190 protein-coding genes, 1 tRNA gene and 5 pseudogenes are annotated in these 199544 nt (G+C 75.2%); 110 read left to right on the top strand and 86 right to left on the bottom strand.

The window, feature by feature from the left end; translation table 11 throughout:
• Positions 1-244 precede the first annotated feature (244 nt).
• The 3 genes from HLV61_RS19175 to HLV61_RS19165 all read left to right on the top strand — a co-directional run bounded on the left by HLV61_RS19175 (position 245) and on the right by HLV61_RS19165 (position 4002).
• A complete protein-coding gene (locus tag HLV61_RS19175; RefSeq protein WP_369258278.1) occupies positions 245-2494 on the top strand; it encodes an MMPL family transporter in 2250 nt (749 codons plus the stop codon).
• 54 nt (positions 2495-2548) lie between these two features.
• Positions 2549-3094 (top strand): DUF1990 family protein, encoded by a 546-nt coding sequence (locus HLV61_RS19170; protein WP_369258276.1) that lies wholly within the window; start codon positions 2549-2551, stop codon positions 3092-3094.
• Positions 3095-3474: 380 nt separating this feature from the next.
• Positions 3475-4002, top strand: a complete 528-nt coding sequence (locus HLV61_RS19165) for a hypothetical protein (protein WP_369258274.1) — start codon at positions 3475-3477, stop codon at positions 4000-4002.
• A 43-nt stretch (positions 4003-4045) separates the two neighbouring features.
• Here the strand turns inward: HLV61_RS19165 and HLV61_RS19160 are convergent.
• The 4 genes and pseudogenes from HLV61_RS19160 to HLV61_RS19145 all read right to left on the bottom strand — a co-directional run.
• Positions 4046-4783 (bottom strand): annotated as a pseudogene (locus HLV61_RS19160) (SAM-dependent methyltransferase); the annotation flags it as partial.
• Positions 4773-5900 carry an ABC1 kinase family protein gene (locus HLV61_RS19155; protein ID WP_369258282.1) on the bottom strand — a complete coding sequence of 376 codons (1128 nt, stop codon included), beginning with the start codon at positions 5898-5900 and terminating at the stop codon, positions 4773-4775. The gene HLV61_RS19155 and the pseudogene HLV61_RS19160, both read right to left, overlap by 11 nt.
• A gap of 270 nt (positions 5901-6170) precedes the next feature.
• Positions 6171-9350 carry an AAA family ATPase gene (locus HLV61_RS19150; RefSeq protein WP_369258272.1) on the bottom strand — a complete coding sequence of 1060 codons (3180 nt, stop codon included), beginning with the start codon at positions 9348-9350 and terminating at the stop codon, positions 6171-6173.
• Between the two features lie 93 nt (positions 9351-9443).
• Positions 9444-9806, bottom strand: a complete 363-nt coding sequence (locus HLV61_RS19145) for an iron chaperone (RefSeq protein ID WP_369258270.1) — start codon at positions 9804-9806, stop codon at positions 9444-9446.
• 22 nt (positions 9807-9828) lie between these two features.
• Here HLV61_RS19145 and HLV61_RS19140 point away from each other — a divergent pair, with 22 nt between their 5' ends.
• The 4 genes and pseudogenes from HLV61_RS19140 to HLV61_RS19125 form a co-directional block, all read left to right on the top strand.
• Positions 9829-11067: a serine hydrolase domain-containing protein gene (locus HLV61_RS19140; RefSeq protein WP_369258268.1), complete on the top strand. Its 1239-nt coding sequence runs from the start codon at positions 9829-9831 to the stop codon at positions 11065-11067.
• A gap of 95 nt (positions 11068-11162) precedes the next feature.
• A complete protein-coding gene (locus HLV61_RS19135) occupies positions 11163-14270 on the top strand; it encodes an ATP-binding protein (RefSeq protein ID WP_369258266.1) in 3108 nt (1035 codons plus the stop codon).
• Between the two features lie 121 nt (positions 14271-14391).
• Positions 14392-14793, top strand: a pseudogene (locus HLV61_RS19130) (DUF4394 domain-containing protein); the annotation flags it as partial.
• A 124-nt stretch (positions 14794-14917) separates the two neighbouring features.
• Positions 14918-15004 (top strand): annotated as a pseudogene (locus HLV61_RS19125) (hypothetical protein); the annotation flags it as partial.
• Positions 15005-15097: 93 nt separating this feature from the next.
• Here the strand turns inward: HLV61_RS19125 and HLV61_RS19120 are convergent.
• Together HLV61_RS19120 and HLV61_RS19115 are read right to left on the bottom strand one after the other, a co-directional pair.
• Positions 15098-15331, bottom strand: a pseudogene (locus tag HLV61_RS19120) (ATP-binding cassette domain-containing protein); the annotation flags it as partial.
• Positions 15332-15413: 82 nt separating this feature from the next.
• Positions 15414-16340, bottom strand: a complete 927-nt coding sequence (locus HLV61_RS19115; protein WP_369258264.1) for a formate/nitrite transporter family protein — start codon at positions 16338-16340, stop codon at positions 15414-15416.
• A 96-nt stretch (positions 16341-16436) separates the two neighbouring features.
• On the opposite strand from HLV61_RS19115, the gene HLV61_RS19110 reads away from it, so the two are divergent.
• Complete coding sequence (locus HLV61_RS19110; protein ID WP_369258262.1) at positions 16437-17138, top strand: monooxygenase; 702 nt, start codon at positions 16437-16439, stop codon at positions 17136-17138.
• 1 nt (position 17139) lies between these two features.
• On the opposite strand, the gene HLV61_RS19105 is transcribed toward HLV61_RS19110, so the two are convergent.
• Positions 17140-17670 carry a GNAT family N-acetyltransferase gene (locus HLV61_RS19105; protein ID WP_369258260.1) on the bottom strand — a complete coding sequence of 177 codons (531 nt, stop codon included), beginning with the start codon at positions 17668-17670 and terminating at the stop codon, positions 17140-17142.
• A 135-nt stretch (positions 17671-17805) separates the two neighbouring features.
• Here HLV61_RS19105 and HLV61_RS19100 point away from each other — a divergent pair, with 135 nt between their 5' ends.
• Entirely contained in the window at positions 17806-17958 is a 153-nt protein-coding gene (locus HLV61_RS19100) for a hypothetical protein (protein ID WP_369258258.1), read from the top strand.
• A gap of 5 nt (positions 17959-17963) precedes the next feature.
• On the opposite strand, the gene HLV61_RS19095 is transcribed toward HLV61_RS19100, so the two are convergent.
• Positions 17964-18713, bottom strand: a complete 750-nt coding sequence (locus HLV61_RS19095) for an FAD-binding oxidoreductase (protein WP_369258256.1) — start codon at positions 18711-18713, stop codon at positions 17964-17966.
• A complete protein-coding gene (locus HLV61_RS19090) occupies positions 18706-19317 on the bottom strand; it encodes a sulfite oxidase-like oxidoreductase (protein ID WP_369258254.1) in 612 nt (203 codons plus the stop codon). The genes HLV61_RS19095 and HLV61_RS19090 overlap by 8 nt, the downstream gene beginning before the upstream one ends.
• A 150-nt stretch (positions 19318-19467) precedes the next feature.
• Between HLV61_RS19090 and HLV61_RS19085 the strand changes: the two genes are divergently transcribed.
• The 5 genes from HLV61_RS19085 to HLV61_RS19065 all read left to right on the top strand — a co-directional run bounded on the left by HLV61_RS19085 (position 19468) and on the right by HLV61_RS19065 (position 24124).
• Entirely contained in the window at positions 19468-20172 is a 705-nt protein-coding gene (locus tag HLV61_RS19085) for a succinate dehydrogenase cytochrome b subunit (protein ID WP_369258252.1), read from the top strand.
• Positions 20173-20183: 11 nt separating this feature from the next.
• Positions 20184-22130 (top strand): fumarate reductase/succinate dehydrogenase flavoprotein subunit, encoded by a 1947-nt coding sequence (locus tag HLV61_RS19080; RefSeq protein ID WP_369258250.1) that lies wholly within the window; start codon positions 20184-20186, stop codon positions 22128-22130.
• Positions 22131-22904: a succinate dehydrogenase/fumarate reductase iron-sulfur subunit gene (locus tag HLV61_RS19075; RefSeq protein ID WP_369258249.1), complete on the top strand. Its 774-nt coding sequence runs from the start codon at positions 22131-22133 to the stop codon at positions 22902-22904.
• A gap of 184 nt (positions 22905-23088) precedes the next feature.
• A complete protein-coding gene (locus tag HLV61_RS19070) occupies positions 23089-23595 on the top strand; it encodes a winged helix-turn-helix transcriptional regulator (protein WP_369258247.1) in 507 nt (168 codons plus the stop codon).
• Entirely contained in the window at positions 23585-24124 is a 540-nt protein-coding gene (locus tag HLV61_RS19065) for a PaaI family thioesterase (RefSeq protein ID WP_369258245.1), read from the top strand. Before HLV61_RS19070 ends, HLV61_RS19065 begins: the two co-directional genes overlap by 11 nt.
• Before the next feature lie 38 nt (positions 24125-24162).
• On the opposite strand, the gene HLV61_RS19060 is transcribed toward HLV61_RS19065, so the two are convergent.
• Genes HLV61_RS19060 through HLV61_RS19050 form a run of 3 tightly spaced genes read right to left on the bottom strand, consistent with a single transcriptional unit; the run spans position 24163 to position 25902 of the window.
• Positions 24163-24492 carry a DUF6204 family protein gene (locus HLV61_RS19060; RefSeq protein WP_369258243.1) on the bottom strand — a complete coding sequence of 110 codons (330 nt, stop codon included), beginning with the start codon at positions 24490-24492 and terminating at the stop codon, positions 24163-24165.
• Positions 24493-24526: 34 nt separating this feature from the next.
• Positions 24527-25294: a glycoside hydrolase family 16 protein gene (locus HLV61_RS19055; protein WP_369258241.1), complete on the bottom strand. Its 768-nt coding sequence runs from the start codon at positions 25292-25294 to the stop codon at positions 24527-24529.
• Complete coding sequence (locus HLV61_RS19050) at positions 25291-25902, bottom strand: hypothetical protein (RefSeq protein WP_369258280.1); 612 nt, start codon at positions 25900-25902, stop codon at positions 25291-25293. The genes HLV61_RS19055 and HLV61_RS19050 overlap by 4 nt, the downstream gene beginning before the upstream one ends.
• A 210-nt stretch (positions 25903-26112) precedes the next feature.
• On the opposite strand from HLV61_RS19050, the gene HLV61_RS19045 reads away from it, so the two are divergent.
• From HLV61_RS19045 to HLV61_RS19005, 9 genes are all read left to right on the top strand, one after another.
• Positions 26113-27303, top strand: coding sequence for an inositol-3-phosphate synthase (locus HLV61_RS19045; RefSeq protein WP_369258239.1), 1191 nt, complete (start codon positions 26113-26115; stop codon positions 27301-27303).
• Positions 27300-28220, top strand: a complete 921-nt coding sequence (locus HLV61_RS19040; protein WP_369258237.1) for a hypothetical protein — start codon at positions 27300-27302, stop codon at positions 28218-28220. The genes HLV61_RS19045 and HLV61_RS19040 overlap by 4 nt, the downstream gene beginning before the upstream one ends.
• On the top strand, positions 28217-29242 hold the full coding sequence (locus HLV61_RS19035) for a class I SAM-dependent methyltransferase (protein WP_369258235.1): 1026 nt from the start codon (positions 28217-28219) through the stop codon (positions 29240-29242). Before HLV61_RS19040 ends, HLV61_RS19035 begins: the two co-directional genes overlap by 4 nt.
• A 94-nt stretch (positions 29243-29336) precedes the next feature.
• The gene (locus HLV61_RS19030; protein WP_369258233.1) at positions 29337-30335 is read left to right on the top strand and encodes a Gfo/Idh/MocA family protein; all 999 of its coding nucleotides are present in this window, start codon (positions 29337-29339) and stop codon (positions 30333-30335) included.
• Positions 30332-31291, top strand: coding sequence for an MBL fold metallo-hydrolase (locus HLV61_RS19025; protein ID WP_369258231.1), 960 nt, complete (start codon positions 30332-30334; stop codon positions 31289-31291). The genes HLV61_RS19030 and HLV61_RS19025 overlap by 4 nt, the downstream gene beginning before the upstream one ends.
• Positions 31288-32763, top strand: coding sequence for a YcaO-like family protein (locus HLV61_RS19020; protein WP_369258229.1), 1476 nt, complete (start codon positions 31288-31290; stop codon positions 32761-32763). Before HLV61_RS19025 ends, HLV61_RS19020 begins: the two co-directional genes overlap by 4 nt.
• The gene (locus tag HLV61_RS19015; RefSeq protein ID WP_369258227.1) at positions 32760-33596 is read left to right on the top strand and encodes a sugar phosphate isomerase/epimerase family protein; all 837 of its coding nucleotides are present in this window, start codon (positions 32760-32762) and stop codon (positions 33594-33596) included. The genes HLV61_RS19020 and HLV61_RS19015 overlap by 4 nt, the downstream gene beginning before the upstream one ends.
• Positions 33593-34801 carry a glycosyltransferase family 4 protein gene (locus HLV61_RS19010; RefSeq protein ID WP_369258225.1) on the top strand — a complete coding sequence of 403 codons (1209 nt, stop codon included), beginning with the start codon at positions 33593-33595 and terminating at the stop codon, positions 34799-34801. The genes HLV61_RS19015 and HLV61_RS19010 overlap by 4 nt, the downstream gene beginning before the upstream one ends.
• A 10-nt stretch (positions 34802-34811) precedes the next feature.
• Positions 34812-35534, top strand: a complete 723-nt coding sequence (locus HLV61_RS19005) for a PIG-L deacetylase family protein (protein WP_369258223.1) — start codon at positions 34812-34814, stop codon at positions 35532-35534.
• Positions 35535-35643: 109 nt separating this feature from the next.
• Here HLV61_RS19005 and galE read toward each other — a convergent pair whose 3' ends face one another.
• Complete coding sequence (gene galE, locus HLV61_RS19000; protein ID WP_369258221.1) at positions 35644-36612, bottom strand: UDP-glucose 4-epimerase GalE; 969 nt, start codon at positions 36610-36612, stop codon at positions 35644-35646.
• 36 nt (positions 36613-36648) lie between these two features.
• Positions 36649-36927: a DUF1905 domain-containing protein gene (locus HLV61_RS18995; RefSeq protein WP_369258219.1), complete on the bottom strand. Its 279-nt coding sequence runs from the start codon at positions 36925-36927 to the stop codon at positions 36649-36651.
• Positions 36928-36990: 63 nt separating this feature from the next.
• On the opposite strand from HLV61_RS18995, the gene HLV61_RS18990 reads away from it, so the two are divergent.
• Together HLV61_RS18990 and HLV61_RS18985 are read left to right on the top strand one after the other, a co-directional pair.
• Complete coding sequence (locus HLV61_RS18990) at positions 36991-37239, top strand: glutaredoxin family protein (RefSeq protein ID WP_369258217.1); 249 nt, start codon at positions 36991-36993, stop codon at positions 37237-37239.
• A gap of 66 nt (positions 37240-37305) precedes the next feature.
• Complete coding sequence (locus HLV61_RS18985; protein WP_369258215.1) at positions 37306-38142, top strand: VOC family protein; 837 nt, start codon at positions 37306-37308, stop codon at positions 38140-38142.
• On the opposite strand, the gene HLV61_RS18980 is transcribed toward HLV61_RS18985, so the two are convergent.
• Positions 38117-38788, bottom strand: coding sequence for a maleylpyruvate isomerase family mycothiol-dependent enzyme (locus tag HLV61_RS18980; RefSeq protein ID WP_369258213.1), 672 nt, complete (start codon positions 38786-38788; stop codon positions 38117-38119). The two genes, HLV61_RS18985 and HLV61_RS18980, sit on opposite strands and share 26 nt — an antisense overlap.
• Before the next feature lie 446 nt (positions 38789-39234).
• On the opposite strand from HLV61_RS18980, the gene HLV61_RS18975 reads away from it, so the two are divergent.
• The 11 genes from HLV61_RS18975 (at position 39235) to HLV61_RS18925 (ending at position 48624) form a co-directional block, all read left to right on the top strand.
• A complete protein-coding gene (locus HLV61_RS18975; RefSeq protein ID WP_369258211.1) occupies positions 39235-39396 on the top strand; it encodes a hypothetical protein in 162 nt (53 codons plus the stop codon).
• 38 nt (positions 39397-39434) lie between these two features.
• Complete coding sequence (locus tag HLV61_RS18970; RefSeq protein ID WP_369258209.1) at positions 39435-40250, top strand: SDR family oxidoreductase; 816 nt, start codon at positions 39435-39437, stop codon at positions 40248-40250.
• Complete coding sequence (gene nhaA, locus HLV61_RS18965) at positions 40247-42211, top strand: Na+/H+ antiporter NhaA (RefSeq protein WP_369258207.1); 1965 nt, start codon at positions 40247-40249, stop codon at positions 42209-42211. Before HLV61_RS18970 ends, nhaA begins: the two co-directional genes overlap by 4 nt.
• Positions 42208-42849, top strand: a complete 642-nt coding sequence (locus HLV61_RS18960) for an SDR family NAD(P)-dependent oxidoreductase (protein WP_369258205.1) — start codon at positions 42208-42210, stop codon at positions 42847-42849. The genes nhaA and HLV61_RS18960 overlap by 4 nt, the downstream gene beginning before the upstream one ends.
• A 113-nt stretch (positions 42850-42962) precedes the next feature.
• Entirely contained in the window at positions 42963-43361 is a 399-nt protein-coding gene (locus HLV61_RS18955; protein WP_369258203.1) for a DUF1761 domain-containing protein, read from the top strand.
• 168 nt (positions 43362-43529) lie between these two features.
• A complete protein-coding gene (locus HLV61_RS18950) occupies positions 43530-44909 on the top strand; it encodes a PRC-barrel domain-containing protein (protein ID WP_369258201.1) in 1380 nt (459 codons plus the stop codon).
• Between the two features lie 133 nt (positions 44910-45042).
• Positions 45043-46038: a dihydroxyacetone kinase subunit DhaK gene (dhaK, locus tag HLV61_RS18945; RefSeq protein ID WP_369258199.1), complete on the top strand. Its 996-nt coding sequence runs from the start codon at positions 45043-45045 to the stop codon at positions 46036-46038.
• Positions 46035-46673, top strand: a complete 639-nt coding sequence (gene dhaL / locus HLV61_RS18940; protein WP_369258197.1) for a dihydroxyacetone kinase subunit DhaL — start codon at positions 46035-46037, stop codon at positions 46671-46673. Before dhaK ends, dhaL begins: the two co-directional genes overlap by 4 nt.
• The gene (gene dhaM / locus HLV61_RS18935) at positions 46670-47080 is read left to right on the top strand and encodes a dihydroxyacetone kinase phosphoryl donor subunit DhaM (RefSeq protein ID WP_369258195.1); all 411 of its coding nucleotides are present in this window, start codon (positions 46670-46672) and stop codon (positions 47078-47080) included. The genes dhaL and dhaM overlap by 4 nt, the downstream gene beginning before the upstream one ends.
• Before the next feature lie 73 nt (positions 47081-47153).
• Positions 47154-47486: a hypothetical protein gene (locus HLV61_RS18930; RefSeq protein WP_369258193.1), complete on the top strand. Its 333-nt coding sequence runs from the start codon at positions 47154-47156 to the stop codon at positions 47484-47486.
• Between the two features lie 31 nt (positions 47487-47517).
• Positions 47518-48624: a winged helix DNA-binding domain-containing protein gene (locus tag HLV61_RS18925; RefSeq protein ID WP_369258192.1), complete on the top strand. Its 1107-nt coding sequence runs from the start codon at positions 47518-47520 to the stop codon at positions 48622-48624.
• A gap of 9 nt (positions 48625-48633) precedes the next feature.
• Here the strand turns inward: HLV61_RS18925 and HLV61_RS18920 are convergent, their stop codons facing one another.
• From HLV61_RS18920 to HLV61_RS18900, 5 genes are all read right to left on the bottom strand, one after another.
• Positions 48634-49500, bottom strand: coding sequence for an SRPBCC family protein (locus HLV61_RS18920; RefSeq protein WP_369258190.1), 867 nt, complete (start codon positions 49498-49500; stop codon positions 48634-48636).
• A 70-nt stretch (positions 49501-49570) separates the two neighbouring features.
• On the bottom strand, positions 49571-50674 hold the full coding sequence (locus HLV61_RS18915) for a fatty acid desaturase family protein (RefSeq protein ID WP_369258188.1): 1104 nt from the start codon (positions 50672-50674) through the stop codon (positions 49571-49573).
• Between the two features lie 105 nt (positions 50675-50779).
• Positions 50780-51121 (bottom strand): STAS domain-containing protein, encoded by a 342-nt coding sequence (locus HLV61_RS18910; RefSeq protein ID WP_369258186.1) that lies wholly within the window; start codon positions 51119-51121, stop codon positions 50780-50782.
• Between the two features lie 188 nt (positions 51122-51309).
• Positions 51310-52023 carry a GAF and ANTAR domain-containing protein gene (locus tag HLV61_RS18905; protein ID WP_369258184.1) on the bottom strand — a complete coding sequence of 238 codons (714 nt, stop codon included), beginning with the start codon at positions 52021-52023 and terminating at the stop codon, positions 51310-51312.
• Positions 52020-52784 carry a GAF and ANTAR domain-containing protein gene (locus HLV61_RS18900; RefSeq protein ID WP_369258182.1) on the bottom strand — a complete coding sequence of 255 codons (765 nt, stop codon included), beginning with the start codon at positions 52782-52784 and terminating at the stop codon, positions 52020-52022. Before HLV61_RS18900 ends, HLV61_RS18905 begins: the two co-directional genes overlap by 4 nt.
• Before the next feature lie 394 nt (positions 52785-53178).
• On the opposite strand from HLV61_RS18900, the gene HLV61_RS18895 reads away from it, so the two are divergent.
• Positions 53179-53625 (top strand): YdeI/OmpD-associated family protein, encoded by a 447-nt coding sequence (locus HLV61_RS18895; RefSeq protein WP_369258180.1) that lies wholly within the window; start codon positions 53179-53181, stop codon positions 53623-53625.
• A 39-nt stretch (positions 53626-53664) separates the two neighbouring features.
• On the opposite strand, the gene HLV61_RS18890 is transcribed toward HLV61_RS18895, so the two are convergent.
• Positions 53665-54501, bottom strand: coding sequence for a class I SAM-dependent methyltransferase (locus HLV61_RS18890; protein ID WP_369258178.1), 837 nt, complete (start codon positions 54499-54501; stop codon positions 53665-53667).
• A 94-nt stretch (positions 54502-54595) separates the two neighbouring features.
• Positions 54596-57448 (bottom strand): BTAD domain-containing putative transcriptional regulator, encoded by a 2853-nt coding sequence (locus tag HLV61_RS18885; protein ID WP_369258176.1) that lies wholly within the window; start codon positions 57446-57448, stop codon positions 54596-54598.
• 227 nt (positions 57449-57675) lie between these two features.
• Here HLV61_RS18885 and HLV61_RS18880 point away from each other — a divergent pair, with 227 nt between their 5' ends.
• From HLV61_RS18880 to HLV61_RS18870, 3 genes are all read left to right on the top strand, one after another.
• Entirely contained in the window at positions 57676-58182 is a 507-nt protein-coding gene (locus tag HLV61_RS18880; RefSeq protein ID WP_369258174.1) for a hypothetical protein, read from the top strand.
• A gap of 117 nt (positions 58183-58299) precedes the next feature.
• Positions 58300-58893 (top strand): carboxymuconolactone decarboxylase family protein, encoded by a 594-nt coding sequence (locus HLV61_RS18875; RefSeq protein ID WP_369258172.1) that lies wholly within the window; start codon positions 58300-58302, stop codon positions 58891-58893.
• Positions 58890-59759 carry an RNA polymerase sigma-70 factor gene (locus tag HLV61_RS18870; RefSeq protein ID WP_369258170.1) on the top strand — a complete coding sequence of 290 codons (870 nt, stop codon included), beginning with the start codon at positions 58890-58892 and terminating at the stop codon, positions 59757-59759. Before HLV61_RS18875 ends, HLV61_RS18870 begins: the two co-directional genes overlap by 4 nt.
• Positions 59760-59777: 18 nt before the next feature.
• Here the strand turns inward: HLV61_RS18870 and HLV61_RS18865 are convergent, their stop codons facing one another.
• Positions 59778-60350, bottom strand: a complete 573-nt coding sequence (locus tag HLV61_RS18865) for a TetR family transcriptional regulator (RefSeq protein WP_369258168.1) — start codon at positions 60348-60350, stop codon at positions 59778-59780.
• A 45-nt stretch (positions 60351-60395) separates the two neighbouring features.
• Between HLV61_RS18865 and HLV61_RS18860 the strand changes: the two genes are divergently transcribed.
• The gene (locus tag HLV61_RS18860) at positions 60396-61361 is read left to right on the top strand and encodes an SDR family NAD(P)-dependent oxidoreductase (RefSeq protein ID WP_369258166.1); all 966 of its coding nucleotides are present in this window, start codon (positions 60396-60398) and stop codon (positions 61359-61361) included.
• A 152-nt stretch (positions 61362-61513) separates the two neighbouring features.
• Positions 61514-62965: an NAD-dependent succinate-semialdehyde dehydrogenase gene (locus HLV61_RS18855; RefSeq protein ID WP_369258164.1), complete on the top strand. Its 1452-nt coding sequence runs from the start codon at positions 61514-61516 to the stop codon at positions 62963-62965.
• A 344-nt stretch (positions 62966-63309) separates the two neighbouring features.
• Here HLV61_RS18855 and HLV61_RS18850 read toward each other — a convergent pair whose 3' ends face one another.
• A complete protein-coding gene (locus HLV61_RS18850; protein WP_369258162.1) occupies positions 63310-64152 on the bottom strand; it encodes an MBL fold metallo-hydrolase in 843 nt (280 codons plus the stop codon).
• Positions 64153-64335: 183 nt separating this feature from the next.
• On the opposite strand from HLV61_RS18850, the gene HLV61_RS18845 reads away from it, so the two are divergent.
• Positions 64336-64941: a DUF1684 domain-containing protein gene (locus HLV61_RS18845; protein ID WP_369258160.1), complete on the top strand. Its 606-nt coding sequence runs from the start codon at positions 64336-64338 to the stop codon at positions 64939-64941.
• 247 nt (positions 64942-65188) lie between these two features.
• Here HLV61_RS18845 and HLV61_RS18840 read toward each other — a convergent pair whose 3' ends face one another.
• The 3 genes from HLV61_RS18840 to HLV61_RS18830 form a co-directional block, all read right to left on the bottom strand.
• Complete coding sequence (locus HLV61_RS18840; RefSeq protein ID WP_369258158.1) at positions 65189-65410, bottom strand: hypothetical protein; 222 nt, start codon at positions 65408-65410, stop codon at positions 65189-65191.
• Positions 65411-66004: 594 nt separating this feature from the next.
• The gene (locus tag HLV61_RS18835) at positions 66005-66679 is read right to left on the bottom strand and encodes a response regulator (RefSeq protein WP_369258156.1); all 675 of its coding nucleotides are present in this window, start codon (positions 66677-66679) and stop codon (positions 66005-66007) included.
• Positions 66676-67857, bottom strand: a complete 1182-nt coding sequence (locus HLV61_RS18830) for a sensor histidine kinase (RefSeq protein WP_369258154.1) — start codon at positions 67855-67857, stop codon at positions 66676-66678. Before HLV61_RS18830 ends, HLV61_RS18835 begins: the two co-directional genes overlap by 4 nt.
• A 130-nt stretch (positions 67858-67987) precedes the next feature.
• Between HLV61_RS18830 and HLV61_RS18825 the strand changes: the two genes are divergently transcribed.
• From HLV61_RS18825 to HLV61_RS18815, 3 genes are all read left to right on the top strand, one after another.
• Positions 67988-68884, top strand: a complete 897-nt coding sequence (locus HLV61_RS18825) for an ABC transporter ATP-binding protein (protein WP_369258152.1) — start codon at positions 67988-67990, stop codon at positions 68882-68884.
• The gene (locus HLV61_RS18820) at positions 68881-69657 is read left to right on the top strand and encodes a hypothetical protein (protein ID WP_369258150.1); all 777 of its coding nucleotides are present in this window, start codon (positions 68881-68883) and stop codon (positions 69655-69657) included. Before HLV61_RS18825 ends, HLV61_RS18820 begins: the two co-directional genes overlap by 4 nt.
• Before the next feature lie 223 nt (positions 69658-69880).
• Positions 69881-70432, top strand: a complete 552-nt coding sequence (locus tag HLV61_RS18815; RefSeq protein WP_369258148.1) for a hypothetical protein — start codon at positions 69881-69883, stop codon at positions 70430-70432.
• 810 nt (positions 70433-71242) lie between these two features.
• On the opposite strand, the gene HLV61_RS18810 is transcribed toward HLV61_RS18815, so the two are convergent.
• A complete protein-coding gene (locus HLV61_RS18810) occupies positions 71243-71455 on the bottom strand; it encodes a hypothetical protein (protein WP_369258147.1) in 213 nt (70 codons plus the stop codon).
• Positions 71456-71885: 430 nt separating this feature from the next.
• Between HLV61_RS18810 and HLV61_RS18805 the strand changes: the two genes are divergently transcribed.
• Positions 71886-72986: a tyrosine-type recombinase/integrase gene (locus HLV61_RS18805; protein ID WP_369258145.1), complete on the top strand. Its 1101-nt coding sequence runs from the start codon at positions 71886-71888 to the stop codon at positions 72984-72986.
• A gap of 19 nt (positions 72987-73005) precedes the next feature.
• Here the strand turns inward: HLV61_RS18805 and ychF are convergent, their stop codons facing one another.
• Positions 73006-74079, bottom strand: coding sequence for a redox-regulated ATPase YchF (gene ychF / locus HLV61_RS18800; RefSeq protein ID WP_369258144.1), 1074 nt, complete (start codon positions 74077-74079; stop codon positions 73006-73008).
• Positions 74080-74191: 112 nt separating this feature from the next.
• Here ychF and HLV61_RS18795 point away from each other — a divergent pair, with 112 nt between their 5' ends.
• A complete protein-coding gene (locus HLV61_RS18795) occupies positions 74192-75721 on the top strand; it encodes a flavin-containing monooxygenase (RefSeq protein WP_369258142.1) in 1530 nt (509 codons plus the stop codon).
• A 50-nt stretch (positions 75722-75771) separates the two neighbouring features.
• Entirely contained in the window at positions 75772-76806 is a 1035-nt protein-coding gene (locus tag HLV61_RS18790) for an alpha/beta fold hydrolase (protein WP_369258140.1), read from the top strand.
• Between the two features lies 1 nt (position 76807).
• On the opposite strand, the gene HLV61_RS18785 is transcribed toward HLV61_RS18790, so the two are convergent.
• The gene (locus HLV61_RS18785) at positions 76808-78193 is read right to left on the bottom strand and encodes a TonB-dependent receptor (protein WP_369258138.1); all 1386 of its coding nucleotides are present in this window, start codon (positions 78191-78193) and stop codon (positions 76808-76810) included.
• Positions 78194-78281: 88 nt separating this feature from the next.
• Complete coding sequence (locus HLV61_RS18780) at positions 78282-79472, bottom strand: MFS transporter (protein WP_369258136.1); 1191 nt, start codon at positions 79470-79472, stop codon at positions 78282-78284.
• A 58-nt stretch (positions 79473-79530) separates the two neighbouring features.
• On the opposite strand from HLV61_RS18780, the gene HLV61_RS18775 reads away from it, so the two are divergent.
• The gene (locus HLV61_RS18775; protein WP_369258134.1) at positions 79531-80484 is read left to right on the top strand and encodes an ArsR/SmtB family transcription factor; all 954 of its coding nucleotides are present in this window, start codon (positions 79531-79533) and stop codon (positions 80482-80484) included.
• 67 nt (positions 80485-80551) lie between these two features.
• Here HLV61_RS18775 and HLV61_RS18770 read toward each other — a convergent pair whose 3' ends face one another.
• The 7 genes from HLV61_RS18770 to HLV61_RS18740 all read right to left on the bottom strand — a co-directional run bounded on the left by HLV61_RS18770 (position 80552) and on the right by HLV61_RS18740 (position 86449).
• A complete protein-coding gene (locus tag HLV61_RS18770) occupies positions 80552-81187 on the bottom strand; it encodes a response regulator (RefSeq protein ID WP_369258132.1) in 636 nt (211 codons plus the stop codon).
• Positions 81184-82419: a sensor histidine kinase gene (locus HLV61_RS18765; RefSeq protein WP_369258131.1), complete on the bottom strand. Its 1236-nt coding sequence runs from the start codon at positions 82417-82419 to the stop codon at positions 81184-81186. Before HLV61_RS18765 ends, HLV61_RS18770 begins: the two co-directional genes overlap by 4 nt.
• A complete protein-coding gene (locus HLV61_RS18760; RefSeq protein WP_369258129.1) occupies positions 82416-83255 on the bottom strand; it encodes an ABC transporter permease in 840 nt (279 codons plus the stop codon). The genes HLV61_RS18765 and HLV61_RS18760 overlap by 4 nt, the downstream gene beginning before the upstream one ends.
• Positions 83252-84148 carry an ABC transporter ATP-binding protein gene (locus tag HLV61_RS18755; RefSeq protein ID WP_369258127.1) on the bottom strand — a complete coding sequence of 299 codons (897 nt, stop codon included), beginning with the start codon at positions 84146-84148 and terminating at the stop codon, positions 83252-83254. The genes HLV61_RS18760 and HLV61_RS18755 overlap by 4 nt, the downstream gene beginning before the upstream one ends.
• An 82-nt stretch (positions 84149-84230) precedes the next feature.
• Positions 84231-84833 (bottom strand): hypothetical protein, encoded by a 603-nt coding sequence (locus HLV61_RS18750; protein WP_369258125.1) that lies wholly within the window; start codon positions 84831-84833, stop codon positions 84231-84233.
• A 38-nt stretch (positions 84834-84871) separates the two neighbouring features.
• Entirely contained in the window at positions 84872-85117 is a 246-nt protein-coding gene (locus HLV61_RS18745) for a hypothetical protein (protein WP_369258123.1), read from the bottom strand.
• Between the two features lie 9 nt (positions 85118-85126).
• A complete protein-coding gene (locus HLV61_RS18740) occupies positions 85127-86449 on the bottom strand; it encodes a S8 family serine peptidase (protein WP_369258121.1) in 1323 nt (440 codons plus the stop codon).
• A 186-nt stretch (positions 86450-86635) separates the two neighbouring features.
• Here HLV61_RS18740 and HLV61_RS18735 point away from each other — a divergent pair, with 186 nt between their 5' ends.
• From HLV61_RS18735 to HLV61_RS18720, 4 genes are all read left to right on the top strand, one after another.
• The gene (locus HLV61_RS18735) at positions 86636-88120 is read left to right on the top strand and encodes an AlkA N-terminal domain-containing protein (protein ID WP_369258119.1); all 1485 of its coding nucleotides are present in this window, start codon (positions 86636-86638) and stop codon (positions 88118-88120) included.
• A complete protein-coding gene (locus tag HLV61_RS18730) occupies positions 88117-88653 on the top strand; it encodes a methylated-DNA--[protein]-cysteine S-methyltransferase (RefSeq protein WP_369258117.1) in 537 nt (178 codons plus the stop codon). Before HLV61_RS18735 ends, HLV61_RS18730 begins: the two co-directional genes overlap by 4 nt.
• Before the next feature lie 96 nt (positions 88654-88749).
• Positions 88750-89847 (top strand): DNA recombination protein RmuC, encoded by a 1098-nt coding sequence (locus tag HLV61_RS18725; RefSeq protein WP_369258115.1) that lies wholly within the window; start codon positions 88750-88752, stop codon positions 89845-89847.
• 321 nt (positions 89848-90168) lie between these two features.
• A complete protein-coding gene (locus HLV61_RS18720; RefSeq protein WP_369258113.1) occupies positions 90169-90795 on the top strand; it encodes a DUF6542 domain-containing protein in 627 nt (208 codons plus the stop codon).
• A 63-nt stretch (positions 90796-90858) separates the two neighbouring features.
• On the opposite strand, the gene HLV61_RS18715 is transcribed toward HLV61_RS18720, so the two are convergent.
• Positions 90859-91815 (bottom strand): 4-hydroxy-3-methylbut-2-enyl diphosphate reductase, encoded by a 957-nt coding sequence (locus tag HLV61_RS18715; RefSeq protein WP_369258111.1) that lies wholly within the window; start codon positions 91813-91815, stop codon positions 90859-90861.
• A gap of 143 nt (positions 91816-91958) precedes the next feature.
• Between HLV61_RS18715 and HLV61_RS18710 the strand changes: the two genes are divergently transcribed.
• The 3 genes from HLV61_RS18710 to HLV61_RS18700 all read left to right on the top strand — a co-directional run bounded on the left by HLV61_RS18710 (position 91959) and on the right by HLV61_RS18700 (position 94944).
• Positions 91959-93431: a hypothetical protein gene (locus HLV61_RS18710; protein WP_369258109.1), complete on the top strand. Its 1473-nt coding sequence runs from the start codon at positions 91959-91961 to the stop codon at positions 93429-93431.
• 80 nt (positions 93432-93511) lie between these two features.
• The gene (gene xseA, locus HLV61_RS18705; protein WP_369258107.1) at positions 93512-94732 is read left to right on the top strand and encodes an exodeoxyribonuclease VII large subunit; all 1221 of its coding nucleotides are present in this window, start codon (positions 93512-93514) and stop codon (positions 94730-94732) included.
• Positions 94729-94944, top strand: coding sequence for an exodeoxyribonuclease VII small subunit (locus tag HLV61_RS18700; protein ID WP_369258105.1), 216 nt, complete (start codon positions 94729-94731; stop codon positions 94942-94944). The genes xseA and HLV61_RS18700 overlap by 4 nt, the downstream gene beginning before the upstream one ends.
• 19 nt (positions 94945-94963) lie before the next feature.
• Here HLV61_RS18700 and HLV61_RS18695 read toward each other — a convergent pair whose 3' ends face one another.
• Positions 94964-95581, bottom strand: coding sequence for a DUF4245 domain-containing protein (locus HLV61_RS18695; RefSeq protein ID WP_369258103.1), 618 nt, complete (start codon positions 95579-95581; stop codon positions 94964-94966).
• 128 nt (positions 95582-95709) lie between these two features.
• On the opposite strand from HLV61_RS18695, the gene glpX reads away from it, so the two are divergent.
• On the top strand, positions 95710-96774 hold the full coding sequence (glpX, locus tag HLV61_RS18690; RefSeq protein WP_369258101.1) for a class II fructose-bisphosphatase: 1065 nt from the start codon (positions 95710-95712) through the stop codon (positions 96772-96774).
• Between the two features lie 103 nt (positions 96775-96877).
• On the opposite strand, the gene HLV61_RS18685 is transcribed toward glpX, so the two are convergent.
• On the bottom strand, positions 96878-98017 hold the full coding sequence (locus HLV61_RS18685; protein ID WP_369258099.1) for a hypothetical protein: 1140 nt from the start codon (positions 98015-98017) through the stop codon (positions 96878-96880).
• Between the two features lie 416 nt (positions 98018-98433).
• Here HLV61_RS18685 and HLV61_RS18680 point away from each other — a divergent pair, with 416 nt between their 5' ends.
• From HLV61_RS18680 to HLV61_RS18665, 4 genes are all read left to right on the top strand, one after another.
• Positions 98434-99828, top strand: a complete 1395-nt coding sequence (locus HLV61_RS18680) for a class II fumarate hydratase (RefSeq protein WP_369258097.1) — start codon at positions 98434-98436, stop codon at positions 99826-99828.
• A 91-nt stretch (positions 99829-99919) separates the two neighbouring features.
• The gene (locus tag HLV61_RS18675; RefSeq protein WP_369258095.1) at positions 99920-101221 is read left to right on the top strand and encodes a citrate synthase; all 1302 of its coding nucleotides are present in this window, start codon (positions 99920-99922) and stop codon (positions 101219-101221) included.
• Between the two features lie 11 nt (positions 101222-101232).
• Entirely contained in the window at positions 101233-101430 is a 198-nt protein-coding gene (locus HLV61_RS18670; protein ID WP_369258093.1) for a hypothetical protein, read from the top strand.
• Positions 101431-101599: 169 nt separating this feature from the next.
• The gene (locus tag HLV61_RS18665; protein WP_369258091.1) at positions 101600-103483 is read left to right on the top strand and encodes an NlpC/P60 family protein; all 1884 of its coding nucleotides are present in this window, start codon (positions 101600-101602) and stop codon (positions 103481-103483) included.
• 63 nt (positions 103484-103546) lie between these two features.
• On the opposite strand, the gene HLV61_RS18660 is transcribed toward HLV61_RS18665, so the two are convergent.
• The 9 genes from HLV61_RS18660 to HLV61_RS18620 form a co-directional block, all read right to left on the bottom strand.
• Positions 103547-104296: a hypothetical protein gene (locus HLV61_RS18660; protein ID WP_369258089.1), complete on the bottom strand. Its 750-nt coding sequence runs from the start codon at positions 104294-104296 to the stop codon at positions 103547-103549.
• Positions 104296-104640, bottom strand: a complete 345-nt coding sequence (locus HLV61_RS18655; RefSeq protein WP_369258087.1) for a hypothetical protein — start codon at positions 104638-104640, stop codon at positions 104296-104298. Before HLV61_RS18655 ends, HLV61_RS18660 begins: the two co-directional genes overlap by 1 nt.
• 154 nt (positions 104641-104794) lie before the next feature.
• Positions 104795-105892 carry a flagellar biosynthesis protein FliA gene (locus HLV61_RS18650; RefSeq protein ID WP_369258086.1) on the bottom strand — a complete coding sequence of 366 codons (1098 nt, stop codon included), beginning with the start codon at positions 105890-105892 and terminating at the stop codon, positions 104795-104797.
• Positions 105893-105933: 41 nt separating this feature from the next.
• Complete coding sequence (locus HLV61_RS18645) at positions 105934-106344, bottom strand: hypothetical protein (RefSeq protein ID WP_369258084.1); 411 nt, start codon at positions 106342-106344, stop codon at positions 105934-105936.
• Between the two features lie 194 nt (positions 106345-106538).
• Complete coding sequence (gene csrA / locus HLV61_RS23220; RefSeq protein ID WP_440285064.1) at positions 106539-106898, bottom strand: carbon storage regulator CsrA; 360 nt, start codon at positions 106896-106898, stop codon at positions 106539-106541.
• A gap of 84 nt (positions 106899-106982) precedes the next feature.
• Positions 106983-107387 carry a flagellar assembly protein FliW gene (gene fliW, locus HLV61_RS18635; protein WP_369258082.1) on the bottom strand — a complete coding sequence of 135 codons (405 nt, stop codon included), beginning with the start codon at positions 107385-107387 and terminating at the stop codon, positions 106983-106985.
• Entirely contained in the window at positions 107384-108280 is an 897-nt protein-coding gene (gene flgL / locus HLV61_RS18630; protein ID WP_369258080.1) for a flagellar hook-associated protein FlgL, read from the bottom strand. The genes fliW and flgL overlap by 4 nt, the downstream gene beginning before the upstream one ends.
• Before the next feature lie 5 nt (positions 108281-108285).
• On the bottom strand, positions 108286-109704 hold the full coding sequence (flgK, locus tag HLV61_RS18625) for a flagellar hook-associated protein FlgK (RefSeq protein WP_369258078.1): 1419 nt from the start codon (positions 109702-109704) through the stop codon (positions 108286-108288).
• Positions 109701-110195 (bottom strand): flagellar protein FlgN, encoded by a 495-nt coding sequence (locus HLV61_RS18620; protein WP_369258076.1) that lies wholly within the window; start codon positions 110193-110195, stop codon positions 109701-109703. Before HLV61_RS18620 ends, flgK begins: the two co-directional genes overlap by 4 nt.
• A 148-nt stretch (positions 110196-110343) precedes the next feature.
• Between HLV61_RS18620 and HLV61_RS18615 the strand changes: the two genes are divergently transcribed.
• Complete coding sequence (locus HLV61_RS18615) at positions 110344-111381, top strand: sigma-70 family RNA polymerase sigma factor (protein ID WP_369258074.1); 1038 nt, start codon at positions 110344-110346, stop codon at positions 111379-111381.
• A gap of 143 nt (positions 111382-111524) precedes the next feature.
• Here the strand turns inward: HLV61_RS18615 and HLV61_RS18610 are convergent, their stop codons facing one another.
• Both HLV61_RS18610 and HLV61_RS18605 read right to left on the bottom strand, forming a co-directional pair.
• A complete protein-coding gene (locus HLV61_RS18610; protein ID WP_369258072.1) occupies positions 111525-112310 on the bottom strand; it encodes a class I SAM-dependent methyltransferase in 786 nt (261 codons plus the stop codon).
• 77 nt (positions 112311-112387) lie between these two features.
• Positions 112388-113464, bottom strand: coding sequence for a glycosyltransferase family protein (locus tag HLV61_RS18605; protein WP_369258071.1), 1077 nt, complete (start codon positions 113462-113464; stop codon positions 112388-112390).
• A gap of 364 nt (positions 113465-113828) precedes the next feature.
• Here HLV61_RS18605 and HLV61_RS18600 point away from each other — a divergent pair, with 364 nt between their 5' ends.
• The 31 genes from HLV61_RS18600 (at position 113829) to HLV61_RS18450 (ending at position 141793) form a co-directional block, all read left to right on the top strand.
• On the top strand, positions 113829-114647 hold the full coding sequence (locus HLV61_RS18600) for a flagellin N-terminal helical domain-containing protein (RefSeq protein ID WP_142457611.1): 819 nt from the start codon (positions 113829-113831) through the stop codon (positions 114645-114647).
• Positions 114648-114781: 134 nt separating this feature from the next.
• Positions 114782-116107, top strand: a complete 1326-nt coding sequence (gene fliD / locus HLV61_RS18595; protein WP_369258069.1) for a flagellar filament capping protein FliD — start codon at positions 114782-114784, stop codon at positions 116105-116107.
• Between the two features lie 37 nt (positions 116108-116144).
• Positions 116145-116543 carry a flagellar export chaperone FliS gene (gene fliS, locus HLV61_RS18590; RefSeq protein ID WP_369258067.1) on the top strand — a complete coding sequence of 133 codons (399 nt, stop codon included), beginning with the start codon at positions 116145-116147 and terminating at the stop codon, positions 116541-116543.
• Positions 116540-116884 (top strand): hypothetical protein, encoded by a 345-nt coding sequence (locus HLV61_RS18585; RefSeq protein WP_369258065.1) that lies wholly within the window; start codon positions 116540-116542, stop codon positions 116882-116884. The genes fliS and HLV61_RS18585 overlap by 4 nt, the downstream gene beginning before the upstream one ends.
• Positions 116885-117251: 367 nt before the next feature.
• Entirely contained in the window at positions 117252-117602 is a 351-nt protein-coding gene (gene flgB / locus HLV61_RS18580; RefSeq protein ID WP_369258063.1) for a flagellar basal body rod protein FlgB, read from the top strand.
• Position 117603: 1 nt separating this feature from the next.
• Complete coding sequence (locus HLV61_RS18575; protein WP_369258061.1) at positions 117604-118002, top strand: flagellar basal body rod protein FlgC; 399 nt, start codon at positions 117604-117606, stop codon at positions 118000-118002.
• A gap of 2 nt (positions 118003-118004) precedes the next feature.
• A complete protein-coding gene (gene fliE, locus HLV61_RS18570) occupies positions 118005-118334 on the top strand; it encodes a flagellar hook-basal body complex protein FliE (RefSeq protein WP_369258059.1) in 330 nt (109 codons plus the stop codon).
• A complete protein-coding gene (gene fliF, locus HLV61_RS18565; RefSeq protein ID WP_369258057.1) occupies positions 118334-119929 on the top strand; it encodes a flagellar basal-body MS-ring/collar protein FliF in 1596 nt (531 codons plus the stop codon). The genes fliE and fliF overlap by 1 nt, the downstream gene beginning before the upstream one ends.
• A gap of 11 nt (positions 119930-119940) precedes the next feature.
• Positions 119941-121005, top strand: a complete 1065-nt coding sequence (gene fliG, locus HLV61_RS18560; RefSeq protein WP_369258055.1) for a flagellar motor switch protein FliG — start codon at positions 119941-119943, stop codon at positions 121003-121005.
• Positions 120989-121828, top strand: coding sequence for a FliH/SctL family protein (locus HLV61_RS18555; protein ID WP_369258054.1), 840 nt, complete (start codon positions 120989-120991; stop codon positions 121826-121828). The genes fliG and HLV61_RS18555 overlap by 17 nt, the downstream gene beginning before the upstream one ends.
• Positions 121828-123135 carry a FliI/YscN family ATPase gene (locus HLV61_RS18550; RefSeq protein WP_369258052.1) on the top strand — a complete coding sequence of 436 codons (1308 nt, stop codon included), beginning with the start codon at positions 121828-121830 and terminating at the stop codon, positions 123133-123135. Before HLV61_RS18555 ends, HLV61_RS18550 begins: the two co-directional genes overlap by 1 nt.
• Before the next feature lies 1 nt (position 123136).
• A complete protein-coding gene (locus HLV61_RS18545) occupies positions 123137-123601 on the top strand; it encodes a flagellar export protein FliJ (protein ID WP_369258050.1) in 465 nt (154 codons plus the stop codon).
• A complete protein-coding gene (locus tag HLV61_RS18540) occupies positions 123589-124554 on the top strand; it encodes an NlpC/P60 family protein (protein ID WP_369258048.1) in 966 nt (321 codons plus the stop codon). The genes HLV61_RS18545 and HLV61_RS18540 overlap by 13 nt, the downstream gene beginning before the upstream one ends.
• Positions 124551-125894, top strand: a complete 1344-nt coding sequence (locus tag HLV61_RS18535) for a flagellar hook-length control protein FliK (protein ID WP_369258046.1) — start codon at positions 124551-124553, stop codon at positions 125892-125894. Before HLV61_RS18540 ends, HLV61_RS18535 begins: the two co-directional genes overlap by 4 nt.
• A gap of 12 nt (positions 125895-125906) precedes the next feature.
• Positions 125907-126326, top strand: a complete 420-nt coding sequence (locus HLV61_RS18530) for a flagellar hook assembly protein FlgD (RefSeq protein WP_369258044.1) — start codon at positions 125907-125909, stop codon at positions 126324-126326.
• A gap of 35 nt (positions 126327-126361) precedes the next feature.
• Positions 126362-127558: a flagellar hook protein FlgE gene (locus HLV61_RS18525; protein WP_369258042.1), complete on the top strand. Its 1197-nt coding sequence runs from the start codon at positions 126362-126364 to the stop codon at positions 127556-127558.
• A 266-nt stretch (positions 127559-127824) separates the two neighbouring features.
• A complete protein-coding gene (locus HLV61_RS18520; RefSeq protein WP_369258040.1) occupies positions 127825-128124 on the top strand; it encodes a flagellar FlbD family protein in 300 nt (99 codons plus the stop codon).
• Positions 128125-128127: 3 nt separating this feature from the next.
• A complete protein-coding gene (locus tag HLV61_RS18515; protein ID WP_369258038.1) occupies positions 128128-128898 on the top strand; it encodes a motility protein A in 771 nt (256 codons plus the stop codon).
• The gene (locus tag HLV61_RS18510; RefSeq protein WP_369258036.1) at positions 128895-129857 is read left to right on the top strand and encodes a flagellar motor protein MotB; all 963 of its coding nucleotides are present in this window, start codon (positions 128895-128897) and stop codon (positions 129855-129857) included. The genes HLV61_RS18515 and HLV61_RS18510 overlap by 4 nt, the downstream gene beginning before the upstream one ends.
• Positions 129854-130330 (top strand): flagellar basal body-associated FliL family protein, encoded by a 477-nt coding sequence (locus HLV61_RS18505; RefSeq protein WP_369258034.1) that lies wholly within the window; start codon positions 129854-129856, stop codon positions 130328-130330. Before HLV61_RS18510 ends, HLV61_RS18505 begins: the two co-directional genes overlap by 4 nt.
• Before the next feature lie 175 nt (positions 130331-130505).
• Positions 130506-131474, top strand: a complete 969-nt coding sequence (locus HLV61_RS18500; protein ID WP_369258032.1) for a flagellar motor switch protein FliM — start codon at positions 130506-130508, stop codon at positions 131472-131474.
• Entirely contained in the window at positions 131471-132220 is a 750-nt protein-coding gene (fliN, locus tag HLV61_RS18495; protein WP_369258030.1) for a flagellar motor switch protein FliN, read from the top strand. The genes HLV61_RS18500 and fliN overlap by 4 nt, the downstream gene beginning before the upstream one ends.
• Before the next feature lie 5 nt (positions 132221-132225).
• Positions 132226-132639, top strand: a complete 414-nt coding sequence (locus HLV61_RS18490; protein WP_369258028.1) for a FliO/MopB family protein — start codon at positions 132226-132228, stop codon at positions 132637-132639.
• On the top strand, positions 132639-133457 hold the full coding sequence (gene fliP / locus HLV61_RS18485) for a flagellar type III secretion system pore protein FliP (protein WP_369258026.1): 819 nt from the start codon (positions 132639-132641) through the stop codon (positions 133455-133457). The genes HLV61_RS18490 and fliP overlap by 1 nt, the downstream gene beginning before the upstream one ends.
• The gene (gene fliQ / locus HLV61_RS18480; RefSeq protein ID WP_369258024.1) at positions 133454-133729 is read left to right on the top strand and encodes a flagellar biosynthesis protein FliQ; all 276 of its coding nucleotides are present in this window, start codon (positions 133454-133456) and stop codon (positions 133727-133729) included. Before fliP ends, fliQ begins: the two co-directional genes overlap by 4 nt.
• A 5-nt stretch (positions 133730-133734) precedes the next feature.
• Entirely contained in the window at positions 133735-134499 is a 765-nt protein-coding gene (gene fliR / locus HLV61_RS18475) for a flagellar biosynthetic protein FliR (RefSeq protein ID WP_369258022.1), read from the top strand.
• A 6-nt stretch (positions 134500-134505) separates the two neighbouring features.
• Positions 134506-135654, top strand: a complete 1149-nt coding sequence (locus tag HLV61_RS18470) for an EscU/YscU/HrcU family type III secretion system export apparatus switch protein (RefSeq protein WP_369258021.1) — start codon at positions 134506-134508, stop codon at positions 135652-135654.
• Positions 135655-135813: 159 nt separating this feature from the next.
• A complete protein-coding gene (flhA, locus tag HLV61_RS18465; protein WP_369258019.1) occupies positions 135814-137847 on the top strand; it encodes a flagellar biosynthesis protein FlhA in 2034 nt (677 codons plus the stop codon).
• On the top strand, positions 137828-140488 hold the full coding sequence (locus tag HLV61_RS18460) for a hypothetical protein (protein ID WP_369258017.1): 2661 nt from the start codon (positions 137828-137830) through the stop codon (positions 140486-140488). The genes flhA and HLV61_RS18460 overlap by 20 nt, the downstream gene beginning before the upstream one ends.
• Entirely contained in the window at positions 140485-140730 is a 246-nt protein-coding gene (locus HLV61_RS18455; protein ID WP_369258016.1) for a hypothetical protein, read from the top strand. The genes HLV61_RS18460 and HLV61_RS18455 overlap by 4 nt, the downstream gene beginning before the upstream one ends.
• 145 nt (positions 140731-140875) lie before the next feature.
• Complete coding sequence (locus HLV61_RS18450; RefSeq protein ID WP_369258014.1) at positions 140876-141793, top strand: type IV toxin-antitoxin system AbiEi family antitoxin domain-containing protein; 918 nt, start codon at positions 140876-140878, stop codon at positions 141791-141793.
• 97 nt (positions 141794-141890) lie between these two features.
• On the opposite strand, the gene HLV61_RS18445 is transcribed toward HLV61_RS18450, so the two are convergent.
• The 4 genes from HLV61_RS18445 to HLV61_RS18430 form a co-directional block, all read right to left on the bottom strand.
• Positions 141891-143186: a PhoH family protein gene (locus HLV61_RS18445; protein WP_369258012.1), complete on the bottom strand. Its 1296-nt coding sequence runs from the start codon at positions 143184-143186 to the stop codon at positions 141891-141893.
• A 235-nt stretch (positions 143187-143421) separates the two neighbouring features.
• Complete coding sequence (locus tag HLV61_RS18440) at positions 143422-143751, bottom strand: hypothetical protein (RefSeq protein WP_369258010.1); 330 nt, start codon at positions 143749-143751, stop codon at positions 143422-143424.
• A 3-nt stretch (positions 143752-143754) separates the two neighbouring features.
• A complete protein-coding gene (locus HLV61_RS18435) occupies positions 143755-144972 on the bottom strand; it encodes a DUF885 domain-containing protein (RefSeq protein ID WP_369258008.1) in 1218 nt (405 codons plus the stop codon).
• A gap of 13 nt (positions 144973-144985) precedes the next feature.
• Positions 144986-145765, bottom strand: a complete 780-nt coding sequence (locus HLV61_RS18430; RefSeq protein ID WP_369258007.1) for an isoprenyl transferase — start codon at positions 145763-145765, stop codon at positions 144986-144988.
• Positions 145766-145901: 136 nt separating this feature from the next.
• On the opposite strand from HLV61_RS18430, the gene trhA reads away from it, so the two are divergent.
• A complete protein-coding gene (gene trhA / locus HLV61_RS18425; RefSeq protein ID WP_369258005.1) occupies positions 145902-146714 on the top strand; it encodes a PAQR family membrane homeostasis protein TrhA in 813 nt (270 codons plus the stop codon).
• Between the two features lie 33 nt (positions 146715-146747).
• Here the strand turns inward: trhA and HLV61_RS18420 are convergent, their stop codons facing one another.
• The 3 genes from HLV61_RS18420 to HLV61_RS18410 are packed head-to-tail and all read right to left on the bottom strand — an operon-like array spanning position 146748 to position 149259.
• The gene (locus HLV61_RS18420) at positions 146748-147998 is read right to left on the bottom strand and encodes a geranylgeranyl reductase family protein (RefSeq protein ID WP_369258003.1); all 1251 of its coding nucleotides are present in this window, start codon (positions 147996-147998) and stop codon (positions 146748-146750) included.
• 31 nt (positions 147999-148029) lie between these two features.
• On the bottom strand, positions 148030-148686 hold the full coding sequence (locus HLV61_RS18415) for a maleylpyruvate isomerase N-terminal domain-containing protein (protein WP_369258001.1): 657 nt from the start codon (positions 148684-148686) through the stop codon (positions 148030-148032).
• Between the two features lie 12 nt (positions 148687-148698).
• A complete protein-coding gene (locus HLV61_RS18410; RefSeq protein WP_369257999.1) occupies positions 148699-149259 on the bottom strand; it encodes a hypothetical protein in 561 nt (186 codons plus the stop codon).
• 336 nt (positions 149260-149595) lie between these two features.
• Here HLV61_RS18410 and HLV61_RS18405 point away from each other — a divergent pair, with 336 nt between their 5' ends.
• Complete coding sequence (locus HLV61_RS18405) at positions 149596-150147, top strand: AMIN-like domain-containing (lipo)protein (protein WP_369257997.1); 552 nt, start codon at positions 149596-149598, stop codon at positions 150145-150147.
• 521 nt (positions 150148-150668) lie between these two features.
• Here the strand turns inward: HLV61_RS18405 and HLV61_RS18400 are convergent.
• Positions 150669-151028 (bottom strand): hypothetical protein, encoded by a 360-nt coding sequence (locus HLV61_RS18400; protein ID WP_369257996.1) that lies wholly within the window; start codon positions 151026-151028, stop codon positions 150669-150671.
• A complete protein-coding gene (gene mca, locus HLV61_RS18395) occupies positions 151025-151912 on the bottom strand; it encodes a mycothiol conjugate amidase Mca (protein WP_369257994.1) in 888 nt (295 codons plus the stop codon). Before mca ends, HLV61_RS18400 begins: the two co-directional genes overlap by 4 nt.
• 217 nt (positions 151913-152129) lie before the next feature.
• Between mca and greA the strand changes: the two genes are divergently transcribed.
• Entirely contained in the window at positions 152130-152630 is a 501-nt protein-coding gene (gene greA / locus HLV61_RS18390; RefSeq protein WP_369257992.1) for a transcription elongation factor GreA, read from the top strand.
• 14 nt (positions 152631-152644) lie between these two features.
• Positions 152645-152971, top strand: coding sequence for an RNHCP domain-containing protein (locus tag HLV61_RS18385; protein ID WP_369257990.1), 327 nt, complete (start codon positions 152645-152647; stop codon positions 152969-152971).
• A gap of 80 nt (positions 152972-153051) precedes the next feature.
• Here the strand turns inward: HLV61_RS18385 and HLV61_RS18380 are convergent, their stop codons facing one another.
• The 4 genes from HLV61_RS18380 to ilvA all read right to left on the bottom strand — a co-directional run bounded on the left by HLV61_RS18380 (position 153052) and on the right by ilvA (position 158360).
• Positions 153052-155124 carry a M3 family metallopeptidase gene (locus HLV61_RS18380; protein WP_369257989.1) on the bottom strand — a complete coding sequence of 691 codons (2073 nt, stop codon included), beginning with the start codon at positions 155122-155124 and terminating at the stop codon, positions 153052-153054.
• Between the two features lie 94 nt (positions 155125-155218).
• The gene (locus tag HLV61_RS18375; RefSeq protein ID WP_369257987.1) at positions 155219-156022 is read right to left on the bottom strand and encodes an ABC transporter permease; all 804 of its coding nucleotides are present in this window, start codon (positions 156020-156022) and stop codon (positions 155219-155221) included.
• A complete protein-coding gene (locus tag HLV61_RS18370; protein ID WP_369257985.1) occupies positions 156019-157032 on the bottom strand; it encodes an ATP-binding cassette domain-containing protein in 1014 nt (337 codons plus the stop codon). Before HLV61_RS18370 ends, HLV61_RS18375 begins: the two co-directional genes overlap by 4 nt.
• A gap of 113 nt (positions 157033-157145) precedes the next feature.
• Positions 157146-158360, bottom strand: coding sequence for a threonine ammonia-lyase (gene ilvA / locus HLV61_RS18365; protein ID WP_369257984.1), 1215 nt, complete (start codon positions 158358-158360; stop codon positions 157146-157148).
• A gap of 67 nt (positions 158361-158427) precedes the next feature.
• Between ilvA and HLV61_RS18360 the strand changes: the two genes are divergently transcribed.
• Genes HLV61_RS18360 through HLV61_RS18345 form a run of 4 tightly spaced genes read left to right on the top strand, consistent with a single transcriptional unit; the run spans position 158428 to position 163182 of the window.
• Positions 158428-159891, top strand: a complete 1464-nt coding sequence (locus tag HLV61_RS18360) for a sigma 54-interacting transcriptional regulator (RefSeq protein ID WP_369257982.1) — start codon at positions 158428-158430, stop codon at positions 159889-159891.
• On the top strand, positions 159888-161876 hold the full coding sequence (locus HLV61_RS18355; RefSeq protein ID WP_369257980.1) for a VWA domain-containing protein: 1989 nt from the start codon (positions 159888-159890) through the stop codon (positions 161874-161876). The genes HLV61_RS18360 and HLV61_RS18355 overlap by 4 nt, the downstream gene beginning before the upstream one ends.
• Complete coding sequence (locus HLV61_RS18350) at positions 161873-162337, top strand: GNAT family N-acetyltransferase (protein ID WP_369257978.1); 465 nt, start codon at positions 161873-161875, stop codon at positions 162335-162337. Before HLV61_RS18355 ends, HLV61_RS18350 begins: the two co-directional genes overlap by 4 nt.
• Positions 162338-162366: 29 nt before the next feature.
• Positions 162367-163182 carry an alpha/beta fold hydrolase gene (locus HLV61_RS18345; protein WP_369257976.1) on the top strand — a complete coding sequence of 272 codons (816 nt, stop codon included), beginning with the start codon at positions 162367-162369 and terminating at the stop codon, positions 163180-163182.
• Here the strand turns inward: HLV61_RS18345 and HLV61_RS18340 are convergent.
• A complete protein-coding gene (locus HLV61_RS18340; RefSeq protein ID WP_369257974.1) occupies positions 163148-164512 on the bottom strand; it encodes a DUF2252 domain-containing protein in 1365 nt (454 codons plus the stop codon). The two genes, HLV61_RS18345 and HLV61_RS18340, sit on opposite strands and share 35 nt — an antisense overlap.
• A gap of 67 nt (positions 164513-164579) precedes the next feature.
• Here HLV61_RS18340 and HLV61_RS18335 point away from each other — a divergent pair, with 67 nt between their 5' ends.
• The gene (locus HLV61_RS18335) at positions 164580-165602 is read left to right on the top strand and encodes an SGNH/GDSL hydrolase family protein (RefSeq protein ID WP_369257972.1); all 1023 of its coding nucleotides are present in this window, start codon (positions 164580-164582) and stop codon (positions 165600-165602) included.
• A 130-nt stretch (positions 165603-165732) separates the two neighbouring features.
• A complete protein-coding gene (locus HLV61_RS18330) occupies positions 165733-166953 on the top strand; it encodes an acetyl-CoA C-acetyltransferase (RefSeq protein WP_369257971.1) in 1221 nt (406 codons plus the stop codon).
• Between the two features lie 89 nt (positions 166954-167042).
• Here HLV61_RS18330 and HLV61_RS18325 read toward each other — a convergent pair whose 3' ends face one another.
• From HLV61_RS18325 to HLV61_RS18305, 5 genes are all read right to left on the bottom strand, one after another.
• Positions 167043-167987: a Bax inhibitor-1/YccA family protein gene (locus HLV61_RS18325; protein ID WP_369257969.1), complete on the bottom strand. Its 945-nt coding sequence runs from the start codon at positions 167985-167987 to the stop codon at positions 167043-167045.
• 183 nt (positions 167988-168170) lie between these two features.
• Positions 168171-169826, bottom strand: coding sequence for a M28 family peptidase (locus HLV61_RS18320; protein ID WP_369257967.1), 1656 nt, complete (start codon positions 169824-169826; stop codon positions 168171-168173).
• A 188-nt stretch (positions 169827-170014) separates the two neighbouring features.
• Positions 170015-170088 (bottom strand) — tRNA-Leu (locus HLV61_RS18315).
• Positions 170089-170135: 47 nt separating this feature from the next.
• Entirely contained in the window at positions 170136-171518 is a 1383-nt protein-coding gene (locus HLV61_RS18310; RefSeq protein WP_369257965.1) for an NAD(P)/FAD-dependent oxidoreductase, read from the bottom strand.
• A 40-nt stretch (positions 171519-171558) separates the two neighbouring features.
• A complete protein-coding gene (locus tag HLV61_RS18305) occupies positions 171559-172323 on the bottom strand; it encodes a uracil-DNA glycosylase (RefSeq protein WP_369257963.1) in 765 nt (254 codons plus the stop codon).
• 64 nt (positions 172324-172387) lie between these two features.
• Here HLV61_RS18305 and HLV61_RS18300 point away from each other — a divergent pair, with 64 nt between their 5' ends.
• Positions 172388-172681 (top strand): DUF4235 domain-containing protein, encoded by a 294-nt coding sequence (locus HLV61_RS18300; RefSeq protein ID WP_369257961.1) that lies wholly within the window; start codon positions 172388-172390, stop codon positions 172679-172681.
• 3 nt (positions 172682-172684) lie between these two features.
• On the opposite strand, the gene HLV61_RS18295 is transcribed toward HLV61_RS18300, so the two are convergent.
• The 6 genes from HLV61_RS18295 to HLV61_RS18270 all read right to left on the bottom strand — a co-directional run bounded on the left by HLV61_RS18295 (position 172685) and on the right by HLV61_RS18270 (position 178524).
• The gene (locus HLV61_RS18295; protein ID WP_369257960.1) at positions 172685-173635 is read right to left on the bottom strand and encodes a Ppx/GppA phosphatase family protein; all 951 of its coding nucleotides are present in this window, start codon (positions 173633-173635) and stop codon (positions 172685-172687) included.
• Positions 173632-174153: a DUF501 domain-containing protein gene (locus HLV61_RS18290; RefSeq protein WP_369257958.1), complete on the bottom strand. Its 522-nt coding sequence runs from the start codon at positions 174151-174153 to the stop codon at positions 173632-173634. The genes HLV61_RS18295 and HLV61_RS18290 overlap by 4 nt, the downstream gene beginning before the upstream one ends.
• Positions 174150-174695 (bottom strand): FtsB family cell division protein, encoded by a 546-nt coding sequence (locus HLV61_RS18285; protein WP_369257956.1) that lies wholly within the window; start codon positions 174693-174695, stop codon positions 174150-174152. The genes HLV61_RS18290 and HLV61_RS18285 overlap by 4 nt, the downstream gene beginning before the upstream one ends.
• A 4-nt stretch (positions 174696-174699) precedes the next feature.
• Positions 174700-175980, bottom strand: a complete 1281-nt coding sequence (gene eno / locus HLV61_RS18280; protein ID WP_369257954.1) for a phosphopyruvate hydratase — start codon at positions 175978-175980, stop codon at positions 174700-174702.
• A 633-nt stretch (positions 175981-176613) separates the two neighbouring features.
• Positions 176614-177528, bottom strand: a complete 915-nt coding sequence (locus tag HLV61_RS18275; protein WP_369257952.1) for a MazG family protein — start codon at positions 177526-177528, stop codon at positions 176614-176616.
• A gap of 6 nt (positions 177529-177534) precedes the next feature.
• On the bottom strand, positions 177535-178524 hold the full coding sequence (locus tag HLV61_RS18270; RefSeq protein WP_369257950.1) for a SurA N-terminal domain-containing protein: 990 nt from the start codon (positions 178522-178524) through the stop codon (positions 177535-177537).
• Positions 178525-178685: 161 nt separating this feature from the next.
• Between HLV61_RS18270 and HLV61_RS18265 the strand changes: the two genes are divergently transcribed.
• Positions 178686-179306: a 4'-phosphopantetheinyl transferase family protein gene (locus HLV61_RS18265; protein WP_369257948.1), complete on the top strand. Its 621-nt coding sequence runs from the start codon at positions 178686-178688 to the stop codon at positions 179304-179306.
• A complete protein-coding gene (locus HLV61_RS18260; RefSeq protein ID WP_369257946.1) occupies positions 179303-182221 on the top strand; it encodes an acetoacetate--CoA ligase in 2919 nt (972 codons plus the stop codon). Before HLV61_RS18265 ends, HLV61_RS18260 begins: the two co-directional genes overlap by 4 nt.
• A 15-nt stretch (positions 182222-182236) precedes the next feature.
• Here the strand turns inward: HLV61_RS18260 and mfd are convergent, their stop codons facing one another.
• The 5 genes from mfd to HLV61_RS18235 all read right to left on the bottom strand — a co-directional run bounded on the left by mfd (position 182237) and on the right by HLV61_RS18235 (position 189390).
• Positions 182237-185782 carry a transcription-repair coupling factor gene (gene mfd / locus HLV61_RS18255; RefSeq protein WP_369257944.1) on the bottom strand — a complete coding sequence of 1182 codons (3546 nt, stop codon included), beginning with the start codon at positions 185780-185782 and terminating at the stop codon, positions 182237-182239.
• Between the two features lie 70 nt (positions 185783-185852).
• Positions 185853-186680: a hypothetical protein gene (locus HLV61_RS18250; RefSeq protein ID WP_369257942.1), complete on the bottom strand. Its 828-nt coding sequence runs from the start codon at positions 186678-186680 to the stop codon at positions 185853-185855.
• 81 nt (positions 186681-186761) lie between these two features.
• Positions 186762-187235, bottom strand: coding sequence for an adenylyltransferase/cytidyltransferase family protein (locus tag HLV61_RS18245; protein ID WP_369257940.1), 474 nt, complete (start codon positions 187233-187235; stop codon positions 186762-186764).
• 110 nt (positions 187236-187345) lie between these two features.
• Positions 187346-187951 (bottom strand): arsenate reductase/protein-tyrosine-phosphatase family protein, encoded by a 606-nt coding sequence (locus HLV61_RS18240; protein ID WP_369257938.1) that lies wholly within the window; start codon positions 187949-187951, stop codon positions 187346-187348.
• Positions 187948-189390, bottom strand: a complete 1443-nt coding sequence (locus tag HLV61_RS18235) for a polysaccharide biosynthesis tyrosine autokinase (RefSeq protein ID WP_369257936.1) — start codon at positions 189388-189390, stop codon at positions 187948-187950. The genes HLV61_RS18240 and HLV61_RS18235 overlap by 4 nt, the downstream gene beginning before the upstream one ends.
• A 249-nt stretch (positions 189391-189639) precedes the next feature.
• On the opposite strand from HLV61_RS18235, the gene HLV61_RS18230 reads away from it, so the two are divergent.
• From HLV61_RS18230 to HLV61_RS18220, 3 genes are all read left to right on the top strand, one after another.
• Positions 189640-191994: a hypothetical protein gene (locus tag HLV61_RS18230; protein WP_369257934.1), complete on the top strand. Its 2355-nt coding sequence runs from the start codon at positions 189640-189642 to the stop codon at positions 191992-191994.
• 95 nt (positions 191995-192089) lie between these two features.
• Positions 192090-193067 carry a glycosyltransferase family 2 protein gene (locus tag HLV61_RS18225; protein WP_369257932.1) on the top strand — a complete coding sequence of 326 codons (978 nt, stop codon included), beginning with the start codon at positions 192090-192092 and terminating at the stop codon, positions 193065-193067.
• Positions 193051-194565, top strand: a complete 1515-nt coding sequence (locus tag HLV61_RS18220) for a lipopolysaccharide biosynthesis protein (protein ID WP_369257930.1) — start codon at positions 193051-193053, stop codon at positions 194563-194565. The genes HLV61_RS18225 and HLV61_RS18220 overlap by 17 nt, the downstream gene beginning before the upstream one ends.
• A gap of 76 nt (positions 194566-194641) precedes the next feature.
• Here HLV61_RS18220 and HLV61_RS18215 read toward each other — a convergent pair whose 3' ends face one another.
• The 4 genes and pseudogenes from HLV61_RS18215 to HLV61_RS18200 form a co-directional block, all read right to left on the bottom strand.
• Positions 194642-195385 carry a polysaccharide deacetylase family protein gene (locus HLV61_RS18215; protein ID WP_369257928.1) on the bottom strand — a complete coding sequence of 248 codons (744 nt, stop codon included), beginning with the start codon at positions 195383-195385 and terminating at the stop codon, positions 194642-194644.
• Complete coding sequence (locus HLV61_RS18210) at positions 195382-196407, bottom strand: glycosyltransferase family 2 protein (protein ID WP_369257926.1); 1026 nt, start codon at positions 196405-196407, stop codon at positions 195382-195384. The genes HLV61_RS18215 and HLV61_RS18210 overlap by 4 nt, the downstream gene beginning before the upstream one ends.
• The gene (locus HLV61_RS18205; RefSeq protein WP_369257924.1) at positions 196404-198545 is read right to left on the bottom strand and encodes a glycosyltransferase; all 2142 of its coding nucleotides are present in this window, start codon (positions 198543-198545) and stop codon (positions 196404-196406) included. The genes HLV61_RS18210 and HLV61_RS18205 overlap by 4 nt, the downstream gene beginning before the upstream one ends.
• A 263-nt stretch (positions 198546-198808) precedes the next feature.
• Positions 198809-199544: pseudogene (locus tag HLV61_RS18200) on the bottom strand (PKD domain-containing protein); the annotation flags it as partial.

Here is a 199544-nt window from a genome sequence, read left to right as displayed (position 1 = left end):
CGCGACGAGACCGACGACACCGAAGGCCACGCGTACGAGTCCGGCCGCGACACCCTCGCGGTCGGCGGTCTCCGCCCAACCCGCCCCGAGGCCGACGACGAGGACGACGTCGCCGGTCACCTGAGCGGCGCCCTCGGCTCCAAGAAGCGCACCGACGACGCCTGACCCGGCATCTGGCGGGCGGTGGGGCAACGGGACCCACCGCCCGTCACCCACGACGTCGACCAGCAGGGCAGGAGGAACCGTGTTCGAGGCACTGGGTCGCACCGTGTACCGACGGCGCCGCTGGGTCCTGGCGCTCTCGCTGGTGTTCGTCGCCCTCGCCGGCGTCTGGGGCACCGGCGTCTTCGGCCAGATGACCGGTGGCGGCTTCTTCGACCCCGACAGCGAGAGCGCGCGGGCCGGTGAGCTGGCCGAGCGCGAGCTGGGCCGCAGCGCGGCCGACGTCGTCGTCCTGTACTCGAGCGAGTCCACGACGGTCGACGACCCGGCCTACGCCGAGGCGGTCACCTCCACCCTCGACGCCCTGCCCGAGGACGACGTGCTGCGCACGGTGTCCTTCTTCGACACGGGCGCGGCCTTCCTGGTGAGCGAGGACCGGCGCAGCACGCACGCCGTCCTCAGCCTGCGCGGCGACGAGGACGAGCGCGAGGACGTCCTCGACGCCATCGAGGGCGACCTGGCCGCCCCGGGACTGACCACCCGACTCGGCGGTGAGGTGACCCTCAACCGGGACATGAACGTGCTGGTGAGCGAGGACATCGCCACGGCGGAGACCATCTCGCTCCCGATCCTGGCGGTCCTGCTCGTCGTCATCTTCGGCGGCCTGGCCGCGGCCGCGCTGCCCCTGGCGATCGGGGTGACCGCGATCCTCGCCTCGTTCGCCGCCCTGCGTGCGTTCGGGCTGGTCACCGACGTGTCGATCTTCGCGGTCAACGTGGTCACCGTGCTGGGTCTCGGACTGGCCATCGACTACGGGTTGTTCGTGGTGAGCCGGTTCCGCGAGGAGGTCCGCCGGCAGGCCACCATGGAGGACGCGCTCGCCCGGACCATGGCGACCGCCGGCCGCACGGTCGCCGTCTCCGGCATCACCGTGGCGGTCTCGCTCGCCGGTCTGCTGATCTTCCCGCAGGTGTTCCTGCGCTCGATGGGCTTCGGCGGGATGAGCGCCGTGTTCATCGCGATGCTGGCCGCGTTGACCCTGCTGCCGGCGCTGCTGGCCGTGCTCGGGCCCCGCGTCGACGCACTGTCGGTGCGCTGCCTCGTGCCCCGGCGGCGGCGCCCGGCGCACGCGGACGTCGAACGCAACGGGGCCTGGTACCGCATCGCGCACAGCGTCATGCGCCGTCCGGTCCTGTACACGCTGGTCGTCGGGGCGCTGCTCGTCGCGCTGGCCCTGCCGTTCACGCGGGCGGAGTTCGGCGGCATCGACGTGCGTGCCATGCCGGAGGGCGCGGAGAGCCGGGTGGTCGCCGAGACGATCGAGCAGGACTTCCCGCCGAGCCCGTCCGGCCCGGTCGAGGCGGTCCTGACCCTCCCCGGCGCTGCCGGTACACCGGAGGGCAGCGCGGTTCTGCAGTCCTACGTCGCCGCCGTCGAGGCCGTTCCCCGGGTGGAGAGCGCCACGGTCGCCGAGAGCGCCGGGAGCACGGCGCGGGTGGTGATCGCCGCTGACGTGAACGCGATGGGCAGCGAGGGCCGGGACCTGGTGGCCGCGGTCCGGGAGGTGCCCGCGCCGGACGGCGCCGAGGTCCTCGTCGGCGGCACCGCCGCCGTGTACGCCGACCTGCTCGACAGCCTCGGCTCGCTGCTCCCGTGGATGGCCCTGCTGGTGGCGGTGACGTCGTTCGTCCTGCTGTTCACGGCCTTCGGCTCCGTCGTGCTGCCGGTCAAGGCCGTGCTGATGAACGTCCTGTCGCTGGGCGCCTCCTTCGGCGCGCTGGTGTGGATCTTCCAGGACGGGAACCTCTCCGGGCTCCTGGGCTTCACCCCGACCGGGTTCGTCGAGGCCACCTCGCCGATCCTGGTGCTGGCCATCGTCTTCGGGCTGTCGATGGACTACGAGGTCTTCCTCATGTCCCGGATCCGGGAGCAGTACGACCTGACCGGCGACAACACCGCCGCGGTGGCCACCGGGCTACAGCGCACCGGCGGGATCATCACCAGCGCGGCGCTGCTGCTCGTCGTGGTGATCGGCGCCTTCTCCCTCTCCGGCGTCGTCCTGATCAAGATGATCGGGGTGGCGATGCTCATCGCCATCGTGGTCGACGCGACGGTCGTGCGGGCCCTCCTGGTGCCGGCCACCATGCGGCTCCTCGGCCGGGCGAACTGGTGGGCACCGGAGCCGCTGCGCCGGTTCTACACCCGCTACGGCGTCCGCGAATCCGACGGCGACCCGACGCCGGCGGGAGCGTGGGAGCGGCCGGTGCGGATCGAGGCAGAGGAGAGGTCGGAGGAACGGGCCGAAGACAGCCCGGCCGCGGTCCGGAGCTGACCCCCGCGACCGCACGTGGCGGCATCCCGCGGGCCTCCGCGCAGACTCGTGGCCATGGGTCTCCTGCGTGCCGTCTCCCCCGTCGACCTGCGCGACGCGCCGCTCACCTACGCCGAGGTCGGCGCCACCGGGTCCGCGGAGCTGCCGGCCGGTTACCTGCCGGGCGAGTGGACCGAGGTCGTCGGCACCGGCCGGGAGACGTTCGAGCGGGTGGCCGCCGCGATCTTCGAGTGGACGCCGCAGCGCAGCGTGGGCCTTCGGGTCCGGGCCACGGGGACGCCGGCTGAGGTCGGCACGGTCGTCGTGCTCACGGCGGGCCTGCCCCGGCTGGGCTACGACATCCCGTGCCGGGTCGTCTGGGCCTCGACCACCGGCGACGAGCGCGGCTACGCCTACGGCACCCTGCCCGGGCACCCGGAGAGCGGCGAGGAACGATTCACCGTGCGGCTCGCCGACAGCGGCGACGTCGTCGTGACCATCCGGGTGTTCTCCCGGCTGGCCACGCCCGCTGCCCGGGTGGTGCCGCCGGTGAGCCGGTTCGTGCAGGGACTGGCGACCCGCCGCTACCTCTCGTCGCTGAAGCGAGCGGCCCGAGGCTAGATGCCACGGCCCCGGCGAGGCCGGACTCCACCCGGTCGCAGGCAGAGCCGCCCCGTCGAGCGGCGCGTCATCGCGGGCTGCTGGCCACCACCCGCGGGCCACTGGTCCCCGACGCGAACCGCGCCTCGACTCCTTGCGCAGCCATCGGGCCTCCTGCAGTGTCCGGGACCCGCCGGAGCCGGCGGCCGGCAGGAGACGTCTCGCTCGGCGCCGGAGGCCGGCCCGGCCAACCGGCATCACGGTCCTGGGTCGGCGTCCCGGCACAGGCGGCGTGACCGTGTCGCACAGCCGACACCGCGCCCGTCGGGTGCCGGACAGCCCCCGGCGCCGAGCCGCCGGACAGTGAGCGCACCGAGGAGATCCCACCCGAGGAGGACCCGATGGAACCGCAGCAGCCCGTCACCCACCGCACGGACCCCGACGACGTCGAAGGTCACGGCCGCAAGCTCTACCGGGCCGACTCTGAACGCGACGAGACCCACGACGTCGAAGGCCACGGAGCGAAGCGCCCCACAGACGTGGAGCACGAGGTGTCCGACGACGTCGAAGGCCACGCCAGCAGAGTCAGGTTCGCCGACGTCGAACGCGACGAGACCGACGACGTCGAAGGCCACGGACGGCGGTTCTACCGAGCCGACGCTGAACGCGACGAGACCGACGACACCGAGGGCCACGCCAGCAAGTTCCGTTTCGCCCACGCCGAACGCGACGAGACCGACGACACCGAAGGCCACAAGTGGCGGATGGGTGCCGACGCCGAACGCGACGAGACCGGCGACGTCGAGGGCCACGGCGTGATCGGCGGTCTACGGCCGACGCACCCCAAGGCCGCGGACGAGGAAGACGACGTCGCCGGGCACCTCAGCGGCGCGCTCGGTTCCAAGAAGAAGACCGAGGACGCCGGCTGAGTCTTCCGAGGTGAGGGGCGACGGGGGACTCCCCCGCCGCCCCTCACCCCGTCCGCGCCGGCCCTGGCGCGTCCCGCGCCCGCAGCAGCAGCCGGTACAGCGAGAGCTGCCCCGACTCCGCCATGCCGATCAGGGTGTCGAGCTGTCGGCGGACCAGCACGATCGCCTCGTCGCGGACGACCTCCCGCAGCGCCGGGAGCTGTCGGTTGACGTTGTCCCGCCAGAACCGGTAGGTCGGCAGCAGGTCCGACGAGTGGTCGTGCACCTGCTCGACGGAGAACCATCGGTCGGAGCAGCGCACCATCTGCGGCAACGTGCTGAACCCGATCCACGGCAGCAGGTCGGTGAGCCGCTCGAACTCGTCGAGATGCGCCGGATCGTGCAGCAGCGCCTCCGGGACGCTCAACGTCTGCACGAACAACCCACCCCCCGGACGCAGGTGCCGGTGCGCCCACCCGAAGAAGCGGTCCAGCCGCAGGTCGAGCAGCCCCACCCGGCTCTCGTGCAGCGTGCCGAGGTGCACGTCCATCTCCACGGCCGCGATCGCGTCGAACGGCCGGCCGCCGAGGCTGCGGTCGGCGTCCTCCCAGCTGCTCAGCAGGACGTCCAGCCCTCGCGAGGTGCAGGCCTCGTGCTCCGCCCTGCTCACGGTGATGCCGAGCGCTTCCGCTCCCCGTTGGCCGGCTGCTGCCAGCAACTGACCACGCCCGCACCCCACGTCGAGGAATCGGCTGCCCGGCCCGACGTCGAGCGCGTCGAGCACGAGTCGGTCACGGGCGGTCCAGGCCTGCCGCGGGTCGGCCGCCCCGTCGAACCGGCCCGTGGAGTAGGTGGCGAACCCCTGGAAGACGAGGGCGTCGGCCTCCGGGGGGGATGCCCACGTACTCGGCCTGCTCGACCCGCTTGCGGCGGGCGTTCTCCAGGACGTCGAAGTCCGGGTCCAGTGAGTACTCGTAACCCTCGACGGTCGCCAGCGTCAGGAACAGCCGGCTGTAACGGTGCCGGAGCTGGAGCCCGTGTCGGCCGAGCACCTGCAGGAGGTCCATGAACGTCCGGGAGAAGGCCGGCCGGCCACCCGCCTCGGTCCAGTCGGCGCGCACGACGGCGCTGACGTCCTCGTAGGCGCCGGCCGGGATCGGCGCGCCGTCGACGGCACCGGCCACGATCGTCAGGTGGCGGAGCACGTATGCCGCGGCGAACTCGTCGAAGCCGTCGAGGACGGCGGAGTAGAAGGCCAGGAGGTGCTGCCGCTCCTCCTTGGACAGTTGGTGCACCAGGCCGAGGTCGACCAGGACGATGCGGCCTTCGGGGGTCCAGAAGAAGTTCCCCGGGTGGAGGTCGGCGTGGCACAGGCCGGAGAGGAACACCATCCGGTCGACCAGGTCGTCGATCCGCTTGGCCATGGTCGCGGGGTGGAGGGCGACGCGGGCGACGTCGTACGGGTCGACCTCCTCGACCAGTTCGGTGACCAGGACCTCGCGCGTGGTCAGTTCGCTGTACACCCTCGGGATGCGCACCGTGTCGTCGCCGCCGAACTCGCGGGCGAACCGACGGTAGTTGCGGGCCTCGTGGGTCAGGTCCGTCTGCGACAGCAGGAGTCCGCGCAGTTCACTCACCAGGCCACGGAGGTTCAGGACGCGCGCACGGCGGCTCATCCGCTCCGCCGCGGCGGCGAGGGCCGAGAGCAGCGCGAAGTCCGCACACAGGTCCTCTGTCACTCCTGTCCGCAGCACCTTCACCGCGACGGGCTCCCCACCGGGCAGTCGGGCCCGGTGCACCTGTGCGACGGTCCCCGCCGCGATGGGTTCCTCGGACACCTCGTGGAGGACGGCATCGACTCCGCCGGGGAAGGCCCGGTCGAGCACCTCCCGGACCGCCCCGGGCGGCTCCGGAGGCATCCGGTCCCGCAGCACCGCCAGGGCCGCCAGCCACGGGGGCGGCACAGCGTCCCCGCGGGTGCTGATCACCTGGCCGACCTTCGCCCACGCCGGCCCCAGGGCGACGAGCGCGTCCACGGATCGCGCCGGCAACTGCTCCCTGTCCCGGAGCGCCGTCCCGGCCAGCCGAGGGAGGCGTGCCGCCAGGCGCAGGGGTGGCCGCAGAGCGCGTCCTGCAGCCCGTCCTCGGGACCTCCACGTGGCAGGCGACGGCAGGTGGCCAGGCATGGGTCAGAACGCCGCGACCTGGTCGTCGGCCAGTTCGTCGACGAGCGCCCGGACGTATCCGATGGCGGCGGCGTTGCCCTTCCGGTCGTACAGGTCGACGGCCGCTCGGGCGGCGACCATCGCGGCGTCGATCTGCCTGTCCTCCCGGAGCAGCAGCGCCAACTCGTACTGGGCGTCGCCTTGGAAGCCGATGAGGTCCGTCCCAGCCAGCTGCGCGGCCGCCTCCTCCGCCAGCCGCACCGCCTCGGCCGGTCGTCCGGTACCCGCGAGGACCCGGGCCCGCACCACGCGCCACTGGAACTGGGCGATGACGTCCACCGGGTCCGCCGTCCGCTCGCTGACCTCGGCGAAACGCCCCGCCTCGTGGTGCAGGCCCTGCAGGCTGAGCGCGTGGGCCAGGCACGCCGCGCTGGAGGAGAGGTAGGACCGCTCCCCCATGGCCGCGAGCAGCTCGTAGCCCCCTCGCGCCAGGGACTCGGCAGCCAAGGGGTCCCCGGCGACGAGTTCCCGCAGGGCGAACTCCACCGTGGCCTGGGCGGCCGCCAGCCGCAGCCCGAGGTCCTCGAAGACGGCGAGACTCTCAGCCGCCAGTGCACGGGACCGGTCGAAGTCCCCGCGCAGGGCGTGCAGACCCGACAGCGTCCGGAGCAGGGAGGCGCGCGTGCTCCGGTCGTCACCCGCCTCGGCGAGCAGAGCGGTGCACCGGTCGACACCCACGTCGGTCGGCGTCGGCCCGATGAGCGTGTAGAACGCGAGTTGGCTCAGCGCGTGGCTGACCTGCCGCCTGTCACCGCTGCGCTGCGACAGTGCGAGCGCGCGACTCGTGTGCCCCTCGGCGGCAACGACGTGTCCCTGCAGCCAGTTCAGCTGGGCGAGCAGGGCCAGTCCGCGGACGAGGACGGCGGAGTCGCCGGCCGCCTCCAGCCCGGGCAGCACCGCCTCCACCTCTGCCGCCAGCCCGCCGAATCCGGCCTGCTCGGTCAGCATGCGCAACTCCAGGCGCGCGAGCGTCACGGTCGGCCCACCGGCCCCGACGCCGTCGAGCACCTCCCGCGCCTCGTGCAGGCGCCCGGCGTGCACCAGCACCTCGGCCAGATCGGCGGCGAGTGGAGCACGGTCCGGCTCCGGGGCGACCCGCAGGGCTCGCTGCAGCAGCCCCAGCGCCGCGGGCACGTCCGACAGGCCGAACGCCCGGCGCCCCGCGGCAGCCAGGTGTGCGGCCGCCCGCCGCGCCAGGGTGACGGACTGCTCGCCGCCCACCCCGAGCTCCGCCCGTTGACGGTGGGCCTGCTCGAGGTGGTGGCCGAGGATCTCCTCGAACGGCGCGACCTTGCCGGCGGCCGCCTCCTCCAGCCAGTTGGCGAGCCGCTCGTGCAGCTCGGCCCGCTCGCGGCGGGGCATCGCGTCGTAGGCGGCATCCCGGATGAGCAGGTGCCGGAAGCGGAAGGCGTCGTCGCCGAGGAAGCCGGAACGGTCGGGCCGGATGAGCTCCTTGCGGACCAGCGCCATCAGGCTCGGAGCGACGTCCGGCCGCAGCTCCGAGGGCGACAGCTCCGACACCGCCGTCCGGTAGAAGGTCTTGCCGACGACGCTGGCCCGCTCGATCACCGAGCGCTCCTGTTCCGCCAGACGGTCCAGCCGGGCGGCGAGCAGCGCGGAGATGGTCGGCGGGATGGGGGTGGCGGCCAGGTCCGCCGTCGTGGTCCAGCGGTCACCGTCACGGACGAGGACGCCGTCGTCGACGAGCATCGCCACGAGCTCCTCGACGAAGAGCGGGTTGCCCTCGGCGGCGGCGGCGATCCGCGCACGCACCACGTCGCCGTCAGCGACCCGGCCGAGCAGGTTGCCGACCATCGTGGCCGACTCGACCGCGCTCAACGGCTCGAGCAGGATCGACGTCGCGTTCATCTTGCCCCCCGCCCATCCAGGCCGGACGTCGAGGAGTTCGGGGCGGGCCAGGCACAGCAGGAGGATCGGCGCTTCGCGGCTCCAGTCGGCGACGTGCTCCGCCAGGTCGAGCAGTGTCGGCTCGGCCCAGTGCAGGTCGTCGATCACGACGACCAGGGGCCGGCGGCGGGCCAGGACCTCGAGCAGCCGGCGCACCGCCCAGGGCACCTCGTCCGCTCGACTGGCCACCTCGGCGGTCCCGGCGAGGGCGGCCACCCGCTGCGCCACCAGCTCGGCGTGCTCCTCCCCGCGCAGCAGCTCGACCAGCCGCGTCCGCAACTGCTCCGGGGATTCCGCGTCGCCCGCTCCGACGGCCTCCCGCACGATCTCGACGATCGGCCAGAACGTGATGCCCTCGCCGTAGTCCAGGCAGCGGCCACGCACGACGGTCGCCTCGGCTCGGACGTCGGACAGGAAGTCGTGCACCAGCCGTGACTTCCCCACCCCCGCAGGCCCGAGCACCGTGAAGAGGTGACAGCCGTCCTCGGCGACCGAGCGCTCGAAGGCCTGGTCGAGCAGTCGCCGCTCCCGGACCCGGCCGACCATCGGGGTGTCCACCCGCCTCGCCCGACCCATCACGAGCGGGGTGACCGATGCCAGACGATAGGCGTCGATCGGGTCGTCCTTGCCCTTGACGGTCAGGCCGCCGACGCGCTCGGCGACCACGGCGTCCCGGACGAGGTTCCACGTGACCGAACCGATGAGGATCTCCCCCGGCCCGGCCACCTGCTCCAGCCGTGCGGCGACGTTGACGGCGTCACCGGTGACGAGCGTCTGCCCGCGCGCCGGGTCGCCGGCGATCACGTTCCCGGTGTTCACGCCCATGCGCAGCGCGAGCTCGACCCCCCACTCCGCCCGCAGGTCCGCGTTCAGCCTCTCCAGGGCCTCACGCATCTCCGTGGCGGCCCGCACCGCTCGCAGGGCGTCGTCCTCGTGCAGCGTGGGGACGCCGAAGACCCCCATCACCGCGTCGCCGATGAACTTCTCGACCGTGCCGCCGTGCCGCTGCAGCGCCGCTCGCGCCACCTCGAAGTACCGGCTCATCACCTGCCGGAGCGACTCGGGGTCCAGCCGGGCGCCCAGCCGGGTCGAGTCGACGACGTCGCAGAAGAGCACCGTGACGGTCTTGCGGATCTCGCGCTGGGGAGCGGCCGGCTCGGCCACCGGTGTCCCGCACACACCGCAGAAGCGAAAGCGTGGCGGGACGTCCTCGCCGCACTCCCCGCAGGTCGGCATGGGTGCACCATAGGGCCACACCAGTGACGCAGAGCACACTCCATCCCGCCGGGGACCTGCCTACACCGGCCCCGGGCGGTCGGACGGAGCGGCTCAGCCCTGGCGGCGGGCGGCCACCGCGGCGGCGATCCGCTCCACCAGGTCGACGGGCACCGGCCGCCGGTAGACGAGGTGCACGGCGTCCTTCCCCGACCGCAGCGGCGCCACCTCGGCCTCCAGGTCCCCCTCTCCTGGGCCGTCGAACACCGGCACCGGGTACAGCGCCGCGTGCTTCTTCCACGCGGCGAAGTGCAGGCCATAGCGGGAGCCGAGCATGGCGGCGGGCATGCCGTAGCGGACGGTCTCGGTGGCGCCGGGCATGCCGCGCAGCACCGCCGCACGCACCTGCTCCAGCGCCTCCCGCGCTTCCTCGGGCAGCGCGGCCAGGTACTCCTCGACGGTGCCTGGGGCGCTCATGGCGGGGATGGTGCCGCACCCGATGAGTTCCCGTCCCGTCCCCGGTCGACAGGAGATGGGACTGGCGCAGGACCTCGAGCGGGTGGTGGGCGCGGCGGTGGCCGCGGACGCGGTGCCGGGCGCGGCCTGGGTCGTGGTCCGCGGCGGCGAGGTCGCGCGCGGCGCGGCCGGCACCCACACCCCCGGCGGGGACGACCCGGTCACCCCCGACACGGTCTTCCGCATCGCGTCGACGACCAAGCCGGTGGTAGCAGCCGCCGCGCTCACCCTCGTCGACGACGGCACGCTGGGCCTCGACGACCCCGTGGACCCGCACCTGCCCGAGCTGGCCGGCCGCGTGGTGCTGGCCGACCCCGCCGACGCGGCCGCCGGCGCCGTCCCGGCGCGGCGGCCGATCAGCGTGCGCGACGTCCTCACGTTCCGGCTCGGCCTGGGGATCGACTTCACCGCGCCGTGGCCGACCCCCACGGTCGCCGCGCTGGGCGAGGCCGGGCTGCCGGCCGGCCCGCCGCGGCCGCAGGCGGCTCCCCCGCCCGACGAGTGGCTGCGCCGGCTGGCCGCGGTCCCGCTGGCGTACCAGCCCGGCGAGCGCTGGCTCTACCACACCGGCGCGAGCGTGCTGGGCGTCCTCGTCGCCCGGGCCGCCGGCCGGCCGCTGTCCGAGGTGGTCGCCGAGCGGGTGCTCGCGCCGCTGGGGATGACCGGCACCGGCTTCGGCGTCCCCGACACCGCGCGCGACCGGCTCGGCCCGCACTGGACACCGCCGGACGACACCGACTCGCGGCAGGTGTACGACCCCGCCGACGGCCAGTGGGCACGCCCGCCGGCATTCCCCGACGGCGGCGACGGGCTGGTGTCCACCGTCGACGACCTCGCCACCTTCGCCCGGACGCTGCTGGCCCGTGGCGGACCGATCCTCCGCGAGGACACGGTGCACGCGATGCTCACCGAGCAGGCCGGCCCGGTCGACGACGAGGGTGGCGGTTGGGGACTGGGTATCGGCGTCCGGCGGGCCGACGAGCCCGGCGGCCGGCACGCCGGCTCCTTCGGCTGGGACGGCGGGCTGGGCAGCTCCTGGTGGACCGATCCGGTCACGGGCACGACGGCGGTGCTGTTGACCAACCAGATGTGGTCGTCGCCCGCTCCCCCGGCCGTGTTCGACGACGTCCGCGCGCTCGCCTTCGGTCCGCGGTGGACGTCGGCTCCGCCAGGACGCGACGGCGTGTCCAGGCGCGGGCCCGGACCTACGCTGCCACCGTGATCGCCTGCGCGGCCTGCGGAGAGGCGAACCCGGAGCGGGCTCGCTTCTGTCTCGGCTGCGGGACGGCGCTGGCACCAGGCCAGGCGGTACGGGAGGTGCGGAAGACCGTCACGGTCGTGTTCTGCGACCTGGTCGGGTCCACGGAGCTCGGGGAGCGGCTCGACCCGGAAGCGCTGCGCGGGGTGCTCGACCGTTACTTCGACGCCATCCGCTCGGAGGTGTCCCGCCACGGCGGCATCGTGGAGAAGTTCATCGGCGACGCGGTCATGGCCGTCTTCGGCATCCCGGTCCTGCACGAGGACGACGCGTTGCGGGCCGTGCGCGCTGCTGCGGCCATCCCCCTGGCGGTGCGACGGATCGACCCCGAGCTGCGGCGGCGCTGGGACGTCGAGCTCCACGTCCGGATCGGGGTCAGCACCGGCGAGGTCGTGGCCGCGCCCGCCGCCGGCGAGGGCGGACAGCGGCTCGCGACCGGAGACGCGGTCAATCTCGCTGCGCGCCTGCAGGCCCTGGCGGGCACGGACGAGGTCGTCCTGGCCGATGCCACGGAGCGGCTGGTCCGGGCTGCCGTGCGGATACGGGAGCTGGGCGCCGTGGCGGTGAAGGGCAAGGCTGAACCGGTCCGGGCGTGGCGGCTGGCGGGACTCCGCCCGGAGGCCCCCTCCTCCGATCTGGTCACCGCCTCCCCACTGCAGGGCCGCCGAGAGGAGCTCGACACCGTCGACAGCACCTGGGCGGACGTGCTCACGGCAGCGCGCCCTCGCCGCCTCCTCGTCCTCGGGCCCGCAGGCGTCGGCAAGTCCCGGCTGCTGCGGGAGTTCTTGGCCCGCAGCGGAGGAGGCGCCACGGTGCTGCGGGGCCGGTGCCTGTCCTACGGGGAAGGCATCACCTTCTGGCCGCTCCGGGAGATGCTGGCCGCGGCGGCGCGATGGGGGCAGGACGACACGGCCGAGCAAGCACTGTCCAAGCTCGCCGACCTGATGCCGGGACGACCGGACGCCGAGTCCGTCGCCGAGCGCATCGGGCAGCTGCTCGGTCTCGTCGAGTCGACGGCCGGCCTCCCCGAGTCCTTCTGGGCGGTCGCCCAGCTGCTCGGCGAGACGGCGCGATGGACGCCGGTCATCCTCGTCGTCGACGACCTGCACTGGGCCGAGCGCCCGCTGCTGGACCTCCTCGACCACCTGGCGGGTGCCGTGGCCGGACCGGTGCTCCTCCTGGGCGGGGCCCGACCGGAGGTGGACGACGCCCATCCCGACTGGGCCGGGCCGGCCTGGGCGAGGCTCTCGTTGGACCCGCTGGCTGCCGGCGACGCCGCCGGTCTGGTCGACCAGCTGCTCTCCCCCGGAACGCCCCCGACCGCGGTGCGGGAGCACGTCCTGGCCGTCGCCGAGGGCAACCCGCTCTTCGTCGAGCAGCTGGTCGGCATGCTGCAGGAGTCGGGGACCCTGCGCCGGGAGGACGGGGCCTGGGTCCTCGGCCGTGAGCTGGTCCCGGGAGAGCTGCCCGGCACCATCTCCAGCCTGCTCGCCGCCCGGCTCGACCGCCTGCCCCCCGCCGCGAGACGGGAGATCGAGGCCGGCGCCGTCGTCGGCCGGGTCTTCTGGCGCGCAGCGGTCGCCGAACTGGCCCGGGACGCCGTCGGACCCGAGGCCGGACGCCACCTGGTCGACCTGGTGCGACGGCAGCTGATCCTCCCGGAGCCCTCGGGCTCCATCGGGGACGAAGCCTACAAGTTCCACCACGTGCTCGTCCGGGACGCCGCGTACGCCGCCATGTCCAAGACCGACCGCGCCACGGCGCACCGGCGGTTCGCCGACTGGCTGGAGACGGTCGCCGGTGAGCGCGTCGCCGAGTACGACGAGATCCTGGGCTACCACCGCGAACAGGCCGTGCGCCTCCAGGAAGAGGTCGGCCTTCTCGACGACACCGACGGGGACCTGGCCCTCCGTGCCGGCCGGCACCTGGCGGCCGCGGGCTGGCGCGCCCAGGCGCGGGGCGACGTCAGCACGACCGTCAACCTCCTCTCCCGCGCCGAGCGCCTTCTGGTCGAGGACCCGCCGCGGCGTGCCCACGCGCTGCTGGAGCTGGGCCGGGCGCTGCAGTACGCCGGCGACCTCGGCCCCGCGAGGGACCGGATCCTCGCGGCCATGGACGAGGCCGTGGCGGTCGGCGACCGGCGGGGCGTCGTCCGGGCGCGGGTCCTGCTCGAGGAGAACGCCTCGTTCCTCGACCCCGCCTGGCAGATCAGCCGGGCGCAGCAGGTCCTGCAGGAGGCCGTCTCGGCGCTGACCGAGCTCGAGGACGACGTCGGCCTCGCCGAGACGTGGTTCCTGATCGGGAGGGAATCCTTCGACACGGGGCACGCCGCCGACGCCGAGGGAGCACTGGCGCGGGCGCGGTTCCACGGACGCCGTTCCGAGCGCCCGGAGACGGCCTCGCAGCCGACGAGCTGGCTGCTCATCGCGCTCCTGATCGGACCCACCCCGGTGGACGTCGTCGCCGCCCGGCTGGAGGCCATCGCCGAGGAGACGGGCGGGGACCTGGTGGTCAAGGCCGAGCTCCTGTCCATGTCCGGGCTGCTGGCGGCGATGAGACGGCAGTTCCACCGCGCCTGGACGCTGCTCAAGGACGGCGATCGGCTCTTCACGGACCTGGGGATGGTCACCGCCGTGGCAGCCGGCGGAGCGCAGGTGGCGTTCGAGATCGCCCGGCGACAGGGTGACATCGCCGCAGCGGAGCCCGCGCTGGTGGCCGGTGACCGGTTGCTGGACCGGATCGGTGACCACCGCATCCGGTCGACCCTGCTGGCGATGCTCGGCCACGTGCACGGGGCACGGGGCCGGTGGGACGAGGCCAGGCGGTGCGCCGAGCAGGCACGGGACACCACCCAGCCGAACGACCTGTTCTCCGAGGTCCTCTGGCGCACCGCGCTCGGCCGGGCCCGGGCCGCGGAGGGGAACCTGGAGGCGGCCGACGCCCTCGTCGTCGAGGCCGTGACCTTGGCCGAGGCCAGTGACTGGCTCTGCCTGCACGGGGACGCGCTCCTCGACCTCGCCGAGGTCCGGTGGGCCGCAGGTCGGCTCGACGTGGCCGCCACGGCCGCGCGTACGGCCCTCGGCCTGTACACGCGCAAGGGCGACCTGGCTCTCGGCGACCGCGCACGGACGCTGCTCAGGGCACTTCACGCTGAGCGGTCCGACTGACCGGGCCGTCACGGTCGCTCGGACTCGGCAGTGTCCGGCTCCGGCAGCTGGACGGAACCGTCCGCTGCGAGGGTGAACACGCTCGCCAGCGCCCGTAGACACCGGTGCGGGCACCTCAGCGGTGAGGCGCCGCCGTCCTCGGGAGAACGACCATGCGCGAGGGACTCACCACCGCCCCGACCCTGTCCGTCGCCGCGGCCATCGGCGTCGCCGTGGCGCCGTCGACCGCCGCGGCCGACAACGGCCACTCGTCGGACCGGCTCCAGGCGATCGGCCTGGCCGGGACTGCACTCTGGTCGGCTTCGACACCGGACGCGCCTGCCACGGACGCTCGCTCGGTGACGTGCGCGGCCTCGCCGCGGCCGACCAGGAACTCGTCGGCATCGACCACCGCGCCGTGGACGGCAAGCTCTACGGCGTCGGGCGCAGAGGCGGCGTCTACACGATCGACACCCGCTCGCTGCAGGCGGCGAAGGCCGTCCAGCTGACCATCGCTCTGCAGGGCCAGTTCTCCGGCGTCGACGTCAACCCGGCCGCCGACGCCCTGCGGATCGTCAGCGACACCGGCCAGGACCTGCGTCGGCCGTTCGCCGACGCCGGGGGCCACCGTCGCCGACACCCCGCTGAACCCGGCGCCGGGCACCGGCGTGACCGGCGCCGCCTACACCAACAACGACCGCGACGCCGCCACCGCGACCACGCTGTTCGACCTCGCGACGGCGGTCGACCACGTCGTCGACCCGGGACGCGGGCAGCCGGTTGCTCTGCGCCAGCGCGGTGAGGTGGGCGTGCGCGGTGCGCCCGGGATGGCGCGTCCGCGGGTCGACCAGGGCACCGACCCGCCGCATCGGGACGTCGAGGTCGCGGTACGGGACCCCGAGCACCGTCGCCGTCCCGGAGGTGGGCCGGGTCAGCCCCAGCACGCAGCGCATGGTCGTCGTCCTGCCCGAGCCGTTGGGGCCGAGGAAGCCGGTCACCCGGCCCGGGTGCACGGTGAAGGTGACGTCGTCGACGGCGACCCGGGTCCGGTAGTGCTTGGTCAGCCCGTCGACCTCGATCACGCCGACAGTGTCCCGACCGGGGCGCCGGTCGCCCCGGAGGCTCGGCGGATCGGTCGTCGCCGGCGGGCCCCGGGCCGGGGACTCAGATCCCCGGCTCGCTCGTCGGCCGGTCGCTGCGTCCGGCGGGGTCCTGCCGCCGGTCGTCGCCCACCGGCACCCCGACCGCGGGCCTCTCCCGCTCACGCTCGACGGTGTGTGGCGACTGCACGAGCCGCAGCACGGTGACGAGCAGGACCCCGCCGACGATGTTCCCGGCCGCCGCCAGCGCCGCGGTCTGCCCCCACTCCAGGTAGCCGAACGGCGCGGCGCCGGTGTGCAGCGCGGCGAACATCAGCAGCGAGTTGACGACGGCGTGGTTGAGCTGGGCGCCGGCGAGGAGGAACCCCCCGGTGACCGCGGGGACCAGGCGGATGCCCACCGAGTCGGTGGTGTGCTGCATCCAGGTCATCAGGGTGATGACGGCTCCACCCAGGACCGCCAGCGTGAACGCCTTCACACCCAGTCCGAGCTGCACGTAGTGGTGTCCGGCCTTGATGGCCGTCTCGGCGAACTGGGGGTACCCCGTCATGATCAGGTAGGTGAACAGCCAGCCGCCGACCAGGTTGGCGACCAGCGTGCCCACCCACAGCCGGACGAGCATCCGGAAGCGTGCCTGACGGGCGATGACCGTGGTGACGGGGACGAGGAAGTCCTCGGTGAACAGCTCGCTGCGCGCCAGGGTCAGGGCGATGAAGCCGATGCTGAAGGCCAGGCCGGCCAGGACGACGCTCTGCGTCTCGTGCTCGACGAACAGCAGGGCGAGGACACCGGTGCCGACGTCGATGCCCCCGAGCACCCCCGTGGCGAGCAGCGGCCACGTCTTCCGCGAGATGCGACGCCGTCCCTCGTCGATCGCCCGGGTCAGCGTCTCCTCGACGGGCTTCTCGGCGACCTCCGGGTCCTTCGCCGGGTCCGATCCCACCCCCGGGCGGCTCCAGTCGTCGCCCTCGCCGTCCTCTCCCCGTGGCATGCGCGCCGCTTACCCCCACCCCCGCGCGTCAACCGAACGGCGGGCGCACCGACTTGCGGCGACGCAGCCGCCCGGGAGGACGTGGAGGATGGGCCGGTGACTGCTCAACCGCCGGTGACCCTGCACCTGTGGAGGGTCCCCGGCCGCGCCGTCCCGCGGGCGGCGCTGCGGATGGCCACCCTGCGTCCTGCGCTCGGCCGGCTGCCCGGGCTGCGCTTCGCCAAGCTGCTGGGCACCGGCGACGGGCGGACCTTCACCGTCCGCGACGCCGACCCCCGCCGCTGGGGCCTGCTGGCCGTCTGGGACGACGACGCCGCCGCCGACGCGCTCGACGACTCCCCCGTCGCCGCGAGCTGGCGGGCGATCGCCGACGAGGAGTGGTCGGCCCGGCTGCGCCCGCTCGCGGCCCGCGGCCTGTGGTCGGGGCGCGAGCCCTTCGGCCGGCCGCGGCCGCAGCGCTGGGACGGGCCGGTGGCCGCGGTGACGCGGGCGCGGCTGGTGCTGCGGCGGGCGGCCCGGTTCTGGTCGGCGGTGCCGCCGGTCTCGGCCGACCTGCACCGGGCACCGGGACTGCGGATGGCGGTCGGCATCGGCGAGGCGCCGCTGGGCCTGCAGGGCACCTTCAGCGTCTGGGACTCCGCGGCGTCGCTCAACGCCTTCGCCTACGACCGGGCGCCGCACGCCGCCGTCGTCACGCGGACCGCCCAGGAGGGCTGGTACGCCGAGGAGCTGTTCGCCCGCCTCGCGGTGCTCTCCACCCGCGGCACGGTCGACGGCACCGACCCCGCCGCCGGCTGACTCACAGCCGCACGAAGAGGTGGACCTCCTCGCGGTCGTCGCCGGGGGCCACCCGGATGGCACCGGGCATCCGGCCGAACTCGCGGTAGCCCAGCCCCGCGTAGAACCCCTCGAGGCCGTAGCCGCCGCGCACCGTGAGGTGCAGCATCTCCAGCCCCAGGCCCCGCGCGGCCTCGTGCACCCCGGTCATCAGCGCCCGGCCCAGGCCCCGGCCCTGCTGCGCCGGGTGGACCTGCACGCGCAGCACGGTGGCCCAGTGCCGGCGCAGCGGGCTCACGGACAGGGACAGCACCGCCCAGCCGGCGAGCTCGCCGTCGGCCCGCAGCACCACCACCCGCTCGCGCCCCTGCGCGACCCGGGTCAGCAGGGCGTCGAGCGCGGGCACGACGTCGTCCTCGGTCACCGGCGGCACGAAGCCGACGGCGCCGCCGGCGTTGCTGACGTCGGTCCAGCAGGCCAGCAGCGCCGCGCGCAGCTCCGGGCCGACGTCCTCGACGGCGGTCACCTCGGTCGACGGCGGGGCGGGGTGCATGCCCTCGATCATCGTCGGCGACGCCGGTGCCCTCCCGGGCGGGCTGCCCGGGCAGCCGGCATCGGCCGCGGCTGCGCGACGGCGGACCCGCTCCGCCCCTCGACCCAGGCCCCGCTCCGGGCCAGGCTCGGAGCCGTGAGCGACGCACCCGGTCCCGTCCCGACCCCCCGCCCGGTGGACGACCAGCTGCGCGTCCCCTTCTGGATCGTCCTCGCCGGGGTGGGCGCGGGCGCGTTCTGTGCCCTCGCCGGCGTGGCCCTGGGCTCCTGGCTGCGCTCCCGCCGCTGAACCGCTCAGCCGGAGGTGCCGCTGGGGCCGAAGCGCTCGACCCGGATGTCCGGCGCGGGCACTCCCAGGCCGACCAGCAGCTGGCTGGCCGCCTCGGCGAACGACGTCGACCCGCAGACGAACGCGGTCTGACCGGGCTCCCACAGCGGGACCAGGTCCGCGGCGGTCAGCCGGCCCGGCGGGCGGATCCCCGAGCGCTCGCGCGTGGTGACGACCAGCGCGCCGGCCTCGCGCAGCTCGTCGGCGAAGGGCAGCTCGGCCGCCGTCCGGGTGGAGACGGCGACCCGCAGCAGGTCCTCGCGGCCCAGCTCGCGCGCCGTGCGCAGCATCGACACGAACGGCACGACGCCGGTACCGCCGCCCACCAGCAGCGCGGGCTCCTCGCCCTCCCAGACGAACCAGCCGCCGATCGGCCCGCGCACCTCGAGGCTGTCCCCGGGCTCGACGACGTCGGCCAGGTAGCCCGACACCTCGCCGTCGTCGAGCCGCTCGACCAGCAGCTCGACGAGCGGGTCGCCCGGGGAGGAGGCCAGCGAGTAGGACCGCTGGGCCCGGTAGCCGTCCTCGGCGGTGAGCCGGACGACGTAGTGCTGCCCGGCCAGGTGCCCGACCCGGTCGGGCACCTCCAGCCGCAGCCGGACCGTGCGCGCGGTGGGGCGGTCGACCTCGCGGACGGTGGCCGTGCGCCAGCCCCCGGCGGGTGCCCGCCGCCGGCGGGGGCCCATGCCGGCCCGCGCGCCGCCCGGCTCAGTCACCCTGGTAGCGCTGCTCGCGCCAGGGGTCGCCCCGGTCGTGGTAGCCGTTCTGCTCCCAGAACCCCTGCTGGTCGCGCTGCAGGAGGGTCAGCCGGGTGACCCACTTGGCGCTCTTCCAGAAGTAGAGGTGCGGCACGAGCAGCCGCACCGGGCCGCCGTGCTCGACCGGCAGCGGTTCGCCGTCGAACTCCCAGACGATCCACGCCTTCCCGCCCGTGACGTCCTCGAGCGGCAGGTTGGTGGTGTAGCCGGTCTTGGACGTCGCCATGACGAAGTGCGCGTCCGCCGTCGGCCGGGCGGCCTCGAGCAGGGTGTCCACGCTGACGCCGGCGAAGTGGGTGTCGAACTTCGACCACGTCGTCACGCAGTGGATGTCGCCGCGGTAGTCCGAGGCCGGCAGCCGGTGGACGTCGTCCCAGGTCCAGCTGGTCGGGTTCTCGACGCGGCCGTCGACGCTGATGCTCCAGGTCTCCGGCGCGATCCGCGGCGTGGGCTCGGCGGTCAGCACCGGCCAGTCGCGCCCGACGTCGTACTGACCGGGTGGGAGCCGGGGGTCGCGCTCGCGCCTGCTGCGGCCGAGGAAGCCCCGGGTCGGTCCTGCCACGTGTCCTCCTCGAGAAGGGGTGTGTCGGCAGACTCCCATGCCGCCGGCGACCACCAACGTCCTGACCTGCGCTGAGGGTTCCCTTACATGAGGTGAGTCACTGCGTGTTCACATGGCCGACACGGGGTTATGGAGCCTAACTTTGGTGGCGTGGTGACGGTGACGAACTCGGGCCAGCGCAGGACCCCGAAGGTCGCGAAGACCAGCTCGGTCGCGAAGAAGGCCGTGATGGCGGTCAGCGGGATCATCCTGGTCCTGTACCTGGTCGCGCACATGGTCGGGAACCTGAAGCTCTTCGCCGGCGCGGAGACGTTCAACGGCTACTCCGAGTGGATCCGCCGGATCGGCGAGCCCGCCGTCCCGGGCCAGACGGTGCTGTGGATCATCCGCGTCGTCCTGCTGGTGGCCGTGGTGGCGCACGCCTGGGCCGCGGTGTCGCTGTGGCGGCAGGCCAAGCGGGCCCGCCCCACCCAGTACGTGGCCCGCAAGGCGGTGGCCCAGAGCTACGCCTCGCGCACCATGCGCTGGGGCGGCGTCATCCTCGCGCTGTTCATCGTCTACCACATCCTCGACCTCACCCTCGGTGTGGCGAACCCCGAGGGGCCGGGCGGGACCCCCTACGACCGGGCCATCGCCGGCTTCTCCAACCCGATCGTCACGGCCGTCTACGTGGTCGCCCTGCTGGCCCTCGGGTTCCACCTGCGGCACGGCATCTGGAGCGCGACCCAGACCCTGGGGCAGAGCAACCGGACCCGTGAGCGCACGGTCAACGCCTTCGCCACGGTGTTCGCCGTGGTGCTCACGGCGGGCTTCCTGATCCCGCCGCTGAGCGTCCTCGTCGGCATCATCGAGTAGGAGCACTCGCCATGGCTCTCGAACTGTTCACCGTCGGCGAGCCCATCGCCGACACCAAGGCCCCGACCGACGTCCCGATCGGCGAGCGCTGGAGCGAGCGCCGCTTCCGGGCCAAGCTGGTCAACCCCGCCAACCGCCGCAAGCTGACGGTCATCGTGGTCGGCACCGGCCTGGCCGGCGGCGCGGCCGCCGCCACGCTGGGCGAGGCCGGCTACAAGGTCAAGTCGTTCTGGTACCAGGACAGCCCGCGCCGGGCGCACAGCGTCGCCGCGCAGGGTGGCATCAACGCCGCCAAGAACTACCGCAACGACGGCGACTCGGTGCACCGGCTGTTCTACGACACGGTCAAGGGCGGCGACTTCCGCGCCCGCGAGAGCAACGTGCACCGGCTGGCCGAGGTCAGCGCCGCGATCATCGACCAGTGCGTCGCCCAGGGCGTGCCCTTCGCCCGCGAGTACGGCGGCCTGCTCGACAACCGCTCCTTCGGTGGCACGCAGGTGTCGCGGACGTTCTACGCCCGCGGCCAGACGGGCCAGCAGTTGCTCTACGGCGCCTACCAGGCCCTCGAGCGGCAGATGTCGGTCGGCAGCGTCGAGCAGTACGCGCGCACCGAGATGCTCGACCTGATCGTCGTCGACGGGAAGGCCCGCGGGATCGTCGCGCGGAACCTGATCACCGGTGAGATCAGCACGCACTTCGCCGACGCGGTCGTGCTCGCCACCGGCGGCTACAGCAACGTCTTCTACCTGTCCACGAACGCCAAGGGCTCCAACGCCACGGCGATCTGGCGGGCGCACAAGCGGGGCGCGCTGTTCGCCAACCCCTGCTACACGCAGATCCACCCGACCTGCATCCCGGTGCACGGCGAGTACCAGTCGAAGCTCACGCTGATGAGCGAGTCGCTGCGCAACGACGGCCGGGTGTGGGTGCCCAAGGAGCGCGGCGACACCCGCGACCCCCGGCAGATCCCCGAGGCCGAGCGCGACTACTACCTCGAGCGGATCTACCCCTCGTTCGGCAACCTGGTCCCCCGCGACATCGCCTCGCGGCAGGCCAAGAACGTCTGCGACGAGGGCCGCGGCGTGGGCCCCAACGGCCTGGGCGTGTACCTGGACTTCGCCGAGGCCATCGAGCGGCTGGGCCGGCCGGCCATCGAGGCCAAGTACGGCAACCTCTTCGACATGTACGCCCAGATCACGGGTGAGGACCCCTACGAGGTCCCCATGCGGATCTACCCGGCGGTCCACTACACGATGGGCGGGCTGTGGGTCGACTACGACCTGCAGTCGACCATCCCCGGCCTGTTCGTGGTCGGGGAGGCCAACTTCTCCGACCACGGCGCCAACCGGCTCGGTGCCAGCGCCCTCATGCAGGGCCTGGCCGACGGCTACTTCGTCCTGCCGAACACCATCAACGACTACCTGGCCTCCGGTCCGTTCGACAAGGTCGACGACAGCAACCCGGCCGCGATCGAGGCGCTCGAGGGCGTCCGCGCACAGACCGAGCGGCTGCTGTCGATCAACGGCAACCGGACCACCGCGTCGTTCCACCGCGAGCTCGGACGGCTGATGTTCGACCTCTGCGGCATGGAGCGCTCGGAGGAGAGCCTGCGCAAGGCGCTCGACCGGATCCCCGAGATCCGGCAGGAGTTCTGGACCAACGTGCGGGTCCCCGGCGAGGCCGGGCGGTTCAACCAGAGCCTGGAGCACGCCGGCCGGGTCGCCGACTTCATCGAGCTCGCCGAGCTCATGTGCGTCGACGCCCTGCACCGCAACGAGAGCTGCGGTGGGCACTTCCGGGCGGAGAGCCAGACCCCCGACGGGGAGGCCCTGCGCGACGACGAGAACTACGCCTACGTCGCCGCGTGGGAGTGGACGCCCGAGGGCGCCCCGCCCGTCCTGCACAAGGAAGACCTCGAGTTCGAGTACGTCCACCTCGCACAGCGGAGCTACAAGTAGATGAACCTCAAGCTGCGTGTCTGGCGTCAGCGGAGCGCGGCAGAGAAGGGGCAGATGGTGACCTACGAGGTCGCCGACGTCTCCCCGGACATGTCGTTCCTCGAGATGCTCGACGTGCTCAACGAACAACTCATCCTCAACGGCGAGGACCCGGTCTCCTTCGACCACGACTGCCGTGAGGGCATCTGCGGGTCGTGCGGCGTGATGATCAACGGGCGCGCGCACGGCAACGGGCTCTTCGACGGCCACCCGCAGACGGCGACCTGCCAGCTGCACATGCGGTCGTTCAAGGACGGCGACACGATCGACGTCGAGCCGTGGCGGGCGACGGCGTTCCCCCTGATCAAGGACCTCGCCGTCGACCGGTCGGCCCTCGACCGGATCATCCAGTCGGGCGGCTACATCAGCGCCCCGACCGGGACCGCCCCCGAGGCGCACTCGATCCTGGTGGCCAAGAAGGACTCCGACGCCGCGTTCGACGCCGCCACCTGCATCGGCTGCGGCGCCTGCGTGGCGGCCTGCCCGAACGCGTCGTCGATGCTGTTCACGTCCTCGAAGGTCGTGCACCTGGGCCTCATGCCGCAGGGCCAGCCCGAGCGCGACGACCGCGTGATCAACATGATCCACCAGCAGGACCTCGAGGGCTTCGGCGGCTGCACCAACATCGGTGAGTGCTCCGTCAGCTGCCCGAAGGGCATCTCCATGGAGAACATCTCGCGGCTCAACCACGACCTCCTCGGCGCACTGCGCGCCGGTGCGCGGCCGAAGAGCTAGCACCCGCGCCGCCGACGGGCGGGGACCTCTGCGGAGGTCCCCGCCCGTCGTCGTCCCGGGAGGAGGCATAGGAAGCTCTCCGCACGTATTGGCGGCCAGGACGTGGGGAGAGCTTCCTGTGCCGCGTCGGTCGAGGCGCCCGGACGCGGTGGCGCGGTGTCGGTTCGACGTGCAAACTGACCGCGTGACCGCTCGTTACGACCTCGCCGGCCTGCCCGGCCGCCCGTGCACCATCGCCGCCGCCCTGGAACTGGTGGGCGAGCGCTGGTCGCTGCTGGTGGTGCGGGAGGTCTCGCTGGGCAACCACCGCTTCAGCGACATCGCCCGCGGCACCGGGGCGCCCCGCGACCGGCTGACCGCGCGGCTCAACGCGCTGGTCGCCGCCGGGGTGCTGGAGCGCCGGCAGTACAGCGACTCCCCGCCCCGCTCGGGTTACCACCTCACCCCGTCGGGCCGGGACCTGCTGCCGGTGCTGCAGGCGCTGCTGCAGTGGGGTGACCGCTGGGCCGCCGAGGAACCGCCGGTACGGCTCACGCACGCGCCGGAGGGCTCCGAGGAGCACACCGTCGACGCCGAGTGGGTGTGCCGGACCTGCGGCGCGCCGGTCAACTCCTCGCGGGTCGAGCGGGTGCTGACCCCCGTCGGCCGGGCGCTGTCCGGGCTGCCCGCGGAGGAGCGGCATGAGCACTGAGGCCGACCCCGCGACCGACGCCCCGGACGCCTGGGGGGAGCCGCGCTCGCGCACCGTCACCTGGTACGACCCGATGGTCACCGCGGCCGGTGGCCAGGTGCGGTCGGGGCTGGAGACGCTGGAGGCCATCCGCGACGGCGTGCTGCCGCCGGCCCCGATCGCGGCGCTGGTGCAGATGGACGTCGTCGCCGTGGAGGTGGGCCGGGTCGAGTTCGGGTGCACCGTCGACGAGTCGGTCTACAACCCGATCGGCGTCGTGCACGGCGGGCTGGTGTGCACGCTGCTCGACACCGTCGCGGGCTGCGCGGTGCACTCGACGCTGCCGCAGGGGGTCGGCTACACCTCGATCGAGCTCAAGGTGGCCTACCTGCGGGCGGTCACCCGGGACAGCGGGCGGCTGACCGCCGTGGGCACGGTGGTCAAGCCCGGCCGACGGGTGGCCTTCGCCGAGGGGCAGGTGCTCGACGCGGCCGGCCGGGTCGTGGCGACGGCGTCGAGCTCGCTGCTGGTGTTCCCGCTGCCGTCCTGAGCCCGACTCGCCCGACGGGGCGAGGTGCGCACTCGCTGCTAGCGGCGGCGGACCACGACGTCGTCGGTGCAGGTCGCCGTCGAGCGCAGCCGGCGGAAGCCGACGCCGGCGTCCTCGAGCCACTGCAGCGCCGACAGCTCCCCGGCGGTGCACGCCTCGGCCTCCTCGCCGGGCCCGGCGTCGACGCGCACCACGACGCGGTGGCTGAACGCCGTCAGCGTGGAGTCGTAGGTGGTGCTGCCCTCCTCGGTGAACGCGGAGGCGAACAGGTCGTGCTCGGCGGCGTGGGCGCGCAGCCAGGCGCGCCGGTCGTCGTCGAGACCGTCGAGGACGCCGCGCACGACGACGCGGTAGGTGCGGCTGGACACGGCGGGCGAGGTTAGCCGCGGCCGGCCGCCGCGGTCACCCGGATTCCCCACGGAACCGGTCGACGACGAGCTCCGGGACGACGTAGGGCTCCCCCGGCACCGCCTTCTCCGGGAAGTCGAAGACGGCGACCATCGACTGCATCGGGTAGTCGGGCGTGAGCGCCACCTCGCGCACCACCGCGCCGTCCACGGAGAACGCGGCGCCGTCGGGCCGCCAGTCGACGGCGTAGGTGTGCCAGTCGGCGACGTCGATCCCGGGGCACGGCGCGGCGAAGTCGTCGACCAGCCGCGGGTCGCGGAAGGGGTGCACCCCCATGCCCACGGCGGCCCCCTCGACCGGGTCGACGGCGTCGCCGAACACCTCCATGACGCACAGCTCGCCGCAGCGCTCCGGGGAGTCCTCGAACCCGACCAGCCACCAGGCGACCATCGACCGCGGCGTCACGGTCGCGCGGGCGCGCATCTCCAGCCGCCCGTAGCGCGGCGTCCAGCCCCGGTGCGCGGGCTGCTCCTCGCGGACGACGGCGCCGGGGCGCACCGGCTGCTGGCCGACCGTGCTGCCGACCGGCCCGGAGAAGACGCCGGACTGGATGCCGGAGACCCGCAGCGGCGGGTGGTCGTCGGGGCACCACAGCGGCGTCTCGTCGGGCAGGTACAGCCGCAGGCAGGAGTCACGGACCTCGTAGCGGGCCGCCGTCGCCGCGCGGGAGCTCCACTGCGGCAGGTAGTGCGGGACCCAGACCCCGCGGTCGAGGTCGGCGCCCGCGAAGTCGTCCGCGAAGTCGTCGGGGGACCCGGTCACCGCGACTGGAGGGCGTCGAGCGCGACGGCCATCGACGCGGCGACGCGGAAGTCCAGCCGGGCATCGGGGACGGAGACGTCGTAGCGGTCGCGGACCGACTTGCGCCGCTCGACGACGAGCACCGGCCGTCCCGTCGCGGTGTCGGTGAAGTCGAAGTGGAAGACGAACGGCACCCACACGTCGCCGAGCCACGGGATGAACTGCCAGATCCGGCGCAGCACGGCGATGACCGGGCGGCGCTCGCGGCCCACCGCGGTCAGCCCCGGCACCGACAGGTCCCAGGTGGAGCGCAGGAGGCTCGCGCCGAAGCGCTTGCCGAACGAGCCGAGGACCCGGCCCTGCTCGTCGTACACGTCGTGCTCGGCGTGCACGTCGAGCCGCTGGCGGGCGCGGAAGGAGAACACCGGCCGGGTGCGGTCCTCGTCGGCGGTGAAGACCACCTCCTCCTTGAGCTTCAAGCGCTTCTGCTGGGCCATCGCCAGCAGCTCCCCCGGGCTCCCGTCGGGCGCCACCGCGCGCACCTCGTAGCGGTTGACCATCACGGTGATCCGCTGGTGGACGGTGAAGCGCGGCACGACCATCGCGGCCGGCTGGTCGGCGTACGGCATGGTCACGGCAGCACCTCCGGATCGGGTCGGGCCTCCATCCTGGCCGTCCCGTCCAGAGACGCGCGGTGCGCGACCGGGTTGGTTCTCAGAGTCTTGGTCTCACCCAGCGGGTGCACAACCGCTGTGTCAGGCTCGATCGCGGTGGGGAGCAAGCCCCCCAGGTTCGCGGAGGTCGTTGTGGTGCAGGAGTCCCGTCGCGTCGGTGTCGCTGTGGTCGGACTCGGGGGTGCGGTCGCGACGACCGCGGTCGCGGGCCTGGAGCTCGTCCGGATCGGAGCGGCCGGCACCGACGGCCTGCCGCTCGCCGGTCTGCAGGTGGCCGGCGGCCCGGCCGAGGAGACGACGGGCCTGGTCGGCTACGACTCCCTCGTCGTCCGCGGCTGGGACCTCGACGGCTCCGACCTGCGCAAGGCCGCCGAGCAGCACGCCGTCCTCGACTCCCGCCAGCTCGAGCAGGCCGGCCCGGCGCTCTCGGCGCTGACCCCCTGGCCGGCGGCCGGCGACGCCGACTTCTGCCGCAACGTCACCGGCGGCAACGTGGTGCTCGCCGAGACCCGCCGCGCGCAGGTCGACGCCGTCCGCGCCGACCTGCGGCGCTTCCGCGAGGAGGAGTCCCTCGACGGCCTGGTGCTGGTGAACCTCGCCTCCACCGAGCGCTGGCCCGACCCGGCGGCGCCGGCCCTGCAGACGATCGAGGCCTTCGAGGCGGCCCTCGACGCCGACGACCGGGCGATCACGCCGGCGATGGTCTACGCCTACGCGGCGATCGCCGAGGGCGTCGGCTACGTCAACTTCACGCCGTCGCTGGCCGCCGACGTACCGGCGCTGGTGGCATTCGCCGAGCGGCGCGGCGTCCCGGTCGCCGGCAAGGACGGCAAGACCGGCCAGACGATGATGAAGACCGTGCTGGCGCCGGCGTTCCGGGCCCGCGCGCTCACCGTCGAGGGCTGGTACTCCACCAACATCCTGGGCAACCGCGACGGCCTGGCCCTCGACGACCCCGACTCGCTCAACAGCAAGCTGCAGACCAAGGGCAGCGTCCTCGACTCGATCCTCGGCTACCCGGTCGAGGACCACGTCGTCCGGATCGACTACTACCGCCCGCGCGGTGACCAGAAGGAGGCCTGGGACGCCATCGACCTGGTCGGCTTCCTCGGCCAGCGCATGCAGATCAAGGTCGACTTCCAGTGCCGCGACTCGATCCTCGCCGCACCGCTCGCCGTCGAGCTGGCCCGCCTCACCGACCTCGCTCAGCAGCGCGGCGAGGGCGGCGTCCAGCGCCAGCTGGGCTGGTTCTTCAAGGCGCCGATGACCGCTGACGGCAGCGTCCCCGAGCACGCGTTCCACCAGCAGGAGACGACGCTGCTCGACTGGCTGGCCGCCGGCGCCACCTCGCGGTGACCGGGTTCGCCCCCTCCCCCGTCGGGACGCTGCACCCCTTCGCCCAGCTGCGCCCGCTGCTCGCCGAGATCGGCGACGCCAAGCGGGTCCGCGTGGCCGGCGGGCCGAGGTCCCTGGCCGAGCAGGCCTTCGCCCGCACCTGGGCGCGGCTGGTCGCCGGTGAGGACGTCGCCGACGTGGCGTACTCCGAGACGGCCGCCGCGGTGGCCCGCGCGCGACTGGCCGGGATCGACGCCGGCGTGCTCACCACGGCCGGGCTCTCCGACGGCGAGTCGCTCGACGTGCTGCGCCGCGGCTTCGACGAGGTGGCCGGCCCGCTCGAGGCGGGGCTGCGCGAGCGGCTGCGCGCGGCACTGGGCCCGCTGCCCTCCCCCGCCGCCGCGCCGGCCCTGGCCGGGACGCTCAACGCCCAGCCACGCGCCGGTGCGACCGCGCCGGGCAAGCCCCGGATCGTCGTCGAGCCGCCGGAGAGCCACGGCGACCACTGCCTCACCGTCGCCGTCTACGGCGTGCTGGTGGCGCCGGTGGTCGGTGCCGACCCGGTGGCGCCGTTCCTCCTCGGTGTGGCCCACCACCTGCACAACGTCGTCCTGCCCGACGCCGGGTTCGCCGGTGAGGTGCTCCTCGGCGACGCCCTGGAGCGGGTGACGGCCACGCTGGAGGAGCGCGAGCTCGCCGCGCTGCCGGGCCCGCTGGCCGCCCGGGTGCGGGAGGTGCTGGCGCTGCGGCCGGGTGCCGACGTCCCCGAGGCGCGCGCGTTCCACGCTGCCGACGTCCTCGACCGCGTGCTGCAGGTGCACCACCACGCGCGGGCCGCGGCGTTCACCTCGGCGCAGGCGCTCGACGACCTCGACCTCGTGCACGCCGGGCCGGTCCAGGCCTACCACCTGGACGTCCTGGCGGCGGCCGGGCTGTGACCGGCGTCCTCCTCGACGCACCCGTCGTCGACGGGATCCCGTTCGCGCGGGCCGGCCGCGAGGACCTGCGGGCCGAGGTGGCCGGGCTGCTCGCCGCCGGCGAGACCGACCGCGCGCGCGTGCTGCTGCTGGCCGACGCCGACGACTGGTGGACCGAGCCGCCGCCCCCACCCGAGCAGCTGGCCCGCGTGCCGGCCGCGCGCACGCTGCGCGAGGCGATGGGCCTGCTCGGCATGGGCCGCGTGGCCGACTACTTCGCGCACCGCTGGTCGGACCCCACGCACCTGGCCGGCCTGGCGCTGCTCCAGCGGCACTGGCCGGGGAGCCGTCCGGTCGTCGACGTCGCCTGCGGGACCGGCGCGCACCTGCGCGAGCTGTCCCGGCGGGGCGTGCGCGACCTGCTCGGCGTCGACGTCGTGTGGGCCAAGCTGTGGCTGGCCCGGCGGTTCGTCTGCCCGGAGGCGCGCTACGTGTGCGCCGACCTCACCGCGGCCCCGCACCTCGCCGTCCGCCGGCCGGCCTACGTCATGTGCCACGACGCCTTCTACTTCCTGCGCGACAAGCCGGCCGCCGCCGCGGCGATGCGCGCGCTGGCCGGCGACGGTGGGACCGTCGTCGTCGGGCACGCGCACGTGGCCGACCCGCACGGCGAGCCGCTGACGCCGGAGGGCTACGCCGGGGTGCTCGGCACCGGCCTGCTCTACGACGACGCGGAGCTGACCCGCTCGCTGCTCGAGGGCCGCCCGCCGCGGCCGGCCGCCCCCGCCGACCTGCACGGCAGCGAGGCGATCGCCCTGGTGGCCGGCGACCCGCTCGCGCCCGCCCCGGTCGACCTCGGCGAGCCGCTGCCGCCGCTGACCCCCAACCCGCTCTACCGCGACGGCGTGCTGACCTGGCCGAGTGGGCGCTACGCCGCCGAGTACGGCCCCCGCTCGTCCCACCTGCCGGAGCGCTGGCCCGACCCGCTGCCCGCCGACGCCGCGCGCCGCCGGCTGCTCGTCGACCTCCCGGAGGAGTGGTGAACACGCCGGCCTCCCGTCGAGATCACGTGATCTCGCACCTCCCGGCACCTTCCAGCGTGCGAGATCACGTGATCTCGCCACAGGAGGGGACACGGTGAGCGGGACCGGCACGGTCGGCTGGGGCATCGCCGGGTGCGGCTGGGTGGCCCGCGACCACGCGCTGCCCGCGCTGCTCGCCGTCGACGGCGCCCGGGTGGTGGCGCTGCACGACCTGGACCCGGCGGCGCTGGAGCGCATGCCGGTCGAGGGTGCCGCCCGCACGACGGACCTGGCGCAGTTCCTCAGCACGCCCGGCCTGGACGCGGTCTACGTGGCGGTCCCCAACGCCGGGCACCGGCAGCTGGTCGAGGCGGCCGCCGCCGCGGGCAGGGCGGTGCTGTGCGAGAAGCCGCTGGCTGCCGACGCCGGCGACGCGCAGGCACTCGTCGACGCGTGCGAGCGGGCCGGGGTGCTGCTCGGCACCGCCTACGACCAGCGCTGGCACCCCGCCCACGTGCGGCTGCGCGACCTGGTGCCCGAGCTGGGCACGGTCACCGCCGTCCGCATCGTCTACTGCTGCTGGCTGCCCGGGGACTGGACGCCCGACGGCCGCCCGCACGACAACTGGCGGGTCGACCCCGCCCGCGCCGGCGGCGGCGCCGCCATCGACCTCGCCCCGCACGGCCTGGACCTCGCCGGCACGCTGCTCGGCGAGGACGTCACCTCGCTGTCGGCGCTGCTGCAGACCCGGGTGCACGACTACGGCGTCGACGACGGCGCGCTGCTCACCGGCAGCACCGACGGCGGGGTGCTGGTCAGCCTGCACGTCGCCTTCAACACCCCCGACGCGCTGCCCCGGCGCCGGCTCGAGGTGGTCGGCACCCGCGGCATGGCGGTGGCCGTCGACACGATGGGCCAGACGGCGGGAGGCTCGCTGACGCTGTACCGCCCCGACCCGGTGGACGTGCCGTTCGCCGACACCCCGCCGTTCGAGGCGCAGTTCGCCGCCTTCACCGACGCGGTCGCCGGCCGCACGCGGTGGCCGTACGACGCCGCCCGCGACCTCGACCTGCACCGCCTGCTCCTCACCGCTCTCTCCGGAGGAACCTCGTGACCCCGCCCGACGTCCCCTCGGCCATCGACCGCAGCACCGACCCGGCCGCCGACCCCGGCGCCCGGCACGGCACCAGCCAGGTCGACACCAACCCCTACCGCGGCCTGCTGCCCGACCTGCCCGCCTACGCCTGCACCAACTGCGGGCACTGGCAGCGCTGGCCGGCGCCCGGGCCGCAGGTCTGCCCGGTCTGCGCCGACGTCCGCAACGCGCTGCCCGAGCACGGCTTCGAGTTCGTCACCGACAAGCAGGCCGACGAGCTGGTCACCGGCTTCTGGCGGCCGGCCGCGGTCGACGGCGTCACCGAGTTCGGCACCGAGCCGCGCTTCGGCCTCGACAGCCGCGGCTGGGTGATCGAGAGCGACATCGGCCTGGTCGGCTTCGAGTGCGCGCCCTGGTACACCGCCGACATGCTCGCCGAGCTGCACCGGATGGCCGCCGAGAAGGGCGGTTTCCCCGTGCTGGCCTCCAGCCACGTGCACGGCTACGGCGCGCTGTGGCAGCTGCAGCAGGAGCTCGAGCCGCGGGTCGTCTGCGTCAACGTGCACGACCTGGTCTGGACCAAGGCCTTCCGCGTCACCTGGCCGGCCGACGACGTCCTGGAGCTCGCCCCCGGCCTGACGCTGCACCGCACCGGCGGGCACTTCGCCGGGCACTCGGTGCTGCACGACTCCCGCCGCGGGATCCTCTTCTGCGGCGACTCGCTCAAGGTCGACCTCTCCGGCGACGGCGAGCCGGTGGCGCTGAGCGCGCACAAGGCGTTCCACGCCCAGATCCCGCTGTCGCACGGCGAGCTGCGCGAGATGCTCGCCGTCGTCGCGGAGCTGGACTTCGGCACGGTCGCGACGCCGTTCGAGATGGTCCCCGGCGTCACCACCGACCACGTCGTCCACCTGGTGCAGCGGCTGCTGTCCGGGCCACCGGACGCCGCTCCCGTCGCGCTGGCCGACCTGTGACCGCCGTCGGGACGACGCCGTCGCAGCGGTACCGCGACTCGTTCCCCGTCCCGGTCGAGGACTTCGCCATCGAGGGCATCGACGTCCTCGAGGTGCCGCTGCACTCGGCCGTCCTGCCGCCCTCGGAGCTGCACCCGGGCGGCAGCGGGCTCGGTTACGGCGCCACCCGCGAGGAGGCCCGCACCGGCGCGATGGGCGAGATGGCCGAGATGGCGCTGTCGCTGCGGGCGCACACCGGCGTCGAGCGGGAGCGGGGGGCGTTCGCCGAGATGACCCGCCGGCACGGCCGCGACCGGGTCGCCGACCCCCGCGAGCTGTGCCTGGAGGCCGGCAGCCCGTACGACGACGACCGCCCGCTGCAGTGGCTGCCGATGACCCGGCTGCGCGACGGCGAGCGGGTTCTGGTGCCCGCCGAGCTGGTCGCGAGCGCGCCGGGCGACCTGCCCGGCGACCCCCCGCCCGGCGGGTGGCTCACCACGGTCGTCACCAACGGCCAGGGCGCGGCCTTCGACGCGGACCGCGCGGTCACCCACGCGCTGCTGGAGGTGCTGCAGCGCGACGGCAACGCGACGGCGTTCCGGGCGATGGACCGCGGCGTCGTCGTCGACCTCGCCGGGCTCACCGACCCCGACGCGCTCGCGCTGCTCGACCGCCTCGACGGCGCCGGCATCGACGTCGTGGTCAAGCTCGCGACCACCGACTTCGGCGTCGTCGACGTCTACGCCGTCGGGTGCTCGCGGGACGGCTCGGAGCCGGTGCCGGTGATGGCCACGGCGTGCGGCGAGGCGGCGCACCCCGACCGGGACACCGCCGTCCGCAAGGCGCTGCACGAGTTCGCCTCGGCCCGCGCGCGGAAGGCGTTCATGCACGGGCCCTTCGACGTCGTCCTGCCGGCGACCCCGCCGGGGTACCTGGAGCACTGGCGCGGCGGGCACCCGCCGGAGCGGCTGGTGGAGGAGGACCGCGCGCTGCAGGCGATGCTCGAGTGGACGCGGATGGGCACCGCCGCGCTGGTCGACCTGCTGCAGGACACCGTGCTGTCCCGCCGGTCCACCGTGGCGCTGGCCGACCTGCCCACCTGGCGCGGGGACGACCTGCACGCGCACGTCACCGGGGCGGTGCAGGCCGCCGGGCACGACGTGCTGGTGGAGCTGCAGCCCTCCGTCGGCGACGCGGTCGCGGCCAAGGTGCTGGTGACCGGGCTCGAGGTGGAGACGATGAGCTACGGCCGGATCGGCGAGCGCGGCGTGCGCCGGCTGATCGAGCGCTCCGACGACGCCCACCCTCCCCTGGCGGCCGTCGGCGCCGACCCCGGCGGGTGGGCGCGGGTGCACCTGACGCCCGGGGCCGAGGAGCGCCTGGGCGGGCCGGCGTGGTTCGACCGCGCCGGGGCCGAGCGGCGGGTGGGTGCGCTCTACGCGCTGTACCGGGAGCCGGGCCGGCACGTGGTCGCGGAGGTCCTCGGACAGTGAGCCTCCGGTACGCCTACAACACCAACGGGCTGACCTCGCACCGGCTGTCGGACGCGCTGACCTTCCTCGCCGACTGCGGCTACGCCGGGGTGGCGCTCACCCTCGACGTCGTCCACCTGGACCCGTTCGCCCCGGACGCTCATCGGCAGGCCGAGGCGGTGCGGCGGCGGTGCGACGAGCTGGGGCTGGACGTGGTGGTGGAGACCGGCGCGCGCTTCCTGCTCGACCCGCGGGCCAAGCACGAGCCGACGTTCGTCACCGCGTCGGCCGAGGGGCGGGCGCGGCGGCTGGCGTACCTGCGGCTGGCCTGCGACCTCGCGGAGGTCCTGGGCGCGGAGGCGGTCAGCTTCTGGGCCGGCGTGCCGAAGCCGGGCGTGGACCGCGACGCCGCCTGGGGCTGGTTCGCCGACGGCGTGCGCGCACTGGTCGACAGCCACGGCGGCCGCTCCTACGCCCTCGCCGTCGAGCCGGAGCCCGGGATGCTGGTCGAGGACTGCGACGACTGGGCGCGGCTGGCCGGGCAGGCGCCGGGGATCACGCTGGCGCTCGACACCGGGCACTGCGTCGTCGCCGGGGCGTACGCGCCGGAGGAGGCGGTGGCCCGCTTCGCGGGGCACCTGGGCACGGTCGCCGTCGAGGGGATGCGCCGCGGGGTGCACGACCACCTGCCGCTCGACGAGGGTGACGTCGACCTGCCCGCGGTGCTGCGGGCGCTGCGGGATGCCTCCTTCGACCGGCTGGTGACGCTGGAGCTCTCCCGCGACGGGCACCGCGCGCACGAGATGGTGCCCCGCTCGATCGAGACGCTCCGGAAGGCCGAGGCGGCGGCGTGAGGATCTGCTTCGTCAGCCGGCGCTACTGGCCGGCGGTGAGCGGGATGAGCGTCTACGCGGAGAACCTGCTGCGCGAACTGGTCGCGCTGGGGCACGAGGTGGTGCTGGTCAGCCAGTACCGCGACGACGAGGCCGGCACCCGCGTCTACGGCGGCGGCCCGCCCCCGGCCGACCGCGTGCCCGCCGGCGTGCAGGTGCACGCGCTGCCCAGCCGCGGGGAGACCGTCGCCCCCGCAGACTGGGAGGGCGACATCGGCGAGATCGTGCGCACGGTGCTGGACCTGCACGCCCAGCGCCCCTTCGACGTGCTGCACGCGCAGTACGGCTACCCACCGGGGCTGGCGGTGCTGGCCGCCTCGCGGGAGACCGGGGTGCCGGCGGTGGTGAGCATCCAGGGCGGCGACGGGCACTGGGTGGGCACCTGCTGCACCACCCACGCGCACGCGATGGGGACCGTCGTCGACGCCTCGTCCGCGGTGCTGATCGGCAGCGCCAGCTTCCGCGACGAGGTGGTGGGCAACCTCGGCTCGGACCCCGCGCGGTTCACGATCGTCCCGGGCGCCACCGACACCCGACGGTTCACGCCCGCCGAGCGGCCGCTGGGCTCGCTGCAGGACCCGCCGGTGCTGCTGTTCCACGGCCGCGTCGACCGCCGCAAGGGCGTGCTCGACCTGCTGGAGGCGCTGCCCGACGACGTGCGACTGGTGGTCTCGGGCATCGGCCCCGACCTCGACGAGGCCCGCGCGCGGGCCGACGCGCGGACGACGTTCCTCGGCTACGTCCCGCCCGACGAGGCGCCGGCGGTCTACCGCTCGGCCGACGTCTTCGTCAGCCCGACCTACAGCGAGGGGTTCAGCAACACACTGCTCGAGGCGATGGCCAGCGGGCTGCCCACGGTGAGCACCGACAGCGTCGGCGTCGTCGACTGCCTGCGCGACGGCGAGAACGGCCTGCTGCACACCCCGGGCGACCTCGCCGGCCTGCGGGCGGCACTGGACCGGCTGCTCTCCGACGCCGCCCTGCGCGCCCGGCTGGCGACGGCGGCGCTGGAGGAGGTGCGCCGGCTGTACTCGTGGCCGGTGCTGGCCCGCTCGATCGACGACGTCTACCGCTCGGTGGCCGGGACGACGCCGTCCGCCGGCTGGACCATGCCGCCGGAGGTCGACCTCGCCTGCCGGTTCCGCTCCGCCGCGCACCTGCTGTGAGGGTCGTGCGGTGAGGGTCGTGGCGGTCAGCCCGCACCTCGACGACGCCGCGTTCTCCGTGGGCGGCACGCTGGCCGCGCTCGCCGGCGCCGGGCACGAGGTCACCGTGGTCACCTGCTTCACCGCGAGCGTGCCCGACCCCGCGGGCTTCGCGCTCGCCTGCCAGCTCGACAAGGGCCTGCCGGCCGACGTCGACTACATGGCCCTGCGCCGCGCCGAGGACGCCGCGGCGATGGCCGTGCTCGGCACCGGGTCGCTGTACCTGGACCTGCCCGAGGCGCCGCATCGCGGGTACACCGGCGCGCCGGACCTCTTCGCCGGGGTGCACGAGGGCGACGACACGTGGCGCTCGGTGGGCGCCGCCCTCGCCGACGTCCCGGGCGACCTCTGGCTGGCGCCCCAGGCACTGGGCGGGCACGTCGACCACCTGCAGGTCCTGCGCGCGGTGGCCGCGCTCGGCCGGCCGGTGCTGTGGTGGCGCGACTCGCCGTACGTGCTCCGCGAGCCGGACGCCGCGCCGGGCCCGGACCTGCCCGGCGGGCTGACGCCGCTCGAGCTGCCGCAGGACCTCCCCCGGCGGGCCGACGCCTGCGCCTGCTACGCCACCCAGCTCGGCTTCCAGTTCGGCGGGCCGGAGCAGATGCGCGCGGCGCTGGCCGGCCTGCCCGAGGTGCTGCTGGCCGACACCCGGGCGCACGAGCTGGCCGCCGCGGTGGTGTCCCCGGCTCGCTAGTGCTCTGCCCACCACTGTGGGCAGAGCACGAGCGAGCGCAGGACCACCTCCCGGCTCCCGCCTTCGAGCTCTGCCCACGATCGGGGGCAGAGCTCGAAGGCGGGAGAGGTCAGAGCGGCTGCAGGGCCCGCCAGGCGGTCCAGGCGCTGGCGATCATCTCCCGCAGGTCGCGGGTGGCGCGGAAGCCGAGGTCCCGGGCGATCCGGTCGACGGCGGCGACCACGCGCGCCGGGTCCCCCGGGCGGCGGCCGGCCACCTCCGGCGTCGTGTCCGCGCCGGTGACCCCGGCGACGACCCGCAGCACCTCCCGCACGCTGCTGCCCTCGCCGCGGCCGACGTTGTACGTGCCCCCGGGGCGGCCGGCGGTCAGCGCGCGGACGGCGGCGACGTGGGCGTCGGCGACGTCGGAGACGTGCACGAAGTCGCGCACCGGGCTGCCGTCGGCGGTGGGGTGGTCGTCGCCGAACAGCACCGGCGGCCGTCCGGCGTCGAGGGCCTCGAACACCAGCGGCACGAGGTTGGCCGCACCGCGGTCGCCGAGCTCGGGCGCCGCGGCACCGGCCACGTTGAAGTAGCGCAGGCTGGTGGCGGCCAGGCCCCAGGCGGCGCAGTCGCGCAGCAGGTCCTCGCCGGCGGCCTTGGTCCGGCCGTAGGGCGACAGCGGGACGCGGGGCGTGTCCTCGTCCACCCGGTCGACGTCGGGCATGCCGTACACCGAGGCGCTCGAGGAGAACACGAACCGGGTGACGCCCTTGGCGCGGCAGCCCTCGAGCAGCGCGACCAGGCCCTCGACGTTCTCGGCCCAGTAGAGCAGCGGGTCGGCCACCGACTCGGCCACCTGCTTCTTCGCCGCCAGGTGCACGACGCCGGTGACGCCGTTCTCCCGCAGCACCCGCCGGACCATGCCGCGGTCGCGCACGGAGCCGACCTCCACCGGCACCTGCGGCAGACCGGCGAGCCGGCCGGCGTCGCCGGTGGACAGGTCGTCGAGGACGACGACGTCCTCCCCCGCCGCCACCATCGCGTGGACGACGTGCGCCCCGACGTACCCGGCGCCCCCGGTGACCAGCCAGCTCACCCGCCCAGCCTGCCGTGTCCGCCGCCGGGCCGCGCGTCAGGACAGGCGCTGACGGAGGTGGACGGCGACCTCCTGCCCGGCCCGGTCCTTGCCGATGGCCGAGCAGACGGCCTTCCGCAGCGGGAGCCAGTGCGGCCCCTCCCCCGACGGCATGCAGGTGGCGGCGAAGTCGTGGCCGTCGACGGTGCCGGTGACCTTCACGGCGCGGCGGGTGCCGAACAGCTCCGCCGAGCCGGGCACGGTCACGTAGGTGGCGAAGGCGCCGTCCTTCTCGATGGGTGCGGTGAACGAGGCGTCGATCTCCTGAGGGGTCACGGGGGGCAGACTGGGCGCACCCGCAGGACTCATCGGGCCGATGCCGCGAGATCGGAGCCGTCCATGACCGACCAGGCCCTCGTCGTCTACGTGAAGCCCGGCTGTCCCTTCGCCGCGAAGCTCCGCACGAAGCTGACGCTCGCCCGTGTCCCCCACCGGGCGGTGCGCTTCGCCGACGACCCCGAGGGCGCCGCCGCGGTCCGGGCGCACCACCCGCAGGGCTTCGAGGTCTCCCCCACCGTCGTCGTGGATGGGCGGTACCTGACCAACCCGAGCCTGCGCGAGGTCCGCGAGGCGATGGCCGCCCGCTGACGCCGGGAACCGTCCCCGGGCGGCCCTACGCTGCCGGCCACCTGGACCCCGGTGGGAGGAGCGGTCGTGATCCGGACGTACCCGCACGGCGTGACCTGCTGGATCGACACCGAGCAGCCCGACCCGGACGCCGCGGCGGCCTTCTACGCCGGCCTGTTCGGCTGGACCTTCACCGACGCCGTGCCGCCCGGCGTCCCGGGCTCGTACCTGGTCGCCACGCTCGACGGGCAGGACGTCGCCGCGGTCGGCCCGGGCGGGGACACCGGAGCCGGCACGGCGGTCTGGAACACCTACGTCGCCGTCGACGACGCCGACGCGACCGCCGCGCGGGTGCCGGGGCTCGGCGGCACGGTGACCTCGGACCCCGAGGACGCCGGCCCCGGCGGCCGGACGGCGGCGTGCACCGATCCGCAGGGTGCGCCGTTCCGGCTCTGGCAGGCCCGCCGCCGTCCCGGCGCGCAGCTCACCAACGTGCCCGGCGCCTGGAACTTCTCCGACCTGCACACCCCCGACCGGGCGGGCGCGATGGCCTTCTACGGCCCGCTGTTCGGCTGGCGCGACGCCGACATGGCCCAGGACGCCGGCGTGATGATCCAGGTGCCCGGCTACGGCGACCACCTGGCGGCCACCGTCGACCCCGGCATCCACGAGCGGCAGGCCTTCGCGCCGCCCGGGTTCGCCGACGTCATCGGCGGCCTGCTGGTCACCGCCGACGAGCCGGCGCACTGGCACGTCACCGTCACCGTCGCCGACCGGGACGGGGCCGCCGCCACCGCCGAGCGGCTCGGCGCCACCGTCCTGCGGTCGGCGGAGGACACCTGGACCCGGAACGCCCTGCTGCGCGACCCGCAGGGCGCGGAGTTCACCGTCAGCCAGTTCACCCCGCCCGACGTGGGTGGGTGAGCGGTCTGTCCGGCGAGCCGGCGGCCAGCCGGTCGGCCGCGGCGCCGTGCAGCCGCCCCGCGGGCTGGGGACGCCCGCAGACGGCGAGCAGCAGGTCCTGCGCGCGGCCCTCGACCACCTCGCCCTCGCCGTGGGACCAGTCGGCGTCGGTGGCCCGCAGCCGCACGCCGGTCAGGTCGACCCCGAAGAACCGGAGCTGCTTCGGCCGCAGTCCGGACAGGACCAGGGCGCACCGTTCCGGCGAGGCGTGCCGGTCGTCGACGCCGAGGGCGGCCGACACGTCGAGGCCGTGGATGACGTCGTGCGACAGCGCCCCGAGCGGGCCGCCGCCGGGCGGGGACCACTCGAAGTCCACGTTGTCCCGCAGCGACGCCAGCAGCTCGTCCGTGGACAGCTCGGCGGCGTCGCGGCGGGCGGCCCGGTCGGCGAAGCGGTCGAAGCTGCCCCGCGCCCGCAGCATCCCGCGCAGCACCCGCCCGGTCGGCCAGCGGAAGGGCATCGTGGTGTGGGCGAGCACCTCCTTCGCCCGCCAGCCCGAGCACAGGCTCGGCGCGTTCCACTGCTCGGCGGTCAGCGACCCGAACAGCGCCAGGTGCTCGCGGCGCTCCGCCGCCGTCGCCGCGCGGATCTCCTCGTCGGTCGTCACGCCGTCCCCTTCGTCCGTCGTCCCGTCGCACGGCAGACGGCGCCGGTGTCCCGGACTCATCGGTGCGGCGCCGGTGCTGCTCGCCGGGCCGTGGCGACGGCGCGAGGCGGTGCGCCGGGTCGCCGTCGCGCGGGGGACGCCCGCGCGCCACGCTGGCTCGGCCCCCTGGTCGGCGAGGTGCTGCTGACCTACCGCGAGGCCCCGGCCGACCGGCCGCGCGAGCTCGCCGCGTTCCTCCCGACCACGGCGGGCTGGGAGCGCGGCCAGGCCGCCGGCGTCCCGCCGCGGGTGGTCCGCCGGGTCCCGGTGCCCACCCGTGCACCGCGCCGAGACCCGCAGCGCGGGTACCGGCCGGCGGCAGCAGGTGCTCGGCGCCGTCGTCGACGTGCGGCCGACCCTGCCCCGCCCGGAGCGGGACACGCTGCGCCCTCCTGCACGACTGCGCGGTGCACGGCTGGCCCTCCCGGGTGCGCGACCGCGACCCCGCGACGTTCCGCGAGCACGTCCTCGGCCGGGTGGCCTGGGCCGGGTCGGTCGACCCGGTGCCCGGTGCCCGGCTGCTCGACCTCGCCGGGCGCATCGACTGGGACGCACCCGGGACGGCATGATCACGGGCGTCCCCCTGCTGACCTCCGAGAGGGGAACCGTGTCCCTCCCTCCCTCCCGGCCGTCCCGGAACCCGCTCGACGGCAGGGTCGCCGTCGTCACCGGCGCGAGCAGCGGCATCGGCGCCGCGACGGCGCGGGCGCTGGTGGCCGCCGGCTGCCGTGTCGCGCTGCTGGGCCGCCGCGGCGACCGCCTGCAGGCCGTCGCCGACGGCACCGCCGACCCCGGGCGCACGCTCGTCGTCGCCGCTGACGTCTCCGACGGGCTCGACCTCGCCGACGCCCTCGACGCGCTGCACGACCGGTTCGGCCCCGCCGACCTCGTGGTGGCCGGCGCCGGCGTCCTCACCGGCGCGCCGTTCGAGGACGGCGTGCCCGCGGAGTGGATCGAGATGATCGACGTCAACCTCGGCGGCATCCTGCGCACCGCGCAGACCTTCGCCCGCGACCTGCTGGCCACCGCCGAGACCGGGCGCGCCGCCGACCTGTTCCTCATCGGCGCGCTGGCCGGGCAGGTGCGCTTCCCCGGCTACGCCGTCTACTCGGCGGTGGAGGCGGCCGTCGCCCAGCTGGCCCGGGCGCTGCGCGCCGAGTACGGCCGGCGCGGCGTGCGGGTGCACGTCGTCGCGCCCGGCCTCACCGACACCGACCTCGGCTCGGAGATCAGCCACGACGGCACCGCCCGCGGCTGGGCCGAGCACCGCGACGCCGTCGTCCCGATGGACCCCGACGACGTCGCGCGGACGGTGCTGTTCGGTGCCGGCCTGCCGCCGGGGGTCAACCTCGCCGAGCTGCTCGTGCTGCCGACCCGCCAGGACCCCTACCTGCCCACGCGGCGCGGGACGGGGGTCCGGTGAGGGGCACCCCGCGCGCCGAGGAGGCGCGCCCCTCGGTGCTGGGCCGTCTGATCCGGCTGGCCGACTCCGACGCCGCCGCGGCCGGCGTGCTGCTGGCCGCCACGCTGGTCGCGCTGGTGTGGGCCAACGTGCCCGGCTCGACGTACGAGGCGACCTGGCACACGCCCCTCGCCGTCCGGCTGGGCGACGCCGCGCTCGAGATGGACCTGCGGCACTGGGTGAACGACGCGCTGATGGCGGTGTTCTTCTGCCTCATCAGCCTGGAGGTCAAGCGCGACCTGGTGCTCGGCGAGTTCCGCGACACCCGGCGCATCCGCATCCCGGTCGTGGCCGCGCTGGCCGGGCTGGCCGTGCCCGCGCTGGTGTTCCTCGCGGTGACCGGGATCAGCGACCAGCCCGGCGAGGCACGGGCGGCGTGGGGCGTGGTGATCTCCACCGACACCGCGTTCGTGCTCGGCCTGCTGGCGGTGGTGGGCCGGGCGGTGCCGGTGAACCTGCGCGCGTTCGTGCTGGCGCTGTCGGTGGTCGACGACGTCGGCGCGCTGGCCGTCATCGCCGTCGCCTACACCGACGAGCTCACGCTGCTGCCGCTGGCGGTCGCCGTCGTCGGGCTGCTCGCCGTCCTCGCGCTGCGCCGGATGCGGGTCTGGCGTGGCTGGGCCTACCTGCTGCTCGCGGTGCCCGTCTGGCTGGGCGTGCTGGCCTCCGGTGTGCACCCGACGGTGGCCGGCGTCGCCATCGGCCTGCTGCTGCCGGTGTACCCGCCCAGCGCCGACGAGGTGGACGCCGCCGAGGCCGCGGCGCGGGCGTACGGGCGCACGCCGACGTCGAGCGGGGCGCACCGGGCGGTGCTGAGCCTGACCCGGTCGGTGTCGGTGAACGAGCGCGGTCAGCGGCTGTTCCGGCCGTGGGTCAACCTGGCCGTCGTCCCGGTGTTCGCGCTGGCCAACGCCGGCGTCGTGCTCAGCGGGGAGACGCTGGCCGCGGCGGCGACGTCCGGGCTGACCTGGGCGATCGTGGCGGGGCTCGTCGCCGGCAAGGTCGTCGGCGTGACCACCGCGTCGCTGGCCGCCGTCCGGCTCGGCGTCGGCCGGCTGCCCTCGGGGCTGTTCCCGCGGCACGTGCTCGCCGCCGGGGTGCTCAGCGGGATCGGGTTCACGATCTCCCTGTTCATCATCGACCTGGCGCTCGAGGACCCCGTCCTGGCGGCCGAGGCGCGCATCGGCGTGCTCGCCGCCTCGGTGATCGCGGCGCTGCTGGCGCTGGCCGCGGTCGCCGTCGTCCGCGCCGTCGACCGCTCGCGGCTGCCCGGCCGGCAGCGGCTCTCCCGGCCGGTGCGCGCCGACCGGGACCACGTGCGCGGCCGGGTCGGCGCGCCGATGGAGCTGGTCGTGCACGCCTCGTTCGTGTTCACCAACGCCGGGCGCACCGCCGAGGTGGTCGACGAGCTGCGGCAGGTCCTGGGCGAGGACCTGGTCTTCGTCTACCGCCACCTGCTCACCGACGACCCGATGTCGGCGCGCGCCGCCGAGGCGGCCGAGGCGGCGGACACGCAGGCGCGGTTCTGGCCGATGCACGACGCGCTGGCCGCCCGCGCCGGCCGGCTCGACGACCGGGCGATCCGGCGCTGCGCCGTCGACGCCGGGCTCAACCTCGCCCGGGTCGACGACGCGCTGGCCTCCGGCGCGCACGCCGCGCGGGTCCGGGAGGACGACGACGACGCCCGCGCGATGGCCCTGGACGAGCCGCCCCGCTTCTTCGTGAACGGTCAGCTCTACGACGGCCCGCTCGACGTGGGCGCGATGCGCACGGCGCTGGAGCAGACGGCCGGACGGTCCCGGAGCAGGCCCCCGGCCGCCGCGGTCCCGGCCGACGCACCGGTCGACGCACCGGCCGAGGACGCGCTGCCGGTGCGGACACCGGCCACCCGCGAGCCGTTCGACGCGGAGCCGGTGGCGTGACCGGGCCGGACGGGACGAGGCCGGTCACGGGGCGGCGGGCCGTGGTGATCGGGCTGCCGCTGCTCGCCGACGCGGTGGTGGCCGAGCTGACCGCGGCCGGTGCGCTGGTCGAACAGGTCGGCTCGGCACGGGAGCTGGTCGGCGCCGCCGACGGCGTCCGCGCGCGGCTGGGCACCGTCGACCTGGTCGTGGCCGTGCTCGGCGGCGTCGGCGGCGGTCCGTTCGGGCTGTCGCCGGCAGAGCGGTGGGCGGAGATCATCGAGCAGGGCGCCGGGGACGCCGTGCTGGCCGCGCGGGCGTTCCTCGACGACCTGCTGACCGCGGCGGCCAACGACTCCGCGGCCGACCTCGTGCTGGTCGGATCGGCGGCGGCCTCGGAGCTGGTGCCGGCGTTCGCGGTGCACGCCGCCACGGCCGCCGGAGCCGCCCAGCTCGCCCGCACGCTGCGGCTGGAGCTGGGCGGCACGCTGGTACGGGTGCGGCACGTCGCCGTCGGCTGGGTCTCCCCGCGGGCCGCGGCCGACAGCGGGGACGCGCTGACCCCGGAGGACGTCGCGCGGACGGTGCTGTTCACCCTGACGCTGCCGCCCACCACGAACGTCGCCGAGGTCTCGCTGCTGACCACCCGGACCGGCTGAGCGGCAGCCCCCGCGATGAGTTCCGCCGTCGCCCCGGGTCTCCCCCTCGACGGTGACCGGAGGAGGCAGACGTGGCCGAGCGTCCCAGGAGGGCCCCGCGACGGGGAGGCGTCGTGAGCGCCGTGTCCCCGCCACGGGTGGCGGCCGCGGCCGGCGCGGCGTTCGCGGCGAGTTCGGCCTGGTACGCGGCCTTCGGGAGCCGGCTGGCGCGTCTCGACGACGCCTACGCCGGACCGTCCCCGTCGCCCACCGTGGTCGTCCCGGTGGAACTGCTGCGCAGCGGCGTGGTCGCCACCGCGGTGTCCGTCCTCGCCGACCGCCTCCCGGCCCGTGGCCCGCGCGAGGCGCTGGCGCTCGGTGCCGGGCTCTGGGCCGCCTTCCCGGCCGTGCTCCTGACCGGGTCCGTGGTTCACGAGAAGGTCCCCTGGCAGCAGGCGGCGATCCACGCGGGCGACTGGTTGGGGAAGCTGCTGCTGGTGAGCGCCGTCGTCACGGGGCGCCGCACGGCCTGAGCGGGTGCGCCGGCGCCGGGTCCCGGCAGCTCGGACGCGGCGCCGGCGCACACGCTCGTCCTCGACCTGCACACTTCCTCGGGTTCGCTGCCAACGCCCTGGGTAGGGCGCGGGGACGGCAGCGGCCGGGCCGACCGGGTCCGGCCCCGGAGGTGTGGGGAGACGACCATGGCACTGCCCGATCGGGACTCGGTACGGGACTGGGTGGGCAAGACGGTGGTCGACCGGCACGGTGCGGAGATCGGCACGATCACGCACCTGCTCGCGGACGAGGACACCGGCGCACCGGAGTGGCTCTACGCCGACATGGCGGGCACGTCCGTCGTGGTCCCGCTGTTCGACGCGACCGAGGCCGGCGACCAGGTGCAGGTGGTCGTCGACCGCGGCCTGGTCGACGGTGCGCCGCGCTACGGCGAGAGCCGCGAGCTGACCACCGACCAGGAGGCAGCGCTCTACCGGCACTACGGCATCGCGACCTCCACCGAGGACTCCGACAGCCTGCTGCCGGCGCCCGACGCCGAGGTGCCGGCGACGACGGCCGCGGCCACGACCGCGGCGTCCGAGGGGGTGTCCGCGCCCCCGCCGGTCAGCACGCCCGCGCCGGTGACCGAGGAGGTCGAGGAGCTCCCGCCCCCGCCGCCGGTGGCACAGCCCGGTGACCGCGACTTCGGCCGCGCCGAGGGGACCGGCGGCGGACGGCCGACCGCGGGGATCGCCGGCGCGGTCGCCGCGGTGCTGGCACTGGGCGGTGTGGTGTTCTCCGTGCTGCGCCGCCGGCAGCAGCAGCCGACGGTGCGGGTGTCCCGGGGGGCACGCCGGACGGGACGCAAGGCCGCGAAGATCAGCCGCAGGACGCGACGGGCGGGACGCAGCCAGGCCGTGAAGGCGTCCCGGGTCGCGCGCCTCACCGGCCGCCGGGCCGCGCGGCGGGCGCAGGCCGCCCCGGCGACCGGGCGCGCGCGGGTGGAGCACCTGGTGGCCGCGGCCGCCCCGGCGGTGGCCAACGTCGCCCAGTCGGTGCGCGAGGCGGCCCTCACCAGCGCGTCCGCGGCGGGGCCGACGGTGGCGAAGACCGCGCAGTCGGTGCGCCAGGCGGCACTCAGCGGCGCATCCGTGGCGGGCCCGGCCGTGGCCGACGTCGCCCAGCGGCTCGGCGAGGCCACCCGCTCGGGCGCGTCCGCGGCCGGGCCGCTGCTGGCGACCACCGGGCACGCGCTGCAGACCGGCGCGAACGCCGGCGCCGACCTCACCCGGCAGGTCGTGGAGGTCGGCAGCGAGCTGGCCGCCGCCGCGCTGTCCCGGGTGGCCGAGGCCGGTTCCGAGCTCGGCTCGACCGGCCTGCGCGCGGCGATGAAGGTCGGCGGCGCGATCGAGTCGGTGCCCGAGGAGGTCGCCGAGGCCGGCCACCGGATCAGGAAGACCGGCAAGCGGGCCGCCCGGCTCACCTCGCTGGGCCTCGGCGCCGGCGCGGGCTACGTCGTCGGTGCCCGCTACGGCGACTACGCGCAGATCCAGCAGGCCGCCGCGCGCCTCACCGGCCGGGGCTGACAGCGCCGCCCGCTCCCGGTGCGGCTCCGACCGCACCGGGAGCGGGGGGCCGTCCGCACTCGTTGTGCTGCCGATCACACAGCCCCTAGCCTCCGGGACGGTCCCGCTCGTCCCCCGAGGTCAGGTGCACACGATGAAGAAGCTCATCAACGACCCCGCCGACGTCGTCTCCGACGCGCTGCGCGGGATGGCCCTGGCGCACCCGGAGCTCCGGGTCGACCAGGAGAACCGGGTGGTGTTCCGCGCCGACGCGCCGGTCCGCGGCAAGGTCGGCATCGTCTCCGGCGGCGGCTCGGGGCACGAGCCCATGCACGGCGGCTTCGTCGGCCGCGGCATGCTCGACGCCGCCTGCGCCGGCGAGGTGTTCACCTCCCCCGTCCCCGACCAGATGCAGGCGGCGACCGCGGGCGTCGACGGGGGCGCCGGCGTCCTGCACATCGTGAAGAACTACACCGGCGACGTCATGAACTTCGAGATGGCCGCCGAGCTGGTCGCCGCCGAGAGCGGCACCGAGGTGGCCACCGTGGTCGTCGACGACGACGTCGCGGTCACCGACAGCCTCTACACCGCCGGCCGCCGGGGCGTGGGCACCACCGTCCTGCTGGAGAAGATCGTCGGCGCGGCCGCCGAGGAGGGCCGCCCGCTCGCCGAGGTCGCCGACCTGGCCAAGCGGGTCGACGACGCCGGCCGCAGCATGGGCATGGCGCTGACCTCGTGCACGGTGCCCGCCGCCGGGACACCGACCTTCGAGCTCGCCGACGACGAGATGGAGATCGGCATCGGCATCCACGGCGAGCCGGGCCGCCGGCGGGTGAAGCTGGCCCCGGCCCGCGAGGTGGCCGAGATGCTGCTCGAGCCGATCCTCTCCGACCGCACCTTCACCGACGGCGTCATCTGCTTCGTCAACGGCATGGGCGGCACCCCGCTGCTCGAGCTCTACGTCGTCCACGCCGAGGTGGCCGCGATCCTGGAGCGGTCGGGCATCAGGATCGCCCGGTCCCTGGTCGGGCCGTACATGACCAGTCTGGAGATGGCCGGCTGCTCGGTCACGCTCCTGCAGGCCGACGACGAGCTGCTGCGGCTGTGGGACGCGCCCGTCGTCACCCCGGGCCTGCGGTGGGGCGCGTGAGCGTGGCGGTCGGCGTGGACGACCTGACCGCGTGGCTGCGCCGGTTCGCCGAGGTGGTGCACGAGCGCCGCGACGAGCTGACCGCGCTCGACGCCGCCATCGGCGACGCCGACCACGGCTCGAACGTGGACCGCGGGATGGCCGCCGTCGTCGCCGTGCTGGACGACGCCCCGCCCGCCGATGCCGCGGGGCTGCTGAAGAAGACCGGCGCCACCCTGGTGAGCAAGGTGGGCGGCGCGAGCGGCCCGCTCTACGGCACCCTCTTCCTCCGGATGGCCGGTGCGGCGGGGAACGGCGACCTGGACGACGCCGCGGTGGCGCGGGCGCTGCGGGCGGGACTCGACGGTGTGGTCGCGCGCGGCAAGGCCGAGCCCGGCGACAAGACGATGGTCGACGCGCTCGGCCCGGCGTGCGACGCGCTCGACGCCGCCGTGGAGGCCGGCGACTCCCTGGCCGACGCACTCGACGCGGCGGCCGCGGCGGCGGCGGAGGGCCGCGACGCGACCGTGCCGCTGGTCGCCCGCAAGGGCCGGGCCAGCTACCTCGGCGAGCGCAGCGCGGGGCACATGGACCCGGGGGCGACGTCGGTGACGATGCTGGTCGAGGCGGCCGCCGCCACCCTGGGGCGGTCGTGACCGTCGGCATCGTCGTCGTCTCGCACAGCCGCGCGCTGGCCGACGCCGCAGTGGAGCTGGCCCGGCAGATGCTGCCCGGCCGGGAGCTGGCGGTCGCCGTCGCCGCGGGCACCGAGGACGGCGGGCTGGGTACCGACGCCGCCGCGGTGGCCGACGCCGTCGGGGAGGCCGATTCCGGCGAGGGTGTGGTCGTGCTCATGGACCTCGGCAGCGCGGTGCTGTCGGCCGAGACGGCCCTGGAGTTCCTCGACGACGACGTCCGGTCGCGGGTGACGCTGTCGGCGGCGCCGCTGGTGGAGGGGCTGGTCGGCGCGGTCGTGGTGGCCGCGTCGGGGGCGTCGCGGCAGTCGGTGGCTGCCGAGGCCGAGCGCGGGCTGGCGCCCAAGCAGGCGCACCTGTCGTCCTGAGCCGCGCGTGGCGGGTGTGACCGGAGGGACGTGGGTGCCGCTCCCGGGGGCCGGGTCCGCCGATGAGGAGGACATGCGCGCCAGCCACGTCGCCACTGCCACCGCCATCGCCGTCGCCGCCTTCACCGCCGGCCTGACCGCCGCGTCGGCGCTGCACCGCCGCGCCGGCCGGTCCGTCCCCACGGCCGCCGTCGGGACCGCTCCCGAGCAGGTCCCGACGGTCGTCGAGCAGGACGCCGTCGTCCTCGCCTTCCCCCGCCCGGTCCCGGCTCCCGAGCCGGCCGAGCGGCCCGCCGCCACGCCCACCCGTTGCGGCGACAGCGGTGGCGTGACGAAGGCCGGGGCGCCGTGCGGCGCCCGCGCCACCAGCGGCGGCCGCTGCCACCACCACCCGCTGGCCGCCTGAGACCGTCGTCCCCCCGCGGTAGACAGCGGGGGTGGGCGCGCGCCGGGGAGTCGAGGTGCTCGACCGGCGCGCGCTCAACCGCGCCACCCTCGCCCGGCAGCTGCTGCTGCGGCGCGACCCGCGCGACGCCCTCGCCGCGGTCGGGCACCTGGCCGGACTGCAGGCGCAGGAGCCGCAGGAGCCGCACGTCGGGCTGTGGTCGCGGCTGGCCTCCTTCCGTCCCGGCGAGCTCGACGGCCTGCTGGAGTCGCGCGGCGTCGTCCGCACCCAGCTCATGCGCCGGACGATGCACCTGGTCACCGCCGGGGACTGCCTGCGGCTGCGGCCGGTGCACCAGGCGATGCTGGTCGCCCGCGCCACCGGCACGCTCGGGCGGCGGCTGCCCGGGGTGGACCTCGCCGAGCTCGCCGCCGCGGCCGAGCCGCTGTTCGCCGCGGAACCGCGGACGCTGCCCGACGTCGGCCGCGCGCTGGCCGGCCGCTGGCCCGGGGTCGCCCCCCGCGACCTCGGCGACGTCCTGTCCAGCCTCGTGCCGCTGGTGCAGACGCCGCCGCGCGGGCTGTGGCGGCAGCAGGCACCGGCACGCCTCACCACGGTGCGCGCCTGGCTGGGCCGCGACGTCGCCGACGCACCGCACGACGACGTCCTCGACGACCTGGTGCTGCGCTACCTGCGCGCCCACGGGCCCGCCGCGAGCGCCGACCTGCGTGCCTGGTGCGGTCTCAGCGGCCTGCCCGCGGTGGTCGCCCGGCTCCGGCCGCGGCTGCGGACCTTCCGCGACGAGCGCGGCCGCGAACTGCTCGACGTCCCCGACGCCGGGCTCCCCGACCGTGACGAGCCCGCGCCGGTGCGCTTCCTGCCCGCCTTCGACAACGCCGTCCTCGGCTACGAGGACCGGACGCGGATCGTGGCCGACGAGCACCGGGGACTCAGCGTCACCGGCGCCCGGCTGGTGCTGGTCGACGGCTCCGTGGCCGCCACCTGGACCGGCCGCGACCTCCCCGACGGCGGGGTCGCGGTGACCGTGCAGCCCCTGAGGCCGCTCACCCCGGCCGAGCGCGGCGAGGTCGGGGCCGAGGCCGCCGACCTCGCCGCGTTCCTCGGGGACGGCGTCCCCGGGACGGTCGAGGGGGTCTGACCGGGCGGGTCAGCGCCGGCTGCCGCCGCCGATCATCGGGTCGTCGCCGTCCCCGCGGGTGCCGTCCTCGACGCCCTCGGTCGAGGAGTCCGCGGTGTAGCCCTCGGGGTCGGAGGCCTCGACCAGCACGTCGTCGCGCACGATCGCGTCCGGCGGGGGCTGCTCGACGACGGCGACCTCGGGCGACTGGACGACGCCCTCCGCGGTCTCGGTGCCGGGCCGCAGGCCGGTCGGCGTCTCCGTCTCCGTCTCCTGCCGCGTGCCGCCCGAGGAGCCCGACGTCGCTGCCGCGACACCGGCGACGGCCGCACCGGCCACCGCGGCGACCCCGGCCGCGACGGCCTTGCCGGACAGCCCGGCCTTGCCGCTGTCCCCCTGGGACCGGTAGGCGGTGTCCGCCGTCGGCGTCCCGACGTCGAGACCCTCGTTGATCGAGCCGCGCCAGGCCCCGGTGGCGTAGCCCTGGCTCTCGACCAGCGCCTTGAACCGCTCGAGGTCGGCCCGGACCTGCCGGTCGACGATCCCGAGCTTGTCGCCGACCTGCTCCACGACGCCCTCGGGCTCGTACTCCAGCTCGAGGTACACGATCGTCGAGTCGGCTCCGGCGGGCTCGAAGCGGACCGCGCCGGCGTTCGTCGCCCCGCTCGTCGCGGCCCAGGCGACCTTCCGGTCGGGCTCCTGCTCGAGGACGGCGGCCTCCCACTCCCGCCGGACGCCCGCGATCTCGGCGACCCAGTGCAGGCGCCGGTCGTCGAGCTGCCGGACCTCCTTCACGCCGCCCATGAAGTGCGGGAAGTCCTCGAACTGGGTCCACTGGTCGTAGGCCGTGCGGACCGGTACGTCGACCTGGATCGACTTCTCGACCTTGGTGGTCATCCATCCTCCTCCGTCGCAGGACACTGTCCGGGAGGATGTGACCGGCGCCACTGCGCGGCAAACGCGGAGGTCAGTTGCGCGCGTTCTGCACCAGCGGGCAGCTGAAGGGGTCCCGCTCCCCCAGCCCGACGCGGTTGAGGTACCGGACGACGATGCGGTAGGAGCCGACCAGGCTGGTCTGGGTGTAGCCCACGCCGACCTCCCGGCAGAACGCCCGCACCATCGGCTGCGCGCGCCGCAGGTTCGGCCGCGGCATGCTCGGGAACAGGTGGTGCTCGATCTGGTAGTTGAGCCCGCCCATCGCCAGGTCGGTCAGCCGGCCGCCGTCGATGTTGCGCGACACGAGCACCTGCCGGCGCAGGAAGTCCACGCGGGCGCCCTCCGGCACGATCGGCATCCCCTTGTGGTTGGGCGCGAACGAGCCACCGAGCAGGAGGCCGAAGACGCCCAGCTGGACGGCGAGGAACGCCGCCGCCTTGCCGGGCGGGAGGACCAGCAGCACGACGGCGACGTAGCCGGCGAGCCGGCCGACGACCAGCGCGAGCTCGACCCGCCGGAACTTGAGGTCCCGCCGCGAGACCAGCACCTGGAGGCTGGCGACGTGCAGGTTCAGGCCCTCCAGCAGGAGCAGGGGGAAGAACGCCCAGCCCTGCCGGGCGGCGAACCAGGCACCGAAGCCGGTCCGCGCCTGCGCGACGGCCGGGGTGAAGGCGACGACGCCGGCCCCGATGTCGGGGTCGCGGCCCTCCTGGTTCGGGGCGTTGTGGTGCTTGTTGTGCTTGTGCCCCCACCAGCCGGCGCTCAGCCCGGCGAAGGCCCCGGCCATCACCCGCGCCGCCCAGTCGTTCCACTGCGCGCCGGCGAAGACCTGGCGGTGGGCCGCGTCGTGGGCGAGGAACCCGAACTGCGTCATGACGACGGCGAGGGCGACGGCGACCAGCAGCTGCAGCCAGGAGTCGCCGAGCAGGCCGAAGGCGACCCACACGCCGGCGAAGGCGGCGGTCATGAGCAGCATCTGCGTCCAGTACCAGGCGTACCGGCGCCGGAGCAGGCCGGCGTCCTGCACCCGGCGGGACAGCTCGGAGTAGGTGCTCGTCTGGCGCGCCGTGCGGGGACGGCGGACCGCTCCGGTGCCGGTGGCACGGAGCGACGGGTCGATCGAGGTGGAGGTCACGCGGCGCCTTCGTCGGACGGGACGGGATACACCGCCGGGTCCGGGGCAGTGACACAACGGTAACCCCGCGGCGCTCCCCGCGCCCGGCAGTGACCGGTCGCTCCGTCAGCCGTGACCGAGCTCGTCCACCAGGTGCAGGATGCGCCGGATGGTCCCCTCGCGGGTGAGGAGGCGGACCTCCACCCCCTGGGCAGCCGCTGCCGAGCGCGCGGTGATCAGCACACCGGCCCCCGCGACGCAGCAGAAGGTCACCCGGGTCAGATCCACCACGACGACGGCCGGCCCCGGGCGCCAGGCCCCCGAGACGGCCGCTTCGAGGGCGTCGACGGTCGAGAGGTCGACTTCTCCGCGGACGACCAGCCGGACGACGCCGTCGTCGGCCCGGAAGCGCTGGGTGTCGAGGAGCGTCGGAGCATCGACGCCTTGCTGCTTGACCGGTGCGCTCATCACGGGTGTCCCGTCCGCTGCAGAGGGCCGGGTCCGGGGCAGTCCCGCAGATCGACTGCTGCGGGCTCTCGCTCTGGGCACCAGGATACGGAGATCGTGGGTCGCAGCGGAGCGCTCCGGCACGGCGTCCACTGGCCGCCACCGTGACGGCACGCATCGTCACCGAGGGGACGGTTCCTCGACCCGGATCACCTCTCCAGGCGCAGCCGTCCGTGCACGACGGCGGAGGCGACCTCGGCCAGGGGGGTGCCGCTGCGTCGGGCGTGGTCGCGCAGGGCCCGGAAGGCCTGCCCGACCTCCAGCCCGCCGCGCTCGGCGAGGACGCCCTTGGCCTGCTCGATGAGCACCCGGCTGTTGAGTGCCCCCTGGAGCTGCTCGGCGAGCCGGTCGCGGGCGCGCACGCTGCGCTCCTGCAGCAGGCTGATGGTGCCGATGTCGGCGAGCGCCCGCGCGAGTTTCATGTCCGGGTCGCCGAGCGCGCCCGGCGCCACGCGGAAGACGTTGAGCGCGCCGATGACCTCGTCCCGCAGCCGCATGGGCACCGCCTGCGCGGAGGCGAAGCCGGCCTCCTCCAGCCGCGTGGTGAACGCCGGCCACGAGGCCCGCATCGCCGCCGGGTCGGGCCGGGTCACCGCCTGCCCCGTGCGGAAGGCCTCGAGGCAGGGGCCCTCCTCGTTCTGCAGCTCGAACAGCTCCACGAGGTGGGCCTCGTGGCTGGAGGCGGCCATGACCTCCAGCCCACCGCGCTGGTCGGCCAGCATGATCCCGCCGGCGTCGGCGTCCAGGAGCTCGACGGCACGGTCGACGAGGACGTGCAGGAAGTCCAGGACGTCGAACTCCGCGACGAGCGTGTCGGCCAGCTGCACGAACGCGTCGGCGATGAGTTCCTCTCGGGTGATCACGCGGGCTCCCCTCCAGGTCCGGGACCCGGGTCACGGACCTCCGTATCCCCGGCCGTGCCGCTACCACTGTCGTGGAAGCGCAGTCGTCGTGCCACCACGTCACCGGCCACGTCGCCGATGCTCCGGTCGTGCGCCCAGGCGTGGGCCCGCAGCGCACGCAGTGCGTCGGTGACCTCGACGCCGAGCTGCACGGAGACCATCCCGGCCGCCTGGTGCACCACCGCGCGCCGGTCGGCGAGGTCGGCCAGCCCCGTGCCGCCCGTCTCGTCGTCGCGGCCCTGCAGGTGCAGCAGCACCGCGACCGCCGCGTCGGCGTGGGCCACCGCCTCGCTCAGGTGCGTCCCGTGCAGCGGCCCCGTCTCGGACCGGTACAGGTCGAGGACGCCGAGCGCGACGGCACCCACCTGCAGCGGGAAGGTGAACGCGGCGGACACACCGGCCCGCTCCGCCTCCCGGGCGAACGCCGGCCAGCGGGCTCCGCCGTCGTCGGCGAGGTCGGAGCACAGCACCGGGCGGCCGGACAGGGACGCCTCCGTGCACGGGCCCTCGCCGAGGGAGAACTGCAGGTCCTCGAGCTCCCGGCCGACGCCGGGCGTCGCCGCGACGATGCCGCTGACCCCGGTGCGGTCCACCAGGGCCAGGCCCACGCCGGTCACCCCGGTCGAGCGCCGGCAGGTCTCCACCAGGTGGTCCGGCCAGGACGCGGACGGGCCGGCGGCCGCGAGCGCGGCGAGGATGTCGGCCACCCGCGCTCCGGCCACGTCGCACGTCCGTCCACTCGGTGCCACGGCGAGCCGGCCCGCCGGCGGACCGCCGGGCACCGCTGCTCGTGTCCGGGTCGGGCTCCGCGCCGGCCCCTGGTGCGCACCACTCTCCCAGGCCCGGCAACGGCCGGGCCGATCGGCGTCCGCCTGGCCCGCTCCTCGCCGGGATGGTAGGCATCCCTCGTCGCCCCGGACCCGGTGACGCTCCTCGTCCGCGCCTGCGCGCGGTGGGGTCCCCGGGGTCCGGTCGGGCGCCGCATCCCCGGGACGAGCAGCCGGAACGCCGTCCCTGCCCCCGGCGGCGTCCCGGTGTCCCCCGGGGCCGCTGCCCTGAGCCGGCACGCCCGTCCGGGGACTTCCGCCGTCGTACCCGGGACGCCATCGTGTGCGCGTGACGACGGGACTGCAGCTGACGACGATCCTCGAGCCGCGCGGGCCCGCCGCGGCGATCGTGCTCACCGACGAGCAGGTGGCCGAGCTCGGCGGCGGGGCGAAGGCGTTCCCGGTGCGGGTCACCATCGGGCCGGTGACCGTCGAGGGGCGGCTGGCCCGGATGGGTGGCGAGAACCTGGTCGGGCTGAGCAGGGAGCGCCGGACCGCCCTCGGCGTCGAGACCGGCGACACCGTGGAGGTGCTCGTCGCCTTCGACGGCGGCGAGCGCACCGTGGAGGTGCCGCCGGACCTGGCCGAGGCGCTGGCCGCGGCCGGCCTGCGCGACGCCTTCGACCGCCTCCCGCCCGGTCGCCGCAAGGAGCACGCGCGGTCGGTGACCGACGCGAAGAAGGCGGACACCCGCGCCCGCCGGGTGTCCGCCGTCGTCACTGCGCTGTCGGGCTGAGCCCGACCCCGCCGGCCGGGCCGGCGGGGTCGGGAACGCTCACGCGCGGCGCGCGGTGAGCAGCAGGTACTCCCAGTCGAGGACCGTCGTCCCGGTGCCGCGGTCGTAGCGCGCGGCCAGCGCGGCCAGGTCGCGGTCCAGCGCCGCCACCCGCTCCGGGTCGTCGCCGACGTTGCGGTAGGTGGCGATCGTCGGCCCGTAGACGGTCTTCCAGTGGTCGCGCCAGGCCTCGGGCGACGCCCAGCCGCCGGTGGTCACGACCTGCCGGCGCGCGACGACGTCGGTGACGCGGTCGCCGAACAGCTCGCGCACGTGCTGCTCGTCGCCCCACAGCGGCGGGGGCTGCGCGCCGGGCGGCGGCGGGGGCGCGTAGGGCTTCATCGTCCGGAACATCTCGCCGACGAAGCCCTCCGGCGTCCAGCTGATCAGCCCGATCCGCCCGCCGGGACGGCACACCCGCGCCAGCTCGTCGGCCGCCTGCTGGTGGTGCGGCGCGAACATCACGCCGACGCAGGACAGCACGACGTCGAAGGTCGCGTCCGGGTACGGCAGCGCCTCGGCGTCGCCCTCCTCCCACGTGAGCTGCACGCCCTGGGCGGCGGCGGACTCGCGGCCGGCCGGGAACAGTTCCGGGGTGAGGTCGGAGGCCACCACCTCCGCGCCGGTCAGCGCGGCGGGCACGGCGGCGTTGCCGGTCCCGGCCGCGACGTCGAGCACCCGCTCGCCGCGGCGCACCCCGGTGGCGGCGACCAGGACCCGGCCGAGCTCCGGGATGAGGTCGCGGGCCACGGACGGGTAGTCGCCCAGCCCCCACATCGCCCGGTGCTTGGCCTTGAGGGCGCGGTCGGCGGCGATCGCGTCCATGGTGTCCGTCATCTGTCTGCTCCTGTCCGTCGTGCGGGGTCCTCCCCGCGATGCGACGACGGTGGCCCGGCCGCGTTGCAGACCGGCTGCACCGCGGCTGCACCCGTCATGCACGCACGGGCGACGACGCGACCCGGCCCAGCGCGGCGCGGGCGTGCGCGACCGCGCCGGCCTCGGCCGCCCGGGGGTCGCCGCGGGGCGCGTCGCGGTCGGGCGGGCCGAGCGGTGAGGGCTTGCCCGCCGCCACCAGGCACGCGTGCAGGGCCTCCGCGTCCCCGGGGACCCCCACCCGCTGCAGCAGCCGGACGACGTAGCGCAGGTTGAGCCACTGCTGCGTGGAGTCGCCCACCCGCTCCCAGTGGTCGAGGACGGTGACCAGCGCGCGGGCCGCCTCCGCCGGGTCGCCGTGCACGGCGCGCGTCGCGGCCGCCTCCATCAGCGCGATCCCGTACCACCAGAAGTTGCGCACGGACGCGGCCAGCTCGCCGGCCTCGTCGAACAGCGCCAGCGCCCGTGCGGGGTCGGACTTCTTGAGCACCAGCCCGAGCGCGTAGCGGGCCATCGACCGCGCCGTCGGGTTGGCCGTCACCTCGGCCACCTCGAGGCTCTCCCGCGCGGCGGCCAGCCCGAGCTCCGGCCGGCGGCGCACCGCCTGGCAGACCGCGACGTAGTACAGCGTCCAGACCAGCCGGATCCGGTCGCCGTCGGCCCGGGCGCGCTCCGCCTCGGCCGTGTAGTGCCGCAGCGCGGCGTGCACGTCGCCCTCGTAGAGCGCCACGTCGGCGAGGACGTCGCCGGGGTGGGCGATGCGGGCGGTGCCGGGCGGCGGCGGGCGGTCGGGGGCGAGGAGCGCGGTCGCCCGCGCGAGCGCGAAGTCGCCCCGGTTCCAGGCCCCGCGGGCAGCGGCGCCCACGGCGGCCGGGTACCGCGGGTGGCCGGGGTCCACCACGCCCAGCAGCGACTCGGCCCAGGCGTAGGCCTCGTAGCCGACCCGCAGGTGCACCAGCTCGGGCACGGCCGCGACCAGCCGCACGGTCAGGTCCCGTTCGCCGTCGGCGGCCGCGCGGGTGAACGCCGCCCGCAGGTCGTCGTAGACGCCGAGGGCCTCCTCCGCCCACGCCCGCTCGTCGGGTCCCTGCAGTCCGGCACCGGCCCGCTCGGCGTAGTCGACGTGGTAGCCGACGTGCCGCCGGGCCAGCGCGGCGGTCTCCCCCGCGTCCCCGGCCTGCGCCCGGCCGTAGGCGCGCAGCGTCTCCAGCAGCCCGTAGCGGCTGTGCACGCCGCTGCGCACCACCACCATCGACCGGTCGACCAGCCGGGTCAGCCGGTCGAGGACGTCGTCCTCGCTCGCCTCCGGGTCGGCGACCCGGTGCACGGCGCGCAGGTCCGCGCCGCCGGCGAACACCGACATGCCGCGGAAGAGCCGCTGCTCGGCCTCGGGCAGCAGCCGGTAGGACCACTCGATCGCCGCCACGAGGCTCTGGTGCCGGGCGACCGGGCCGCGCCCGCCGCCGAGCAGCGGGGTGTCCTCGAGCCGGGCGGCGACCTCGACCGGGCTCATGACGCGCATCCGGGCCGCGGCCAGCTCGATGCCCAGCGGCAGGCCGTCGAGGCGGCTGCAGATGGTGGCGACGGCGTCGGCGGCCGCCGGGTCGAGGCGGAAGTCCGGCGTCGCTGCGCGGGCCCGCTGGACGAACAGCGCGGTGGCGTCCTCGAGCGGCAGCGGCGGCACCGGCCACACCTGCTCGCCCTCGACGGCGAGCGGCTCGCGGCTGGTCGCGAGCACCACCACCCGCGGGCACCGGCGCACGATCTCGGCGACCAGGCCGGCCGCGTGCGGCAGCACGTGCTCGCAGTTGTCCACGACCAGCAGCAGCGCCCGCCCGCGCAGGTAGTCGAGCACGCTGTCCTCGACCGACAGCCCCGAGCGCTGCCGGATGCCCAGCGCCGCGGAGACCGCGTCGCCGACCGGGCTGCCGTCGGGGAGGGCGGCGAGCTCGCACAGCCACACGCCGTCGGCGAAGCGGTCCCGGTCCCGGGCCGCCACCTCGACCGCGAGCCGGGACTTCCCCGCACCGCCGACGCCGGTCAGCGTGACCAGCGGGCCGGCGCGCAGGGCGGCGAGGACCCGCTCGACCTCCCGGTCCCGGCCCACGAAGCCGCTGGCCCGCCGCGGGAGGTTGCCCGGTGGCGGCGCCGCGGCCAGCGCGGGGTCGTGGACGAGGATCCGCCGGTACAGCTCCCGCGCCGGGGCCGCCGGCTCGACGCCCAGTTCGTCGTCGAGGCGGGTCCGGAGGTCGTGGAAGGCGGCGAGCGCGTCGGCCTGGTGCCCGGTCGCGTACCGCGCGCGCATGAGCGCCACCGCCGGCCGCTCCCACGTGGGGCTGCGGCGCACCAGCGCCTCGAGCTCGGGCACCGCCTCGGCCGCCCGGCCCAGCTCCACCAGCGCCTCGGCGCGGTCGGCGGCGGCGCCCGCGCGCAGCTCGGTCAGGCGGGCGGCCTCGGCGACGGCGAACTCCTCGTCGGCGAACTCGGCGAGCGCGTCGCCGCGCCACAGCCCGAGCGCGGCCTCGAGGTCGTCCAGCGCCCGCGCGTGGTCCCCCGCGGCCGCGGCGGCGCGGGCGGTGCGGACCCGCTGCTCGAACCCGTCGGCGTCCAGCGTCGCGGCGGCCAACGACAGGCAGTAGCCGGGCGGGCGATGGCGCAGCGGTGCGGCGTCGCCGAGGACGCCGCGCAGCCGGGAGACGTAGGCCCGCAGCGCGGTCGCCGCGCCGTCGGGCGGGCTGTCCCCCCACACCGCGGCCAGCAGCCGGTCGGCGGGGACGACCTCGCCGCGCGCGACCAGCAGCGCGGCGAGCAGGGTGCGTGGCTTGTGCCCGCCGACGGCGACAGGGCCCGACCCGTCCTCGACCTGCAGCGGTCCCAGGACCCGGAAGTGCACCTGCCTCGTGCCGGTCATCGCCGCCTCGCCTGCGAGGGGACTGCAACGGGTGCGGCCGACCCTAGCGGCGCCCCCGGGCGGTGGACAGGCTCCGCCAGCCACTGGTCTCCCCCTCGGTCCTCGGCCGGACCTCAGCCGCGAGGAGCGGGTTGGCGCACCACCCGGCGGGTAGCTGCGGATCACGGAGGGCCCCGGTCCGGCGCTCGTCGGGACCGGTGGATCGGTACGACAGACGGAGGAGAGCCATGGGCAAGGTGACGTTGGGACTCGGCTTCGGCGTCGGGTACGTCCTCGGCGCGCGCGCCGGCAAGGACCGCTACCAGCAGATCGTGCAGGCCGCGCAGGGCTTCCTGGGCCGGCCGGAGGTCCGGCAGACCATCGAGAAGGCCCGGGACGCCGCCCCGGCTCCCCTGCAGGGCAGCATCGACAAGCTGACCGAGGCCGCGTCCGGCGGCCAGGGCGGCAGCTCGGGGACGTCCAGCGCGGGGACCTCCAGCGCCGGGACCTCCAGCGCCGGGACGTCCAGCGCCGGGACGTCCAGCGCGGGGACCGCCGGCGCCGCTCTGTCCACCCCCGGGATCGCCAGCGGCGGCATCCCCGACACCGAGGCGCTCGCCGCCGAGGCGGCCGTCATCGAGGAGCTCGACGTCGTCGTGACCCCGCCGACGCCGGTGTCGGGTACCGGCGGCACCACCGGCGCGAACGGTGCGCTGCCCGACCCGCTGATCCCGCCCGCCAAGTCGGGCGAGTAGCCCCACCGGCACGTGACCGCCCGGCACGCCGGGCGGTCACGTGCCACCTCGGGTCTGTCACGTCCGGGTCGTGGCCGGTGTCTCCATGTCGGACACACCGCACACCCTGGAGGAGACATGACCAGCAGGACCCGGGTCCCCGCGACCGAGCTCACCGGCGTCTACGGGACCCTCGTCACGACGATCAGCCGCAGGATCTTCGGCCGGGTGCCGGAGGGTGCGGGCGTCATGTGGCAGTACCCCGCGGTGATGAAGGCCTCGATGGGCTTCGGCCGCAAGGTCGACTCGTGGAACCGGCTCGACCCCGCCCTCGCGACGTTCGCGGCCATGGCCTCGGCCGCCACGATCGGGTGCGGCTTCTGCCTGGACCTGCACCACTTCATGACGCGGAACCGCGGTCTCGACGAGACCAAGGTGCGCGAGGTCCCGCGGTGGCGGGAGTCCACGGTGTTCACCCCGCTGGAGCGGCGGGTGATGGAGTACGCCGAGGCGATGAGCCAGACCCCGCCGGCGGTGACCGACGAGATGTCGGCCGCGCTGCTCGAGGAGCTGGGGGCTCCCGCGCTGGTGGAGCTGACCGCCAGGATCGGGACGATGAACATGACCGCGCGCGGCAACGTCGCGCTCGGCATCCGGTCCGAGGAGTTCGCCGCGTCCTGCGGCCTGGCGCCGCTGGCGGCCCCGTCGCCGGCCGGTGTCGCCTCCGCGTGACCGACGACCCGTTCGTCGCCCACCGCGGCCTGCTGTTCACCGTCGCCTACGAGATGCTCGGCTCGGCCGCCGACGCCGACGACGTGGTGCAGGAGGCGTGGCTGCGGTGGGCCGACGCGGACCGGGCGGCGGTGCGCGACCCCCGGGCCTACCTGGTGCGGATCGTCACCCGTCAGGCGCTCAACCGGCTGCGCACCGTGGCCCGCCGCCGCGAGGACTACGTCGGGGAGTGGCTGCCCGAGCCGCTGCTGACCAGCCCCGACGTGGCCGACGACGTCGAACTGGCGGAGAGCGTCTCGATCGCGATGCTCACGGTGCTCGAGACGCTGGGGCCGACCGAGCGCGCGGTCCTCGTGCTGCACGAGGTGTTCGCCGTGCCCTACGACGAGATCGCCGAGGCGGTCGGCAAGTCCGGTGCCGCGGTGCGGCAGATCGCGCACCGGGCGCGGGAGCACGTGGCCGCGCGGCGGCCGCGGATGGAGGTGAGCCGCGCCGAGCAGCAGCGCGTCGTCGACCGGTTCCTCGCCGCGGTGACCGCCGGCGACGTGCAGGGCCTGATGGACGTGCTCGCGCCCGACGTGGTCGTGGTCGCGGACAGCGGCGGCCTGGCGCCGGCCGCGCTCCGTCCGGTGACCGGTCAGCTGCGGGTGGCCCGGGCGCTGGCGCGCTTCGCCGACCTCGCGCCGGGCGTGCGGATCACCACGCCGCTGGTCAACGGCACGGTCGCCGCGCACGTCGACGCCGGCGGCGAGTTCGACACGGTGATCACCTTCGTCGTCGAGGACGGCCGGATCACCCGCATGTACGCGATGCGCAACCCGCACAAGCTCCGCCGCCTCGACGAGGTCGCCGACCTTCGCCGGTGAGCCGGTCCCCGCGCCGGGTCACGGCACCAGGGCCCGCCCGACGACCAGTCGCAGGGCGGCCCGCCGCCGCTCGTGCTCGCCGGGGTCCTCCCCGGCCGAGGCGGTGTAGGTGCTGCTGACCGGCGACCACGTCCCGGCGAGGGCGATGACGAGGGAGTAGACCTCGTCCGGCCGGATGCCGTCGACGATGCGCCCCTCTCGCTGCGCCTCGGCTATCGCGTCGTACTTGGGCTGCGCCAGCGTCTCGTATCCGGCCAGGATGTCGCCTGCCGGGACGCGCTCCAGCCGGTTCCAGCTCGTCAGGCGGACCAGTTCGGGGGCGGCGAGGTAGGAGTCGTAGAGGGCGACGGCATGGCCGGGCAGGTCGTGCGCGTCGAAGGGCACCGAGTCGACGATGCGGTGCAGCTGGTCGTCGAAGACGGCGTCGAACAGGCCGTCCTTCGAGCCGAACCAGGCGTACATCTGCGCCTTGTTCACGCCGGAGGACGCCGCGATGCGGTCGACCCGGGCACCGGCGATCCCGTACGCGGCGAACTCGGCCGACGCCGCGTCGAGTACGCGACGACGACTCCGCTCCCCGTCCCTCCGCACGGGACCAGGCTAGCAAGTAACCAAACAGTTGGTTACCTTCGAGGTGTGACACGGATCCGGAGCCGCTTCACCAGCAGGAGCACCGCGCTCGAGGTCGTGGAGGGCACCGACCTGACCGGCCGTCGGGCAGTGGTGACGGGCGCCTCCTCGGGCATCGGCGTCGAGACCGCGCGGGCCCTGGCCCATGCCGGGGCGCGGGTGACCCTGGCCGTCCGCGACCCGCGCGCCGGGCAGCGTGTCGCCGCGGACATCGCCGGCACGAGCGGCGGACCGGAGCCCGACGTCGCCCGCCTCGACCTCGCCGACCTGGCGAGCGTGGACGCCTTCGTCGGCGCCTGGGAGGACCCCCTGCACGTCCTGGTCGCCAACGCCGGCGTCATGGACACCCCATTCGGCCGGACGGCGCAGGGGTGGGAGACGCAATTCGGCACCAACCACCTGGGTCACTTCGCCCTGACGACGGGTCTCTCCGGGTCCCTGGCGCAGGCCGGCGACGCACGCGTCGTCGTCGTGTCCTCCAGCGGCCACGCCGCCTCACCGGTCGTCTTCGACGACCTGTTCTTCGAGCGTCGCCCCTACCAGCCGGGCCTGGCGTACGGGCAGTCCAAGACGGCGAACGTGCTGTTCGCGGTCGAGGCGTCGCGGCGCTGGGCCGGCGAGGGCATCACCGCCAACGCCCTCATGCCCGGCGGCATCTGGACGCCGCTGCAGCGTCACTGGCCCGCGGAGATGCGCGCGGCGGCGGAGGAGCAGGCCCGCCGGGCGGAGAGCGCGGGCCTGTTCCACATGAAGACCCCCGCGCAGGGCGCTGCCACGTCGGTGTTCCTGGCCGCCTCTCCCCTGGTGGCGGGCGTCGGCGGGAGGTACTTCGAGGACTGCCAGGAGGCCGAGGTCGTCGAGCGGCTGGACGGGATCCACGGCGTCGTGCCCCACGCGCTGGACCCCGACGCCGCCCGGCGCCTCTGGGACGTCAGCGAGCGACTCGTGGCTTCCGCACGGGCGGCCGCCTGAGCGGAGGCCACCGGGCCGATCCGTCCGATGGACGTCGAGCCGCGTACACGCCGTCGTCCGCCGCAGGCGGATGACACCATCGCCGCGCGGTCCCGACCGCACCGCGGACCCGACCCCGATCCGCGGGATCGCCCACCCAGTGAGGCAGCGCCATGACGCAGGAGCCAGGACGCACGATCCACGTCGACGGGGAGTGGCGCGCGGCCGCCGGGGGGGCGACGTTCCCCGTCGTCGACCCGGCCACGGGCGAGGTCATCGGGCAGGCCTCCGACGGCGACCGGACCGACACCGCGGCCGCGATCGCCGCCGCGGAGCGCGCACTCCCGGCCTGGTCGACCGCGACGGCCTACCAGCGTGCGGCGGTCCTCGCGAGGGCCGACACGCTGATGCGGGAGCGGCGCAGGGAGCTGGCCGCGCTGATGACCCGCGAGCAGGGCAAGCCGCTCAAGGCGTCGATGAACGAGGTGGCGTACGCGGCGGACTTCCTGGCGTGGTTCGCCGAGGAGGCCAAGCGCGTCGGGGGCGTCACGATCCCCTCGGCGCGGGCCGACCAGCGGTTCGTGACGATGCGCCAGCCGGTCGGCGTGGTCGCGGCCATCACGCCGTGGAACTACCCGATCTCCATGCTGACCCGCAAGCTGGCACCGGCCATCGCGGCCGGGTGCACGTCGGTGCTCAAGCCCGCCGACCAGACCCCGCTGTGCGCGGCCGCGACGGTGCAGGTGCTGGTCGACGCCGGCCTGCCCGCCGGGGTGGTCAACATGGTCACCACCACGCGTCCGGCGGAGGTCGGCGACACGCTGCTGGACTCCGCGGTGGTCCGGAAGCTGACCTTCACCGGCTCCACCGCGGTCGGGAAGGTGCTCGTGGCCAGGGCCGCCGCCACGCTCAAGCGGGTGTCGGTGGAGCTCGGTGGGCACGCGCCGTTCATCGTCTTCCCCGACGCCGACCCGGTGCGTGCCGCCAAGGGAGCCGCGCTGGTGAAGTTCCTCAACACCGGACAGGCGTGCATCAGCCCCAACCGCATCTACGTCCACCGCTCCCTCTACGACACCTTCGTCGCCACCCTCGAGCAGCGGATGTCGGCACTGCGCGTCGGCAGGGGTGACCACGAGGGGATCTCCATCGGCCCGCTGATCGACGAGCGCGCCGTGGTCAAGATGGAGGCCCAGGTCGAGGACGCCCGGACCCGAGGGGCCCGGGTCGTGGCCGGCGGCGAGCGCGTGCAGGTGGAGGGACTCGGCGGCACGACGTTCTTCTCGCCCACGCTGCTGGCCGACGTGACGCCGGACATGCTCGTCTCCCGCGAGGAGACCTTCGGCCCCATCGCCGCGGTCACCCCGTTCGACGACGAGGACGAGGTCGTCGCACGGGCCAACGACACCGAGTACGGCCTGGCCGCGTACGTCTACACCAACGACCTGTCCACGGCGATCCGGGTCACCGAGAAGCTGCGCTTCGGGATGGTGGGCGTCAACGACATCAACCCGACGTCCGCCGCGGCCCCGTTCGGTGGGGTCAAGGCCAGCGGCCTGGGACGCGAGGGCGGCTACGAGGGCATCGACGAGTACCTCGACACCAAGCTCGTCGGCATCTCGATCTGACCCACGCGGTGGACCTGTCGGCCAGGCCTTCGTCCCGGGCCGCCGCGCACCTGCGGGACCGGTGTCCAGCGGCCAGGGGCCGCTCCGCCCGCCCCGTCGCTCACAGGCGCTCCCGCCGCAGGGAGGCCGGCGCGGGTCGGGATGACGGCCGGTGTGCGCCGTCGACGGACGTGATCCCGTCTCGTCGACCCCTGGTCGTCACGTGCCCCGCACCGCCGTCGTCCCCGTGCACGGATGACGACGCGGTGACGCCGGTCGCAGGACGCGGAGCAGGTGGAGAGCCGGGACCTCGGCAGCCCGGCCTGGCCGTCCACCAGCGGCGACGTGCGGCCCCGAGCTGGTCGCTATCCGGGGGGCCCGTCGCGCTCGCTCCCGCGGGCGAGGCTCCGGGCCTGCCCGTCGTGCACGTCGCTCACCCACTCCCAGCCGGGCCTGGCCGACGGGCCGATGCGCGGGTCGTCGGGTGTGCGGCCGTCGCGCAGGGCCTCCACGTAGGCGCGGTCCAGCGTGATCCGTACCCGCACCTCACCGGTTCCGCCGACGGACCCGTGGCCAGGGACGACGACGTCGACGTCGTCCGCCAGGCCCTCGAGCACGTCCAGTCCGACGAGGTAGCCCTCGATCGGGTCGGCGGTGCCGTCCGCGTCCGGATCGTCGAGCATCGGGATCAGGACGTCGGAGAGCATGTCGCCGGCGACGAGGACCCTGCGTTCCGCGACCACCAGCGCCGCATGGCCCGGGGAGTGCGCCGGGTGCTCGACGATCCGGACCCGAGGGCCGTCCCACGGGATCTCCGCGGTCCCGGCGGGCAGACCGGTGATGAGGCCGAACAGGTCCAGCGGCACCTCCTCGGCGATCTCCGGCGGCAACCCCTCGGCGGCGCGGGCCTGCCAGTCCGGCTGCGACCGCAGGTCTCGCATGGCCTCGGCGCAGCGGGCCGTGCCGTAGCGGGGCGCCTCGCCCAGGTCGGCGTGCCAGAGCACGTGGTCCCAGTCGGGATGCGTCGAGAAGCCCGCCACGACGCGCTGGCCTGCAGTGGACAGGTCGTTGGCGAGGCAGGTCATCTCGTCGTCCGTGATGCCGGGGTCGATGAGCAGCACGCCGGTCGGGCCTCGCACGACGACGGCGTTGTTCTGGAGCAGTGCGCTCTGGTGGACCAGCACGCCCTCCGCCACCTGCGTCAGCACGCGTGACTCCTTCCGCTCGTGTCCTGCGACAGCCTGTCGGGACCGCCGTGCTCCGCGGTAGTGGAGGCCGCGGCCTGCAGGACGACTCCTGGCGCAGCACCGCCGCGACGACGACGGCCCCGAACGGTGCCGGCACGCGTCCCGTGCGCCGGCGTCCGTCCGTTGCCGTGGCAGGGTTGCCGCGTGAGCCTGACCCTGCTCGACTGGCGGCGCCAGGTCGCCGAGCTCTACGCCCGGGTGCGGGCGGCCGAGGACCCCGAGGAGGGCTGGCGGGCATGGGGCGCCGGCCGCGACGCGCTCTTCGCCGGCCACCCCGACTCGCCGCTGGACGAGGAGGGCCGCACCCGCGGCGGCCTCCCGCTGGCGCCCTACGACCCCGCACTGCGCTTCCGTCCGCGGCTGGACACCGACGTCGAGCCGGTCCGCCTCCAGCTGCCCACCGCGGACGACGGGGTCGTGGCGATGGACCGGATCGGTCGGATCACCCTGGGCGACCTCGGTCGGCTCGATGTCTGGTGGCTGGGCGGGTACGGCGGCGGGGTCTTCCTGCCGCTGCGCGACGGCAGCGCCGGGACGGCGACCTACGGCGGTGGCCGCTACCTGCTGGACACCATCAAGGGCGCCGACCTGGGCGGAGACGCCGGCTCCCTGGTGGTCGACCTGAACTTCGCCTACCACCCGTCGTGCACCTACGACCCGCGCTGGTCGTGCCCGCTCGCGCAGCAGGGGAACCGGCTGGACTCCGTGGTCGCCGCCGGGGAGCAGCTCCCTCCCGGCGGCTGGTACTGAGGCCTCCCAGCAGGGTCCCGCCGCGAGCTCGCGATCAGACGTCGAAGCGGAACGAAGATGGGGTGTTTGACGGACGACGGACATCGACGGAAACCGCCCTTGAGCAGCGATCATGTACTTGGACGGCGTTGGCTGCCATTGGCCGATCTCGACCGAGTTGCGGACCGTGTGCGGACTGTCCCCACGCGCTCGGGCGAGTTCCCGAGCGGCCGCTGCCCCCCATCGCGCTCAACGCGGAGTGACGGGCTCACCAAGGACGACGGCGCAGAGCCCAACGGAAGCAGAGGTACGCCGGGATCAACAGCAGGGTGAAGACGGCGAAGAAGGCCGCCATGAACCCGTCGCCGGAAGCGAGAAAGGCGAGGGCCGTGATCACACCGATGACTGCGCCCACGATGCAGACCCAGCGGTAAGCACGGATGAGCCGGTCGCTTCGACCACCCGGCCGCGACGTCGAGTCACCCACCACGACTGCAGCCTGCTCTACAGCAACTGACAGCACCGAGTGCGTCGCCAGATTCCAGCCGATCGAGTGCTGGACGAGGACGCCGCCAAGGCGTCCCTCACCACAGCCTTAGGTGGGCTCTTCTCGTCCCCTGGTGTCCTTGCAGGCGCCTTGGGGGCAACGCTTCAGCAGCGCTGCCGTTGTGGCAGGCCATCGGGACGAGTTCGTCTTGCTACCTCATATCCGGCGCCCTACCTCTGAAGAAGTCTCAAGCCTGCAGTGCTTCGACCAACCGGTTTCATGTTGCGCCACCCTTGGCCCGGTCAAGCCCGGAGGTGGCGCTGCCTCGGTCCTGCGGGCTTAGCGCCCCCTGACCGCTCGAACGCTCGATCGCTGTGATCGGTGGGACAAAGGAGGGACCTGTGGACACGGGGTCTTCACCTTGTTCCTCCGGTACTCCTCCACTCGGGCTGGAGTAGCACTGGAGGAAGCGAGCACCACCCCGCCAAGCTGACTATGCGGGTTCCATTCCCGTCAAACGCTCTACCTCCGTGTGAGAAACACCGGTTCACCGGTGTCTCCCGACATCAGGCGCTCCCGCACATTCGGAAGCCCGTGTTACACGAGGTCGGCTTCGTGCACGCAGATCGCGATCTGGACGCGGTTGGTCACCGCCAGCTTGTCGAAGATGCGCGAGACGTGGGCCTTCACGGTGGCGAGGCTCATGAAGAGCTCGCTGGCGATCTCGGCGTTCGACTTGCCCTTGCCGATCGCCACGGCCACGTCTCGCTCACGTGCGCTGAGGCTCGCCAGTCGCGCCGACGCGGCACCCGCCCGGGTGGCGTCCGCACCGGTGTGAGGCCCGGACACGACCCTGCGGATCAGTTGCGCCGTGACGCTGGGCGACAGCATCGGCTCTCCGGCGGCGACCCGTTGGATCGCGTCGACGATCGCTGGCGGCGAGGTGTCCTTGAGCAGGAAGCCGGTCGCGCCGCCGGCCAGGGCGCGGACGACGTACTCGTCGGCGTCGAAGGTGGTCAGCACGATCACCTTCGGCGGGTCCGGCCGTTCGGCGAGCCGCTGGGTGGCGGCGAGCCCATCGACCCGCGGCATCCGGATGTCCATGAGCACGACGTCCGGGCGCACCCGGTCGATGACCTCCAGCGCCTCGGCGCCGTCCCCGGCCTCGCCGACGACCTCCAGCCGTGGTGCGCCGCCGAGCATGAGGTTGAGCCCGGCTCGGACCAGCGGGTCGTCGTCGACCAGCACGACCCGCACGGGGCCGTCGCTCACCGCTCCCACGGCAGCCAGGCCCGCAGGACGAAGTCGCCGTCCGGGGTGCGGCCGTGCTCGACCCGCCCGTGGCTGGCCGCGGCGCGCTCGGCCACCCCGACCAACCCGAAGCCCCCGCCGTTCCCGTCGGTCCCGTGCCCGTTGGCCCCGACCGCAATCGGGTTGCGCACGCACACGTCCAGACCCGTTCCCGGCCGGCCGGCGAGCTCCACCGCGACCGCGGTGTGCGGCGCGTGCTTGCGGGCGTTGGTGAGGCCCTCCTGCACGATCCGGTAGGCGCTGCGGCCGATCGTCTGCGGCAGCTCGCCGAGTTCGGCCAGGTCGGCGCGCAGGGTGATGGCGGTGCCTGCGGCGCGCTCGTCGTCGAGCAGGGTGTCCAGGTCGCCCAGTGTCGGCTGCGGGCGGTGGCCGGTCGCGTCGATCCCGTGCTCGGTGTCGCGCAGCAGGCCGAGGATCTCCCGGAGGTCCGCCAGTGCCCGCTGGGCGTTCGACTGGATGACCTCCGCGGCCGCGCGGGTCTCGTCGGGGCCCAGGTCCTCGCAGTAGGCCAGCGCGCCCGCGTGCAGCGCCACGAGGGACATCCGGTGCGCCAGGACGTCGTGCATCTCCCGGGCGATCCGGGTGCGCTCGCCGGTCCGAGCGGTGACCACCTGCAGCTCCTGCTCGCGCTCGGCGCGTTCGGCACGGTCGCGGAGCGTGGCCACCAGGTCGCGGCGGGCGCCGACGTACATGCCGGCGGCGATGACCGCCACGCTCGACAGGCTGCACCAGAGCAGGTTGCCGTACCAGGTCATCATCTGGCCGGGCTCCACGGCCAGGTAGAGCTGCCCGGTGACGACCGCCAGAACACCGGTCGGCAGCAGCTCCCGCCAGCGGCGACGGGTGGCCAACGATGCCTGGCAGACCAGCCAGGCGCCGATGCCGAGGCTCGACAGCGCGGTCGCCACGTTCGTCAGGACGGCGGTCGTCAACGGCCAGCGGTGGCGGAAGGGGACGGCGGCCAGCGACACGAGCCCGAGGGCCAGGTCGACCCAGAAGAATCCCCGCGCATCGGACCACTGGTCATCGACGGTGACCGACCAGCACAGCCCACCGACGACCACGGCGAACAGCAGGTACACCCAGGTCCTCTGCGTGGCGGTCAGCCGGCGTCGAGGGGCTTCAGCCACGATGACCACCGGCCGAGGCTAGGTCCCGGCGGCGGCTGCGCACCACCGACCAAAGTCGATGTCGGACGTCGACTCCGGTCGCGCACGCACCGACCGCGGTCCGATGTGCCGCCCGGTCCTGCGGCCGCAGGCTGACCGCATGATCGAACTCGACCACCTGACCAAGCGCTACGGCGGCTACACCGCCGTCGACTCGGTGTCCTTCGCCGTCCGGCCGGGGACAGTCACCGGCTTCCTCGGCCCGAACGGGGCCGGCAAGTCGACCACCATGCGGATGATGGTCGGCCTGACGCCGCCCACCAGCGGCTCCGCGACCGTCCTCGGCGTCCCCTACCCGAAGCTGCCCAACCCGGGGCGGCACGCCGGGGTGCTGCTGGACGCCTCGGCGCAGCACCCCGGCCGCACCGGCCGGGAGGTGCTCGTGCTGGGCGCGACGCTGATGGGACTGCCCGGGACGCGGGTCGACGAGATGCTGCAGCTGGTCGGACTCACCCCCGCGGAGGGCCGGCGACGGGTCCGGGACTACTCGCTCGGCATGCGCCAGCGGCTCGGCATCGCCCACGCACTGCTCGGCGAGCCCGAGGTGCTGATCCTCGACGAGCCGGCCAACGGGCTGGACCCCGCCGGCATCCACTGGATGCGCGGGCTGCTCCGCCGGTTCGCCGACCGCGGCGGCTGCGTGCTGCTGTCGTCGCACCTGCTGCACGAGGTGCAGGCGGTGGCCGACGAGCTGGTCATCATCGGCAACGGCCGGATCGTCGCCCAGGGCACCAAGGGGGAGCTGCTCGCCGCCGCCGGCACGATCGTCCGCGGCCCCGACCTCGACGCCCTCGTCCGGGCATTCGAGCTCGCGGGGCTGCGGTCCTCGGCGCGTCCCGACGGCGGGCTGCTGATCGATGCCTCGATCGAGGACGTCGGCCGCGCAGCTGCCGCCGCGGGCGCCGTCCTCACCGAGTTGCGCGCCGCGGACGGCGCGGGCCTGGAGGAGATGTTCCTGCAGCTGACCGCCGGGGACCGGACGGAGGTGCCGGCATGACCGCCGTCGACGTCCTCGGTGCCCGCCCGGCCGACACCGGGATCCCGCTGGGCCGGCTGCTGCGCGTCGAGCTGCGCAAGCTGCTCGACACCCGGGCCGGGCTGTGGCTGCTGGTCGCCGTCGGGCTGTCGACCGCGGCCGCCGTCGGCATCTACCTGTTCGCCGCCGAGCCCGCGGAGTTGACGTTCCGGGACTTCGTGGACGTCACCGTGATGCCCCAGGAACTGCTCCTGCCGGTGCTGGGCATCCTGGCGGTGACCACCGAGTGGACGCAGCGGACCGGGTTGGTGACGCACGCGCTGGAGCCGAGCCGCGGCCGGGTGCTTGCCATGAAGTTCGCCGCCACCGGCATCTTCGGTGCCCTCGCGATCGGGCTGGGGCTCGCCGCCGCGGCGGTGGGCAACGTCCTCGGGATGGCGTTGCTCGACGGGAACGGGTCCTGGGCGTACGGGGCGGCCGGGCTGCGGGACACCCTGCTGGTTCAGGGGCTGTCTCTCCTGCAGGGCCTCGCGCTCGGCGCGCTGCTGATGAACACGGCGGCCGCGCTGGTGGGCTACTTCGTCCTGCCTGCCGCCTTCTTCACCCTCTTCACGCTGGTCGACGGGCTCCAGGAGGCGGCTCCCTGGATCGACCTCGCCACCTCGCAGGACCCGCTGCACAGCCACACGATCGACGGCGTGGAATGGGTTCAACTGATCGCGACGACGACCTGGTGGATCCTGCTGCCGCTCGCCGCCGGGGTGTGGCGGCTGCTACGCCGCGAGATCAAGTAGCGGACACCAAGACGTAGTGGGCGTCCGTTCCGGTCACGGGGGCGATGCTCGTTACGGGGGCGATGCTGGCCACGGCCGCCTGCAGCTCGACGGACTCCCCTGCCCTCGACCGTTCTCCCGGCCTGGCTCGTCGTCGGCACAGTCCTCGCCCGTCGGGTCTTCCGGTGGGCGCCCCTTCGATGACCTGACCACCTCCGACCCCGCCATCCCCGAAGGAGCAATCGTGTTCCCGTACGACGACACCGCCGGCACCGTGATCCGCCTCGCCGGCGACGAGGCCAACCGGCTCGGAGCCACGGGCTACGACACCTGCCAGGTGCTCCTGGCGCTACTCCGGACGCGAGATCCGGTCACCCGACGCGTCACCGAGGCCGACCCGGGGATCACCGCCGAGGCCGTGCTCGATCGGCTCGGCGGTGCCGGCCCGACGCGCGAGGACGCGTCCACGAGCCCGGTCAGGGCCGTGCCGGCGGCAGAGTTCCGCGAGGCGACAACCCGGTTCACCGCGAAGTGGCGACCCTTGGTGCGGGCGCGACGGCTGCGGCCCGGGCCGCGACTCGGGACCGGCGAGCTCTGGCTCGCTGTGCTTGAGCCCGGGACAGGCTCCGCCCGCTTGCTCGAGTCCCTCGGCAGCGACTCCAACGCGATCCGGGAAGTCGTGCTCGCGACCATGGTTCCGGACTCCCAGCCGGTGCCCGAGTGGCCCGCCGAGGTCCCGCCGGGCGCCGTCCAGCGACTGGTTTGCCGCCTGCTGGGACGAGACGCACGAGCCTGACGGTGTTCTCGCTGCCCCGCTCGCGCCTCCTCGTCTACTGGCACAGCGCCGCATCTGCAGTGGGGTCACCAGCCGCCGCAAAAGCCAGGGCCCATGCGTGACACGCCAGACGGCTACGGAGCCGCGACGCCACAAGTTCGGGAAGGACGCACCTCACGACCGGAGAACAGGGCCAATTGTCCCCTCGCATGGCAGGCGCCATCGGGAGACCACCGGCCGTTGACCGACACCCGCATGGCCGTGCACCCCAGTCCGCCCTGTGCGCCTGCGCCGAGTCCGCACCGTATGCAGGTTCTAACCGGAGCTCTGAAGATCACGAGGCGACACACCTCTTGCATCTTGGCGACGGAGACGACGCGACTAGGGCAGGGGGTCTTCTCCGCGGGCACCAAGCCGTAATTGATCGTCGTCGCTACTTCGATCTACTCGTCACAACGAGTCGCTGGCCCGACAGTGCATGAGGTGTGTCGCCTCGTGGGCTCGCAAATCTCCAGTGCTGAGCTCCGCGCGTCTTGTGCGTCGACCCTAACAGGACGTCAGTCGGGATCCGCGTCTGGCGTGCGTCTAGCCCGTGTCCCTGAAAGCGGCCTATGGGACACCTACCGACGGGAGGGAAGGCTCGCCTTCCCTGTCAAGGGCCCATCAATAGTTGGATATCGCCGGACCACCTGGGTCTTTCCTCGTCGTGGTGTCCGAGCCGATCGGGTGCTGGTTCGACGCGACTGACTGGTCAGCATTCGAGCGGGCCTTCCACGGCACGAGCAGCGACCTCGAAAGGCGCTTCACAGAGACGCAAGCGCAGACCAGCCCCTATGCGGTGGCGGCGGTCAGGGCCTTCTCGAAGCAGGAGGTGGTCGGGTCGTCCTTGAAGTAGCCGTAACAGGGGATCTGCTGCCATCCGGCGCTGCGGTACAGGCCGACTGCTTCCGGCTGCTCGGTTCCGGTCTCCAACCGCAGGAGTCGGTACCCGGACCGGGCGGCCAGGTTCTCCACGGCGGCGCGCCTACGCTTCTTCGATGGCACCAGCCAATCCTTCGACGACTGTCCCGACGACCTCGACAATGGTCCCCGCCACTTCAGCGACGGTCCCGACGACCTGACCGACAGTTCCGACGACCTCTCCAGCCGTCCGCCCGGCGCTCCAAATGAAGCCTCCGACTCCAACCGCAAGAGCGACTAATCCAGCGTTGCCCGACGATTCACCCAGCGAGTCGCGATCTGCACGGGCCGAGGCGCCGAGAGGGGCAGTTGTCATGGCAAGGATCTCCCAGTGAGATTTCGCTGTTCAAGGAAAGAAGTGCGAGGAAACCCCATGAGCGCCGAAGTGGCGAGCATCTCCCGCACAACACTGAGTCATCTGCGGTTCTGGCCCGAGCCCCACCGGCGGACCCGTGAGCGCTACACCGGGACCTCGGGGTGGGCGCCGGATCGACCGACGACGAGGGGCAGCAGCATGGCCAGCATCTCGAGGTTGCCGAACGGCAAGTACCGGCCGCGGTACCGGGACGAACACGGCAAGGAGCACGCCCGGCACTTCGACCGGAAGGTCGACGCCCAGCGTTGGCTCGACGAGGTCATTGCGGCGGTGGTCACCGGCACCTACGTCGACCCGACCGCGGGCCGGCAGACGTTCGCTGAGTACTACGCCGAGTGGTCCGCTCGACAGGTCTGGGCGCCAGGGACCGAGGCCGCCATGGGTCTCGCTGCCCGGTCAGCCACCTTCGGTGAGGTCCGGATGCGCTCGCTGCGGCGCTCCCACATCGAGCAGTGGATAAAGAGCATGGTCACCCGCGGTCTGGCCCCGGGCACCGTGCACACCCGCACGAACAACGTCCGCGCCGTCCTCCGCGGCGCCGTCGCCGACCGGGTCATCCCCCGCGACCCGAGCGAGGGCGTCACGCTCCCCCGCCGGCGCCGGGCTGCCGCCGCCATGACCCTGCCGACGCCGGCTCAGGTCGGCGCCCTCCTCCAGGCCGCCGACGGGCCCTTCCGCGCCTTCGTCGGGCTGTGCGCCTTCGCCGGCCTCCGGCTCGGGGAGGCGGCCGCCGTCCGCGTCGGCGACGTCGACTTCCTCCGCCGCACCCTCACCGTCGCCCGCCAGGTGCAGCGCATGACCGGCGGCGGGCTCGACATCCGCGCACCCAAATACGGCAGCGAGCGGCAGGTCTACCTCGCTCCCTCACTGGTCGACCTGCTCGCCCAGCACGTCGCCGCGTACTGCCCGGAAGGGAACTGGATCTTTACCGGAGAAGCCGGCGAACCGCCGCACCAGAACACCGTCGGCTACCGCTGGCGCACCACCCTCGCATCGGCAGGTCTGACGGGCGTGAAGCTGCACGACCTCCGGCACTTCTACGCCTCGGGGCTGATCGCCTCCGGCTGCGACGTCGTGACCGTCCAACGCGCCCTCGGGCACGCCACGGCCACCACGACGCTAAATACCTACAGCCACCTCTGGCCCACCGCGGAGGACCGCACGAGGCGTGCCGCCGAGCAGCTCTTTGCGGACAGTTGCGGACTGCGTGCGGACTCGAGCACCTCAATAAGCCTCTGAGCAGGGCAAATGCGCTCAGTCAGACGTTGAAGCGGAACTCCACGACGTCGCCGTCGGCCATGACGTAGTCCTTGCCCTCGATCCGCACCCAGCCGCGGGACTTGGCCTCGGTCATCGAGCCGGCGTCCATGAGCTGGTCGTAGGACACGACCTCGGCCTTGATGAAGCCGCGCTGGAAGTCGGTGTGGATGACGCCGGCGGCCTGGGGTGCGGTGGCGCCGACCGGGATGGTCCAGGCGCGCGCCTCCTTGGGGCCGGCCGTGAGGTAGGTCTGCAGCCCGAGAGTGCGGAAGCCGACCTTGGCCAGCTGGTCGAGGCCCGGCTCGTTCTGCCCGATCGACTCGAGCAGCTCGGCGGCCTCCTCGGCGGGCAGCTCGGCCAGCTCGGACTCGGTCTTGGCGTCGAGCAGGATCGCCTCGGCCGGCGCCACCAGCGCCCGCAGCTCGGAGATCAGCTCCTCGTTGGCCAGCTCGTCGGCGTCGACGTTGAAGACGTAGAGGAACGGCTTGGTCGTCAGCAGCGTCAGCTCGCGCAGCGGCGCGGGGTCGACCCCGGCCGCGAACAGCGTCCTCCCCGTGTCGAGGACGTCCCGGGCCGCGGTAGCCGCGGCGAGCAGCGCCGCCCGCTCCTTGTCCTTCCGCGACTCCTTCTCCAGCCGCGGGATGGCCTTCTCCAGCGTCTGCAGGTCGGCGAGGACGAGCTCGGTGTTGATCGTCTCGATGTCGTCGCCCGGGTCGACCTCGCCCTCGACGTGCACCACGTCGGGGTCGCTGAACACGCGGATCACCTGGCAGATCGCGTCGCTCTCGCGGATGTTGGCGAGGAACTTGTTGCCCAGCCCCTGGCCCTCGCTGGCGCCGCGGACGATGCCGGCGATGTCGACGAACGACACCGTCGCGGGCACCACCTTCTGCGACGAGAACAGCTCGGCCAGCTTCCCCAGCCGCTCGTCCGGCACGCCGACGACGCCGACGTTCGGCTCGATCGTGGCGAAGGGGTAGTTGGCCGCCAGGACGTCGTTCTTGGTCAGCGCGTTGAACAGCGTCGACTTGCCGACGTTGGGCAGCCCGACGATCCCGATGGTGAGACTCACGGGAGTCCAGCCTACGGGGCGTCTCCCGGCGCGGACGACGAGCGGCGGGTGCCTGCGGGTCCGGTTGGAACACGTGCGACGCTCGTCACACCAACGAGACCTGGAGGTCCCCGTGACCCTGACGACGACGTCGCGGCACGCCACCGCCACCGGCGCGCTCCCCGCGCACACCCGTGTGGCGATCGTCGGCAGCGGCTTCTCCGGCATCGGCACCGCGGTCGCCCTGCAGAGGTCCGGCGTCGACGACTTCGTCGTCCTCGAGCGGGCCGACAGCCTCGGCGGGACCTGGCGGGACAACGGCTACCCGGGCGCGGCGGTCGACGTGCCGAGCCACCTCTACTCGTTCTCCTTCGCACCCAAGAAGGACTGGTCGCACGTCTACTCCCGGCAGCCCGAGCTCCGCGAGTACCTGGAGCAGGTCGCCACCGACCACGGCGTCCTCCCCCACCTGTACTGCGACACCGACGTCGTCGCCGGCCGGTGGGACGACGACGCGCTGGTCTGGCACCTGGAGACCTCGCGCGGCAGCCTCACCGCCGACGTCGTGGTCAGCGGCGCCGGCGGCCTGGTCGAGCCGCACCTGCCCGAGGTGCCCGGCATCGGGACGTTCCAGGGCCCGTCGTTCCACTCCGCCCGCTGGGACCACTCGGTCGACCTCACCGGCAAGCGCATCGCCGTCGTGGGCACCGGCGCCTCGGCCGCGCAGTTCGTGCCGGAGCTGCAGAAGGTGGCGGCGGCGGTCGTCGTCTTCCAGCGCACCCCGCCGTGGGTGATCCCGCGCCAGGACCGCGCCTACACCGAGCGCGAGCACCAGCGGATGGCGAGCGTGCCGGGGTACCTGCGGCTGGCCCGCGGTGGCCAGTACGTCGCCCGGGAGGCCCGGCTCGGCCTGTGGACGGGCGCCGGGCGGCTGCGGAGGTTCTTCGAGGGGCAGACCCTGAAGTTCCTGGAGCAGCAGGTGCCCGACCCGGAGCTCCGCGCGAAGCTCACCCCCGACTACGCGATGGGCTGCAAGCGGGTGATCGTCAGCGACGACTACCTCCCGGCGCTGACGCAGCCGAACGTCGAGGTGGTCGCCTCGCCGGTCACCGCCGTCGGCCCGCACGCCGTGGTCGACGCCGACGGGACCGAGCACGAGGTCGACGTCATCGTCTACGGCACCGGCTTCCGGGTCATGGACATCCCGCTCGGTCACCGGCTGGTGGGCCGCGAGGGCGCCACACTCCGGGAGGAGTGGGACCGCTCCGGCGTCCAGGCGCACCGCGGCACCACCGTGGCGGGGTTCCCCAACCTCTTCCTGCTGCTCGGGCCCAACACCGCGCTCGGGCACACCTCCGTCGTCCTCATGATCGAGGCGCAGATCGGCTACGTCGTCGAGGCTCTGCGGCGGATGCAGGAGACGGGCGCCGGCGCGCTGGAGGTCCGCCGGTCGGCGCAGGAGGCCTACAACGCCCGGCTGCAGTCCGAGCTCACCGACACCGTGTGGAACGCCGGCGGCTGCCGGTCCTGGTACCGCGACGAGCAGGGCCGCAACTTCACCCTCTGGCCGGCCCGCACGTCGGCGTTCATGCGGCTGATGCGGCGTTTCGACGCCGACTCCTACGAGCTGCGCAGCCCGCGCCGCGTCCCCGTCCCCGCCTGACGCCGTCCCCGCCTGAACCCGTCCGTCCGAGCCCTGGAGTCCCCTCCCCCATGCGCACCCGTTCCCTCGCCGCCGCAGGTGCCGTCGCCGTCGCGGCCGGCGCCGTCGTCGCCCGTCGCCGAGCCGCCGACCGCAGCGCCACGCCTGCCGCCCCGCCGGCTCCTCCGCTGCCGCAGGGCCGCGTCCGCACGGTGACCACCGAGGACGGCATCGACCTGCACGTCGAGGAGTTCGGCGCGGAACGGCCCACCGCGACCGTCGTCCTGGCCCACGGGTACGTGCAGTCCTCGCGGCTGTGGGCCGGGCAGGTCCGTGACCTGCTCGAGGCGCGGCCCGACCTCCGGGTGGTCACCTACGACCACCGCGGGCACGGCGCCTCCGGTGCGACACCGCGGGACAGGGCCACCATCGAGCAGCTCGGCCGCGACCTGGCCGGCGTGCTCGACGCGGTGGTCCCCGACGGGCCGGTCGTCCTCGGCGGCCACTCCATGGGCGGCATGACGCTGATGGCGCTGGCCGAGCAGCGTCCCGAGCTGTTCGGCGACCGGGTGGTCGGCGTCGCCTTCGTCGGCACCAGCTCCGGCGGGCTGGACACCATCACCTACGGCTTGCCGGCGCCGCTGGCCCGCGTGGTCGCGAAGCTGCTGCCGGTGCTCAACGAGCGGGCGGTGAAGGCCGAGCTGGCGGGGAAGAAGCGCACGGTCGGCGCGATGGACGCGTGGCTCATCTTCAGCGGCGACGCCGACCCGGCGGACGTGCAGGCGGCACTGGAGGTGCACCGCGCCACCACGGCCGAGACGGTGGCCGCCTTCCTGCCCACGTTCTCCGACCACGACCGGCGCACGGCCCTCGAGGCGCTCTCCGAGGTGCCGGTGCTGATCACCGTCGGGGACGCCGACCGGCTCTGCCCCGTCGAGCACAGCCGCGTGCTCGCCGACGCGCTGCCCACAGCCGAGCTCGCCGTCTACCCCGGCGCCGGGCACATGGTGCAGATGGAGCGCCGTCCCGAGGTCAGCCGGCGGCTGCTCGCACTGGTCGACCGGGCCCTCGCCGATGCTCCTGCGGAGCAGGCGCGGACGGCGTGACTCAGCGAGCCCGGTCGTAGCCGAAGAAGCCCCGCTTCTTGATCACCGCGGAGACCTCGGGCGGCACCATCGACTCCCAGCTCGTGTCCTCGGTCGGGATCCGCTTGAGCACGTCCCGGCTGAGGATCGGCAGGTAGTCGGGCTGGTGGTCGAGCCCGACGAAGCTGCCGCGCCGGTTCAGGTAGTCGAACAGCGGCCTCAGCTGCTCGTCCACCTCGACGGTGTCGAGGGTGACCACCCGACCGTCGCGCAGCATCGGGTAGACGAACAACCGCAGGTCGTTCTTGAACAGGCGGCCGAAGCTCTCCAGGATGCCGCCGGGCAGCTCGGCGTGCTTGGCCTCGTCGAACAGCTCGACCAGGCTGGGGAGCCCCATGACCATCCCGAGCCGTCCGTCGGTGCGCCAGGCCAGGTAGGCGGCCAGCCGGTGGTAGGCCACGAAGTCCGAGATCAGCACCGGCAGGCCACAGGCGGCCAGCAGGTCGGCCCGGGCGAGGAAGTCCCGCCGGTCGACGACGTCCCCTCCGGCGCGCAGGTTGGCCATGGTCAGCTCGGTGACGGCGACGACCTCGCGTCCGGCGACCGCCGGGTCCCGCTCGAACGCGGCCCGGGCCGCCTCGAGCATGTCGATGTTGACGACCGTCGGCGGACGGAAGCTGCCCCGCTCCACCAGGATCGCCTTCTTGCGCAGCGCCTCGCTGGGCTGCAGCACCTGCCGGTCCGGACCGAACATCGCCGCGCCGGAGAGCCCGACCTGCACGAGCTTGAGCGCCATCACCCGGTTGTCGACCATCCGGAACTCGATGCCGCTCATCTCGATCAGGTCGATCTCGACCCGGCCGGTGGTGAGCCGGTCGAGCAGGCTCTCCACGAGGCGGTCGGGCTGGTGGTGCTGGAAGAAGGCGCCGTGCAGGAGGTTGACGCCGACCACCCCGAGGGCCTCCTGCTGCTGGGGCGCCTCGTCGTCGAGCATCCGCACGTGGACGACGACCTGGCTGGGCTCGTCGCGCGGGTGCGCCTGGAACTTCACGCCCATCCAGCCGTGGCACTCGTTGCCCCCGCGGTAGCTGCGCGCCACGACGGTGTCGGCGAAGGCGAAGAAGGACGTCTCGTCGCCGCGCTGGTCACCGAGCCGGTCGACGTCGAGCTGGAACTCGTGGTCGAGCATCGCCTGCAGCCGGCCCTTGGAGACGTAGCGGTCGGACTTGCCGTAGACGGCGTCGCTGACCGCCATGTCGTAGGCCGACATCGACTTGGCCACCGTGCCCGCCGCGCCGCCCGCGCGGAAGAACCAGCGGGCCACCTCCTGCCCGGCCCCGATCTCCGCGATGGTCCCGTACCAGCGCGGGTCCAGGTTGATCTGCAGCGCCTTCTGCAGTGTGTCCACGCCGGCGTCCATGCGGCTCCCCTCCCGGTGCGGCCCGGGTGCAGGGGAGCCTAGCCACGTGGGACCCGCACCAGCTTCGGGACGGGCCTCAGGCCGACCGGGCCGGGGCTGCGGCCCGGTCGGCCGCCCGCCGCAACCCCGGCGCCAGCGCCAGCGAGACCGCCAGCGACACCACCGCCAGCGCCGCCACCGCCGACCCGGGCGTCAGCGCGTCCCCCAGCGCCCCGGCCAGCACCGCGAAGACCCCCTGCCCGGTCATCCGCGCCGCCGACTCGAACCCGAGCACCTGCCCGCGCAGCTCCGCCGGCGTCAGTGCGACCAGCCACTCCTGCTGCGCCAGCCCCGCCGCGTACCCGGTGGACGCGACGACCACCAGGACGACGGCCACCGGCACCGACGGCCCGAGCGCGAACAGCACGAACGGCGCCGCCAGCAGCAGCCGCAGCGCGGTGTTCGACCGCCGCCGCTGCGACGGCGTCAGGAACCGCCCCACCACCAGGTCGCCGGTCATCATCCCGACCGCGCCGGCCGCGAGCAGCCACCCGCCCCGCTCCCCCGCGTACGGCACGAACAACGCCTCGCACCCGACCACCAGCCCGTTCGGGACGCACAGTGCCACCAGCAGCGTGCGGGTCTCGCGCCGCGACAGCAGCAGCCGGTTGCCGCGCAGCGTCTCGGCCACACCGGCCGATCCGCTGCGCCGCGGCGGCCGCTCGGCCAGCCCGAACCGCAGGACGCCCACCGCGACGGCGGACACCGCGGCGGCCAGCGCGAACACCTGTGTCGTCGTCAGCACGGTGAGCAGGAGGCCGCCGACGGCGAACCCGACCACCTGGCAGGCGCCCACCGCGACGTTCGTCGCCGACCGGGCCAGCGGGTACGCCTCGGCGGGAACCAGCTCCGACAGCAGCCCCCACCGCACGCCGGACCCGACCGACACGACGTACGCGGTGCCGACGACGAGCAGCAGCCGCACCGCGGGCGTCAGGCCGGGGAACACCTGCAGGCACAGCGCCGCCGTGGACACCACCCCGACCAGGACGAGCGTGCGCCGCGGCGGGCCCGCGTCGGCGGCCGACATCAGCGTGACCGCGCCGAGGGCCTGCGCGATCGAGGGGCCGGACATCGCCACCGCCGTCAGCAGCGCCGAGCCGGTCTGCCGGTGCACGAGCGTGGCCAGGGCCAGCGACGACGTCGTCGAGGCCACCGTGGTCAGCGCACTGCCGGTCCACAGCGCACGGAACGCGGGGAGCGCGAACAGCGCCCGGTAGGTGAGCACGCCCCCGACCGTCCGTCGGAGCGAGTGCCGGTCCCACTGTTTCGGCTACCGTCGAAAGGTGGGTGAGCTCATCGTCGACGCCGACGTGATGGCGCGCGCCCGCTTCGGCACGTCGCAGCTCACCGAGACGCTGGCCGGGCTGCGGCTGCTGCTGTCGGCGCAGGTCCCGCCGTGGCACCGCCCGTGGCACGACGCCCACGCCGCCGCGCTACGGGAGCGCCTCGACGACGACCCGGTCGGTGCCGCCCTGCTGCGCGCCGCCTTCGGCCGCACCTGGACCGCCGACTTCCTCACCGTGCCGCCCACCGCGCCGGACCTCCCCCTCGACGAGGAGCTCGCCCACCTCGAGTCCCTCGACGACGACGCCGTCCGCGCCGACCTCGAGGTGGCCACCGGCCCCGTTCCGCCCGAGCTGTCGGGCACCGGCCTCGCGCGGACCGCCGCCGACCTGCTGCGCTGGACCTGGGAGTCCACGATCCGCGACGAGTGGCCGCGCCGGCGGCGGGTGCTGCGCGCCGACGTCGTCGCCCGGACCGCGCGGCTGAGCAGCGAGGGCTGGTCCGGCGCGCTCGACGGCATCGCGCCCGGGGTCCGCTGGCTGGCGAACGGCCGGCTGCAGGTCAACGCGCACCCGTACCCGCCGCGCGACATCCGGGGCCGCGACCTGCTGTTCATCGCCGCGCACAGCCGCGGCGGCTGGGTGAGCTGGCGGCTGCCGGACACCTACGCCGTCGTCTACCCGGTCACCGGCGCGCTCGCGTCGGGCCCCGCACCGCTGCCCGAGCCGCTGGTCCGCCTGCTCGGCCGTGCCCGGGCCCGCGTGCTGACCGCCCTCGGTGCGCCCCGCAGCACCAGCGCGCTGGTGGCCGGCACCGGCCTGCCGTTGGGCAGCGTCGGCGGGCACCTGCGGGTGCTGCTCGACGCCGGCCTGCTCGAGCGCCGGCGGTCGGGGCGCGAGGTCCTCTACTGGCGCAGCGACGCCGGCCAGGCCCTCCTCGACGCCGCCACGTGACAGCCATCACCGCTACGAACGCCCTCCCCAGGCGCCACGTAGCAGCCTTCAGCGCCACGAGGGCCACTCACCGGGCGCCGGGGCCCGGGAGCAGGCCGCGCTCCACGGCGACCATCACCGCGCGGGTGCGGTCGTCGACGCCGAGCTTGGCGAACACCCGCAGCAGGTGGGTCTTCACCGTGGCCTCGCCGATGAACAGCTCCCGGCCGATCTCGGCGTTGGTCAGCCCGCGCGCCACCCCGCCCAGTACCTCGAGCTCCCGCGCGGTCGGCTCCTCGGCGGCCGGCGCCCGCATGCGCGAGACCAGCCGGGCGGCCACCGGCGGCGCCAGCACGGTCTCCCCGCGGGCGGCCGCGCGGACGGCGTCGGCCAGTTGCGGGAGCGGCGCGTCCTTGAGCAGGTAGCCGGTCGCGCCGGCCGCGACGGCGCGCACGATGTCGGCGTCGGTGTCGTAGGTGGTGAGCACCAGCACCCGGACGGCGGGGTGCGAGACGGCCAGCCGCTCGGTCGCCGTCACGCCGTCCATCCGCGGCATCCGCAGGTCCATGAGGACGACGTCGGGCGCCAGCGCCGCCACCATCGCCAGCGCCTCCTGCCCGTCACCGGCCTCCCCGACGACGTCGAGGTCCTCCTGCGCGGCCAGCCAGGCGACCAGCCCGCCGCGCACCACCGGGTGGTCGTCGACCACCAGCACCCGCGTCACGGGCCCGGCACCCGCACCGTCACCCGGGTGCCCGAGCCCGGCGAGGAGGCGACGTCGACCTCACCCCCGACCTGCGCCACCCGCCCGCGCAGGCCCTCCAGGCCCGAGACGGTGACCCGCGCCGGGTCGAAGCCCACGCCGTCGTCCTCCACGTGCACCGACACCTGCCCGCCCACCCGCGCCAGCCGCAGCACCACCGCCGAGGCGCCGGCGTGCCGGCGGACGTTGGTCAGCGCCTCCTGCGCCCCCCGCAGCAGCACGACCTCCTCGTCGGTGCGCAGCCCCGGTGCGCCGTCGAGCGCCGAGGTGTCCACCCGCACCTCCAGCCCGGTCTCGCGGGCGAACCGCCCGGCCAGCTGCCGCAGCGCCTCCACCAGCGTCGAGCCGTCCAGGGCCACCGGCCGGAACGCCGCCACCACCGCCCGCGCCTCGGCCAGGTTGTCGCGGGCGACCTCCTCGATCACCGCCAGCTTCTCGCGCGCGGCACCGGGGTCGGCCGAGACGAGCGCGGCGGCGGTCTGGGACAGCACCACGATGGAGGTGTAGCCCTGCGCCAGGGTGTCGTGCACCTCCTGCGCCAGCCGCTCCCGCTCGGCCAGCACGCCGCGCTCGTGCTCGGCGGCGGCCAACTCGGCGCGGGTGGCCTGCAGCTCCTCGATCAGCGAGGCCCGCTGCGCGCTCTGGTGCAGCACCCGGCTGACCCACATGCCCATCGCCAGGCTGAACACGATGCCGATGCCCGTCTCGAGCAGGACGTCGCCGGCCGGCCGCCCGGACGCCGCGGACAGCACCGGCCCGGCCGCGCTGCCGATCCCGAGCAGCAGCGTCCACGCGATGCCGGTGAGGGTCCCCTGGACGGCGAACCAGACGTGCGGGTAGGCGAGGAAGAGCAGGAACAGCAGCTCGGGGGCCAGCCAGCCGAGCAGCGTGAAGCCGGCGACCAGCACCGACAGGTACAGCACCGCCCGCCGCCGCGCCCCGTGGCTGATGGCCGGCACGCCCGCGACGAGGTAGGCGACGGCCAGCCCGCCCAGCACCGCGAGCGCCGGCTCGCGGCGGCCGGGGTCGATCACGTCGCCGACCGTCGCCGACACCACCGCCAGGCTCCACACGACGGCGGTGATGACGTGGATGCCGGCGATGGTCGCCCGCCACCCGCGCTCGGACAGCGGCTCGCCGCCGTCGTCCCCGGGCGGGACGACGACGGCGGCCAGGCGGCGGGGCAGGCTCACGCCGCCCGGCGCCAGCGGAAGGTCCGTGCGCACACCACGGTCCCGATGATCACCCATGCGGCCAGCACCAGGGCAGTGGTCCCGTGCTCCCAGCTGCCGGCCTGCTCGGCCACGGCGGCCGAGTCGGGCAGGAACACCGACCGCATGCCCTGCACCATCCACTTGAGCGGGAACAGCGCCGCGACCTGGTCCATCCACGCCGGCAGGTCCGAGTCGATGAAGAAGACGCCGGAGAGGAACTGCAGGACGACGGCGAAGGCGGGGATCCCGGCCGAGGCCGAGCGGGCGCTGCCGATCACCGACGCCACCGCGAGGCCGAGGACGGTGCCGGCCAGGATGCCCAGGACGACGACCCAGGTGAAGGTCAGCCAGCGCGAGGCCTCGGTGGGCAGCGGCACGTCGTAGGCGAACGCGGCCACGGCCAGCAGCACGGCGAGCTGGGCGATCGTCGTGACCACCACCTGCCCGGCCTTGCCGATCCCGTAGGACAGCGCGGGGGTGCCGAGCGTCTGCAGCCGGGCGAGGTCGCCGCGGTCGCGCTCCTCGGTGACCGCGGTGCCCACCGCCTGGAAGCTGGTGAGCATGACGCCGGTGGCGGCGATCCCGGCGAGGAAGTACTGCCGGAAGCCGACGCCCGGCAGGACCGTCTCGTCGCCGAACACCGAGCCGAAGATCACCAGCATGATCACCGGGTAGGCGAAGGAGAACGCCACCTGGCCGGGGTCGCGGACGAACAGCCGCAGCTCCAGGCCGATGCGGGCGATCCCGATGGACAGCGCCGACGGCGGCGCGGGGAGCGCAGGGGCGGGAGCGGTGGCGGGGACGGTGGCGGTCATCGGGTCTCCTCCGGGAGGGCGACCAGGCGGAGGTAGACGTCCTCCAGGCCGGGGCGGGTGACGGTCAGGCCGGGGACCTCCCCGGCGGGGTGCGCGGCGAGCAGGTCGCGCAGGACGGCGGCCGGCTCGGCGGTGACCACCGACCGCGGCGCGCCGTCCTCGGTCCAGCGGACGGTCGCCTCGTGCCGGAGGGCGCCGCCGAGCTCGGCCGGCGGGGCGACGTCGACCAGCCGCCCGGCGCTGATGACGCCGACCCGGTCGGCCAGGTGGGCGGCCTCGTCGAGGTAGTGGGTGGTGAGCAGCACGGTCGTGCCGCGGTCGCGCAGGCCCTCGACCAGCGTCCAGAACTGACGGCGGGCCACCGGGTCCATGCCGGTGGTCGGCTCGTCGAGGAACAGCAGCTCGGGCCGGCCCTGCACGCCGAGTGCGACCTCCAGCCGCCGGCGCTGCCCGCCGGAGAGCGCGGTCACCCGCTGCCGCGCGGCCTCGGCCAGCCCGACGTCGGCCAGCAGCTCCCCGGTCGGCACCGGCGCCGCGTGGTAGCGCGCGAAGTGGTCGAGGGTCTCCCGCACGGTGAGCGCGTTGCCGGCGCCGGTGGACTGGCCGACGACGCCGATGCGGTCGCGCCAGGCCCGTCCCGCGTGCGCCGGGTCCGCGCCGAGGACGGCGGCCTCCCCGCCGTCGCGGCGGCGCACGCCCTCGAGGATCTCCACCGTCGTCGTCTTCCCGGCGCCGTTCGGCCCGAGGAGCGCGAACACCTCGCCGCGGCGGACGTCGAGGTCGATGCCGTCGACCACCGCCCGGCCGCCGTACCGCTTGACCAGCCCGCGCACGCGGACCGCGTCGTCGTGCTGGAGCGCCGGGGGCACCGGCGCCGTCTGGGTCGCTGTCATGCGACGAGCCTGTCGGCGCGCGGCGGCGACCGGGACGGTCGCGCGGTGGGTGCGCCGTCCACCGGTCGGTGGACGGGCGGCGTCAGTCGCCCGGGTCGAGGACCCGGCGCCCGGCCAGGGTGCTGACCACCTCGACGGCGGGGTCCCAGTAGCGCGCGTAGTGGTACGGGTCGGCGTTGCGCTGGGTGCGGTGCGCGGCGATCGTCGGCGGCAGCGCCTGCCAGTCGGGGACCTCCTGCAGCGCCAGGAAGAAGTTGGTGGCGCTGGTGGCCGGGTCCATCCGGTCGGCGTAGCTGCCCCACGCGCCGTTGTCCCGCTGCTGGAACAGCCCGCGGGAGTCCGGGCCGGCGGCGTCGCCGCGGTCGAGGACGCGCAGCGAGGACTCCCCCATCGCGGTCATGACGCCGACCACCTGTGCGCAGGTGTCCAGCCCGAGCGCCTCGGCCGCGTTGACGATCGCCGCGGCGTTGGCCAGCTGCTCGCCGCCGTAGCCGGCCACCGGTCCCTCCGGCACGGCGGCCGGGTCGATCCGCACACCGGGCTCCGCGGCTGCGCACTCCGCCGACCGCGGCGGCTCCGCGGTCACCTGGCGCACCACCAGGAACGCCGCGAGGAGCACGAGGAGGACGGCCGCGAGCGCGAGGACCCGCCGCTGACGGGTCGGGGCGCGCGCGGCTGCCTGCACACCCCGTCCAACGGACGGCGCACCCCAGGGGTCCCCGGCTACTGGACGGGCGAGTCCGGCGGCGGCAGCGAGACGCGCAGCTGCTCGTCGACCGAGGTGACGCCGGGGACGGCCAGCAGCGACGGGCGCGCGTCGGCCGGCGCCTGGCCGGTGATGACGCCCAGCGCGCCGAGGACCCGCTCGACCTCCATGCCCGAGTCGCGCAGCGCGGAGGCGACCGAGTCCAGCTCGGCCAGGTGGCCGTCGTCGACGGTCACGCTGAAGCGCGACAGCGGGGACCCCATGGCGGGAGGCTACGCGCCCCGGGACCGCCCGCGGGCCGTTCCGGCGCCCTCCTGCGGCGCGAGCACCAGCCCGCTGCCGACGTCGACCGACGGCTCGGTCAGCCGCCGGCTCGCCTGGGTGAGCGTGGCCCACAGCTCGTAGCCGCGGCGCCCGGTGGCCTCGGCCCAGAGCGCGGCCAGCCCGGCGACGTGCGGCGTGGCCATGCTCGTGCCGCTGATCGTGTTGTAGCGCTCGGGCATCGGCCAGGCCGACAGGACGTCCACGCCCGGGGCCGCGACGTCGACCTCCCCGCCGGGCACCGGCAGGCTGCGCGCGGAGAACCAGGCGGTGGTCAGCCGGGGGTCCAGCGCCCCCACCGCCAGGATCTCCACGCTGTTGGCCGGGGCGCCGACGAAACCGAACTCGCCGTTCTCCCGGTCGGCGTTGTTACCCGCCGCGGCCACGATCAGCGACCCCTGCTCCAGCGCCCGCCGGCCGGCCGCCGAGTAGGGCGGGTGCGCCTCGGCGACGTCGGCGCCCAGCGACATCGAGATCACCGCGCAGCCGTTGGCGACCGCCCAGTCGATGCCGGCCAGGATGCCGCCGTCGTCGCCGCTGCCCTCGTCGCTGAGCACCTTCCCGACGAAGACCTCGGCGTCCGACGCGACGCCGTAGCGCGGCCCGGCGGGAGGCACCCGCGGGCCGCAGGCGGTGCCGGTGCAGTGGGTGCCGTGGCCGTGGCCGTCCTGGGCGCTGTCCACCCCGGTCACGAACGACTCCGCGGTCACCGTCCGGCCGACGAAGTCGGGGTGCTGCAGGTCCAGCCCGGTGTCGAGGACGGCGACCCGGACGCCCTGCCCGGTGAACGGCGACGTCGTCGCCTGCACCGCCTGGATGCCCCAGGTGGCCGCCGCGGTGTCCGCGAACGGCGGCGGCAGCGGGGTCTCCTCCCCCGGCACCGGCGCGCCGGCCAGCCGGGCGGCGAGGTCGGTGACGCCGTCGCGGTAGCCCCGGACGTAGGCCGACGGGTCCTCGGGCAGCACGTGGTGGACCAACTCGGGCGACACCGACAGCACCGGACGCCGCGCGCCGCGCAGGGCGGCCACCTGGTCGGGGCCGGCGGCGACGACCGCGATGCCGAGCCGGGCGAACACCGTGGCCCCGGCGTCGCGCATCGCCTGCGCGGGCACCCGCCCGGAGGAGAAGTCGCGGGAGTCGGCGACGTCGGAGATCCCGGCCGCCGACCAGTCCACCGGCTCGTCGGCCGCGTCGGCGAACACGACGACCTGCCGGCCCGTGGTCTGGGCCCCCGGCGAGCGGGGCGGGCGGGCGGCGGCTGGCGGATCGATCACGGTTCCCCCTGGACGACGGCGCGGTGGGGAACCCGGCGGTCTGCCCGCCGTCCCCCCGCCGCCGGGGACGGGTCCCGGCGGTGGCGGCAGTCTGTAGCGCGGGGGTGACAGACGCGAACCAGACGGCTCCACGGTGGCGTCCGGAAACCGCCAGTCAGGTCCCCCGCGCGGTGCCATGCTCGGGACGTGCTCTCCCCGATCGACGCCGAACGCTGCTACCGCGCGGTGGCCAGCCGCGACGCCCGCTTCGACGGCTGGTTCTTCACCGCGGTGCGCACCACCGGCATCTACTGCCGCCCCTCGTGCCCGGCCCGCACGCCGGCCGCCGTCAACGTCTCCTTCTTCGGCAGCGCCGCCGGCGCCCAGGCCGCGGGCTACCGGGCCTGCCGCCGCTGCCGGCCCGACGCCGTCCCCGGGTCCCCGGAGTGGGACGTGCGCGCCGACGTCGTCGCCCGGGCCATGCGGCTGATCGCCGACGGCGAGGTCGAACGCTCCGGCGTCCCCGGGCTGGCCGCGCGGCTGGGCTACTCCGAGCGGCAGGTGCACCGCCTGCTGGTCGGCGAGCTCGGCGTCGGCCCGCTCGCCGTGGCCCGCGCCCAGCGCGCGCAGACCGCCCGGGTGCTGATCGAGACCACGGACCTGCCGATGGCCGACGTCGCCTTCGCCGCCGGGTTCGCCAGCATCCGGCAGTTCAACGACACCGTCCGCGAGGTGTTCGCCTGCACGCCGTCGGAGCTGCGCCGCCGCCGGCCGGCCGGCGACGGCGGGACCCCGGGCTGGCTGACCCTGCGGCTGGCCGCCCGCGCCCCGTTCGACGCCGCCGAGGTGCTGCACTTCCTCGGCGCGCACGCCGTCCCCGGCCTGGAGGAGTGGGACGGGACGACGTTCTCGCGGGTGCTCGACCTGCCGGCCGGGCCCGGCGTCGTCCGCCTGTCCCCCGCGACCGACGGCGGCCCCGCGGTGACCGCGCGGCTGCTGCTGACCGACCTGCGCGACCTGCGCGCCGCCGTCCCCCGGTGCCGGCGGCTGCTCGACCTCGACGCCGACCCCGCCGCCGTCGACGACGTCCTCGGGGCCGACCCCGCGCTGGCACGGCTGGTGGCCGGTGCGCCGGGCCGGCGGGTGCCCGCCTCGCCCGACGGCCCGGAGTCTGCGGTGCGCGCGGTGCTCGGCCAGCAGGTGTCGGTGGCCGGCGCCCGCACGCTGACCGCGCGGGTCCTGACGCTGGCCGGGACGCCGCTGGCCGAGCCGGTCGGCAGCCTCACGCACGCCTTCCCGCGGCCGGAGGCGCTGGCCGACGCCGATCTGTCCGCCGTCGGGCTCACCGGCGCCCGCCGCCGCACGCTGACCGGCCTGGCCGCCGCCCTGGCCGAGGGCCGCGTCGTCCTGGACCCGGGGTGCGACCGCGAGGCGGCCGCGCGCGACCTGCTGGCCCTGCCCGGCATCGGCCCGTGGACGGCGTCGCTCGTGGTCATGCGCGGTCTCGGCGACCCCGACGTGTGGCTGCCCGGTGACCTCGCGCTCCGCCGCGCCCTGGCGGCGCTGGGCAGCTCCGACGCCGAGGCCGCCACCCGCTGGCGACCGTGGCGCTCGTACGCCGCGATGCACCTCTGGGCGCTCGCCGCCCCCACACTGTTCACCCGCTCCCCCGCTGATCGGAGTGCGTCATGACCCCGTCCGCCCGCTTCGCCACGGTGGCCACCCCACCGGGCCCCTTCACCGTCGTCGTCACCCCCGGACCCGACGGCGGCGACGTCGTCCTGGCCGCCGGGTGGACCGACGACGTCAGCGACCTGCTGCCCGTCGTCCACCGGGCGCTGCGGCCCACCTGGGTCGAGCGGGCCGAGCACCTGCCGGTCCTCGACGCCGTCGAGGCGCACGCCGCCGGCAACCTCGGCGCGATCGACGACGTCCCGGTGCGGCAGCGGTCCGGGCCGTTCCTCGAGGACGCCTGGGAGGTGCTGCGCACCGTGCCGCCCGGGCGGCCGGACACCTACGCCGAGTTCGCGGCGCGGTGCGGGCGCCCCTCGGCCGTGCGGGCGGCGGCCAACGCCTGCGCCCGCAACGCCGCCGCGCTGTTCGTCCCCTGCCACCGGGTGCTCGGCTCCGACGGCGGCCTGGGCGGGTTCCGCTGGGGCACACCGGTCAAGCGCTGGCTGCTCGACCACGAGGCCGAGCACGCCCCCGTCCCCGTCGAGGCATAGGAAGCGATCCGCACGTCCCGCGCCCTGGGACGTGCGGATCGCTTCCGATGCCTGCGCCTCCCGGGAGTTGTCGGTGGCGTCCTGCACGCTGGTCCGGTGGACGCCGCCTCCCTCCTGCTCGGCCTGCTCGTCGGCGCGCTGCTGGGAGCGGCGGTCGCGCTGGGCGTCGTCGCACTGGTGTCCCGCCGCCGCCCGGCCGACGACGCCCTCGAGCCGCTGCACGAGTCGCTGGACCACATGCACCGGCTGCTGGCCGGCATCGAACGCGACCGCGCCACCGCCCACGGCGAGCTGCGCGAGCAGATGGGCACCGTCGGGCAGACCAGCGCGCTGCTGCGCCAGGAGACCGCGGCGCTGGTCACCGCGCTGCGCACGCCGCACGTCCGCGGCCGCTGGGGCGAGGTCCAGCTGCGCCGGGTGGTCGAGGTGGCCGGCCTGCTCGAGCACTGCGACTTCGTCGAGCAGCCGTCGTCCACGAACGACGAGGGCGCCGGCGTGCGGCCCGACCTCGTGGTCACCCTCTCCGACGGCCGGCAGGTCGTCGTCGACGCGAAGGTGCCCTTCACCGGCTACATCGAGGCGGTGCAGGCCACCGACCAGTCCGTCCGGGACCAGCGGGTCGCCGCCCACGCCCGGCAGCTGCGCACCCACGTCGACCAGCTGGCCGCCCGCCGCTACCCCACCGCCTTCCGCCCGGCGGCGCCGTTCACCGTCCTGTTCGTCCCCTCCGACGGCTTCCTCACCACCGCGCTGGAGGCCGAGCCGGCCCTCCTGGAGTACGGCTTCGGCCGCGACGTCGTCATCGCCACGCCCAGCACGCTGCTCGCCCTGCTCCGCACCGTCGCGCACTCCTGGCGGCAGGAGCGGCTGGCCCGCGACGCCGACCAGGTCATCGAGGTCGGCCGCCGGCTGCACGCGCGGCTGACCACGCTGTCGGGCCACCTGACCCGCCTCGGCTCCGCGCTCGGCTCCACGCTGACCCGCTACAACGAGACGGTCGGCTCCTACGAGCGCTCGGTGCTCGCCGCCGCCCGCCGCTTCGACGACCTCGGCGTCGGCGAGACGCCGGTGCCCACGCCCGAGCCGGTCGAGGCGGTCGTGCGGCAGCTGCGGCCGGCCGGTGAGGACCCGCCGCAGCTCCCGGAGGCCGACGAGGAGGCGCCGCTGCGCTGGCGGCTCACCGACGGCGGCTGAGCACGGCCGGCCGAGCCTCCCGTCAGGCCCGGGAGGCCCCGCCCGTCACACCCGCCCCGCCCCTCACCGAGAGTTGCCAAATCGACACGGTGACCTGTCGCGAGTCGGAACCCCCAAGTCGCCCGCAGGACAGGCCTCCGTCGCTACCGTGAGGACCGACAGCGGCCCGTGGCGGGCCGGAGCGTCCGGACGGGGAGGTACGCCATGGCCTCGGCGAGCACAGCCGACACCTGGCGGGACAGCGGAGTGGGCAGGCAGCGCCCCTACGCCGTCCCGCGGGCAGGGCGTCCCGACGCGACCGGCCCGGACCGTTCCATGCGCATGGGTCTCCCGCCGGTGCCGCCGCCCCCGCCGCGCGGCCGTCCCGGCGGAGGCGGCCGCAGCACCGGCCACGGCTCGAGCCACGGGTCCACCGGCGGCCACGGCCGCCCCGCCGCCGAGGCGCGCCCCTCGGTACGTCCCGCCCAGCAGCGCGCTCCCTATCCCGGCGTCCACCCGCTCGGTGACCGCGCAGGGGCCGCTGCCCCGTCGCGCCCCCGCGGTGCGCGGGCATCCGGGCGCGCGGCCGAGCGGGCCGCCGCGGAGCCCGCCGCCGGCAGCGGACTGCGCGGCGCGCTCGCCGTCCTCGGCGTCTTCGTCATCACGCTCGCCGGCGGTGCCATCGACTCGTTCCTCGGCGTCGGCCTGGGCACGTTGACCCTCGTCACGCTGGTCGCGGCCACCGCCGTCGCCACGCTGCTGGTCCGCCGCCGCGACCTGCTCACCGTCGTCGTCGCCCCGCCGCTGGTCTTCGTCGCGGTCGCCCTGGTCAACATCGCCCTCGCGCCGTCGGCCTCGTTCACCCTCCCGACGCTCGCGACCATCCTCATCCGCGGCTTCCCCACGATGGTCGTCGCCACCGGCGTCGCCCTGGTGCTGGCGATCGTCCGCTGGGCCGCCCGGCGCTGACCCCCCGACACGCAGCGAGCCCCCTCCCGGCCGGGAGGGGGCTCGCTGCGTCTGCGCTGCCGGTCAGCGGGCGGCGCGGCCCGGGCGCAGCTCGTGCGGGAGCGCGAACACCAGGCGCTCCTCGGCGGCCTTCACCGTCTCGACGTCGGGGTAGTCGCGGGCGGCGAGCCAGTCGAGCACCTCGCTGACCAGGACCTCGGGCACCGACGCGCCGCTGGTGACGCCGACGGTGCCCACGCCCTCGAGCCACGCCGGGTCGATCTCGGCGGCGTAGTCGACCAGGTACGCGGCGCGGGCGCCGGCCTCCAGGGCGACCTCCACCAGCCGCACCGAGTTCGACGAGTTGGTCGAGCCGACGACGATCACCAGGTCGCACTCGGCCGCCATCTGCTTGACCGCCTGCTGCCGGTTCTGCGTGGCGTAGCAGATGTCGTCGCTGGGCGGGGACTGCAGGCCGGGGAAGCGGTTCTTCAGCTGGTCCACCGTGGCCAGCGTCTCGTCGACCGAGAGCGTGGTCTGCGACAGCCACACGACCTTCTCGGGGTCGCGCACCTGGACGCTGGCGACGTCGTCGGCACCGTCGACGAGCTGGATGTGCGACGGCGCCTCACCCGAGGTGCCCTCGACCTCCTCGTGACCGCGGTGGCCGATCAGCAGGATGTCGTAGTCGTCGCGGGCGAACCGCTTGGCCTCCTGGTGCACCTTGGTCACCAGCGGGCAGGTCGCGTCGATGGTGCGCAGCGAGCGCGCCCGGGCCTCCTCGTGCACGGCCGGCGAGACGCCGTGGGCACTGAAGACGACGACCGCACCCTCGGGCACCTCGTCGGTCTCGTCGACGAACACCGCGCCGCGCCGCTCGAGGGTGGCGACGACGTGCTTGTTGTGGACGATCTGCTTGCGGACGTACACGGGCGCACCGTGGATCTCCAGCGCCCGCTCGACGGCCACCACCGCCCGGTCGACACCGGCGCAGTAGCCCCGGGGATCGGCCAGCAGGACCCGTCCGCGCTGATCAGCCATGCACCCATCGTAGGTGGCGCGCCGACGCCTGCCGGGCTCCCGACGAGACGCTCGACACGCCGCGAGCGCGCGGCGCCGCCCGACCGGGTGGCTGCCGAGGGGGCCGCGCTGCCGTTCCGCGCGCCCTGCGGCAGGCTGGAGGCATGTCCCGTGAGATCCCCGAGCCGATCCGCGCCGCCGCCGGTCTGGCCGCCACCGTCCTGGACGAGGCCCGCCGACTGCCCTCGACGCTGCCGGGACTGCCGGTGCGCCTCATCGGTCTGGCCCTGCAGACGGCGATGAAGTGGCAGCAGCAGTGGTCGGGGCTCGTCGCCCGCGGCGACGAGCTCCTCACCGGCCTGCGTGGCGACCGCGAGCCCGGCATGGCCACCTTCGACGAGGACGAGGACGAGGCCGCCGGCGGCACCCCCCTCGTGGCGCAGCCGATCGACGTGCTGCACAACTCCGCGTTCGACCGCGCCCCCGACGTCGACACCGTCGGTGACGGCCTGGCCGACGACGTCTCCGCCGCCGAGGTCGACGTCATGGAGATCGACGTCGACACCGACGCCGCCGGCCTGGTCGACGACGAGCTCGCCGGGCTGCCGCAGGACCCGTCGCCGGCCTCGGTCGTCGCCGCGGTCGAGGACGTCACCGACCTGGTCCAGGGCGCCGAGGAGGCCGAGTCCGCCCTCGAGGCCGCCGACTCCGCGCTGACGGCGGAGGACGCGCTGGAGAGCGCGCTGCTCGAGGCCGAGAGCACCGACGCCCCGGCCGCCAGCGACCCCGGCGGCTCCCCGGTCGGCGAGCTCGCCGGCGCGCCCGACGTCGGCAGCGACGACGCGACCGTCCCCGACGCCGCGGACTCCGGTGTCCCCGACACCGACATCGGCCTGGCCGACGCCGTCACCGAGGACGCCGTCACCGAGGACACCGCCACCGAGGTCGACGTCATCACCCCGGACGGCCAGGTGACCACGGTCGAGGGCACCGTCACCGACGAGGGCGTCGCCGCCCCCGAGGACGGCGGCGCAGCGGCCACCGAGTCCACCGCGACCGGCGCGGACAGCGACGTCGTGACCGACGAGCACGTCCGCGTCGACGAGGAGATCGGCGCCGAGGCCGGCCCCGGCGAGGACAGCGGCGCGGCGACCGACGCCGTCGAGCCGGAGCCCGCTCCGGACACCGCCGCGGACACGGCCACCGACACGGCTGCCGAGGCCACCGACGAGGGCGGTACGCCCGTCGCGGCGGCCACCGGCGTGCGCACCGACGTCGGCGAGGCCGACACCGCCGAGGAGGACACCGCGGAGGAGGACGCGGCGATCGCCGAGGGTTCCGCCGTGGACGCCGTCGGCGAGACGTCGGCCGCCCCCACCGACGCCCCCGAGGGCGGCAGCGAGCTGTCCGGCTCGCAGGCCGCCGGCGCGGCGCCGATCGACGGCTACGACTCCTTCTCGATCGCGCAGCTGCGCGGCCGGCTGCGCGGCTACCAGCTGGCCACGGTGTCCGACCTGCTCGCCTACGAGGAGGCCACCCGGGCCCGGGCGCCGTTCCTCACCATGCTGCGCAACCGGCTGGAGAAGCTCGAGCAGCAGGCGGCCGACAGCAGCCCGCTGCAGCCGCGCGGCCAGTAGGAGCACCCCAGGGCAGCGGCCCGGGTCCCCGTCGGGGACCCGGGCCGCTGCCGTCGGGGCCTCCTGGCAGGCTCGGGAGCATGACCGCCCCCTCCTCCCCCGAGGCGCCCTGGCCGGTGCGCACGGTGGCCCGCAAGGTCGCCGAGTGGATCGGCCGGCTCGGCGAGGTCTGGGTCGAGGGGCAGGTCGCCCAGCTCTCCCGCCGAGGTGCGGCCACCGTCTTCCTCACCCTGCGCGACCCCGCCGCCGACCTGTCGGTGCCGGTGACCTGCGCTCGCGACGTCGCCGACCGGCCCGGCCTCGAGCTCACCGAGGGCGCCCGCGTGATCGTGCGGGCGCGGCCGGACTACTACGTCGCCCGCGGGTCCTTCTCGCTGCGCGCCACCGAGATCCGCGCCGTCGGGCTCGGCGAGCTGCTCGCCCGCATCGAGCGGATCCGCAAGCTGCTGGCCGGCGAGGGGCTGTTCGACGCCGCCCGCAAGCGCCCGCTGCCCTTCGCCCCCGCCGTCGTCGGCCTCGTCACCGGCAAGGACTCCGCCGCCGAGCGCGACGTGCTGGTCACCGCCCGGCGGCGCTGGCCGGCGGTGCGCTTCACCGTCCACCACAGCCTGGTGCAGGGGGTCAACGCCGCCGCGTCGGTCATCGACGGCCTGCAGCGGCTGGACCGCGACCCCGAGGTCGAGGTGATCGTCCTCGCCCGCGGCGGGGGCTCGGTCGAGGACCTGCTGCCCTTCTCCGACGAGGGCCTGGTGCGCGCCGTCGCCGCGTGCCGCACACCGGTGGTCACCGCCGTCGGCCACGAGACCGACACCACGCTGGTCGACCACGTCGCCGACGTCCGGGCGGCCACCCCCACCGACGCCGCCCACCGCGTGGTGCCCGAGATCGGCGAGCAGCAACGGCTGGTCGACGGGCTGCGCGCCCGCGCCCGGCACCTGCTCACCACGCGCGTCGAGCAGTCCGAGCGGTGGCTGGAGGGCGTCCGCAGCCGGCCGGTGCTCGCCGACCCCCAGCGGCTGCTGCACGGCCGGGCCGACGACGTCGTCGCGCTGCGGGACCGGGCCCGCCGCACGCTCACCCACCGCGTCGAGGCCGCCGAGCGCGACCTCGAGCACGCCCGCGCGCGGGTCACCGCGCTGTCCCCGCAGGCGACGCTGCAGCGCGGCTACGCGCTGGTGCAGCGGGCCGACGGCGCGCTGGTCCGCGACCCCGGCGAGGTGGCCGACGACGAGCGGCTGGCGGTGCGGGTCGCGGGCGGGCGGCTGCCGGTGCGCGTCGACAGGCAGGATGGGACCCCGTGAGCAGCGCACCCGAGCAGCCGACGCAGACCTACGAGCAGGCCCGCGAGGAGCTCGCCGACGTGGTCCGCCGCCTGGAGGCCGGGGGGCTCACGCTCGAGGAGTCCCTCGCCCTCTGGGAGCGCGGCGAGCAGCTCGCCGAGCTGTGCCGGCACTGGCTCGACCGCGCTCGCGAGCGGCTGGCCGCGGCGGCGCCCGGTGATCAGGAGAAGTGAGCGACCAGGGAACCGAGGCTCAGCTCGGCTCGGAGACGGGCGCGACCGCCGCGGCGACGGTCTGCAGCTCCTCGTCGTCGGCCGAGCCGGTGACCAATGTGGTCACGTCCCCGTCCTCCCGGGTCAGCACCGTCTCGCCGCGCTCGCTGGTGAGCCGGGTCCAGGTGCGCCCGCCCAGGTCGACGCTGCCGTCGTCCTCCGCGCCGTCGAGCACGGCGGTCAGCGGCTCGGCGTCGGCGTCGTCGGTGACCAGGAAGCCCGCGTACTCGTCCGACGGGGTCACGTAGCCGATCTCGAGGGTGACCGGCGCACCGTCGGCGGCATCGGCATCGGTGGCATCGGTGCGGGCGCTGGTGGGCCGGTAGCCGTCGGGCAGCCCCGCCGGCACCTCGACGGGGTAGGACGCCCGCTCGGTGGCCAGCCGGACGCTGCTGGTGGGGTCGATCGGGCGCACCGGGTCGCTGCCGCTCTGCCGGAAGGTCATCCAGCCGACGGCGAGCAGGCAGATGACCACCAGCGGCAGCAGGGAGCGGATCATGTTCGCCGCGCTCATCCGGTTGGCCCGCTCGACGGCGGTCGGGGCCGGCGGTGGCTGCTCCTCGGGGGCCCGCTGGCCCGACGGGCCGGAAGTGGTCATGCCCCTAGGATCACACCACCGATCCAGAACCCCGCTGCCCCGCATCCGCGGCCCCGCGCGCACGACCGGCGGCGGGGACGGTGCGGCGGACGGCGGGCACCGGCAACGGTGCCGATGTTGGAGGTCCCGTGACGCTTCCCGTGCCCGACGGCCCCGTGCCCCCGATCCCCCGCGCGAGCACCTTCCGCACCGACCGCCCGGCGCCGGACCGGAACCTGGCCCTCGAGCTGGTCCGGGTCACCGAGGCCGCCGCGATGGCCGCCGGCCGCTGGGTCGGCCGCGGGGACAAGAACGGCGGCGACGGCGCCGCGGTCGACGCCATGCGGGCGCTGATCGGCACGGTGAGCATGCGCGGCGTGGTCGTCATCGGAGAGGGCGAGAAGGACCAGGCGCCGATGCTCTACAACGGCGAGCAGGTCGGCGACGGCTACGGCCCCGAGTGCGACGTCGCCGTCGACCCCATCGACGGCACCACGCTGATGGCCAAGGGCATGCCCAACGCCATCGCGGTCATGGCCGTGGCCGACCGCGGCGCGATGTACGACCCGTCGGCGGTCTTCTACATGGAGAAGATCGCCACCGGACCGGCCGCCGCCGACGTCGTCGACATCACCGTCCCGGTCGCCGAGAACATCCGCCGGGTGGCCAAGGCCAAGCACAGCCGGGTCGAGGACGTCACCGTCTGCATCCTCGACCGGCCGCGCCACGAGCAGCTGGTGCACGAGGTCCGCGAGGCCGGGGCGCGCATCCGGTTCATCTCCGACGGCGACGTCGCCGGCGCGATCGCCGCGGCCCGCGAGGGCACCGGCGTCGACCTGCTGCTGGGCATCGGCGGCACGCCGGAGGGGATCATCGCCGCCTGCGCGCTCAAGTGCATGGGTGGTGCGCTGCAGGGCCGGCTGTGGCCCAAGGACGACGAGGAGCGGCAGAAGGCGATCGACGCCGGCCACGACCTCGACCGGGTGCTCTCCATCGACGACCTCGTCCGCGGCGACGTCTTCTTCGTCGCCACCGGCATCACCGACGGCGAGCTGCTGCGCGGCGTGCAGTACCGCGCCGGTGGCTGCACGACGCAGTCGCTGGTCATGCGCTCGCGGTCGGGCACCATCCGCTCGATCGACAGCCTGCACTCGCTGGAGAAGCTGCGCGCCTACTCCGCGGTGCCCTTCGACCGCTCCGACGACGAGGAGTGACGCGGGGACGGCCGCTGACGCAGGACGGCCCCGGGGCGAGCGCCCCGGGGCCGTCCTGCGTCCGGTGGTCGTGCGTCCGGTGGTCGTGCGACCGGTGCCGGCGTCAGCCGAGACGGGTCTCGCAGTTGGCCACCTCGTAGCCGACCCGGCCGGCGCAGGTGCCGGCGTACTCCTCCCACGGGGAGTCCGAGGGCGAGATGCCCCACAGGGTGTCGCAGGCGGCGAAGTCACCGGCGAAGCAGCCGTCGGCCAGCGGCTGGTACCGCCCGTCCGGGTCGGCGCCGAGGCCCTGCGGCGGCACCGGGTCCGCGGCGGGCGTCGGGGTCCCCGCACCGAGTCGCTGCTCGCAGGTGGCGGCCTGGTAGGCGACCCGCCCGCCGCACGTGCCGGCGTACTGCTCGTAGTCCGAACCGGACGGCGTGACGGGCCACAGGTCGTCACAGGCGGCGAAGTCGCCGGTGAAGCAGCTCTCGGCCAGCGGCTGGAACTCCCCGTCGGGGTCCTCGCCGAGGCCCTGCGGCGGCACCGGCGCCGAGGTCGACCCTGCACCGCCGCCACCCCCGGCCGGCGACGAGGACGAGGACGAGGAGCTGCTCGACGAGCTCGACGACGAGGACGGGCTCGAGGAGGACGACGAGCTCGACGAGGACGAGGAGCTGGTCCGCGTCGGGTCGGCGATCGTGGAACCGCCGTCGTCGCGGAGCAGGAAGAACAGGCCGACGCCCGCGGCGGCCAGCAGCAGCACGCCGGCGATCACCGAGGCGATCACGACGTTCTTCCTGTTGCCCTTCTGGGGCGGCTGGCCGTAGCCGGGCTGCCCGTAGCCCGGCTGCCCGTAGGGCTGCTGCCCGTACTGCTGCCCGTACTGCTGCGTGGGGTCGTAGCCCGGCTGCCCGTAGGGCTGCTGCCCGTACTGCTGGCCGTACTGCTGGCCGTACTGCTGGCCGTACTGCTGCCCGTACTGCTGCGTGGGGTCGTAGCCGGGCTGGCCGTGGGCCGGCTGCGCGAACTGCTGCGTCGGGTCGTGGCCCGGCTGGCCGTGCTGCTGGCCGGGCTGGGCGATCGGCGAGGTCTGGTCACGCTCGCCCGGCTGGCCGTACTGGCCCGGCTGGAACTGCGAGGTGGGGGGTGCCGGCTGGCCGAACTGCTGCGTCGGGTCGTCGGACCGCCCCCAGCCCTGCTGCCCGGGCTGCTCGCCCTGGGGATCGTTGCCGCCCTGCGGCGGATACGGCGGCTGGGACATGGTGCGGGCTCCTCGGTTCGGGTAGATGCGCTGGTCAGGCTAGGTCGGGCGGGAGACGACGACCAGCACCGGCTGGTCGTCGGGACGGCCCCTCACCCGTCGCTCCGCGTGGTCGGTCGCACCCACCGTGCCCGGGCGACCGCACCCCGGCTGGGAGGCGACCGGTGCCCCGGTCCGAGTGCGACCGACGATCGGGACCGGGGCGGGAGCGCACGGTCCAGGGGCGGGAGCGCACGGTCCAGGGCGCGTACGGATGGGTCACGGGGCCTCCTCGGACCGGGTGCGTCGGCGCACGCTAGCGACCCGATCGGCTCCGTCCCGGGTCCCACCCCGGGCCTGGGAGGGGTGGGGCGGACGGGGTCCTCCTAAGGTCACGCGTGCAGCACCGATCCCACCGACACCACACGGGAGCCAGCGTGGCCGCCGAGCAGGACCACCGCATCGAACACGACTCCATGGGGGAGGTCCGCGTCCCCGCCTGGGCCAAGTGGCGGGCCCAGACCCAGCGCGCCGTCGAGAACTTCCCCATCTCCGGCACCCCCATCGAGCGCGAGCTCATCGCCGCCCTGGCCGCCATCAAGGGCGCGGCCGCGCGGGTCAACGCGGACCTCGGCGTCCTCGACGGCGACGTCGCCTCCGCGATCACCGACGCGGCCGCCGCCGTCGCCCGCGGCGAGTGGGACGAGCACTTCCCCATCGACGTCTTCCAGACCGGCTCGGGGACGTCGAGCAACATGAACACCAACGAGGTCATCGCCACCCTCGCCACCGAGGCGACGGGCGTGGCGGTGCACCCGAACGACCACGTCAACGCCTCGCAGTCGTCCAACGACGTCTTCCCCTCGGCGATCCACGTGGCCGCCACCCGCGCGATCGTGCGCGACCTGGTGCCGGCGCTGCAGCACCTGGAGGCCTCGCTGTCGCGCAAGGCCACCGAGTTCGCCGAGGTCGTCAAGAGCGGCCGCACCCACCTCATGGACGCCACCCCGGTCACCCTCGGCCAGGAGTTCGGCGGGTACGCGGCCGCCGTCCGCTACGGCGTCGAGCGGCTCGAGGCGTCGCTGCCCCGCATCGGCGAGCTGCCGCTGGGCGGCACCGCCGTCGGCACCGGGATCAACACCCCGCCCGGCTTCGCGGCGGCGATCATCGAGAAGCTCGCCGGTGAGCTGGAGCTGCCGCTCTCCGAGGCCCGCGACCACTTCGAGGCGCAGAGCTCCCGCGACTCGCTCGTCGAGGCCTCCGGCCAGCTCAAGACGATCGCCGTCGGCCTGGTGAAGATCGCCAACGACCTGCGCTGGATGGGCTCGGGCCCGCGCACCGGCCTCGGCGAGATCCAGCTCCCCGACCTGCAGCCGGGCAGCTCGATCATGCCGGGCAAGGTCAACCCGGTGATCCCGGAGGCGACCATCCAGGTGGCCGCCCAGGTCATCGGCAACGACGCCGCGGTCACCTACGCCGGCACCACCGGCGTCTTTGAGCTCAACGTGACGCTGCCGCTCATGGCCCGCAACGTGCTGGAGTCCATCCGGCTGCTGGCCAACGTCAGCCGGATCCTCGCCGACCGCTGCGTCGACGGGATCGTGGCCAACGTCGAGCAGTGCCGCACCTACGCGGAGTCCTCGCCGTCGATCGTCACGCCGCTGAACAAGTACATCGGCTACGAGGAGGCCGCGAAGGTCGCCAAGCAGTCGCTGGCCGAGCAGAAGACGATCCGCCAGGTCGTGCTGGAGCGGGGCTACGTCGACCAGGGCAAGCTCACCGAGGCCCAGCTCGACGAGGCCCTCGACGTCCTCTCGATGACCCACCCGTGACCGGGGCGGGGTGGGCCGGGCGCCCGGCCCACCCCGCACGGGGACGCTCCCTGTCGTCGTGACCGCCCGACGGCGCTAGCGTCGGCACACCATGACCGAGACAGCCAGCACCCCCGAGGTATCCCTCCGACACCCGGGGGGTGAGCTCCCGCTGCGCACGATCCCGGCGACGGAGGGGTCCTCCGGGCTCGACGTGTCCAAGCTCCTGGCGACGACGGGGCAGGTCGCCCTCGACGTCGGTTTCGTGAACACCGCCTCGTGCGCCTCGACGATCACCTACATCGACGGTGACGCCGGGATCCTGCGCTACCGCGGTTACCCGATCGACCAGCTCGCCGGCAAGGCCAGCTTCCTCGAGGTCACCTACCTGCTGATCTACGGCGAGCTCCCCACCGCCGACCAGCTGGGCGCCTTCGACGAGCGGCTGCGCCGGCACACCCTGCTGCACGAGGACCTCAAGCAGTTCTTCCAGGGCTTCCCGCGCGACGCGCACCCGATGCCCGTGCTCTCCTCGGCGGTCAGCGCACTGTCGACCTTCTACCAGGACTCGCTGGACCCCTTCGACCCGGAGCAGGTGGAGATCTCCACCGTCCGGCTGCTGGCCAAGCTGCCCACGATCGCGGCCTACGCGTACAAGAAGTCGGTCGGCCAGCCCTTCCTGTACCCGGACAACTCCTTCGGCCTGGTCGAGAACTTCCTGCGGATGACCTTCGGCCTGCCCGCCGAGCCCTACGAGCTCGACCCCGACGTCGCCTCCGCGCTCGACATGCTCTTCGTCCTGCACGCCGACCACGAGCAGAACTGCTCGACGTCGACGGTGCGGCTGGTCGGCTCCTCGCACGCCAACCTGTTCGCCTCGGTCTCGGCCGGCATCAACGCGCTGTTCGGCCCGCTGCACGGCGGTGCCAACCAGGCCGTGCTGGAGATGCTCGAGGGGATCCAGCACGACGGCGGCGACATCGGCCGGTTCGTCGAGCGGGTCAAGAAGAAGGAGCCCGGCGTCAAGCTCATGGGCTTCGGCCACCGGGTCTACAAGAACTACGACCCGCGCGCCGCGATCGTGAAGCAGACGGCCGACTCGGTGCTCGACAAGCTCGGCGGGGACAACCAGCTGCTCGACCTGGCCCGGCAGCTGGAGGAGATCGCGCTGTCCGACGACTACTTCGTCGAGCGCAAGCTCTACCCCAACGTCGACTTCTACACCGGGCTCATCTACCGGGCGATGGGCTTCCCGGTCCGGATGTTCACCGTGCTGTTCGCGCTGGGCCGGCTGCCCGGGTGGATCGCGCAGTGGCGCGAGATGATCGCCGACCCCACCACCAAGATCGGCCGGCCGCGGCAGGTCTACACCGGCGAGACCGAGCGGGCCTTCGTCCCGCTCGCCGAGCGCTGACCCGGGTCGCCGTGGGCAGCGAGCCGCCCGGCGAGGACCTGCTGGTCCTGCCACCGATCCCGCTGGCCACCGGGCGGCTGCTGCGCGACGACGGCGACCGGCCGGTGCCGATCACCGCCGTGGAACTGGTGGTGTCGACCGAGGACGGCGCCGAGCACCGCATCCCGCTCGTCGCGCGCCACGGCGCCTGGTGGCCGCCCGACCGCTGAACCCGGGCCGTCGGTCCCCTGCGTCCCCCGGGCGGGCGCACCTCCTCACCCGCGGGGGTGAGGCCGGCTCCCCCGTCCCTCCTCCGGGTCCCCCGGACGGTCGATCTCACGGCGAGCGCTCCACTCCGGAGCGCGGCCACGCTGATCGAGACCGCCCGGGGGACCTGCCGTGCCAGCACCACGCACGTCCGCGTCCCCGCGGCGGGAGCTGACGGCCCGCGAGGCCGAGGCGCTCCGAGCGCTGCTCGCCGCCCGCGCGGCGGCCGGCGCCCCGGGTGCTCCCCGTCCGGCGGGCACGCGTCCCGCGACGCGGCGCAAGCGCCCCGCCCAGAAGAAGAAGGCCGCGACCCGCCGGCCCGCTCCCCGGACGCCGCGGGAGCGCGGCCCGTGGCGGGCCCGGCTGCTGCTCGTCGGCCTGGCCACGCTGCTCGTCCCCGTCCTGACCGTCCTGCTGGCCCCGGCCACCTCCGCACCCGGCTCGGCCACCGTGGCCGCGGACCCGGCGAGCCTGGCGCTGGCCGCGCGCAGCACGCTGCTGCAGGACGCCGACGCCTACCGCCGGCTGCAGGCGGAGGTCACCGCGCGGCAGGCCGAGCTGCAGGCGGCGGTCGAGGCCGAGCGGACCGCGCGGGCCGCCGTCGCCACCGAGCAGGCCACCGTGGGCTCCGCCGCGGCCGACCTCTACCGCGCCTCCGCCGAGATCCGCATGCCGGTGCTCGGCCTGTCCGCGGGCAGCCCGGACACCACCCCCGACGTCCTGTACCGCCAGGCGCTGGCCGACCGGGCCGCCGGGGCGCGGGAGGCCGCCGTGGTCCGCGCCGAGCGCGCCGAGGCCGCCGCGCGGGACGCCGCCGGGCGGGTGGCCGCCGCGCAGGACGCCGTCGACGCCGCGACCGCGCAGGCCCGCACCGTGCTGTCCGGCGTCCGCGACACCGTGGACGGGCTCGGTCCCGCCGTCGCCGCACAGCTGGCCGGGTTGGACACCGTCCCCGCCGCCGGCGCCCAGCAAGAACGCAACACCGCCGCGCTGCAGCGCTGGCAGACCCATCTCGCGGAACTCGCCGCCGCCGGGATCGAGCCGCCGCGGGCCGCCGCGCTGGCCGACCCCGCGTCGCTGCCCGACGGCTTCTCACCCGCGCTGGACGCCGCCGGCCAGGCCGTGCCCGGCGTGGCGTGGGCCGTCGTCGGCAACCGGCCGGTGACCGTGCTGCCCGCGGAGACCGTCGCCGCGGTGAGCAGCGCGCTGTCGCGGCTGGGCCGCCCGTACTCCGCCGGCGCCACCGGCCCGGACGCCTTCGACTGCGGCGGGCTGACCGCCTCGGCCTGGCTGCTCGCCGGCTACGACCTGCCCGCCACCGCGGCGGGCCAGTGGGCCGCGGCCGCCGTCGTGCCGGCCGCGCAGCTGCAGGTCGGCGACCTGGTCGTCTCCGACGGCGGCGCCGACGTCGCCGTCTCCCTCGGCGAGGGCGAGGTCGTGGGTGCCTCGGCGGGGACCTACCAGGTCGGCGTCCGCCCGCTGCCCGCCGACGCCCGTGCGGTGCGCGTGACGCTGCCCGCCCCCGCGACGCCGAACGCGCCGCTGCCGGCATCGACGTCGGGTCTGGGCGCCTGCGGTGCCGTGCCGGCACCGGCCGGCCCGGTCAGCCCCGCGTGGGGCGGGTGGTCCAACGGCCGCATCCCGGCCGAGGCGCTGTGCCCGGTCGCCCGCGGCCACGCGCTCCGCTGCGACGCCGCCGCCGCCTACACCGCGATGAGCCGGGCCTACGAGGCCGCGTTCGGCAGCCCGCTGTGCATCACCGACTCCTACCGGTCCATGGCCGCGCAGGTCGACGCCTTCCGCCGCAAGCCCGCCCTGGCCGCGGTGCCGGGGACGTCGAACCACGGCTGGGCCCTGGCGGTGGACCTCTGCGGCGGGGTCAACGTCGCGGGCACGCCGCAGTGGACGTGGATGACCGGGAACGCCGGCCGGTTCGGTTTCGTCAGCCCCGACTGGGCCCGGCCCGGCGGCGAGAAACCCGAGCCCTGGCACTGGGAGTTCGGCTCACTCCTCTGACGAGGCATAGGAAGCCATCCGCACGTCTCGACTCCTGAGACGTGCGGATAGCTTCCTATGCCGCTACAGCCAGCGGAGCTCGGGCAGGGCGGACCAGGGCAGGCGGACGCAGGCCTCGCCGGTCTCGCCGAGCCGGGCGGACACGGCGGCCGAGGCGCAGGCCAGCGGCCGCAGGGGCGTGACGACGACGTGCGGCTCGGGCAGCCGCAGCCCCGCCTCGGCGATCCGGCCGAGCAGCTGCTCCGGCGCGGCCAGCGCGGCGGAGGCCAGCATCGGCGCGCCGGGGTGCGACCACAGCGCCACGGGTCCCTCGACCCGCAGCACTCCCCCGGCCCCGGCCGCACGGGCTGTGGCGGCGGTCCGGGTCCGGGTCACCACGGCGGCGTCGGCCAGGTCCGAGGGCGTCCAGGCGACCGTGCGGTCCCCGCGGCGGACGACCACCCGCCAGCCCACGGCGGTCCGCGCCGGGCAGGTCCAGTCCAGGACCGCGACCCCGCCGCCGGCCGCCGCGGCGTCGCTGACCGGGCGGGCGGCGACGAAGGCGGTGAGCGCGGCGGCCACGCCGTCCCCGGTGGGGGCCACGCCGGCGTCGGTCATGTCCTCGGCGAGGTCGTGCAGGGCCACCCGCACGCGGCGCTCGTCCTCGGCGAGGACCAGCACCGGCCCGCGGGCGGGGTCGGCGAGCACGGCGGCGCGCAGCCGGCCGGTGGCCAGGCCGGGCAGCACGGCGTCGGCGGCGGCGCGGACGTCGTCGACGGCGACCGGCGCCGGGCGGAGCCGGGACAGGAGACCGGACGAGGGGCGGCCGGGCATCACGGGCGGTGCCCGCCCAGGGTGGCGCGCAGGGCCGGCGGCAGGCCGGCGAGGTCGAGGACGCTGGCGAGCTCCGCGGCCGACAGCCGCACCGGCAGGACGTCGTCGGCCCAGCCGGTCACCCGGCGCACGCGGGCGGCGGGACCGGGCCACACCGCGTCGCGGGCGGCGGCGACGTGCAGCTCGGTGAGGACGTCGGCGAGGTGGACGGCGGCGACCGGGTGCACGCCGGGCTCCTCCACGGCCGCGCGGACGACGGCGGCCAGCAAGGCGCGGTCCTCCCCCGACAACCAGTGCGGGAGCAGGACGGCGGCGTCCGGCCCCCCGGTGGGCGCGAGGCTCACCGCACACCTCCCCCCGTCGGTGCGGCCGGTCCCGGCCGCCCGGCGCCGGGAGCGGCGGGGAGGCGGGGACTCGCGGTCACGTCCTCGATATCGGCAGGTCCGCGCCCGGATGGACCCGTCGGCGGCGGACTGCTGCGTTCCGTCTACCGGTCCGTCACTCGGACAACTCGGCGAGCCGGTCCTTGAGGACCCGCTCGACGCGGTCGGCGTGCACGTTCATGTTCCGCACCGACGTCGCGAGGTCGGCCGAGACCTGCGTCTTGGTCTGCCCGCCCCAGGTGGTCAGGTACCAGGTGGCCCAGCCCAGGACGTTGGGCTGCGCGGCGCGCTGGCCGCGCGCGGCGGTCGGGTCCGGGGCGCACGCGGCGGTCAGGGCGTGCGAGAGCAGCGTCTGGTCCGCCTCGTCCATGATCTGGTCGGGCGCCTCGTGCGAGTCGGGCAACAGCACCTCGGTCGCGTCCGGGCCGCCGTCGAGGGACTGCAGGTTGCGCAGCCCGTTGAGGGTGGCGACGGTCTGCGAGTTGCGCCGCAGCGTGGCCACGCTCTGCCCCATGTAGGCGGCCAGCTCGCGCTCGGAGGGCCGGCGCTGGTGCTCCGCCTGGAAGGCGGCGAGGGCCTTCTGCTGGCGGTTCTCGGTGTCGGCGGCGGTGCGGCCGTGGGCGTTGCGGCCCAGGTCGTGCACCCACTTGGACAGCTGGGTGGCGAGGAAGGCGCCGAACGGGACGCCCTTGGTCTCGTCGTACTGGCCGACCGCCTTGAGGATCCACTCGGCGACCTGCTGGCCGAGGTCGTCGGGGTCGGGCAGGTGCAGCCGGATCGTGCTCATGTTGCGCTGCAGCCGCTTGAGGCTCAGCGGCTGGTAGTGCCGGCACAGGTCCTCGAGGAAGGCCGGCGGCAGGTCGCGCGGCGCGCGCCGGCGGACCCCGGCCTCCGCGCGCAGGCCCACGGTGGTGCAGTCGCGGGCGGCGCACCAGGCGCGGATCCAGTCGGCGAGCACCTGGCCCTGGCCGCACGGGCCGTCGACCCGGTAGAGCCCCTCACCCTCGTCGTGGCTGACCGTCACGCCGTCGGGCAGGTCGGCCCGGAACGCGGCCAGCGGGAGGTCGCGGTCGACGCGGAAGTGCACCCGGTCGCGGGCGGTGATCGGGACCCGCGCGAAGCCCTCGGCCTCGGGGACGCCGCCGAAGACGAGCGGCGCGCGGGTGCCGGCGTCGGCCGGCTGGTCGGGGGTGGTCGGCACTGCGGAGGTCACCGGGTACTCCTGGTCGATCGCGGGGAAGGCGACGGCGGCGCTCAGGCGAGCGCGAGCAGGACCGGGGGGACGACGACGTCCTCGCCGGCCTGCAGCAGGAGCTCGGCGGCGGCACGCTCGGCCGCGGCGGGCTCGGCGGCGTAGACCGGCATGTGGTCGTACAGGACCGTGAACAGGTCACTGACGAAGGTGTAGGCGGCCTGCGCCTGCGGCGAGAACCGCGCGATCGCCTCGCGGGGCCCGAGCTCGACGCCGACGGTCACGCGGACGACGCGCTCGTCCTTGCCCAGGCCGGTGACCGAGAAGGCGACCGCCGGGTGCGCGGCGGCCAGCGCGGCCAGCTCGGCCAGGCAGCGCCGGGTCGACCCGCGCCGCGGCCGCAGCTGGACGTGGACGACCACGGTCTCGTCGGCCTGCTGGGTGTGTGCCGTTCCGCTGTGCTGCATCCTCATCGCCCCCTGTGTCGTGCTCGAGGGCAACTCTGGCGCATGAGCGGACGGTGACGAGCACACAACTCGCCGTGCCATACGCAATCTGTGGGGTCACCTTCGTCAGGTGTTGCCCACAGGAGGGGCCACCCAGGTCCGGCGGGTCCGCGCATCGGCGAGGATTGCCGAGGCGCGGACCCGCCGTCGGTGGCGTGTCGTCAGCGCGCCGGCACCTCCGGCGAGGCGGACCGCCCGCCGGGCGCCGAGGCCCGGGGGCCGGGGGCAGCCGGAGCGGGGGCAGCCGGGACGGCGGTGCCCGGGGCGGCGGTGCCCGGGGCGGGGGCGTCGGTGGCCTGCGGGGCGAACGCGGCGAGGGCGCCGAGCGTGTCGGCGGTGACCTGGGCGGCGAGCAGGTTGGCCTCGGCGATCTGCCGGTAGACCTCCTCGCGGTGGATGGTCACCTCGCGGGGGGCGGTGAAGCCGAGGCGGACGGTGCCGCCCCGGACCTCGACGACGTGCACCTCGATGTCGTCGCCGATGCGGATGGTCTCGCCGACGCTGCGGGTCAGTGTGAGCACGGGTACCCCTCCATGGGTGTCAGTACGGCCTCCGTGGCATGCCCGCCGGGAGCGGGCCCGGACGGCAGGTGCCGTCCCCTCCTCTTATCGGCGCAGTGGGCGCCGGATGGGATGACGGCTGTCGGGGAGCAGGACCTGGGTGGCCCGCCAGGTCGCCGGGTCCACCACGATCGGCGCGCGCAGGTTCGCCGTGGCGGCCGCCGGCCCCTCGGCCGGCACGGTCACCAGGCAGAACAGCTGGGCGCGGGCCGGGTCGTCGAGGCCCAGCTCGGCGAGCGCCGACCGCGGCAGGACCGGGTCGTAGTCCGGGAAGTACCGGGCCGGGGCGATGGCCAGGAACCGCGGACCGTCGGCGTCCAGGGACTGCAGCCAGAACAGCAGGCCGTCGCCGTCGGCCGTGACGAGCACGTAGTCCCGGAACTCGGGGAAGCCGGGCAGCGGGGTCACCAGGCCCAGCAGCGGCAGGGTGACGACGGGGGCGAGCGTCACCGGAGGAAGTCCACGAGCGAGGGCTGGATGACCTGCGCGGTCGCCTGCAGCGCCGCCTGGTAGCCGGTCTGCTGGAACTGCAGCTGCATGATCGTCTTCGGCAGGTCGACGTCCTCGACCTCGGCCAGCTGCTTGGTCAGCGCCAGCTGCCGGTCGGTGTTGACCTGCGCGGCGTTGTCGATGCGGGCGGCCCGGGCGCCGACGGTGGAGGCGGCGGTGAGCAGCCGGTCGATCGCGACGTCGAGGTCGGCGAGGTCGCCCTGCACCGAGACGCCGGCGCCGACGTCGGCGGCGATCCTCCCGACGACGGTGAACAGGTCGCCGCCGGGCGGGCCGAAGGCCTCGAGGCCCGTGGTGTCGATGCGGACCTGCTCGTCGTTGGAGATCCGCCGCTTGATCGGGACGACACCGGTGCCGTCGGCACTGCCGACGCCGACCCAGGTGCCGTCGGCCTCGTAGGCCTTGGCGCCGCTGGTGGCGCCGCCGAAGACGGGGCGGCCGTCGACGTTCTCGTTGGCCAGCCCGAGCAGGCTGTCGCGCAGCGCGGAGACCTCGGCGGCGATCGCCGTGCGGCCGGCGTCGGTCATGCCGCCGTCGTTGGCGGCCTGCACCGTCAGGTCCCGCACCCGGCGGACCTGCGCGACCATCGAGGTCAGCGCGGTGTCGGTCGTCTCCATCCAGCTCTGCGCGTCGGAGATGTTGCGCGCGTGCTGGGTGGTGGCGGCCTGGTCCTTGCGGATCTGCAGGGACCGGTTGACGGCGGTCGGCGAGTCCGACGGGCGGCTGACCACCTTGCCGGAGGTGAGCTGCTCCTGGAGCTTGCCGAGGTCGCCGAGGTTGCGGTTGAGCCCCTGCAGGGCGGTCTGCGCGATCGCCCGCTGCGTGATGCGCATGCCGGTCACCGGCCCACGAGGCCGGTGCGGCTGATCAGGGTGTCCAGCGCCTGGTCGATGGCGGTGACCATGCGGGCGGCGGCGCTGTAGGCGTGCTGGAACGACATCATGTTCGTCATCTCCTCGTCGAGGCTGACACCGGAGACCGACTCGCGGGCGGCGTCGACCTGCGCGGACACCACCGACTGGACCTCCGCGTTGCGCGCGGCGACCGAGGACTCGACGCCGAGGGCCACCACGAGCCTGCGGTAGCTCGCGTCCAGGCCGGCGGGGGCCAGGCTGAGCTGGAAGAAGGCGTCGGCGTTGTCGCCGTCGGCGGACGGCTTGCCGCCGGTGCCGGCCGGCGCGGTGCGCGCCGCGGCGACCTGCTCGGGGGTGAGCGCGCGCACGGTGAGGGTGGCCGCGGTGATCGCGGTGCCGCCGGCGCCGTCGTCGAACAGCGCCTGGCCGGGCACGCCGTCGAGGTCGTAGCCGGCGGTGTGCGCCGCGTTGAAGGTCGTCGCGACCGAGCGGGCGAACTCGTCGAGCTGGGTGCGGTAGCCCGGGACCGTCCGGGTGAGGGCGGTGAGCTGGCCCGCGGCGGTGCCGCCGGTCCGCAGCGTCGAGCCGCCGGGCTGGGTGACCAGGCGGGGCGCGTCCGTGCCGATGCCGTCGGCGGTGTCGCTGCCGGCCAGCCGGACGGCGGTGACGGTGCTGCCCGCCACCAGGCCGGTGCCGCCGATGGTCACGTCGACGACGCCGTCGGCCCGCGGCACCGCGGTGGCGCCGATGCTCTGGGACAGCTGCAGCACGAGCGCGTCGCGCCGGTCGGAGAGCTCGTTGACCGGCAGCCCCGACAGCGTCGCCTGGCGGATCGCGCCGTTGAGGTCGGCCACCGAGGTGGCGGCGGTGTTGACGTCGGAGACCAGGGCCTGCAGGCCGTCGCGGGTCTGGTCCCACTGCTGGTCCAGCGCCGCGCGGGTGGTGCGGATGCCGTCGGCGAGGACGTCGAGCCGCTCGAGCACCTGGCTGCGCGAGGCGCGCGTCAGCGGGCTGTCGGACAGCTCGGAGAAGCCGGACCAGACGTCGGAGAGCATGCTCTGCAGGCCGTGGTCGCCGGGCTCGCGGAACGCGTCCTCGACCTGGGACAGCGTGCCGGCCTCGGCGGTCAGCCGCGCGGTGGCCGAGGTCTCCAGCTGGGCGCGCGCCTCGAGGAAGGCGTCCCGCACGCGCTGCACCTTGTCGGCGCTGACGCCGCCGTCGACCGCGGTGCCGACCGAGTGGATCGCCGGGACGGCGGTGCCGCCCATGGCGGTCTGGTCCACCCGCTGGCGGGAGTAGCCGGCGGTGTTGACGTTGGCGATGTTCTGGCCGGTGACGTCGAGGCCGCGCTGGGCGGCCCACAGCGCCGTCGACGCCGTGTTCAGGCCGGAGAACGTACTCACAGGGCCCCGTCCAGGGTGACGGCACGGGAGGACCCGTACTCGGAACGGCCGGTGGCGCCGTAGGTGCCGGCCGAGGGCTGGCGCACCGACAGCAGCGCGTCACCGATCGCGGCGAGGCCGCCCTCGATGAGCTCCCGGTTGGCGTCGGACAGGCTCCGCAGGTCGGTGACCAGGACCAGCAGCGCCTCGTGGTGCTTGGCGAGCAGGTCGTTCCACGGGGCCGGCGCGGCGTCGGCCAGCTGCCGCAGCGACGGGTTGACCCCGGTGCCCAGCCGGACGGCGAGCGCCTCGGTCGCGGCCGCCCGCTCGACCTCGAGCACGCGCAGCTGGTCGAGGACCACCTCGATCTCGTGCGCGATCCGGGCCAGCCAGCGGGTCTTGCCCGACAGGATCAGGTACTGCTTCTCCTCTGCCTTGAACAGCAGCAGGTCGAGCAGCTCCTGCTCGCGCCACAGCAGCGTCGACAGGTGCTGGTAGTCCACGTCCGCCACCGCCTCCCTCGTGTCCCGGCGGGGCATCCCGCCGTCCGCGCATCGCGGTCAGACCGTCGGCAGCGGGCAAGCGGCCCTCAAGCCGAGTTCCCAGGATTGGCAGGAGTTGTGCGTCCCGGACGCCGGGGTCCCTGCCGAGGTAGGGACCGTGCCAGCAGCCCGCTCCCCGGTGACCGACCGCCCGGTCGCCCCGCGCCCCGCTCCCCCGCAGCCGTCCGCCAGCAACCGGTTCGAGGCCCTGCGGACCGACGCCGTGCGGCCCGACGCCGTGCGGCCGGAGGCCGTGCGCTCCGAGGCGGAGGTCGAGGTCATGGTGACCGAGCACCTCCCGCTGTGCTCGTTCGCGGTCAACGCGGTGGCCTCGCGGATCTCCCTGCCCGGCCACGTCAGCCGGGAGGACCTCCTGTCCTGCGCCAAGGTGGCGCTGGTCGAGGTGGCCCGCCGGTTCGACCCGTCGGCCGGTGCCACCTTCGCCACCTACGCCCTCCCCCGCCTGCAGGGCGCCGTCCTCGACGAGCTGCGCTCGGGGGACTGGGCCAGCCGCTCGGTGCGGGCGGCCGCCCGTCGCACCGACGCCGCGGCCGACGCGCTGACCATCCGGCTGGGCCGCCCGCCCACGCGGGAGGAGCTCGCCGAGAGCCTCGGCGTGCGCCGCGAGGAGCTCGAGGCACTGCAGGTCGACGTCCACCGCGCCGTCATGGTCAGCATCGACGCCGAGTCCGGCGGCGAGGGCGGCACCCTCGACCTGCCCGACCCCGGCGAGTCCCCGGAGCGGGCGGTGCTGCGCGGCGAGCGGGCGCGCTACCTGCAGGACGCCATCCGCGCGCTGCCCGACCGGCTCGACGAGGTCGTGGAGCGCAACTTCTTCGGCGGGGAGTCCCTCACCGACATCGCCGCCGACCTCGGCGTCACGCTGTCGCGCGTCTCGCAGATGCGCGCCCGCGCGCTGACCCTGCTGCACGCGGCGATGAGCGAGGTCTGGGAGGGCCAGTCGGTGCCCGCCGACGGCGGCGTGCGCGCCCGCAACCAGCAGCGGCTCTACGTCGAGCGGGTCGCCGGACGCGGCACCGCCGACCGCCCGCTGCCCGACCGGGGCCTCCTGCCCGTCCCTCCGCCGCGGCCGGCGCCGGCCAGGGCCACCACCTCCGCGACCGCCCTGCGCTACGGCGTCGCCCGCCCGGCCTGAGCCGTCGGCGGTCGAACCGCCCGGGTACGCGGCCGCGTGCCGGGGCGGTTCGGTCTCCTGGAGCCGCACGACAGAGCGCCCCGGGTCCTCCTGCGAGGAGCCGGGGCGCTCTGTCGTGGTGCCGGGACTGGCCCGCCGTGAGGTCAGCGCTGGAAGGCGAAGGGCTGCCGTTCCGCCGCCAGGGCGTTCTGCCGCAGCGTCGTCCAGTCCTGCTGCGCGAGGTCCGCGGCCAGGGAACCGGCCGGGAGCCGGCCCTCGCGCTCGGCGACGAGCGTGTCCCACCACGCGCACTCGAGGAGCCTGCGGGGGTCGACTGCCCGGGTGCGGAGCCGGACGTGCTCGGGCACGTCCTGGGGATCGACGTCGGCGACCATGGCGGCCTCGATGGCCGTGTAGTGCTCGGCTAGCAGGGTGGACCGAGCGTCGGGGAGGAGCACGACGACCGTGCCGGTCGGCTGAGTGTCCACCTCCAGGACGACCAGGTCGGGCCGGAGCTGCTGGAGGACGTGGGTCACCTTGAAGACGTCCCCGGTCCAGCCGATGGTGTGCCGGTCCCGGGCGGCCTCGGACACGTCCCGGGGCAGCATGTCGTCGAAGACGACGACGCTCGTGCGCGCGGCGTAGGCCTCCACGTAGATGTAGTCGCGGAGGGCGTACTCCGCGAGGTGCATCCCGTCGATGAACGCGAGGTCGACCGGGTCACCGCCGAAGCGGTCCGTCGGAGCGTTCTGCCGGAAGTAGTCATCACTGGTGGCCCGGACCAGCTGGACGTCCCCGTTCAGCTCCGCCGTGACGGTGAACGCCGGGTCGATGCCGATGCTCGGGACCCGGGAGAGCGCCAGGCTCTCACCGGTGTCGATCCCGATCTCCAGGTAGTTGCGGGGGCGCAGTTGCGTGTGCAGTGCGGCGAGCAGCTCGTGTCGTTGCATGCGGTTCTCCTCGTCCAGGGGTCGGGGCGACGGGACAGGTGAGGTACGGGCTGCCTCGCCGGAGGCGTGACGGCCGGTCAGGCGCCGATGCGGTCGGCGCGGGAGCGGACGTCGCGCGCCGTGCGCCAGGCCGAGAGCCACTGCTCGGCGGTGTGCTCGGTGAGGTGGCAGGCCAGGACCGCCTCGCGCGCGGCCGCGGCCTGCTCCCGGCGCCAGTCGGGGTCCTCGACGGCCCGGGTGAGGGCAGTGGCCCAGTCGCGCGGGCGCTTGGCGCGGTAGCCCAGGCCCAGCCGCTCGTACTCGGGGCTGGGCGAGCGCACGGAGAAGACGCCGCGCGCGGAGTACTCGAGCACCTTCAGCCAGCTCTTGCAGGCGTTGAAGGTGTCCAGGCGCAGCGGGGCGATGCCGACGTCGAACCGCTCGCCGAGGGTGGCCGCGTAACCGTCGACGTCCATGACCCACGGGATCTCGACCGGTGCGTCGGTCAGCCGCAGCAGCTCCTGGGCGTTGCCGGCCTGGCCGAGGACCGCCAGCCGGCTGCGCCCGGCGGTCCGGTCCAGCGCCTGCTGCATGCCGGTGCCCATCTCCTGCAGGTCGTACGGGTGGCTGCCGACGGTGCCCGCCCAGCCGACGGTGACGACGCCGGGCTCGCGCTCGTAGGCCGGGGGCAGCTCGGCGGTGCGGCGCGGGATGGCGTTGGGGACGACTGCGCCGCGTCCGCGGGGCGCGAACTGCAGGAGGTTGGGCGTGGAGCAGGTGAGGAGGTCGGCCTCGCGGGCGATGGCCTCGGCGATGCGCCCGACGCCGCGGCGCACGAGGACCTCGTGCCCCTGGTGGCCCGGCGGCAGCGCGGTGAGGTGGTCGTCGATCTCGACGACCACGGCGACCCCCTGGGCCTGCAGCAGCCGCAGGCAGTCGAGCATCTCGCGGGTCTTGGGCAGCTGGAGGACGACGACGTCGGCGCCCTGGGCGTCGACCTCGCGGACCACCATCGGGCCGTCCGGGTTCCCCGGGTCGGGGACCATCACCGTCTGCAGACCGCGCTGGACGGTCACCTCGACGTCCAGGCCGGCCTCCTGCACGGCCCGGGCCGGTTCGGCCATGCGGTGGTACAGCGAGCCGGTGAACACGGTCGTGGTCAGCAGCACCTTCATGGGAGGGCACGTCCTCACCGCGCTCCGCGGGAGCGCTGGGTCGGGGAGCCCGGCGGCGGAGCCGGCCGGGCAGCGGGACTGACGCCGGGGGCGTCCGGTCGCGGACGTCTCCCCTGGGCCGCTCCACGATCCCGGCGGCGTCCGGCCGCTGCCCCCCCGCGCCACCGGGACACGCCGCCGGGCACCCCGCCCGTCACACCCGTCCGTCGCGTCCCGGCTCCGGGCCACCCCGGCCGGGGGACGCCGTCGGAGATTTCTCGCCGGTTCGCCTCAAGGTGCGCGCCGGCCCGGCCGTAGACCCGTGTGCACGACCGCAGCACGGATGCAGCGGAAACCGAACGGCCCGATTCCAAGGAGGAACACCATGGGTCTGCGCGTCAACAACAACATCGCCGCCTTCAACGCCTACCGGAACCTGTCGACCACCGACGGGGCGATGAGCAAGTCCCTGGAGAAGCTCTCCAGCGGCCTGCGCATCAACCGGGCGGCCGACGACGCGGCCGGTCTGGCCATCTCCGAGGGCCTGCGCTCGCAGATCGGTGGCCTCAAGGTCGCCGTCCGCAACGCCCAGGACGGCATCTCCGTCGTCCAGACCGCTGAGGGCGCTCTCACCGAGACGCACTCGATCCTGCAGCGCATGCGCGACCTCGCGGTGCAGGCGGCCAACGACGGTGCCCTCAGCGACACCGACAAGGCCAAGGCCGACGCCGAGTTCTCGGCGCTGAAGGACGAGCTGGACGACATCGCCAGCAAGACCACCTTCAACGGCACCAACCTGCTCAGCGGCTCCTACTCGTCCAAGGCCTTCCAGGTCGGGTCGAACGCCGGCGAGACGCTCTCCGTGAGCATCTCGAGCATGCAGGCCTCGTCGCTCGGCGCCTCCGGCTCCATCGCGACGGCGTCGGGTGCCTCGGCCGCGATCAGCGCCATCGGCACCGCCATCGGCAAGGTCTCCGAGCAGCGCGCCGCTCTCGGTGCCGTGCAGAACCGCCTCGAGCACAAGATCAACAACCTGAACGCCACCGTCGAGAACCTGACCGCGTCGGAGAGCCGCATCCGCGACACCGACATGGCCCAGGAGATGGTGTCCTTCACCCGGTCGCAGATCCTGTCGCAGGCCGGCACCGCGATGCTGGCCCAGGCCAACCAGAGTTCGCAGGGCGTCCTGCAGCTGCTGGGCTGACCCGGCTCGTAGCACCCAGCACGGCAGCGCACAGCACCACCCGGTGAGGGGGGAGGCCACGGCCTCCCCCCTCACTGCACACCCGGGGGCCGTCACACCCGCCCCACCCGACCCCGCCCCCTGGAGGCGCAGCGATGGCCAGCCTGAGCGTCGACGGCCTCATCTCGGGCCTGGACACCACGAGCCTGATCTCCCAGCTCGTCGCCGCCGAGGGGACCGTCCAGAGCCAGCTCAAGACCCGGCTGAGCGAGACGAAGGACGCCGCCGCGGCCTACCGCTCGATCAACACGAAGATCGACGCGCTCCGCTCGGCCGCGGAGACCCTGGGCAAGGACGCCACCTGGACCGCCGCCAAGGCGAGCAGCTCGAGCACCGCGGTCGCCGTCGCCGTCACCGGCACGCCGCAGACCGGCTCGGTCACCTTCACCGTGAAGAGCGTCGCCGCCGCGCACGCCGTCGTGGGCACCGCGGCGCACTCGTCGGCCACCACCGGCGGCGTGTACTCCGACCTCACAGTCACCGACGCCGACGGCGTCCCCACGGGGACCATCGCGGTGGGCACCGGCTCGCTCGCCGACACCGCGGCGGCCATCAACAAGAGCAGCTACGGCCTCAACGCCACCGTCCTGCAGGTCTCCCCCGGCCAGTACAAGCTCCAGGTCAGCGCGAAGAGCACCGGCTCGGCCGGCGAGTTCTCGCTCGGCGCCCGCTTCACCGAGCTCCGCCAGGGCACCGACGCGGCCATCACCCTGGGCGACGCCGGCTCCGCGATCGACATCACCTCGAGCACGAACACCTTCACCGGCGTCATCCCCGGCGGGACGCTGACGGTCAGCGCGGCGAGCACCGCCCCCGTCACCGTCGACGTCCAGTCCGACCCCGACGCCGTCGCGGCCAAGGTGCAGGCCTTCGTCGACGCCGCCAACGCCGCGCTCACCGAGATCGCGAAGGAGTCGGCCAACGGCGCGGAGTCCACCGCCAGCCTGCGCGGCGACAGCAACCTGCGCCGGCTCACCGACCAGGTCCTGACCGCGGTGTCCGACGTCGTCGCGGGCCTGGGCTCCCCCGGCACCTTCGGCGTCCAGCTCACCCGCGACGGCAAGGTCTCCTTCACCAAGGACACCTTCCTGACCAAGTTGCAGGCCGACCCCGCCAAGGTGCGGGAGGTGTTCACGGGCGTCTCCGCCGACGGTGGCCCCGACGGCGTCGCCACCCGGCTGCAGGTGCTGGCCAAGCAGGTGACGGACTCCACCACCGGCACGCTGTCGCTGCTGGCCAAGGGCCGCGACGACCTCGCCGACGACCTCAAGGGCCGCATCGCCGACTGGGACCTGCGCCTGGCCGCCCGCAAGACGGCCCTGACCAAGCAGTTCACCGCCATGGAGACCGCGCTGAACTCCCTGAAGAACCAGTCCTCCTGGCTCTCCGGTCAGCTGGCCTCGCTGCCCTCGTCCTCCTGATCCGCCCGCTCCCCCCGACCCCGATCCAGGAGCTCCGATGACTGCCGCCTCCCTCCGCTCCCGCTACCTCGGCGACGCCGTGAGCACCGCCTCGCCGCAGCAGGTGCTGGTGATGCTCTACGACCGCCTGGCGCTCGACCTCGAGCGCGCGCAGGCCGCGCTGGCCGCGGGCCGGCGCAGCGACGCCCGTGAGCAGGTCCGCCACGCCCAGGAGATCGTCTTCGAGCTGCTGGGCAGCCTGCGGGTCGACGCCTGGGAGGGCGGCCCCCGCCTCGCCGCGCTCTACAACTGGCTGATCGCCGAGCTCAACCAGGCGATGGTCAAGCAGGACAGCGGCCGGATCGCCTCATGCCTCAAGGTCGTCGAGCCGCTGCGCGACGCCTGGCGGCAGGCCGCCCTGAGCCTGGCGGCCGGCACCGCGGCGGGCACCGCATGACCGCGGCGCACTCCGCGGACGAGCAGCGCCGCGCGGAGTGGACCAGCGTCCTCGAGGAGATGGAGGTCGAGGTCCTCGACGCCGAGCGGTCGATCCGCGGCAACCGCGCCGAGGAGATCGCCGCCTGGGGCCGGCGCATGGAGGACTGGACGCCGCCCACGGTGCTCGGCGCACTCCCGATGGACCTCCGCGAGCGGGCCGCGCGACTGCTGCAGCACCAGCTCGCCGTCGCCGAGGAGCTCGTCGAGCGGATCACCCAGTCGCAGCGCCAGCGCGACGTCGCCGCGCGCATGGCCTACCGGCCGCGCCCGGTGGCCGCCTTCATCGACCGGGCGCTCTGACCGACACCGCACCCCACCCCGTCTGGCACATCTCGACAACACCGCGACCCGGCCGGGTCCGCCTCCGGGCGGGCCCGGCCGTCGTCGTCCCCTCCTCCGGAGGGCCACGAGCGCGCTGCTGACGACTCGTGTGGCGCCAGGGTCTCCACCCGTTCCGCCCGCCTCGTCCTCGCCGTCCGTCACACCCGTCACCGCCGTCACGGCGAGTGGTCAAGGTCTGACGGAACGCTGCCGATGTCGGCCCTGCACGGACAGCACAGCCCTCGCCACGGATCGGCGGCCCCTCCCCTGCGCTCGCGCGCGGGGGTCCCCGACGTACCCGGAGGCCAGTCGTGCCCTGCCGTCCTGCCCGCCGGCGGTCCGCCCGATGCTGATCAGCGACGCCACGATGACGACGCTGCACGCGGCGCTGACCGGCCTGGCCCAGCGCCAGCGGGTGACCGCGGACAACATCGCCAACGTCCAGACCCCGGGCTTCCTCGCCGGCCGGACCGACTTCGAGTCCTCGCTGCGCACCGAGCTGCGGCAGGGGCGGACGCCGGCGGTCTCCGGCGGCTCGATCGCCCGCTCGCTGGAGCCCACCCGCGAGGACGGCAACAACGTGAACCTCGACAGCGAGACGGTCATCGCCACCGAGACCGGTCTGCGCTACCAGTTCGCCCTCACCGCGCTCGACGGCAAGTACGGCGGTCTGCGCACGGCCCTCAGGACGTCCTGACGTGTTCGACGGCCTCGACATCTCCGGGTCCGGGATCTCCGTCCACCGCCGCTGGATGGACGCCGTCTCGGACAACATCGCCAACATCAACACGGTCAGCTCGACCGACGGCGAGGCGTTCAAGGAGCGCATGGTCGTCGCGCAGGCCGTGGACTACGGCTCCGGCGAGGGCGGCGTGCGCATCGCCGGCGCCGAGTTCGGCAGCGGCGAGGGCCGGCTCGTGTACGAGCCCGACCACCCGCTGGCCGACTCCGAGGGCTACGTCCGCTACCCGGACATCGACCTCGGCGACCAGATGACCCAGCTGATCATGGCCCAGCGGGGCTACCAGGCGAACCTGGCGTCCCTGGAGCGGGCGACCACCGCCTACCAGGCCGCCCTCCAGCTCGGGAAGGGCTGAACATGACCTCCCCCATCGGCGGCATCTCGCTGCCCACCCTGCCCGGCATCGGCGCGCTCGGCGGCCCCTCCGGCGTCGGCTCCGTGGTCCCGGCGCCGGCGCCGGGCAGCGCGGACGGCTTCGCCGCGGCGCTCACCGGCGCGCTCGATCAGCTGGGCAGCCTGCAGTCGTCCAAGGACCAGCTGGCCGTGCAGGCCGCCACCGGTGACCTGCGCGACGTGCACGACTACATGATCGCCGCCCAGGAGGCCTCCGTGGCGACGGAGATGGTCGTGACCATCAAGAACAAGGCCGTCGAGGCCTTCACCGAGATCATGAGGATGCCCGTCTGATGCCCGCCGCACTGGCCGGGCCGCTGGCGAAGCTGCGCAGCACGCTCGCCACGATCAGCCTGGGCCAGAAGGTCGTCATCGGCCTGCTGGTCCTCGGGCTGGCGCTCGGCGGCTTCTTCTTCTACCGGTGGATCACGACGCCGACCATGGCGCCGCTGTTCTCCAACCTCGCCTCGGCCGACGCCTCGGCGATCGTCGACGAGCTCAACGCCGGCGGGGTCTCCTACGAGCTCGCCGACGGCGGCCAGACGATCCTCGTGGCCAACGAGCAGGTGTACGACCTGCGGCTGCAGATGAGCGGCAAGGGCCTGCCGGCCGGCTCCGACACCGGCTACGCGCTGCTCGACGAGCAGGGCATCACCACCAGCGAGTTCCAGCAGCAGGTGCAGTACCAGCGCGCCATCGAGGGCGAGCTGTCGAACACCCTCGAGGCGCTCGACGGCGTGCAGACCGCCGTCGTGCACGTGGCGCTGCCCGAGGAGGAGGTGTTCGCCAGCGACGAGGGCGAGCCGACCGCCTCGGTGCTGCTGGACCTGACGCCGGGCACACAGCTCTCCGGCGAGCAGATCCAGTCGATCACCAACCTGGTCTCCTCGAGCATCGAGGCGATGGACCCCGAGCAGGTCACCGTCTCCGACTCCAGCGGCCAGCTGCTCTCGGCCGCCGGGCAGGGCGTGACGTCGGCCTCCGGCGACGCGCGCTCGCAGATGGAGACCGACTACGAGACCCGGCTGGCGTCCAACGCGCAGGCCATCCTCGACACCGTCCTCGGCCCCGGGCACGCCCGCGTCGCCGTCCGCGCCGACCTGGACATGTCGCAGCGCGACAGCACCGCCACGACGTACGGCTACACCGAGGGCACGCCGCCGGTGTCCGAGCAGACCTCGAACGAGCAGTACACCGGCGACGGCGCGGTCACCGGCGGTGTGCTGGGCCCGGAGAACACCGCGGACGCCGCGGCCGGCGCCGGCGGCACGTCGAACTACTCGACCGAGTCGACGACGGCCAACAACGCCGTGGACCAGACGGTGACCAACACCGTCTCGGCGCCCGGCGAGGTCAACCGGCTCACCGTCGCCGTCGTCCTGGACGACACCGTGGCCGGCGGCCTCAACCAGGCCCAGGTGCAGGCCCTCATCGGCAACGCCGTCGGCCTGGACCCGGCCCGCGGCGACGGCATCAGCGTCGCCTCGCTGGCCTTCGACACCACGGCCGCCGACCAGGCCGCCGCGGAGATGACCGCGGCCCGCGAGGCCGAGGCGCAGGCGCAGATGTGGTCGCTGATCAAGAACGGCGCCATCGGCCTGGGCATCGCGCTGCTGGTGCTCGTCGTGTGGCTGCGCTCGCGCCGCCGCGACGAGGACGACGAGGACGACGAGGACGAGCCGCTGGCCCTCGACGAGGGCCTGATCGCCGAGCTCGAGCGGTTGCGGGTGTCCAGCTCGCGCGACGACACCGCCGTCCTGGACAACCGGGCGCTGGAACTGGAGGCCGCGGAGCGGCAGCGGGTGCGGGGGGAGATCGCCACGATGGTCAGCGAACGTCCGGACGAGGTGGCGCAGATGCTGCGCGGCTGGCTGAGTGATGTGAAGTGACGCTCGCATCCGTGGAGCAGCTGGTGGGCGCGGGCGGGACCAACCTGCCGGCCCTGCCGCCGGCTCCGCTCCGCCCCGAGATGCCGGGCCTGCGCAAGGCCGCCGTCTTCCTCGCCCAGATGAGCAAGGAGGAGGCCGGGCTGCTGCTGAGCAAGCTGCGCCCGCGCGAGGTCGAGGCCCTCACCCGCGAGATCATGAAGCTCGGCACGGTCGAGCCGACCGACGTCGACGGCGTGCTCGCGGAGTTCCACGAGCTCATGGCCGCGCAGCGCTTCGTCGGCCGCGGCGGCGTCGACTTCGCCCGCGAGATCCTCGCGGCCGGCCTCGGCGAGGACAAGGCCGAGGGCATCCTCGCCCGGCTCAACGTCGTCTACACCGAGGTCCCGTTCGCCTCGCTGCGCAACGCCGACGTCCGCCAGCTGGTCACCTTCCTCAAGGACGAGCACCCGCAGGTCATCGCCCTGGTGCTGGCCCACCTGTCGGCCGCGCAGTCGGCCGAGGTGCTCTCGGGCTTCTCCCCCGAGCAGCAGGCCGAGGTGGCCCACCGGATCGCCACGATGGACCGCACCTCCCCGGAGATGGTCCGCCTGGTGGAGGAGGAGCTCGGCCGCCGGATGGGCTCGCTGCTCGCCCACCAGGACATGTCCACCGTCGGCGGCGTCGAGACCCTCGTCGAGATCATCAACCGCTCGCCGCGGCCCACCGAGCGCTCGATCCTCGAGTGGCTCGACACCTCCGACCCGGAGCTGGCCGAGCAGGTCCGCGCGCAGATGTTCGTCTTCGAGGACATCACCACCATCGACGACCGCTCGATGCAGCTGGTGCTGCGCGAGGTGGAGGCCAACGACCTCGCCACCGCGCTCAAGGGCGTGCGCCCCGACGTCCGCGACAAGGTGGTGCGGAACCTCTCCGAGCGCGCCGCCGAGAACCTCGCCGAGGAGATCGAGCTGCTCGGCCCGGTCCGCGCCCGCACGGTCGAGGAGGCCCAGGGCAAGATCGTGGCGGTCATCCGCACGCTCGAGGAGCAGGGCGTCGTGACCATCTCGCGCGGCGGGGACGATGAGTTCGTCGCGTGACGACGGCCTGGTGAGCACCCGGCGGGAGTCGGCGCTGCTGCGGGGGGCCTCGGCCGTCGCAGCGGCGCCCTACCGGCAGGTGCCCGGGACGACGGTGCCGCCGCGCCCGCGGCCGGTGCCGCAGCCGGCCGGGCCCTCCCCCGTCGTCGCCACCGCACCGGAGGTCGTCGTCGAGCGGCGGAGCACCGTCCGCCGCGCGGCCGACGTCCCGGTGCCCAACGGCCGCGGCATGCTGCGGCTCGGCGACGTCTACGCCGAGGAGCTCGCCCGGCTGCGCGAGTTCGCGCGGGCCGAGGGCCACGACGCCGGCTACGCCGAGGGCCTGGCCGAGGCGGGCCTCGTCGTCGCCCGGGCCGAGGCCGAGGCGGCCGCGCGGCTGGCCGACGTGCAGGCCCGCTGGGAGCGGCGGATGGCCTCGGCCACCGCGGCCCTCGGCGCCGCCGTCACCGCGCTCGACGCCGCCGCGGCGCCCACCGCCGACGACGTCCGCGACACCCTCCTCGACGGCGTGCTCACGCTGGTGGAGGAGCTGCTCGGCCGCGAGGTGAGCGCGTCGACCACCGCCGGGCTCGACGCCATCCGCCGCGCGCTGACCCTGCTGCCCTCCGACGCCCCGGCCGTCGTCCGGCTGCACCCCGGCGACCTCGCCGAGGTCCCGCCGGCCGCGCTGGCCGCGCTGCCGCCGTCGCTCACCGTCGTCGGCGACGACGACGTCGAGCGCGCCGGCGCGGTCGCCGACTGCGGTCCCCGCCGGGTCGACGCCCAGCTGTCGACGGCGCTGGAGCGGGTGCGGGCCGTGCTGTCGGGCGGGGGAACCACCTGATGGGCACGGCCACGCTGATCGAGCGCGCCCGCCGCGCCGCCCGCCCGCAGCTCACCGGCTCCGTCGTCGGCGCCATGGGGCTCACGCTCACCGTCGAGGGCGTCGTCGCCGCCGTCGGTGACCTGGTCGAGGTCGACCCCGGCCCGCGCGGCCTGATGGCCGAGGTGGTCGCCGTCTCCCGCGACCGCCTCACCTGCATGCCGCTGGGCGAGCTCGGCGGCGTGCACGCCGGCGCGCCCGTCCGCACCACCGGCATGCCGCTGCAGGTGCCGGTCGGCGAGGCGCTGCTGGGCCGGGTGCTCGACGGCCTCGGCCGGCCGGTCGACGGCCACGGCCCGCTCGGTGCCGGGGTCGACTGGGTGGACCTGGCGAGTGAGACCCCGCACGCGCTCTCCCGCCGCCGGGTGGACGAGGCGCTGCCGGTCGGCGTCCGCGCGCTGGACACCCTCGTGCCGGTCGGCAAGGGCCAGCGGCTGGGCATCTTCGCCGGCTCCGGTGTCGGGAAGTCCACGCTGCTGGCGCAGATCACCCGCGGCACCGAGGCCGACGTCCGCGTCATCGGGCTGATCGGCGAGCGCGGCCGCGAGGTCAAGGAGTTCCTCGAGGAGAACCTCGGCCCGGAGGGCATGGCGCGCACCGTCGTCGTCGTCGCCACCTCCGACGAGCCGCCGCTGGTGCGGCTCAAGGCCGCGTTCGTGGCCACCCGCATCGCCGAGGGGTTCCGCGACCAGGGCCGCGACGTGCTGCTGCTCATGGACTCGATCACCCGCACCGCCATGGCCCAGCGCGAGGTCGGCCTGTCGGCCGGCGAGCCCCCGGCCACGCGCGGCTACCCGCCGAGCGTCTTCGCGATGATGCCGCGGCTGCTGGAGAAGGCCGGCCCCGGCGCGACCGGCTCGATCACCGGCCTCTACACCGTGCTCGTCGAGGGCGACGACCACAACGAGCCGATCGCCGACACCGCCCGCTCGATCCTCGACGGGCACGTGGTGCTCACCCGCAAGCTGGCCACCACCGGCCACTTCCCCGCCATCGACGTCCTGGAGTCGATCTCCCGCGTCGCCGGCGCGGTGGTGTCGCCGGCCCGCATGGCCGACGCCCGCGAGGCGCGGCGGCTGCTCGGCGCGCTGCGCGACGTCAAGGAGCTGGTGGAGATCGGGGCCTACCAGGCCGGCAGCGACCCGCTGGTCGACCGCGCCCGGGCGCTGTCCCCCGTCCTCGACGCCTTCCTGCGCCAGCCGCTGGAGGACTGCACCGCCCCCGACGACGCGTGGACGATGCTGCACCGGCTCGTGACGGCCGGCTGACGTGGCGAAGCGGGCCGGCTTCCGCCTCGAGCCGGTGCTGCGGGTGCGCCGCGCCGCCGAGCAGGCCGCCGAGCGCGCCGCCGCCGACGCCGCGGTCGCGGCGCGGGAGGCCGAGCGCCGCGCCGAGGAGCAGGCCGCCGCCCTGGCCACCCGGGTGCCGCCCGGATCGGCCCCGGCCCACGTCTTCCTCGCCGCGATGGTCGCATCGGCCGCCGCGGCTGCCGATGTGACAGCTGCACGGGCGACGGCGCAGGCCTCGGCCGAGCAGGCCGGGCTGCTGCGCGCGCGGTGGACCGCCGCCGCCCAGCAGACCAGGGCGCTGGAGAAGCTGCGCGAGCGGCACCTCCTCGCCCTGCGCACCGCCGAGCTCTCCGCCGAGGAGCGCGCGGTGGACGACCTGGTCACCGCCCGGCACGCCGGGACCGACACCGAGGAACGGGAGGAGGGGCAGCCGTGGAGGGACTGACCGCGGTGCAGGGCCGCATCGCCGCGATCCAGAACCGGATCCTCACCCTCGCCTCGTCCTCGACGACGTCGACCTCCGCGGCGTGGGCGAGCGCGGCCTCGACCGCCGGGCTCACCGGGACCGCCGCGACCACCGCGAGCGCTCCTCCCGCGACGGCGGCCAGCGGCCTGGAGGGGCGGGTCGTGGCCGCGGCGCAGCGCTACCTCGGCGTGCCCTACGCCTGGGGCGGCACCGACCCGTCGGTCGGCCTGGACTGCTCCGGGCTGGTCCAGCGGGTCTTCGGCGACCTCGGCATCGACCTGCCGCGCACCAGCTCCCAGCAGGCCACCGCCGGCACCCCGGTCGCGAGCCTCACCGAGGCCCGCCCCGGCGACCTCGTGTTCTTCGACAACTCCCCGTCACGGCCCGGCATCGACCACGTCGGCATCTACGTCGGCGACGGCAGGATGATCGCCGCGCCGCAGGAGGGCGAGGTCGTCAAGCTGCAGGACGTCGGGGAGCCCACCCTCATCCGCCGGGTGCTGCCGCAGTCGGCCGCGTCGCCGGTGCCGTCCCCGTCCGGCGCCGGCCTGGCCGGTGTCCCCTACGCCGACCTGTTCACCGCCGCCGGCGCCCGGCACGGCGTCGACCCCGCCCTGCTCGCCGGCGTGGCGAAGGTGGAGTCCGGCTTCGACTCCGCCGCCGCGTCGCCGGCGGGCGCCACCGGCCTCATGCAGTTCATGCCGGCCACCGCGCGCGGCCTCGGCGTCGACGCCGGCGACCCCGCCTCGGCCGTCGACGGCGCCGCCCGCTACCTGCGCCAGCTCACCGACCGCTTCGGCTCGACCGACCTGGCGCTGGCCGCCTACAACGCCGGTCCCGGCGCGGTCGCCCGCCACGGCGGCATCCCGCCCTTCGCCGAGACCCAGTCCTACGTCCGCAAGGTCACCAGCGCCGCGGAGGCCTACTCGTGACAGCTCCCGTCCTGGCCGCCGTCGCGGCCGCGCCCGCCCCGTCCTCCCCGGCCGGCGGCCCGGACCCCGCCTCGGCGGCCGGCTTCGCCTCCGCGCTCGACGACGCCGTCGCCGAGCGCCCGCCCGCGGACCGCCCGTCCGGCGACCGCGGGGTCGGCCGGCGCGACGGCGACCGCCCCGGCCGCGCCCTCGGCCGCGACGGCGACCCCGGCCGCCCCGAGGCCCCCGGCGACGACGCCGCACCGGCCGCCGACGGCACCACGCCCGCCGACGGCTCCGCCGTGCCCGGGGCGCTCCCCGCCGTGCCCGGCGCACTCCCCGCCGGCTGGGCGCTGGCCCTCGCGCTGGGCACCGCCGTCCCCGCCGCCGCTCTCCCTGGTCCGACCACCGGCGCCCCGGCACCGGGCGCCGTCACCGACGGGACCGTTCCGCTCCCGGGCGTCGCCGCCGGGCTGCCGCAGCCCCTCCCCACCGTGGCCGCCGCAGTCGCCGCGGACGCCGCCGTCGCGGCCGGTGCCCCCGCCGCCCCGGCCGCGCCGCTCCCGGGTGGCGTCCCCGCCGCGCCGGCGCCGGCCGTCCCGGCGACCGCGCCGCCGACCCCCGGCGCACCCGCCCTCCCCGAGGGCCTCGTCGTCGTCGCGGCGGCCGAACCGGCCCCGGCGACGAGCACGACGAGCGCCGTCCCCGCCTTGGCCGAGCCGCTGCCCCCGGCCCCGGTCGCCCCGTCCTCCGGCGGCACCGCCGACGGCGGCGCGCGGGAGCAGGACCGCGGCACCGCGGACGTGCCCGTGCCCGTCGCCGCGACCGCCGCACCGGCGTCCGCCCCGGCCCCCGCGGCAGCGGTCCCGGCCGCTCCCGCCGCCCGGGCCGACGTCCCGCAGCAGCCGGTGGCCGCCCAGGTCGCCCCCACCGTCGCCACGCTGGCCTCCGGGCCCGACGGCACGCACACGATGACGCTGGTGCTCACGCCGGAGACGCTCGGGCCGGTCGAGGTCCGGGTGACCGTGCAGGACGGCCGGATCGACCTGAGCCTGCGCGGCGCCTCCGACGCCGGCCGCGCCGCGCTGCTCGACGCGCTGCCCGACCTGCGCCGCGACCTGGAGTCCTCGGGCCTGACCTGCTCGAGGCTGCAGGTGGACCGCGACGCCGCCGGCTCGGGGTCCTCGCAGGCGCAGACCGGCTGGCAGCAGGCCCAGCAGCAGACGGGCGGACAGGGCCGCGGTCCCGCGCACGGCCCCGCCGACGAGCGCCCGTGGCCCCGCGGCACCGACCCCGACGGCAGCCGCCCGGCCGCCGCCGCCATCCACCCCGCGTCGAGCGGCCTCGACGTCCGGGCCTGAGAGGAGCCGACGATGACCGACCCCGTGGGCGGCGTGGGCAGCAGCCCGGCCACGTACACCGCCAGCTCGTCCGTGGACCGCGCCGACCAGATGGGCAAGGACACGTTCCTGCAGCTCCTGGTCGCGCAGATGAAGTACCAGGACCCCAACAGCCCGACCAGCACGACCGAGTTCATGTCGCAGACGGCGACGTTCACCCAGGTCGAGAAGCTCGAGGAGATCGCCTCGCAGAACGCCGAGCTGCTCGCCCTGCAGCGCTCGCTCTCGGCCGGTGCGCTGGTCGGCCACACCGTGAGCTGGACCGCCGAGGACGGCACCACGAAGTCCGGTGCGGTGTCCTCCGTCCGCTTCGGCTCCGACGGGGCGAACGCCGTCGTCGGCGGCACCGAGGTGCCCATCGGCCGCCTGACCGAGGTGTCCCTCCCCGCCTGAGCAAGCCCCCGCTCCCCTCCTGAGAGGACCTCCCCGTGCTCCGCTCCATGTTCTCGGCCATCTCCGGCCTGCGCGCCCACCAGACCAAGCTCGACGTGACCGGCAACAACATCGCCAACGTCAACACCGTCGGCTACAAGAGCAGCCAGACCGTCTTCGAGGACACCCTGTCCCAGGTGATCCGCAACGGCTCGGCCCCGACCGCCGAGACCGGCGGCACCAACCCGGCGCAGGTCGGCCTCGGCGTCAAGGTCGCCGGCATCACCACCAACTTCGGCCAGGGCTCCACCCAGAACACCGGCCGGGCCACCGACTTCATGATCAGCGGCGACGGCTTCTTCGTCACCAAGGCCGGCAACGAGAACCTCTACACCCGCGCCGGGTCCTTCGACTACGACGGCGCCGGCAACCTCGTCACCCCCGACGGTGCGCAGCTGCAGGGCTGGACCGCCGACGTGGACGGCGAGGTCAACTCCAACGGCCCGATCGGCCCGCTGCGGATCCCCTTCGGCCAGGTCATGGCCCCCACGGCGACCAGCCGGGGCGCGCTCGTGGGCAACCTGTCCACCTCGTCGGCCGCCGACGACGTCGTCCAGACGCAGGTCACCGCCTACGACTCGGTCGGGACGGCGCACGAGATCTCGCTGACCTTCACCAAGGGCGCCGCCAACTCCTGGACCGTCGCCGCGCAGGAGGGCACCACGCCGCTGGGGTCGCAGGCGCTGACCTTCGACGCCGCGACGGGCAGGCCGAGCGCGGGCACGACCTTCTCGTTCACCGTGGCGGGCCGGGCCGTGGGCATCGACCTGACCGGGATGACCGAGTTCGGCGGGAAGACGGCGCTGACCCCCAGCGGCGTCGACGGCAACGCCATGGGCACGCTGCAGTCGATCTCGCTGAGCAACGACGGCACGATCATGGGCGTCTACTCCAACAGCCTGCGCGAGCCGATCGGCAAGCTGGCGATGGCCACCTTCACCAACCCCGGCGGCCTGTCCAAGGCCGGCAACACCAGCTACCGGGTGGGCGACAACTCCGGCCAGGCCGTCGTCGGCGAGGCCGGCACCGGCGGCCGCGGCAGCCTCACCGCCGGCGCGCTGGAGATGTCCAACGTCGACCTCGCCGAGGAGTTCACCGGCCTGATCGTCGCCCAGCGCGGCTTCCAGGCGAACAGCCGCGTGATCACCAGCTCCGACGAGATCCTGCAGGACCTGGTCAACCTCAAGCGCTAGTCGGCGGACCAGCACGTCACCGCGCGGCCCGGCACCCGTTCCCCCGGGTGCCGGGCCGCGTGGCGTCGGGGCCGGTCCCGAGCGCCGGTACGCGTGTGACGTGCGGGAACGCGGGGCCGGACTCACCCCGGGGGGTGATGCGGCGGGCCGGGTTCGGCTCAAGCAGCCCCCGCGCGGGACCGATGGTCCCTGTAGCCGGCGCCGCGCCCTCGCGGCCGCCTCCCCTCCCCGACCGAGCCCTTCCCGACCGAGCCAGAGGACCACCCGTGATCCGAGTGACGCGCCTGAACGGGGAGCACTTCGCGCTGAACCCCGACCTGATCGAGCGGGTCGAGGGTCACCCCGACACCGTCGTCTTCCTCGTCGACGGCACCAAGTACATCGTCCGCGAGGGCGTCGACGAGGTGCTCGACGAGATCCGGGAGTACCGGGCCAGCATCCTCGCGACCGCCTACGCCATGGACCGCGGCACCTACCGCACCTCGTCGGACTCCTCCGCGACCGAGCCGCCGGCCGAGACCCGGCACGCGTCGGTCGTCCCCTTCCCGGCCCGCGAGGAGCGCTGACCCGTGGATCCCGCCACCCTCATCGGGTTCGTCGTCTCCCTGGTCGCCCTGCTGGCCTTCATGGTCATGGAAGGTGCCGACCCGACGTCGCTGATCTTCCTGCCGGCGATCATCCTGGTCATCGTCGCCACCTTCGGCGCGGCCATGTCCGGCCAGACGATGGACGACCTCAAGAAGATGCCCGGCTGGTTCAAGATGGGCGTGATGCCGGCCAAGGTGCCGCCGGCCAAGGAGCAGATCCAGACCCTGGTCAGCCTCGCCGAGAAGGCCCGCAAGGAGGGCCTGCTCGCGCTCGAGTCGCAGGTCAAGGCGATCGAGGACCCGTTCCTCAAGCGCGGCCTGCAGATGGGCATCGACGGCACCGACCCCGAGGAGCTGCGCGCCGTCCTGGAGAGCGAGATCGCCGCCAAGAAGGCGGAGGACAAGGTCGCCGCCAAGTTCATGACCACGATGGGCGGCTACGCGCCGACCATCGGCATCGTCGGCTGCATCGTCGGCCTGATGAACGTCATGGGGAGCCTGAGCAACCCCGAGGCGCTGGGCCCGATGATCGCCGCGGCGTTCGTCGCCACCCTCTGGGGCGTCATGGCCGCCAACTTCTGGTTCCTGCCGATGGGCGCCAAGATCATGCGGGTCAGCGAGCTGCAGGCCGCGCAGATGGAGCTGCTGGTCGAGGGCATCGCCGAGATCCAGGCCGGCACCAGCCCGCGCGCCGTCCGGCTCAAGCTCAACTCCCTCATCCCGCCCAGTGAGGTCGCCAAGGAGGCGGCATGAGCAGCGGCGGCCACGGCGGCCGCCGCCGCGCCAAGAAGCACGTCGAGGAGGAGCACGAGAACCACGAGCGGTGGCTGGTGTCCTACGCGGACATGATGACCCTGCTGCTCGTCCTCTTCGTGGTGCTGTTCGCGATGAGCCAGGTCGACAAGGAGAAGTTCGCGGCCCTGGCCAGCGGCCTGTCGGAGGCCTTCGGCGCCCCGGTCACCGCGATGCAGGGATCGGCCAACAACCCCGAGGCGTCCGTCCTCGACTCCCTCGACGCCGCCGTCGACGTCCAGATCCCGCCGGCGCCGGCCGCCCAGGAGTCGGTCGACGCCGCCGCCGCGCAGGCCGCCGCCCAGGAGGCCGCGCGGATCGCCGCGGAGGCGCAGGCGGAGTACGACGAGCTCGCCGCCGCCCGCGACGCGATCGACGCCGCGCTGGCCGCCGCCGGGCACGCCGGCACGGCCCGCTTCGAGATCGACGAGCGGGGCCTGGTCGTGCACATCGTGTCCGACCCCGTGCTCTTCGGCCCGGAGGAGGCGACGCTGCGGCCGCAGGGCCGCGGGATCCTCGGCGCCGTCGCCCCCACGCTGGCCGCCCTGCCCAACCGGCTGACCGTCGAGGGCCACGCCAACTCGCTGCCGGTCACGCCGGGCGGGCCGTGGCCCTCCAACTGGGAGCTGTCGGCCTTCCGGTCCACCACGGTGGTCCGCTACCTCGCCGCGGAGGGCGTCGCGCAGGACCGGCTCTCCGGCACCGGCTACTCCGACACGCGGCCGATGGTGCCCGCGTCCGACCCCGACGCCCTGTCCCTGAACCGCCGCGTCGACATCGTCGTGCTGTCCGACGCCTCCGCCGAGGCCAACGAGCTGCTGCCCGGCCTCGATGCCCCCGCACAGGGCCCCGCACCGGCCGCGACCGCACCGGCCGCGACCGCACCGGCCGCCCCCGCACAGGAAGGCACCCACGAGTGAGCACCAAGACCAAGGCCAAGGAGAAGGACGCGCCCGCCGACGGCGAGGAGCCGAAGGGCGGGAGGAAGAAGCTCTTCCTCGTGCTGGCCGTCCTGCTGGTCGTGGCCGGCGCGGCCGCGTACTTCCTCCTGTTCACCGGGGAGGCCGAGGCCGAGGAGCCGGTGGCCGGCGAGGTCGTGGCCCTCGAGCCGGTGACGGTCAACCTGGCCGGCGGCGGGTACCTCAAGATCGGGATCAGCCTGCAGACGACCGAGGACGCCGCCTCCGGCGGTCACGGCGGCGGCGGCGTCGACGGGTCCCAGGCCCTGGACCTGGTCATCTCCACCTACTCGCAGGCCCAGCCGGCCGACGTCACCGGCGCCCGCGAGGCGCTCAAGGAGTCGCTGGAGCACCAGATCGTCGAGGCCTACACCGACGAGGAGGGCGTCGAGATGGTCATGGGCATCTACTTCACGGAGTACGTGACCCAGTAGCCCCGCACCTCGACCGCGCACCTCCCCCTGCTCGACCACCACAGGAGGCGGGACCGCCCCACCGGTCCCGTCCCAGTGACCCCGGGACGCACCACCCGTCCCACCCTCCCCGGCTGACCGGCGGCGCCCCGCGCCGCCGGTCAGTTCGCGTTCCGGCCCCGCCGATGAGGGGACCGTGACCCGCCCCGACACCGCGACCGCGCCCCCAGGGCCCGGGCCGCAGGCGCCGGCCGGTGGCCGCAGCCGGCGCGGTGCGCCCCGCACCTACGACTTCCGCCGCCCCACCAAGCTCGGCCGCGAGCACGTCCGCGTGCTGCAGATCGCGCAGGAGGCCTTCGCCCGCCAGGCGACGACGGTCCTCACCACGATGCTGCGCACCGGCGCCCGGCTGGAGCTGCACGGCATCGAGCAGCACTCCTACGACGACTACGTCGCCACGCTCCCCGATCCCTGCTTCCTGACGACGTTCACCATCGAGCCGCTGGCCGGCAAGGGCCTGCTGGCCTATCCGCTCGACATCGCGATGGCCACCGTCGACCACATGCTCGGCGGCTCGGGCGCCGCCCACCAGCCCGAGCGGCCGATGACGGCGATGGAGACCACCATCACCGGGCAGCTGATGACCCGGCTGCTGCAGGAGTTCGCCGCCGCCTTCGCGCACGTCGCGGTGATGCAGCCGGTGGCCGACGACGTCGAGTACAACCCCGCACTCGCCCAGGCCGCGGCCGGCTCGGACACCGTCATGGTCGCCCGCTTCACGATGACGATCGGCAGCCGCGAGGGGAACGCCTCGCTGGTCCTGCCCTTCTCCTCGTTCGCGCCGGCGCTGTCCAACGCCGCCTCGCCGCAGCTCTCGGAGTCCGCCCAGCGCAAGCGGCAGCGCGCCGCGCAGCTGCTGGCCGAGCGCCTCGAGCTCGTCCCGGTCGACGTGAGCGTCCGGTTCAGCCCGCTCGAGGTGTCCTCCGAGGACCTGCTGTCCCTCACCGTCGGCGACGTCCTGCTGCTGCGCCACCCGCGGGACGCGCCGCTCGAGGTGACCACCAACGACGTCGTGTTCGCCCACGCCATCGCCAGCAACCACCGCCGCCGGCTGGCGGCCGCCATCGTCCCTGCCCCGTCCGCCGCCGCGAAGGACTCCGCATGACCGCCACGCTCGACCCCACCCAGGCCGCCTCGGAGACCATCACCGCCGTCGTGGTGGCCGCCGCCCGCGCCGCGGCCGCGCTCGTCCCGGCCGGTGCCGAGCTGCACCCCGGGCCCGCGGTGACCGACCCCGACGCCGTCCCGGTCCCCCCGACCGCGTCCGCCGCGGTCAGCGCCCGGCTCTCCGGTGAGATCACCGGCGACGTCGTCCTGGTGCTCTCCGCGGAGGTCGTCGAGGCGCTCGACAACTCCCCCGTCGGCCCGATGGACGTCGCGACCGCGCTGCGCCCGGCGCTGGAGGCGGCCGCGGCCACCCTCGGCCGGGTCCGCGTGGACGCCGAGCGCACCGAGGACCCGGTGACCGCGCTCGACGGGCTGCGGGACAAGGGCATGTTCGTGGCCGTCCCGCTGTCGGCCGGGACCGACCACCAGGCGACCCTGGCGCTGCAGGTGACCCTGCCGACCGCGGCCCGCGCGCCGCGCAACAGCCTGGACCTGCTGCGGCACGTGGCCATGGAGGTCACCGTCGAGATCGGCCGCACCCGCATGACCGTGGGCGAGCTGCTCTCGCTGCACCCGGGCGAGGTCGTCGAGCTCGACCGCGCCGCCAGCGCCCCGGCCGACCTGCTGGTCAACGGCACGCTCATCGCCCGCGGCGAGGTCGTCGTCGTCGACGAGGACTTCGGGCTGCGGATCAGCGAGATCGTCAGCGACGCCGCCGCCGAGCTGGGGGCCGCGCAACCGTGACGTGGATGCTGATCCGGCTGATCCTGTCGCTGGCCTTCGTCGGCGGCGTGCTCTGGTTCGCCGCGCGCCTGGCCAAGAAGCGCGGGCTGGGCTCCACCGGCGGGCTGGTCGAGGTCGTGGCCCGCCAGCGGATGGGCCGCGCCAGCACGGTCAACGTGCTGCGCATCGGCGACCGCGTACTCGTCGTCGGTGCGACCGAGGAGCAGGTCACCCTGCTCGCCGAGCTCGACGGCGACGCCGTGGAGGCCACGCTCGCCGAGCGGGCGGCGACGGCACCCGCGGCCGGGGGCGGGCCGGCCGTCCCGGCGCCCCGTCCCGGCGGCGTGCGGGTGGGCGGCGCGCTGGCCGGATCGGTGTTCGACCGGCAGGGCTGGCAGGGCTTCGTCAGCACCCTGCGCGAGCGGACGGTCCGTCGCTGATGACCGCCACCCCGCCCGCGCGGTCGCTGCCGCGCCGGGTCGCCGCCGTGCTGTTGGCCCTGCTGGGCTGCGCCGTCGCCGGCGTGCTGCTGGCCGGGCCGGCCGCCGCGGCACCGACCGCACCGACGGCGCCCACGGCACCGACCGTGCCCGCCGTCGACGGCGGGGTCGACATCTCGGTCGGCAACGGCAGCCCGAGCACCTCGATCACGCTGATCCTCGCGATCACCGTGCTGTCGGTGGCGCCCGCGGTGCTGCTGCTGTGCACGTCGTTCACCAAGATCATCGTGGTCCTGTCGCTCACCCGGAACGCGCTGGGCCTGCAGTCCTCGCCGCCCAACTCGGTGCTCACCGGCATCGCGCTGTTCCTCACGCTGTTCGTGATGGGCCCGGTCCTGTCCGACGTCAACGACGCCGCCGTCCAGCCGTACATGGACGGGGCGATGACGGTCTCCCAGGCCTACGACGCCGGCGTCGTGCCGCTCAAGGAGTTCCTGCTCGACAACACCCGCGACGACGAGCTGCAGCTCATGGTCGGCCTGTCCGGCGAGGAGCAGCCCGAGGACCGCGCCGCGGTGAGCATGACGACGCTGGTCCCGGCGTTCGTCCTCTCCGAGCTCAAGAGCGCCTTCATCATCGGGCTGGTCGTGTTCATCCCGTTCCTGGTGCTGGACATGCTCGTCAGTGCCTCGCTCATGGCGATGGGCATGATGATGGTGCCGCCGTCGATCGTGTCGCTGCCGTTCAAGCTGCTGTTCTTCGTGGTCGTCGACGGCTGGGCGATGATCACCACGTCGCTCGTGGGGTCCTACTCATGACCGACGCCGACGTCACCGGCATCGCCATCCAGACCATGATGGTGGCCGCCAAGGTGGCCGCCCCGGTCCTGCTGACAGCCCTGCTGGTCGGCTTCCTGATCTCGCTGTTCCAGGCGGCGACCCAGATCCAGGAACCCACGCTCTCCTTCGTCCCCAAGATGATCGCGGTGAGCATCGCGCTGCTGGTCACGGGCAACTGGGTGCTCGCCGAGCTGGTCGACTTCACCCACACCCTGTTCGACCAGCTGCCGCACCTGCTCGGGCGGACCTGACCGGCATGGACCTCGAGGTCCCGGCGGTCACGCTCGCGGCCCTGCTGCTGGCCACCGCCCGGGCGGCCGGCTTCGTCCTGCTCGCCCCGCCGTTCACCACCCGCACCATCCCGGCGCCGGTCAAGGGCGCGCTGGCCCTGGCGCTGGCGGTCGCGCTGGTCGACCGCGTGGCGCCCGGGCTGCCCGAGCCGACCACCGGCTTCCTCGTGGTCACCGCGGTGAGCGAGGTGGCCATCGGCGCGGCGCTGGGCTTCGTCGTCCAGCTGTTCTTCACCGCGGTGCAGTTCGCCGGGGAGCTCATCGACGTCACCGGCGGGTTCTCGCTGCAGCCGGCCTACGACCCGCTGGCCATGACCACCAACTCCGTCATCGGCAAGCTGCACTACCTGCTCGCGACGACGCTGCTGTTCACCAGCGGCGGGCACCTGCTGATCGTGCGCGGGTTCGCCACCTCCTACGAGGGGCTGCCGGTGTCCGGCGGGTACCCGGCCGGGGACGTCGCCGCCGTCGTGGTGACGGCGTTCTCGACGATGTTCCTCGCCGCGCTGCAGATCGCCGGCCCGATGGTGGCGGTGCTGCTGCTGGCCGACGTCGCCCTGGCCCTGCTGTCCCGGGCCGCCCCGGCGCTCAACATCTTCGCCATCGGCTTCCCCGTGAAGATCATGCTGACCCTCGCGCTGCTCGGGCTGACCTTCCCGCTGCTGCCGCCGGCGCTCGACGCGCTGCTGGAGCAGGCCACCCGCGCGGTCGTCGGCTTCCGGAGCGGGTGAGCCGGGATGGCCAAGGACGGTCAGGGGGGTGAGAAGACCGAGAAGCCCACTCCGAAGCGTCTCAAGGAGGCGCGCAAGGAGGGGCAGATCCCGCGCACCCAGGAGCTGGGCACCTGGGCGGGCGTGTCGGCGGCCAGCGTCTTCCTGCCGATGCTGGTGGGCAACACCTTCGACGCGATCGGCCGGCTGTTCGTGCAGTTCGGGGCGGTGGTCGACGAGCCGGAGGCCGAGGCGGTCGGCGTGCTGCTCGGGCAGGCGCTGACGGTCTTCCTCGAGACGCTGCTGCCGATGGCGCTCTCGCTGATGCTCGTCGGCGTGCTCGCGTCGGCCGCGCAGGGAGGGGTCTCCTTCGCCACCAAGGGCATGAAGCCGACGCTGAAGAAGCTCAACCCGTTCCCCGGGATCAAGCGGATGTTCGGCACGCACGGGCTGTGGGAGGCGGTCAAGGCCGTGATCAAGACGGCGGCCCTCGGCACGGTCGTCGTCGTGACCAGCGACCGGGCGCAGGCGCTGGTGTCGGCGTCGGGCGCGCTGCCGCTGTCGGCGGTGGTGGCGACCTTCGCCTCCTCCGCCGTCCTCATGCTGCGCGTCGTGGCGATCACCGGCCTGGTGATCGCGATCGCCGACTACGTGGTCGTGCGCAAGCAGACGATGAGCAAGCTCAAGATGACCAAGTACGAGATCCAGCAGGAGCACAAGCAGTCCGAGGGCGACCCGCACGTGAAGGGCCAGCGCCGCTCGATGCAGCTGGCGATGTCGCGCAACCGGATGATGGCCGAGGTCGCCACCGCCGACGTCCTGCTGGTCAACCCCACGCACGTCGCCGTCGCGCTCCGGTACGAGCCCGAGCGCGGGGCGCCGCGGGTGGTGGCCAAGGGCGCCGACGAGATGGCCGCGCGGCTGCGCGAGCGGGCCGCCGAGGCGCGGGTGCCGATGGTCCAGGACGTGCCGCTGGCGCGGGCCCTGCACGCCTCCTGCGAGCTCGGCCAGGAGGTGCCGCCGCAGCTGTTCACCGCCGTCGCCCGCGTGCTGGCCTTCGTCATGCAGCTCGGCGCCCGCGGCGTGCGCGGCGGCTTCCACCGGCCCGGCTTCCAGGCACCCGACGTCGCCGGCCTGCCGAGGGCCGGCCGCCGGAGGGCCCCGATCGCCTCCTGACCCCGTCACGCGGGGCAGGGGAAGCGATCCGCACGTCCCACCTGCCGATACGTGCGGAGAGCCTCCTACGCCCCACCCCGGTGTGGGACGGCTGTGACTGGTGCGCCGTCCGCGGTCGGCCGGGCACCGCCGGCTGCCGATGGGATGCCCGTGCGAGGGATGACGAAGGCAGCCGTGCCGATCGGCGTGGTGGCCATCGTCCTCATGCTGGTCGTGCCGCTGCCCGCGGCGCTGCTGGACCTGCTGCTGGGCCTGAACATCACCGCGTCGCTGCTGATCCTGCTGGTCTCGATGCAGATCAAGCGGCCGCTGGACTTCGCGGTCTTCCCGTCGCTGATCCTCATCGCGACGCTGTTCCGCCTCGCGCTCAACGTCTCCTCGACGCGGCTGGTGCTCACCGACGGCTACGCCGGCAAGGTCATCGAGGCCTTCGGGCACTTCGTGATCGGCGGCTCGCTGGTCGTCGGCCTGGTGATCTTCGTGATCCTCACGATCATCCAGTTCGTCGTCATCACCAACGGTGCCGGCCGCGTGGCCGAGGTCGGCGCCCGCTTCACCCTCGACGCGATGCCCGGCAAGCAGATGGCCATCGACGCCGACCTCAACGCCGGCCTGATCAACGAGAAGCAGGCGCGCAAGCGGCGCACCGAGGTCACCGCCGAGGCCGACTTCTACGGCTCGATGGACGGCGCCTCCAAGTTCGTCAAGGGCGACGCCATCGCGGCGATCATCATCACGCTCATCAACCTCGTCGGCGGGTTCGCCGTCGGCGTCATCCAGCGCGGGATGGCGCCCGGCGAGGCCGTCTCCACCTTCTCGCTGCTGACCGTCGGCGACGGCCTGGTCTCGCAGATCCCCGCGCTGCTGCTGTCCACCGCGACCGGCATCATCGTCACCCGCTCGGCCAGCCAGGCCGACATGGGCACCGACCTGCTGGCCCAGCTCGGCCGGTTCAGGCAGCCGGTGCGCATCGCCGGCGGCGCGGCCCTGGCGATGTGCCTGATCCCCGGCCTGCCGAAGCTGCCGTTCCTCGTGATCGGCGGGGTCTTCCTGCTCATGGCCTCCCGCATGCAGGAGGTCGCGGAGGACGACGACGACGAGACGCCGGCGCTCGCCGCCGCCGCGGAACCGGCTCCCGACTCCCCCGAGGCGATCGCCGAGCGCATGCGGGTCGACCCGCTCGAGCTCGAGGTGGCCTTCGACCTGGTCGACCTCGTCGACTCCTCCCGCGGCGGCGACCTGCTCGACCGGGTCAAGGCGCTGCGCCGGAAGGTGGCGATGGAGACCGGCCTGGTCATCCCGCTGGTCCGCACCCGCGACAACCTCGACCTGCCGGCGTCGCAGTACGTCATCTGGCTCAACGGCGTCCCGGCGGCCAAGGGCATCTCGCCGGCCGGGACCGTGCTGGCCATCGGCGACGCCCTCGACGGGCTGCCCGGCCGGCCCACCCGCGAGCCGGTCTTCGGCCTGCCGGCCAAGTGGGTGCCGATCGAGCTGCAGCGGCAGGCGGAGATGGCCGGCGCCACCGTCGTCGACCGCTCCTCGGTCATCACCACCCACCTGGCCGAGGTGGTCCGCCAGAACTCCTCCGAGCTGCTCGGCCGCGAGGACGTGCGGCTGCTGGTCGAGATGGTCAAGCGCAGCCACCCGGTCGTCGTCGAGGAGCTCACCCCGGCGCTGCTCACCCTCGGCGAGGTGCAGCGGGTGCTGCACGCGCTGCTGGAGGAGAACGTCTCCATCCGCGACCTGGTGCGCATCTTCGAGGCGCTGTCGCTGCGGGCGAAGACGTCGACCGACCTCGACGGGCTGGTCGAGGCCGTGCGCGGCGCGCTGGGCGCGGCGATCAGCCACCCCTACGTCACGCCCGACGAGCGGCTGCACGTGCTCACCCTCGAGCCGGCCTTCGAGCAGCGGCTGCTGGAGGCGGTCCGGCACAGCGACGGCGGCCAGGTGCTCGCCCTCGACGCCGGCTCGGTCGACGCGCTGGTGACCGGCTGCAGCGGGCTGCTCGAGGACGCCGAGCAGCACGGCCTGTCCCCCGTCCTCGTCTGCTCTCCCCAGGTCCGGGCCGCTCTGTCCCGCCTGATGCGTCAGGTCCTCCCCCGCCTGCCGGTGATCTCGTACTCCGAGGTCTCCCGCACGGCCCAGATCGAGTCACTGGGAGTGGTGAACGGTGCCGTTGCCATCCGTTGAGGCGCCCACGCCCGAGGCCGCCGTCGCGGCGGCGCGGGAGCGGTACGGGCACGCGGTGCGGATCGTCGGCGTGCGCCGCATCCGCTCCGGCGGCGTGCTGGGCTTCTTCGCCACCGAGCGGTTCGTCGCCGAGGTGGAGGAGGTCGAGCCGGCCCGGCGTGCGCCCGCGCCGAAGTCGGAGTCCGCGCGCCGGATCGAGGCCGCGCTCAGCCGCGACCCCGGCCCGCTGCAGGACACCGGCGCGTTCCTCCGCGCCACCGGCATGCACCGCAGCCGTCCCGCGGCGGCCCGTCCCACCCGTGCGGCCGCCCCGCGCGAGCTGCCCGACCCGGTCGCGGAGCTCGCCGGCCTGCTGGGGTCCGGCGACGGCGGCTCCGACGTCGACCTGTACTCGCGGGCGTCGGTCGCCGCGCCGCGCCGCCCGGCTCCCGGCGCGGCTGCGTTCCGCCCGGCCTCCGCCCCCCGTGCTGCCGCGCCTGCTCCCGCTGCGGCTCCTCCTGTCGCGGCACCGACCCCGGCCGCCCGCCGGGCCGGACGTGCCCCGGTGCGGCCGCCGGCGACGCCGGCCGAGCCCGCCGGCCCGTCGCTGTTCACCGCCGCGCTGGCGCAGGTCGTCGCCGGTGACCGCGAGGTGCTCGAGGCCGTCGACGACGCCGTCCGCTCCGCCGCCGCGCTCTCGGCGGCCGAGGCGCTGCGCGCGGTCCAGGAGGTCGCCGCGGCCACCGCGGCCGCGACCGCGAGGGAGGAGGAGCCCGGGCCGTCCTCGGTGCTGCGGACGCCGGAGCCCGCGTCCGCGCCGTCGATGCCGCTGGCCGCCGCCCTCGCCGCGGCGATGGCCGCTCCTGCGCCGGCTCCCGTCGCTGCTCCCGTGCCCGTGGCGCCGGTGGTCGAGGCCCCCGTGGCCGAGGCCCCCGTCGTGGAGGAGCCGGTCGCGGAGGAGCCGGTGGCCGAGGTCGTCGTCGAGGAGCCTGTGGCCGAGGTGGCCGACGAGCCGTCCGCGTCCGGCGTGGACATGTGGGCCGACCCCGTGCCCGTCGCCCGTCCCACCATCGCCCGTCCCACCATCGCCCCCGGGCCCGTGGCCGAGGTGCACGAGGTCGTCGAGGATGCCGCCGAGGACGTCGTCGCGGAGCCCGTGCTCGACGAGCTCCCGGCCGACGACGAGGACTCGCTCCTCACCGACCTGCTCGGCCCGGCCGACGTGCCCGTCGTCGACGAACCCGCCGTGGAGGAGCCCGCCGTCGAGGTGCCCGCCCCCGGCGAGCCCGCCGTCGAGACCGCCGCCGTCGCCCTCGTGCTCGACGAGGAGCCGGCCACCGACGTGCTGCCGGCGATCGTCGTCGAGCCCATCGAGGTGCCGACGCCGCAGCCGGTGGCCGAGTGGGCCGCCGAGCCCGACCTCACCGGACCCGTGACCGGGCGCGAGGAGGCCATCGCCGAGGTGCTGCGGGCCGCCCTGGCGCACGACACCCCCGACGACGCCCTCACCGACATCCTCCGCGGCGTGCTCGCCAGCGCCTCCACCCAGGGCGGCGTGCACCGCGGCCGCCCGCCGGTCCCGGCGCCCTCGCAGCGCGCCGACCGGGAGCCGGCCTGGGTCGAGGCCTCGGCCGAGTCCGACGAGTGGGAGGTCGAGGAGGCGGTGCTCGCGCCGACCGCCAGCGACCCCGCGCCGCTCGCGCTCGACTCCACCGCCGTGCTGCCCCCGCTGTCACTGCTCCCCCCGCCCACCGCCGGCGCACAGCTGGCCGTGCCGCGGCTGCTCGGGCGCCCGCCCGTGCCGGCGCCCGGCCGGGCCGTCGCCCGCGTCGCCGCCCCGGCTCCGGGCCTGGCGACGGTCACCCGCCTGCCGGTCGACGCCCGCGCCGCCCGCGGCTGGACGCCGGGTCGCGTCGTCGTCTCGTCGGTCCGCGAGGCCGGCAGCACGCCCGCGCACCGCGGCTGGGTGGACCCGCGCACGGTCGAGGCCGCCGGCACCGTCGCGCGGCTGCGCGCCCTCGGGGTGCCGGAGGCCCTGCTCGGCGACGGCTTCACGGCCGAGGTCGCCGGCGCCGGCACCTACGCGGCGCTCACCCGCGCGCTGGGTGCAGCGCTGCCCGTGGCGCCGTCGGCCCCGTCGGGCGCCGGCGAGGTGCTGCTGGTGGTCGGCCCGGGCGTCGAGACGCTGGCCGCCGCCCGCTCGCTGGCGGCCACGATGCGCCTGGACGCCGACCGGCTGCAGTGGGCCACCCGCGGTGACCTCGCCGCGCTCGCGCCCGAGGCCTGCCGGATCACCTCGGTCGACACCGCCATCGCCCGCAAGCAGGAGGCCGCCGCGGCGGGCACGCCGACCGTGGTCGCGGTGGACGCCCCGATGCGGGCCGGTGGCCGGACGTGGCTCGAGCAGGTCATGGCGATCTTCTCGCCGGTGGGCGTGTGGGCCGTCGTCGAGGCGACCCGCAAGCCCGAGGACGTCGGCCCGTGGCTGGACGCGCTCCCCCGCGTCGACGCCCTCGTCGTCCAGGACGCCGACCTGACCGCCGACCCCGCCGCCGTGCTGGGCCGCACGACGGTGCCGGTGGCCCTCATCGACGGCGCGCGGGCGACGGCGCACCGCTGGGCGTCGCTGCTGTGCGAGCGGCTGGAGAGCGCTGAGGCATGAGCCCGCTGCGCTGGGACGTCCTCACGGTGGGGCTCGTGCTGGCCCTGCCGGTGCTCGCGCTGTACCTGCGCGGCGACTTCCCGCTCGACGAGGTCCTCGCCCGGCTGCCCTGGTGCCTGCTCGCCGGCTGGGGCGCGGTCGCGCTGCTGCGGTGGGCCGCGACGCCGCAGGCCCGGCCGGCCGACAGCGGCGCCCGCCCCGCGCCGCGCGTCCCCGACGAGGACCCCACCCCCGTCGCCTGACCCCCTCCTGCGGTGACGCTACTGCTCCTGCGGTGTGGCACGACCGCGGGAGCAGCAGGAACACCGCAGGAGCACAGGGCGTCACGCCGTCCACAGATCCCTCCGGTCGGCGTCGTGCCGCCGTGGGGGCGACGACGGTCGGTGCATGACCGACTGGCTGCCCATGGCACGGGTCCTGCGGAGGTCCGAGGCAGTCGCCGCCGGCCTGAACGACGCCGAACTGGCCCGTGCGGTGCGCCGGGGTGAGCTCACCCGGATCCGGCGAGGCGCCTACGTCGATCCGACCTGCGGGCTCTCGGAGCACCGTGCCCTCGTCCTGGCGACCGCGCCGGCGCTCCGGGACGGCAGCGTGGTCAGCCACGCCTCGGCCGCCGTGCTCCACGGGCTGCCGCTGTGGCGGGTCGACGGCGAGCGCGTGCACGTCACGAGGCGACCGCCCGCAGCCGGCAGCGGCAGTGCCCGCGTGCACCTGCACGTGGCACGTCTGCCCGACGACGAGGTGACGCTGGCCGACGGTGTCCCCGTCACCACGCTGGCGCGCACGGTGGTGGACCTGGCCCGGTCGGCGTCCTTCGAGTCCGCGGTCGTCGTCGCCGATGCCGCCCTGGCCAGTGGCAGCCTCTCGCGGGGAGACCTGACCGGCTGCCTCGAGCGGATGGGCGCCGTGCCCGGGTCCCGCCGCGCCGCGCGCGTCACCGGCTTCGCCGACGGGCGCAGCGAGAGCGTCGGCGAGAGCCGGAGCCGCGTGCTCCTCCACCGGCTCGGGATCCCGGCGCCCGACCTGCAGGTGCGGCTCGTGCGGCCGAACCGGTCGGTGATCGGCCGCTGCGACTTCGGCTGGCAGGCGCACCGGACCGTCGGCGAGTTCGACGGGCGGGTCAAGTACCGCGCCGCCGAGGGACGGGACCCCGGCGACGTCGTCTTCCGCGAGAAGCTCCGTGAGGACGAGATCCGCGACGCGGGGTGGGAGGTCGCACGCTGGACCTGGGCCGACCTCGAGATCCCGTCCGTGGTCGACCGTCGCATCCGCGGCGCGTTCGCCCGCGCCGGACGTCCGCTGTGACCGGCTCTTGCGGTGTCCTCACCCCTCCCGCGGTCTTGCAGGACCGCAGGAGCAGGTGGAACACCGCAAGAGCCCGGCCGGGCGGGCACCCAGCCGGTCAGAGGGGGAGGTCCTCCAGCATCTCCGTCACCAGGGCGGCGATCGGCGAGCGCTCCGAGCGGGTCAGCGTCACGTGCGCGAACAGCGGGTGGCCCTTGAGCTGCTCGACCACCGCCGCCACGCCGTCGTGCCGGCCGACCCGCAGGTTGTCCCGCTGTGCGACGTCGTGGGTGAGCACCACCCGCGACCCGCTGCCCAGCCGCGACAGCACGGTCAGCAGCACGCCGCGCTCGAGCGACTGCGCCTCGTCCACGATCACGAACGAGTCGTGCAGCGAGCGGCCGCGGATGTGGGTCAGCGGCAGCACCTCGATGAGGTCGCGGCCGGCGATCTCGTCGAGGACGTCCTTGGACACCAGCGCGCCGAGGGTGTCGTAGACCGCCTGCGCCCAGGGCGACATCTTCTCGCCCTCGCTGCCCGGCAGGTACCCGAGCTCCTGACCGCCGACGGCGTACAGCGGCCGGAAGATGACGACCTTCTTGTGCGCCCGCCGCTCCATCACCGACTCCAGCCCGGCGCAGATCGCCAGCGCCGACTTGCCGGTGCCCGCGCGCCCGCCGAGGGAGACGATCCCGACCTCGGGGTCCAGCAGCAGGTCGAGGGCCACCCGCTGCTCGGCGGAGCGCCCGTGCAGTCCGAACGCCTCGCGGTCGCCGCGGACCAGCCGCACCTGCTTGTCCGGCGTGACCCTCCCCAGCGCCGACCCGCGCGAGCTCAGCAGCACCAGCCCGGCGTGCGCCGGCAGCTCCGCGGCCGCCGGCACGAACACCTCCCCGCTGTCGTACAGGGCCGACAGCTCGGCGTCCCCCAGCGACAGCTCGGCCATGCCGGTCCAGCCCGCGTCGACGGCGTCCAGCACGCGGTACTCGTCGGTGTCGAGGCCGACCGCGGCCGCCTTGACCCGCAGCGGCACGTCCTTGGTGATCAGGCAGACGTCGCGGCCCTCGGCGCGCAGGTTCAGCGCGACCACCATGATCCGGCTGTCGTTGCTGTCGTTGCGGAAGCCGGCCGGGAGCACCGCGGCGTCGCTGTGGTTGAGCTCGACGTGCAGCGTGCCGCCGTCCTCCCCCACCGGCACCGGCGCGTCGAGCCGGCCGTGGGTGACCCGGAGGTCGTCGAGCAGCCGCAGCGCCTGGCGGGCGAACCAGCCGAGCTCGGGGTGGTGCCGCTTGTCCTCGAGCTCCCCGATGACGACGAGCGGGAGCACCACGTCGGCGCCGCCGAAGCGCAGCAGCGCGCGGGGGTCGGAGAGCAGGACGGAGGTGTCGAGGACGTACGTGCGGCGAGTGGTCACGGTCGACTCCCGATGGGGCGCGGACCGCGCCCCGGCTCGAAGGTGGCCGGGCCCCGGCGCAGGGGCCGGGGACCGGCCCCCTCGGTGGACGAGATCGTCAGCACCAACCGGGCCTCCCGTGGACGGCGGGGCGGGCCCGTCGTCCACCCCGGACGCTAGAGCGGGGAGGTGACGGTCACATGACGGCGAGGCGGCGTGTCCCCCCTCGGGGGGACCCAGCTGTCCCTCCTGTCGCTCAACCGGACTCCCGGCGGTGGTCCCGGGGCACGTCGGGCAGCCAGGGCAGCTCCCGGGTGGGCGGCATCCGCGGGGCGACGTCGTCCGGCGGCGGCCAGCCGGCGAGGTCGTCGTCGGCGGGCCACTCGTCCCGGGGCCGCCGGCCACCGTGCGCGCGCCGGCCGCGGGGCCGCAGCGCCACCAGCGCCCACAGCAGCGGGACCGCCAGCACCGGCCACTGCAGCCCGAGGTCGCCGATCCACACCAGGCCCGCCAGCAGCAGCACGAACAGCCAGCCCGCCGTCCACAGGCCGAGCGCGCGGGCCTCCCGGGGGTCGCGGCGGGGCACCGGTCAGGCGGCCGACAGCTCGGCGGTGACGACGGCGGGGGTCAGCGGCTCGTCGAGCAGGCGGACGAAGCGGTCGGCGACGTCCTGGCCCTCCGGCCGGGCGGCCAGCCACCGCTGCAGCAGGTCGTAGCCCTCGACGTAGGTGGTGATGTAGGCCCGCCACAGGGGGTGGGTGAGGAAGCGCAGCTGCTGGCGGGCCCGGTCGGGGCCGACCAGCGACCAGCGCTGGATGTAGGCGGCCACCTCGTCGGCGTCGGCTCCGCGGTCGTGCAGCATCACGGCGGCGTCCTGCCGGACGCGGTTGAGCGGCGCGGCGGCCGCGGCGATCCGCTCGGCGAGGTGCCCGTCGAAGCGCAGCCCCAGGTCGCCGAGCACCTCGGCCCCCCACGGCCCCCAGCCGCGGCCGACGGCGGCGTCGACGCCGAGGTCGGCCAGCCCCTCGGCCATGAGGCACTCGGGGGTGTTGACCAGGAACACGGTGTGCTCGAGGTGCCCGTCGCGCTCGACCAGGCCGCGCTCCTTGCGGCAGTGCTCGGTGTGGTGGCCGGGATAGGACTCGTGCGCCACCAGGTGGGCGAGCTGGCTGAGCCGGTGCGGCAGGTCGGCGTTGATCGCCACCCGCGAGCGGAAGTCGCCCTCGTAGTAGTTGAAGCCCGACCACGGCTTGTCGGTGACCACCTCGTAGCGGACCGTCTCGACCTCGGGCAGGCCGTAGCGGCCGCGCACCCGGTCGCGCAGCGCGCTGGACAGCGCGTGCACCGCCGCCTCGAGCCGCTGCGGCGGGCACTCCTCGCGACGGCGGTGCGCGGCGTAGCGCTCGGCGAGCGTGCCGTCGCCGGGAAGCAGCGCGTCGAGCTCGGCGTGCGCGGCGGCGTAGTGCGCGGCGTCGCCGAGGACGAGGTCGACCTGGAAGTAGCTGCGCACCTCGTCGAGGAAGCCGACCGGCTCGCCGCTCATCTTCCGGGCGCTGCACTCCAGGGCGGTCAGCTGGCCGCGCAGGAAGGCGGTGCGGTCCTCCGGCAGCCCGGCGGCGTCGAGCTCGCGCAGCAGGGCGCGGGCCTGGTCGCGCAGGCCATGCGGGGTGGGCGCCGGCTCGCTCTCCACCTCGGCGCGGATCCGCTTCGCGCCGGTGTAGGCGTCCACGAAACCGGCCTCCAGCCGGTCGAAGCGCAGTCCCAGCCGCACGTACTCGAGCGGGACGTCGACGGTGCCGGGGGCCATGCGCCCGAGTCTGTCACCCACCGAAACGGCGGTGCCGCGCCGCGTAGGCCCGCAGTGCGCGCAGCAGGTCCACCCGCCGGAAGTCGGGCCAGTAGACGTCGGTGAAGTAGAACTCCGAGTGCGCCGTCTGCCAGAGCAGGAAGCCCGACAGCCGCTGCTCGCCGCTGGTGCGGATGACCAGGTCGGGATCGGGCTGGCCGCGGGTGTAGAGGTGCTCGGCGATGTGCTCCACGTCGAGGACCTCGACCAGCTCGTCCAGCGACGTCCCCCGGCTCGCGTGCTCGGCCAGCAGCGAGCGGACGGCGTCGGCGATCTCCCGGCGCCCGCCGTAGCCGACGGCGAGGTTGACCGTGGCGCCCGGCCGGTCGCGGGTGACCTCCTCGGCCTCCTTGAGCACGGTGACCGTCTCCGCCGGCAGCAGCCCCAGTGCGCCGACCGGGTGCAGCTGCCAGCGGCGGTCGGGCGCGGAGAGGTCCTCGGCGACGCCCTCGATGATCCGCAGCAGCGGCGTCAGCTCCGGCTCGGGGCGGGACAGGTTGTCGGTGGAGAGCAGGAAGAGGGTGACCACCTCGACGCCGGCCTCGTCGCACCAGCCGAGGAAGGAGGCGATCCGGTCGGCGCCGCGGCGGTGCCCGGCGTTCGGGTCGAGCAGCCCGGTGGCGCGCGCCCAGCGCCGGTTGCCGTCGATGATCGCGCCCACGTGGCGGGGGACGTCGGCCCCGACCAGCTGCCGCGCCAGCCGGCGCTCGTAGAGCTGGGTCAGCGCGTCGCGGACCCACTGGCGCGCCCCCACGGCGCACACCCTAGGCGCCCGGGGACGCCGCCGTTCCGCTGCCTACCGGGCGCGCGCCGGGCCTCCGGCGGGACTGACGGCGAACTCACAGGTCGCTGCCCGCGCGGGCCTCCCTACGGGTCCGTAACCTCGGTGCATGAGCACTGCTCCCGACGATCTCGAGCACGTCCGGGTGCAGGCCGACGGGGCCGAGATCGACGCCCCGCGAGGCCCGGCCGTCGCCGCCGTCCTGGACGAGGGGCAGCAGGTCGAGCGGACCTGGACCGCCGAGGACTTCGACGACGCCGACTGGGACCACCCCGACACCCGGCCGCGGATGCGCGGCTGGCTGCACCTGTTCGCGTTCTTCGGCGCGATCGTCGCCGGCGCCGTGCTCATCCCGCTGGGCTCCGTGCTCGGCGCCCGGGCCGGGTTCTCCGTCGCCGTCTACTGCCTGACGATCTGCGGGCTGTTCGGCATCAGCGCGCTGTACCACCGCCGGCGCTGGTCCCCCCGCGGCTGGAAGATCATGAAGCGGCTCGACCACTCGATGATCTTCCTGTTCATCGCGGGCACGTACACGCCGTTCTCGCTGCTCGCCGTCGACCAGCCCCTGGGCTACTGGGTCCTCGGCGGCGTCTGGGCCGGGGCCCTGGCCGGCGTCTGCCTCAAGCTGACCTGGCCGACGGCGCCGCGCTGGGTGGGCGTGCCGCTCTACATCGGCCTGGGCTGGGTCGCCGTCTTCATCCTCACCGACATCCTGCACATCGCCGGCGTCGCGTCGCTGGTGCTGCTCGCGGTCGGCGGGGTGCTGTACACGGTCGGCGGCGTGGCCTACGCGATCAAGAAGCCCAACCCGTGGCCCGGCGTGTTCGGGTACCACGAGGTCTTCCACGCGATGACCATCGTGGCCGCGATCTGCCACTACATCGCCGTCTACTTCGCGATGTACAACTCGCCCTTCGTGTGACGGGTCCGTGCACGTCCGCGGAAGTGCCCGGACTCAGGCGAACAGGGGGCGCTCGTCGAAGCGGCGGGAGGTGCGGCCGGCGAGGCGCCAGGCCCGGGCCACGGCGTCGCGGTCGGCGTCGGTGACGAGGTTGCCCATCACGCGCAGCGCCACCGTCATCAGCGCGCGTGAGCGCATCCCGACCGGCCCGGCGGCCGGCAGCAGGCGCGGCAGGGTGAGCAGCCCGGCCAGCCGGCGGGCGATGGAGAACGCCTCGCCGTAGTGGTCGCGCAGGGTCGCCGGCCACGCCGCGGACCAGTCGTCCTCGGCCAGCATCGCGGCCAGGGTGTGCCCGGTCTCCAGGCCGTAGTCGATGCCCTCGCCGTTGAGCGGGTTGACGCAGCCGGCGGCGTCGCCGACCAGGGCCCAGTTGCGCCCGGCCACGCCGGACACCGCCCCGCCCATCGGCAGCAGCGCCGACGCCGGCGCCTGCACCGGGCCCGACAGCTCCCAGTCCTCGCGGCGGGCGGTCGCGTAGGTCTCCAGCAGCGCCTTGAGCTGCACCCCGGCCGGGCGGCGCGCGGTGGCCAGCGTGCCGACGCCGATGTTCACCTGCCCGGCCGCCGCCCCGAGCGGGAACACCCACCCGTAGCCCGACAGCAGCTCGCCCTCGGCGTCGCGCAGCTCCAGGTGCGAGGAGATCCACTCGTCGTCGCTGCGGCCGGAGGCGACGTAGCCGCGCGCCGCGACGCCGTAGGCGGTGTCGCGGTGCCACTCCCGGCCCAGCACGCGGCCGAGGGACGAGCGGACGCCGTCGGCGACGACCAGCCGCTCGCAGCGCACGGTGGACCGCTGCCCGCCGACGTCGAACACCACGCCGCGCACCCGGTCGCCGTCGCGCTCGACGTCGACGGCCCGCGCGCCCTCCAGCGGCGCCGCCCCGGACTGCAGCGCGCAGGCACGGATGCGGGCGTCCAGCTCGGTGCGCGGCACCGCACTGCCGTGGTCGGGGAACGCCCCGCCGGGCCAGGGCAGCTCCCACACCCGGCCGAAGCCGGCCGCGCGCAGGCCGCGGTTGCGGGCCTTCCCGCGCGCCCAGTCGCCGAGGCCGAGCCGGTCGAGCTCGGCGACCGCCCGCGGGGTCAGCCCGTCGCCGCAGGCCTTGTCGCGCGGGAAGACGGCGGCGTCGGCGAGCAGGACGTCGGCACCCGCCCGCGCCGCCCACGCGGCGGCGGCCGAACCGGCCGGCCCGGCTCCCACCACCAGGACGTCGGTGGCGGCGGGGACGACAGCGGGAGCGGGCACGACTCCCAGTGTCCCTGCTCAGCGCGGTGCGCTAGCCGAAGAGGGGGAACCGGGCCGCCGCCTCCCCCAGCGCGGCGCGGTCGGCGTCGGTCAGCGGCTCGCGGCCGGTGCCGCGGCGGGCGGCGGTGGCGTCGTCCCACCCGTCCGGCAGCGGGCTGCCCAGCAGCGCCTCGAGCACCCGCCGGACCTCGGCCAGCCCGTCGGCCGGCGGGCCGGGCCGGGCCAGGTGTGCCACCAGGTCGAGGTGGTGGACGACGGCCTCGACGGCGAGCGTGGACAGCAGGTCACCGACCCCGACCACCCAGCCCTGCGTCGCCACGAGCCCACCGGGGTCGGCACGGCCCGCGGCGACGCACACCGCGGCCGCCGTCTCCGCGTACAGGGGTGCCAGGCCCGGCATCCCGCCCGTGGCGCTGGCCCGCACGCGGGTGCGCCACGCGGTGGAGTCGTCCTCCTCGGGCGAGGGCTGCCAGGAGCGCCAGTAGGTGACGGCGTCGGTGGAGGCCGGCCCGCCCGCCGGGGTCGCCAGGGCGACCAGTCCCCGGCGGGCGTCGTCGAGCAGGTGCTGGGTGAGGTCGAGGACCGCCCAGCCCGCGCAGCCGCTGGGCCGGTCCGCCTCCTCCGGCGTCAGGTCGCCGACCAGGCCGGACAGCGCGCCGTACGCGGACAGGAGCAGCTCCAGGCTCACCCCGGCAGCCTGCTACAGCTGCGGGCCGCGCGCCCGCACCTCCTCCACCGAGGCCATGGCGTCGCGCAGCTCGCCCAGCCACGCGTCGGCGTGCTGCCCGACCAGCCGCACCGCCCAGACGAGCGCCTCGGAGCGGGAGCGGGCGACGCCGGCGTCGACGAGGGTGTCGAGCACCAGCCGCTCGGACTGGCGCAGCCGGGTCATCACCGGCACCGAGGCGTTGGTGAACACCTCGCGGACGTCGCCGCACGAGGCGCCCCAGGCCACCGAGCGGCCGTAGCGCTCCTGCGCGGCGTCGGCGATCGCCATCCGCTGCTCGCGGGTGTCCTCGCGGAAGCGGGCGATGCGCCCGGCGCGGGCGGCGGCCGGGTCGCCCTCACCGGCGTCGGGCTCGGCCAGCGGGCCGACCACGGTGATCTCGTCCCGGTCGACGACGAGGTCCACCGGGCCGGTGAACCAGCCGTCGGGCAGCCGCCCGGCGAACCAGCCGGCGACCTCGGCGCGGTCGACCGGCGGCGCGGTGTCACCTCCGCGGCCACCCGGGCCACGGCGGCGGAAGCCCGGTGCGCCCATCCGGGCGAAGGGGGAATCGGCGAATCGGGAGTGGTGTCCGTGCACAGCGGCCTCCTCGGCAGCAGGTGATTACACGCTTACACGGTAAGACGCCCGGTCGCTGCCGGGAAGGCCTGACGCTCCGCCCACAGCGGACACGACACCCACCGTCGCCCCGTGACGACGGACGACGACGTGCCACCTCGTGTCGCGCCCGGAGGCCGGTTCCCTGTCACATGTCCACACACCGGAGCCCTCGGGATCGACGTCCGTGGGCGATCCGGGCCGTGGTGCCGGGGCGCGTGTCGGCGGATCCTCACGATCGTCAGCACGTCCCCCTGACCCCGGGAGCCCGACATGAGCACCATCCGCACCCGCGCCGCCGTCGTCCTGACCGCCGCCACGGCCGCCCTCGGCGCCACCCTCTCCCCCGCCTCCGCCGCCGCCTGCGGCACCGCGTGGGGCTCGCTGCCGGAGGCCCTCGCCGACCGCGGCGGGGGCACCCTCGACGACGTCCGCGCCGGCCGGCACGACTGCTACGACCGGCTGGTCCTCGACCTCGACGGGATCGACGCCGCCGACGTCTCCTACGACGTCCGCTACGTGGGCCGGGTGGCGCAGGACGGCTCGGGCCGGCCGGTGCCGCTGCGCGGAGCCGCCGACCTCCAGGTGGTCGTGCACACCCCCGCGTACGACGACGGGACGGCCACCTACGACCCGCGCGTCGACGCCGAGGCGGTCGCCGTCGGCGGCTACCGCACCTTCCGCCAGGTCGCGTGGGCGCAGTCGTTCGAGGGCCGCAGCACCGTGGGTCTCGGCGTCCGCGCCCGGCTGCCGTTCCGCGTGACCGTCCTCGACGGCCCGGGCGACGGCGCCCGGCTCGTCGTCGACGTCGCGCACACCTGGTGAGCACCGCGGCCGGACCGGGACGCCCGGCCCGGCCGGCCGCCAGGATGGCGCCGTGGACGAGCGGACCCCCTCGACGTCGTCGCCGACCTGCTGCACACCGTGCGCTCGGGCGTCGATCCCGACCGCGCCGCCGACCTGAGGGCGCCCGAGGTCCTGGCGCCACCAGGGCGACTCGGGCGTCGTCGTGCGCCGGACACCGGCCGGCTACGCGGACCACGTGCGGGAGATGCTCGCCGAGAACGGCCGGGGGAGTCCACCGTGACCCGGCTCGCTCCCGACGGCGACGCCGTGGCCGCCGAGTGGCGGCAGGTCGGCCGTCCCGACCCCGCGACCGGACGGCGCGTGGTCGAGCACGGCCGCGCCCGCTACACCGTCCGGGACGGGCGGGACGCCGGCACGTCGTCTCCGCCCAGCACGACGTCGAGGCCCTGGACGCGGGCTGGGTCCAGGGGCCGCGCGGGGCGATCGCCCGCGAGATCGAGCCGTTCCCGACCGCACGGTGGCCCGCGGGCCCGCCGGCGTCAGCGCGCCGGCGGGTCCGTCCGGTCCTCGTCGCGGCGCTCGGGCCGCGGGCCCTCGATGGCGCGCGGCGCGCGGCGCAGGTCGTCGAGCAGGTCCTGGCCGGGCCGGCGCGGCTCGTCGACGAGCTCGGCGGGGGTGTCGGGGACGACGACCCGCGGGCCGTCACCGGCGTCGTCGAAGCTGCGGGGCAGGCCCTTGATGTGCCGGTTCATCGACCGGACCAGGAAGCCGACGACGACCAGCAGCACGAGCAGGAGGAACAGCCCCAGCGGGCCGGACTTGCCGACGTCCTCGGGCAGCTGCTCCTCGGCGGCCAGCACGGCCTCGACGAGGACGCCGGGGATCGACGCGGGGGTCACGGGACCGGCACCTCGCTGCGGATGCCGGCGAACAGGTCGTCCTCGGGCAGGGGCGAGTCGACCAGCGAACGGGCCAGCTCGTAGTCCTCGGTGGGCCACACGCGCTGCTGCACGTCCATCGGGCAGGCGAACCAGCGGCCGGTGGGGTCGATCTGGGTGGCGTGCGCGATGAGGGCGGCGTCCCGGACCGGGAAGTACTCGGCGCAGGGCACCCGGGTGGTCACCCGGGGGGACATGTCCCGCTCGGGGTCCCAGGTGGCCAGCCACTCGGCGTAGGGGGACTCCGCGCCGGCCTCGACCATCGCCTCGTGCAGCGCCCGCACGCGGGTCAGCGTGAAGGTCATGTGGTAGTAGAGCTTGCTCGGCTGCCACGGCTCGCCCAGGTCGGGGTACCGCTCGGGGTCGCCGGCCGCCTCGAAGGCGTGCACCGAGATCTCGTGGGTCTTGATGTGGTCGGGGTGCGGATAGCCGCCGTGCTCGTCGTAGGTCAGCACGACGTGCGGCCGGAACCGGCGGACCAGCTCGACCAGCGGGGCGGCGGCCTCCTCGGTGGGGACCAGCGCGAAGCAGCCCTCGGGCAGCGGCGGCAGCGGGTCGCCCTCGGGCAGGCCGGAGTCGACGAAGCCGAGGAACTCCTGCTCGACGCCGAGGATCTCGCGGGCGCGCGACATCTCCTCGACGCGCAGCTGCGGCAGGCGCTCCCAGATCTCGGGGCGGTCGAGCGCCGGGTTGAGCACGGATCCGCGCTCGCCGCCGGTGCAGGTCGCCACCATCACCGAGACGCCCTCGGCCACGTACCGGGCCATGGTCGCGGCGCCCTTGCTCGACTCGTCGTCGGGATGGGCGTGCACGGCGAGCAGGCGCAACGGGTGGGCGTCGGTCACCGCAACAGTGTCCCCCGAGGCGGCGACGGGCCGCCGCGAACCCCGTCGTCCGGACGGGTGGATGTGGTGCTCGTCACCGTGAGGTCGGATACGGTCCGCTCCCCCGCAGGGTCGTCCGCGTCCCTGCGACGGCCTCCGCGCCGGTGTTAGTTTGGCCGGATCGACGTCGACCGCCTCCCGACCGGGAGGTGGCCCCCGAGCTGCAGGAGTACCCCGCGTGTCCACCCCCACTGAGAACGAGCAGGGCATCTGGCTGACCCAGGAGGCCCACGACCGGCTGAAGGCCGAGCTCGACCAGTTGGTGGCCGGCCGGCCCGCCATGGCCGCCGAGATCAACGCCCGCCGCGAGGAGGGCGACCTCAAGGAGAACGGCGGCTACCACGCCGCCAAGGAGGAGCAGGGCAAGCAGGAGGGCCGGATCCGGCAGCTGACCGACCTGCTGCGCAAGGCCCGCGTCGGCGAGCCGCCGACGACGGCCACCAGCGCCGAGCTCGGCACGGTCATCACCATCCGCTTCCAGGGCGACGACGAGACCGAGAAGTTCCTGCTCGGCTCGCGCGAGATCGCCGGCACCACCGACCTCGCCGTCTACTCCCCGGAGTCGGCGATGGGCTCGGCGATCCTCGGCGCGAAGCCGGGCACGACGGTCACGTACCAGGCGCCGAACGGCCGCGACATCACCGTCGAGGTCGTCGCCGTCGAGCCGTTCGTCCGCTGACCCGGACCCTCCCGATGCGCACGACCCGCTCCCGGCGGGCGGAGAACACCGGCTTCGCCTGCGTCCACTGCGCCGCCGACGTCCCCGCCAACAGCGACGGCCACTACCGCAACCACTGCCCGGTCTGCCTGTGGTCGCTGCACGTCGACGACCTGCCCGGTGACCGCGCGAGCGAGTGCCGGCAGCCGATGGAGCCGATCGGGCTGGTGGAGAAGTCCGGCAAGGGCTGGCAGGTGGTGCACCGCTGCACGGCGTGCGGCCACCGCCAGCCCAACCGGCTCGTCCGCGACGGCGACGCCCCCGACGACCTCGACCTGGTGCTCTCGCTCCCCTGGCTGTAGGGCCCCCCGGGGGTGCTCCTCGCGGTCCCGGGGTCCCGCAGGACCCGCGGAGCACGAGGAGCACCCCAGCAGCGGCCTCCTCAGGCCGGGGCGAGGCCGCGGCGGCGGAGCAGCGGAGCGGGGTCGGCGTCGCGGCCGCGGACGGCACGGAAGGCCTCCAGCGGGTCCACCGAGCCGCCGCGGGAGAGCAGCCGCTCGCGGAAGACGTCGCCGTTCTCGCGCCGCAGGCCGCCGTTCTCGCGGAACCACTCCACGGTGTCGGCGTCGAGGACCTCCGACCAGATGTAGGAGTAGTAGCCCGCCGCGTAGCCGCCGGCGAAGACGTGCTGGAAGTACGTGGTCCGGTAGCGCGGCGGCACGAGGTCGCTGGCGACGCCGACGTCGGCCAGCGCCCGCCGCTCGAACTCGGCGGGGTCGCCGATCTCGGTCTCCGGCGTGATGCGGTGCCAGGCCTGGTCGAGCAGCGTGGCGGCGAGGTACTCCAGCGTCGCGAAGCCCTCGCCCCACAGCCGGGCGGCGTCCAGCGCCTCGACGACGGCCGGCGGCAGCGGCTCCCCGGTGTCGACGTGCCGCGCGTAGGTGGACAGCACCTCCGGCCACAGCGCCCACATCTCGTTGACCTGGCTCGGGAACTCGACGAAGTCGCGGGGCACCGCGGTCCCGGCGAAGCGCGGGTAGGTCACCGCCGAGCTCAGGCCGTGCAGCGCGTGGCCGAACTCGTGGAACAGCGTGTCCACCTCGCTGAGCGTCAGCAGCGTCGGCCGGCCCTCGGGCGCGCGGGCCACGTTGAGGTTGTTGACGACGACCGGCCGGGTGCCGAGCAGCCGCGACTGGGTGACGAACGAGCTCATCCACGCCCCGCCGCGCTTGCCCTCGCGGGCGGTGAAGTCGCCGAGGTAGAGCCCCACCGCCTCGCCGGCGGGGCCGCTGACCTCCCAGACGCGGACGTCGGGGTGGTAGCCGGCGAGGTCCGGGCGCGGGGCGAAGCGGAAGCCGTAGAGCAGCTCGGCGGCCCGGAAGACGCCGTCGACCAGGACCCGGTCCAGCTCGAACCAGGAGCGCAGCGCGGCGGTGTCCACGGAGTACCGCTCGGCGCGCACCCGCTCGCTGTAGAAGGCCCAGTCCCACGGCGCGAGCTCGGACACGCCGTCGCGGACGGCGACCTCGGCCAGCACCTCCCCCTCGGCCATCGCGTTCGCCGTGGACGGGCCGACCATCGACGAGAGCATCGCGTCCACGGCGCCGGTGCTGCCGGCGGTCTGGTCGGCCAGCACCAGGTCGGCGTGGGTGGCGAAGCCCAGCAGCCGCGCCCGCTCGGCGCGCACCCGGGCGATCCGCGCGGCCACCGGGCCGTTGTCGTGCTCGCCCGACGACGCGCGGGTCACCGACGCCTCGAACACCCGGCGCCGCAGCTCCCGGTTCCGCAGCTTGGCCAGCACCGGCTGGCCCGTGGGCAGCAGCAGCGGGAGCACGTACCCGTCGAGGCCGCGGTCGGCGGCGGCACCGGCCGCGGCGGCGGCCTCCTCCTCGTCCAGCCCGTCCAGCTCGGCGACGTCGGACACCCGGACGGCGGCCGCCTCGGTGGCCAGCTGCAGGTTCTGCCCGAACTGCGTGGACAGCTCGGAGAGCTCGCGGTTCATCGCCGACAGCCGGGTGCGGCCCTCCTCGTCGAGCCGGGCACCGGCCAGCACGCGGTCGAGGTGGTGGCGCTCCACCAGCCGCACCGCCTCGGGGTCCAGCCCGGAGTCGTGGCGCGCCTCGTGGACGGCGTCGACACGGGCGAACAGCGCGGGATCGAGCCGCAGCGCGTCGGCGTGCGCGGCCTCCAGCGGGGCGAGCTCCCGTTCGATCTCGCGCAGCCGTGGCGTGGACAGCGAGGAGGAGAGGTTGCCGAACACCGCCTCGGCGCGGCGCAGCAGCGCACCGGAGCGCTCCAGCGCCTCGACCGTGTTCCCGAAGGTGGGCGGCTCGGCCGATCCGGTGATCGCGTCGAGCTCGGCGCGCTGCTCGGCCATCCCGGCCAGCACCGCCTCGCGGCAGTGCTCGAGGGTGGTGTCGGCGAACGGCGGCAGCCCGTACGGCAGCGGCGACTCGGACAGCAGCGGGTTGGACGGCAGCGGGGTGGACGCGGCGGGGGCGGTCTCGGCACTCATCGGGCGCCATCCTCCGCCTCCGCCCGGCCCGGCCGCAGGAGCCTCCCAGCGGCCCCGTCCCGGCGACGGCACGACCGGCACCGGGACGGGTGCGTCAGCGGCTGGCGGTCCGCCGGTAGATGCACACCGACAGCGGCACGAAGACCGCCAGCAGCAGGGCCGACCAGATCAGCGTGTACAGCACCGGGTGCTGCAGCGACCACGTGTCGGTGGCGCCCAGGCCCGGCGCGGTGTTGCCGAACAGCTCCCGGGCCGCCTGCACGACCGCCGACACCGGGTTCCAGTCGGCGATCCACTTGAGCACCGTCGGGAAGTCGTCCGTCGGCACGAACGTGTTGGCGATGAAGGTCAGCGGGAAGATGACGATGAAGCTGGCCTGCTGCACCACCTCCGGTGCCCGGACGAGCAGTCCCACCGTGGCCATCAGCCAGCTCATCGCGTAGGCGAACAGGAGGAGCAGCGCGAAGCCGGCGAGCGCCTCGCCCAGCGAGGACCGGATCCGCCAGCCCACGATCAGGCCGGTGACCCCCATGACCACGATCGACAGCGCGTTGAGCGCGAGGTCGGCCACCGTCCGGCCGACCAGCACGGCCGACGACGCCATCGGCAGGGACCGGAACCGGTCGATCAGCCCCTTCTGCAGGTCCTCGGCCAGGCTGGCCCCGGTGATCGTGCTCCCGAAGACGATCGTCTGGGCGAAGATCCCCGGCAGCAGGAACTCGGCGTAGCTGATGCCCTGGATGGGGATGGCACTGCCGAAGACGTACCGGAACAGCAGCACGAACATGATCGGGGACAGCGTCGCGAAGACGATGAGCTCCGGGACCCGCTTGACCTTGACCAGGTTGCGGCGGGTGATCGTCAGGCCGTCCTCGACGGCGACGGACAGCGAGCTCATCGGACACTCCCGGCGGTCCCGGCCGGCACGCGGGTGGTGTCCGCGGGCGCGGCCTCGTCGTCGGCGGTCTCGTCGGCCGAGTGGCCGGTGAGGGTGAGGAACACGTCGTCGAGGTCGGGCCGGCGCAGCCCGATGTCGAGCACCTCGACGTCGGTGCCGGCCAGCAGCCGCAGCGCCTCGGCCAGCGAGTCGGTGCCCCCGCGCACCGGCAGGCTCAACCGCCGGGTCTGCTCGTCGGGACGGGCACCGCCGGCCGACAGCGGCGTCAGCAGCCGGGCGGCCTCGGCGAGGTCCTGCGCCCGGCCCACGGTCAGCTCCAGCCGCTGCCCGCCGACCTGGGCCTTGAGCTCGTCGGCGGTGCCGCGGGCGATCACCCGGCCGCGGTCGATGACCACCATCCGTTCGGCGAGGCGGTCGGCCTCCTCGAGGTACTGGGTGGTCAGCAGGATCGTCGTCCCGCCGCCGGCGAGGTCGGCGATGAACTCCCACATGCCCAGCCGGCTGCGCGGGTCCAGGCCGGTGGTCGGCTCGTCGAGGAAGAGCACCCGCGGGCGGGCGATGAGCGACGCGGCGATGTCCAGCCGCCGCCGCATGCCGCCGGAGTAGGTCTTCGCCGGCCGGCCGGCCGCGTCGGTGAGCCCGAAACGCTCGAGCAGCTCCTCCGCCCGCGTCCGCGACTCCCGCTTCCCGAGCCGGTAGAGCCGCCCGACCATCTCCAGGTTCTCGAAGCCGGTGAGGTACTCGTCGACGGCGGCGTACTGGCCGGTCAGCCCGATCATCGAGCGCACCCGGCCCGGCTCCCGCAGCACGTCGACGCCGGCGACCTCGGCGCGGCCGCCGTCGGGCTGCAGCAGCGTGGTGAGGATGCGGACGACGGTGGTCTTGCCCGCCCCGTTGGGCCCGAGCAGACCGAGCACGCTGCCCTCGGGGACGGCGAGGTCCACCCCGGCGAGCGCGGTGTTGGACCCGAAGCGCTTCTGCAGTCCCTCGACGAGGATGGCGTTGCCCATGCCGGTCAAACTAGGTGTGAGCACCGACACTTCCCGAACCGATCCCGCCCACCGCGACCCGGGTCCACGCCCTCCGACCGCGGCGGCGGCCGGGGCTCGTCGACGGTGCCCGCTCAGCCCTCCGAGACGGCGAAACCGGCGCCGGCGAGCGCGGCGACGACGGTCCGCGCGTGGTCGGGACCGCGGGTCTCGAGGACGACGAAGACCTCGACCTGCCCGAGGTCCAGGCGGGTCGACGTCCGCTCGTGCTCGACCTCGAGGACGTTGGCGCCGCCCTCGGCGAGCACCGCGAGCACCGCCGCCAGCGAGCCCGGCCGGTCGGGCACGGACAGCCGCAGCCGCAGGTACCGGCCGGCCGCGGCCATGCCGTGCTGGACCACCTTGAGCAGCAGCACCGGGTCGACGTTGCCGCCGGAGACGACGGCGACCACCGGCGGCGGGAAGGCCTCCGGCTCGGCCAGCACCGCGGCCACGGCAGCGACCCCGGCCGGCTCGACGACGAGCTTGGCCCGCTCCAGGCAGAACAGCAGCGCCCGGGAGAGGTCCTCCTCGCCCACGGTGCGCACCTCGTCGACCAGGTCGCGGACGTGCGCGAGCGTGAGGTCGCTGGGCGCGCCGACGGCGATCCCGTCGGCCATCGTCGTCAGGCCGGACAGCGGCACCGGGTGCCCGGCCGCCAGGGACGCGGGGAAGGCGGCGGCACCCTCGGCCTGCACCGCCACGATCCGCACCTCCGGGCGGCGGGCCCGGACGGCGGCGGCGACGCCGGACACCAGCCCGCCGCCCCCGGTGCAGACGACGACGGTGGCGACGTCGGGGCACTGCTCCAGCAGCTCGGCGCCCACGGTCCCCTGCCCGGCGATGACGTCGGGGTGGTCGAACGGGTGGATCATCACCGCGCCGGTCGCCTCCGCGTGCGCGGTCGCCGCGGCCAGTGCCGCGGTGAGGTCGACGCCGACCAGGCGGGCCTCGGCGCCGTAGCCGCGGGTGGCGGCCACCTTGGGCAGCGGAGCGGACTCGGGCATGAAGACGGTCACCGCGATGCCGAGCATGCGGGCGGCCAGGGCGACGCCCTGCGCGTGGTTGCCGGCGCTGGCCGCCACCACCCCGCGGGCCCGCTCCTCCGGGGTCAGCCGGGACAGCCGCACGTAGGCGCCGCGGAACTTGAACGAGCCGGTGTGCTGCAGGTTCTCGCACTTGAGGTGCACCGGTCCGCCCACCCGCTCGGCCAGCGCCCGCGAGTGCTCCAGCGGCGTGCGGCGCGCGACGCCCTCGAGCAGGTCGGCCGCGGCGGCGACGTCGGCACCCGTGACCAGGTCGGCTCCCATGCCGTGATCCTCCCAGGGCCGAGCGGGGCGCTCCCGCATCGTCGCTGCTCGTCGTACCGTGGCTGAGGTGACGGACGTCGCCCCAGCGCAGACCCCACCCGCACCCACGACCCTCGGCGAGCTCCGTGCGGACGGAGCCGCCTTCCGGCCGGTCAAGGCCGAGATCCGCGCCAACCTCCTCGCCCGCCTCGGCGCCGGCGAGCCCAGCCTGCCCGGCATCGTCGGCTTCGAGGACACCGTCGTCCCCGAGGTCGAGCGGGCCCTCATCGCCGGCCACGACCTCGTCCTGCTGGGCGAGCGCGGCCAGGGCAAGACCCGCCTGATCCGCACCCTGGTCGGCCTGCTCGACGAGTGGACGCCGGTCCTGGCCGGCAGCGAGCTCAACGAGCACCCGCTGCACCCGATCAGCGTGTGGGCACACCGCCAGATCAGCGAGCACGGCGACGACACCCCGGTCGGCTGGCTGCACCGCAGCGAGCGCTTCGGGGAGAAGCTGGCCACCCCCGACACCAGCGTCGGCGACCTCATCGGCGACGTCGACCCGATCAAGGTCGCCGAGGGCCGCACCCTGGGTGACCCGGAGACGGTCCACTACGGCCTCGTCCCGCGCACCAACCGCGGCATCTTCAGCGTCAACGAGCTGCCCGACCTCGCCGAGCGCATCCAGGTCGCGCTGCTCAACGTGCTCGAGGAGCGCGACATCCAGATCCGCGGCTACCGCGTGCGGCTGCCGCTGGACCTCCTGCTCGTGGCCAGCGCCAACCCCGAGGACTACACCAACCGCGGGCGGATCATCACGCCGCTGAAGGACCGCTTCGGCGCCGAGGTCCGCACGCACTACCCGCTGGAGCTCGCCGACGAGATCCGGCTGCTGCTGCAGGAGGCGCAGACCAGCGGCCTGGGCGCGCCGAGCGGGCACGACGGCTTCGACGCCCCCGTCGTCCCCCAGCACCTGGCCGAGATCGTCGCCCGGTTCACCCGGCTGGTGCGCGAGTCCAGCCACGTGGACCAGCGCTCGGGCGTCAGCGCCCGGTTCGCCATCGCGGGGCTGGAGACGGTGGCCGCCTCCGCCGTCCGCCGGGCCGCGATCGCCGGGGAGACCCGGCCGGTGGCGCGCGTCGTGGACCTGCCCGGCATCGTCCCGGCCAGCCGCGGCAAGGTCGAGTTCGCCGACTCCGGCAGCGACCCCGACGACGACCGGGAGACGGAGGTGCTCGAGCACCTGCTGCGGCAGGCGACCGCGCAGACCTTCCGTGCCCGGTGCGGCGGACTGGACCTCACCGGGCTGCAGGAGCACTTCACCGGAGGGGAGACCGTCGAGTCCGGCGAGCTCGTGCCGGGCGCGGCGCTGCTGGGCCAGCTGGGCACCATCCCGAGGCTGGCGGAGCTCCTCGGGCGCCTGGGCGTGCCGGAGGGCGAGGAGTCCGCCGAGCAGGCCGCCGCCGCCGTCGAGTTCGCCCTCGAGGGCCTCTACCTCACCCGCCGGCTGGCCAAGGACACCGACGGCACGCGGACGGTCTACGGGGCATGAGCAGGTCCCGCCCCGGCAGGGGGTACCGGTACGGCCGCTGGCGGGGCGGGGCCGACCCGCTCGCCCCGCCCTACGACCTGGGCAGCGCCGTCGACGAGATCGGCGACTCGGTGCTCGGCGGCAGCGGCGTGCGCGAGGCGCTGCGCGAGCTGCTGCGCCGCGGCATGGACGGCCGGCGCGGGCTGGACGAGCTGCGCCGCTCGGTCCGCGAGCGGCTGCGCCAGGCCCGCACCGCCGGCCGGATGGACGGCACGCTGCAGGAGGTCCGCGAGCTGCTCGACCGGGCGCTCGAGGCCGAGCGCCGCGCGCTGTTCCCCGACCCGGACGACGCCGCCCGGCTGGCCGAGGCCGAGCTCGACGCGCTCCCGCAGGACACCGCGGGCGCGGTGCGGGCACTGAAGGACTACCCGTTCCGCTCGCCGGAGGCGCGGGAGGCCTACGACCGCATCCAGGACCTGCTGCGGCGGGAGGTGCTCGACAGCTCCTTCGCCAACATGAAGCAGGCGCTGGAGAACGCCACCGAGCAGGACATGCAGGCGGTCAAGGACATGGTCGCGGACCTGTCCCGGCTGGTGGACGCGCACAACCGCGGCGAGGACACCGACGAGCAGTTCCGCGAGTTCATGGAGGAGCACGGGCAGTTCTTCCCCGACGACCCGCAGTCGGTGGAGGAGCTGATCGACTCCCTCGCGCGCCGGGCGGCCGCCCAGGAACGCATGATGGCCGGCCTGTCGCCCGAGCAGCGGGCCGAGCTGGCCGACCTGATGGCCCAGACCATGTCGGACATGGGGCTGGCCAGCGAGATGGCGCACCTGCAGGACGCGCTGCGCCAGGCCCGCCCCGACCTCCCCTGGGGTCAGCGCGGCCAGGTCCCCGACGGCGAGCAGGGCCTCGGCCTCGGCGACGCCACCAGCGCCGTCGCGGAGCTGGCCGACCTCGAGGCGCTGTCCAACCAGCTCTCGCAGGGCTACGCCGGCGCCTCGCTGGCCGACGTCGACGAGGAGCTGCTCGAGCAGGCCCTGGGCCGCGAGGCCGTCGACGACCTCGCGGCGCTGCGGCAGATGGAGCGCGAGCTGGAGCGGCAGGGCTACCTCAACCGCTCCGACGGCAAGCTGGAGCTCTCGCCGAAGGCGGTGCGCCGGCTGGGCGCCACCGCGCTGCGGCGGGTGTTCGCCAAGCTCGACGCCGCCGGGCGGGGCGAGCACGACGTCGCCGACGCCGGCGCGGCCGGGGAGCTCACCGGGAGTTCCCGGGAGTGGCAGTTCGGCGACGAGCAGCCCCTCGACGTCGTCCGGACCGTCCGCAACGCGGTGCTGCGCACCGCCGGCACGCCCTCCCGGGACGGCGGCCGGAGGGTCCGCATCGCCGTCGAGGACTTCGAGGTCGTCGAGACCGAGCGTCGCACCGGGGCCGCCGTCGCGCTGCTGGTCGACCTGTCCTACTCGATGGCGCTGCGCGGCACGTGGGGCGCGGCCAAGTCGACGGCGATGGCGCTGCACTCGCTGGTGACGACCCGATTCCCGCAGGACGCGATCCAGATCATCGGCTTCTCCTCCACCGCCCAGGTGCTCAAGCCCGAGACCCTGGCCGAGCTGTCCGTGGACACGCTGCAGGGCACCAACCTGCAGCACGGGCTGATGCTGGCCCGCCGCTTCCTCGCCCGGCACCGCGACGCCGAGCCGGTGGTCCTGGTGGTCACCGACGGCGAGCCGACGGCGCACCTGGAGGAGGACGGCACGCCGTACTTCTGCTGGCCGCCGATGCCCGAGACGATCGCCCGGACGGTCGCGGAGGTGGAGCGGGTGGCGCGGTCGGGCGCGACGCTCAACGTGTTCGCCCTCGATCCGGAACCGAGCCTGGTGCACTTCGTCCACGACATCACCGCACGGGCCGGCGGCCGGGTGTTCACCCCGGACAGCGACCGGCTCGGCGAGTACGTCGTCGCGGACTACCTGCGCACCCGCAGGGGGCGCCGAGCGCGGTGAGCGGTCCCGTCTCGGTCGGGGAGGTCGGCGTCGACGTCGTCCTGCCCCTGCGCAGCGCCGTCCTGCGCGACGGCGGCCCCGCGGGGCTCCCCGGTGACGACGACCCCGCGACGGTGCACCTGGCCGCGCGGGCGCCCGACGGCCGGGTGGTCGGCGTCGTCCGCCTCGCTCCCGCGCCGTGCCCGTGGCAGCCGGCGCGGGCACCGTGGCAGCTGCGCGGCATGGCCACCGACCCGGAGGTCCGCGGCACCGGGGCCGGCCGCGCGCTGCTGGCGGCGGGCCTGGAGGTGGTCGCCACGCGGGGCGGGGACCTGCTGTGGTGCAACGCCCGTCAGACCGCGGCCGGCTTCTACGCCCGCGCGGGCTTCCGCGTGGCGACCGGGCCGTTCGACGTCGACCTGATCGGCCCGCACGTCGGCATGGTCACGTCCGTGCCCGGGCCCGTCCGCGGGGGCCGCTGAGTCCCGCCGCCCGGCGGGGTCACCACCGCATGACCGAGTACGTGCAGACCGCGGACGGCACCCGCATCGCCTACGACCGCGACGGCGCCGGCCAGCCGCTGGTGCTCGTCGGCGGCGCCGGCCAGTTCCGCGCGGTCGACCCCGACACCGGCGAGCTGGTCACCGCGCTGGCCGCGCGCGGCTTCGACGTCGTCGTCCACGACCGGCCCGGCCGCGGGGACAGCGGTGGCGAGCCGCCGTTCGGGCTGGCCGGCGAGGTCGCTGCGATCCGCGCGCTCGTCGACCTCCTCGGCGGGCGGGCGTGGCTGTACGGCAGCTCCTCCGGGGGCGCCATCGCCCTCGCCGCGGCCGCGGAGCTGCCCGGCGTCGAGCGGCTGTTCCTGTGGGAGGTCCCGCTCGACGAGGAGGAGGGCACCGCGGGCGCCGACGCCCTGGCCGCGGTCCGTGCGCTGGCGGCCGCCGGGGACCGCGAGGGCATCTGGCGGCTCTGGACCGACGGCATGCCGCCGGAGTGGTTCGAGCAGATGCGCTCCGGCCCGTCCTGGCCGCTGTTCGAGCGGATGGCACCCACCCTCGAGGCCGACGCCGAGGCACTGGCGTGGACGCAGTCGGCACCGCGCGCGCGGTTGTGGGCGCCGGTGACCGCGCACGCGGTGGTCCTGATCGGGTCGGAGACCTTCCCGTCCATGGCCGACGCCGCCGACTCGATCGTCGGCTCGCTGGCCTCCGCGGAGCGCGTCGAGGTGCCCGGCCGGGACCACCGCTGGGAGGCGGCCGGGCTCGCCGACGTGCTGGCCGCCTCCCTGCCGGTCAGCGGCGGACCGGGTGCGAGCCGCTCGAGCTGATGCCCGGGATGCGCCCGGCGCGGAACGCGTCGACGAACAGCCGGTGGTCCTCCTGCGCCTGCCGGGCGTAGGAGGAGGCGAACGCGACCAGGTCGGCGACGAACTCCTCGCGCCGGTCGCCGACCATCGCCGCGACTGCGTCCTCGGTCTGGAAGTCGACCAGCGTGTGGTCGCTGTCGGCGTCCCCGACGCAGTGCATCTTCGCCGTCGCCCGGCCCAGCTGGGCCACGACCGGCGCGATCTCCTCCGGCTCGGTCAGGTCCTCCCAGTCCAGGTCGACCTCGTAGGGCGAGAGCTCCTGGACGACGAACCCGACGCCGTCGATCTCGGTGTGGCCCAGGAACTGCGAGGCGTTGGCCTGCAGCGCCCGCTGGCTCACCGCCGTCCGGTGCCCGTGGTGCTCGAAGTACGCGCCGATCGCCTCGTCCCGCACGATGCGGCTGGGCGCGGCCACGTTGCCCTGCTTCAGCGACAGGACGACGTCGTTCTCCAGCGCCTGGTCGTAGCCCTCGATCAGCACGTTGTAGGCGGGCAGTCCGGCGCTGCCGATGCCGAAGCCCCCGGTGCCGATGACGTCCTTGACGTCGTAGGCGACGTCACGGCGGCGCATCGGCGGGTGGACGGTCTCCCGCCACCGGTCCAGCGCGGCGAGCACCCGGTCGCGCTCGTCGTCGTCGAGCCGGCGGGTGCGCCCGCCGTCGGTGAAGCGCCGCTGGTACCCCTCGACGACGGTCATCCGGTCCAGCAGCGAGGCGCGCGTGCGGGTCGTCGTCTCGAGGATGGCCCCGCGGACGGCGCCCTCGGTGTTGGCGAGGGTCAGGGCGAAGGTGCGGTCGTCGTCGGAGCGGCGGAACGCCTCGACCTGGTCGAGGTAGGCGTCCAGGTACGTGCCCAGCAGGTCGGCGATGACGTCGTCGCCGAGCGCCTTGCTCCAGGACAGCAGCGCGAAGCTGGCCGCGAAGCGGCGCAGGTCCCAGGTGACCGACCCGACGTAGGCCTCGTCGAAGTCGTTGACGTCGAAGACGATCCGCCCGGCACCGTCCATGTAGGTCCCGAAGTTCTCTGCGTGCAGGTCGCCCTGGATCCACACCCGGCTGGTCCGCTCGTCGCACCAGGGGTCGTCGAGGGCGTCCATGTCGGCGTAGAAGAGGCAGGCGCTGCCGCGGTAGAAGGCGAAGGGACCGGCGGCCATCTTGCGGAACTTGGTGCGGAAGGCGTCGGCGTCGGCGGCCATCAGCTCGGCGAACGCCTCGACGAGGACGTCGACGATGTGTTCCGAGCGGTCCCCGGACGTTCTCCCGGGGGCCACCCGTCGGGGGGATTCGGGCACGGGGGGCACCGTAGAGGGCGGCTAGCCTGCAGGACAGGCGGTTGCGCGGGGGACGATCGGAGTGGCGGTGACGAGAGCGAGCACGGCACGACGGCTGGCGGCCGCCGCGGCGTACGGCGGCGGGGGCGTCGGCCTCGCCGGTGCGGGCGTCCTCGGGCTGCTGCGCCTCGAGGCCCGCGCCGCCCGCAGGAGGGTCGAGGCCCGGACGTCGAAGCAGGACCCGCCCTCCGGCGACGGCGTCTACGGCCGCGGCCGCGGCAAGCCGCTGGTGTTCACCGTGCTCGGCGACTCCAGCGCCGTGGGCCTGGGCGTCGAGCGCGCCACCGAGACCCCCGGGGTGCTGCTCGCCGCCGCGCTGGCCGAGCTGGCCGAGCGCCCCGTGCGGCTGATCCGGCTGGCCGTCTCCGGCGCGGAGTCCTGCGAGCTGGACCCGCAGGTCGAGCGCGCGTTGGCGAAGCACCCCGACGTCGTCCTGATCATGATCGGCGCCAACGACGTCACCACCCGCACCCGCCCGGCGGTCTCCGTGCGCCACCTCGCCGACGCGGTGCGGCGACTGCGCGAGTCCGGCGCGCAGGTCGTCGTCGGCACCTGCCCCGACCTCGGGACCATCCGCCCGATCGGGCAGCCGCTGCGGCTGCTGGCCCGGCGCTGGAGCCGGCAGATGGCCGCGGCGCAGACCATCGCCGTCGTCGAGGCCGGCGGGCGGACGGTGTCGCTGGGCTCGGTCCTCGGGCCGAGCTTCGCCCAGGACCGCTCGCTGTTCAGCGTGGACGAGTTCCACCCCAGCGCCGCCGGGTACGCGCAGGCCGCGGCGGTGATCCTCCCGGCGCTGGCCGACGCGCTCGGCGTCTGGCCGGCCCCGACGGGTCGTCGGCGGCAGCGTCGCGGCACGGTGCGTCCCGTCGCGCGGGCGGCGGCACGGGCGGCCGGCCGGCCGGGTACCGAGGTCCGGGCCACCGAGGTCCGCGGCTCGGTCGAGGGGCCGCTGGGCACGTGGGCGCGACTGCTGCGCAGGCGGCCCACGGAGCTGCCCACGCCCGAGGAGGCCGGGGAGGCCGCCGAGGCCGTGGAGATCCCCGTCGGCTGACCCGGCACGTGTAACACCTTCGGCGCGTGTAGCAGGCGCGCCCGCGAGGGCCGGCGGACCCGGGGGTAGTTTCGGGGTGACCGATCCCCGGCGCTCCCGGCCCGGGGAACCCCTCATCGCGGAGGCCCCCATGCCCGAAGCCGTCATCGTCGCGACCGCGCGCTCCCCCATCGGCCGCGCGTTCAAGGGGTCCCTCAAGGACCTGCGCCCCGACGACCTGGCCGCCACCATCGTCCGCGCGGCGCTGGACAAGGTCCCGGCGCTGGACCCGACCGACATCGACGACCTGATCCTCGGTTGTGGCCTCCCCGGCGGGGAGCAGGGCCACAACATGGGCCGCGTCGTCAGCGTGCTGCTCGGCATGGACCACCTGCCGGGCACCACGATCACCCGCTACTGCTCGTCGTCGCTGCAGTCGACCCGCATGGCCATGCACGCCATCAAGGCCGGCGAGGGCGACGTCTTCATCTCCGCCGGCGTCGAGATGGTCTCGCGGTTCGTGAAGGGCAACAGCGACTCGCTGCCCGACACCCACAACCCGGTGTTCGCCGAGGCCTCGGCCCGGGTGGCCAAGACCGCCGAGAGCGGCGCCGACTCCTGGGCCGACCCGCGCGAGAACGGCGACGTCCCGGACATCTACATCGCCATGGGCCAGACCGCCGAGAACCTGGCGCTGCTCAAGGACGTCTCCCGGCAGGAGATGGACGAGTTCGCCGTCCGCAGCCAGAACCTGGCGGAGAAGGCGATCGAGAACGGCTTCTGGGAGCGGGAGATCACCCCGGTCACCACGCCCGACGGCACGGTGGTCAGCAAGGACGACGGCCCGCGCGCCGGCACCACGATCGAGGGCATCTCGCAGCTCAAGCCGGTCTTCCGCCCCGACGGCCGGGTCACCGCCGGCAACGCCTGCCCGCTCAACGACGGCGCCGCGGCGGTCGTGGTCATGAGCGACACGAAGGCCCGCCACCTCGGCCTGACCCCGCTGGCCCGCATCGTCTCGACCGCGGTCACCGGCCTGTCGCCGGAGATCATGGGCTACGGCCCCGTCGACGCCTCGAAGCTCGCCCTGCAGCGGGCCGGCATGACGATCGACGACATCGACCTGGTCGAGATCAACGAGGCCTTCGCCGCGCAGGTCATCCCGAGCTACCGCGACCTGGGCATCGACATCGACAAGCTCAACGTGCACGGCGGGGCGATCGCCGTCGGTCACCCGTTCGGCATGACCGGCGCCCGCATCACCGGCACCCTGCTCAACGGCCTGCAGACCACGGACGGCACCTTCGGCCTGGAGACCATGTGCGTCGGTGGCGGCATGGGCATGGCGATGGTGCTCGAGCGCCTGTCCTGACCCCCTGACACGACAGTGGCCCGGCCCCCGCGAGGGGACCGGGCCACTGTTCCGTGCTGGCCCCGCTGCCGAGGCAGCGGGGGCCGTGCTCAGTTGTCCTGGAAGTAGGACAGCAGGCGCAGGATCTCCAGGTACAGCCAGACGACCGTGACGAGCAGGCCGAAGGCGACGTACCAGGCGAACTTGGCCGGGGCGCCGCGGCGGATCGCCTGGTCGGCCATGTCGAAGTCGAGCAGCAGCGTGAAGGCCGCCACACCGATCACGACGATGCTGAAGATGATCGCCAGCGGGCCGCCGTCACGCAGGCCCAGGCCGCCCGGGGTGAAGAAGCTCGCCACCAGGTTGACCAGGACCAGCGCCAGGACACCGAACAGCGCGCCGACGATCCAGCGGGTCAGCTTGGGGGTGACCCGGATGGCGCCGGTCTTGTAGACGACCAGCATGCCGGCGAAGACGCCGAAGGTGCCGATGAGCGCCTGGACGACGATCCCGGGGTAGATCGTGTTGAAGGCCTCGCTGATGGCGCCGAGGGCGACACCGTAGAGCGCGCCGTAGGCCAGGGTCGCCGCCGGGTTGGCGATCTGCTTGAAGCTGATCACCAGGCCCAGGACGAAGGCCACGAGCACCGCGGGCAGCGCCAGGCCCCACGCGGCCTGTCCGGGCAGCGCCCAGACGACGGCCGCGGCGAGGACCGTGACGAGGAAGGACAGGCCCGTCTTCTGGACGACGTCGTCCATCGTCATGTAGCGGGTGGCCGGCGGGCCGTACGGGCCGGCGGGGGCCGGGGCACCGTAGCCCTGGGGCGCGCCGTACGGCTGCCCGTAGGGCTGGGCGGCGGGCTGGCCGTACTGCTGGCCGGTGGGCTGGCCGTAGCCGGCAGCGCCGTAGCCCTGCTGGCCGTACGGCTGCCCGTACTGCTGGCCGGTGGGCTGGCCGTAGCCGGGAGCGCCGTAGCCCTGCTGGCCGTTCTGCTGGCCACCACCGGACGCGGCGTTGGCGAAGCCCCGGCCGAAGACCGGGTTGGAGCTCGGCATCGTCATCTCCTCGAGGTGACTGGTCGGTCGGTGGGCTGCTACCTCGCACCCCACTCGATCCCTACAACGCCGCAGGTGGCCCGGACGTTCCTGGGATCCCCGCTACCCACCACCGGGTGAGGGACGCGCCGGGGGCGCGGCACCGTGCGGTGCCGCGCCCCCGGGTCGTGCCGGTCGGGGAGGTCAGACCCCGACCCCGCCGTGGTCGTGGCCGGCGTGCAGTCCGCCGCCACCGGCCGCCTCGTCCCGCTCGACGCGGTACTGCCGCGCCGCCGGGTCGCCCTCGAACGTGCCGCCCGGGACCGGCCGGCCGGCCACCCCGTTCACCCGCGAGGTGTCGTAGGCCAGCGTGAGCACCGCGTAGGCGACGGCGTCGGAGTTCTCGTCGAGCGCCTTCTCGTCGATGTTGCCGATGTCGTCCCCGGCCTCGTGGTAGTTCGGGTCGTAGGCGACGCCGGCCTCACCGCCGTACAGCAGGACCTGGTAGTCCTCCTTGAGCACCTCGGCGCCGGTGAACAGCCCGCCTGACGGGATGCCGTTGTTGATGAAGGCCTGGTAGTCGCTGCGGCCGCTGAACTCGGTGCCCTCGTAGTACAGGCCCCGCGACTCGTAGAAGTCCTCGAAGACGTACTCGATCTGGTCCGAGCCCTCGGGCACCGGGACGCCGGCCGGCGCCGGGAAGGTGGACTGGTCGCCGTCGTAGACGAACCGGGCGAAGTTCGGCGAGCCGATCATGTCGAAGTTCAGGTACAGCCCGATCCGCTCCAGCTCGGGCGTCGGCTCCCCCTCCGCGTCCAGGAGCGAGCCGACGTACTCGTTCGAACCGAGCAGGCCGAGCTCCTCGGCCCCCCACCAGGCGAACCGGATGGTGTTGACCGGCTTGACCTTGCCCAGGTTCTCCGCGACCTCGATCAGGCCGGCACTGCCCGAGCCGTTGTCGTTGATGCCCGGGCCCTCGGGGACCGAGTCGAGGTGCGCACCGGCCATGACGACGTTGTCCGACGTCCGGCCGGGCAGCTCGGCGACGACGTTCTCGGTCTCCCGGATCTCGCTGACGGCGTCCACCGCGATGCGCACGGTCGCACCCTGGAGCGCGACGCCGGCCGCGTAGCCGACGCCCACGACGGGCACGGCGCGGTCGATCGGCGCGCCGAGCGTCGGGGACAGCAGCGCGTCGCGGCCGGGCTGGCCCTCGTTGAACAGGACCACGCCGGCCGCACCGTTGGCGACGGCGTTCTGGACCTTGATGCCGAAGGCGCAGGTGCCCCGCTGGAGCAGGGCGATGTTGCCCTCCGTGAAGCCGTCGAAGTCGGAGTCCTCGCAGCCGCTGGTGTTGCCGTTGAGCTCCCCGACCGGCGGGATGGTCACGTCGACCGCCTGCACGGCGGCCGTCACGTCCCCACTGCCCGAGTACGTGGCCACCGCGTAGTCGGTGCCCTCGACATAGGTGGCGGGGTCGGGCGAGACCCGGCTGAGGGCGCCGGGGCTCGTCTGCTGGAAGTACGGGAACTCGAAGGGCCGGCGGGTGACCGTCCAGCCGGCGTCCACGAGCCGGTCCTCCACGTAGTCGGCCGAGGCGGTGTAGCCGGGCGTGCCGGAGGCGCGGGTGCCGTCGTGGGCGTCGGCGATGCCCTGGAAGGCCTCCAGGTGCTCCATGACGCCGTCGAGCGTCACGCAGTCGGTCAGCTTCGCCACGGTGTTGTTGTCGCGGTGCTCGCAACTGTTGCCGCCGGCGGCCCCGGCGGGCAGCGCAGCGACCACGCTCCCGGCGAGCGCGAGCACGCCGGCGGTGCCGGCGACGGCGATGCGCGATCGCCGGGACGGGTGGGACTGGGTCATGGACGTCTTCCCCTCGAACGTCGGGTGAGCTCCGTTGCTCACGAGGGGTAACCCTGTCAATACGATTGCGGGAGACGTCAAGCCCTGTACTTCCTGCGGCTCATGGTGTATCGGCTCGAAAGAAGTCGTGAGTCCGGCGTAGGTTCCTCCGGGTGGTGCGGTGGATGCGGCGGCCGGTCGTCCCGCGGTGCCCCCGGTGGGGTTCGAACCCACACTGTGACCCTTTTAAGGGGCCTGCCTCTGCCGGTTGGGCCACGGGGGCGGTCCACGCCGTCCGGCCCCGCGGGAACGGAGCGGACGGCGTAGCGCTCAGCGCGCCTGCGCGCGGTCGGCCGGTGACGGCGCCGGCATCTGGCCGGTCCCGACGGAGGTCGCCGCGGTGACGAACTCCCGGCGCGGGTCCTGCAGTTGGCCCAGCGCGACGACCTCCCGCCGGAACAGCGAGGCCAGCGTCCAGTCGGCGACCACGCGGGCCTTGCGGTTGAACGTCGGCACCCGGCTGACGTGGTAGCTGCGGTGCATGAACCATGCCGGCCAGCCCTTGAGCTTGACCCCGTAGACCTGCGCGACGCCCTCGTGGAGGCCGAGGCTGGCCACCGACCCGGCGTAGGCGTGCCGGTAGGGCCGCGGCTGCTCGCCGCGCAGGGTCGCCGCCACGTTGTCGGCCAGCCGCTTGGCCTGCCGGACGGCGTGCTGGGCGTTGGGCGCGGTGGTGGCCCCCGGCTCGGGCTTGGTGAGGTCGGGGACGGCGGCGAGGTCGCCGGCGGCCCAGGCGTCCTCGAGCCCGCTGACCTGCAGCGTCGGCTCGCAGCGCACCCGCCCCCGCTCGTCCAGGGGCAGGTCGGTCGAGGCGAGCAGCGGGTTGGGCCTGGTGCCGGCGGTCCACACGAGGGTGTCGCTGGCGAACTCGGCGCCGTCGGAGAGGCGGACGACGCCGTCGGTGACCGACTCCAGGCGCGTGTTCAGCCGCACGTCCATGCCGCGCGCGGTGAGCTGCTTGACCGTCCAGGCGGCCATGTCCAGGTCGACCTCGGGCAGGATCCGGCCGGTGGCCTCCACCAGCACCCACCGCATGTCGCTCGGCGACAGCCGCGGGTAGTAGTGGGTGACGGCGTAGCGGGCCATGTCCTCGAGCTCGGCGAAGGCCTCGATGCCGGCGTAGCCGCCGCCGACGAAGGTGAAGGTCAGGGCGCGCTGCCGGACGAGGGGGTCGTCGGTCGAGGCCGCGGCGTCGAGCCGGGCGAGCACGTGGTTGCGCAGGTAGATGGCCTCCCCCACGGTCTTGAAGCCGATGCCGTGCTCGGCCAGCCCGGGGATGGGCAGCGTCCGGGCGACCGACCCCGCCGCCATCACCAGCACGTCGTAGGACAGCTCGTAGGGGTCGCCCTCGGCCGGCAGGACCCGCGCCCGCCGGTCCGCGTGCGACAGCCCGACGACGGCGCCGGTGACCACCCGGCAGCGCGGCAGCGTGCGGCGCAGCGGGACGACGACGTGCCGCGGCTCCACCGAGCCGGCCGCGGCCTCGGGCAGGAACGGCTGGTAGGTCATGTGCGGCTGTGGGTCGACGACGAGGATCTCGGCGCGTCCCCGGGACAGCTTCTTCTGCAGCCGCAGCGCGGTGTAGAGGCCGACGTACCCGCCGCCGACGACCAGCACCACCGGACGGGATCCCAGATCCGGACGAGACGCCATGGGCCCACCCTAGGGGCGCACGTCCACGCCGCGCCCCGGCTCAGCCGGGGCCGGCGAGCTCCGTGGCCCGGGACAGGACGGCGTCGAGCATCGGTTCGGTGAGCCGGCCGGTGAAGGTGTTCTGCTGGCTCACGTGGTAGCTGCCCAGCAGGGTCAGCGGCCCGCGCGGGCCCTGCAGCGTCACCTCCACGCCGTGCCCGAAGGCCGGCCGCGGCCGGGGCAGCGCGTAGCCGGCGCCGGCGAGGACGGGCCACAGCGCCGTCCAGCCGAAGCCGCCGAGGACGACGACCACCCGCAGGTCCGGCAGCAGCGCCAGCTCACGCGCCAGCCAGGGTGAACAGGTGTCGCGCTCGGCCGGCGTGGGCGCGTTGTCGGGAGGGGCGCAGCGGACCGCGGCGGCCACCCGCACGCCGGTGGGCTCCAGGCCGTCGCCGACGTGCGTCGACGTCGGCTGGTTGGTCAGGCCGGCCCGCCACAGCGCGGCGAAGATCCAGTCCCCGCTCCGGTCGCCGGTGAAGACCCGGCCGGTGCGGTTGCCGCCGTGCGCGGCCGGCGCCAGGCCGACGACGGCGATCCGCGCCGTCGCGGGGCCGAGGCCGGGCACCGGGCGGCCCCAGTACTCCTCGTCGCGGAAGGACGCGCGCTTGACCCGGGCGACCTCCTCGCGCCAGGTGACCAGCCGCGGGCAGGCGCGGCAGCCGGAGATCCGGGTGTCGAGGACGGCGAGGTCACGGGCACCGCGGGCGGAGCGGGCGACCCCTGCCGGCGTCTGCGTGACCGGGAAGCCCTGCGCGTCGACCGCCACCTGCCCAGTGCACCACCCGACCGGGCGCGCGCGGACCGCGGGTGCGCCAGGCATGATCACCCGCATGGCCCGCACGCAGAAGCCGCCGCTGACCTGGAAGCTGCTGGGGACCGGCTCCGCCACCCTGTCCGGCATCGCCGTCCGCAAGCTCACCGACGCGGTCTGGTACGCGGCACGCGGCTCGACCCCGCCGAAGAACCCCGCCGCGCCGGGCGTCTCCTGGCCCGAGGCGCTGGCCTGGGCCGCGTTCTCCGGGCTCACGGTCGCCGGTAGCCGGCTGCTGGCCGCGCGCGGTGCCGCCGCGGCCTACCAGTCGCTGACCGGCAAGCTCCCGCCCGGGATCAACGAGGCCTCCTGAGGTTCAGCCCCGAGCCAGCCGGAGGGCGATGCCGTCGAGGATGTCGTGCTCGCTGACGACGACCTCGTCGAGCGCGAACGCGTCCATGACCACCCGGAGCACCAGCGCGCCGGCGCCGATGACGTCGACCCGGCCCGGGTGCATCACCGGGGAGGCGGCCCGCCGCTCGCGGGTGGCGGTCAGCAGCCCCGCGGTGACCGAGCGGACGGCGCCCACCGGGATGCGCGAGCCGTGGATGGCCTCGGCGTCGTAGCCCGGCAGCCGCAGCGCGAGGGCGGCCACGGTGGTCACCGACCCGGCCAGGCCCACGAGCGTGGCCGTCTCGCCCACCGGGACCGCCTCGGCGACCTCGGCCAGCGCGGCCCGGATGTCGGCCTCGCTGGACCCGATCTGGTCCGGCGTCGGCGGGTCGCCGTGCAGGTGGCGCTCGGTGAGCCGGACGCACCCGACGTCCACCGATCGGGCGGCGCGCACGCCGCCGGCGTCACCGAGGACGAACTCGGTGGACCCGCCGCCGATGTCGACGACGAGGTACGGCGGGCGTGGCGGCGGGCCGCCGTGGGCGGCGGCCGCGGCGTCGAGGGAGGCGGTGGCGCCGAGGAAGGACAACCGCGCCTCCTCGTCACCTGGGACGACGTCCGGCGGCTGGCCGAGCGTGGCCTGCACCATCGCCTCGAAGTCGGCGCGGTTGGCGGCGTCGCGGGTGGCGCTGGTGGCCACCATGCGCACGGCGGTGGCGCCGAGGTCGCGGGCCTGGGCGGCGTACTCGGCGAGCACGACGCGGGTGCGCTCGATCGCCTCGGGCGCCAGCCGGCCGGTGGCGTCCACGCCCTGCCCGAGCCGCACGACCTCCATCCGGCGCAGCAGGTCGGTGTGCGCGCCCTCGGGCGGCACGTCGGCGACCAGCAGGCGGATCGAGTTGGTGCCGCAGTCGACGGCGGCCACCCGCGTCACGACGGCTCCTCCGGGAGCGCGCAGGGGCCGGCCGCCCACCACTCCCCCATCCCGGCCACCGCGCGGTCGCCGACCGGGTTGACGCCCGGTCCGGCGGCCAGCGCGTGGCCGGCGAGGGCGTGCAGGCACTTGACCCGGTCGGGCATCCCGCCGGCGGTGGCGCGGGTGGGCAGCTCGCCGAGGGCGTCGCGCTCGGCGAGGTAGGTCTCGTGCGCCGCGCGGTAGGCCGCGGCGAGCTCGGCGTCGGTGCCGAGGTCGTCCTGCCACTCGCGCATGCGGCCGGCCGACTCCAGCCGGCTGGCGGCCGCCGAGGCCCGTGGGCAGGTCAGGTAGTACAGCGTCGGGAACGGCGTGCCGTCCTCCAGCCGCGGCGAGGTCTGGACGACGTCGGGCTGGCCGCACGGACAGCGGTGCGCCACCGCCCGGACCGCGCGCGGCGGCCGGCCGAGCTGCCGGGCGACGACCTCGCGCTCGTCGTCGCCGATCGGCTCGCGGACCCGCTCCCCGGGCGCGGTCACCGGCCCGCCCCGTCGGCGTCGGCCACCGACCCGAGCAGCTCCTCGTACCAGGGCCGCGGGGCGGCGTCGACGGCGTCGGGCAGCGTGCCGGCATCACCCTCGGCCGACTCGCCGTCGACCACGACGACCAGCCGGTCGCCGGGCAGCACGTACGCCAGCCGCTCGCGGGCCTCGCGGGCGGTCCAGGCGGGGTCGGACTGGCGCTCGAGCTCCGCCTGCAGGTCCGCGATCCGCTCGTCGTAGGCGGTGCTCTCGGCCGCCAGGCGGGCGATCTCGGCACGGCCCTCCAGCCACTGCCGGACCGGCCCGGCGAGGGTCAGCGACAGCAGCAGGACCAGCCCGACGAACACGACGGCCCGGCCGGTGAACAGGGGCCGGCGGGCCGTCGCGGGACGGGTGGGCGTCCGCGGCGTGCGCCGGCCGGGGCGCCGGGCGTCGGGACGGCTGCCGGCACCCGAGCGCGTCCCGGCCGGGATCGGCCGGGACGCCGCGTGCGACAGCGGGCGGCCGGTCGAGCGCCGCCGCCCCGTACCGGCGCTCACCGGGTCAGGAGGTCCGCAGGCGCGGGAAGGCCGCGGCGCCGGCGTAGCGCGCGGCGTCGTCGAGCTCCTCCTCGATGCGCAGCAGCTGGTTGTACTTGGCCACCCGCTCGCTGCGCGCCGGGGCGCCGGTCTTGATCTGCCCGCAGTCGGTGGCGACGGCGAGGTCGGCGATCGTGGTGTCCTCGGTCTCGCCCGAGCGGTGGCTCATCATGCAGCGGTAGCCGCTGCGGTGCGCCAGGCCCACGGCGTCGAGGGTCTCGGTGAGCGTGCCGATCTGGTTGACCTTGACCAGCAGGGCGTTGGCGGCCCCGCGCTCGATGCCGTCGGCGAGCCGCGCGGGGTTGGTGACGAACAGGTCGTCGCCGACGATCTGCACGCGGTCGCCGAGGGCGGAGGTGAGGGCGATCCAGCCGTCCCAGTCCTCCTCCGACAGCGGGTCCTCGATCGAGACGATCGGGTAGTTCGCGACGAGGTCGGTGTAGTACTCGGTGAGGTCGGCGGCCGAGATCGTCTTCCCCTCGAAGGTGTAGCCGGCCTCGCCGTGGAACTCCGTGGCCGCGACGTCGAGGGCGAAGGCGATGTCGGTGCCGAGGGAGTAGCCGGCCCGGTCCACGGCCCGGACGATGAGGTCGAGGGCCGCGCGGTTGCTGGACAGGTTCGGCGCGAAGCCGCCCTCGTCGCCGAGCCCGGTGGCCAGGCCGTCCTCCTTCAGCACCGACTTCAGCGCGTGGTAGGTCTCGGTGCCCATGGCCAGCGCCTCGGCGAAGGTCGCCGCGCCGATCGGGGCGATCATGAACTCCTGCACGTCGACGTTGCTGTCGGCGTGGGCGCCGCCGTTGAGGATGTTCATCATCGGCACCGGCAGCAGGTGCGACGACGGGCCGCCGACGTAGCGGAACAGCGGCAGGCCGGTGGACTCGGCGGCCGCACGGGCGACGGCGAGGCTGACGCCCAGGATCGCGTTGGCGCCCAGACGGGACTTGTCGGGCGTGCCGTCGAGGTCGAGCAGGCGCTGGTCGACCAGCCGCTGCTCGGTGGCCTCGTAGCCGACGAGCTCCGGGCCGATGACGTCGAGGACGCCGTCGACGGCCTTGGTCACGCCCTTGCCGCCGTAGCGCTCACCGCCGTCACGCAGCTCCACCGCCTCGAAGGCGCCGGTGGAGGCGCCGCTGGGCACCGCCGCCCGGGCGATCGTCCCGTCGTCGAGGGCGACCTCGACCTCCACGGTGGGGTTACCGCGCGAGTCCAGGATCTCCCGCGCGCCTACGGCGTCGATGCTCGGCACGGGGGGCAGCCTAACCAGCCCCGCCTCCCCCGTCCGTCAACCGCGCGCTGGAGGCCGGCCGGCCGCTGCACGCCGGACCGGTCGTGACGTCGTATCCGGCGGTGCGGCGACCCCGGCGTCAGAGGTCGTGTCAGCAGCCACCGACGGCTCCACCACGACCGCCGAGGACGTCACCCGGGGAGGACCCACGGCGCGTTCCCGAACGGGGCGCCCGTGCGCTTCCCGCAGCGCCGACAGACCTTGTCGTCCGGACCCGAGGGCCGCTCGCCGTCCGGGTGTCGCCGGACGTAGGAGTGGAACCCGAACCGGCACCGAAGTGGCTTCCGAGTCATGGGCGGACGCTAGGAGTCGCCGATCCCGCCGGGAAGGGGAGGACGGCCCGGCGCGCCAGGGCCTCCTCCCCTCTCGTCGCCCGGAGTGGGCCGCTACCGATGACCCCGACGACGAGGGCCGACGACCCGAGGACGAGGAGCAGCACGACCCGCGCGGACGGGGACGGGTGGTTCGCGCCCCTGCTCCCATCACCGCGGCTTCGCCGTCCACCTCACCCAACCCCGTCGAACAGGTGCTCGATCCTGCCGGAGCCGCACCCTCCTGACTCACGGGAACGGCCCTGTGGACGCCCCTCCGGCCTCAGTCGGCGGACCGCCGGTGCGCCTCCGCGTCGAGCTCGCCGGCGTAGCGGCGGACGGCCTCGCGCAGCGCGTCCTCGGCGTCCCAGCCGCGCTGCGCGGCCGCGGCGACGACGGCCAGCAGCCGCTCCCCCAGCTCCTCCGGCGAGGACGAGCCCAGCTCGGCCGGCTCCGGCGTCGGGAGGCCGGCGCGCGCGGCCCGGCGCACCAGCGCGGTCCCCCAGGCGGTGGCCGGCTGCGAGCGGGAGACGCCCTCGGTCGGTGAGCGCCGCTGCTTCTCCGCCTTCTTGATCTCCTCCCAGCCCGCCTCGACGCCGGCGACGTCGCGAGGACCGGCGTCGCCGAACACGTGCGGGTGCCGGCGGACCAGCTTCTCGACCAGCTCTGCGGCCACGTCGTCGACGTCGAAGCGCCGCTCCGGACCGGCCTCGGCGGCGACGCGGGCGTGGAAGACCACCTGCAGCAGCACGTCGCCGAGCTCCTCGCGCATCGCCACCGGGTCGTCGTCGACGATCGCGTCATAGGCCTCGTGCGCCTCCTCGAGCAGGTAGCCGCGCAGCGAGGCGTGGGTCTGCTCGGCGTCCCACGGGCAGCCGCCGGGCGAGCGCAGCCGGTCCATCACGGTGACGACGTCGAGCAGGCGGGCGCCCGGTGGCTCCGGGGTGCCCTCGACGACCGGCGCACCGGGCACCTCCTCCCCCGGCCCGGTCAGCACGGCGACCTCGCCGGGCAGCGCCGCGGCGGCGGAGGCGTCGGGGACGTCGGTGACCTCGCGGCCGGCGGCCCGCAGGACGTCCGCGGTGGCCGCCGCGCCGGGCAGCGCGGCGAGCGGGCGGTCGGCGAGCGCGACCCACCCGGCGGGGCCGAGGAGGCCGGGGAGGCGCGGGCTGACCGGGACGACGACGGCGACGGGCACCGCGCGTCAGCCGCCGGAACCGGTCGCGGGGGCCGCGCCGTCGTCGTCGAGCAGGTCGACCACGCCGCCCTCGGACTCCTGGACGACGTCGTCGTCGGAGAACTCGCCGTAGCGCGGGTTGACGGTGACGCCCACGTCGTCGCGGACCCCGTCGACGACGGTGGCCCCCGCCTCCTCGGCGCCGGTCGCCGCCTCGCTCTCCAGCTGCGGGCGGACCTGCTCGAACGACGGCGTGATCCGCTGCCCGACGAAGGCGACCACCACGCCCTGCAGGTCGGGGACGGTGACGCTGAAGCCCGTGTTCGGCGCCGCGGCCGCGACGCCCTCGGCCAGGGGTGCCGGCACGTCGGCGGTGCCGGTGGGCTGCAGCGCCGGCAGGTTGACCTCGCCCGGGTAGCGCGCCGCGACGGCCGCGTACGACGCCGGGGCCGCGGCCAGCGCGGCGACCGTGGCGTCGGCGGTGGCCTGGTCGGGGACGACGAAGTAGCCGAGCTCGACCTGCTCGAGGCTGCCGCGCACCTGCTCGTACCGGGCGCGCAGCGCGGCCTCGTCGGTGCCGGCGTCCTCCCCGGCGGCGGCGCCGAGCTCGCGGCGCACCAGCTGCTGGCGGGCGCTCTCCCGGACGTCGCCGGGCGAGTAGCCCTGCGCGGCGGCCTGGGCGTACAGCTCCTCCTCGTCCCGGCCGGCGAGGGCCGCGTCCACGAAGGCGCTGACGTCGGAGTCGGTCACCTCGACGTCGTTGCGCCGCGCCGCCTCGGCGTAGAGCTCCTCCCGCACCAGCAGGGTGAGCACCTGGCGGGTGAAGCCGGTGCCGGTGCCACCGACGGCCTCGGCGACCGCCGGGTCGGCGAGCCGCTCGTCGACGGCCGACTGCAGCTCGGCCACCGTGACCTGCTCGTCCCCGACGTAGGCGGCGACGTTCGGCGAGGTCCGGCAGCCGGTCAGGAGGACGGCGGCCAGCAGCCCGAGGGCGACGACGGGACGGCGGGTGCGCACGGAGGCAGGCTGCCACACCCGGGAGAGCGCGCGGCGCAGGCGGCGGGCCACCCGGGAGGGGGGTGTCCCCACCAGGAGGGATGGCCGCGGTCCCGGCCGGTGCCAGCATCGCGGGCATGCCGCCGTCCGGACCCGTGCCCCCGCGCGCGGTTCCGCCGGGCGTGACGGTCACCGTCGTGTCCCTGGTGGCCGACGACGACGCGCTGGCCCACGCCGAGGCGCTGCTCGCGCCCGCCGAGCTCGACCGCGCCCGGCGCGGCACCCCCGCCGTCCACCGGCGCCGGGTCCTGCTGCGCGCCGCCCTGCGGACCGCCCTCGCCGCCGAGCTGGGCACCCACCCCGAGCACGTGCCGCTCACCACGGGCGCCACCGGCCGCCCCGAGCTGCCGGCCGACACCGGCCTGGACGCCGGGTGCTCGGCCGGCGGCGAGCTGGGCGTGGTCGCGGTCGGCCGCGGCCGCCGGATCGGCATCGACCTGGAGCCGGTGGCGCCGTGGACGCCGGAGGTCGCCGCCGAGGGCTGGCTGCACCCGGACGAGCTGCGGGCGATCGCCCTCCTCCCGCCCGCCGCCCGCGCCGTCGCCGCGACCCGCGCCTGGACCCGCAAGGAGGCCGTCCTCAAGGCCCGCGGGACCGGCCTGCGGGACGACCCGGCCGCCCTGGTCACCGCCGTCGGGCGCGACGGCGGCACGGTGGCCGGCTGGACCCTGCACGACGTGCCCGTGCCCGACGGGTGGGTGGCCAGCCTCGCGGTCGCCCCTGACCTGGAGATCCCCCGATGACGCTCGCCCCCGCCGTTGCCCAGCTCACCTCCTTCCGGGCCCGCTGCGAGGAGGTGACCGGCACCGCCCTGGACACGCCCGGCGCCCTGCACGCGTTCTCCGTCGAGCGGCCCGAGGAGTTCTGGCGCACCCTGCTGGACTGGTCGGGGGTGCCGTGGTCCGGCTCCGCGGACGTCGTCCTCACCGGCACCGACGTCGAGACCGCCCGCTTCTTCCCCGACCTGCGGCTGAACTACGCCGAGGCGCTGCTGCGCCCGCTGGACGGCGCCGGGGACGACGCACCCGCGCTCACCGCCGTGCACGCCGACCGTCCCGCCGACTCCTGGACCCGCGGCGAGCTGCGTGACGCCGTCGCGCGGACGGTGACCGCGCTGCAGCGGCTCGGGCTCGCGGGCGGCGACCGGGTCGTGCTGATCGCCGGCAACACCGGTGAGACCGCCGTCGTCGCGCTCGCCGCGGCGGCGATCGGTGCGGCCGTCTCCACCGCGGCGCCGGACATGGGCGTGGCGTCCCTGCTCGGCCGCTTCGGCCAGGTGGACCCGGCCGTGCTCGTCCTCGACCGCCGCGCGATCGGTGACGACGTCGTCGCCGAGGTCGTCGCCGGCCTGCCGACCCTGCGCCGGGTGCTGCTGCTCGACGACGGGCCCCTGCCCGACCTCGGCCTGCCCGTGGACCGGCTCGCCGACTCCACCGCGGACGCCGAGCCGACGCGCGACTGGCCGCGGCACGCCTTCGACACCCCGCTGTTCGTCATGTTCTCCTCGGGCACCACCGGCCCGCCCAAGGCGATGGTGCACGGGGCCGGCGGCACGCTGCTCGAGCACGTCAAGGAGCACCGGCTGCACGTCGACCTCGGCCCGGGCGACACGCTGTACTTCCACACCACCACCGCCTGGATGATGTGGACCTGGCAGCTGTCGGCCCTGGCCACCGGCGCGCACGTCGTCGTCAACGACGGCCCCGTGACGGGCCCGGAGACGCTGTGGCGGCTGGCGGCCGACACCGGCGTCACGGTCTTCGGCACCAGCCCGGCCTACCTGCAGCTCGGCCAGGACGCCGGCCTGCGCCCCGCCGGGATCGCCGACCTGTCCCGGCTGCGGGCGGTGCTCTCCACCGGCGCGGTCCTGCACGACTGGCAGTTCGACTGGGTGACCGAGGCGGTCGGGCCGGTGCCGCTGCAGTCGATCTCCGGCGGCACCGACATCATCGGCTGCTTCGTCCTCGGCGCCCCCGACCTGCCGGTCCGGCGCGGCCGCAGCCAGACCCGCAGCCTCGGCCTGGACGTCGCGGCGGTGGACGAGGACGGCCGCGAGGTCGTCGGGCAGGTCGGCGAGCTGGTCTGCCGGCGGCCCTTCCCGAGCCGCCCCGTCGGGTTCCTGCGCGACCCCGACGGCCGCCGCTTCCACGACGCCTACTTCGCCGACCACGCCGGGATGTGGACCCACGGCGACCTGGTCGAGTTCGACGCCGACGGGTCCTCCCGGCTGCACGGCCGCTCCGACGGCGTCCTCAACGTCGACGGCCTGCGCATCGGGCCCAGCGAGATCTACACCGTGCTCCGGCAGCTGCCCGAGATCGCCGACGCGATGGCCGTCGAGCAGCGCGACGACAGCCGGCCCGGGGGCGCGCGCATGGTGCTGCTGGTCGTCCTGCGGCCCGGCGCCCGGCTCGACGGCGGCCTGGACCGCACGATCCGGCGCACGCTGCGCCGGGAGGCGTCGGCCGCGCACGTGCCCTCGCTGGTCGTCGCGGTCGGCGACCTGCCGCTGACCCACAACGGGAAGCGCTCCGAGCGCGCGGCCCGCGACGCCGTCAACGGCGACCCGATCGCCAACGCCGTCGCGCTGCGCGACCCCGGCTGCCTGGACGAGATCCGCCGGGCGGTCGCCGCGGTCGCCGCGGCCGCCGCGGCCCCGGCCGCGTCGGAGGACGACGACGGCCTGCTCGGCCGGGTCTCGCGCATCTGGTGCGAGGTGCTGGGCCTGCGCTCCGCCGACCCCGACGACGACTGGTCCGACCTCGGCGGCACCTCCCGCCAGGTGCTCAGCCTGCTCCGGCGGGTCCGGCTGGAGCTCGACGCCGACGTCCCGGTGCAGCGGTTCGCCGAGGACCCGACGCCGGCCGGCCTCACCCGGGCGGCGGAGGCGGCCGCCTCCGCGGCCCCGGCCGGCGTCGCCGTCCTGCGGGCCGGGGAGGGCCGCCCGGTCGTCCTCGTGCCGGATGCCTGGGGCCAGCTGAACCTCTACGCGGGCCTGGTCGACCGGCTCACCACCCCGCGGCCGGTCCTCGGTCTGCGGCTGCCGCTGCGGGACGCCGCGGGGCGGCACCGCACGGTCGAGGAGGTCGCCGCCGACGCCCTGGCCCAGGTGCGTTCAGCGCAGCCGCAGGGGCCCTACACGCTGCTCGGCTACTCCTTCGGCGGCCTGGTGGCCTACGAGGTCGCCACCCGGCTGCGGGCCGCCGGCGAGGAGGTCGGCTGTCTCGGCCTGCTCGACGCCCGCCCGCCGCGGGCGGCGCTGGGCCGCCGGGAGACCGCGCGGGTCCGGTGGGCCGGCCGCTGGGCCACGGTGCGCTCCGGTGCCGCGCTGCGGAGGGTCGTGCGCCGCCGGAGGCCGTCAGGGCCCGCGGCCGCTCCCGCCGCGCCCGACGCCGAGCTGGCGTTCTTCCGCGGGTCGCAGGCGGTGTCGGAGGCCTACCGGCCCGGCCGCTTCGACGGGCCGGTCACCTACTTCCTCGCGGAGGGCTCCCGGGCCGCGGCGTCCCGGACCCTGGGCGCCTGGCGGCGCCGGGTCCGGGAGCTGCGGGTCGTCGACGTCCCCGGCCACCACGGCGACCTCGACGACGAGCGGATCGGGATGCTCAGCGACCGGCACGTCGGCACCCTGGCCGCCCACGTCTCCTCCGTTCTGGAGTAGGGGGCGGCCCGCCGGTCAGCTCGCCGCGGCGACCGGCTGCTCGAGCACCGCCTTCAGCAGCGAGTGCAGGTGCTCGAGCAGGGCGACGTCGCGCAGCGGCGTGCGCCGGTCGGGGCCGACGGGGACCTTGAGCGACACCGTCTCGACGGCGGACTTGTACGTGGCGCCGTCGGCCATCCGGGCCAGCCGCATCTGCTGCGACTCCCGCAGCGGCACCGGCGAGACCCGGATGACCCGGCCCTGCAGCGACACCTCGGTGATGCCCAGCTGCCGCATCGCGACACGGAAGCGGGCCACCGCCATGAGGTTGAGCACCGGCGCCGGCGGGGTGCCGTAGCGGTCGGTGAGCTCGTCGAGGACGGCCTGCGCCTGCTCGTCGTCCTGGACCGAGGCGACCTTGCGGTAGGCCTCCATCCGCAGCCGCTCGCCGGGGACGTAGTCGTGCGGGAGGTGCGCGTCGACCGGCAGGTCGACCCGGACCTCCACCGGCTCCGCGGGCGCCGTCTCGCCGGTGACCTGCGCCCGGTAGTCGGCCACCGCCTCGCCGACCAGCCGCACGTAGAGGTCGAAGCCGACGCCGGCGATGTGCCCGGACTGCTCGCCGCCGAGCAGGTTGCCCGCGCCGCGGATCTCGAGGTCCTTCATGGCCACGGCCATGCCGGCGCCGAGGTCGGTGTTGTGCGCGATCGTCGTCAGCCGGTCGACCGAGGTCTCGGTCAGCGGCCGCGACGGGTCGTAGGTGAAGTAGGCGTAGGCGCGCTCGCGGCCACGGCCCACGCGGCCGCGGATCTGGTGCAGCTGCGAGAGGCCGAAGGTGTCGGCGCGGTCGACGACCAGGGTGTTGGCGTTGGGGATGTCCAGCCCGGACTCGACGATCGTCGTCGCGACCAGGACGTCGTACTCCTTCTCCCAGAAGCCGACCATGATCCGCTCGAGCTCGTGCTCCTTCATCTGGCCGTGGCCGACGGCGACGCGGGCCTCGGGCACCAGGCTGCGGATCTTCGCGGCGGCCTTGTCGATCGACTGCACCCGGTTGTGGATGACGAAGACCTGCCCGTCGCGCAGCAGCTCGCGGCGGATCGCGGCGGCCATCTGCTTGTCGTCCCAGGCACCCACGTAGGTGAGCACCGGGTGCCGTTCCTCGGGCGGGGTGAGGATCGTCGACATCTCGCGGATGCCGGTGAGGCTCATCTCCAGGGTGCGCGGGATCGGGGTGGCCGACATCGACAGGACGTCGACCGCCGTCCGCATCGTCTTCAGGTACTCCTTGTGCTCGACGCCGAAGCGCTGCTCCTCGTCGACGATGACCAGCCCGAGGTCCTTGAACCGGGTCGTCGGCTGCAGCAGCCGGTGGGTGCCCACCAGGATGTCGACCTCGCCGGCGGCCAGCTCGCGCAGGATCTGCGTGGTCTCGGCGTCGGACTGGAAGCGCGACAGCACCCGCACCTTGACGGGGAACTGGGCGACCCGCTCGGAGAAGGTCTTGACGTGCTGGTTGGCCAGCAGCGTCGTCGGCACCAGGACGGCGACCTGCTTGCCGTCCTGCACCGCCTTGAACGCCGCGCGGACGGCGATCTCGGTCTTCCCGTAGCCGACGTCGCCGCAGATGATCCGGTCCATCGGCACCGGGTTCTGCATGTCGGACTTGACCTCGTCGATGGCGGCGAGCTGGTCGGGGGTCTCCTGGAACGGGAAGGCGTCCTCGAGCTCGCGCTGCCAGACGGTGTCCGGGCCGAAGGCGTGTCCCTTGGTGGCCATGCGCGCGGAGTAGAGGCGGATGAGCTCCGCGGCGATCTGCTTGACCGCCCGGCGGGCCTGGCCCTTGGTCTTCGCCCAGTCGGCGCCGCCGAGCTTGGACAGCGCCGGCTGCTCGCCGCCGACGTAGCGGGTCAGCTGGTCGAGGGCGTCGGTGGGCACGAACAGCCGGTCCGGCGGCTGGTTCCGCCTGCCCGGCGCGTACTCGACGATGAGGTAGTCGCGCTGGCCGCCGTGCACGGTGCGGCTGACCATCTCGACGTAGCGGCCGATGCCGTGCTGCTCGTGGACGACGATGTCGCCGGGCTGCAGCTGCACCAGGTCGACGGCGTTGCGGCGGCGCGCGGGCATCTTCACCGCGTCGCGCATCGTGGTGCCGCGCTGGCCGGTGAGGTCGTGCTCGGTGAGCAGCGCCAGCCCCACGCCGGGCAGGGCGAAGCCGGACTCCAGGTTCCCCTGGGTGATCGAGGTGAGGCCCTCCTCGGGCGCGGACTCGACGCCGGGCACCAGCCGCACGCCGAGGTCCGCGGCGCCCAGTTGCTCGGCCGCGCGCTGGGCCGGGCCGGGGCCGGCGAAGGTCAGCACCACCCGCCACCCCTCGCGGCTCCAGCCGCGCAGCGACTCGACGGCGCGGTCGACGTCGCCGGAGAAGCGCTCGACCGTCGTCGCGTCGAGGGTGACGTGCGTGGCGTCGTCCTCGGTCGCCAGCGTGAAGGCGCCGGTGGTCCACCACGGCAGGCCGCGGCCCCGGGCGGCGGCCTCGACGTGCTCGAGGTCGCGGAACGAGGACGCCCCGAGGTCCAGGGGCGCCTCCCCGGCCTCCGCGGCGGTGGCCCAGGACGCGGCGAGGAACTCCTCGGCGGTGCGGACCAGGTCCGCCGAGCGGGTGCGCACCCGCTCGGGGTCGGCGACGAGCACGTGGGTGCCGGCCGGCAGCAGGTCGGTGAGCAGCTGCATGTGCTCGTCGCCGATGAGCGCCGGGGTCAGCGACTCCATGCCCTCGACGGCGATGCCCTCGGCCAGCTTGCCGAGGACCTCGATGAGCGCGGGGCGCTCCACGGCGAGCGCGGCCGCCCGCTCGCGCACCACGTCGGTGAGCAGCAGCTCGCGGCACGGCGGCGCCCACAGCCGGTCGGGGCGGTCGTCGAGGGAGCGCTGGTCGGCGGCGGAGAAGTAGCGCAGCTCGTCGACCTCGTCGCCCCAGAACTCCACGCGCACCGGGTGCGGCTCGGTGGGCGGGAAGACGTCGAGCAGGCCACCGCGGACGGCGAACTCGCCGCGCTTCTCGACCAGCTCGACGCGGGTGTAGGCGGCGGCGGACAGCGCACGGGCGACGTCGTCGAGCTCGGCGGTGTCGCCGGGCTCCAGCTCGACCGGCACCAGGTCGCCGAGGCCGGGGGCCAGCGGCTGCAGCACGCTGCGGACCGGGGCGACCAGCACGTCGATCGCGCCGTTCCCCCCGGGGTGGGTGAGGTCGCGGAGCACGGCCAGGCGGCGGCCGACGGTGTCCGCCCGCGGGGAGAGCCGCTCGTGCGGCAGCGTCTCCCAGGCCGGGAAGGTCTCCACGCGGCGCTCGGGCAGGAAGCACCGCAGCAGGCCCGCGGCGACGTCGGCGTCGCGTTCGCCGGCGGTGACCAGCAGGACCGGCACGCCGGCACCCGGCGCCCGCGCCGCCAGCGCGGCGGCCACCAGCGGCTGCACCGGCGGGGGTGCGGTCACGGCGAGCTCGGCGGACCCGGCGGCGGACACCACTCGGGCCACGCCGGGATCGGTGAGGACGACGTCGAGCACGCCGCGCAGACTCACGAGGGACTTCCTCCGGGGTAGGTCGGCCCGCAGAGGTGCCGCCGAGTGCGGCGCCGGGCCCCCGCCCAGGTTAGTCCGCGAGCGGTGCGCCTGCCGGGGCTCCGCCCGGCACGGGCAGGGACGTCCCGCCGGCGTCGGACCGCGCGCGCCGGGCGGCCAGGACGCGACCCAGGACGTAGACGACCGACACGCTCAGGACGACCATCTCCCCGCCGTCCTCCCAGGTGCCCGCGACGTCGCCGATCCAGGTGTCGCGGACCAGCACGTGGACCTGGTCGAGGACGGCGCCGCAGAAGACGTAGGCGGCCAGCAGGCCGGCCATGCCGAGGCTCGCGCGGCGGTTCTCGCGGTCACTGCGCCGGTGCAGGACCACGGCGGCGGTCAGGGGGACGACGGCGAGCAGGCCCCAGACCATCAGCTCGCCCAGGTCGTCGGCCCGCAGGCCGAGGAAGCCGTCGGAGGGGAACCACAGGTGCGCGGCCAGCCGGTCGGCGAGCCAGGCCCCCTTGTTCTCGTGCAGCCGCAGCGAGTCGTCGGCGAGGGCGCACAGGTAGACGGCGGCGTAGGCCACCCACACCAGGTGCCGGGTGACCCGGCACAGGGCCAGCAGCAGGACGGCGATCGCGGCCTGCTGCACGTAGCCGGCGAGCTCCGCCCAGCCGCCGTCGGTCTCCAGGAGCCACGGGTCGGTGAGGCTCGGCCCGGCGGTCTCGAGCCGCACGACCGAGGCGGTGATCAGCGCCAGGTCCACGGCCACGAGGGCGGCCAGCAGCGGGACCGGCCCGAGCCGCGCGATGCGGGTGCGCAGCGACCGCTCCCGCGCGGTCGCGTGCGTCCCCCGGTCCGCCGCCCGTGCCGTCGTCCGCGTCGTCGTCCGCGTCGTCGTCTGCGTGGTCATGTCCTGCCCTTCCGTCCGGGGTGTGGTCAGCGAGCGGGGGCGGGCGCGGTGTCCCGCGCGCCCGCCGGCGGCTCCGGGGACTCAGCGCCGGCCGTCGCCGGCCAGCACCCCGCCGCGGTGGTCACGGGCCGCACCGGCCTCGAGGGCGAGCAGCGCCCGGCGCAGGGCCGTGCTCGACGTGTGCACCGTGTAGGGGAAGTAGCGCACCTCGACGCCGACCGCGGCGAAGTCGCGCTCCAGCCGGCGCCCCTTCTCCGTGCCGCGCCAGTCGTCGCCCTTGAAGATGACGTCGAAGCCGACCTGGCGCCACGTGTCGACCTTGTCCGGGAGGACCTCGGCGTGGACCTCGTCGACGAGGCGCAGGCTCCGGACGATCTCCATCCGCTCGGCCAGCGGGATCACCGGCGCGCGGCCCTTGGTCAGGACGAGCATCTCGTCGGAGACGACGCCGGCGACGAGGTGGTCGCACTGCTCGGCGGCGTGCCGCAGCAGGTTGAGGTGGCCGATGTGGAACAGGTCGTACGCGCCCGGCGCGTACCCGACGACTCGCGTCATGTGTGTTTCCCCCCGTGACCGGCACGTGCTGCCGATGTCGCCGTCCAGTGCACCAGAGGTGACTACGCGCAGTCATCACCCGAAGGGGTCGACCGGCCGGGTAGACCGCTTCAGCTGGGCAGACGCCCGGCGGACGGTGACGCAGAGCGAGCGACGTGCGCGGTGAGGACCTCGAGCAGGAGCGCGGTGGCCGCCTCGATCCGGGCGAGGGACCGGGCGAAGACGTCCGCGCCGAGCCCGTGCGGGTCCTCGACGTCGTCGTCGCGGGGGCCGGTGCGCAGCGCGCGCAACCGGGGTGCCGCGGTGAGCAGCGTGGCCAGCCGGCCGGCCGGGTCCCGCTCCTGCGGCAGGTCGGCTCCCAGCCGGGCCAGGTCGGCGAACTCCAGCAGCGTGAAGGTGCGCCGCACGACCGCCGGGGCACGGGTCACCACGGCCGACCGCTGCGCCGCCGTCATGGTGAGCACCAGCCCGGCCGACCGCAGCATCGGCGGCTGCAACTGGCGGGCGGCGAACCCGCCGGGGTCGACGCCGCGGGCGGTCAGCAGCGCCGCCATGGGCGGCGCCACCGGCTCGCCGGTGCGCGCGGCCAGGCCGGCGCTCGCCACGGCGGGGCCGGCGGCACCGAGCCCGGCCCGCAGCAGCAGCTCCGCGGCCGGGGACCGGCAGATGTTGCCCGTGCACACCACCAGCAGGTCGCCCTGCGGGAGGGCGCTCACCCGACCGGGTGCCGGCCGGCCACGGCGCTCCCCGGCCGCGGCGACACCCGGACGCTGCCGCGGGCCGGCGCGGTCCCGTCCCCGACCGGACCGTAGGAGTAGGACTCGTCGTCCCGACGGACCTGGTTGAGCACCACGCCCAGCACGGGAGCGGACACCTGCGCGAGGTCACCGAGCCCCTGGGACAGCTGACGGCGGCGGACCCGGCGCACGTTCGCGACGACGACCAGCCCGTCGACGATCCGCGACAGGACGCTGGCGTCGGCCACCGGCAGCACCGGTGCGGTGTCGACCACCACGTGGTCGTAGCGGGCCCGCATCTCGGCGAGCAGGGAACGCATCGCCGGCGAGCTCAGCAGCTCGGCCGGGTTGGGCGGCACCGGGCCCGAGGGCAGCACGGCCAGCCCCGCCGCACCCCACTCCTGGACCACGTCGTCGAGGTCGGCCTGCCCGGCCAGCACCGTGGTCAGCCCGACCCCACCCTCGATGCCGAGCACGTCGGCGACCGTCGGACGGCGCAGGTCGGCGTCGACCAGCAGGACCCGCGCACCGGTCTCGGCGAGGCTCGAGGCCAGGTTGGCCGAGACGGTCGACTTCCCCTCGCCCGAGAGCGCGGACGTGACGACCAGGACGGAGGCGCCGTCGCGGGGGCCGGCACCGTCGCCGCCGGCGACGCGGAGGAACTGCAGGTTGGTGCGCAGCTGGCGGAAGCTCTCCGCCGCCTGGCTGTGGGGGGCCGACGACACCACGACCCGGCCGCTCCTGGCGGGCCACGCGGGGACGTTGCCGAGGACGGGCAGCGCGGTCAGCTCCGAGACCACCGCGGCGTCCCGGACCCGGGTGTCGAGGGCCTCGCGCAGCCAGGCCAGCCCGGTCCCGGCGAGGACCCCGCCGAACAGGCCGGCCAGCAGCGCCAGGAGCACGTCCGGTGACGCGGGACGGGTCGGCACCTCGGCCGGGGTCACGGTCGTGGCCCGCACGGTCGCGTCGCCGGCCTCGTCCTGCGGTGCGATCCGCTCGACGACGGCCGACAGCGAGGTGATGACGGCGTCGGCCAGGGTGGCGCTGCGCTCGGCGGACGCGTCGGTCACCGTCACCTCGACGATCACCGTGCCGGTGGGCACCGTGACCTCCACGCGGCGGGCCAGCCCGACCGCGCTCTCGGAGAGGTCCAGGCGGTCGACCACCGGCTGCAGCACCTCCGGGGTGACCGCGAGCTGGGCGAAGGACTCGACCTGGTTCTGCGCGTAGGTGGACCCCTGGACGAGGTCCGAGGCCGAACTGCCGGACACCAGGGAGAAGAAGGCCCCGGCGGTCGACCGGTAGGTGACCGGCGCGGTCCAGGCGTGGACACCACCGGCGAGCAGGCCCACGACGGTCGCGGCGAGGACCTGTCCCCACCGCCGGCGGAGCACGTCCCAGAGCCCTCGGATGTTCACGGCTGGCACTCCTCGTCTGTCCCCGCGGGTGCGGCGTTCCGGCCGCCGAGGGGTCGCGTCGGCCCGGCCGGCGGCGCCGGGCGGGGTTCCTCGCCGGAGAGTGTGGAGCCCGCTCGGGGCCCGGCGGCGGTGCCGAGGGGCCGCCGCCACCCCATGGGGTCATGCCCGGGTGCCGATTTCGCCGCGACCGGCCGGATCGGCCTGCACGCGGGGTCAGGATGTCCGCCGGACGTCGGGAGGAGGGGGACCGTGGAGCTCAGGGACTGTGTGCGGGCGATCGCCGGACGGTGGGTGTGGGTGGCGGCCTCAGGGCTGGCCGGCGCCCTGCTGGCGGCGACGGTCGGGCTGCTGACCCCGGCCGCCTGGTCGTCGACGGCGACGCTGTACGTGGACGCCGCCGTCGTCGCCGGCCCCCAGGACCCCTCCTCCGCCGCCCGCGTGCGGACGACGGTGCTGCCCTCGGTCGCCGCGCTGGCGTCCGCCTCGTCGGTGCTCGAGCGGGCGGCCGGCACCCTACGGCTCCCCGACTCCCCCGGCGACCTGGCCGCCGACCTCGACGTCACCGTCGAGGAGGACGCCAGCGTCCTGCACGTGACCGCGACGCGCCCCACCCCGGAGGAGGCCGCCGACGTGGCGCGCGAGGTCGGGGCGCAGGTCCGGCGGGCCGCCGGGGACCTCTTCGCCGGGACCGGGGACGGGCCCTCGCTGCGCGTGACGGTGGTCCGGGACTCGGCGGCCCCCGTCCCGGCGTCCCGCCCGGCCACCGTCCTCACCGTCCTCGGTGCGCTCGCCGCGGCCGGTGCCGCCGCGCTCGCCGCCGCGCTGGCCGAGCTGGCCCGGCCGCGGGTGCGCGGGCGCGAGGACGTGGCCCGGCTGACGACCGCGCCAGCCCTCGGCGTGCTCCCCGCCGGCCTCCCCCGGACGCGCTCGGGGAACGCGCCGCGGCGCCCCGAGGAGGTGGCGCGGCTGCGCTGGGCGCTGCGCGCGACCCCTCCCGACGGCGCCGCACACCGCGTCGCGCTCCTCGGCCCCGGGACGACGTCCCTGGCCGCCGAGCTGACCTCCCCGGGCCTGGACGCCGTCCCGGTCGACGGGGCCTCCGGCCTGCTCCGGGCGGGACCCGTCGACTCCGTGGTCGTGGTGGCCGACGGCCGCCGCACCACGGCCGCGCAACTCGAGGAGGCGCTGGCGACGGCGGCGACGGCGGGCGTCCCGCTCGCCGGGGTGGTCGTCGACGGGCTGCTGCCGCCGGGCGCCGGCCCGCGAGCGCTGCTGCGCGCGGGCGCCCGCGGGGACGCGACCTGGCGGCTCGACGGCCGTGCGGGTCCCGGGCACCGGCCGGCGGGCGCGCGGGCGTCCGTGCCGGCCCAGGTCGTGGCCGCGCTCGGTGTGGCGATGGTCGGGTTCACCCGCCCGCTCCCGATGGGGCTGATGGCGGGGATGCTCGCGGCGGTCGCCCTGCTGCCGCTCTGGCTGCCGGTGGTGCGCCGGACCCGCGGCCTGCTGGTCCTGCTCGTCCTGACCGGCGTCGGCCTGCTGTCCGGCGTCCTGCTGGCCCTGGGACACGCCGGTGACCACGGGTTCGTCCTGAACGAGGCGGCGGTGCGGGTCTGCACGGTCCTCGCCACGGTGGGCGGTGTCGGCGTCCTCGTCTGGGCGCGCGGACTGCTGCCGGTGCCCGTCCTCGGCACCGTCTTCGGACTTGCCATGCTGGCCACCGAGCTGCTCGGCGAGGGCGCGGACAACGTCTGGAAGTTCCAGCTGTCGTCCCCGCTCACGGTCGTCGCCCTGTCGCTGGCCGTCGCCTGGGGCCGGCCGGTCCTCACCGTCGCGGTCCTCGCCGTGCTCGGCCTGCTCGACGTCGCCAACGACGCCCGGAGCGCCTTCGGCTTCTGCGTCGTGGCGGCCGCCCTGGTCCTGTGGCAGCGGCGTCCTCTGCGGGAGGGCCCCGTGCGGCCGGGCCGGCGGTGGCTGGCCGTGCCGGTGCTCGGCGCCCTGGGGGCCTCCGGGTACTGGCTGCTCACCCAGCTCATGCTCGCCGGGGCCCTCGGTGCGGACATCCAGCAGCGGACCGCCGTCCAGATCGCCCAGACCGGCTCGCTGATCCTCGGCGGCCGCCCGGAGTGGGCGGCGACCTGGGCCCTGGCGCAGGTCCACCCGTTCGGCTTCGGCCTGGGGACCGTCCCGAACAGCCAGGACGTGCTGGTCGGCGAGGCGGGCATCGCGGTGACGGGCATCCCCACCGCCGGGGACTACCTCGTGCACTACCTGCTCGACGGCGGCGTCGAGCTGCACTCGATCGTCGCGGACCTCTGGGCGGGCCTGGGGCCGGCCGGAGCGCTGCTGGGCCTCGCCATGGGCGTCCTGGTCGTGACCGGGCTGGCCGACCGGCTGGCCCGGCGGCAGGCCTCCGGTCTCGTCTGCCTCCTGGTGCCGATGGCCCTGTGGGGGCTGCCGTTCGGGCCGATGGCGAGCAACGCGGACACGCTCACCCTGGCCCTCGGCCTGCTCCTGCTCCCCCGCGCCGTGCGTGCGTCCGGTGGGTCCCCCGACGGGGGCCGGGACCGGGCGCCGTCGGCGGCGCGGACGCCGGTCCCCGCGTGACCCGGGACACCCGGGGCGCCGCGGGGCTCCAGGACCGGTCCCGGCGCGCCGATGCAGCAGGAGGACCCGTCCGGGGACCGCAGGAGGTGGTGGACGTGACCGGGGTCGACCTCGGGGCCGGCACGGTCGTCGCGGTGCTCACCTACCGCCGCACGCACCGGCTGCCGGCCCTGCTCGGCGCACTCGTCGAGCAGGCTGCGACCCTGGACCAGCGCGCCGAGGTCCTGGTGGTCGACAACGACCCCGACGGCAGCGCCGCCGGCGTCGTGCGCGGCTGGGCCGCACGGGGCGTCCGGTACGTCCACGAGCCCCGGCCGGGCATCTCGGCCGCCCGCAACCGCGCGCTGGCCGAGGCCGCCCGGGCCGACGTCCTGGTCTTCCTCGACGACGACGAGCTGCCCTGCCCCGGCTGGCTGGCGCGGCTGGTCGGCAGCTGGCGGGCGTGGGGCTGCGCCGCCGTCGCCGGGCCGGTCTCCTCGCGGCTGGCGGTGCCGGCCGACGACTGGGTGGCCGGGACCGGGGTGTTCGACCGGCGTCGCGAGACGACCGGCGCGCTCCTCGCCGGCGCGGGCGCGGGCAACCTGCTGCTCGACGTCACCCAGGTCCGGCGGCTCGGGCTCACCTTCGACGAAGGGCTCGGCCTCGTCGGCGGTGAGGACACCCTGTTCACCCACCAGCTGGTGCACCGGGGCGGCGAGCTGCGCTGGTGCGACGAGGCCGAGGCCGTCGAGTCCGTGCCCGCCGACCGGGTGACGCGCGCGTGGGTGCTGCGGCGCTGCTTCCGCTCCGCCGGCTCGTGGAGCCGCGCGGAGGTGTCCCTGGCCTCCGGGCCGGCCGGCCGGCTGGCACTGCGCGCCACCCTGCTGGCCCGGGCCGCGGTCCGGCTGACGCAGGCCGTCCTGGCGCTCGCCGCGGCCACCGCGCGGCGCGACGCCCGCGCACGGGGTGCGGCCGGAGCCACCCTCGCGAGCTACGCGGGCCTGGTCGTGGGAGCCCTCGGTTTCGTCCCGCGCGAGTACGGGCGGGTCCCCGCGGCGCCGGCGACGGGGCGGTCCGGTGCCGTCGCTCGCTGACAGCCCCGGCGCCGGCCCCGCGGTCGCCGCTCCCCCGCCCGCACGGCCGGGCCTCGGCCGGATCGCGGCGCGCGGGGCCGGGGTCACCCTCGCCGGTCAGGTCGCGCGGATCCTGCTGCAGCTCGCCTCGGTGACCGTCCTCGCCCGGCTGCTGAGCCCCGGGGACTACGGGCTGCTCGCGGTCGGCCTGGTCGTCGTGGGGGTCGGCGAGGTCTTCCGCGACCTCGGCCTGTCGACGGCCGCCCTCCGGACCCCGGACCTGACCCGGGCCCAGCGCGACGGCCTGTTCTGGCTCAACGTCACGGCGGGAGCGGCACTGGCCGGGGTCGCGGTGCTCGCCGCCGAGCCGGTGGCCGCGGCGTTCGGGCAGCCGGAGCTGACCGGCATCGTCCGCGTTCTGTCGCTGACCTTCCTCCTCAACGGTCTGGCGGCGCAGTACCGCGCGGGTCTCGTCCGCGAGCTGCGCTTCGGTGCCGTGGCCGCCGCCGAGCTGGGCGCGCAGCTGGCCGGCTTCGCCGTCGCGGTCACCGCCGCGGCGCTCGGCGCCGGCTACTGGGCCCTGGTCGCCCAGCAGCTCGTCTCGGGAGCCGTCGTCCTCCTGCTCGTGGTCGCGCTGGGGCGCTGGCTCCCGGGGCGGCCGCGGCGGCGGGTGGGCCTGTGGCCGCTCGTGCGCTTCGGCGGCGGTCTCACCGGCACCCACCTGGTCTTCTACGTCGGCAACAACCTCGACAACCTGGTGCTGGGACTCACCGCCGGACCGGCAGCGCTCGGCGTCTACAGCCGGGGGTTCCAGCTGCTGATGACCCCGCTCAACCAGCTGCGCTCCCCGGCGACGACGGTCGCCGTCCCCGTCCTGTCCCGGCTCCAGGACGACCACGGACGGTCGGGGGACTACCTGTGCCGCAGCCAGCTGGCCCTCGGGTTCTCCCTGGTGGCCGGGATGGCGCTGGCGGCCGGCACCGCCGGTCCGCTGGTGGACGTGCTGCTCGGCACGCGCTGGGCGCAGGTGGCCCCGGTGCTGGCCCTCCTCGCCGTGGCCGGGAGCGCCCAGACGCTGTCCTTCGTCGGCTTCTGGGTCTACCTGTCCCGCGGGCTGTCGGGTGCGCTGTTCCGCTACACGCTGGTCACGCTGGCCGTCAGCGCCGTGTGCATCGGCGTCGGCAGCCGCTTCGGCGTCGTGGGGGTGGCGGCCGGCTACGCGACGGCGGCGCTGCTCGAGTGGCCGCTGTCGCTGTGGTGGCTGTCGCGCACCACCGTGCTGCCGGTCCGTGCCCTGTACCTCGGCGCGCTGCGGATCGCGGCGTGCGCCGTGGCCGCCGGGACGGCGTCCGCGGCGGCGACCGGTGCGACCGGGGACTGGCCGTCGGCCGCCCGGCTCGCCGTCGGGCTGCTGGCGGGGGTGGCGGTCTACGCCCTCGCCGCGCTGGTCCCGGTGGTCCGGCGGGACCTGGCCGGCGTCGTCTCCTGGGGCCGGCAGATGGTGTCGCGCCGGGGCTGACCACGACCGGGACGCCGCGTGCCCCCGTCCGTCGGGATCGGGGGCACGCGGCGTCGCGGTGTCGGTGCGGGCCGGCTCAGCCGGGGAACCAGGTCTCCCGGACCAGCTCGCCGGCGTCCAGCGCGTGCTCCAGCGAGCGCGCGGCCAGACCGCGCCCGGCGTAGCCCTCGAGCACCCCCGCGATGAGCTCGCCCCGGTGCAGGACCGGCGGCGGCCCGTCGCAGGCGCCGTCCGCCGGCCCGGCGAAGCCGTCGTGGGCGAGGACGATCGCGCCCGGCCGGATGCCCTGCTGCGCCTTGGCGACGCGCTCGGCGACCGTCACGTCCTTCCAGTCCCACGTGGTCGGCCCCCAGAGCACCGGGACCATCCCCGCCGCGGTGACCGCGCGCCAGTTGCGGAAGGTCTGCCGGCCGTACGGGGGCCGGAACCAGCGCACCGGCCGCCCGGTCGCGTCCTCCAGCTCGGCCCTGCCCGCGCGCACGAGCCGGGCCACCTCGTCCGGCGGCAGCGAGGGCAGGGCCCGGTGGTCGACGCCGTGCAGGGCCACCTCGTGGCCGGCGGCGAGGACCTCGTCGAGCAGCGCGCGGTGCCGGCGCACCCGCGTCAGCAGCACGAAGAAGGTGGCGCTCGCCCCGGCCGAGGCCAGGGCGGTCAGCACCTGGTCGGTGCCGCCGGGCTCGGGGCCGTCGTCGAAGGTGAGCACCACCTCGGGACGCGGCGTGCGCAGCTCGACCGCCGAGCCCAGCAGCGTGCCCGCCGTGCGACGTGCGGTGCGCCGGGTGGCGACCGCCGCCGTCCGGGCGCTCGTGAGCGCGTTCACCGGTGTCCTCCTGTCAGCCGCCAGCGGCGGCCGGATCGTCCGTACTCCTCGAAGACCAGGCCGCAGGCGCCGGCGGCCATCCCGGCACCGCGCAGCAGCGTCCGCAGGCCCCGCGCCTGGTGCCGGGCCGACCGGGACACCAGCCCCCAGCCCCAGCGCAGGCCCCCGCCGCCGCCGCGCGCCAGCCCCCGGGCCAGGCCCGAGGCGCGGATCCGCAGTCGCGCCGACGTGCCGGGAGCCAGCCGCAGGTCGGTGAGCACGGCGGCGTTCCCGTGGCTCCACGCGCGGGTCAGCACCCAGGTCCGGGTCATGCGCTCGGCCGGCACCCGGTCGACCACGACGGACTCGTCGCACCAGACCATGCGGCCGCCGGCGCGGGCCAGGGTGCGGCTGAAGAGGGTGTCCTCACCGCCGCCGAGGCCGAGCGCGGGCTCGAAGCGCAGGCCGAGGGCGCGGACCTGCTGCAGGTCCAGGAGCAGGTTGCCGCAGGCGGCGACGTCGATGCCCGTGCCCGTGGGCATGCGGCGGCGCACGAAGAAGCCCCCGGCACGGATCCACGGGTCGAGCTCCCCGGCGTACCCGGCCAGGACGACGCCGGACACGGCCGCGGCACCGGTGGCCGACCACGTGTCCAGCAGGGCGGCCAGCCACCCGGGCTCCGGGCGCTCGTCGTCGTCGAGGAACGCCAGCAGCCGGGCGCCGGCAGCCTCGGTCAGCGCGCGGTTGCGGACGGCGGCGATCCCCGGCGTCGGCTCGGCGGCGTACCGCAGCTCCCCCTCGGCCGCACCGGCCGCCCGGGCCGCCTCGGCCGCCGTGGCGGCGGCGCCGCCGTCGGGGTCGTTGTCCACCACCAGGACGTCGACGACGTACCGGCCGGCCGGCACCTCCCGCGCCTGCTGCACCAGGAGGGGCAGCAGGGCGCGCAGGTCCTCCGGGCGCCGGTAGGTCGGCACGGCGACCGTCACGCGCACCGTGCCGGGCCGGGCGGCCGGCACCGGCGGCGCCGGCGTGGGGGCGGTCACGCGCGGCCCGCCGTCGCCGCGGGGCGGAGGGCGGGGACGGACCCCAGGACGATGCCGGCCAGCAGCTCCTGGTAGCGGGAGGGCGCGTGCCGGTCGCGGGCGGTGGCGGCGTCCTCGAGGGCCGCCCGCCGGAACGCCGCCCAGCCGGCCACCACGCGCTCGACCGCGTCGGCCCACGCCTCCGGGCGGTCGGGAGGGACCGCCTGCGCGGACGCGTACCCGGCGGCGGCCTCCCGCAGGCCGCTCGTGGCGCTCACGACGAGCGGCCGCGCCGCGAGCACGGCCTCGACCGCGGTGTTGCCGAACGGCTCGTCGACCACGGAGGGCACCAGCACGACGTCGGCCGCGGCCAGGTGCGGCCACACGTCCCGGTCGAAGCCCAGGAACCCGACGCGGTCGCCGGACCCGACCTCGGCGGCCGCGGCGCGCAGCTCGGCCTCGAACCACTCGTAGCCCTCGAAGACCGAGCCGAGGAGCTCGAGCCGGGCGTCCACGCCGCGGGCGAGCAGCTCGCGCAGCGCGGCGAGCGCCACCTGCGGTCCCTTGCGCGGCGAGAGGCGACCCACGAACAGCAACCGGACCGGGCCGTCCAGCGCGGCACGGGCGGCAACGGCGGTGCCCGGACCGCGCACGCCGTTGTAGAGCACGGTGCTGCGGGCCCGCAGCCGCGGCGCGACCTCGGTCAGCACGTCCAGGCTGAAGCGGCTGTTGACCGCCACCGAGTCGGCGAGGGCCGGCGCCAGCGCCATGCCCCGGCGCAGCAGCCGCGGAGCGGTCCGCTCGGCCTCGTGCACGTGGCACACCACCCGCCGGCGGGCGAGCCTGGCCAGCAGCACCCACGACGGGATGGTCAGCGTGCTGACGTAGACCCCGCCGGTCCCGTACCGGCGCAGCAGCCGGTAGGCCGGCACCAGTCCCCGGACGGCGTCGCCGAGCAGCCGCGCCGCGCCGCGGGGCCGCAGGGCGGCCTTGCGCAGCACCGGCACCGGGCAGTGGACCACCCGGGCGCCGCGGACCTCGAGCTCGGCCTGCAGCGGACCCGGCCCGGGCAGGGCGACCGTCACCTCGGCCCGCGCCGCCAGCGCCTCGACCGACTCCAGCAGCACCCGGTCGGAGCCGTAGAGCTCCGCGCCCGGGTGCACGACCAGGACGGCGGGACGGCGGACCGTCCGCCGGGGGCCGCCCACCAGGGCCGGCAGGGCGAGCGCCAGCCCGGACAGCGAGCCGGCCACGGCCGCCCCGAGCAGCTGCGGTGAGCGGAGCAGCTGCCGCCGTCCTCCGCGCAGGAGGACCTCCCAGCTGACCGCCGGGGTGCTGGCGATCCAGCGCAGCAGCCGGCGCCGCGGGAGGTGGCGGGCGGCGAAGCCCAGCCGGTTGCGGCAGTTGTAGCGGTAGTAGAGGGCGGACTTGGCGCGGCCCCGCACCCGCACGCCGTGGGTGCCGCCCTCGTCGTGCACCGCGGCGAGGTCCTCGCGCAGCACGACCGTGCCGCCGGCGGCGACGGCCCGGTAGCCGAGGTCGACGTCCTCCCAGTACAGGAAGTAGTCCTCGTCGTACCCGCCGATCCGCGTGAACAGCTCGTCGTGCACGACCACGCAGGCGCCGCACAGCCAGTCGCCGGGGTCGTCGGTGCGCGGCCCGGCAGCGGCCGGCCGGCGACGGACCCGGCCGTCGCGCAGGTCGGTGCGCGCGGCCAGGAACACCACCTCGCCGTCGGAGGAGAGCAGCCGCGGGCTGATCATCGACATCGGCTCGCGCAGGCTGTGCGCCCGGAGCTCGGCGACGACCGCCGGGGTGATGACCGCGTCGGGGTTGAGGAAGAGGAAGGTGCGGCAGCCCAGCTCCCGCGCGGCCGCGACGCCGGCGTTGCAGGCCGCGCCGAAGCCGCGGTTGTCCGGCATGGCCACGACGGACCAGCCGCAGGCGGCCCCGAGCTCCTGCAGCGCGCGCCGGTCGGCCGCGGAGGAGAGGTTGTCGACGACGACCACGCGCACGTCGGGGCCGGGGAGGCCGGCCGGGGCCAGCGTCCGCCGGAGCAGTTCCGCGCTGCCGTAGGAGACGACGACGACGCCCAGCGGGGCGTCGTCCGCGGCAGGTCCGGGCGGCGGTGGCAGCACCGGGAGGGCGACCGCCGTCACCGGCCCGGCCCTCGTCGTGCCGTGCCCGTCCCGCCCCGTCGGCCGCCGTCCACCGCAGATGACCCCTTCCCCCTCCGGGCGGTGGCCTCCGGCCACCGCGATCCCGTCGGCCCATGGTCCGGGGCGCCCGCCGGCACGTCTTCCCTCGGCGGGGTGACCTCCGGAGCGCGCCCAGGACGCGACGAGCGGACCGGCCTGGCAGGCCGGTCCGCTCGTCGGGACGTTCCCGGGGCCGGCGGGGTCTCCCCCGCCGGCCCCTCCGGTCACGGCCGGGTGCCGGCCGCTCCCACCCACACGTCGTCGACGCGCAGCACCTGCGTGCCGGTCGAGTTCGCCGAGTGGTAAAGGTCGGTCCGCACCGTGCCGGCCCGCTGGAGCGCCGGGGAGGTGTCCGTCGCCTGGACCTGCCAGTCGGCGGGCTCGGCGGTGCCCGCGGCCCACACCTTCGCCCGCAGGGCCGTGGTGCCGGCGCCCTGCGTCTCGAAGCGCACCGTGAGGACCGTGCCGGGCGTGTAGGTGCCCGCCAGGCGGTAGGAGCTCAGCGCGGTCTCCGTCCCGCTGACCGTCCGCAGCAGCGTGGCCGTCACCGAACCGGTTGCGCTGTACCGCAGCTGGACGCTGTACCGGCTGGACCCGCCGACGTTGCGGGTCACCAGGGACACGTAGCTGCCCCCGCCGGTGGGCGCCTGCTGCAGGACCACGCCGGCCTGCACCGCCACGTCCTGCACCGTTCCGGGGAGCTGGGCGCTGATGCCCGCCCCCGGGGCGGCGGCGAGGCGGCCGGCCCCGTCCGCCACGGTGGCGTTGGCGAGCAGCCCGGTGACCAGCCAGGCCCCACCGCGGTCGGCGGTGCCCCAGCCGCCCGTGGCCGTCCGCCCGAAGGCGTCCCGGGCCAGCGAGGTGTCCACGGGCTGCTCCGGCGCCGGGGGTGCGGTCACGGTCACCGCGCGGGTCGCCGTGCCGGTGGCACCGGCCGCGTCGGTCACCGTCAGCCGGACC

The sequence above is a fragment of the Geodermatophilus amargosae genome, assembly GCF_041028265.1.
Taxonomy (GTDB): domain Bacteria; phylum Actinomycetota; class Actinomycetes; order Mycobacteriales; family Geodermatophilaceae; genus Geodermatophilus; species Geodermatophilus amargosae_A.
Note: the sequence above shows the minus strand (reverse complement) of the source record. Positions and strands in the feature narration are given on the sequence as shown.

Bases quoted from the DNA above. Each gene is read 5' to 3' on its own strand.
- HLV61_RS19170 (WP_369258276.1), top strand. From the start codon at position 2,549: ATGGGTCTCCTGCGTGCCGTCTCCCCCGTCGACCTGCGCGACGCGCCG.
- HLV61_RS18355 (WP_369257980.1), top strand. From the start codon at position 159,888: ATGAGCAGGTCCCGCCCCGGCAGGGGGTACCGGTACGGCCGCTGGCGG.
- HLV61_RS18375 (WP_369257987.1), bottom strand. From the start codon at position 156,022: ATGAGCTCGCTGTCCGTCGCCGTCGAGGACGGCCTGACGATCACCCGC.
- HLV61_RS18470 (WP_369258021.1), top strand. From the start codon at position 134,506: ATGGCCAAGGACGGTCAGGGGGGTGAGAAGACCGAGAAGCCCACTCCG.
- fliP (WP_369258026.1), top strand. From the start codon at position 132,639: ATGACCGCCACCCCGCCCGCGCGGTCGCTGCCGCGCCGGGTCGCCGCC.
- HLV61_RS18710 (WP_369258109.1), top strand. From the start codon at position 91,959: ATGTCCCGTGAGATCCCCGAGCCGATCCGCGCCGCCGCCGGTCTGGCC.
- flhA (WP_369258019.1), top strand. From the start codon at position 135,814: ATGACGAAGGCAGCCGTGCCGATCGGCGTGGTGGCCATCGTCCTCATG.
- HLV61_RS18310 (WP_369257965.1), bottom strand. From the start codon at position 171,518: ATGGCGTCTCGTCCGGATCTGGGATCCCGTCCGGTGGTGCTGGTCGTC.
- HLV61_RS18380 (WP_369257989.1), bottom strand. From the start codon at position 155,124: ATGAGTGCCGAGACCGCCCCCGCCGCGTCCACCCCGCTGCCGTCCAAC.
- fliF (WP_369258057.1), top strand. From the start codon at position 118,334: ATGCCCGCCGCACTGGCCGGGCCGCTGGCGAAGCTGCGCAGCACGCTC.
- HLV61_RS19105 (WP_369258260.1), bottom strand. From the start codon at position 17,670: ATGCACCCCGCCCCGCCGTCGACCGAGGTGACCGCCGTCGAGGACGTC.
- HLV61_RS19145 (WP_369258270.1), bottom strand. From the start codon at position 9,806: ATGAGCGCCCCAGGCACCGTCGAGGAGTACCTGGCCGCGCTGCCCGAG.
- fliQ (WP_369258024.1), top strand. From the start codon at position 133,454: ATGACCGACGCCGACGTCACCGGCATCGCCATCCAGACCATGATGGTG.
- HLV61_RS18250 (WP_369257942.1), bottom strand. From the start codon at position 186,680: ATGACCACGCAGACGACGACGCGGACGACGACGCGGACGACGGCACGG.
- HLV61_RS18610 (WP_369258072.1), bottom strand. From the start codon at position 112,310: ATGCAACGACACGAGCTGCTCGCCGCACTGCACACGCAACTGCGCCCC.
- HLV61_RS18885 (WP_369258176.1), bottom strand. From the start codon at position 57,448: ATGACCGGCACGAGGCAGGTGCACTTCCGGGTCCTGGGACCGCTGCAG.
- HLV61_RS19080 (WP_369258250.1), top strand. From the start codon at position 20,184: ATGGCTCTCGAACTGTTCACCGTCGGCGAGCCCATCGCCGACACCAAG.
- HLV61_RS19150 (WP_369258272.1), bottom strand. From the start codon at position 9,350: ATGCCGACCTGCGGGGAGTGCGGCGAGGACGTCCCGCCACGCTTTCGC.
- HLV61_RS18890 (WP_369258178.1), bottom strand. From the start codon at position 54,501: ATGACGGACACCATGGACGCGATCGCCGCCGACCGCGCCCTCAAGGCC.
- HLV61_RS18260 (WP_369257946.1), top strand. From the start codon at position 179,303: ATGACGCTCGCCCCCGCCGTTGCCCAGCTCACCTCCTTCCGGGCCCGC.
- HLV61_RS18875 (WP_369258172.1), top strand. From the start codon at position 58,300: ATGACCAGCAGGACCCGGGTCCCCGCGACCGAGCTCACCGGCGTCTAC.
- HLV61_RS19155 (WP_369258282.1), bottom strand. From the start codon at position 5,900: ATGCCTCCGGAGCCGCCCGGGGCGGTCCGGGAGGTGCTCGACCGGGCC.
- HLV61_RS18930 (WP_369258193.1), top strand. From the start codon at position 47,154: ATGCGCGCCAGCCACGTCGCCACTGCCACCGCCATCGCCGTCGCCGCC.
- fliS (WP_369258067.1), top strand. From the start codon at position 116,145: ATGACTGCCGCCTCCCTCCGCTCCCGCTACCTCGGCGACGCCGTGAGC.
- HLV61_RS18555 (WP_369258054.1), top strand. From the start codon at position 120,989: ATGAGTTCGTCGCGTGACGACGGCCTGGTGAGCACCCGGCGGGAGTCG.
- HLV61_RS19075 (WP_369258249.1), top strand. From the start codon at position 22,131: ATGAACCTCAAGCTGCGTGTCTGGCGTCAGCGGAGCGCGGCAGAGAAG.
- HLV61_RS18435 (WP_369258008.1), bottom strand. From the start codon at position 144,972: ATGGCCCCCGGCACCGTCGACGTCCCGCTCGAGTACGTGCGGCTGGGA.
- flgL (WP_369258080.1), bottom strand. From the start codon at position 108,280: ATGCGCATCACGCAGCGGGCGATCGCGCAGACCGCCCTGCAGGGGCTC.
- fliE (WP_369258059.1), top strand. From the start codon at position 118,005: ATGACCTCCCCCATCGGCGGCATCTCGCTGCCCACCCTGCCCGGCATC.
- HLV61_RS18455 (WP_369258016.1), top strand. From the start codon at position 140,485: ATGAGCCCGCTGCGCTGGGACGTCCTCACGGTGGGGCTCGTGCTGGCC.
- HLV61_RS19165 (WP_369258274.1), top strand. From the start codon at position 3,475: ATGGAACCGCAGCAGCCCGTCACCCACCGCACGGACCCCGACGACGTC.
- fliR (WP_369258022.1), top strand. From the start codon at position 133,735: ATGGACCTCGAGGTCCCGGCGGTCACGCTCGCGGCCCTGCTGCTGGCC.
- HLV61_RS18715 (WP_369258111.1), bottom strand. From the start codon at position 91,815: ATGGCTGATCAGCGCGGACGGGTCCTGCTGGCCGATCCCCGGGGCTAC.
- HLV61_RS18605 (WP_369258071.1), bottom strand. From the start codon at position 113,464: ATGAAGGTGCTGCTGACCACGACCGTGTTCACCGGCTCGCTGTACCAC.
- HLV61_RS18760 (WP_369258129.1), bottom strand. From the start codon at position 83,255: ATGACCGCCACCGTCCCCGCCACCGCTCCCGCCCCTGCGCTCCCCGCG.
- HLV61_RS18695 (WP_369258103.1), bottom strand. From the start codon at position 95,581: ATGACCACTTCCGGCCCGTCGGGCCAGCGGGCCCCCGAGGAGCAGCCA.
- HLV61_RS18755 (WP_369258127.1), bottom strand. From the start codon at position 84,148: ATGACAGCGACCCAGACGGCGCCGGTGCCCCCGGCGCTCCAGCACGAC.
- HLV61_RS19115 (WP_369258264.1), bottom strand. From the start codon at position 16,340: ATGCCACGGGGAGAGGACGGCGAGGGCGACGACTGGAGCCGCCCGGGG.
- HLV61_RS18880 (WP_369258174.1), top strand. From the start codon at position 57,676: ATGGGCAAGGTGACGTTGGGACTCGGCTTCGGCGTCGGGTACGTCCTC.
- HLV61_RS18645 (WP_369258084.1), bottom strand. From the start codon at position 106,344: ATGAGGATGCAGCACAGCGGAACGGCACACACCCAGCAGGCCGACGAG.
- ilvA (WP_369257984.1), bottom strand. From the start codon at position 158,360: ATGGGAGCCGACCTGGTCACGGGTGCCGACGTCGCCGCCGCGGCCGAC.
- HLV61_RS19140 (WP_369258268.1), top strand. From the start codon at position 9,829: ATGAGTTCCCGTCCCGTCCCCGGTCGACAGGAGATGGGACTGGCGCAG.
- HLV61_RS18675 (WP_369258095.1), top strand. From the start codon at position 99,920: ATGACCGAGACAGCCAGCACCCCCGAGGTATCCCTCCGACACCCGGGG.
- HLV61_RS18600 (WP_142457611.1), top strand. From the start codon at position 113,829: ATGGGTCTGCGCGTCAACAACAACATCGCCGCCTTCAACGCCTACCGG.
- dhaK (WP_369258199.1), top strand. From the start codon at position 45,043: ATGAAGAAGCTCATCAACGACCCCGCCGACGTCGTCTCCGACGCGCTG.
- HLV61_RS18685 (WP_369258099.1), bottom strand. From the start codon at position 98,017: ATGTCCCAGCCGCCGTATCCGCCGCAGGGCGGCAACGATCCCCAGGGC.
- HLV61_RS18300 (WP_369257961.1), top strand. From the start codon at position 172,388: ATGGCCCGCACGCAGAAGCCGCCGCTGACCTGGAAGCTGCTGGGGACC.
- HLV61_RS18410 (WP_369257999.1), bottom strand. From the start codon at position 149,259: ATGGGCGCACCGGGCTTCCGCCGCCGTGGCCCGGGTGGCCGCGGAGGT.
- HLV61_RS18490 (WP_369258028.1), top strand. From the start codon at position 132,226: ATGCTGATCCGGCTGATCCTGTCGCTGGCCTTCGTCGGCGGCGTGCTC.
- fliD (WP_369258069.1), top strand. From the start codon at position 114,782: ATGGCCAGCCTGAGCGTCGACGGCCTCATCTCGGGCCTGGACACCACG.
- HLV61_RS18405 (WP_369257997.1), top strand. From the start codon at position 149,596: ATGAGCACCATCCGCACCCGCGCCGCCGTCGTCCTGACCGCCGCCACG.
- HLV61_RS18585 (WP_369258065.1), top strand. From the start codon at position 116,540: ATGACCGCGGCGCACTCCGCGGACGAGCAGCGCCGCGCGGAGTGGACC.
- HLV61_RS18825 (WP_369258152.1), top strand. From the start codon at position 67,988: ATGATCGAACTCGACCACCTGACCAAGCGCTACGGCGGCTACACCGCC.
- HLV61_RS18730 (WP_369258117.1), top strand. From the start codon at position 88,117: ATGACCCCGTCCGCCCGCTTCGCCACGGTGGCCACCCCACCGGGCCCC.
- HLV61_RS18385 (WP_369257990.1), top strand. From the start codon at position 152,645: ATGCGCACGACCCGCTCCCGGCGGGCGGAGAACACCGGCTTCGCCTGC.
- HLV61_RS18910 (WP_369258186.1), bottom strand. From the start codon at position 51,121: ATGAGCGCACCGGTCAAGCAGCAAGGCGTCGATGCTCCGACGCTCCTC.
- HLV61_RS19050 (WP_369258280.1), bottom strand. From the start codon at position 25,902: ATGCCGTACGCCGACCAGCCGGCCGCGATGGTCGTGCCGCGCTTCACC.
- HLV61_RS18660 (WP_369258089.1), bottom strand. From the start codon at position 104,296: ATGCCCGGCCGCCCCTCGTCCGGTCTCCTGTCCCGGCTCCGCCCGGCG.
- HLV61_RS18920 (WP_369258190.1), bottom strand. From the start codon at position 49,500: ATGACCACCAAGGTCGAGAAGTCGATCCAGGTCGACGTACCGGTCCGC.
- xseA (WP_369258107.1), top strand. From the start codon at position 93,512: ATGACCGCCCCCTCCTCCCCCGAGGCGCCCTGGCCGGTGCGCACGGTG.
- HLV61_RS18510 (WP_369258036.1), top strand. From the start codon at position 128,895: ATGAGCAGCGGCGGCCACGGCGGCCGCCGCCGCGCCAAGAAGCACGTC.
- HLV61_RS18245 (WP_369257940.1), bottom strand. From the start codon at position 187,235: ATGACGCGAGTCGTCGGGTACGCGCCGGGCGCGTACGACCTGTTCCAC.
- HLV61_RS18550 (WP_369258052.1), top strand. From the start codon at position 121,828: ATGGGCACGGCCACGCTGATCGAGCGCGCCCGCCGCGCCGCCCGCCCG.
- flgB (WP_369258063.1), top strand. From the start codon at position 117,252: ATGCTGATCAGCGACGCCACGATGACGACGCTGCACGCGGCGCTGACC.
- HLV61_RS18450 (WP_369258014.1), top strand. From the start codon at position 140,876: ATGACCGACTGGCTGCCCATGGCACGGGTCCTGCGGAGGTCCGAGGCA.
- HLV61_RS18370 (WP_369257985.1), bottom strand. From the start codon at position 157,032: ATGGGCAACGCCATCCTCGTCGAGGGACTGCAGAAGCGCTTCGGGTCC.
- fliN (WP_369258030.1), top strand. From the start codon at position 131,471: ATGACCGCCACGCTCGACCCCACCCAGGCCGCCTCGGAGACCATCACC.
- HLV61_RS18805 (WP_369258145.1), top strand. From the start codon at position 71,886: ATGGCCAGCATCTCGAGGTTGCCGAACGGCAAGTACCGGCCGCGGTAC.
- HLV61_RS18855 (WP_369258164.1), top strand. From the start codon at position 61,514: ATGACGCAGGAGCCAGGACGCACGATCCACGTCGACGGGGAGTGGCGC.
- trhA (WP_369258005.1), top strand. From the start codon at position 145,902: ATGAGCACTGCTCCCGACGATCTCGAGCACGTCCGGGTGCAGGCCGAC.
- HLV61_RS18820 (WP_369258150.1), top strand. From the start codon at position 68,881: ATGACCGCCGTCGACGTCCTCGGTGCCCGCCCGGCCGACACCGGGATC.
- HLV61_RS18790 (WP_369258140.1), top strand. From the start codon at position 75,772: ATGCGCACCCGTTCCCTCGCCGCCGCAGGTGCCGTCGCCGTCGCGGCC.
- HLV61_RS18345 (WP_369257976.1), top strand. From the start codon at position 162,367: ATGACCGAGTACGTGCAGACCGCGGACGGCACCCGCATCGCCTACGAC.
- HLV61_RS18330 (WP_369257971.1), top strand. From the start codon at position 165,733: ATGCCCGAAGCCGTCATCGTCGCGACCGCGCGCTCCCCCATCGGCCGC.
- HLV61_RS19065 (WP_369258245.1), top strand. From the start codon at position 23,585: ATGAGCACTGAGGCCGACCCCGCGACCGACGCCCCGGACGCCTGGGGG.
- HLV61_RS18950 (WP_369258201.1), top strand. From the start codon at position 43,530: ATGGCACTGCCCGATCGGGACTCGGTACGGGACTGGGTGGGCAAGACG.
- HLV61_RS18990 (WP_369258217.1), top strand. From the start codon at position 36,991: ATGACCGACCAGGCCCTCGTCGTCTACGTGAAGCCCGGCTGTCCCTTC.
- HLV61_RS18530 (WP_369258044.1), top strand. From the start codon at position 125,907: ATGACCGACCCCGTGGGCGGCGTGGGCAGCAGCCCGGCCACGTACACC.
- HLV61_RS18720 (WP_369258113.1), top strand. From the start codon at position 90,169: ATGGGTCTCCCGCCGGTGCCGCCGCCCCCGCCGCGCGGCCGTCCCGGC.
- HLV61_RS18320 (WP_369257967.1), bottom strand. From the start codon at position 169,826: ATGACCCAGTCCCACCCGTCCCGGCGATCGCGCATCGCCGTCGCCGGC.
- HLV61_RS18745 (WP_369258123.1), bottom strand. From the start codon at position 85,117: ATGGGGTCCCCGCTGTCGCGCTTCAGCGTGACCGTCGACGACGGCCAC.
- HLV61_RS18325 (WP_369257969.1), bottom strand. From the start codon at position 167,987: ATGCCGAGCTCCAACCCGGTCTTCGGCCGGGGCTTCGCCAACGCCGCG.